At 60.0% G+C, this 230,686-nt stretch carries 185 protein-coding genes, 4 tRNA genes and 5 pseudogenes (2 of these 194 only partly in view); 96 read left to right on the forward strand and 98 right to left on the reverse strand.

The genetic code is table 11. From position 1 onward, the window contains the following. The 12 genes and pseudogenes from nuoE to ACOYXH_RS14745 form a co-directional block, all read left to right on the forward strand. A protein-coding gene (nuoE, locus tag ACOYXH_RS14690) for an NADH-quinone oxidoreductase subunit NuoE (RefSeq protein ID WP_007920186.1) crosses the window boundary here: on the forward strand, window positions 1-389 show its 3' portion. Its footprint begins 109 nt before the window's first position; only the last 389 of its 498 coding nucleotides appear in the window; its start codon lies off the left edge, out of view; its stop codon occupies window positions 387-389. Continuing rightward, a complete protein-coding gene (gene nuoF / locus ACOYXH_RS14695; RefSeq protein WP_007920184.1) occupies window positions 386-1,741 on the forward strand; it encodes an NADH-quinone oxidoreductase subunit NuoF in 1,356 nt (451 codons plus the stop codon). Before nuoE ends, nuoF begins: the two co-directional genes overlap by 4 nt. A 136-nt stretch (window positions 1,742-1,877) precedes the next feature. Then, window positions 1,878-4,592 (forward strand): NADH-quinone oxidoreductase subunit NuoG, encoded by a 2,715-nt coding sequence (nuoG, locus tag ACOYXH_RS14700; RefSeq protein ID WP_258708469.1) that lies wholly within the window; start codon window positions 1,878-1,880, stop codon window positions 4,590-4,592. After that, the gene (gene nuoH / locus ACOYXH_RS14705) at window positions 4,589-5,596 is read left to right on the forward strand and encodes an NADH-quinone oxidoreductase subunit NuoH (protein ID WP_007920179.1); all 1,008 of its coding nucleotides are present in this window, start codon (window positions 4,589-4,591) and stop codon (window positions 5,594-5,596) included. Before nuoG ends, nuoH begins: the two co-directional genes overlap by 4 nt. Before the next feature lie 11 nt (window positions 5,597-5,607). After that, window positions 5,608-6,156 carry an NADH-quinone oxidoreductase subunit NuoI gene (nuoI, locus tag ACOYXH_RS14710; RefSeq protein ID WP_007920177.1) on the forward strand — a complete coding sequence of 183 codons (549 nt, stop codon included), beginning with the start codon at window positions 5,608-5,610 and terminating at the stop codon, window positions 6,154-6,156. Window positions 6,157-6,165: 9 nt separating this feature from the next. Beyond that, window positions 6,166-6,666: an NADH-quinone oxidoreductase subunit J gene (nuoJ, locus tag ACOYXH_RS14715; protein ID WP_007920176.1), complete on the forward strand. Its 501-nt coding sequence runs from the start codon at window positions 6,166-6,168 to the stop codon at window positions 6,664-6,666. A 3-nt stretch (window positions 6,667-6,669) separates the two neighbouring features. After that, on the forward strand, window positions 6,670-6,978 hold the full coding sequence (gene nuoK, locus ACOYXH_RS14720) for an NADH-quinone oxidoreductase subunit NuoK (protein ID WP_003223790.1): 309 nt from the start codon (window positions 6,670-6,672) through the stop codon (window positions 6,976-6,978). After that, entirely contained in the window at window positions 6,975-8,828 is a 1,854-nt protein-coding gene (nuoL, locus tag ACOYXH_RS14725) for an NADH-quinone oxidoreductase subunit L (protein WP_460065116.1), read from the forward strand. Before nuoK ends, nuoL begins: the two co-directional genes overlap by 4 nt. A 39-nt stretch (window positions 8,829-8,867) precedes the next feature. Continuing rightward, window positions 8,868-10,400, forward strand: coding sequence for an NADH-quinone oxidoreductase subunit M (gene nuoM / locus ACOYXH_RS14730; RefSeq protein ID WP_016986254.1), 1,533 nt, complete (start codon window positions 8,868-8,870; stop codon window positions 10,398-10,400). Between the two features lie 7 nt (window positions 10,401-10,407). Continuing rightward, window positions 10,408-11,871: an NADH-quinone oxidoreductase subunit NuoN gene (gene nuoN, locus ACOYXH_RS14735; RefSeq protein ID WP_007920173.1), complete on the forward strand. Its 1,464-nt coding sequence runs from the start codon at window positions 10,408-10,410 to the stop codon at window positions 11,869-11,871. A gap of 620 nt (window positions 11,872-12,491) precedes the next feature. Beyond that, window positions 12,492-12,584, forward strand: a pseudogene (locus ACOYXH_RS14740) (transcriptional regulator); the annotation flags it as partial. Between the two features lie 575 nt (window positions 12,585-13,159). Further along, window positions 13,160-14,485: an OprD family porin gene (locus ACOYXH_RS14745; RefSeq protein ID WP_460409726.1), complete on the forward strand. Its 1,326-nt coding sequence runs from the start codon at window positions 13,160-13,162 to the stop codon at window positions 14,483-14,485. 557 nt (window positions 14,486-15,042) lie between these two features. On the opposite strand, the gene ACOYXH_RS14750 is transcribed toward ACOYXH_RS14745, so the two are convergent. From ACOYXH_RS14750 to ACOYXH_RS14775, 6 genes are all read right to left on the reverse strand, one after another. Next, window positions 15,043-15,423 carry a DUF6124 family protein gene (locus tag ACOYXH_RS14750; protein ID WP_460409727.1) on the reverse strand — a complete coding sequence of 127 codons (381 nt, stop codon included), beginning with the start codon at window positions 15,421-15,423 and terminating at the stop codon, window positions 15,043-15,045. A gap of 481 nt (window positions 15,424-15,904) precedes the next feature. Beyond that, a complete protein-coding gene (locus ACOYXH_RS14755; protein WP_095124491.1) occupies window positions 15,905-16,237 on the reverse strand; it encodes a DUF2790 domain-containing protein in 333 nt (110 codons plus the stop codon). A gap of 80 nt (window positions 16,238-16,317) precedes the next feature. Continuing rightward, on the reverse strand, window positions 16,318-16,521 hold the full coding sequence (locus tag ACOYXH_RS14760) for a co-regulatory protein PtrA N-terminal domain-containing protein (RefSeq protein WP_095124490.1): 204 nt from the start codon (window positions 16,519-16,521) through the stop codon (window positions 16,318-16,320). Window positions 16,522-16,744: 223 nt separating this feature from the next. After that, on the reverse strand, window positions 16,745-19,894 hold the full coding sequence (locus ACOYXH_RS14765) for a CusA/CzcA family heavy metal efflux RND transporter (protein ID WP_258708473.1): 3,150 nt from the start codon (window positions 19,892-19,894) through the stop codon (window positions 16,745-16,747). Window positions 19,895-19,908: 14 nt separating this feature from the next. After that, on the reverse strand, window positions 19,909-21,096 hold the full coding sequence (locus ACOYXH_RS14770; RefSeq protein WP_220556487.1) for an efflux RND transporter periplasmic adaptor subunit: 1,188 nt from the start codon (window positions 21,094-21,096) through the stop codon (window positions 19,909-19,911). Window positions 21,097-21,145: 49 nt separating this feature from the next. Beyond that, window positions 21,146-22,393: a TolC family protein gene (locus ACOYXH_RS14775; RefSeq protein ID WP_320413175.1), complete on the reverse strand. Its 1,248-nt coding sequence runs from the start codon at window positions 22,391-22,393 to the stop codon at window positions 21,146-21,148. A 411-nt stretch (window positions 22,394-22,804) separates the two neighbouring features. Here ACOYXH_RS14775 and ACOYXH_RS14780 point away from each other — a divergent pair, with 411 nt between their 5' ends. From ACOYXH_RS14780 to ACOYXH_RS14790, 3 genes are all read left to right on the forward strand, one after another. Then, window positions 22,805-23,479, forward strand: coding sequence for a heavy metal response regulator transcription factor (locus tag ACOYXH_RS14780; protein WP_320413176.1), 675 nt, complete (start codon window positions 22,805-22,807; stop codon window positions 23,477-23,479). Further along, entirely contained in the window at window positions 23,476-24,909 is a 1,434-nt protein-coding gene (locus tag ACOYXH_RS14785) for a heavy metal sensor histidine kinase (RefSeq protein WP_460409728.1), read from the forward strand. The genes ACOYXH_RS14780 and ACOYXH_RS14785 overlap by 4 nt, the downstream gene beginning before the upstream one ends. A gap of 269 nt (window positions 24,910-25,178) precedes the next feature. Then, window positions 25,179-25,424 (forward strand): hypothetical protein, encoded by a 246-nt coding sequence (locus ACOYXH_RS14790; RefSeq protein ID WP_258708477.1) that lies wholly within the window; start codon window positions 25,179-25,181, stop codon window positions 25,422-25,424. A gap of 171 nt (window positions 25,425-25,595) precedes the next feature. Here ACOYXH_RS14790 and ACOYXH_RS14795 read toward each other — a convergent pair whose 3' ends face one another. The 6 genes from ACOYXH_RS14795 to ACOYXH_RS14820 are packed head-to-tail and all read right to left on the reverse strand — an operon-like array spanning window position 25,596 to window position 31,551. Next, window positions 25,596-27,338 (reverse strand): ABC transporter substrate-binding protein, encoded by a 1,743-nt coding sequence (locus tag ACOYXH_RS14795; RefSeq protein WP_258708478.1) that lies wholly within the window; start codon window positions 27,336-27,338, stop codon window positions 25,596-25,598. A gap of 47 nt (window positions 27,339-27,385) precedes the next feature. Next, window positions 27,386-27,658 (reverse strand): DUF2160 domain-containing protein, encoded by a 273-nt coding sequence (locus tag ACOYXH_RS14800; RefSeq protein WP_007912485.1) that lies wholly within the window; start codon window positions 27,656-27,658, stop codon window positions 27,386-27,388. A 10-nt stretch (window positions 27,659-27,668) separates the two neighbouring features. After that, window positions 27,669-28,469: a carbohydrate ABC transporter permease gene (locus tag ACOYXH_RS14805; protein WP_003192012.1), complete on the reverse strand. Its 801-nt coding sequence runs from the start codon at window positions 28,467-28,469 to the stop codon at window positions 27,669-27,671. Between the two features lie 9 nt (window positions 28,470-28,478). Beyond that, a complete protein-coding gene (locus ACOYXH_RS14810; RefSeq protein WP_007912484.1) occupies window positions 28,479-29,345 on the reverse strand; it encodes a carbohydrate ABC transporter permease in 867 nt (288 codons plus the stop codon). After that, entirely contained in the window at window positions 29,342-30,457 is a 1,116-nt protein-coding gene (locus ACOYXH_RS14815) for an ABC transporter ATP-binding protein (RefSeq protein WP_460409729.1), read from the reverse strand. The genes ACOYXH_RS14810 and ACOYXH_RS14815 overlap by 4 nt, the downstream gene beginning before the upstream one ends. Continuing rightward, a complete protein-coding gene (locus ACOYXH_RS14820) occupies window positions 30,457-31,551 on the reverse strand; it encodes an ABC transporter ATP-binding protein (RefSeq protein ID WP_095048092.1) in 1,095 nt (364 codons plus the stop codon). Before ACOYXH_RS14820 ends, ACOYXH_RS14815 begins: the two co-directional genes overlap by 1 nt. A 380-nt stretch (window positions 31,552-31,931) precedes the next feature. On the opposite strand from ACOYXH_RS14820, the gene ACOYXH_RS14825 reads away from it, so the two are divergent. Then, window positions 31,932-33,785, forward strand: coding sequence for a sigma-54-dependent Fis family transcriptional regulator (locus tag ACOYXH_RS14825; RefSeq protein ID WP_095048093.1), 1,854 nt, complete (start codon window positions 31,932-31,934; stop codon window positions 33,783-33,785). A 191-nt stretch (window positions 33,786-33,976) separates the two neighbouring features. On the opposite strand, the gene ACOYXH_RS14830 is transcribed toward ACOYXH_RS14825, so the two are convergent. The 3 genes from ACOYXH_RS14830 to ACOYXH_RS14840 all read right to left on the reverse strand — a co-directional run bounded on the left by ACOYXH_RS14830 (window position 33,977) and on the right by ACOYXH_RS14840 (window position 38,647). Further along, window positions 33,977-35,194 (reverse strand): MFS transporter, encoded by a 1,218-nt coding sequence (locus ACOYXH_RS14830; RefSeq protein WP_220556491.1) that lies wholly within the window; start codon window positions 35,192-35,194, stop codon window positions 33,977-33,979. A 351-nt stretch (window positions 35,195-35,545) separates the two neighbouring features. Next, a complete protein-coding gene (gene cysS / locus ACOYXH_RS14835; RefSeq protein WP_016986558.1) occupies window positions 35,546-36,928 on the reverse strand; it encodes a cysteine--tRNA ligase in 1,383 nt (460 codons plus the stop codon). Between the two features lie 21 nt (window positions 36,929-36,949). Beyond that, a complete protein-coding gene (locus ACOYXH_RS14840; protein ID WP_320413179.1) occupies window positions 36,950-38,647 on the reverse strand; it encodes a glutamine--tRNA ligase/YqeY domain fusion protein in 1,698 nt (565 codons plus the stop codon). A 250-nt stretch (window positions 38,648-38,897) separates the two neighbouring features. On the opposite strand from ACOYXH_RS14840, the gene ACOYXH_RS14845 reads away from it, so the two are divergent. Both ACOYXH_RS14845 and lpxH read left to right on the forward strand, forming a co-directional pair. After that, window positions 38,898-39,404, forward strand: coding sequence for a peptidylprolyl isomerase (locus ACOYXH_RS14845; RefSeq protein ID WP_095050763.1), 507 nt, complete (start codon window positions 38,898-38,900; stop codon window positions 39,402-39,404). Then, window positions 39,401-40,147 (forward strand): UDP-2,3-diacylglucosamine diphosphatase, encoded by a 747-nt coding sequence (lpxH, locus tag ACOYXH_RS14850; protein ID WP_095050764.1) that lies wholly within the window; start codon window positions 39,401-39,403, stop codon window positions 40,145-40,147. Before ACOYXH_RS14845 ends, lpxH begins: the two co-directional genes overlap by 4 nt. Before the next feature lie 219 nt (window positions 40,148-40,366). Here the strand turns inward: lpxH and ACOYXH_RS14855 are convergent, their stop codons facing one another. The 5 genes from ACOYXH_RS14855 to ACOYXH_RS14875 form a co-directional block, all read right to left on the reverse strand. Beyond that, a complete protein-coding gene (locus ACOYXH_RS14855) occupies window positions 40,367-41,896 on the reverse strand; it encodes a DHA2 family efflux MFS transporter permease subunit (RefSeq protein ID WP_095050765.1) in 1,530 nt (509 codons plus the stop codon). 137 nt (window positions 41,897-42,033) lie between these two features. After that, on the reverse strand, window positions 42,034-43,236 hold the full coding sequence (locus tag ACOYXH_RS14860; RefSeq protein ID WP_008082123.1) for an HlyD family secretion protein: 1,203 nt from the start codon (window positions 43,234-43,236) through the stop codon (window positions 42,034-42,036). Window positions 43,237-43,251: 15 nt separating this feature from the next. After that, complete coding sequence (locus tag ACOYXH_RS14865; RefSeq protein ID WP_460409730.1) at window positions 43,252-44,721, reverse strand: efflux transporter outer membrane subunit; 1,470 nt, start codon at window positions 44,719-44,721, stop codon at window positions 43,252-43,254. After that, complete coding sequence (locus ACOYXH_RS14870) at window positions 44,711-45,193, reverse strand: MarR family winged helix-turn-helix transcriptional regulator (protein WP_077573642.1); 483 nt, start codon at window positions 45,191-45,193, stop codon at window positions 44,711-44,713. Before ACOYXH_RS14870 ends, ACOYXH_RS14865 begins: the two co-directional genes overlap by 11 nt. A 284-nt stretch (window positions 45,194-45,477) precedes the next feature. Then, window positions 45,478-46,797, reverse strand: coding sequence for a hypothetical protein (locus ACOYXH_RS14875; protein ID WP_320413183.1), 1,320 nt, complete (start codon window positions 46,795-46,797; stop codon window positions 45,478-45,480). Window positions 46,798-46,975: 178 nt separating this feature from the next. On the opposite strand from ACOYXH_RS14875, the gene ACOYXH_RS14880 reads away from it, so the two are divergent. From ACOYXH_RS14880 to ACOYXH_RS14915, 8 genes are all read left to right on the forward strand, one after another. Next, on the forward strand, window positions 46,976-47,980 hold the full coding sequence (locus ACOYXH_RS14880; protein ID WP_320413184.1) for a fimbrial protein: 1,005 nt from the start codon (window positions 46,976-46,978) through the stop codon (window positions 47,978-47,980). Window positions 47,981-48,074: 94 nt separating this feature from the next. Continuing rightward, a complete protein-coding gene (locus ACOYXH_RS14885) occupies window positions 48,075-50,876 on the forward strand; it encodes an ATP-binding protein (RefSeq protein ID WP_460409731.1) in 2,802 nt (933 codons plus the stop codon). Continuing rightward, window positions 50,863-52,050: a response regulator cyclic di-GMP phosphodiesterase PvrR gene (gene pvrR / locus ACOYXH_RS14890; RefSeq protein WP_460409732.1), complete on the forward strand. Its 1,188-nt coding sequence runs from the start codon at window positions 50,863-50,865 to the stop codon at window positions 52,048-52,050. Before ACOYXH_RS14885 ends, pvrR begins: the two co-directional genes overlap by 14 nt. Before the next feature lie 86 nt (window positions 52,051-52,136). Beyond that, the gene (locus tag ACOYXH_RS14895) at window positions 52,137-55,301 is read left to right on the forward strand and encodes a hybrid sensor histidine kinase/response regulator (RefSeq protein ID WP_460409733.1); all 3,165 of its coding nucleotides are present in this window, start codon (window positions 52,137-52,139) and stop codon (window positions 55,299-55,301) included. Window positions 55,302-55,323: 22 nt separating this feature from the next. Further along, complete coding sequence (locus ACOYXH_RS14900) at window positions 55,324-55,971, forward strand: response regulator (RefSeq protein ID WP_339539284.1); 648 nt, start codon at window positions 55,324-55,326, stop codon at window positions 55,969-55,971. A gap of 110 nt (window positions 55,972-56,081) precedes the next feature. Then, entirely contained in the window at window positions 56,082-56,675 is a 594-nt protein-coding gene (locus ACOYXH_RS14905) for a fimbrial protein (protein WP_460409734.1), read from the forward strand. A 72-nt stretch (window positions 56,676-56,747) separates the two neighbouring features. Then, window positions 56,748-57,497 (forward strand): fimbrial biogenesis chaperone, encoded by a 750-nt coding sequence (locus tag ACOYXH_RS14910; RefSeq protein WP_460409735.1) that lies wholly within the window; start codon window positions 56,748-56,750, stop codon window positions 57,495-57,497. 84 nt (window positions 57,498-57,581) lie between these two features. After that, window positions 57,582-60,074: a fimbria/pilus outer membrane usher protein gene (locus ACOYXH_RS14915; protein ID WP_460409736.1), complete on the forward strand. Its 2,493-nt coding sequence runs from the start codon at window positions 57,582-57,584 to the stop codon at window positions 60,072-60,074. Window positions 60,075-60,204: 130 nt separating this feature from the next. Here ACOYXH_RS14915 and ACOYXH_RS14920 read toward each other — a convergent pair whose 3' ends face one another. The 3 genes from ACOYXH_RS14920 to ACOYXH_RS14930 all read right to left on the reverse strand — a co-directional run bounded on the left by ACOYXH_RS14920 (window position 60,205) and on the right by ACOYXH_RS14930 (window position 66,320). Continuing rightward, the gene (locus tag ACOYXH_RS14920) at window positions 60,205-63,879 is read right to left on the reverse strand and encodes a translocation/assembly module TamB domain-containing protein (RefSeq protein WP_460409737.1); all 3,675 of its coding nucleotides are present in this window, start codon (window positions 63,877-63,879) and stop codon (window positions 60,205-60,207) included. Then, on the reverse strand, window positions 63,876-65,603 hold the full coding sequence (locus ACOYXH_RS14925; protein ID WP_220556502.1) for an autotransporter assembly complex protein TamA: 1,728 nt from the start codon (window positions 65,601-65,603) through the stop codon (window positions 63,876-63,878). The genes ACOYXH_RS14920 and ACOYXH_RS14925 overlap by 4 nt, the downstream gene beginning before the upstream one ends. 66 nt (window positions 65,604-65,669) lie before the next feature. Next, window positions 65,670-66,320, reverse strand: a complete 651-nt coding sequence (locus tag ACOYXH_RS14930; RefSeq protein WP_007912451.1) for a GNAT family N-acetyltransferase — start codon at window positions 66,318-66,320, stop codon at window positions 65,670-65,672. A gap of 321 nt (window positions 66,321-66,641) precedes the next feature. Between ACOYXH_RS14930 and xthA the strand changes: the two genes are divergently transcribed. After that, window positions 66,642-67,454: an exodeoxyribonuclease III gene (gene xthA / locus ACOYXH_RS14935; protein ID WP_460409738.1), complete on the forward strand. Its 813-nt coding sequence runs from the start codon at window positions 66,642-66,644 to the stop codon at window positions 67,452-67,454. Between the two features lie 167 nt (window positions 67,455-67,621). Beyond that, complete coding sequence (locus ACOYXH_RS14940) at window positions 67,622-68,956, forward strand: substrate-binding domain-containing protein (protein WP_460409739.1); 1,335 nt, start codon at window positions 67,622-67,624, stop codon at window positions 68,954-68,956. A 119-nt stretch (window positions 68,957-69,075) separates the two neighbouring features. Here the strand turns inward: ACOYXH_RS14940 and ACOYXH_RS14945 are convergent, their stop codons facing one another. Further along, window positions 69,076-70,305 (reverse strand): acyl-CoA dehydrogenase, encoded by a 1,230-nt coding sequence (locus ACOYXH_RS14945; RefSeq protein ID WP_095050781.1) that lies wholly within the window; start codon window positions 70,303-70,305, stop codon window positions 69,076-69,078. Between the two features lie 171 nt (window positions 70,306-70,476). Between ACOYXH_RS14945 and ACOYXH_RS14950 the strand changes: the two genes are divergently transcribed. The 3 genes from ACOYXH_RS14950 to ACOYXH_RS14960 all read left to right on the forward strand — a co-directional run bounded on the left by ACOYXH_RS14950 (window position 70,477) and on the right by ACOYXH_RS14960 (window position 73,052). Beyond that, entirely contained in the window at window positions 70,477-71,406 is a 930-nt protein-coding gene (locus ACOYXH_RS14950; RefSeq protein WP_016986544.1) for a LysR family transcriptional regulator, read from the forward strand. 196 nt (window positions 71,407-71,602) lie between these two features. Beyond that, entirely contained in the window at window positions 71,603-72,004 is a 402-nt protein-coding gene (locus tag ACOYXH_RS14955) for a MerR family transcriptional regulator (RefSeq protein WP_038362702.1), read from the forward strand. A gap of 148 nt (window positions 72,005-72,152) precedes the next feature. Next, entirely contained in the window at window positions 72,153-73,052 is a 900-nt protein-coding gene (locus tag ACOYXH_RS14960; RefSeq protein ID WP_095124471.1) for a hydroxymethylglutaryl-CoA lyase, read from the forward strand. Between the two features lie 665 nt (window positions 73,053-73,717). Here the strand turns inward: ACOYXH_RS14960 and ACOYXH_RS14965 are convergent. Next, complete coding sequence (locus tag ACOYXH_RS14965; RefSeq protein ID WP_460409740.1) at window positions 73,718-75,415, reverse strand: AMP-binding protein; 1,698 nt, start codon at window positions 75,413-75,415, stop codon at window positions 73,718-73,720. Between the two features lie 294 nt (window positions 75,416-75,709). Between ACOYXH_RS14965 and ACOYXH_RS14970 the strand changes: the two genes are divergently transcribed. From ACOYXH_RS14970 to ACOYXH_RS14985, 4 genes are all read left to right on the forward strand, one after another. Then, a complete protein-coding gene (locus ACOYXH_RS14970) occupies window positions 75,710-76,873 on the forward strand; it encodes an isovaleryl-CoA dehydrogenase (protein WP_449123064.1) in 1,164 nt (387 codons plus the stop codon). A gap of 11 nt (window positions 76,874-76,884) precedes the next feature. Beyond that, window positions 76,885-78,492, forward strand: a complete 1,608-nt coding sequence (locus ACOYXH_RS14975; RefSeq protein WP_460409741.1) for a carboxyl transferase domain-containing protein — start codon at window positions 76,885-76,887, stop codon at window positions 78,490-78,492. Window positions 78,493-78,609: 117 nt separating this feature from the next. Further along, window positions 78,610-79,425 carry a gamma-carboxygeranoyl-CoA hydratase gene (locus ACOYXH_RS14980; RefSeq protein ID WP_460409742.1) on the forward strand — a complete coding sequence of 272 codons (816 nt, stop codon included), beginning with the start codon at window positions 78,610-78,612 and terminating at the stop codon, window positions 79,423-79,425. Beyond that, window positions 79,425-81,374: an acetyl/propionyl/methylcrotonyl-CoA carboxylase subunit alpha gene (locus tag ACOYXH_RS14985; RefSeq protein WP_095050786.1), complete on the forward strand. Its 1,950-nt coding sequence runs from the start codon at window positions 79,425-79,427 to the stop codon at window positions 81,372-81,374. Before ACOYXH_RS14980 ends, ACOYXH_RS14985 begins: the two co-directional genes overlap by 1 nt. Before the next feature lie 40 nt (window positions 81,375-81,414). Here the strand turns inward: ACOYXH_RS14985 and ACOYXH_RS14990 are convergent, their stop codons facing one another. Further along, the gene (locus tag ACOYXH_RS14990; protein WP_095050787.1) at window positions 81,415-82,074 is read right to left on the reverse strand and encodes a LexA family protein; all 660 of its coding nucleotides are present in this window, start codon (window positions 82,072-82,074) and stop codon (window positions 81,415-81,417) included. Between the two features lie 130 nt (window positions 82,075-82,204). Here ACOYXH_RS14990 and ACOYXH_RS14995 point away from each other — a divergent pair, with 130 nt between their 5' ends. After that, on the forward strand, window positions 82,205-82,543 hold the full coding sequence (locus ACOYXH_RS14995; protein WP_093434137.1) for a DUF6124 family protein: 339 nt from the start codon (window positions 82,205-82,207) through the stop codon (window positions 82,541-82,543). Between the two features lie 219 nt (window positions 82,544-82,762). On the opposite strand, the gene ACOYXH_RS15000 is transcribed toward ACOYXH_RS14995, so the two are convergent. Then, window positions 82,763-82,927 carry a hypothetical protein gene (locus tag ACOYXH_RS15000; protein ID WP_156685516.1) on the reverse strand — a complete coding sequence of 55 codons (165 nt, stop codon included), beginning with the start codon at window positions 82,925-82,927 and terminating at the stop codon, window positions 82,763-82,765. 96 nt (window positions 82,928-83,023) lie between these two features. Between ACOYXH_RS15000 and ACOYXH_RS15005 the strand changes: the two genes are divergently transcribed. Next, on the forward strand, window positions 83,024-84,175 hold the full coding sequence (locus ACOYXH_RS15005; protein ID WP_095050788.1) for a M14 family metallopeptidase: 1,152 nt from the start codon (window positions 83,024-83,026) through the stop codon (window positions 84,173-84,175). A gap of 148 nt (window positions 84,176-84,323) precedes the next feature. Further along, entirely contained in the window at window positions 84,324-85,517 is a 1,194-nt protein-coding gene (locus ACOYXH_RS15010) for an MFS transporter (RefSeq protein ID WP_320413195.1), read from the forward strand. Here ACOYXH_RS15010 and ACOYXH_RS15015 read toward each other — a convergent pair. Together ACOYXH_RS15015 and ACOYXH_RS15020 are read right to left on the reverse strand one after the other, a co-directional pair. Further along, window positions 85,514-86,059: a cytochrome b gene (locus ACOYXH_RS15015; protein ID WP_093434126.1), complete on the reverse strand. Its 546-nt coding sequence runs from the start codon at window positions 86,057-86,059 to the stop codon at window positions 85,514-85,516. The two genes, ACOYXH_RS15010 and ACOYXH_RS15015, sit on opposite strands and share 4 nt — an antisense overlap. Then, window positions 86,056-87,162 carry a catalase family peroxidase gene (locus ACOYXH_RS15020; RefSeq protein ID WP_460409743.1) on the reverse strand — a complete coding sequence of 369 codons (1,107 nt, stop codon included), beginning with the start codon at window positions 87,160-87,162 and terminating at the stop codon, window positions 86,056-86,058. Before ACOYXH_RS15020 ends, ACOYXH_RS15015 begins: the two co-directional genes overlap by 4 nt. Window positions 87,163-87,319: 157 nt before the next feature. Between ACOYXH_RS15020 and ACOYXH_RS15025 the strand changes: the two genes are divergently transcribed. Further along, window positions 87,320-87,826 (forward strand): sigma-70 family RNA polymerase sigma factor, encoded by a 507-nt coding sequence (locus tag ACOYXH_RS15025; protein WP_007917263.1) that lies wholly within the window; start codon window positions 87,320-87,322, stop codon window positions 87,824-87,826. Continuing rightward, a complete protein-coding gene (locus tag ACOYXH_RS15030; protein WP_460409744.1) occupies window positions 87,823-88,578 on the forward strand; it encodes an anti-sigma factor family protein in 756 nt (251 codons plus the stop codon). Before ACOYXH_RS15025 ends, ACOYXH_RS15030 begins: the two co-directional genes overlap by 4 nt. 123 nt (window positions 88,579-88,701) lie before the next feature. Here ACOYXH_RS15030 and ACOYXH_RS15035 read toward each other — a convergent pair whose 3' ends face one another. From ACOYXH_RS15035 to ACOYXH_RS15065, 7 genes are all read right to left on the reverse strand, one after another. Continuing rightward, complete coding sequence (locus tag ACOYXH_RS15035) at window positions 88,702-89,673, reverse strand: Csu type fimbrial protein (RefSeq protein WP_095050792.1); 972 nt, start codon at window positions 89,671-89,673, stop codon at window positions 88,702-88,704. Then, window positions 89,670-92,027 (reverse strand): fimbria/pilus outer membrane usher protein, encoded by a 2,358-nt coding sequence (locus tag ACOYXH_RS15040; protein ID WP_095050793.1) that lies wholly within the window; start codon window positions 92,025-92,027, stop codon window positions 89,670-89,672. Before ACOYXH_RS15040 ends, ACOYXH_RS15035 begins: the two co-directional genes overlap by 4 nt. 80 nt (window positions 92,028-92,107) lie before the next feature. Continuing rightward, the gene (locus tag ACOYXH_RS15045; RefSeq protein WP_095124459.1) at window positions 92,108-92,896 is read right to left on the reverse strand and encodes a fimbrial biogenesis chaperone; all 789 of its coding nucleotides are present in this window, start codon (window positions 92,894-92,896) and stop codon (window positions 92,108-92,110) included. 33 nt (window positions 92,897-92,929) lie between these two features. Next, on the reverse strand, window positions 92,930-93,430 hold the full coding sequence (locus ACOYXH_RS15050; RefSeq protein ID WP_460409745.1) for a Csu type fimbrial protein: 501 nt from the start codon (window positions 93,428-93,430) through the stop codon (window positions 92,930-92,932). 4 nt (window positions 93,431-93,434) lie between these two features. Next, a complete protein-coding gene (locus ACOYXH_RS15055) occupies window positions 93,435-93,971 on the reverse strand; it encodes a Csu type fimbrial protein (protein ID WP_095124457.1) in 537 nt (178 codons plus the stop codon). A gap of 20 nt (window positions 93,972-93,991) precedes the next feature. Next, complete coding sequence (locus ACOYXH_RS15060) at window positions 93,992-94,525, reverse strand: Csu type fimbrial protein (protein WP_095050797.1); 534 nt, start codon at window positions 94,523-94,525, stop codon at window positions 93,992-93,994. 99 nt (window positions 94,526-94,624) lie between these two features. Then, the gene (locus ACOYXH_RS15065; protein ID WP_460410878.1) at window positions 94,625-95,128 is read right to left on the reverse strand and encodes a Csu type fimbrial protein; all 504 of its coding nucleotides are present in this window, start codon (window positions 95,126-95,128) and stop codon (window positions 94,625-94,627) included. Between the two features lie 305 nt (window positions 95,129-95,433). On the opposite strand from ACOYXH_RS15065, the gene zapE reads away from it, so the two are divergent. Further along, window positions 95,434-96,564 (forward strand): cell division protein ZapE, encoded by a 1,131-nt coding sequence (gene zapE / locus ACOYXH_RS15070; protein WP_460409746.1) that lies wholly within the window; start codon window positions 95,434-95,436, stop codon window positions 96,562-96,564. A 218-nt stretch (window positions 96,565-96,782) separates the two neighbouring features. Continuing rightward, complete coding sequence (locus tag ACOYXH_RS15075) at window positions 96,783-98,096, forward strand: leucine-rich repeat-containing protein kinase family protein (protein WP_460409747.1); 1,314 nt, start codon at window positions 96,783-96,785, stop codon at window positions 98,094-98,096. Window positions 98,097-98,208: 112 nt separating this feature from the next. Here ACOYXH_RS15075 and ACOYXH_RS15080 read toward each other — a convergent pair whose 3' ends face one another. Then, window positions 98,209-98,913: a YebC/PmpR family DNA-binding transcriptional regulator gene (locus ACOYXH_RS15080; protein ID WP_016983911.1), complete on the reverse strand. Its 705-nt coding sequence runs from the start codon at window positions 98,911-98,913 to the stop codon at window positions 98,209-98,211. Between the two features lie 221 nt (window positions 98,914-99,134). On the opposite strand from ACOYXH_RS15080, the gene ACOYXH_RS15085 reads away from it, so the two are divergent. Beyond that, on the forward strand, window positions 99,135-100,526 hold the full coding sequence (locus tag ACOYXH_RS15085; protein ID WP_095124455.1) for a type VI secretion system Vgr family protein: 1,392 nt from the start codon (window positions 99,135-99,137) through the stop codon (window positions 100,524-100,526). A 105-nt stretch (window positions 100,527-100,631) separates the two neighbouring features. Here the strand turns inward: ACOYXH_RS15085 and ACOYXH_RS15090 are convergent, their stop codons facing one another. Both ACOYXH_RS15090 and ACOYXH_RS15095 read right to left on the reverse strand, forming a co-directional pair. Further along, a complete protein-coding gene (locus ACOYXH_RS15090; protein ID WP_320413199.1) occupies window positions 100,632-102,023 on the reverse strand; it encodes an FAD-dependent oxidoreductase in 1,392 nt (463 codons plus the stop codon). Window positions 102,024-102,095: 72 nt separating this feature from the next. After that, entirely contained in the window at window positions 102,096-103,421 is a 1,326-nt protein-coding gene (locus ACOYXH_RS15095) for an MFS transporter (RefSeq protein WP_095050803.1), read from the reverse strand. A 281-nt stretch (window positions 103,422-103,702) separates the two neighbouring features. Here ACOYXH_RS15095 and ACOYXH_RS15100 point away from each other — a divergent pair, with 281 nt between their 5' ends. Beyond that, the gene (locus ACOYXH_RS15100) at window positions 103,703-104,581 is read left to right on the forward strand and encodes a LysR family transcriptional regulator (RefSeq protein ID WP_095050804.1); all 879 of its coding nucleotides are present in this window, start codon (window positions 103,703-103,705) and stop codon (window positions 104,579-104,581) included. A 107-nt stretch (window positions 104,582-104,688) separates the two neighbouring features. On the opposite strand, the gene ACOYXH_RS15105 is transcribed toward ACOYXH_RS15100, so the two are convergent. After that, on the reverse strand, window positions 104,689-105,555 hold the full coding sequence (locus tag ACOYXH_RS15105; RefSeq protein WP_095124454.1) for a LysR substrate-binding domain-containing protein: 867 nt from the start codon (window positions 105,553-105,555) through the stop codon (window positions 104,689-104,691). A 112-nt stretch (window positions 105,556-105,667) separates the two neighbouring features. On the opposite strand from ACOYXH_RS15105, the gene ACOYXH_RS15110 reads away from it, so the two are divergent. The 3 genes from ACOYXH_RS15110 to ACOYXH_RS15120 all read left to right on the forward strand — a co-directional run bounded on the left by ACOYXH_RS15110 (window position 105,668) and on the right by ACOYXH_RS15120 (window position 108,488). Next, window positions 105,668-106,777 (forward strand): 2-aminoethylphosphonate--pyruvate transaminase, encoded by a 1,110-nt coding sequence (locus ACOYXH_RS15110; RefSeq protein ID WP_095050806.1) that lies wholly within the window; start codon window positions 105,668-105,670, stop codon window positions 106,775-106,777. 145 nt (window positions 106,778-106,922) lie between these two features. Next, entirely contained in the window at window positions 106,923-107,750 is an 828-nt protein-coding gene (gene phnX / locus ACOYXH_RS15115) for a phosphonoacetaldehyde hydrolase (protein ID WP_095050807.1), read from the forward strand. Window positions 107,751-107,939: 189 nt separating this feature from the next. After that, a complete protein-coding gene (locus ACOYXH_RS15120) occupies window positions 107,940-108,488 on the forward strand; it encodes a cytochrome b (RefSeq protein ID WP_095050808.1) in 549 nt (182 codons plus the stop codon). A gap of 3 nt (window positions 108,489-108,491) precedes the next feature. On the opposite strand, the gene ACOYXH_RS15125 is transcribed toward ACOYXH_RS15120, so the two are convergent. Together ACOYXH_RS15125 and ACOYXH_RS15130 are read right to left on the reverse strand one after the other, a co-directional pair. Continuing rightward, the gene (locus ACOYXH_RS15125) at window positions 108,492-109,418 is read right to left on the reverse strand and encodes a 1-aminocyclopropane-1-carboxylate deaminase/D-cysteine desulfhydrase (protein ID WP_460065170.1); all 927 of its coding nucleotides are present in this window, start codon (window positions 109,416-109,418) and stop codon (window positions 108,492-108,494) included. A 200-nt stretch (window positions 109,419-109,618) separates the two neighbouring features. Further along, a complete protein-coding gene (locus ACOYXH_RS15130) occupies window positions 109,619-111,658 on the reverse strand; it encodes an NADPH-dependent 2,4-dienoyl-CoA reductase (RefSeq protein WP_093434064.1) in 2,040 nt (679 codons plus the stop codon). A gap of 208 nt (window positions 111,659-111,866) precedes the next feature. Here ACOYXH_RS15130 and ACOYXH_RS15135 point away from each other — a divergent pair, with 208 nt between their 5' ends. Both ACOYXH_RS15135 and ACOYXH_RS15140 read left to right on the forward strand, forming a co-directional pair. Beyond that, the gene (locus ACOYXH_RS15135) at window positions 111,867-112,997 is read left to right on the forward strand and encodes a carbon-nitrogen hydrolase family protein (RefSeq protein ID WP_095124452.1); all 1,131 of its coding nucleotides are present in this window, start codon (window positions 111,867-111,869) and stop codon (window positions 112,995-112,997) included. Between the two features lie 3 nt (window positions 112,998-113,000). Continuing rightward, the gene (locus tag ACOYXH_RS15140; protein ID WP_095050811.1) at window positions 113,001-114,041 is read left to right on the forward strand and encodes an AraC family transcriptional regulator; all 1,041 of its coding nucleotides are present in this window, start codon (window positions 113,001-113,003) and stop codon (window positions 114,039-114,041) included. A 402-nt stretch (window positions 114,042-114,443) separates the two neighbouring features. On the opposite strand, the pseudogene ACOYXH_RS15145 reads toward ACOYXH_RS15140, so the two are convergent. Further along, a pseudogene (locus ACOYXH_RS15145) lies at window positions 114,444-115,303 on the reverse strand (DUF2242 domain-containing protein). Window positions 115,304-115,395: 92 nt separating this feature from the next. Beyond that, window positions 115,396-116,295 (reverse strand): LysR family transcriptional regulator, encoded by a 900-nt coding sequence (locus ACOYXH_RS15150; protein WP_095050813.1) that lies wholly within the window; start codon window positions 116,293-116,295, stop codon window positions 115,396-115,398. 118 nt (window positions 116,296-116,413) lie between these two features. On the opposite strand from ACOYXH_RS15150, the gene ACOYXH_RS15155 reads away from it, so the two are divergent. Next, on the forward strand, window positions 116,414-117,619 hold the full coding sequence (locus ACOYXH_RS15155) for an MFS transporter (protein WP_460409748.1): 1,206 nt from the start codon (window positions 116,414-116,416) through the stop codon (window positions 117,617-117,619). A gap of 831 nt (window positions 117,620-118,450) precedes the next feature. Here ACOYXH_RS15155 and ACOYXH_RS15160 read toward each other — a convergent pair. From ACOYXH_RS15160 to ACOYXH_RS15205, 10 genes are all read right to left on the reverse strand, one after another. After that, window positions 118,451-120,322: a SurA N-terminal domain-containing protein gene (locus ACOYXH_RS15160; protein ID WP_095050815.1), complete on the reverse strand. Its 1,872-nt coding sequence runs from the start codon at window positions 120,320-120,322 to the stop codon at window positions 118,451-118,453. Window positions 120,323-120,550: 228 nt separating this feature from the next. Then, on the reverse strand, window positions 120,551-120,823 hold the full coding sequence (locus tag ACOYXH_RS15165) for an HU family DNA-binding protein (protein ID WP_003183171.1): 273 nt from the start codon (window positions 120,821-120,823) through the stop codon (window positions 120,551-120,553). A 148-nt stretch (window positions 120,824-120,971) separates the two neighbouring features. Then, the gene (gene lon, locus ACOYXH_RS15170) at window positions 120,972-123,368 is read right to left on the reverse strand and encodes an endopeptidase La (RefSeq protein WP_007917325.1); all 2,397 of its coding nucleotides are present in this window, start codon (window positions 123,366-123,368) and stop codon (window positions 120,972-120,974) included. A 163-nt stretch (window positions 123,369-123,531) separates the two neighbouring features. Beyond that, window positions 123,532-124,815 carry an ATP-dependent Clp protease ATP-binding subunit ClpX gene (gene clpX, locus ACOYXH_RS15175; protein WP_003223632.1) on the reverse strand — a complete coding sequence of 428 codons (1,284 nt, stop codon included), beginning with the start codon at window positions 124,813-124,815 and terminating at the stop codon, window positions 123,532-123,534. 112 nt (window positions 124,816-124,927) lie between these two features. After that, window positions 124,928-125,563: an ATP-dependent Clp endopeptidase proteolytic subunit ClpP gene (gene clpP / locus ACOYXH_RS15180; protein ID WP_007951559.1), complete on the reverse strand. Its 636-nt coding sequence runs from the start codon at window positions 125,561-125,563 to the stop codon at window positions 124,928-124,930. A gap of 93 nt (window positions 125,564-125,656) precedes the next feature. Further along, window positions 125,657-126,967 (reverse strand): trigger factor, encoded by a 1,311-nt coding sequence (tig, locus tag ACOYXH_RS15185; protein ID WP_095050817.1) that lies wholly within the window; start codon window positions 126,965-126,967, stop codon window positions 125,657-125,659. A 402-nt stretch (window positions 126,968-127,369) separates the two neighbouring features. Beyond that, window positions 127,370-127,445: transfer RNA gene (locus tag ACOYXH_RS15190), tRNA-His, on the reverse strand. Window positions 127,446-127,522: 77 nt separating this feature from the next. Continuing rightward, window positions 127,523-127,607: transfer RNA gene (locus ACOYXH_RS15195), tRNA-Leu, on the reverse strand. A 56-nt stretch (window positions 127,608-127,663) separates the two neighbouring features. Continuing rightward, window positions 127,664-127,739, reverse strand: a tRNA-His gene (locus ACOYXH_RS15200). Between the two features lie 32 nt (window positions 127,740-127,771). After that, a tRNA-Arg gene (locus tag ACOYXH_RS15205) sits at window positions 127,772-127,848 on the reverse strand. 275 nt (window positions 127,849-128,123) lie between these two features. Between ACOYXH_RS15205 and folD the strand changes: the two genes are divergently transcribed. After that, window positions 128,124-128,978: a bifunctional methylenetetrahydrofolate dehydrogenase/methenyltetrahydrofolate cyclohydrolase FolD gene (gene folD, locus ACOYXH_RS15210; protein ID WP_038362797.1), complete on the forward strand. Its 855-nt coding sequence runs from the start codon at window positions 128,124-128,126 to the stop codon at window positions 128,976-128,978. A 230-nt stretch (window positions 128,979-129,208) separates the two neighbouring features. After that, a complete protein-coding gene (pbpG, locus tag ACOYXH_RS15215; RefSeq protein ID WP_095050820.1) occupies window positions 129,209-130,147 on the forward strand; it encodes a D-alanyl-D-alanine endopeptidase in 939 nt (312 codons plus the stop codon). 54 nt (window positions 130,148-130,201) lie between these two features. Here the strand turns inward: pbpG and ACOYXH_RS15220 are convergent, their stop codons facing one another. The 3 genes from ACOYXH_RS15220 to ACOYXH_RS15230 all read right to left on the reverse strand — a co-directional run bounded on the left by ACOYXH_RS15220 (window position 130,202) and on the right by ACOYXH_RS15230 (window position 131,389). Continuing rightward, window positions 130,202-130,408 (reverse strand): hypothetical protein, encoded by a 207-nt coding sequence (locus tag ACOYXH_RS15220; protein WP_220556524.1) that lies wholly within the window; start codon window positions 130,406-130,408, stop codon window positions 130,202-130,204. Between the two features lie 12 nt (window positions 130,409-130,420). After that, window positions 130,421-130,627, reverse strand: a complete 207-nt coding sequence (locus ACOYXH_RS15225; RefSeq protein ID WP_095050822.1) for a DUF6021 family protein — start codon at window positions 130,625-130,627, stop codon at window positions 130,421-130,423. A gap of 90 nt (window positions 130,628-130,717) precedes the next feature. Next, entirely contained in the window at window positions 130,718-131,389 is a 672-nt protein-coding gene (locus tag ACOYXH_RS15230) for a peptidase C39 family protein (RefSeq protein ID WP_095050823.1), read from the reverse strand. Between the two features lie 234 nt (window positions 131,390-131,623). Between ACOYXH_RS15230 and ACOYXH_RS15235 the strand changes: the two genes are divergently transcribed. Further along, a complete protein-coding gene (locus ACOYXH_RS15235; protein WP_176471236.1) occupies window positions 131,624-131,794 on the forward strand; it encodes a hypothetical protein in 171 nt (56 codons plus the stop codon). 256 nt (window positions 131,795-132,050) lie between these two features. Here the strand turns inward: ACOYXH_RS15235 and ACOYXH_RS15240 are convergent, their stop codons facing one another. Together ACOYXH_RS15240 and ACOYXH_RS15245 are read right to left on the reverse strand one after the other, a co-directional pair. Next, window positions 132,051-132,800: a TerC family protein gene (locus ACOYXH_RS15240; protein ID WP_007917342.1), complete on the reverse strand. Its 750-nt coding sequence runs from the start codon at window positions 132,798-132,800 to the stop codon at window positions 132,051-132,053. 29 nt (window positions 132,801-132,829) lie between these two features. Continuing rightward, a complete protein-coding gene (locus ACOYXH_RS15245; protein ID WP_095050825.1) occupies window positions 132,830-133,072 on the reverse strand; it encodes a hypothetical protein in 243 nt (80 codons plus the stop codon). Window positions 133,073-133,205: 133 nt separating this feature from the next. On the opposite strand from ACOYXH_RS15245, the gene nhaR reads away from it, so the two are divergent. After that, entirely contained in the window at window positions 133,206-134,105 is a 900-nt protein-coding gene (gene nhaR, locus ACOYXH_RS15250) for a transcriptional activator NhaR (protein ID WP_095050826.1), read from the forward strand. Here the strand turns inward: nhaR and ACOYXH_RS15255 are convergent. Continuing rightward, entirely contained in the window at window positions 134,100-135,263 is a 1,164-nt protein-coding gene (locus ACOYXH_RS15255) for an MFS transporter (RefSeq protein WP_102901657.1), read from the reverse strand. The genes nhaR and ACOYXH_RS15255 overlap by 6 nt on opposite strands. Before the next feature lie 336 nt (window positions 135,264-135,599). Here ACOYXH_RS15255 and sstT point away from each other — a divergent pair, with 336 nt between their 5' ends. Next, a complete protein-coding gene (gene sstT, locus ACOYXH_RS15260; protein ID WP_095050828.1) occupies window positions 135,600-136,832 on the forward strand; it encodes a serine/threonine transporter SstT in 1,233 nt (410 codons plus the stop codon). Window positions 136,833-137,082: 250 nt separating this feature from the next. Here sstT and ACOYXH_RS15265 read toward each other — a convergent pair whose 3' ends face one another. Beyond that, entirely contained in the window at window positions 137,083-137,592 is a 510-nt protein-coding gene (locus tag ACOYXH_RS15265) for a DUF1993 domain-containing protein (RefSeq protein ID WP_460409749.1), read from the reverse strand. Window positions 137,593-137,717: 125 nt separating this feature from the next. Here ACOYXH_RS15265 and ACOYXH_RS15270 point away from each other — a divergent pair, with 125 nt between their 5' ends. Next, on the forward strand, window positions 137,718-138,365 hold the full coding sequence (locus tag ACOYXH_RS15270) for a YceH family protein (protein ID WP_460409750.1): 648 nt from the start codon (window positions 137,718-137,720) through the stop codon (window positions 138,363-138,365). A gap of 116 nt (window positions 138,366-138,481) precedes the next feature. Here ACOYXH_RS15270 and ACOYXH_RS15275 read toward each other — a convergent pair whose 3' ends face one another. Beyond that, window positions 138,482-139,000 carry a cupin domain-containing protein gene (locus tag ACOYXH_RS15275; RefSeq protein ID WP_460409751.1) on the reverse strand — a complete coding sequence of 173 codons (519 nt, stop codon included), beginning with the start codon at window positions 138,998-139,000 and terminating at the stop codon, window positions 138,482-138,484. Window positions 139,001-139,188: 188 nt separating this feature from the next. Then, window positions 139,189-140,007, reverse strand: a complete 819-nt coding sequence (locus ACOYXH_RS15280) for a shikimate 5-dehydrogenase (RefSeq protein WP_095050831.1) — start codon at window positions 140,005-140,007, stop codon at window positions 139,189-139,191. Between the two features lie 256 nt (window positions 140,008-140,263). Here ACOYXH_RS15280 and ACOYXH_RS15285 point away from each other — a divergent pair, with 256 nt between their 5' ends. From ACOYXH_RS15285 to ACOYXH_RS15295, 3 genes are all read left to right on the forward strand, one after another. Beyond that, the gene (locus ACOYXH_RS15285) at window positions 140,264-140,623 is read left to right on the forward strand and encodes a hypothetical protein (RefSeq protein ID WP_007917357.1); all 360 of its coding nucleotides are present in this window, start codon (window positions 140,264-140,266) and stop codon (window positions 140,621-140,623) included. A 230-nt stretch (window positions 140,624-140,853) separates the two neighbouring features. Continuing rightward, the gene (locus tag ACOYXH_RS15290; protein ID WP_016984641.1) at window positions 140,854-141,048 is read left to right on the forward strand and encodes a hypothetical protein; all 195 of its coding nucleotides are present in this window, start codon (window positions 140,854-140,856) and stop codon (window positions 141,046-141,048) included. A gap of 98 nt (window positions 141,049-141,146) precedes the next feature. Continuing rightward, a complete protein-coding gene (locus ACOYXH_RS15295) occupies window positions 141,147-141,329 on the forward strand; it encodes a hypothetical protein (RefSeq protein ID WP_095050832.1) in 183 nt (60 codons plus the stop codon). Here the strand turns inward: ACOYXH_RS15295 and ACOYXH_RS15300 are convergent. Beyond that, a complete protein-coding gene (locus ACOYXH_RS15300; protein WP_093434002.1) occupies window positions 141,326-142,387 on the reverse strand; it encodes an AI-2E family transporter in 1,062 nt (353 codons plus the stop codon). The two genes, ACOYXH_RS15295 and ACOYXH_RS15300, sit on opposite strands and share 4 nt — an antisense overlap. Before the next feature lie 225 nt (window positions 142,388-142,612). Between ACOYXH_RS15300 and trhP the strand changes: the two genes are divergently transcribed. Continuing rightward, entirely contained in the window at window positions 142,613-143,944 is a 1,332-nt protein-coding gene (gene trhP / locus ACOYXH_RS15305; protein WP_460409752.1) for a prephenate-dependent tRNA uridine(34) hydroxylase TrhP, read from the forward strand. 217 nt (window positions 143,945-144,161) lie between these two features. On the opposite strand, the gene ACOYXH_RS15310 is transcribed toward trhP, so the two are convergent. Both ACOYXH_RS15310 and ACOYXH_RS15315 read right to left on the reverse strand, forming a co-directional pair. Then, entirely contained in the window at window positions 144,162-144,395 is a 234-nt protein-coding gene (locus tag ACOYXH_RS15310) for a hypothetical protein (protein ID WP_095124442.1), read from the reverse strand. A gap of 92 nt (window positions 144,396-144,487) precedes the next feature. Then, the gene (locus ACOYXH_RS15315; RefSeq protein ID WP_460409753.1) at window positions 144,488-145,201 is read right to left on the reverse strand and encodes a FadR/GntR family transcriptional regulator; all 714 of its coding nucleotides are present in this window, start codon (window positions 145,199-145,201) and stop codon (window positions 144,488-144,490) included. Between the two features lie 345 nt (window positions 145,202-145,546). Here ACOYXH_RS15315 and ACOYXH_RS15320 point away from each other — a divergent pair, with 345 nt between their 5' ends. Further along, window positions 145,547-146,893: an MFS transporter gene (locus ACOYXH_RS15320; RefSeq protein WP_095050835.1), complete on the forward strand. Its 1,347-nt coding sequence runs from the start codon at window positions 145,547-145,549 to the stop codon at window positions 146,891-146,893. Between the two features lie 40 nt (window positions 146,894-146,933). Next, window positions 146,934-148,277, forward strand: a complete 1,344-nt coding sequence (gudD, locus tag ACOYXH_RS15325; protein ID WP_460409754.1) for a glucarate dehydratase — start codon at window positions 146,934-146,936, stop codon at window positions 148,275-148,277. Between the two features lie 189 nt (window positions 148,278-148,466). Here the strand turns inward: gudD and ACOYXH_RS15330 are convergent, their stop codons facing one another. Further along, window positions 148,467-149,339, reverse strand: a complete 873-nt coding sequence (locus ACOYXH_RS15330; RefSeq protein ID WP_460409755.1) for a LysR family transcriptional regulator — start codon at window positions 149,337-149,339, stop codon at window positions 148,467-148,469. Between the two features lie 160 nt (window positions 149,340-149,499). On the opposite strand from ACOYXH_RS15330, the gene ampC reads away from it, so the two are divergent. Then, the gene (gene ampC / locus ACOYXH_RS15335; protein ID WP_460409756.1) at window positions 149,500-150,666 is read left to right on the forward strand and encodes a class C beta-lactamase; all 1,167 of its coding nucleotides are present in this window, start codon (window positions 149,500-149,502) and stop codon (window positions 150,664-150,666) included. Window positions 150,667-150,813: 147 nt separating this feature from the next. Here the strand turns inward: ampC and ACOYXH_RS15340 are convergent, their stop codons facing one another. Next, entirely contained in the window at window positions 150,814-151,377 is a 564-nt protein-coding gene (locus ACOYXH_RS15340) for a DUF4174 domain-containing protein (protein ID WP_095050839.1), read from the reverse strand. Window positions 151,378-151,585: 208 nt separating this feature from the next. On the opposite strand from ACOYXH_RS15340, the gene ACOYXH_RS15345 reads away from it, so the two are divergent. Beyond that, window positions 151,586-152,050, forward strand: coding sequence for a GNAT family N-acetyltransferase (locus ACOYXH_RS15345; RefSeq protein ID WP_095050840.1), 465 nt, complete (start codon window positions 151,586-151,588; stop codon window positions 152,048-152,050). Window positions 152,051-152,161: 111 nt separating this feature from the next. On the opposite strand, the gene ACOYXH_RS15350 is transcribed toward ACOYXH_RS15345, so the two are convergent. From ACOYXH_RS15350 to ACOYXH_RS15360, 3 genes are all read right to left on the reverse strand, one after another. Then, window positions 152,162-152,947: a sulfite exporter TauE/SafE family protein gene (locus ACOYXH_RS15350; RefSeq protein WP_034154648.1), complete on the reverse strand. Its 786-nt coding sequence runs from the start codon at window positions 152,945-152,947 to the stop codon at window positions 152,162-152,164. 229 nt (window positions 152,948-153,176) lie between these two features. After that, window positions 153,177-154,391 carry an MFS transporter gene (locus tag ACOYXH_RS15355; protein WP_449123051.1) on the reverse strand — a complete coding sequence of 405 codons (1,215 nt, stop codon included), beginning with the start codon at window positions 154,389-154,391 and terminating at the stop codon, window positions 153,177-153,179. Between the two features lie 321 nt (window positions 154,392-154,712). Beyond that, window positions 154,713-155,462 (reverse strand): hypothetical protein, encoded by a 750-nt coding sequence (locus ACOYXH_RS15360; RefSeq protein ID WP_095051023.1) that lies wholly within the window; start codon window positions 155,460-155,462, stop codon window positions 154,713-154,715. 344 nt (window positions 155,463-155,806) lie between these two features. On the opposite strand from ACOYXH_RS15360, the gene ACOYXH_RS15365 reads away from it, so the two are divergent. From ACOYXH_RS15365 to ACOYXH_RS15375, 3 genes are all read left to right on the forward strand, one after another. Next, window positions 155,807-156,955, forward strand: a complete 1,149-nt coding sequence (locus tag ACOYXH_RS15365; protein WP_095051022.1) for an aldose epimerase family protein — start codon at window positions 155,807-155,809, stop codon at window positions 156,953-156,955. 184 nt (window positions 156,956-157,139) lie between these two features. Further along, a complete protein-coding gene (locus ACOYXH_RS15370) occupies window positions 157,140-157,961 on the forward strand; it encodes an aldo/keto reductase (protein ID WP_258708500.1) in 822 nt (273 codons plus the stop codon). A 25-nt stretch (window positions 157,962-157,986) separates the two neighbouring features. Then, window positions 157,987-158,457, forward strand: coding sequence for a DUF1810 domain-containing protein (locus tag ACOYXH_RS15375; protein ID WP_095124436.1), 471 nt, complete (start codon window positions 157,987-157,989; stop codon window positions 158,455-158,457). On the opposite strand, the gene ACOYXH_RS15380 is transcribed toward ACOYXH_RS15375, so the two are convergent. Continuing rightward, window positions 158,422-160,782: a DNA polymerase II gene (locus tag ACOYXH_RS15380; RefSeq protein WP_460409757.1), complete on the reverse strand. Its 2,361-nt coding sequence runs from the start codon at window positions 160,780-160,782 to the stop codon at window positions 158,422-158,424. The two genes, ACOYXH_RS15375 and ACOYXH_RS15380, sit on opposite strands and share 36 nt — an antisense overlap. A gap of 198 nt (window positions 160,783-160,980) precedes the next feature. Here ACOYXH_RS15380 and ACOYXH_RS15385 point away from each other — a divergent pair, with 198 nt between their 5' ends. Further along, window positions 160,981-161,421 (forward strand): CBS domain-containing protein, encoded by a 441-nt coding sequence (locus ACOYXH_RS15385; RefSeq protein ID WP_008084932.1) that lies wholly within the window; start codon window positions 160,981-160,983, stop codon window positions 161,419-161,421. 55 nt (window positions 161,422-161,476) lie between these two features. On the opposite strand, the gene ACOYXH_RS15390 is transcribed toward ACOYXH_RS15385, so the two are convergent. Then, the gene (locus tag ACOYXH_RS15390; protein WP_460409758.1) at window positions 161,477-162,100 is read right to left on the reverse strand and encodes a glutathione S-transferase N-terminal domain-containing protein; all 624 of its coding nucleotides are present in this window, start codon (window positions 162,098-162,100) and stop codon (window positions 161,477-161,479) included. A 1,112-nt stretch (window positions 162,101-163,212) separates the two neighbouring features. On the opposite strand from ACOYXH_RS15390, the gene ACOYXH_RS15395 reads away from it, so the two are divergent. From ACOYXH_RS15395 to ACOYXH_RS15450, 12 genes are all read left to right on the forward strand, one after another. Continuing rightward, window positions 163,213-164,037: an energy transducer TonB gene (locus tag ACOYXH_RS15395; RefSeq protein ID WP_460409759.1), complete on the forward strand. Its 825-nt coding sequence runs from the start codon at window positions 163,213-163,215 to the stop codon at window positions 164,035-164,037. 67 nt (window positions 164,038-164,104) lie between these two features. Then, on the forward strand, window positions 164,105-164,791 hold the full coding sequence (locus ACOYXH_RS15400; protein ID WP_371857721.1) for a MotA/TolQ/ExbB proton channel family protein: 687 nt from the start codon (window positions 164,105-164,107) through the stop codon (window positions 164,789-164,791). Next, complete coding sequence (locus ACOYXH_RS15405; protein WP_460409760.1) at window positions 164,791-165,192, forward strand: ExbD/TolR family protein; 402 nt, start codon at window positions 164,791-164,793, stop codon at window positions 165,190-165,192. Before ACOYXH_RS15400 ends, ACOYXH_RS15405 begins: the two co-directional genes overlap by 1 nt. Window positions 165,193-165,400: 208 nt before the next feature. Then, window positions 165,401-168,112, forward strand: a complete 2,712-nt coding sequence (locus ACOYXH_RS15410; RefSeq protein ID WP_176471234.1) for a TonB-dependent receptor — start codon at window positions 165,401-165,403, stop codon at window positions 168,110-168,112. 149 nt (window positions 168,113-168,261) lie between these two features. Further along, complete coding sequence (locus ACOYXH_RS15415; protein WP_095051015.1) at window positions 168,262-170,127, forward strand: extracellular solute-binding protein; 1,866 nt, start codon at window positions 168,262-168,264, stop codon at window positions 170,125-170,127. Between the two features lies 1 nt (window position 170,128). Next, window positions 170,129-171,193, forward strand: a complete 1,065-nt coding sequence (locus ACOYXH_RS15420; RefSeq protein ID WP_258708502.1) for a microcin C ABC transporter permease YejB — start codon at window positions 170,129-170,131, stop codon at window positions 171,191-171,193. Continuing rightward, window positions 171,193-172,215 carry an ABC transporter permease gene (locus ACOYXH_RS15425; RefSeq protein ID WP_220556535.1) on the forward strand — a complete coding sequence of 341 codons (1,023 nt, stop codon included), beginning with the start codon at window positions 171,193-171,195 and terminating at the stop codon, window positions 172,213-172,215. Before ACOYXH_RS15420 ends, ACOYXH_RS15425 begins: the two co-directional genes overlap by 1 nt. Window position 172,216: 1 nt before the next feature. Continuing rightward, window positions 172,217-173,902: an ABC transporter ATP-binding protein gene (locus ACOYXH_RS15430; RefSeq protein ID WP_460409761.1), complete on the forward strand. Its 1,686-nt coding sequence runs from the start codon at window positions 172,217-172,219 to the stop codon at window positions 173,900-173,902. 114 nt (window positions 173,903-174,016) lie between these two features. After that, entirely contained in the window at window positions 174,017-174,538 is a 522-nt protein-coding gene (locus tag ACOYXH_RS15435; protein WP_093433916.1) for a DUF3455 domain-containing protein, read from the forward strand. Window positions 174,539-174,701: 163 nt separating this feature from the next. Next, the gene (locus tag ACOYXH_RS15440; RefSeq protein ID WP_095124429.1) at window positions 174,702-175,235 is read left to right on the forward strand and encodes a sigma-70 family RNA polymerase sigma factor; all 534 of its coding nucleotides are present in this window, start codon (window positions 174,702-174,704) and stop codon (window positions 175,233-175,235) included. Beyond that, the gene (locus tag ACOYXH_RS15445; RefSeq protein WP_220556536.1) at window positions 175,232-175,924 is read left to right on the forward strand and encodes an anti-sigma factor; all 693 of its coding nucleotides are present in this window, start codon (window positions 175,232-175,234) and stop codon (window positions 175,922-175,924) included. Before ACOYXH_RS15440 ends, ACOYXH_RS15445 begins: the two co-directional genes overlap by 4 nt. A gap of 132 nt (window positions 175,925-176,056) precedes the next feature. Then, on the forward strand, window positions 176,057-176,497 hold the full coding sequence (locus ACOYXH_RS15450) for a phage infection protein (RefSeq protein WP_460409762.1): 441 nt from the start codon (window positions 176,057-176,059) through the stop codon (window positions 176,495-176,497). 70 nt (window positions 176,498-176,567) lie between these two features. On the opposite strand, the gene ACOYXH_RS15455 is transcribed toward ACOYXH_RS15450, so the two are convergent. Beyond that, window positions 176,568-177,659 carry a DUF1615 domain-containing protein gene (locus ACOYXH_RS15455; RefSeq protein WP_095051009.1) on the reverse strand — a complete coding sequence of 364 codons (1,092 nt, stop codon included), beginning with the start codon at window positions 177,657-177,659 and terminating at the stop codon, window positions 176,568-176,570. Window positions 177,660-177,946: 287 nt separating this feature from the next. Here ACOYXH_RS15455 and ACOYXH_RS15460 point away from each other — a divergent pair, with 287 nt between their 5' ends. Beyond that, entirely contained in the window at window positions 177,947-180,151 is a 2,205-nt protein-coding gene (locus tag ACOYXH_RS15460) for a TonB-dependent receptor (protein WP_460065218.1), read from the forward strand. Window positions 180,152-180,600: 449 nt separating this feature from the next. Next, complete coding sequence (locus ACOYXH_RS15465) at window positions 180,601-182,136, forward strand: FAD-dependent oxidoreductase (protein ID WP_460409763.1); 1,536 nt, start codon at window positions 180,601-180,603, stop codon at window positions 182,134-182,136. Between the two features lie 128 nt (window positions 182,137-182,264). On the opposite strand, the gene hemB is transcribed toward ACOYXH_RS15465, so the two are convergent. Together hemB and ACOYXH_RS15475 are read right to left on the reverse strand one after the other, a co-directional pair. Then, on the reverse strand, window positions 182,265-183,239 hold the full coding sequence (gene hemB / locus ACOYXH_RS15470; RefSeq protein WP_460409764.1) for a porphobilinogen synthase: 975 nt from the start codon (window positions 183,237-183,239) through the stop codon (window positions 182,265-182,267). Between the two features lie 255 nt (window positions 183,240-183,494). Further along, window positions 183,495-184,193 (reverse strand): glutathione binding-like protein, encoded by a 699-nt coding sequence (locus ACOYXH_RS15475; RefSeq protein ID WP_460409765.1) that lies wholly within the window; start codon window positions 184,191-184,193, stop codon window positions 183,495-183,497. A 343-nt stretch (window positions 184,194-184,536) separates the two neighbouring features. Here ACOYXH_RS15475 and ACOYXH_RS15480 point away from each other — a divergent pair, with 343 nt between their 5' ends. Then, window positions 184,537-185,211, forward strand: a complete 675-nt coding sequence (locus tag ACOYXH_RS15480) for a hypothetical protein (protein WP_007918234.1) — start codon at window positions 184,537-184,539, stop codon at window positions 185,209-185,211. Window positions 185,212-185,346: 135 nt separating this feature from the next. Here ACOYXH_RS15480 and mnmH read toward each other — a convergent pair whose 3' ends face one another. The 3 genes from mnmH to ACOYXH_RS15495 form a co-directional block, all read right to left on the reverse strand. Then, on the reverse strand, window positions 185,347-186,450 hold the full coding sequence (gene mnmH / locus ACOYXH_RS15485; RefSeq protein ID WP_220556540.1) for a tRNA 2-selenouridine(34) synthase MnmH: 1,104 nt from the start codon (window positions 186,448-186,450) through the stop codon (window positions 185,347-185,349). After that, window positions 186,450-187,484, reverse strand: a complete 1,035-nt coding sequence (gene selD, locus ACOYXH_RS15490) for a selenide, water dikinase SelD (protein WP_095124423.1) — start codon at window positions 187,482-187,484, stop codon at window positions 186,450-186,452. The genes mnmH and selD overlap by 1 nt, the downstream gene beginning before the upstream one ends. 239 nt (window positions 187,485-187,723) lie before the next feature. Next, entirely contained in the window at window positions 187,724-198,247 is a 10,524-nt protein-coding gene (locus ACOYXH_RS15495) for an autotransporter-associated beta strand repeat-containing protein (protein WP_460409766.1), read from the reverse strand. 512 nt (window positions 198,248-198,759) lie between these two features. Here ACOYXH_RS15495 and ACOYXH_RS15500 point away from each other — a divergent pair. Together ACOYXH_RS15500 and ACOYXH_RS15505 are read left to right on the forward strand one after the other, a co-directional pair. Then, on the forward strand, window positions 198,760-199,719 hold the full coding sequence (locus tag ACOYXH_RS15500) for a nucleoside-specific channel-forming protein Tsx (protein ID WP_460409767.1): 960 nt from the start codon (window positions 198,760-198,762) through the stop codon (window positions 199,717-199,719). Between the two features lie 15 nt (window positions 199,720-199,734). After that, entirely contained in the window at window positions 199,735-200,757 is a 1,023-nt protein-coding gene (locus ACOYXH_RS15505) for a purine-nucleoside phosphorylase (protein ID WP_460413249.1), read from the forward strand. Window positions 200,758-200,879: 122 nt separating this feature from the next. Here the strand turns inward: ACOYXH_RS15505 and ACOYXH_RS15510 are convergent, their stop codons facing one another. The 3 genes from ACOYXH_RS15510 to ACOYXH_RS15520 all read right to left on the reverse strand — a co-directional run bounded on the left by ACOYXH_RS15510 (window position 200,880) and on the right by ACOYXH_RS15520 (window position 203,048). After that, window positions 200,880-201,836, reverse strand: coding sequence for a quinone oxidoreductase family protein (locus ACOYXH_RS15510; protein ID WP_258708513.1), 957 nt, complete (start codon window positions 201,834-201,836; stop codon window positions 200,880-200,882). A 30-nt stretch (window positions 201,837-201,866) separates the two neighbouring features. Continuing rightward, window positions 201,867-202,040, reverse strand: a complete 174-nt coding sequence (locus ACOYXH_RS15515) for a DUF1427 family protein (protein ID WP_007969534.1) — start codon at window positions 202,038-202,040, stop codon at window positions 201,867-201,869. 234 nt (window positions 202,041-202,274) lie between these two features. Continuing rightward, entirely contained in the window at window positions 202,275-203,048 is a 774-nt protein-coding gene (locus ACOYXH_RS15520) for an AraC family transcriptional regulator (protein WP_095124418.1), read from the reverse strand. 136 nt (window positions 203,049-203,184) lie between these two features. Here ACOYXH_RS15520 and ACOYXH_RS15525 point away from each other — a divergent pair, with 136 nt between their 5' ends. Both ACOYXH_RS15525 and ACOYXH_RS15530 read left to right on the forward strand, forming a co-directional pair. Then, the gene (locus ACOYXH_RS15525; protein ID WP_093433873.1) at window positions 203,185-203,412 is read left to right on the forward strand and encodes a DUF6555 family protein; all 228 of its coding nucleotides are present in this window, start codon (window positions 203,185-203,187) and stop codon (window positions 203,410-203,412) included. 39 nt (window positions 203,413-203,451) lie between these two features. Then, a complete protein-coding gene (locus ACOYXH_RS15530; RefSeq protein WP_095050997.1) occupies window positions 203,452-203,724 on the forward strand; it encodes a hypothetical protein in 273 nt (90 codons plus the stop codon). A 25-nt stretch (window positions 203,725-203,749) separates the two neighbouring features. Here the strand turns inward: ACOYXH_RS15530 and ACOYXH_RS15535 are convergent, their stop codons facing one another. The 3 genes from ACOYXH_RS15535 to ACOYXH_RS15545 all read right to left on the reverse strand — a co-directional run bounded on the left by ACOYXH_RS15535 (window position 203,750) and on the right by ACOYXH_RS15545 (window position 206,238). Further along, window positions 203,750-203,914 carry a metallothionein gene (locus ACOYXH_RS15535; protein ID WP_077573617.1) on the reverse strand — a complete coding sequence of 55 codons (165 nt, stop codon included), beginning with the start codon at window positions 203,912-203,914 and terminating at the stop codon, window positions 203,750-203,752. 1,382 nt (window positions 203,915-205,296) lie between these two features. Then, entirely contained in the window at window positions 205,297-205,749 is a 453-nt protein-coding gene (locus ACOYXH_RS15540) for a DMT family transporter (protein ID WP_093433867.1), read from the reverse strand. A gap of 3 nt (window positions 205,750-205,752) precedes the next feature. After that, window positions 205,753-206,238, reverse strand: coding sequence for a DMT family transporter (locus ACOYXH_RS15545; protein WP_095051024.1), 486 nt, complete (start codon window positions 206,236-206,238; stop codon window positions 205,753-205,755). 113 nt (window positions 206,239-206,351) lie between these two features. Here ACOYXH_RS15545 and ACOYXH_RS15550 point away from each other — a divergent pair, with 113 nt between their 5' ends. After that, entirely contained in the window at window positions 206,352-207,287 is a 936-nt protein-coding gene (locus ACOYXH_RS15550) for a LysR family transcriptional regulator (protein ID WP_460409769.1), read from the forward strand. A 208-nt stretch (window positions 207,288-207,495) separates the two neighbouring features. Here the strand turns inward: ACOYXH_RS15550 and ACOYXH_RS15555 are convergent, their stop codons facing one another. From ACOYXH_RS15555 to ACOYXH_RS15565, 3 genes and pseudogenes are all read right to left on the reverse strand, one after another. Continuing rightward, window positions 207,496-208,317 carry a methyl-accepting chemotaxis protein gene (locus ACOYXH_RS15555; RefSeq protein ID WP_407082813.1) on the reverse strand — a complete coding sequence of 274 codons (822 nt, stop codon included), beginning with the start codon at window positions 208,315-208,317 and terminating at the stop codon, window positions 207,496-207,498. A gap of 84 nt (window positions 208,318-208,401) precedes the next feature. Then, window positions 208,402-209,178: pseudogene (locus ACOYXH_RS15560) on the reverse strand (cache domain-containing protein); the annotation flags it as partial. Between the two features lie 203 nt (window positions 209,179-209,381). Further along, window positions 209,382-210,698, reverse strand: coding sequence for a Na+/H+ antiporter family protein (locus ACOYXH_RS15565; protein ID WP_095050993.1), 1,317 nt, complete (start codon window positions 210,696-210,698; stop codon window positions 209,382-209,384). Between the two features lie 1,528 nt (window positions 210,699-212,226). On the opposite strand from ACOYXH_RS15565, the pseudogene ACOYXH_RS15570 reads away from it, so the two are divergent. Together ACOYXH_RS15570 and ACOYXH_RS15575 are read left to right on the forward strand one after the other, a co-directional pair. After that, window positions 212,227-212,373 (forward strand): annotated as a pseudogene (locus ACOYXH_RS15570) (HAMP domain-containing protein); the annotation flags it as partial. A gap of 102 nt (window positions 212,374-212,475) precedes the next feature. After that, on the forward strand, window positions 212,476-213,231 hold the full coding sequence (locus ACOYXH_RS15575) for a methyl-accepting chemotaxis protein (protein WP_371857720.1): 756 nt from the start codon (window positions 212,476-212,478) through the stop codon (window positions 213,229-213,231). 295 nt (window positions 213,232-213,526) lie between these two features. Here ACOYXH_RS15575 and ACOYXH_RS15580 read toward each other — a convergent pair whose 3' ends face one another. From ACOYXH_RS15580 to ACOYXH_RS15595, 4 genes are read right to left on the reverse strand one after another with little or no spacing between them, the layout of a single operon-like run. Then, a complete protein-coding gene (locus ACOYXH_RS15580; protein WP_220556547.1) occupies window positions 213,527-214,840 on the reverse strand; it encodes a sensor histidine kinase in 1,314 nt (437 codons plus the stop codon). Beyond that, window positions 214,837-215,505, reverse strand: coding sequence for a response regulator transcription factor (locus ACOYXH_RS15585; RefSeq protein WP_460409770.1), 669 nt, complete (start codon window positions 215,503-215,505; stop codon window positions 214,837-214,839). Before ACOYXH_RS15585 ends, ACOYXH_RS15580 begins: the two co-directional genes overlap by 4 nt. A 3-nt stretch (window positions 215,506-215,508) precedes the next feature. Then, entirely contained in the window at window positions 215,509-215,820 is a 312-nt protein-coding gene (locus ACOYXH_RS15590; RefSeq protein ID WP_095050577.1) for a PepSY domain-containing protein, read from the reverse strand. Continuing rightward, the gene (locus ACOYXH_RS15595) at window positions 215,820-216,128 is read right to left on the reverse strand and encodes a PepSY domain-containing protein (protein WP_095050576.1); all 309 of its coding nucleotides are present in this window, start codon (window positions 216,126-216,128) and stop codon (window positions 215,820-215,822) included. The genes ACOYXH_RS15590 and ACOYXH_RS15595 overlap by 1 nt, the downstream gene beginning before the upstream one ends. A 186-nt stretch (window positions 216,129-216,314) precedes the next feature. On the opposite strand from ACOYXH_RS15595, the gene ACOYXH_RS15600 reads away from it, so the two are divergent. From ACOYXH_RS15600 to codA, 5 genes and pseudogenes are all read left to right on the forward strand, one after another. Next, the gene (locus ACOYXH_RS15600; protein WP_460409771.1) at window positions 216,315-217,394 is read left to right on the forward strand and encodes a patatin-like phospholipase family protein; all 1,080 of its coding nucleotides are present in this window, start codon (window positions 216,315-216,317) and stop codon (window positions 217,392-217,394) included. A gap of 85 nt (window positions 217,395-217,479) precedes the next feature. Continuing rightward, window positions 217,480-217,836: a 6-carboxytetrahydropterin synthase QueD gene (gene queD, locus ACOYXH_RS15605; RefSeq protein WP_007915588.1), complete on the forward strand. Its 357-nt coding sequence runs from the start codon at window positions 217,480-217,482 to the stop codon at window positions 217,834-217,836. A gap of 199 nt (window positions 217,837-218,035) precedes the next feature. Further along, the gene (locus tag ACOYXH_RS15610; RefSeq protein WP_095050574.1) at window positions 218,036-218,848 is read left to right on the forward strand and encodes an alpha/beta fold hydrolase; all 813 of its coding nucleotides are present in this window, start codon (window positions 218,036-218,038) and stop codon (window positions 218,846-218,848) included. 298 nt (window positions 218,849-219,146) lie between these two features. After that, window positions 219,147-220,417: pseudogene (gene codB, locus ACOYXH_RS15615) on the forward strand (cytosine permease). A gap of 15 nt (window positions 220,418-220,432) precedes the next feature. Beyond that, the gene (gene codA, locus ACOYXH_RS15620) at window positions 220,433-221,680 is read left to right on the forward strand and encodes a cytosine deaminase (RefSeq protein WP_460409773.1); all 1,248 of its coding nucleotides are present in this window, start codon (window positions 220,433-220,435) and stop codon (window positions 221,678-221,680) included. Between the two features lie 264 nt (window positions 221,681-221,944). Here codA and ACOYXH_RS15625 read toward each other — a convergent pair whose 3' ends face one another. Then, the gene (locus ACOYXH_RS15625; RefSeq protein ID WP_460409774.1) at window positions 221,945-222,925 is read right to left on the reverse strand and encodes a diaminopimelate epimerase; all 981 of its coding nucleotides are present in this window, start codon (window positions 222,923-222,925) and stop codon (window positions 221,945-221,947) included. Between the two features lie 283 nt (window positions 222,926-223,208). Between ACOYXH_RS15625 and ACOYXH_RS15630 the strand changes: the two genes are divergently transcribed. Next, the gene (locus ACOYXH_RS15630; RefSeq protein ID WP_095050570.1) at window positions 223,209-224,360 is read left to right on the forward strand and encodes an MFS transporter; all 1,152 of its coding nucleotides are present in this window, start codon (window positions 223,209-223,211) and stop codon (window positions 224,358-224,360) included. A gap of 88 nt (window positions 224,361-224,448) precedes the next feature. On the opposite strand, the gene ACOYXH_RS15635 is transcribed toward ACOYXH_RS15630, so the two are convergent. The 5 genes from ACOYXH_RS15635 to ACOYXH_RS15655 all read right to left on the reverse strand — a co-directional run. Continuing rightward, a complete protein-coding gene (locus ACOYXH_RS15635) occupies window positions 224,449-226,875 on the reverse strand; it encodes a TonB-dependent siderophore receptor (RefSeq protein ID WP_320413225.1) in 2,427 nt (808 codons plus the stop codon). Between the two features lie 98 nt (window positions 226,876-226,973). Next, window positions 226,974-227,957 carry a FecR family protein gene (locus tag ACOYXH_RS15640; protein ID WP_460409775.1) on the reverse strand — a complete coding sequence of 328 codons (984 nt, stop codon included), beginning with the start codon at window positions 227,955-227,957 and terminating at the stop codon, window positions 226,974-226,976. Window positions 227,958-228,045: 88 nt separating this feature from the next. Further along, window positions 228,046-228,537 carry a sigma-70 family RNA polymerase sigma factor gene (locus ACOYXH_RS15645; protein WP_460409776.1) on the reverse strand — a complete coding sequence of 164 codons (492 nt, stop codon included), beginning with the start codon at window positions 228,535-228,537 and terminating at the stop codon, window positions 228,046-228,048. Window positions 228,538-228,641: 104 nt separating this feature from the next. After that, complete coding sequence (locus ACOYXH_RS15650) at window positions 228,642-229,019, reverse strand: cytochrome c (protein WP_095124407.1); 378 nt, start codon at window positions 229,017-229,019, stop codon at window positions 228,642-228,644. Between the two features lie 205 nt (window positions 229,020-229,224). Next, window positions 229,225-230,686 carry the 3' end of a hemagglutinin repeat-containing protein gene (locus ACOYXH_RS15655; RefSeq protein WP_460409777.1) on the reverse strand. 3,008 nt of this gene lie beyond the right edge of the window, so the window shows 1,462 of its 4,470 coding nt (coding positions 3,009-4,470); the start codon falls outside the window, past its right edge; the stop codon is at window positions 229,225-229,227.

Consider the following 230,686-nt stretch of genomic DNA (forward strand, 5'->3'; position numbering starts at 1 on the left):
AAGCCCTGAAGATCGTTCAGAAAGAACGCGGCTGGGTGCCGGATGGCGCCCTGTACGCGATCGGCGAGATCCTCGGCATCCCGGCCAGCGACGTTGAAGGTGTGGCGACGTTCTATAGCCAGATTTTCCGTCAGCCGGTTGGCCGTCACATCATTCGCGTCTGCGACAGCATGGTCTGCTACATCGGTGGCCACGAGTCGGTGGTCAGCGAAATCCAGAACAATCTGGGCATCGGTTTGGGTCAGACCACCACCGACGGTCGTTTCACCCTGCTGCCTGTCTGCTGCCTCGGCAACTGCGACAAGGCACCGGCGCTGATGATCGACGACGACACCTTTGGTGATGTGCAGCCTGCTGGCGTCGCCAAACTGCTCGAGGGCTACGTATGACCCTGACATCTTTCGGTCCTGCCAACCGCATTCAGCGTTCGGCTGAGACTCACCCGCTGACCTGGCGCCTGCGCGATGACGGCGAAGCCGTGTGGCTCGACGAATACCAGGCCAAGAACGGTTACGCCGCTGCGCGCAAAGCCTTCGCCGACATGGATCAGGACGCCATCGTCCAGACCGTGAAAGACGCCGGCCTCAAAGGTCGCGGCGGTGCAGGCTTCCCCACGGGCGTGAAGTGGGGCCTGATGCCCAAAGACGAATCCATCAACATCCGCTACCTGCTGTGCAACGCGGATGAAATGGAGCCGAACACCTGGAAAGACCGCATGCTGATGGAGCAACTGCCCCATCTGCTGATCGAAGGCATGCTGATCAGTGCTCGCGCGCTGAAAACCTACCGTGGCTACATCTTCCTGCGTGGCGAATACACCACCGCCGCCAAGCACCTCAACCGTGCCGTAGAAGAAGCCAAGGCAGCGGGCCTGCTGGGTAAAAACATTCTCGGCAGCGGTTTTGATTTCGAGCTGTTCGTCCACACCGGCGCCGGGCGTTACATCTGCGGTGAAGAAACCGCACTGATCAACTCCCTCGAAGGCCGCCGCGCCAACCCGCGCTCCAAGCCGCCCTTCCCTGCCGCCGTCGGCGTGTGGGGCAAGCCGACCTGCGTGAACAACGTGGAAACCCTGTGCAACGTGCCGGCGATCATTGCCGACGGCGTTGACTGGTACAAATCGTTGGCCCGAGAAGGTTCCGAAGACATGGGCACCAAGCTCATGGGCTTCTCCGGCAAAGTCAAAAACCCTGGCCTGTGGGAATTGCCATTCGGGGTCACCGGTCGCGAGTTGTTCGAAGACTACGCCGGCGGCATGCGCGACGGCTTCAAACTCAAGGCCTGGCAGCCAGGCGGAGCCGGTACCGGTTTCCTCCTGCCAGAACACCTCGACGCACAAATGTACGCCGGCGGCATCGCCAAAGTGGGCACCCGTATGGGTACCGGCCTGGCCATGGCGGTGGACGACAGCGTCAACATGGTCTCCTTGCTGCGCAACATGGAGCAGTTCTTCGCTCGCGAGTCGTGCGGTTTCTGCACCCCGTGCCGCGATGGTTTGCCATGGAGCGTCAAGCTCTTGATGGCCATCGAACAAGGCCGCGGTCAGCCAGGCGATATCGAGACCCTGCTGGGTCTGGTCAACTTCCTCGGCCCTGGCAAGACCTTCTGTGCTCACGCACCGGGTGCCGTGGAACCGTTGGGCAGTGCCATCAAATACTTCCGTCCAGAGTTCGAAGCCGGTATCGCGCCAGTCAGCGCCGCCGTCCCGCCTCTGGCAAGGCCGATCGTAATCGGCGCGTAAACGCTTAAAAAGGCGAAGGGTCCGTGCCCTTCGCCTTTCGTCCGATGACGCCTTTCGGGGCTGACTGGATTCGGACGGATAACAAGATTCCATTAGCCACGCCCGCTGACACCGGGCCAACGAAGACCTTTGAACCATGGCCACTATCCACGTAGACGGCAAAGCGCTCGAAGTCGACGGGGCAGACAACCTGTTACAGGCATGTCTGTCGCTGGGCCTCGACATCCCTTATTTCTGCTGGCACCCCGCGCTTGGTAGCGTCGGGGCCTGTCGCCAGTGCGCGGTCAAGCAGTACACCGACGAGAACGACACCCGTGGTCGCATCGTCATGTCCTGCATGACCCCGGCCACCGACAACACCTGGATCTCCATCGACGATGAAGAATCCAAGGCGTTCCGCGCCAGTGTTGTTGAATGGCTGATGACCAACCACCCGCACGACTGCCCTGTGTGCGAAGAAGGCGGTCACTGCCACCTGCAAGACATGACCGTGATGACCGGCCACAACGAGCGCCGTTATCGCTTCACCAAACGCACCCACCAGAACCAGCAACTGGGCCCGTTCATTTCCCACGAAATGAACCGCTGCATCGCCTGCTACCGTTGCGTGCGTTTCTACAAGGATTACGCTGGCGGCACCGACCTCGGTGTGTTCGGCGCCCACGACAACGTGTACTTCGGTCGCGTTGAAGACGGCACCCTCGAAAGCGAGTTCTCCGGCAACCTCACCGAGGTCTGCCCGACCGGTGTGTTCACCGACAAGACTCACTCCGAGCGCTACAACCGTAAATGGGACATGCAGTTCTCGCCGAGCATCTGCCATGGCTGCTCCAGCGGTTGCAACATTTCCCCGGGTGAGCGTTACGGCGAGCTGCGTCGCATCGAAAACCGTTTCAACGGTTCGGTGAACCAGTACTTCCTGTGCGATCGTGGCCGTTTCGGTTATGGCTACGTCAACCGCACCGACCGTCCACGTCAGCCGCTGCTGGCCGACGGCACCAAGCTTGGACTGGATGCTGCGCTGGACAAGGCTGCCGATCTGCTGCGCGGTCGCAACATCGTCGGTATCGGTTCGCCGCGTGCCAGCCTGGAAAGCAACTACGCGTTGCGCGAACTGGTCGGCGCCGAGCACTTCTACTCGGGTATCGAAGCCTCCGAGCTGGAACGCATCCGTCTGGTCCTGCAAGTGCTGAAAGACAGCCCGCTGCCAGTGCCGAACATGCGTGACATCGAAGATCACGATGCGATTTTCGTCCTCGGTGAAGACCTGACCCAGACCGCCGCCCGTATGGCGCTGTCGCTGCGTCAATCGGTCAAAGGCAAAGCTGAAGACATGGCCGAAGCCATGCGCGTTCAGCCTTGGCTCGACGCGGCGGTGAAGAACATCGGTCAGCACGCGCTGAACCCGCTGTTCATCGCCAGCCTGGCGGAAACCAAGCTCGACGACATCGCTGAAGAATGCGTACACGCCGCTCCAGACGATCTGGCGCGCATCGGTTTCGCCGTGGCTCACGCTCTGGACGCCAGCGCCCCTGCCGTTGAAGGTCTGGACGCTGAAGCACTGGAACTGGCCAAGCGCATCGCCGACGCCCTGCTCGCGGCAAAACGTCCGCTGATCATCGCTGGTACTTCGCTGGGCTCCAAAGCCTTGATCGAAGCCGCCGCCAACATCGCTAAGGCGCTGAAGCTGCGCGAGAAGAACGGTTCGATCAGCCTGATCGTGCCGGAAGCCAACAGCCTTGGTCTGGCCATGCTCGGTGGCGAATCGGTCGACGCGGCGCTGCAAGCCGTCATCGACGGTAAGGCTGACGCGATCGTTGTGCTGGAAAACGATCTGTACACCCGCACCGCCAAAGACAAAGTCGATGCCGCACTGAATGCTGCGCAAGTGGTGATCGTTGCTGACCATCAGAAGACGGCTACCAGCGACCGCGCGCACCTGGTTCTGCCAGCAGCAAGCTTCGCTGAAGGCGACGGTACTTTGGTCAGCCAGGAAGGTCGCGCCCAGCGCTTCTTCCAGGTTTTCGACCCGCAATACATGGACGCGAGCATCCTGGTTCACGAAGGCTGGCGCTGGCTGCACGCCCTGCGCGCGACCCTGTTGAACCAGCCGATCGACTGGACGCAACTCGACCACGTGACTGCTGCCGTTGCTTCGAGCACCGAGCAACTGGCGCGTATCGTCGACGCAGCACCGTCCGCCGCGTTCCGCATCAAGGGTCTGAAACTGGCGCGTGAGCCGCTGCGTTACTCCGGTCGCACCGCGATGCGCGCCGACATCAGCGTTCATGAACCGCGCACCCCGCAAGACAAAGACACCGCGTTTGCCTTCTCCATGGAAGGTTACTCGGGCTCTGCCGAACCGCGTCAGCAAGTGCCATTTGCATGGTCGCCGGGCTGGAACTCGCCACAAGCGTGGAACAAGTTCCAGGACGAAGTCGGTGGTCACATTCGCGCTGGCGACCCGGGCACCCGCCTGATCGAAAGCACCGGTGATTCGCTGAACTGGTTCGCTGCAGCGCCACGCGCGTTCAACCCGGCGCCGGGCACCTGGCAAGCCGTGCCGTTCTTCCACCTGTTCGGCAGCGAAGAAAACTCTTCGAAAGCCGCCCCGGTTCAAGAGCGCATTCCGGCTCCATACGTGGCTCTGGCCAAGTCGGAAGCGGATCGTCTGGGCGTCAACGACGGTGCCCTGCTGAGCCTGAACGTGGCCGGTCAGACCCTGCGTCTGCCGCTGCGCATCAATGAAGAACTGGGCGCCGGTCTGGTGGCATTGCCTGCGGGCATCGCCGGCATTCCACCGGCATTCGCCGGCGTATCCGTCGACGGTCTGCAGGAGGCAGCGCAATGACCTGGTTCACCCCTGAAGTGATCGATGTGATCCTCTCGGTCGTCAAAGCCATCGTGATTCTGCTGGCCGTTGTGGTTGCAGGCGCGTTGCTCAGCTTTGTCGAACGTCGCCTGCTGGGCTGGTGGCAGGACCGTTACGGTCCGAACCGTGTTGGCCCGTTCGGTATGTTCCAGATCGCCGCCGACATGCTGAAGATGTTCTTCAAGGAAGACTGGACCCCGCCGTTTGCCGACAAGGTGATCTTCACCCTGGCACCGGTGGTGGCCATGTCCGCCCTGCTGATCGCCTTTGCGATCATCCCGATCACCCCGACCTGGGGCGTCGCGGATCTGAACATCGGCCTGCTGTTCTTCTTCGCCATGGCCGGTCTGTCGGTCTACGCGGTGCTGTTCGCCGGCTGGTCGAGTAACAACAAGTTCGCCCTGCTCGGCAGCTTGCGTGCGTCGGCGCAGACCGTGTCCTACGAAGTGTTCATGGGCCTGGCCCTGATGGGCATCGTGGTGCAGGTCGGCTCGTTCAACATGCGCGACATCGTCGAGTACCAGGCGCAGAACCTGTGGTTCATCATTCCGCAGTTCTTCGGCTTCTGTACTTTCTTCATCGCTGGCGTCGCCGTGACTCACCGTCACCCGTTCGACCAGCCGGAAGCGGAACAGGAACTGGCCGACGGTTACCACATTGAATACGCCGGTATGAAATGGGGCATGTTCTTCGTCGGTGAATACATCGGCATCATCCTGATCTCGGCGCTGCTGGTCACCCTGTTCTTCGGTGGCTGGCACGGTCCGTTCGGCATCTTGCCGCAACTGGCCTTCGTCTGGTTCGCACTGAAGACCGCGTTCTTCATCATGCTGTTCATCCTGCTGCGCGCTTCCATTCCGCGTCCGCGTTATGACCAGGTGATGGATTTCAGCTGGAAATTCTGCCTGCCACTGACCCTGATCAATTTGCTGGTGACCGCTGCGGTCGTGTTGTGGAACACGCCTGCAGTCGCGGTTCAGTGAGGATTTGACCCATGTTCAAATATATTGGCGACATCGTTAAGGGTACTGGTACCCAGTTGCGCAGCCTGGTCATGGTCTTCGGCCATGGCTTCCGCAAGCGCGACACCCTGCAATACCCGGAAGAAGCGGTCTACCTGCCACCACGCTACCGTGGTCGCATCGTCCTGACCCGCGACCCCGATGGCGAAGAGCGTTGCGTTGCCTGCAACCTGTGCGCCGTGGCTTGCCCGGTGGGTTGCATCTCGCTGCAGAAAGCGGAAACCGAAGACGGTCGCTGGTACCCGGACTTCTTCCGTATCAACTTCTCGCGCTGCATTTTCTGCGGTCTCTGCGAGGAAGCCTGTCCGACCACCGCGATCCAACTGACTCCGGATTTCGAGATGGCCGAGTTCAAACGTCAGGACCTGGTGTACGAGAAAGAAGATCTGTTGATCTCCGGCCCCGGCAAAAACCCTGATTACAACTTCTATCGTGTTGCAGGTATGGCAATCGCTGGCAAGCCGAAAGGCTCCGCGCAGAACGAAGCCGAACCGATCAACGTGAAGAGCTTGCTGCCTTAAGGAAGAACGATGGAATTCGCTTTCTATTTCGCATCGGGTATCGCTGTTGTGTCCACGCTTCGCGTAGTCACCAACACCAACCCTGTGCACGCCCTGCTCTACCTGATCATCTCGTTGATCGCTGTGGCCATGACTTTCTTCGCACTCGGCGCGCCGTTCGCCGGCGTGCTGGAAGTGATCGCCTACGCCGGCGCCATCATGGTGCTGTTCGTGTTCGTGGTGATGATGCTGAACCTCGGCCCGGCCTCGGTTCAGCAAGAACGCGTCTGGCTCAAGCCCGGCATCTGGGCCGGTCCGGTGATTCTCGCCGCCTTGCTGCTGGCCGAACTGCTGTATGTGCTGTTCGCTCACCAGAGCGGCCAGGCCATCGGCCACACCACCGTAGACGCGAAAGCCGTGGGCATCAGCCTGTTCGGTCCGTACCTGCTGGTGGTCGAACTCGCCTCGATGCTGCTGCTTGCCGCAGCCGTCACGGCGTTCCATTTGGGCCGTAACGAGGCGAAGGAGTAAGACATGCCTGCTATCCCTCTCGAACATGGTTTAGCCGTCGCCGGCATCCTGTTCTGCCTTGGTCTGGTCGGCCTGATGGTCCGCCGCAACATTTTGTTCGTGTTGATGAGTCTGGAAGTGATGATGAACGCCTCTGCACTAGCGTTCATTGTTGCTGGCGCCCGTTGGGGCCAGCCGGATGGACAGATCATGTTCATCCTGGTGATCAGCCTTGCAGCCGCCGAGGCCAGTATTGGTCTGGCGATCCTGCTGCAACTGTATCGCCGCTTCCACACGCTCGATATCGACGCTGCCAGTGAGATGCGCGGATGAATCTTATCTTTCTGACTTTCGTATTCCCTCTGATCGGTTTCCTGCTGCTGTCGTTCTCCCGTGGACGCTGGTCGGAAAACCTCTCGGCACTGATCGGCGTGGGTTCCATTGGCTTGTCGGCGATCGTCGCCGCCTACGTCATCTGGCAATTCAACGTCGCACCTCCCGAAGGCGGTCACTACACCCTGGTGCTGTGGAAGTGGATGGCGGTCGAAGGCTTCAAGCCTGACTTCGCCCTCTACGTCGACGGCCTGTCGATCACCATGCTCGGCGTGGTGGTTGGCGTCGGTTTCCTGATCCACCTGTTCGCATCCTGGTACATGCGCGGCGAAGCGGGCTACTCGCGCTTCTTCTCGTACACCAACCTGTTTATCGCCAGCATGCTGTTCCTGGTACTCGGCGATAACCTGTTGTTCCTGTACTTCGGCTGGGAAGGCGTGGGCCTGTGCTCGTACCTGTTGATCGGTTTCTACTACAGCAACCGCAACAACGGTAACGCCGCACTCAAGGCCTTCATCGTGACCCGGATCGGCGACGTGTTCATGGCCATCGGCCTGTTCATCCTGTTCCAGCAAGTGGGCACGCTGAACATCCAGGAACTGCTGGTGCTGGCACCGCAGAAATTCCAGGTCGGTGACTTCTGGATCACCCTGGCGACCCTGATGCTGCTGGGTGGTGCTGTAGGTAAATCGGCACAACTGCCGCTGCAAACCTGGCTCGCGGACGCAATGGCCGGTCCTACTCCGGTTTCGGCACTGATCCACGCCGCGACCATGGTGACCGCCGGTGTCTACCTGATCGCCCGTACCCACGGTCTGTTTACCCTGGCGCCGGAAATCCTCCACCTGGTCGGCATCGTTGGTGGCGTGACCCTGGTTCTGGCCGGTTTCGCCGCACTGGTACAGACCGACATCAAACGTATCCTCGCCTACTCGACCATGAGCCAGATCGGCTACATGTTCCTGGCGCTGGGCGTTGGTGCATGGGATGGCGCGATTTTCCACCTGATGACCCACGCCTTCTTCAAGGCCCTGCTGTTCCTTGCTTCCGGTGCGGTGATCGTTGCCTGCCACCACGAGCAGAACATCTTCAAAATGGGCGGTCTGTGGAAGAAACTGCCACTGGCCTATGCCAGTTTCATCGTTGGTGGTGCCGCCCTGGCCGCTCTGCCACTGGTTACCGCAGGCTTCTACTCCAAGGACGAAATCCTTTGGGAAGCGTTCGCCAGCGGCAACCACGGTCTGCTTTACGCAGGTCTGGTCGGCGCGTTCATGACCTCGCTGTACACCTTCCGCCTGATCTTCATCACGTTCCACGGTGAAGCCAAGACCGAAGCCCACGCGGGTCACGGTATCGCTCACTGGCTGCCACTGTCGGTGCTGATCGTGCTGTCGACTTTCGTCGGCGCGATGATCGTGCCACCGCTGCACGGCGTGCTGCCAGAAAGCGTTGGCCATGCCGGTGGCGAAGCCAAGCACAGTCTGGAAATCGCTTCGGGCGCCATCGCCCTGGCCGGTATCCTGCTGGCAGCGCTGCTGTTCCTCGGCAAGCGTCGCTTCGTGACGGCAATTGCCAACAGCGGCATCGGCCGTTTCCTTTCGGCCTGGTGGTTCGCCGCCTGGGGCTTCGACTGGATCTACGACAAACTGTTCGTCAAGCCGTACCTTGCGATCAGCCACATCCTGCGCAAAGACCCGCTCGACCAGACCATCGGTCTGATCCCGCGTATGGCCAAGGGTGGTCACACTGCCCTGAGCCGCACCGAGACCGGTCAACTGCGTTGGTACGCTGCTTCGATGGCTGCTGGTGCCGTGCTGGTGATTGGCGCCATCGTGCTGGTAGCGGTCTGATATGAACCTTGCGAATTTGCGAAAGGAAACGAGCCCGTCATGATTCTGCCTTGGCTAATCCTGATCCCCTTCATCGGCGGCCTGCTGTGCTGGATGGGTGAGCGCTTCGGCGCTACCCTCCCGCGCTGGATTGCGCTGTTGACCATGACCCTGGAACTCGCCCTCGGCCTCTGGCTGTGGGCCCACGGTGACTATTCATTTGCACCGGCGCCTGGCGCCGATCCGACCTGGGCGCTTGAGTTCAAGCATGTCTGGATCCAGCGCTTCGGCATCAACGTGCACCTGGCCCTCGACGGCCTGTCGCTGTTGATGATCCTGCTGACCGGTCTGCTGGGTATCCTCTCGGTACTGTGCTCGTGGAAAGAGATTCAACGTCACGTTGGCTTCTTCCACCTGAACCTGATGTGGATCCTGGGCGGCGTTGTCGGCGTGTTCCTCGCCCTCGACCTGTTCATGTTCTTCTTCTTCTGGGAAATGATGCTGGTGCCGATGTACTTCCTCATCGCGCTCTGGGGTCACAGTTCTTCGGACGGCAAGAAAACCCGGATCTACGCAGCGACCAAGTTCTTCATCTTCACTCAGGCTTCCGGCCTGATCATGTTGGTGGCGATCCTCGGTCTGGTGCTGGTCAACTTCAACAACACCGGCGTGATTACTTTCAACTACGCCGACCTGTTGAAAACCAAGATGTCGATGACCACCGAGTACATCCTGATGCTCGGCTTCTTCATCGCCTTCGCGGTCAAGCTGCCCGTCGTACCGTTCCACTCGTGGTTGCCTGATGCCCACGCCCAGGCGCCGACTGCCGGTTCCGTCGACCTCGCCGGTATCTTGCTGAAAACCGCTGCTTACGGTCTGCTGCGTTTCGCCCTGCCGCTGTTCCCGAATGCTTCGGCCGAGTTTGCGCCGATTGCCATGACCCTCGGTCTGATCGGGATCTTCTACGGTGCGTTCCTCGCTTTCGCACAAACCGACATCAAGCGTCTGATCGCCTTCTCTTCCGTTTCCCACATGGGCTTCGTGTTGATCGGCATCTACTCCGGCAGCCAACTGGCCCTGCAAGGTGCAGTGATCCAGATGCTCGCGCACGGTGTGTCGGCGGCGGCACTGTTTATCCTCAGCGGTCAGTTGTACGAGCGTCTGCACACTCGTGACATGCGTGAGATGGGCGGTCTGTGGTCGCGTATCGCTTACCTGCCGGCGATCAGCCTGTTCTTCGCAGCCGCATCCCTGGGCTTGCCGGGTACCGGTAACTTTGTCGGTGAGTTCCTGATCCTGATCGGCTCCTTCGCAAGCTGGCCGTGGATCACTGCAATTGCCACCTCCGGTCTGGTGTTCGGTTCGGTCTACTCGCTGATCATGATCCACCGTGCCTACTTCGGTCCGTCCAAATCGGATTCGATCCTGCACGGTATGGACGCTCGCGAACTGATCATGGTGCTGGGCCTTGCGGTGCTGCTGGTTTACCTCGGCGTCTACCCGCAACCGTTCCTCGACACCTCTGCCGCCACGATGCATGGCGTGCAGCAGTGGCTCGGCACCGCCTTCACTCAACTCGCTTCGGCCCGGTAAGAGCGCTATGGAATTCACGATTCAACACTTTATTGCGCTTGCGCCACTGTTGATCACCAGCCTCACCATTATCGTGGTGATGCTGGCAATCGCTTGGCGCCGCAACCACTCGCAGACCTTCCTGATCTCGGTCGCCGGTCTGAACCTGGCCTTGCTGTCGATCCTGCCAGCCCTGAAAGTCGCGCCTCTGGCCGTGACTCCACTGCTGCAAATCGACACCTTCGCTTGCCTGTACATGGCGCTGATCCTGGTCGCCACCCTCGCCTGTGTGACCCTCGCCCACGCCTACTTGGGTGATGGCGGTTCGGGTTACCCGGGCAACCGTGAAGAACTGTACCTGCTGATCCTGATGGCCGCCGCCGGTGGTCTGGTTCTGGTCAGCGCGCAGCACCTGGCCGGTTTGTTCATCGGTCTGGAACTGCTCTCGGTGCCGGTTTACGGTCTGGTGGCTTATGCCTTCTTCAACAAGCGTTCGCTGGAAGCCGGCATCAAATACATGGTGCTGTCGGCCGCCGGTTCTGCATTCCTGTTGTTCGGTATGGCGCTGCTGTACGCAGACTCGGGTTCGCTGAGCTTCGTTGGCATCGGTCAGGCTCTGGCTGCGACTGGCCTGCCTAGCTCGCTGGCACAACTGGGCCTGGGCATGATGCTGATCGGTCTGGCGTTCAAGCTGTCGCTGGTACCGTTCCACCTGTGGACGCCGGACGTTTACGAAGGTGCTCCGGCACCGGTGGCTGCGTTCCTCGCGACTGCGTCGAAGGTTGCGGTGTTTGCGGTGATGGTGCGTCTGTTCCAGATCTCCCCTGCTGCCAGCAGCGGCGTCCTGAGCGACGTGCTGACCGTCATCGCGATCGCCTCGATCCTGTTCGGTAACCTGTTGGCCCTGACCCAGAGCAACCTCAAGCGTCTGCTCGGTTACTCGTCCATCGCGCACTTCGGCTACCTGCTGATCGCGCTGGTGGCTAGCAAGGGTCTGGCGGTGGAAGCCATCGGCGTGTACCTGGTGACTTATGTGATCACCAGCCTCGGCGCCTTCGGCGTGATCACCCTGATGTCCTCGCCGTACAACGGCCGTGACGCGGACGCCCTGTACGAATACCGCGGCCTGTTCTGGCGCCGTCCGTACCTGACCGCCGTGCTGACCGTGATGATGCTGTCACTGGCGGGTATCCCGCTGACCGCTGGCTTCATCGGCAAGTTCTACATCATCGCTACCGGTGTTGAATCGCACCAATGGTGGCTGGTCGGCTCCTTGGTACTGGGCAGCGCCATCGGCGTCTTCTACTACCTGCGCGTGATGGTCACCCTGTACCTGATCGAGCCAAACCTGCGTCGCCACGACGCCCAGCTGCACTGGGAACAGAAGGCAGGCGGCGTGATGCTGCTGGCCATCGCCCTGGTCGCGTTCTTCCTGGGTGTGTACCCGCAGCCATTGCTGACACTGGTTCAGCAGGCGGGTCTGGCGGGCTGATTGCTTGGCTGGCTAGAAACAAAAACGGCACCTTCGGGTGCCGTTTTTGTTTTTGTGGGATCTTTTACCAATGCTATGCCCTTCCTACTGAAATCCCCGAAATCTCGCGCCCTACTGTTGGGTTCCTCCTACAGCCAGAATTTGGCTTTTTGCTTATCTTGTTCGACGTAAAAGACATCGATCCAAATCGAGTCCGTCTTCAGGAACGAGAAAATAAAACTCCAGCGGAAATCAGAAATGAACAACACAAATGGCCAATCAAAACCTGAGGACGCGACCAGACCGACACCTCCCCATAAACCTTCTGTTCCGGTTGTACGTCGCGTCGTGAACGAGAAAGTCATTAACCGTAAAGAAATAGCGCTGGATCGCAAGTAACGTAGAAGCACAAAAGTCTACTAGCTACGCAAAACGGCACCTTCGAGTGCCAGTTTCGTTTTGTAGAGTTACCGTCAAAAGATCACAGCCTTTATGAGATGCCGAAGACTGAGGTCTTTTGATCTCAACGCCCTCCCCTTTTTAGGAATTTGCCTGCAAACCCCTGAGCAATGGCTGACATTCCGTAGAAGACATTTTTCGTTAAATTCGGGGATCACATATCAAGTGGAGATCCACGAACCATGAAGCGGGATATTTATTCAGAATTGATGAATGGCCTTGATGCGTTAGCCGAAGAACGCCAAGGCAAAATCACCTTGAAGAAGACCCGGGTAACACGGATCGGCGCCATGAAAGGCAAACTCATACTTCCCGCCGAAATTGATGCATCTGTATCACATGGCTTGCTGGATACCTTCGAAAGATAAAAGCCACATCCGCTCACATGTGATCTATCAGAATCATCCGGATTACTGTGGGAGCGAGCCTGCTCCGGGCGGCGTTCCGACGAAAGCGTCGGCACATCAACCCTCTTCAGAGCCTGGCACTCCGCTTTCGCGAGCAGGCTCACTCCTACAGATTGTGTGTCGTTCCCAACACTCAGGTACACCTCAGACCACTTGTGGGAGCGAGCCTGCTCGCGAAGGCGTAGACACTTTCAACATCTTGATTGGCTGACACTCCGCTTTCGTCGGAACGCCGCCCAGAGCAAGCTCGCTCCCACAGGTTTGTGTGGCGTTCACTCAATCCATATAACCACATGACGAAATTGTAATTCCCCCATCACCTCGACGTTATCCGCAGTTTGCAACGATGTCACCCGGCGACCATGCCGGCGGGCCCTGCCCCGCCGAACAATAAAACCCACGCCGAAGCACGTTCCCGTTCTGCCGAACCCAAGGAGTGTTTGATGGTTAACCCTACAAAAATATCGATGGCCGCTTTAGCGGCGGTGGTCGGCGCCGGGCCGTCCATGGTGTTTGCAGAAGACAAACCCGAAGGCTTTGTCGAAGGCAGCAGCCTTACGCTGCTCAACCGCAATTTCTACTTCAATCGTGATCATCGCAATGGTCAGTCCAGCCCCACCGGCAACGGTTATTCCGAGGCTTGGGCGCATGCCGTGATCAGCAAGTTCGAATCCGGTTTCACCCAAGGCACCGTCGGGGTCGGGGTTGATGCGTTTGCGATGATCGGACTGAAACTCGACACCGGTGACGGCCGTAATGGCGGGCGCAGTTCGTTTGATGTGTTGCCGGTCAACAGCGACGGCGAAGCGCGGGACGAATACACCAAGGTCGGCGGCGCCGCGAAAGTGCGGGCGTTCGATACGGTGATCAAGGTCGGTGATGTTTTCCCGGTCAACCCGGTGGTTGCGGCGGGTGACTCGCGCTTGTTGCCGGAAAGTTTTCGCGGGGTGACAGCGAGCAACACCAGCATTGAAGGTCTGTCGGTGCTGGGCGGTCGGTTGCACGCGATGAGCCAACCGGTGTCCAGCGACATGCGCGAGAACTTCGCGACCTTCTACGCAGGCCCGGTCAATTCGCCGTGGATCGCGTATGGCGGCGGTGATTATGTGCTGAACAAAAACCTCAGTTTCAGCCTCTATTCCAGCCGTCTCAAGGATGCGTGGAATCAGTACTACGCAGGCACCGCCTGGACCTATCCGCTGTCCGATGACCTTTCACTGTTCGGTGGCCTGAACTATTACAAGGCCGTCGACGAGGGCAAACAACTGCTCGGCGAGTTCGACAACAACATCTGGAGCGGCCGCGTTGGCGTCAAGCTTGGTGCCCACTCCGTCGCCCTCTCCCACCAGCGCAACAACGGCAATGACGACTTCGATTACCTGCGCCAGTCCGATTCGATCTTCCTCGACAACTCGATCCAGTACAGCGACTTCAACTCGCCGAAAGAGCGTTCGTGGATGGTGCGCTATGACCTCGACATGAGCACTTATGGCGTACCCGGTCTGTCGTTCATGACCCGTTACGCACGCGGCACCGACGCTGATTATTCCAACGCTAACGCCGTGTATATGCGCCGCGATGCCGAGGGCAATCCGCTGACCGATCAGAAACGTTGGGAGCGCGATATCGAAGTCAAATACGTGGTGCAAAGCGGTTCGATGAAAGACCTGTCACTGCGCTTGCGCCAAGCCACAACCCGCGCCACGGCGTTCGAGTCGGATCTGGATGAAGTGCGGGTGATTGTCGAGTATCCGCTGGCGATTCTTTGATTGCGCGGTTGATGCAAATTCACCTTTAGAAGCTCCTTGCTCCTTTGGTAAGAGGTGAATCTTTTGGCGTCCTTCGGGGCGCTTTTTTTTGCTTTGCGTTTTGCCGTGGTTATGTATTCCAGGTTCAGGCCCGGCCCTCACCCTCTCCCAGAGGTAGAGGGGACTGACCGAGTTGGCTGTTGAAGATACATCGACCTGAAAAACCGAGGCGTACTCTGGTTTTGAATGGCTTGAAGATCCGCTCCCTTTCACCCTGGAGGAGAGGGGACTGACCGAGTTGGTTGTCGAAGATACATCGACCTGAAAAACCGAGGCGTACTCTGGTTTTGAATGGCTTGAAAGCCTGCGCCCTTCCCCCTCGCCCCATGGGTGAGAGGGGACTGACCGAGCTGGTTGTTGAAGATACATCGACCTGAAAAACCGAGGCGTACTCTGGTTTTGAATGGCTTGAAGATCCGCTCCCTTCCCCCTCGCCCCCTCGGGGGAGAGGGCTGGGGTGAGGGGGCAGGATTTTGAGGTCAACGCAAAAACAACTGTTAAAAACTGGCCATTGATAACTACGCGTTTGGATCTACGTTATCCAGTGCCTTGTTCACCGCCAGTTCGCCAAGCATGACCACCTGCGCGATGCCGAGCAGGGTCTTGCGATGGGTGCCGCCCAGAAGCGCGACGAAGTCACCGAGCATCACCGTGGCCGAGACCAGGGATTCGCTGGCGTTGGCCAGTAATGATTCGGTGTCGGCTTTGGGATTGACCAGGAACATCTGGTTGGGGATGTACGGTGCGGACATGATGGCGGTCGACGGTTTGAGGTAGAAATCGAGGGCGCGGTCGGCGGCTTCGTGGAGTTTTCGGGTGTCGACGGAGGCGTAAGGCGATGTTGAGTTGGCGTCGGGGATGGCGTCTGTTTCGGGGGGATTCGGGGTTGGCTTTTTCATAATGTTTTACTCAGCTTGAAGGTGGAGCTGGCCCTTTCGGTTCCACGCGAAAGGGTGGCAGCTGTACGCAGGTTGGAACCCGGGCAACTGAGCAAACCCGACAGACTCGAAGTCTCCCGCGCACAGCCGCCATAACGGAGTGCACACATGAAAGTGCGCAAGCATACGTCATGAACAGTGCGTCTTGCTTCAGTTGATCCGCAGGGTTCCAATCCCGATCGCTGAATTGGCAGCGACCCACACAGGCTAGAGAGCTGACGTCCGACGGACAACCTGAAAACATTGTGGGAAGGTTCCGCACTTCTCACACAACACTTAAACATTACGAATTGAAATACGCAGCGTGGTATTGCAATTCGGCCCCTGTAGGAGCTGCCGAAGGCTGCGATCTTTTGATCTTGATCTTGATCTTGAAAATCAAAGTCAAAAGATCGCAGCCTTCGGCAGCTCCTACACGGGACCGCGTTTCGCCGTGAAGGATTCAGCTCCCGCCGTTTCGACACACGCCCATCACGTTGTACTTGATGGTATTGAGCAGACCTTTGGAGTCCTCGTAGGTCATCGCGGTGGGCACCACTTTGCACGCCGCCTGCGGCTTCACCACGCTCACCACTTTGACCACGTCCAGCTTCATTCCGTATTCGTAATCCTTCACCACCGGCGGCGCTTTGCCCTGGTTGGCGGCGTACTGTTCCATGGCTTTGCTGTTGGCGCTGAGCGCGCGTTCAAAGGTGCGGTCACCACCGCCTTCGGCCAGCACATTCGCAGACATCGCCATTACGCCGACGAACGCGATCCACTTGAGCATGTTCATATCCATTTCCTTCCCGTCCCGGCTTGAAAAAAAAGCCCGGCATCGATGCGCGATGAAGGGCTTGTTCAGGTGCTGCAGGCTTACAGGTCGCGGGTTTTGTCGTCTTTCTTGTCAGTGACGACAACCGGGTTGCCGGCGGCTTTTTCCTTGGCGACGAACCGTTCCATGGAGCGGTCGTTGCTGGTCATCATCCGCTCGAATGTGCGGTCGCCGCCGCCTTCTGCCAACGCTACGGAAGAGATCGCCAGAGCGGCTGCGAAGGCAGTGAGTTGGGTAAGTTTCATCGTTGATTCCTCGTTTAAGTAACTGACGGGATCAAGGTAACAATCCGAACCTATCGTGACGGTGGCGGGGAAATTACATATCCGTTATGTGCCCGGCACTCTCCTGAAGTCGAACACAAAACCTGTAGGAGTGAGCCTGCTCGCGATAGCGGTGGGTCAGTCAATGTAGATCTGACTGATAGACCGCTATCGCGAGCAGGCTCACTCCTACAGAGGGGATTACCTATTTAGTTGGAACGGCGTCCTCATCCCGGCGATGGGCAAGTTGGTATAGCGCCGGCAAGATCAGCAGCGTGAGGATCGTGGAAGACAGAATCCCGCCGATCACCACGGTCGCCAGCGGACGCTGCACCTCCGCGCCGGTGCCGGTCGCAAGCGCCATCGGGATGAAGCCCAGCGACGCCACCAGTGCTGTCATTAACACTGGCCGCAAACGAGTGAGAGCACCTTCGTGAATGGCGTCCGAAAGCGACCGCCCCTCCTCACGCAAATTACGAATAAACGCAATCATCACCAAGCCGTTCAACACCGCCACCCCGGACAACGCGATAAACCCGACCCCCGCCGAAATCGACAGCGGAATATCCCGCAACCACAACGCCATCACCCCGCCAGTCAGCGCAAACGGAATCCCGGTAAACACCAGCAAGCCATCCTTCAGGTTGTTGAACATCATGAACAACAACCCGAACACCAACAGCAACGCCACCGGCACCACAATCTGCAAGCGCTTGGCCGCCGATTGCAGTTGCTCGAACTGCCCGCCCCAACTGGTCCAGTAACCGGCAGGGACCTGCACGTCACGTTCGATCACTTCGCCGGCCTCGCTGACAAATGAGCCGATATCACGCCCGCGCACGTTGGCACTGACGATCACCAGTCGCTTGCCGTTCTCGCGGCTGACCTGATTCGGCCCGAGCACCAGGTCGAGGCTGGCGACGTCTTGCAGCGCGATGAAGCCGATCTGATTCGCAGCGCCACTCAGTGCCGGCACTGGGATCAGCAGTGCCGACAAGCCGTCGATGTCCTTGCGCATGGCATCGGACAGGCGCACGACCATATCGAAACGCCGATCACCCTCATACAACGTCCCGGCCTGACGCCCGCCGACCGCAACGGCAATGGTGTCCTGCACATCACCGACGTTGAGTCCGTAACGCGCGGCTTTATCGCGATCGATGTTGATGGTCAGCACCGGCAACCCGGTAGTCTGCTCGACCTTCACTTCGGATGCGCCGTTGACCTTCTGCATGGCAGCAGCGATTTTCGCAGCGGTGGCGTTGAGCACGTCCATGTCATCACCAAACACCTTGACCGCGACGTCGCTGCGCACGCCGGAGATCAGCTCGTTGAAACGCAACTGGATCGGCTGCGACAGTTCATAGTTGCTGCCCGGCAGCGTCGCGGCGGCGGCTTGCAGTTCGGCCATCAGGGTTTCGCGGGACTTGCCTGGGTCCGGCCACTGGTCCTTGGGTTTGAGCATCACGTAGCTGTCAGAGATGTTCGGCGGCATCGGATCCGAGGCGATTTCGGCCGTGCCTGTGCGGGCAAACACGCGCTCGACTTCCGGCACTTTCGCCAGAATCAACGTCTCCAGGCGCTGCTGCATATCCACCGATTGCGTCAGGCTAGTGCCCGGCACGCGCAGCGCTTGCAGGGCAAAATCCCCTTCGCTGAGGCTCGGCACAAACTCGCTGCCCATGCGACTGGTGAGCATACCGCTGAGCACAATCACACCCAACGCCGCGCCCACTGCGATTGCGCGATGGGACATGACCCAGGCCAGCGCCGGCGCATAAACGCGACGTGCGCCACGCATCACCGCGCCCTCTTCTTCCTTGACCTTGCCCGTGACGAACAGCGCAATCGCCGCCGGCACAAAGGTCACCGACAACAGCATCGCGCCAAGCAAAGCGATGACCACGGTAAACGCCATCGGGTGAAACATTTTCCCTTCGACACCACTCAACGCGAAGATCGGCAGGTACACCACCATGATGATCAACTGGCCGAAAATCAGCGGTCGCCGCGCCTCTTTCGCTGCGGCAAAGACTTCCTTGAAACGCTCGGCACGGGTCAGCAAACGTCCGTGATGCTGCTGCGCATGGGCCAGTCGACGCAGGGTGTTTTCAACGATCACCACCGCGCCGTCGACGATGATGCCGAAGTCCAGCGCGCCGAGGCTCATCAAGTTGGCACTGACCTTGTTGCTGAACATGCCAGTAAAGGTGAACAGCATCGACAGCGGAATCACCATCGCCGTAATCAGCGCCGCGCGGATGTTGCCGAGGAACAGAAACAGAATCGCGATCACCAGAATCGCGCCTTCGATGAGGTTCTTTTTCACCGTGGCGATGGCTTTATCGACCAGGTGCGTGCGGTCGTACACCGGCACGGCGATCACGCCTTGCGGCAAGGATTTGTTGATTTGTTCGAGTTTGCTGGCGACCGCTTGCGAGACTGTGCGGCTGTTCTCGCCGATCAACATGAACACCGTGCCGAGCACCACTTCAGCCCCGTTTTCCGTGGCCGCGCCGCTGCGCAGTTCGCGGCCGATTTCCACGCTGGCGACGTTCTTCACCCGGATCGGCGTGCCGTCAACGTTGGCCATGACAATATTGGCGATGTCCTCGGTGCTCGCCACTTGCCCAGGCGCGCGAATCAGCAATTGCTCGCCGCTGCGCTCGATGTAACCGGCGCCGACGTTGGCGTTGTTGCGCTCCAGCGCGGTGACCAGATCGGTGAGGGTCAGCTTGTACGCGGCCAGGCGTTTCGGGTCCGGAGCGATCTGATATTCCTTGGCGAAACCGCCGATGGTGTTGATCTCGGCCACGCCCGGCACGTTGCGCAATTGCGGCTTGATGATCCAGTCCTGAATCACCCGCAGGTCGGTCGGCGTGTAGGCTGTGCCGTCGTCCTTGAGTGCGCCCTCCTTGGCTTCCACTGTCCATAAAAAGATCTCGCCGAGGCCGGTGGAAATCGGCCCCATCACCGCTTCGGCGCCTTCGGGCAATTGCTCCTTGGCGATCTGCAGACGCTCGTTGACCAATTGCCGGGCGAAGAACAGGTCGGTGCCGTCCTTGAAGATCACCGTGACTTGCGACAGGCCCGAGCGCGACAGCGAACGGGTCTGTTCAAGTGCCGGCAAACCGGCCATCGCGGTTTCAATCGGAAAGGTGATGCGCTGCTCGGTTTCCAGCGGCGAGAACCCGGCGGCGCCGGTGTTGATTTGCACCTGGACGTTGGTGATGTCGGGCACGGCGTCGATCGGCAGTTTTTGATAACTGGCGATGCCGAGGCCGGCCATGAGCAGAACGGCGAGCAGCACGATGATGCGCTGCTCGATGGCAAACTGGATCAGGCGTTCGAACATGGGATTCTTCCGGATCAGTGGCTGTGCTCGGCTGAGGCTTTGCCCAGCTCCGACTTGAGGACGAAGCTGCCGGCGCTGGCGACTTGCGCGCCCGGTTCCAGCCCTTGTGTGATTTCCACATGGCCGGCGGCGCGGCTGCCCAGCTCAACCGCGCGCGCTTCGAAACCGTCGTCGGTACGCACGAACACCGTGGATTTGTCCTCGACGGTCTGGATCGCAGATTCCGGTACGGCGACTTTCGCTTCGCGACTGTCGGTCGCCACCAGCGCGGTGACGAACAGACCGGGGCGCCACGAGCCTTGTGGGTTTTCCAGGGTGACGCGGACGGTCGCGGTGCGGGTTTGTTCGCCGAGCAAGCTGCCGACGTAAGCCACGCTGCCGACCACTTCTGCGTTGAGTTCCGGGGCGCTGACGGTGACCGCTTTGCCTACTTGAACCTTGTTCAGATCCTTCGGTGACACGCCGAACGTCACCCACACTCGCGACAGATCCGAGAGGGTGAACGCCGCTGTACTTTCATCAACGACCTCGCCCGGCGTCAGGTGTTTCTCCACCACCACGCCGTCGAACGGTGCGCGCAATTCGTAGCGGTTGCCGCCAGTGGCGACCACGCTGCCGCTGAGCACGCTGATCTTTTGCCGCGCATTGCTCACGGCGATTTCGGCTTCTTGCAGTGCCTGGCGCGCCTGGAGGAAATCCTGCTCGGCGGAGATCTTGTCCTGCCAGAGCTTTTTCTCGCGCTCATAGGTGGTGCGCGCCAAGGCCAAACGACGTTGCGCGGCAGCTTGCTCACTGCGTTGATCAGATATCTGCTGACTGGCGATCACCGCCAGCAACTGACCCTTCTTCACCGTCTGCCCGAGGTTGACCGCCACCGTCTCGACCACGCCCGGAACGCGCGGTACAACGTGGGCGGTGCGGTCTTCGTCGAAGCGTACTTCGCCGGGGAACGGCAGGCCGCGGCTGATGTTTTGCGGTTTTGCCTCGGCCAGTTGAATGCCGGCAGCACTGATCTGCTCCGCACTCAATTCGATGTGTCCCTCTTCGGCATGGTCAGCCGCTGCACCCTCTTCGGCGTGATCGGCATGCTCAGAAGTCTCGTCGGCATGCGCGTCGATGCTTGCGTTACCTGACCACTGCGAGCCGATACCAATGCCCAGCGCCAACGTCGCCACCGCGACAATCATCAATTTTTTATCCATGGAAACTCCTCTGCGCCGAGCCATCGCGCAGTTGTCTGAAAGGTGAAATTCAACGGCTGACGCTGAGGTCGCCGAAGATCCGTTCGATGCGTACGCGGGCGTCGGTGGCTTCGCTGACAGCCTGGATGTACTGGCTACGAGCGCTGATCAATGTTCGTTGCGCATCGAGCACATCGAGGAAGCCGAACTTGCCCATTTCGAATCCGCGCGTGGCGCTGTCGACCGCACTTTGCGCGGCGGGCAGGATGGTCTGGTTGAACGCAGTGACTTCGCCGTTGGCGGTCTGCCATTGCTCAAGGCTGGTCTGGACTTCCGTGCGCAATCGCAGCTCGGTGGCGTTGCGCAGATCCCGCGCCTGATCGGTTCGGCGCGCGGCCGCGAGCACGTTGCCCTGATTGCGGTTGAACAGCGGAATCGGCATCGACAGCCCGACCACGTTGACCCGCTCGCGCTCGGTTTCGCTGTATTGGCTGCCGATGCTCACGGTGAGGTCGGGAATGCGCTGGGACTTTTCCAGGCCCAGCGATGCTTCGCGCTGATCGATCTGCAACTTGGCCAGACGCAGTTCGGCAGTCTCGTTCAGACGCTCGAGCAAGCGGGTCGGTGGGGGTACGGCAGCGAGGCTTTGCGTGGCTGCTTGTACATTTGTCGAGGTCGGCAACGGTGCGCCCATGACCTGCGCCAATTGTTGATAGGCGTTGGCCTGATCGCGTTCGGCGCGGCTCAGTTCCAGGCGTACTTCCGAGAGCTGCACCTGTGCTCGCGTGCCTTCGACAGGTGAGGATTTGCCGGCCTCGATTCGACCTTGTGCCACGCGCAAACCGTGCTCGGCCAGTTGCATGGATTGGCGGGACAACTGCAAGCGCTGTTGCGCGGTTTGGGCGCCGTTGAACGCCTGAATGACGTCGGCGCGCAAGGCATTGCGCTTGCGCTCCAGCTCGATGCCGGCGGCGTCCTGCGCGCGGCTGGCGACGTCAATGCGCGCGCCACGTTTGCCACCCAGTTCGATCGGCTGGCTGAGCATCACCGTGGTGGTGCGGGATTCGCGGCGGGTGTCCTCGGCCTCCCATGACAGTTCGGGGTTGGGGATCAGGCCAGCCTGTTTGCGGTCACCCTCGGCGATGCCGATTTCCCATTGGGCAGCGGCCAGATCCGGGTTGCCGGCGAATGCCGATTGCAGGGCTTGTTCGAGGGTCAGGGTCGAGGCACTGGCAAGGCTGGTGCTGGCCAACAACAGAATGCCGCTGGCTATTTTTTTCAGGCGTGATCGCGCCGTCAGTTCTGTTAAACCGGGCAATGGAAGACTTCCTTTAATCAAGAATCTTTGATGCCGCCACGGTAGGGTTTTGAACTTATCGACAAGGTGACTGGAACATTACAAATCCGTTATCCACGGTTGCAGGAAGTTGTTTTGCTCTAGCATGCGCAGTACGCAACGCAACTATGCAATACATGGAAACAAATACGCCGAAGTTATCCGCCCAACAGCACTTGCCTGAACGCAACACATAGCTATTTGCACCTCCCTGCTGCGACAGGCTGTCGCAGATGGCCGAATTAAAGAGGTCAAACGTTGACCCTGTAGCCACTACAGCGTTTACCGTGCACGTCACTCAGTTATTGACTCCACCCGGAAGTCCCTACAAAAACAATAACTTTCCCGGCCACCCTTAATTAAATATCCATTAAATAAAAGTGGTGATAGATCATGCGAATCCTTGTGATCGAGGACGAGCTTAAAGCTGCCGAATACTTGCATCAGGGTTTGACCGAAAGTGGTTATATCGTCGACCGCGCCGCCACTGGCGCCGACGGCCTGCATCTGGCGCAACAACAGGTTTATGACCTGATCATTCTCGACGTCAATCTGCCAGAACTCGACGGCTGGGGCGTGCTGGAGCAACTGCGCCGCACTCACTCCACGCGAGTGATGATGCTCACCGCGCGCGGGCGTCTGGCCGACAAGATTCGCGGGCTGGATCTGGGCGCCGACGATTATCTGGTCAAGCCGTTCGAATTCCCCGAGCTGCTGGCACGGGTGCGCACACTGATGCGCCGCAGCGAAAACATCCCGGTGCCGCAAGTGCTGAAAGTCGCCGATCTGGAACTCGACCCGGGCCGTCATCGCGCGTTTCGCGGCGAGCAGCGTATTGACCTGACCACCAAGGAATTCGCCCTGCTGCATCTGCTCATGCGCCAGTCCGGCGAAGTGCTGACCCGCACGCAAATCATCTCGCTGGTGTGGGACATGAATTTCGACTGCGACACCAACGTTGTCGAGGTGTCGATCCGGCGGTTGCGGGCGAAGATCGATGAGCCGTTCGACAGCAAATTGATTCACACCCTGCGCGGCGTCGGCTATGTGCTGGAGGCGCGCGAATGAAGCCCGCCAGCCTGTCGATGCGCCTGGGTTTGACGGTGAGTATTCTCGGTGCGCTGCTGGTGGTGTTTCTGGCGATCCTCGCTTATTTCGCCCTGACCCATGAACTGAATGCGCTTTCCAGAGACAGCCTTGAAAAGAAAATGCAACAGGTCGAACACAGCCTGTCGCTGTACGTCGACGCCAACGAAATCAGCGGTAAACCGCATATTTTGCTCGATCAGGTAATGGGCCACGACAACCTCACGCTGACCATTTACGACCGCCTCAATCAACGCTCGTCGCTGCTCAAATCCGGCTCTGGCCTGGCCGATCCACGGGTTGAATTGAAGGCAGTTCGCGCGACCACAGATCAGTTGGCCTACAGCGACAGCACCGACACTGACGGGAAGAAATTCCTCACCGCCTCCAAACTGATTCGCCTCAAGGACGGCAACAGCGTGCCAGTGCTGTTGTCGGTGGATAACGCCCACGATGAGGCGTTGCTCAGCGCCTACTTGCGCTCGACGCTGATTGCCTTGCCGCTGTTGCTGGTGTTCATCGGCCTCACGGCGTGGGGCGCGGTGCAACGCGGACTGGCGCCGATGCGCGAGTTTCGCAAAGTCGCGGCGATGGTCTCGACCCAGGATCTCGATCATCGGCTGTCGGTGGTGGACATGCCACAGGAGCTGAGCGAACTGGCGCACGGCATCAACTTCATGCTGCATCGGCTGGATGCCGGGGTGCAGCAGTTGTCGCAGTTTTCTGATGATCTGGCCCATGAGTTACGCACGCCGATCAATAACCTGATGGGCAAGGCGCAGGTGACCTTGTCCCGCGAGCGCTCGGTGGAGGAATACAAGGATGTGCTGGTGTCATGCACCGAAGAACTGGAACGTGTAGCGCGGATAGTGTCGGACATGTTGTTTCTGGCGCAGGTGAGTCATCCGTCGGCGCTGGCGCCGTTTGAATCGGTGGCGCTGGAGGTTGAAGTGACGAAAGTGGCGGAGATGTTTTCGTTGTCGGCGCAGGATAAGGGCATTCATTTGAACGTGGTCGGGAGCGCGACGGTGCTGGGTGATCGGCTGATGATTCAGCGGGCGATTTCCAATTTGTTGTCGAATGCTTTGCGGCACTGCCCCAACGGGAAAACCGTGACGTTGCTGATTGAGCAGAGTGCAGCGCAGGCGTCGCTGCTGGTCAGCAACCCCGGTGCCGGGATTGAGGCGCAACACCTGCCACATCTGTTCGACCGTTTCTACCGCGTCGACAGCAGCCGCTCGCGCTCGCAGGGCAGCACCGGGTTGGGCCTGGCGATCGTGCGCTCGATCATGAGCCTGCATCAGGGTGTGGCGGAAGTTAAAAGCTTGCCGGGGGCGTTGACCGTGTTCCGGCTTGGGTTTCCTGCGGTGACACCAATGGCCCCATCGCTTGCAAGCAAGCTCCCACAGTGATTTGGTTTTGTGGGCACCACTGAAACCTGTAGGCCTTCGCCTGCTCGCGATGGCGGTGGGTTCTTCAACATCTGCACTGCCTGATACTCAGCCTTCGCGAGCTTGCTCGCGAAAGCGTCGGATCAGGCGATATCCATGTTGAATGTCAGAATGGGAATCGGGAGTTTTGTACGATTTCTTACCGATACGCTCTCGTCTCCGCACAAACTCCGAAAGCTCCCGCCCTAACATCCGCTTCGTCCTACAGCCAGCCTTGAGTGAGTAGTTCTATGGTGAAGGTCTTTGCAGGTAGAAGAACGATGGGGGGCACTATGAGCAGAGACATGTTTTGTGAGTTAGTTGCAGGAATCGAGACTCTGGCAGTCCAAGGTCGGGCGCAGCGCCTTCTCGCTCACACAGGAAAAACCGGCACACCACGAATTGGCGCTATGAAAGGCAAGTTGGTGCTGCCTGAAGATTTCGATTCGCCATTGCCTGACGCCATGCTTGATACCTTTGAAGAAACTCAAGCATGAAGCTGACATTGACCGACGCCCTTTAGTAGCTGCTGCAGTGGGCAGAGCGTTTTTGAGTTTTGTGAACACCACTGCAATCTGTGGGATCGCTTGCCTGCTCGCGATTACGGTAGATCAGGCGCGAAAGAAAACGGCACCTTCCGGTGCCGTTCGCCTTTCACATTTCAGCTTTTACTTACGCGCATCCGCCCACGATTTCAGCAGTTCGTTGTAGCTCACGGTCTCGCCCTTCGGCTTCTCGTTAGCCAGTTTCGGTTTCGGTGCACCCGGTTGATCAAACCAGTACTGAGCATCCCGCTCCGGGTTCATTTTTGGTGCGCAAGTGGCTTGGGCCTTGGAGCGTTCGAGGCGCGTCATGATTGCGTCCTGATCCTTGGCCAAGCCATCCAGCGCCTGTTGTGGAGTTTTCTCGCCGCTCGCCGCTTCGGCGATGTGGCTCCACCACAGTTGCGCCAGACGCGGATAGTCCGGCACGTTGGTGCCGGTCGGGGTCCATTGCACGCGGGCCGGGCTGCGATAGAACTCGACCAGACCGCCAAGTTTCGGCGCCAGGTCAGTCATCGCTTGCGAGTTGATGTCCGACTCGCGAATCGGCGTCAAACCAACGATGGTTTTCTTTAGCGACACGGTTTTCGAGGTCACAAACTGCGCATACAGCCACGCCGCGAGCTTCTGTTTCTCAGGTGTGGACTTCATGAACGTCCACGAGCCCACGTCCTGATAACCAAGCTTCATGCCCTCTTCCCAATACGGCCCGCGTGGCGATGGCGCCATCCGCCATTTCGGCGTGCCGTCGGCGTTGACCACCGGCAGGCCCGGCTTGGTCATGTCGGCGGTGAACGCGGTGTACCAGAAGATTTGCTGCGCAATGTTGCCCTGCGACGGCACCGGACCGGATTCGGAGAAGGTCATGCCCGCCGCTTCCGGTGGCGCGTACTTCTTCAGCCAGTCGACATATTTGGTGGTGGCGAACACGGCGGCGGGACCGTTGGTGTCGCCGCCACGGGTCACGCTGGAGCCGACCGGGTGGCAGTCCTCGACGCGAATCCCCCACTCGTCCACCGGCAAACCGTTGGGCAAGCCTTTGTCGCCGCCACCGGCCATGGAGAACCAGGCATCGGTGAAACGCCAGCCCAGCGACGGGTCTTTCTTGCCGTAGTCCATGTGCCCGTAAACGCGTTTACCGTCGATCTCCTTGACGTCTTCGCTGAAGAATTTGGCGATGTCTTCATAAGCCGACCAGTTCACCGGCACGCCCAATTCGTAGCCGTACTTTTCCTTGAACTTGGCTTTCAGATCGGCGCGTTCGAACCAGTCGGCGCGGAACCAATAGAGGTTGGCGAATTGCTGGTCGGGAAGTTGATAGATCTTGCCGTCCGGCGCGGTGGTGAACGAGATGCCGATGAAGTCCTTGATGTCGAGGGTTGGCGAGGTGAAGTTCTTGCCTTCGTTGGCCATCAGGTCGGTGATCGATTCGGTCTTGCCGTAGCGAAAGTGCGTACCGATCAGGTCCGAGTCGTTGACCCAGCCGTCATAGATATTCTTGTCCGACTGCATCACCGTCTGCATTTTCTCGACCACGTCGCCTTCTTGCAGCAGGTCGTGGGTGAGCTTGATCCCGGTGATTTCGCTGAACGCCTTGGCCAGCACTTTCGACTCGTACTCGTGGGTGGTCAGGGTCTCGGAAACGACCTTGATGTCCATGCCGCGAAACGGCTCGGCCGCTTTGATGAACCACTTCAACTCTTCGAGTTGCTGCTCGGCCGTCAGGGTCGACGGTTTGAATTCACTGCCGATCCATTTTTTCGCCGCGTCTTCGTAGGCATCCGCCCACGCGGCGGCGCTCAAACCGCTGAGTGCCAGCATGGCTGCCAATGAAATGCTATGTCGCAGCTTATTGTTTTTGTCGAACATAGAGACCTCCTGTTTAAGTTGTGGAGCCGCGTTGCCGAACGACTCGACTAGCCCCAACGCATCACAGCCAACAGCCACACCAGGGACAACGCGGACGCCACCCAGATGCTCCAGTCGGTGGCGCCAATCACCAGCAAATGCAGGTAGGCGCTGCCGAGAAGACCGATAAACAAACGATCACCACGGGTGGTGGCAATCGGCAGAAAACCTCGCCGCAGGATGCTCGGCGAGCGCAATTCCCACGTCGTCATGCCGACCAGAATCAGGCCGATGACGATGAAGAATGCTGCGGTAGGCGTGGTCCAGCTCATCCATTCCATCATCAGCTCCTCAGACCCGACCGAGGGCAAAGCCCTTGGCCACGTGGTTGCGAACAAACCAGATCACCAGCATGCCCGGCAGGATGGTCAACACCCCCGCCGCTGCCAGCACGCCCCAGTCGATGCCCGAAGCGGACACCGTACGCGTCATCACCGCCGCAATCGGCTTGGCGTTTACCGAGGTCAACGTGCGCGCGAGCAGCAATTCGACCCAGGAAAACATGAAGCAGAAAAACGCCGTGACGCCAATGCCGGAACCGATCAGCGGGATGAAAATCTTTACGAAGAACTTGGGAAAACTGTAGCCGTCGATGTAGGCAGTTTCGTCGATTTCCTTGGGCACACCGGACATGAAGCCTTCGAGAATCCACACCGCCAATGGCACGTTAAACAGGCAGTGCGCCAAGGCCACGGCGATATGCGTGTCGAACAGGCCAATCGACGAATACAACTGGAAGAACGGCAGCAGAAACACCGCCGGCGGCGCCATGCGGTTGGTCAGCAGCCAGAAGAACAGGTGCTTGTCACCAAGAAAGCGATAACGCGAAAACGCATAGGCTGCCGGCAACGCCACACTCAGGGAAATCACCGTGTTCAAACTCACGTAATACAGCGAGTTCAGATAACCGGTGTACCAGCTCGGATCGGTAAAGATCACCTTGTAGTTCGCCAGCGTGAAGTCCTGTGGGAAAAGCGTAAGGCCGCCAAGGATTTCGGTGTTGCTCTTGAACGACATGTTCAGCAGCCAATAGATGGGCACCAGCAGGAACAGGATGTACACCAGCAACGGAATAAGCTTTCTTTTGCTCATGGCCGGGCCTCAGCGGTTGGCGTCGGAGTGCGTCATGGCGGTGTAGAACAGCCAGGACACCAACAGGATGATCAGGAAGTACACCAGCGAAAACGCCGCTGCCGGACCGAGGTCGAATTGCCCTACGGCCATCTGGGTCAGCGTCTGACTCAAGAAAGTCGTGGCGTTGCCCGGCCCGCCGCCGGTGAGCACGAACGGCTCGGTGTAAATCATGAAGCTGTCCATGAAGCGCAGCATCACCGCGATCAGCAGCACGCTCTTCAGCTTGGGCAACTGAATGTGCCTGAACACCGCCCAGGCCGAGGCGCGGTCGATCCGCGCGGCCTGGTAATACACGTCGGGAATCGCGCGCAAACCGGAGAAACACAGCAGCGCCACCAATGAAGTCCAGTGCCAGACGTCCATCACCAGCACCGTCACCCAGGCGTCCATGGTGTTTGCCGCGTAGTTGTAGCTGATGCCCATCGCGTTGAGGCTCGAACCCAGTAGACCGATGTCGGCACGGCCGAAAATCTGCCAGATGGTGCCGACCACGTTCCACGGGATCAGCAGCGGAATCGCCAGAATGATCAGCACCACCGACGACCAGCGGCCCTTGGTTGGCATCGTCAGCGCAACGGCAATACCCAGCGGAATTTCAATCAGCAACACGCACGCCGAATAGATGAACTGGCGCAGCAATGAGTCGTGCAAACGCGGATCGAGCAGCACTTGCTTGTACCAGTCGGCGCCGACGAAGTAGCGGCTGGACTGGTCGAAGATGTCCTGCACCGAATAGTTGACCACGGTCATCATCGGGATCACCGCACTGAACGCCACCAGCAGAAACACCGGCAACACCAGCCACCAGGCCTTGTTGTTCTGCACCTTGTTCATGGCTGCACCTCGTTTTCTTCAGGGGCTTCGAGCAGAAACTCATCGGCATAGACCATCAGCCACTGCGCCGGAAAACTGATGTACGCCGTACCCTGGGGCACCGGTTTGTCTTCGGCCAGACGCACTTTCAGCGGTGCACCGTCGAGGTCGAGGGTCATGATCTTGTAGGTGCCGAGGTCTTCGACGTGTACGACCTTTGCCTGCATCGCGTCATCAAACGGCTCGTCCCACACGTGAATAAACTCGGGGCGGATGCCGACCTTCAGATTTTTCCACTGGCCGTGTTCGATATGTCGCTGCATCGCGTCAGACAGCGGCAGATGCGTCGAGGCGAAACCGACGCCGCCGGGTTGTGGCTGCACGTCGATCAGGTTCATCCCGGGGCTGCCGATGAAATAACCGACAAAAGTATGGCTCGGCCGCTCAAACAGTTCCCGAGGCGTGCCGAACTGGACGATCTGGCCGCCGTACATCACCGCAATCTTATCGGCGAAGGTCGAGGCCTCCAGCTGATCGTGGGTGACGTAGACCATGGTGATGTTGAACTGCTCGTGGATCTGCTTGAGCTTGCGTCGCAATTTCCATTTCAGGTGCGGGTCGATCACCGTCAGCGGTTCGTCGAAGAGGATCGCCGAAACGTCGTCGCGGACCAGACCCCGGCCCATCGAGACTTTCTGTTTTTCGTCAGCGGTGAGGTTGCGCGCCTTCTTGCTCAGGAGGTTTTGCAGGTCGAGGACTTCGGCGATTTCCTGCACCTTGCTGTGCACTTTCGCCTCGGCCATGCCCTGATTGCGCAGGGGAAAAGCGAGGTTATCGAACACGGTCATGGTGTCGTAGACCACCGGGAACTGGAAAACCTGGGCGATGTTGCGCTTCTCCGGCGTCAGGTCGTTGACCGCTTTGCCGTCGAACAACACGTGGCCCTGCGAGGGGCTGAGCAGGCCGGAAATGATGTTGAGCAAGGTCGACTTGCCGCAACCCGACGGCCCGAGCAAGGCGTAGGCACCGCCCTGCTCCCAGACGTGATCCATCTCGCGGATCGCGTAATCCTCCGCGCCGCTGGGGGTTTTGCTGTAACTGTGGGCGAGGTGCTGCAAACGGATTTCGGCCATCAGGCAACCCTCGCGACACGCCGGCCCGGTGCTTGCACCAGCCGGCCCTGCGCATCGAAAACAAACAGTTTGTGGGTCGGGATGTAAATGCGGATCGGCGCATCGACGTCGTATTCGTGAACGCCGGGCAGGTGCAGCACCAGCAGGAAATGCTCGTTGCGCACGTGCAGGAAGGTTTCCGAACCGCTGATCTCGGCGACTTCGACGGTCACTGCCAATTCCAGATCGTCATCGTTGCTCGGCACCAGCGAGATATGGCTGGGGCGCACGCCAAAACGAAACTCGCCCTCACCCACCGGGCGTAGATCGACGTTCAACGGGAAGTGCACGAAATTGGCGAAACTGACTTCATTACCGGCAATACGCCCAGGCATCAGGTTGATCGGCGGCTCGGAGAACAACTCGGCGGCGAGCACGCTTTGTGGCTGGTGATACACCGAAGTCGACGGGCCGCTTTGAATCACCCGGCCCTCGTGAAGAATGGTCGTGGTGCCGCCGAGTGCCAGCGCTTCGTTGGGCTCGGTGGTGGCGTAGATCGCGATGGTGTGGCGCGCCTTGAACAGCTCGCGCATTTCCTGGCGCAGCTCTTCGCGCAGTTTGTAGTCGAGGTTGACCAGCGGCTCATCGAACAGGATCAGCTCGGCATCCTTGACCAGCGCGCGGGCCATAGCGGTGCGTTGCTGTTGACCGCCGGACAGCTCCAGCGGATAGCGCTGCAGAAACTTCTCGATGCGCAGCATCTTCGCGGTTTCCTGCACTTTGCTGTGGATGATCTCTTTCGACACACCGGCCTGACGCAGCGGCGAGGCGATGTTTTCGAACACGGTCATGGTCGGGTAGTTGATGAACTGCTGATAGACCATCGATACGTTGCGCAGACGCACCGGACGTTGGGTAACGTCGACGCCGTTCATCAGGATTCGGCCGCTGTCGGGTTTGTCCAGACCGGCCATTAAACGCATGAGGCTGGTTTTGCCGGACAGCGTGCGGCCGAGCAAAACGTTGAAAGAACCAGGTTCGAATTTCAGGCACGCATCGTCGATCCAGATCTGGCCCTCGACGGTACGGCTGACGTGCTCCAGGGTGAGTGACATGGCTCGGCCTTTTTATTATTGGAGTCAAGCGACCTGTGCACGGGAGCGAGTTTCGTGCCAGAAATGGCAAGTGATTGATTTGTCGCGAAAATCGTTGAAAGCGCGGAGAACAGGCGTTCATTGCTGAACACATTTGAACAGTTGAGCGATTGACAATGAACAATAGTGAACAACACTCTATGAACGCTTTTTGCCCGATCTCGTAAACACGGAAGATCCCTGTAGGAGTGAGCCTGCTCGCGATAGCGGTGTGTCAGTCAATGCAAATCCGTCTGATAGACCGCTATCGCGAGCAGGCTCACTCCTACAGGGATCTGTGCAGGTTTCGAAGATCGGATTCATAACAACAATAAAAATCGCTGCATCAGAGGCCCACTGCCATGGCCGCACCTGCCCCGCCGCTGTCCCACGACGCGATCGTCCAGACTTCCTGGCAACGTTGCCGCGCGTTCGGTCTCGACCACCAAAGCACGCCAGCCTTCGATCAACTGCCCGCCGCCGGCATCGCGCAGTTGCTCGACAGCCACCATTCACTGGTGCAGACCACGCACCAGGAAGTCCTGCCCTATTACGAAAACATCCTCAGCAATTCCAACTGCCTGATCATGCTTGCCGACAATCAGGGCCAGGTGCTGACCTCGTGGGGCACGCAACGCTTTATCGAGCCGAATCTGGCCCGGGGGTTTCAGGCTGGGGCGAGCTGGATGGAGCGCTGCAGCGGCACCAATGCGATCGGCACGGCGCTGGCGTGTGAACAAGCGGTGCACATCGAACACGATGAACACTTCCTGAAAGCCAACCGTTTCATGACCGGTTCCGCCGCGCCGATTTTTGACGCTGAGCGCAAGGTGATCGCGGTGCTCGATGTGTCCAGCGACAGCTACCTGCCGCCCTCGCACACTTTGGGCATGGTCAAGATGATGAGCCAGACAGTGGAGAACCGGCTGATCCTCAACCTGTTCCATGGCCAGCACTTTCAACTGACCTTCAACACCGGGTTGAACAACCTCGACAGTCAGTGGGCCGGGTTGTTGATCTTTGATGAGAGCGGTCAGGTGCTGTCGGCCAATCGCCGGGCGGACAATTTGCTCGGCGTGCGCTTGTCGCGGGTCAGCGTTGAAAGCCTGTTCAAGGTGTCACTGCTGGAGTTGATCAATCAGCCCGACGGGTTGCCGTTTGCCTTGCAGACGTCCGGGCGTAACCGTTTTCAATGTTTGTTGAAGCGACCGAAACAGGCGCCAATTCAGCCTCGGGTGTTTGCCGAACCGAAAAGCATTGAAGTGCCATTAAAACCACCCGCGGGCGCTATCAGCCTCAGCACCCTGCACTTCGGCGACAGTCGCGTGGAGAAAGCTGTGCGCCAGGCTGAGCGTTTGCTGGAGAAAGACATTCCGCTGCTGATCCATGGCGAAACCGGTGTCGGCAAAGAGGTCTTCGTCAAAGCTCTGCATCAGGCCAGCTCGCGCAGCAAACAGGCGTTTATCGCCGTCAACTGCGCGGCGATCCCCGCCGAACTGGTGGAATCCGAATTATTCGGTTACGAGAAAGGCGCGTTCACCGGCGCGAATCAGAAAGGCAGCATCGGACTGATTCGCAAGGCTGACAGAGGCACGTTATTCCTCGATGAAATCGGCGATATGCCGTTGCCGACGCAGGCACGGTTGTTGCGGGTGCTGCAGGAACGTTGCGTGCAACCGGTGGGCAGCAGCGAGTTGTTTGCGGTGGATTTGCGGATCATTTCGGCGACTAACCGCTCTTTGCGTGAACAAGTGCAGTTGGGGCGGTTTCGTGAGGATTTGTATTACCGCATTGGTGGATTGACGCTGGAGCTGCCGCCATTGCGAGAGCGCAGTGATAAAGAGGCGTTGTTTAAACGGTTGTGGGAACAGCATCGCGAGCCGACGCAGTGGGCGGGATTGAGTCAGGAGGTGCTGGAGTTGTTCAGCCGTCATCCGTGGCCGGGGAATTTACGTCAGGTCAGTAGCGTGATGCAGGTGGCGTTGGCGATGGCTGAGGAGCAGCCGGTGAGGCTGGAGCATTTGCCGGATGATTTTTTTGTTGATCTGGAGATGGAGCCGGTGGAGAGCGCGGCGCCGCTGGGGGTTGATTTGAATGATGTGGAAGCGTTGAACCGGGAGTTGAAAGCGGCCGGGGGGAATATTTCGCACCTGGCGCGACGGTTGGGGGTGAGTCGGAATACGCTTTACAAGCGGTTGCGGCAGATTGAAGGTTGAGTGAACCGCCCTTTCCCTCATCGGAACGCCGCCCGCCCATCCCTCTCCCGGAGGGAGAGGGAGCTGACCGAGGTGTATGGCGCCGGACATCGACCTGAAAGATCGTGGCGATTATGGATTCGGCGCAAATCGCTCAGGTCGGTGTATTTCCTGAACATCCCCCATTCAGTCCCCTCTCCTGGGGGAGAGGGCTAGGGTGAGGGCGAAAATTCCGGCTCAACATGCGCAACCGAAGCCGCCTCCAATGTGCGCAATCCCACCATCACAACAACCACCATCATGATCCCAGCGCCAATGGCCACGCCAAACCCCGCCCGCGCGCCCCACGCATCAATCACCAGCCCCGCCAGCATGCCGCCCAGCGCAACGCCAATGCTGATACCGGTGGTCATCCACGTCAGCCCTTCGGTGATCCGCGACGGCGGGATGATGATCGTCCCCAGCTTCATGACCACCACCATCGTCGGCGCAAACGAGATGCCGGCAATAAACAGCGTCGCTGAAAGGACATAAACGTCCGTGGCAAAAATGGGCAGCACGCCAGTGAACGCCGTGACCAATATCCCGATCAGGAACTGTTTTTCGATCGCCAGGGAAACCCTCATCGCGCCAAACGTCAGGCCCGCCACCAGTGAGCCGAACGCATAGGCCGCGAGGATGAAGGTCGCCGCCCCCGGCCAGCCTTGCGCATTGGCGAAGGCGACAACAGCGACATCGATTGCTCCGCCAATGACCCCCATCGCTAACAACGCGAGGACAATGGTGCGCACGCCGGGGATCAGCAAGGTTGAGCCGCTATGGCTGGCGTGACCGACGACAACCTTCGGCTCTGTCTGGCGTTGCAGCAGAAACGCCGTGACCCCGACGGCCAACAGCCCGACCGCAACCAGCGGCCCGGCTTCGGCGAAAAAGCTCACGCTCAGACCGATCGCCAGTGGCGGGCCGATGATGTAGGCGAGTTCGGTCAATACGGTGTCCAGCGAGAACGCCGTGTGCAACTGCGGCTTGCCCCGGAACAACTGCGACCATCGCGCGCGGATCATCGATGGCATGCTCGGCATCGTCCCCGCCAATGCTGCCAGAACAAACAGCAAGCCGGCAGGTGCGCGCCAATAAACAGCGATGATCAGGGCCAGCAACATGGCTATGCTGAACGCCGTGACGACAGGTAGCACGCGGCTCTGGCCATGCTGATCAACCAGTCTGGAGATGTGCGGGCCGAGCAACGCATTGGCCAGGGTGAACGTCCCGGCGACTGCGCCGGCCAGCCAGTACACCCCGGTTTGCTGCACCAGCATGGTGATGATGCCGATGCCGATCATTGCCTGCGGCAAGCGTGCAATGGAACTCGCGAGCACTAGCCCGGTGGCGCCGGGGGTGGTTAGCAGTTCGCGGTAGTGATTGGCCATGGTGTCTCCATTCGATATTCGTCGCCGCTCAGCATCCGGCTGAACGCGTTGCCGACATCAAGACCTACGCGAACGTCAAAAGCAACCCTCACCCAGGGGGAGAGGGAGCTGACCGAAGTGTCTGGCGTTGTGCATCGACCTGAAAAAAACAGTCGATTATGGATTCAAAGCAGCACGTTCAAGTCGGCGTATTTCCTAAACATCCCCCATTCGGTCCCCTCTCCCTCTGGGAGAGGGTTAGGGTGAGGGGCTTTTCTGGCGGCCAAACAAAAACCCGCACAAGGCGGGTTTTGTTGATCGTTCCCACGCTCCGCGTGGGAATGCAGCCTGGGACGCTCCGCGTCCCTGATCTCAGTCAGCCAGACGCCAGGTAGTCCCACCCTTGCCGTCTTCCAGCACAACACCCATCGCCGTCAGCTGATCACGAATCCGATCCGACTCAGCCCAATCCTTCCCGGCCCGCGCCGCCAGACGCGCCGCAATCAGTGCATCAACCTCTGCCGCATCGACACGCCCTTCAGCGCCCGCCTGCAGGAAGTCATCCGCCTCCAACTGCAACACACCCAACACGCTCGCCAGCTCTTTCAGACGCGCCGCCAGACCTGCCGCTGCATCAAGATCGCTCTCACGCAGACGGTTGATCTCACGCACCATCTCAAACAGCACGGCGCAGGCTTCCGGCGTGCCGAAGTCGTCGTTCATCACCGTGGTGAAACGCTCGACGAAGGCTTCGCCGCCCGCCGGCGCCACAGTCGGCAGGCCTTTCAACGCGTGGTAGAAACGCTCGAGGGCGCCTTTGGCGTCCTTGAGGTTGTCTTCCGAGTAGTTGATCGCGCTGCGGTAGTGGCTCGACACCAGCAGGTAACGCACGACTTCCGGGTGATACTTTTCCAGCACGTCGCGAATGGTGAAGAAGTTGTTCAAGGACTTGGACATCTTCTCGCCATTGATGCGGATCATGCCGCAATGCATCCACGCGTTGGCGTAGGTCTTGCCGGTGGCCGCTTCGCTCTGGGCGATTTCGTTTTCGTGGTGCGGGAACTCGAGGTCGCTGCCGCCGCCATGAATGTCGAACGTCTCGCCGAGGCAGCAGGTGGACATCACCGAGCACTCGATGTGCCAGCCCGGACGCCCGGCGCCCCACGGCGATTCCCAGCTTGGCTCGCCCGGCTTGGCGGCTTTCCACAGGACGAAGTCCAGCGGGTCCTGTTTCGACTCGTCGACTTCGATGCGCGCGCCGATGCGCAGGTCTTCGATTTTCTTGCGCGACAGCTTGCCGTAGCCCATGAACTTGGCGACGCGGTAGTACACGTCACCGTTGCCCGGGGCGTAGGCGTAACCCTTGTCGATCAAGGTCTGGATCATCGCGTGCATGCCCGGAATGTGATCCGTGGCGCGCGGTTCCATGTCCGGCTTCTTGATGTTCAGGCGCGCTTCGTCTTCGTGCATCGCCGCGATCATGCGCTCGGTCAACGCTTCGAACGATTCACCGTTCTCGTTGGCCCGGTTGATGATCTTGTCGTCGATGTCGGTGATGTTGCGCACGTAGGTCAGGTCGTAACCGCTGAACCGCAACCAGCGGGTCACCAGGTCGAATGCGACCATGCTGCGGCCGTGGCCAAGGTGGCAGTAGTCGTACACGGTCATCCCGCAGACGTACATGCGCACCTTGTTGCCATCCAGCGGCTTGAAAACTTCTTTGCTCTTGGTGAGCGTGTTGTAGATCGTTAGCACGTTATTTCCCTTGACGCTGAATCACTGGCCCCACGAATCACGCAGGGTCACGGTACGGTTGAATACCGGCTGACCTGGTTTCGAGTCCTTCATATCAGCAACGAAGTAGCCTTCGCGCTCGAACTGGAAACGGTCTTCCGGCTGTGCATTGCCAAGCGATGGCTCAGCACGACAACCGGTGAGTACCTGCAGCGAATCAGGGTTGATGTTGTCGAGGAAACTCGCGCTGTCTTCAGCCTTCTCAGGGTTGGCCGAACGGAACAGACGATCGTACAGACGCACTTCGCACTCGACGCTGGCCGCGGCCGGCACCCAGTGGATCACGCCTTTGACCTTGCGGCCTTCAGGGTTCTTGCCGAGGGTTTCCGGGTCGTACGAGCAACGCAGTTCGACGATGTTGCCATCGGCGTCCTTGATCGCTTCGTCGGCACGGATCACGTAGCTGCCGCGCAGACGCACTTCACCGGCCGGTTCCAGGCGCTTGTAGCCCTTCGGCGGCTCTTCCATGAAGTCGTCACGGTCGATGTAGATTTCCCGGGCGAATGGCAGCGCGCGTACGCCCATGTCTTCTTTCGGGTGGCGCGGTAGTTCGAGGTTCTCGACCTGGCCTTCCGGGTAATTGGTGATGACGACTTTCAGCGGACGCAGTACGCACATGGCGCGTGGCGCGGTCTGGTCGAGGTCGTCACGGATGCTGAATTCGAGCATGCCGAAGTCGACCACGCCGTCGGAACGGTTGGTGCCGATCATTTCGCAGAAGTTGCGGATCGATTTCGGCGTATAGCCACGGCGGCGGAAGCCCGACAGCGTGGACATGCGCGGATCGTCCCAGCCATTGACGTGCTTTTCATCGACCAGTTGCTTGAGCTTGCGCTTGCTGGTGATGGTGTAGTTGAGGTTCAGACGGCTGAACTCGTACTGACGCGGGTGCGCCGGCACTGGCAGTGCGTCGAGGAACCACTCGTACAGCGGACGATGGCTTTCGAATTCCAGGGTGCAGATCGAGTGGGTGATGCCTTCGATGGCGTCCGACTGACCGTGGGTGAAGTCGTAGTTCGGGTAGATGCACCACTTGTCACCGGTCTGGTGGTGATGCGCGTGACGGATGCGATACATGATCGGGTCGCGCAGGTTCATGTTCGGCGAGGCCATGTCGATTTTGGCACGCAGCACGCGGGCGCCGTCCGGGAACTCACCGGCACGCATACGCGCAAACCAGTCGAGGTTCTCTTCTACCGAACGGTCGCGGAACGGGCTGTTCTTGCCCGGCTCGGTCAGGCTGCCACGGTATTCCTTGGCCTGCTCAGGGGTCAGGTCGTCGACGTAAGCCTTGCCGGCCTTGATCAGCTCGACGGCCCAATCGTGCAACTGGTCAAAATACTGCGAGGCGTAGCGCACTTCACCGGACCACTCGAAGCCCAGCCATTTGACGTCGCTTTCGATCGCGTCGATGTATTCCTGGTCTTCCTTGGCCGGGTTGGTGTCGTCGAAACGCAGGTGCGTGACGCCGCCGAACTCCTGGGCCAGGCCGAAGTTCACGCAGATCGACTTGGCGTGGCCGATGTGCAGGTAGCCGTTGGGCTCCGGCGGGAAACGGGTGACGATCTGGGTGTGCTTGCCCGAGTCCAGGTCTGCCTGGATGATCGGCCGCAGGAAATTGACCGGCACGGCAGGGCCGGACTTGGCATTCGAGGTAGGGTCGACAGTGGGCTTGCTCATAGGATCCTTGACTTACATGTGCGCGGCCGCAGAGGGGGCCAGACAAAACAAAGCCGCTATCATAGCCGATGCTGTCAAGGGGCTGACAGAGCACGGCCTATAAAGGAGCGCATTTAATCGCAGGGATTTGGAAAAACAGCCTCGAAATTCGCGCCTGTCACGCTAAACTGCGCACCTTGGCCTACGGGCTGAACCGGTAACGGGCAGAAATGTCCCATTGCCCACGAATTCCTTATAAAGAGTAGCGATCATGACTCAAGTCAAACTGACCACCAACTTCGGCGACATCGTCATCGAACTGGACGCGGAAAAAGCGCCAATCACCGTTGCCAACTTTCTCGAATATGTTAAAGCCGGTCACTACGAGAACGTGGTTTTCCACCGTGTGATCAAGGGTTTCATGATCCAGGGCGGTGGTTTCCAGCCTGGCATGCAGGAAAAGAAAGACAAGCGTCCAAGCATCCAGAACGAAGCCGACAACGGCCTGAAGAACGAGAAGTACACCCTGGCCATGGCTCGCACCATGGACCCGCATTCGGCATCGGCGCAATTCTTCATCAACGCCACCAACAACAGTTTCCTCAACCACACCGCCAAAACCGCTCAGGGCTGGGGTTATGCAGTGTTCGGTAAAGTCGTTGCAGGCACTGACGTTGTCGACAAGATCGAAGGCGTGGCGACTACCTCCAAGGCCGGCCATCAGGACGTACCAGCAGACGACGTGATCATCGAGAAAGCCGAGATCATCGAAGCGTGATATTGCTGATTTCAGACTTGCATCTGGAAGAGGAGCGCCCGGACATTACCCGGGCGTTTCTGGATTTACTCGCCGGACGCGCCCGCTCGGCGAGTGCGCTGTACATCCTCGGCGACTTCTTCGAGGCGTGGATTGGCGACGACGCCATGACGCCCTTCCAGCGTTCCATCTGCCAGGCCCTGCGCGAACTGAGCGACAGCGGCACGGCAATTTTTCTGATGCACGGCAATCGCGACTTCATGCTCGGCAAGGCCTTCTGCAAGCAGGCCGGCTGTACGTTGTTGAAGGACCCGAGTGTCGTGCAGTTTTACGGCGAGCCGGTGCTGTTGATGCACGGCGATAGCCTCTGCACCCGCGACGTCGGCTACATGAAGCTGCGGCGTTATCTGCGTAATCCGATCACGCTGTTCATCCTGCGTAACCTGCCCTTGAGCAGCCGCCATAAACTGGCGCGCAAGCTGCGCAGTGAAAGCCGTGCACAGACGCGGATGAAGGCCAATGACATTGTCGATGTCACGCCTGAAGAGATTCCGCGGATCATGCAGGCGTTTGGCGTGAAAACCTTGATTCATGGCCACACCCACCGCCCGGCGATTCACAAGTTGCAGCTTGGTGAACAAGCGGCGAAGCGGATTGTGTTGGGGGATTGGGATCGTCAGGGGTGGGCGTTGCAGGTGGATGAAAGCGGTTACGCATTGGCGCCGTTCGACTTCGCCCCGCCGCTGGCTTTGCCGCACGGCTGAAGATCGCTACCCCCTCACCCCAGCCCTCTCCCCCAGGGGGCGAGGGGGAAAGGGAGCCGACCGAGTGCAGCTCAAAACCCGCGCTCGACTCCCGATCTCAAATCACGCTTTCCCCAAACCGGAGTTCAAATCGGTGACTCAGGTCGGCGTACCTCGAAAGCACACCACGGTCAGTCCCCTCTCCCCCCGGGAGAGGGTTAGGGTGAGGGGCTTTTGACCTTAGTGCCCTGAAGCCGCAGGCCCCGCCTTCGCAGCAAACGGCGGCTTCGCCAGCCACACAATCAGAATCAACCCCATAAACCCCCAGCCCAGCAGCGTGAAGTAATCCACGGTGGAGAGCATGTACGCCTGGCTCGTCAAAATCTGATCCATCTGCGCATAAGCCGACTGGCTCGCCCCGCCCAAATGATTCAAGGTCTCGCGAGTCGCCGGTTCGAAAGTGCTGATGCTCTCACTCATATACGCATGATGCTGATCCGCGCGGCGAATCCAGATCCACGTGGTCAGCGACGCCGCAAAGCTACCGCCCAACGTCCGCAGAAAAGTCGCAAGACCAGCACCATCGGCAATCTGGCTCGGCGGCAGGTCCGACATCAGAATGCTCAAGGTCGGCATAAAGAACAGCGCCACACCAATGCCCATGAACAACTGCACCAGCGCAATGTGCTGGAAATCCACTTCATTGGTAAATCCGGCGCGCATAAAGCAACTCAAGCCAATCGCCAGAAACGCCAGTCCGGCCAGCAAACGCAGGTCGAACTTGTTAGCGTACTTGCCGACAAATGGCGACAGCAGCACCGGCAGAATGCCGATCGGCGCTACGGCCAGACCGGCCCAGGTCGCGGTGTAGCCCATTTGTGTCTGCAACCACTGCGGCAGGATCAGGTTGATGCCGAAGAACCCGGCGTAACCGAGCACCAACACTAGCGTGCCGATGCGGAAGTTGCGGTAGGCGAACAGCCGCAGGTTGACCACCGGATGCTGGTCGGTCATTTCCCAGATAACGAACACCGCCAGCGCGATCACCGAAATCGCCGCGCCGATGATGATGAAGTTCGACTCGAACCAATCCAGGTCATTGCCCTTGTCGAGGATCACCTGCAACGCGCCAACACCAATGATCAGCGTGATCAGGCCGACGTAATCCATCGGCTGACGGCTGGTTTCCACCGGACGTTTGGCCAGTTGCGAGCGCACTACCATCACCGCAAAGATGCCGATCGGCACGTTGATGAAGAAGATCCACGGCCAGCTGTAACTGTCGGTAATCCAGCCACCGAGGATCGGCCCGGCAATTGGCGCAACCACCGTGACCATCGCCAGTAACGCCAGGGCCATGCCTCGCTTCGCGGGCGGATAGACCGCGATCAGCAGGGTTTGCGTCATCGGGTACAGCGGCCCGGCGACCAGACCTTGCAGCACGCGGAAGCCGATCAGTTCCGGCATCGATGTTGAGATACCGCAGAGAAACGAGGCCAGCACAAACAGAATGGTGGCCCAGAGAAACAGCTTCACCTCGCCGAAACGGCGGCTGAGCCAACCGGTCAGCGGCAGCGCAATCGCGTTGCTCACGGCGAACGAGGTGATCACCCAGGTGCCCTGCTCCGAACTCACCCCGAGGTTGCCGGATATCGTCGGCAGCGCCACGTTGGCGATGGTGGTGTCGAGCACTTGCATGAACGTCGCCAGCGACAGGCCGATGGTGCTGAGCAACAGGCTGGGCGGCGTGAAAGAGGCGTTATTGCTCATTGTGAATCCTATGAAACCTGATGGTCGCCGCAGCCCTGTAGGAGTGAGCCTGCTCGCGATAACGGTGTATCAGTCGAGGAATTGGGTCTGACACACCGCTATCGCGAGCAGGCTCACTCCTACAAAGTCAGTGCAGGTCAGCGTTGCGCGGTTTTGCTCACCGCGGCGCTGTTGTCGTGGATCAGTTGCGCAATCATCGCGTCGGCTTCGGCCAGCTGGCGATCGTAGACGTTGGTGCTGAACGAAGCCTTTTGTGGAGGCTGCTGTGCCAATACCGGGCCGCTCTGGTCGTGCAGGTTCACTTCAACATTGGTCGACAGGCCAACGCGCAGCGGATGCTTGGCCAGTTCTTCAGCGTTGATGTGAATCCGCACCGGCACACGCTGAACGATCTTGATCCAGTTACCGGTAGCGTTCTGCGCCGGCAGCAGAGCAAACGCGCTACCGGTACCGGCGCCAAGGCTGTCGACGGTGCCGCTGTATTTCACGTCGCTGCCGTAGATGTCGGATTCGATGTCGACCGGCTGGCCGATGCGCATGTCACGCAGTTGGGTTTCTTTGAAGTTGGCGTCAATCCACAGCTGATCCAGCGGAATCACCGCCATCAACGCCGTGCCCGGCTGCACGCGCTGGCCGAGTTGCACGGTGCGTTTGGCGACGTAACCGGTGACCGGCGCGATCAAAGTGCTACGAGCATTGGTCAGGTAGGCCTGACGCAGATCTGCAGCGGCCGACATCACGTCCGGATGCGACGACACCACGGTGTCATCGACCAGTGCGCTGGTGGTTTTCAGCTGCTGCTTGGCGTTGGCCAGGGCGTTCTGCGCCGAGGTCAGGTCGTCGCGAGCGTGGGACAGTTCTTCCTGGGAAATCGCCCCGCCCTGCGCTAGGTTTTTCCGGCGGTTGTAGTTGTCCTGCGCCTTCTGTACTTCGGCCTGTTGCGCATTGACCTGGGCTTTCATGCCGTCAACGTTGCTGTAAAGGCCGCGTACCTGACGCACGGTGCGCGCCAGTTTCGCCTGGGCGCTTTGCAGGCCGACTTCAGCGTCGTTCGGGTCGAAGTTGATCAGCACCTGACCTTCGTGAACCAGATCACCATCGTCAGCACCAATGCTGACCACGGTGCCGGTCACCAGGGGGGTGATTTCGACAACGTTGCCGTTGACGTAGGCGTCGTCAGTGCTTTCGTTAAAGCGCCCGATGAATTCGTGATACGCCCAGACGCCGGCGCAGGCGAGCGCGACGACAACGGCCAGCACCAGCAGCATCACTTTGCGTTTGCGCGGGTTACCGGTGTCCGGGGTGTTGCCTTGAGCTTGGGTGTTTTCGGCAGTGGCCATGACAAGTACCTTGAATTAGTTGTGCGGCGTGGCTGGGCTGGCGTTGGCTGCGGTCAGGGTGTCACCCTGGAAGCCGCCGCCCAGCGCTTGCATCAGTTGAATCGACAGGTCGATCTGCTCGGCATTGAGGTTGGCCAGTTGACGCTGGGCCTGCAGCAATTGCTGCTCAATGCTGAGCACGTCCAGGTAGTTGCCGATGCCGGAACCGTAACGCTGGACGACGGTGTTGTAAGAATCCTGAGCAATGTCGGTGGCGTGTTGCTGCGCACCGATCTGCCGGCCGATGTCACGCAACTGGTTGAGCGTGTCGCTGACATCGCCCAGTGCCTTCACCAGACTTTTGTTGTACTGCGCCACCGCTAGGTCGTAATCGGCGTCGCGCGCATCGAGGTTGGCACGCAGGCGTCCGCCGTCGAAGATCGGCACCGAAATGGTCGGGGCAATGTTGAAGAAGCGACTGGCCGAACCGAACATCGCATCACCCAACAAGGACTCGGCACCGGCCGAGGCCGACAGGTTCAAGTTGGGATAGAAGCGGGTTTTCGCCGAGTCGATATCCTTGCTCGCCGCTTCAACGTGCCAGCGCGCAGCGACCAGATCCGGGCGACGACCGAGCAGTTCCGCCGGCAGCACCGACGGCACGGCGACAGCGCTGGCTTGCAGGACTTTCGGTCGGGCAATTTCGTTGCCGCGATCCGGGCCTTTGCCGAGCAGTACGGCCAAGGCGATCTTGGCGCTGTTCAGGCGTTTTTCTGCGTCGATCAGGCTGGCTTCGGAACTGGCTTCCAGACTCTGGGTTTGCTGGAACTGGTACTGGCTGTCGATCCCGGAACTCAGGCGACGCTGGCTCAGGTCGAGCATCTGCTTGGTGCGTTTGAGGTCTTCGTTGGCCAGGTCATAAACGATGTGTGCCTGACCGAGATCGCTGTAAGCGCGAGCGACGTCGGCGGCGAGGGTCAGTTGTGCAGCCTGACGATCGACCTCAGCGGCGCGAGCCTGGCCCAGTGCGGCTTCCCACGCATCACGCTGGCCGCCCCAGAGGTCGAAGTTGTAATTGAAACCGGCGCTGACATTGCGCACTGTCGAATAAGCACCACCCTGCCCCAGCGGATCCTGATCGCGAGCCAGACGCGAACGGCTGATGCCGGCGCTGGCGTCGAGGGTCGGATAGCGTTCGGCATCGGCGGCATACGCGGCGGCGCTGGCCTGATGGGCGCGCGCTGCGGCGATTTGCATGTCCGGGCTGTCGTGCAGCGCTTCGCGGATCAGACCGTCGAGCTGCGGATCACCGAGGCTGGTCCACCAGTCGCTTTTCGGCCAGGCGGCCGGCGACAGGGTCACGCCGTTGAGAGACTGGCCGACTTTCAGATTTTTCGCATCGAGGCTCGCGCCTGAAGTGTCGAGGCCGCTGTAGTTGGCGCAACCGGCGAGAATCATCGCCGACAGCACCAGCGTCAGGCTGCTGCGCAAGGTTTTACCGCTCATTGTGTTCACCTAACCGCTGGATGGTGATCGGGTCACCGGCTGCCAGCAGGATTTTCTTGAGGATGTATTCCAGGGTCTTCAACTCGTCCGGAGTGACGGCGCCGGCCAGTTCATTCATCGCATCGGCGCCGATATGCGGCAGACGATCAGCCAGTTGCTGGCCTTGCTCGGTCAGCTTGAGTTGCACCTGACGGCGATCGCCTTCGCTGCGCTGGCGAGCCAGAAAGCCTTTCTGCTCCAGACGATCGAGCATGCGCGTCATCGAGCCGCTGTCGAGCGACAGGTGCCGGCATAGTTCGGCCGGGGTATCGACGCCGAACTGGGCCATGATGATCAACACCTTGAACTGCGCGGCGGTGATGCCGTGGGGTTCCATGTGGGTGTCGATGATCCGGTCCTTGAGCAGCGCCGCACGGCCCAGCAACAGGCCGAGATGGCAATGTTTGAATTCGTCCGGGGTGAAATGCTTCATTTGCTCACCTAATAACTGCCTAGGCAGTGAATGTATGTCGAGATGTTACTGCCTAGGCAGCGAATGTCAACGCAATAGTTAGGTTGCTTTGCAATTAGTTGACCAGTGGAGTTGGTTTTTTCGGCGCACAGGCGGACGCCATCGCTGGCAAGTCGAATCGTCGCACCGCAGCTCCCACAGGGTCCGTGTCGCACACGAAATTCATGCACGCCGCAGAAACCTGTGGGAGCTGCGGTGCGACGATTCGACTTGCCAGCGATGGGGGCAACTTGGTGTAACGTCGGTCAGGAATCGTCGGAAGGATGCACGGGTGGCGGCTGCACAGGATGCACCTCACGCCCCCGCAATGCAGTGGCCACATACCCAAAGGCCCGCTTGGTCACCGCATAAATGCTGTGCCAGCCCGGCGGTGCCGGCTCGATTGCAGCATGCAACGCTCGCGCATAATCGAGCACCAGTCCCGGCGTCCAGGCCATCACTTCGGCGCGCTTGCGCACTTGCGCGGCGACCCAGAACTCGGGGCTGAACATGATTCGAGCGAAGTCCAGCATGCTCGAATGGCCCCGGTTCATCGCCCCTTCCAAGGCCGCTTCGAGGCTATGGGCGACGGCGCTGGAACAGTTGCGACTGGTCAGGTTGTACGTGCTGTTCTGCCGATACTCCGTCCAGAACGCATGCAGGCGCCGGGCGTCGTAATGGGCAAAATTGACCTGCACCGAAGACGGACACCAGTCCGCCTCCTCGCCGGCATAATCCGGCAAAAACCTGCCGGCAACATCGTTGTTCGGCGTCGCCCGCAGCAAGCGCACGAAATCCCCCGCCGAACGATCGATGTCATCCTGCGGGTAATGGCTGATGTAAATGTCAGGGCCACATTCCAGTGCCGCATGGCCGGCGGAGATGACGCCGTTGATGTCGACTGCTGCGATGTAGCGGTTAAGCAGTCGATTGCGCACCAGGGTGTCGTCGACGGTGCCACTGGGGGTCCAGACGTGAATAACCATCGCGTCGCTGCTGGCCGGCGCACTCACTGCAGCAGGACTGGTCAGCGGCAACTGGTTTTTGAAGCGCACGGCTTGCCGCAACAAGGCGCAACCGGTGAGGAAAAGGCTCATGCCAATGCAAAACGGCACCGTGCCCTTATACAGCGTCGGATACGGCTCAAGGATAAACACGCCAAAGCCGATTTCGAACAACCCCGCCGCCAGCGACACTTGCCAACCGACAAAGCGCACCACCAGCGCCGCCGCCAGCCGAAAGCCACCATCAATGATGAAAGCCCCGCCAAACAGCACCGCCAGAATCAGCCCGGCAGCGTGTTGCCGGTCGACGATCAGCAGCCCCAGCAAGAGAAACGCCAGTCCGCGCGCTCTGCGCAGGGCCGCAGCGGTGCCGGCTTGCGGTGCCGGCACCAGCAGCAGAATCAGCGCTTCGAGCAACAACAGGTAGCCGAAAAGATGCAACGGGAAATACAGCACGCCGTCCAGCGCATCAATGAAGATGCCCACACCGGCCGCGCCCCAGACAATGCCCGTCAGCGCCAGCGCGGACCAGCGTTTGCGGACAAAGTCGTGACCGAGCAAGACCATACTCAAGCGGACCATATGACCTCTCTGGTGAACCGGGGGCCGCACAACCTGCACGGTTTTCAGGCTTCGGTGAGTCTAATACATCGCCGCGTTTGCGCAGGCGCGGGAGCGTGTTCTAAGAATCGCCTGATGTCCATCGGCAAACGGCGTGTTTAACGTACGCCGCTCTTTGGCCAATTACGTAAACCCCTTCATGAAGCGTTTCAAACTCCAGCGCCCGCTCCAGCTAACGAAATTGATTTACACGCTATGTCTGTCGTTACTTTTCGCGCCCGGCTACGCGGGCGCGGCTAATTGCTCGTTCTACCCGGGTCATCATCAAACAACTATCACTATGCAAGTACCCGCTACACTTTCGATTCCTCGTGATACACCTAACGGCACCGTAATATATGAAAGTCCTCCGCTCACAATGGGACCTACGCCCAGCTCGTATAAATGTACTAACGAGTTTTCATATGGTGTTCAGAACAACGTCGGTGTGTCTAAATCGGGTGACCTTGTTTACGCGATCGGAAACACCGGGCTCGCATGGCAGTGGTCCTTCAAAGACGATGTAACCATACCCATTTATCCGGGTATTCGCCGAGAGGCGGGCGGATTCGGATGGGACACCACAAGACACGTGCTACGACTATTCAAAATAGCGGATGTAATCGATGTACAGAGAATCCCGGCAGGAACACTGGGGACTTTCCATGCAGATGGTGTATCACCACTAGCAATGGCGACCAATGGCACAACGATTGTGCCTCAATCCTGTGAAACGCCTGACATCAAAGTAGACATGGGGTCGCATGACATGAGTAGCTTTGCCGAAAATGGCGCATATTCTGAGCCGGTCAAATTTGACATCAGCCTTAACAATTGTCCGCCAGGCATAAAAAAAGTAACTTATACACTCAAGCCTACCCCAACTTCTCCCTCGCAAAATTCCACGAGGGGTATCGTACAGCTGAGTGCAGATTCGACTGCTCAGGGTGTGGCTTTGCAAGTACTCAATAGCGATGGAAACCCCTTGGTTTTAAATCAAAGCTATGTATTCGCAGACTATCCCTCTGTGGGAGGCAACTTGAAGATCCCCCTGAGCGCTCGTTACTTTCGCGTCGCTGAAACAGGTGGCAATGGTGGGTTTGACAAGGGCATGCGCGCCGGAACAGCCAACGCAACGATTGCATTTGTCATGAGTTACCTTTGAATCCATTGATGCGTTGCTATAGCCAATTGTTTGCGCAGCTCTCTTTAAGAATCGTCTGATTTTCATCATGCCCGGCCGCTCCTACTGTGCCGGGATGAGATTGAAGAACTACCTCCATCAGATCAGCCCGCTCCTGTCCTCGCCCCATGCGGCGCGGCGTCTGCTGCGCATTTTTGCCTTGGTGCTGCTGGTGGGCATTCTCGGCGGCGTCTACAGCTTTCTGCTGTTTACCTTCAACAATGAGATTTCCCAACGGCGCAGCTACATGAGCAGCGCTATCGCCGAAGCGCATACGTTTTTCACCACCCGCGAAGCACTGCTGGAAAGCCTGAGCCTGTCGGCCACGCGCAAGGCCGAAATCAACGTTCCAGTGTCCGAAGAGGAAATCCGTCTGCTGCTGGGGCAAACGCCGGGCAAACAGTGGAGCATCTGGCTGACTCAGCGCATGCGCGATTACCTGAAAGCCAAGCAGCTCAATCTGCTGTATGTCAGCAATGGCGGTCATGTATTGCGGCTATACAACGCGACGCCGCTGGTCGTCGGTTTGCCACAGGCCACGCTGGATCAGTTGGAAGCGCTCAAGCTCACGGCGACATTGTCGGAACTGTGGCTGACCCATGCCGCCGACGGCCACTCGCAGCTATACATCTTCATTCGTCTAGACGCGCGCGACATCAACTCCGGCTGGCTCGGCCTGGAAATGGACGACCGCGAAGTCTCCAGCGCCCTGAGCGACCACAGTGCCGGCGAGTTCACCATGTTCAACTCACAAGGCAAACCGCTGTTCAGCAACAGCCACAAACCACCGCCCGAACAGCACCTGCCGTTGCTGCGACAACAGGATTTTTTCGGCTTCGTCGGCGATGGCTGGCTGCCCGAGCAATTGGTGCTGCGCAAGCAGCTGAAATCCTCGGACTGGCAGCTGACTTACTCCATCGACTTGCTGGCGGTACTGCGCGCCCTGTGGCCACAAATGCTCGGCGCGCTGCTGTTCTGCGTGTTGAGTATCAGCCTGGTGTGCCTGTTGGTCCGACGCTTGGAACATCGTTTCATCACCCCGGCGATCCAGCGCATTCAGGCGCTGGTGGAAAGCGAACTGTTCAGCCGCGACGTGATTCAGACCGCCCCCGTGGCGCTGTGCGTGTTGCGCCGCAGTGACGGCCAAGTGGTGCTGGATAACACCCTCGCCCGGCAATGGCTGGGCCAGTGCAGCGAGCAACTGGGCGCTGGCTGGATCCGTGATGCGTTCGACCAACACTCGCCGTGCCTGACCGATTACTTCGAGACTGCCGACGGTCGTCACCTGTACCTGAGCTGTGCGCCGACCCGCTACAAAGGTGAAGACGTCTTGCTCTGTGCGTTCAGTGACATCAGCGCTCGGCGACAGATCGAAGCAGCACTGGAACAGGCGCGCCAATCGGCCGATGCCGCCAACGAAGCCAAGACCTTGTTTCTGGCAACCATGAGCCACGAAATACGCACCCCGCTCTACGGTGTGCTGGGCACCCTGGAATTGCTCGCGCGCACGCAACTGGACACTCAGCAGAAAAGTTACCTGCGCGCGATCGAGGGATCATCGGCGACGTTGCTGCAGTTGATTTGCGACGTGCTCGATGTATCGAAGATCGAGGCCGGGCAACTGGCGCTGGAGCTGAGCGAGTTTTCCGTCCCGGAACTGGTGCACGAAGTGGTGCAAGGCTATGCCGCCGCCGCGCAAAGCAAAGGCCTGCAACTCTATGCCTGCCTCGATCCGCAACTGCCCGATTGCCTGCTGGGCGATGTCAGCCGCGTACGGCAGATCCTCAATAATCTGCTGAGCAACGCGGTCAAGTTCACCGATTCCGGGCGCGTGGTATTGCGGGTCAGACTGCTCGCGCGCGAAGGTGAACGCGTGTGCCTGCAATGGCAGGTTTCCGACACCGGAAAAGGCATTGCCCATGACGATCAGGCGTTCATTTTCGAACCGTTCTACCAGACCGCCGGCAACACCAATGTGGTTGCCGGCACCGGCCTCGGCCTGCCCATCTGCCTGCGGCTGACGCACTTGATGAATGGCACCCTGCGCATGGTCAGCGAACCTGGTCTGGGCAGCAGTTTTTCCCTGAGCGTGCCGCTGGAGCAACGCTGCGGCAACGCACCCTCTACTGCTTTGCCGCCCTTGGCCGCGGACCTCGTCTATGTCGTTTCGCCTGTGCGCGAGCTGGCCGACAGCATCAGTGGCTGGTTGCGTCGTTGGGGCGCCCGCGCGCATATCGGCGCACCGGACGACATCGAGCCTGATACAACGGCAGTGTTGCTGGAACTGTATCCCGCGGCCTTCGGACAGCGCCCGAACCTGACATGGCGTGGGCCGCGCGTACTGGCCAGCGGTGACGGCGCCCATGAGCCGCAGTTCAGCGGCGACGGCTGGCAGGTCAATCTGAATGATCTGCTGGCGATTCAACGGGCCGTGCGCCAGGCCCAGAGCGGCCAGATCGTTCACCGCCCGCAAGACAGTGAAACCCACGCGATGCGTCCGTTGCGCCTACACATTCTGGTGGCCGAAGACAACGTCATCAATCAGTTGATCCTGCGCGATCAGCTCGAAGAACTGGGCTGCACCGTAGCGCTGGCCAGCGATGGCGAAGAGGCCTTGGCGCTGTGGCCCGACGCTGCGTTCGACATCGTCCTGACTGACGTCAACATGCCCCGACTCAACGGCTACGAACTGGCCAAAGCCCTGCGGCGCCTCGGTTGCAGCATCCCGATCATCGGCGCGACCGCCAACGCCCTGCGCGGTGAGGACGCGCTGTGCCTGGCTGCGGGCATGAATCACTGCCTGGTCAAACCTTTTACGCTACGAGCCTTGTTCGCTGTCCTGGCTCCCTACGAACGAGTCGCCCATGAAGCCCTGTAGCATTCTGATTGTCGAAGACCACCCCTTCCAGCACCTGTATTTGCAGAACCTGTTCAGCGAGTTGGGCGACTTCGATCTGGCGTGCGCCAAGGACGGCGAAGAAGCATTGGACTGCCTGAAACAACGCGACTTCGATCTGGTGCTCACCGATCTGCTGATGCCGGGCATGGACGGCGTGCAATTCATTCAGGGCCTTGCCGCCCAACGCTCACGTCCGGCACTGGCGATCATGAGCGCCGCCTCACGACGGATGCTGATGGGCGCGAGCCTGGTGGCGAGCAACCTGCAAGTGAAAGTCATCGGGCTGATTTCGAAACCGGTGAATGCGGCCGCCCTGCGCTGCCTGATTGATCAATTGCAGGCGCTGCGCCAGAGCGTCCCGGCGGCGACCCATCCCGGCATCGATCGCCAGAGTATCTGCAATGCCCTCGACAACGGTGAACTGCAAGCCTGGTTTCAACCGAAGAAGGCCTTGAACAATGGCCGGATCGTCGCAGCCGAAGCACTGGTACGCTGGAATCACCTCGAACATGGCACGCTGCTGCCCGGAGTGTTTTTGCCGGCGTTGATTGCGTTCGGTCTCGAAGAGCCGTTGCTCTGGTGCGTGCTGAAACAAGCGATTGCCGCCCAAGCCATCTGGCGCGAACAGGGCTATGACATTCCGGTTTCGATCAACCTGCCGACGCACCTGCTCAACAGCCACGACCTGCCCGACCGCATCCTCGCTTTCGTGCTTGCCCATCAAGGCTTGCCCGCGCGGATCTGTTTCGAATTGATGGAGTGCTCGGTACCCGACGACATCAGCAATTTCTACGCCGGCGCGTGCCGCTTGCGGATCAAGGGTTTCGGTCTGTCGCAGGATGATTTCGGCAAGGGCTACAGCTCGTACATGAACCTGGTGTCGGCGCCGTTCACCGAACTGAAAATCGATCGCGCGCTAGTGCAAGGCTGCAACGCCAATGCCGAACTCGCGCAGGCGCTGACCAGCATTGTCAGCCTCGGTCGCCAATTGGGCCTGACGGTGGTGGCCGAAGGTGTAGAAACCGCACAAGAACTTGCTCTGTTGCGTAAAATCGACTGCACTCAGGTTCAGGGTTTCCTGATCTCCCACGCCGTTTCAGCCGATCAGTTCCAGCACTTGCTGACCCACGACGGGCCGGCGAACGCCTGGTGAGCGGCACGTGGCTATTGTTGAACGTCGCTCGCTACCGAGGTCACTGTGTCCCAAGGCTGCCCCATCACCGCTGGTCAGGCGCTGTAATGCCGCATACCAATGCATTTCTGGACAAACTGGCCAGCAGTTCGCTGCGTTTGAACAAAAGCCTGTTGTTACTCGGCGCACTGGTGTTGCTGTTGTTGGGCATCAGCTATCTGGGGGTGCAGCGCATGCTCGAAGAGCAGCGCGACACCCTGCAATTTCACTTCGCCCGATTGATGGAGAACATCCACGAGCAGGAAGTGTTTCTGCGCGATATCTCGCAAGCCAGTACCAAGGGTCGATATTTCCCTTTGGTGGTGTTGCCCACCTATTCGCAAAAGCTGCTGCCCGATGAAGGCCCGAATATCTATGAAGGTCGCGGCTTGCCGTTTTCACTGCCGTTCAGCGTAAAGATCGATCCGCAGAGAATCGCCGCCGACCAATACCCCAAGGTTTTCGCGCTGGGCAGTTATCTGGCCGCCTACTACAGCGCGTTCTGGGCGGCGTCGCACTATCAGTCGCCGCAAGTGATCCTGCTCAATGGCCCCGACAATTTCGACGTGGCCGTGCCCTCCGCCGGGCGCTTGCGCGGTGCCGGCCCGATGCAGATCGGCGCGTTTGCCCAAGTCATGAGCCAGGTGAACCAGCATGCACGCGAGCAGTCATCAGTCGCTGATCACCAAGTGCATTGGGTGCCCTACCCGTCCACTCAGGACAGCGAGGCAACACCGACGCTGCTGGCCTACGTCAGGATCAATCTGCTCCAGCCTATGCAGGCCATCGAGGGCGCCGATTCCTGGGTGGTGCTCGGCACGTTGCTGAAACTGTCCCAGATCAACAACATCGAGCGCTTGATGGAGTGGTCGATTTACGATGACTTCACCTTGATCACCCCGGCCGGCGTGGTCTTGACCGGCGCACAGAGATCCGACCAGGAACTGGATGAGGGGATAAATTTCGACCGTGACGGCCTGGTGTTCAAACTGAGCAGCCCCGGCGCACAGCACTGGACCGCGATCTACGTCATCAGCCTGCGCAGTTTTCTCAGCTATGCGCTGTGGCCATTGCTGTGCCTCGTGGCAGTGGTGCTGGCGTTGCTTGGTTGCGGTCGGGTCATCAATCGCTGGTACACCGCGCGCGTGATCATCCCCGCGCAAAGTGCGCACGCGAGCATCGCCGAAAGCGAGGCGTTCAGCCGTGCGGTGATCGACACCGCACCGACCGGCCTCTGTGTGATTCGCCGCAGCGATCACCACGTGCTCCTGGAAAACCAGCGCGCCCAGCAATGGCACGACAGCAGCCGTTTGATGAGCCTGCTCAAGTCACACAGCGAGTCCGGCCATGCCGATCTCGAGATCGACGGGCGTCATCTGCATCTGGCTTTCGTCTCGACGCGCTATCAAGGCCAGGATGCCTGGCTGTGTGCGTTGCATGACGTGACCCGGCATATCGAAGACGCTGCCGCCCTAGAAGAAGCCCGTCAGGCCGCCGACTCGGCCAACCAGGCCAAGAGCCGCTTCCTCGCGACCATGAGCCATGAAATTCGTACCCCGCTCTACGGCGTGCTGGGTACCCTCGAATTGCTCGGGCTGACTCCGCTCGCCCCGCGCCAGCAGGATTATCTGGACACCATCCAGCGTTCCTCCGCCAGCCTGTTCAAGCTGATCAGCGATGTGCTGGATGTGTCGAAGATCGAGGCCGGGCAAATGACCCTTGAGCTTGAGGACTTCTGCCCGCTGGAGCTGACTGAAGATGTCGTGCGTACTTACAGCGCCTTTGCCCGCGCCAAAGGCCTGCAACTGTATGCCTGCATCGATCCGGGCTTGCCGGATCAACTGCGCGGTGACCCGTTGCGCATCCGCCAGATCCTCAACAACCTGCTGAGCAACGCGATCAAGTTCACCGACAACGGTCGCGTGGTGCTGCGCGTGCGCGTGTTGCAAAACGCCGCTGACAGCGCCGAAGTGCAATGGCAGGTCAGCGACTCGGGGGTGGGGATTTCCCCAGCGCAGCAACAGCAATTGTTCGACCCGTTCTATCAGGTCAACGACGCCGACAGTCAGGCCGGCGCGGGTCTGGGCCTGGCCATTTGCAAATGGCTGTGCGAGTTGATGCACGGTCAGTTGAACGTGGTCAGCGAACCGGGGTTGGGCAGCAGCTTTACCCTGCAACTCGCGCTGGAGAACGTGCCGGGCGCATTGGCCGACTGCCCCGCGTTCGAGGCCGGAAGCCCCGCCGTTTATGTTCGTGCACCCGTTAACGAACTGGCGCTGCACCTCATCGCCTGGCTCAACCGTTTTGGTCTGGATTGCCGCTTGGTGACGACCGAGATGCCAACATCCTCGGCGCTGCTGGTGGACCTCACGCCTCTCGACAACGCTCCGCACTGGAGCGGGCCACGGATCGTCGCCATTGCGGGCGGCCCCAATCCGGCGCAGCCAAGCGGTGCAGACTGGGCGGTCGACGCCGGCGATGTGCGCGCAATTGCCTGGGCGATTTATCTGGCACAACACGGCGCCAATGCGCAGCGCCCGGCCTCGTCGCAGGCGAAGACCCGACCGTTGAATCTGCAAGTGCTGGTGGCCGAAGACAACGTGATCAACGCGGCAATCATCAAAGAGCAACTGGAAGCACTGGGCTGCGCGGTGGTCGTCGCCGCAAATGGCGAACAAGCCTTGGCGCAGTGGGCGCCCGGCCGCTTCGATCTGCTGCTGACTGACGTCAACATGCCGGTCATGAATGGTTACCGACTCGCCGAGGCTGTACGCCAGCAGGACTCGACGCTGCCGATCATCGGCGTCACCGCCAACGCCCTGCGCGAAGAAGGCGAACGCTGCGCCGCCGTCGGCATGAACGCATGGATGGTCAAGCCGCTGAACCTCGCTACCCTGCGCATGCAACTTGAGCAACATTGCAAAATCGCTGTGGCCCCCGTTATAGATGCTCCGCCGCCGCTATCGGCAAAAATGCGCGAGTTGTTTGTCACCACCCTGCGCCAGGATATTCAGACCACCCTGGCAGCACTGGATGCGGCCGACGCCAACAGCGTGGCGCAGCAACTGCACAGCATGGCGGGGGCGCTGGGGGCGGTGCAGATCAACGTCCTGGCCAGCGCGTTTGTCGAGCTGGAATGTCGCTTGACCGGCATGGCGGTGACGCCCGCTCTGGCCGTGGCGGTGCGACAAAATCTGACGCGGCTGCAAGATCTGCTCGACTCCCTCGAATAACTTCACTCTGGATAAATCACTCATGGAAACCTTCAACGTTGTCATTGCCGATGATCATCCCATCGTGCTGCTGGGGGTAAGGGAACTGGTCGAGCGTGACCAACGCTTTCGCGTGGTGGGCGAAGCCGTTGGCTCCGATGAGCTGATCAAGCTGCTGGAGACCAAGCCTGTAGATCTGTTGATCACCGACTTCAACATGCCTGCCGATTCGACCTACGGTGACGGCCTGAAACTGGTGGAGTACGTGACGCGGCACTTTCCCAAGGTTCGAGTGCTGGTACTCACCATGATTTCCAATCCGTTGATCCTGACGCGCCTGCAGGAACTGGGTGTATTGGCAGTCATTCAGAAAAACCAGCTGCACGACGAAATCGAGACCGCACTCAAAGCCATCGCCAAAGGCAACCCGGTGCGCTGGCAGGCACCCGCGCCGACATCCGTAGTGAACGACGGCGCCGATCTGGATGAACGCTTTTCCCGGCTGTCGGCCAAGGAACATGAAATCCTGCGTTTGTTCGTTCAGGGCCAAGGCGTCAACGACATTGCCCGTCACTTGAACAGAAGTGCTAAAACCATCAGCACGCAGAAAATCTCGGCGATGCGCAAACTTGAAGTCAGCAGCGATCAGGAATTATTGACTTACTGCATAGAACGCAACTTGTTCAGTTGATAAAACCGTACACTTTTCGGCAACTTCCGCACATCTAGGAATCGTCTGATGTTCCATCGGTAAAACGAGTTTTATTGTGTTGCTTTAACCCCACCAATGGAAAAAGCAACATGAAAAAGTTGTCCCGAACACTTCTCGCCCTTTCGATCTTCGCTGCGGCCGGCAATGTCCTGGCAGCCGACCCACCGGTTACACCAACCAAGGCGGGCAGCGGCACCATCAACTTCACCGGCACCATCAACAACGACGCCTGTTCGGTTGAAAGCGCCGGCAAGGACAAAACCATTTCGGTCGCCATGGGTGAAGTGTCGATCAAGGACATGGGCACCGCCACCGCACCTAAAGGCAACGGCACCTTGAGCGTCGAAAACTTCGACATGAAGATCAACTGCAACGCCGGCACCAAGGTTGCGATGCTCTTCGAACCGACCAAAGGCGCCGGTTCGGGCATCGAACCTGGCACTAAAGTGCTGCGACTGATCAGCGGCCTGGGGGCTGCAAAAGGCATCGGTATTGCCTTGCTCGACGCCAATGGCGCCGTGATCGACTTCAGCTCTCCAGCCACCGCGAAGATCGAAAACACGCTGCAGGACAGCAATACCACGCTGAAATTTTCGGCCGCCTATGTCACCACGGTTGACCCGAAACTGGCTGTTGCCGGTCGCGGCGATGCCACCCTGCCGTTCACCCTGCAATACGAATAACCCGCGCGAATGCTCGAGCCCGGTGCGGGGCCACGCGGCCCCGCGCTTTCAATCACTTGCGCGGTAACCATCATGTTTTATCGTCACTCATTGTCCTTTTGCGCAGGCCTGCTGGGCCTGTTCGTGGTCAATCAGGCCACGGCCGGCATTTCCTTGAGCAGCACCCGTCTGGTCTTCGACGGCCAGCACAAGGAAGCCGGCATCACCGTACGTAACAGCGGTGCAGATGTCCTGGTCCAGTCGTGGATCGACACCGACGCCAGCGAATCCGCGTCCGTGCCGTTTGCGGTTACGCCGCCGTTGGTGCGCGTCAGCGGCGACGAACAGCAAATACTGCGGGTCATCTACGAAGGCACCGGCATGCCGAGCGACCGCGAATCGGTGGTCTGGCTCAACGTGCAGGAAATCCCCCAGAACGCGAAGACCCAGAACACTTTGCAGCTCGCTGTGCGCCAGCGCATCAAGGTGTTCTTCCGCCCGGCCGGTCTGAAAAAAAACGCCTATCTGGCACCGGGTGAATTGACCTGGCGCTTGGCCGAGCGTGCCGGCAAAAGCGTGCTGGTGGTGAACAACCCCGGCCTGTATCACGTGTCGATTGCCGATATCACCTTGCAATCCGGCGCACTCAGCGAGCATCCGTTTGATTCGATGATGATCGCCCCCGGCGAACGCAAAGAATTCGCCCTCAAACAACTTTATTCAACTAATGCGGCAAATTTGTTGTTCAGCAGCATTAACGACTATGGAGCCCAAGATCCTTATACCGCGCAACTTTCCAACAGCGCCGACACCAGCGCCAGTCCAAAGAAAGAAACGCCATAACTCGCGAATCGCTCTGATCGCACACTTTCACTGTATTTCTCTTCGCTCCGTTAGTTCGTATCGGAGGTGATATAGGGTTCCTGCATGTTTTTACTCAAACGCGACGGTTTGACGTCGTTGTTGATCGCCTCGGCTATCAGCTCGGCGTGCCAGGCTGACGGCGAAGAACAGTTCAACACGTCGTTTCTGCAAGGTGCCGCGTCGACTGTCGATGTGCAATCGCTGCTCGCCAGCAACAGCGTACTGCCCGGCAACTACCGGGTTGACCTCTACAGCAACGACACGCTGGTCGGTCGTCGCGACATCGACTTCCGTCGCCACCCCGGCAACGGCAAGATCCAGGCCTGCCTGACCCTGGAAATGGTCCAGCAATTGGGCGTCGACATCGCCAAGTTGCATGCCAGCGGCAAACTCAACGCTGACGACCCGAACGCCTGCCTCGACCTGCCGGCATTGATCGAACATGCCAGCGTGCGTTACGACGTGCCGCGCCTGCGCCTGCTGGTCAGCGTGCCGCAAAGCGCCATGGAACGTGGCCGGCGTGGTTACGTTGACCCGGCCCTGTGGGACGAAGGTGTGCCTGCGGCGTTTATCAACTATCAACTGAGCAGCAACCGTAACAGCACGCAGACCGCCAACACGCTTTCCAATAACGTCGGCTTGCGCAACGGCATCAACCTGGGTGGCTGGCGCTTGCGCAACGAGTCCAACTTCAACAGCAGCACGGGCCAGCCGAGCACCTTCAAAAGCAACCGCAGCTATCTGCAACATGACCTGACCGCGTTGAAAGGCCAGTTCAGTGCCGGGGATATTTTCTCCGACGCCGACCTGTTTGACAGCGTGCGCTATCGCGGCTTGAAACTGGCCTCCGATGACGGCATGCGCGCCGACAGCGAGCGCGGCTATGCGCCGGTCATTCGCGGGATTGCCCAGTCCAGCGCCACGGTGGAAATTCGTCAGAACAACTACATCCTCTACACCACCAACGTGCCGCCGGGCCCCTTCGAGATCAGCGATATCTATCCCAGCGGTTCCAACGGCGATCTCGAAATCACGATTATCGAGGCCGACGGTCAGCGCCGGGTGACGGTGCAGGCGTTTTCCAGCCTGCCGATCATGGTGCGCCAGGGGCAGTTGAAGTACAGCGTCTCGGCCGGCCGCTACAACAGCAACAGCGATGATCTGCAATCGCCGCAGTTCGTCAGCAGCACACTGGCCTATGGCATCAGCAGCAACTTGTCCGGCATCGTCGGCGTACAGGCGACCGAGAATTTCCAGGCGTTGTCCGTGGGCGCCGGGCGCAATACGCCGATCGGCGCCGTGTCACTGGACGTGACCCATTCCGCCAGCCGCACCTTTGGCCAAGTGGTCAAAGGCAACAGTTTGCGCGCGCTGTACGCCAAGACATTTACCGGCACCGACACCAGCTTCACCCTCGCCGCCTATCGCTATTCGACCGAGGGCTATCGCACCCTCACCGACCACGTCGAGGAACTGAGCCACGAGGGCGAAAAACGCACGGGCAACTCGAAAACCCGTACCGACCTGACCATCAACCAGAGCCTGGGGACTAACCAGCAATATGGCAGCGTTTACCTCAACGCCAGTGACCAGCGTTATTGGGGGCGCGGCGGATCGCAAAGCCTGTCGGCGGGTTACAGCAACTATTGGGGCGATGTCAGCTACAACCTCGGCGCGACTTACACCAAGGACGTCGGCAACTATGGGCCGGCGAACAACGACACCCTGGTCAACCTGTCACTGTCTTTCCCGCTGGGTTCAAAACCGCGCGCGCCGAGGGCGTTCGTTTCCGCGAGCACGCAGAAAGCCACCGACAGCACCCAGGTCGGGATCAACGGTTACCTGACGGAAGACAGCGACACTTATTACTCGGTGCAAGGCGGCAACAGCAGCACCGGAGGCAGCAGCGGTTCAGCCAACCTGAGCACCCGCACCTCTGTGATGGACATCAGCGCCGGTTACAGCCAGGGCCGCGGCTACAACTCGCAGAATCTCAATCTGGCCGGCTCGATCGTCGGCCACGGCGGCGGGATCAACCTCGGGCAAACCGTGGGTGAGACGTTTGCGTTGGCGCAGGTCGAAGGCGTTTCCGGGGTGAAAATCGGCAGTTTCTCCGGAGCGAAAACCGGGCGTAACGGCTATGCCGTGGTGCCCAACGCGCAACCCTATCGGGTCAACTGGATCAACCTCGATACCCGCGATCTGGGCGGCGATATCGAGATCGACAATGCGACCCGGCAAGTGGTGCCGCGCCGCGGTGCGGTGGTGCTGGCGCGCTATGCGAGCAAGACCGGTCGCCGTGTGCAATTTGCCTTGTTCGATGCGCAGCACCAGCCGATTCCCTTCGGCGCGTCGCTTGAAGATGGCGCGGGTAAGCAACTGGCAATCTCCGACCCGAGCGGCAAGGCACTGGCGCTGGTCGCGGACGACGCCGGCACCCTGACCATCAATTGGCAAGGCCAGCGCTGCGAGGCGTCGTATGCACTGCCCGAGCGGGACAAGGCGTTGAACTACGAGCGGGCCTCCCTGGTGTGCCGCGCGCCAGTGGCTGACTGAGAAGACGCCATCGCTGGCAAGCCAGCTCCCACAAAGTCCTTGGCGCACACAACAATCATGTACGCCACAGAAGCTTGTGGGAGCTGGCTTGCCAGCGATTGAAGCGACTCGGTTCAGGAGAAAGCGCGATCTAGAAATCGCGCTTGTAGAAAATATCCAGCGAACTGGCCACGCCACTGGCCGCTTCGACGTAAACCTTCTTGCTCAGCTTGTAGCGCAGCGCGATGGTGCTGGCCGGTTCAAACACGCCAACGCCATAACGCAAACTGAGCTTCTCGGTAATATTGCCGCTGGCCACAACACTGGTGGCATCGCCGCTGCCTGCAGTGTCGAGCTGGAAATCCTGAATACCCAGATCCTTGGCCAGGCTGCTGGTGACCCCGGAGCTGCCCATCAAGCCCAGACCCAACGCCGCTTGCGCGAGCATGTTGTTGTCTTCGCCGTTGGTGCTCAGCGGACGACCCAAGACCAGATAGGACAACGCCTGCTCCTGGCTCATCGCCGGCTCGGAGAAGATCTGCGTGGTCGGCTGCTCGGCGCTGCCGCTCAGGCGAATACCGGCGATCACGTCGTCGGTCTGGCGAATCGCTTCGATGTCCAGATATGGCTGATCGAGGGGACCGGCGAACAACAGACGCGCACGGCGCACTTGCAGGCGCTGGCCGTAGGCACTGTAGCGGCCGTCGTTGAGCCACAGTTCACCGCGAGTATCCATGTTGTCGCCGATGTGCACATGACCTTGCACGTTGGCGGTAAGGCCGAAACCGGCGAAAGCCAGTTTGTCTTCGCCGACCACCACGTCGATGTCCATTTTCATCGCCATCGGTGGTTTGCCCTCTTCGGTCTGCGCGCCGACGATGATCGTGTCATCGGAGACTTTCACCGTTGATGGTGGCAATTCGCGCACGGTGATTTCGCCTTTGGGCACCTGCACTTTGCCAGCGATTTTCAGCTCGTCGCCGGCCATGGAAATCTTCAGGTCCGGCGCCACTTCGAGCTTGGCATAGGGCTCGACGGTGACCGGCAATTGCGTGCCCTTCAACGCCAGATCGACCACCAGCGCCTGCCCCCAGGCGACGTTGCCGTTGAGGCTGCCCTGCCCGTTCTTGCCGCTTTTCCAGCCGCCGTCGAGGCGTACCGATTCGCCGGCAATCAGCGCGGTGAGTTGCAGGTTCTGCAGTTCCATCGGCAACTCGGCGCCGGACACTTCACCGTCGCTGAGTTGCACGGTGCCGTTGACCAGCGGCGCGAGCAATCCACCGGAAATCGTGCCGCTGCCATTCAGGCGCCCGGTGAGTTTTTCAACCATCGGCACAAACGGCCGCGCCACCGACAAGTCCAGCCCGGAGAGACGGAACGAGCCGCTCAACGGTTTGTTTTTCGGCAGTGGATTGAGCTGCGCTTGCACCAGCAACTCGCCGAGTTTACCGCCGACGAAATTCAGCTCGGTGTCGACGCGTTTTGGCGTGAGTTTGCTAGTGAGTTTCAGGGTCTGGTACGGGAAGTCCAGCCATTGATCCTTTTCCTTCATGCGCAAGGTGCCGCCGCTGGCGTCAATGCTGACAACACCGTTCGGGCCGCTGGCTGGCAGATCCAATTGCAGATCGGCGTTGAGCTTACCCTTCCAGGCGAAATCTTTTGGCAGCCATTGCGCGAGGCTTTCGATCGGGAACTGCTTGAGGTGGTAGCGCAGTTTCGGCTCCGGCATCAGGCGCTGATCTTCACCGCACAGGCTGGCGTCGCCGGACATCCAGCAATGAGCGCCAAAGTTGATTTTGCCGTCTGCCAGACGTTCGAGCTTGGCCGGGCTTTGCAGTTTCCAGTCCTGGCCACCCGCCTGAATATCGCCACTGGCCAGACGACCACGCCAGTTGCCCTTGTCCAGATTGCCATCCAGACCGAGGGCTAGTTTCAGCTTCGGCCCGATCAGGTCGAGGTTGAGTTTCTGGTTCTTGATGTCGCCCTGAGCGCTGGCAGTCAGCGTGCCCAATGAAGTGTCACCGGCCTGAATGCCGGCACCTTTCAGATCGATCTTCGCCCGTTGCGCACTGTCGAGGGTGGCATCGAGGTTGAGGCTTTGCAGGCGATTGTCCTGGAACGCCAGTTGCGAACCTTGCAGGTCGAGTTTGCCCTGCGGTGCTTTCAACGTACCGGCCACATTGACCTGACCGTTGACCTGCCCGCGCAGTTGCGGCCAGAGCTGAGCCAGACGCGACAGCTTGATATCAATCTGCCCGGTGAGTTTCTGTTGCAGACTGCCCTTGCCGCTGATGCTGTTGTCGCCGAGACGGATTTGCAGGGCATTCAGATTCCACTGTTCGCCAGCGCCATCAGCCTTGGCCTGGAGGATCGCCGGTTGACCGCGCAATTTGCCTTTCAAGTCGAGGTCGGCGGTGAGGCTCAGGCGTTCGTTTTTCATTTCGCCTTGGCTTTTCAGCGGTCCAGCTAACGTGCCCGGCAATTCGGCGACCCAGTACGCCGGGTTGAGCGCCGACAGTTCCAGCGCGGTGTCCCAGGCGATACCGTCGGCGAACTGCACATTCACATGGCCTTCAGCCTTGCCCTGCCCGGCTTCCATTTTCAGTTGCGGCAAGGCGACCTGTTTCAGGCTGCCGCTGAACGGACTGCTCAGGGTAAACGCGCCGGCCGGACCATCCAGAGCGGCGGCGAAGTTGCCGAGGTATTGACCATCGGTGTAGGAGACTTCGCCCGTGAAGGTGCGCAAAGCGACCTCAGGTTCGTCGATTTCGTTGTAGAGCCGATGCCACGGAAAGTCCTGCCAGTTGATTTTGGCTTGGGCGCTGAGGCCTTTACTCCAGTCGACGCTGCCGGTGAGTTTCAGGCTTTGTTTATCGTTGGCCGTCAGGTCGAGGCCGGCGATCTGCGCGCCGCTGGCGTCGACTTTGCCTTTGAGCAGCAGCGCCACCGGGCCTTTGTCGGCGGGTAGCGTGGCGTTGCCGTTGAGCTGGTAGCCGTTTTTCAGGTCGCCTTCACCGGTCAACAGCAATTGATTGAGTTGCAAGGTGTCCGGCAGGTCGGCGCTCGGCTTGAACGCGTCGCTGGTGATGCGCACTTTGGCTGGCAGATTTTCCGCCAGCGGTTGCAACTCGCCGCTCAACTGGCCATCAAGGTAACCACGGCTGTCGGCGTGCAGATTGAGGGTTTTCAACAGGTCGCCGTCGATCTTCAACGCCAGCGTCCAAGGCCCCGTGCCCGGCGACGGCAATGTCAGGTCACCGGCGATGTTCAGCGGCCAGTTGCCGCTCGGTTCAAGTGTGCCGGACAGGTTGAGGCTGAGCTCGTCGCGCTGCAATTTCACGCTGTCGATCTGCATGCCCTGGGCGGTCCAGTGCGCCGCCAGTTGCAAACCCTTGAGCTGCTCGCTGCCGTTGAATAACAGGCTGCCAACCTGCACGTCGCCCAGTTCGATGGCCACCGGCAATTGCAGATCCGGCAGTTTGATCGGGCCGCTTTCGGTAGTTTCTTCGCTCGGTGGAAATTGCAGAATGAGCTGATCAGCCTTGAGCTGTTCGATGCACAGAGTCATGCGCGTCAGGCACAGCGGCGACCAGGCGAAGATTGCCTGGTTCAGTTCGACGCGACTGCTGTCCTGCTGCCACAACAGATGATCGGCGCTCCATTGCCCGCCAAGGCGCCCCTGGAAATTCTCGACGCTGAGCCCCGGCACAAGGCCCAGTACCCAACGGCTGCCAGCCGCCGTGCCGAGTACGGCGGGGACACTCAATACAATCAACAACACCAGCGCCAACAACGCCAGCGCCGTAATTTTCAAACCACGCTTCACAGCTCAGGCCCCATGGAAAAGTGCAGCCGGATGCCACCATCGTCGTCGAGTGCGTGGGCCAGGTCGAGGCGGATCGGCCCCACCGGCGAGACCCAGCGCACACCAATGCCGACCCCGGTCTTGAGGTTCGGCAGTTCGAGTTTGTTGAAGGAGTTGCCCTGGTCGACGAAGGTCGCCACGCGCCATTTTTCGGCGATCGAGTATTGATACTCGACGCTGCCAGCGACCATGTAACGGCCGCCGATTCGGTCGCCATCGGAGTTTTTCGGCGACAGACTCTGGTAATCGTAACCGCGCACGCTCTGATCGCCACCGGCAAAGAAGCGCAGCGACGGCGGCACCGAGTTGTAGCCGTTGGTGGCGCTACCGCCGACCTGCACGCGACCGAGCAAGCGATGTTTGTCGAACACCGTGGTCAGGCCTTTGACCAGCGCGGTGCCATACAGAAGGTTGTTGTCCGAGCCGAGGCCTTCCTTCGCCACTTTGCTTTCGAAGCTCAGGCGATAGCCGTTGTGCGGGTCGATGCGGTTGTCGCTTTTCAGATACGAGTAACTGATGCCGGGCATCAGCAAGGTGCTCAGGCCGGAGTCATCGCCGAGTTCATATTCTTCACGCTGCCATTTCAGCGAGATCACCCGCTGCCAGCCGCTCGGCAATTTGCTGTGCCATTCCGGGCCGAAGGTCAGCAGCTTGCTGAGCGTGTCGGAACCGTCGATGTCTTCGAACTGATAACCGCCGGCCCAACGCAGTTTGTCGGTCAGCGGCGGGTCAAGCGGGATGTCGTAGAACAGCCCGACGTTTTGCCGTGGCGCCGACAGCTCGGCTTCCCAGCCATAGCTGTCGCCTTGCGGGTTGACCCAATGGCGCGTCCAGTTGGCTTTGATGCGCGGGCCGACGTCGGTCGAATAACCGAGGCCCAGGCCCATGGTCCGTGGCTTGCGCGTGTCGAGTTTGACGTCGACCGGGATCACGTCATTTTTCGCGGTCGTCGGTGCGGCATCGACGCGCACGCCTTCGAAATAGCCGCTCGATTGCAGGTCGCGATTGAGTTCGGCGATCAGCTCGGAGTCGTACGGCTCACCCTCCTTGAACGGCACCATGCGTTGCAGCAGGTCTTCATCGAACGGCGTATCACCTTCGAATTTGACTTTGCCCAGCGCATAACGCGGGCCGCTGTCGTAGATCAGTTCGATGTCGGCCACCCCGGCGCGCGGGTCGACCATAAGTTTTTGACGGGTGAAATGGCCACTGAAAAAACCGAAGCGCGAGGCCTGATTCTGAATAAGTCTTTTGGCGTCTTCGTAACGGCCATGGTTGAGCACCGCACCGGACTTGAGCGCGTCGCTTTTCGGTACACGAAAAGATTTGAGGGAGGCAGCCGGGCCGTCGACACGAATGGTGACGTTGCGCAGGTGAATAGGCTCGCCGGGATCGATGTTCAACACCAGGCGCGGCTTGTCGCCGCCCTTGACGTCACTTTCAATCTGCGGCTGGTAGTAGCCCAACGCCTGAGCCGCTTTGCGCGCCTGCTCTTCGGCACCGCGACTGAAGCGCTGCAGGGCTTCTTCGTCACGATCGCCGAGGCTGCCGATATAGCCTTCTATATTGGCCTTGAGTTCATCGTTGGACGGTTTGATCCGCACATCCAATTCACTTTGCGCCAGCGCCGTGCAGCTGGTTAACAGCAGGAGCACGCCACTGGTAAATCTTCCTGGAAACTTCATAGGCGCGGATGCTATCACGGGCTTGGGAGCGTGATAGAACAGGAAATTTCCCAAGAAGTTCGATTGTCATGCTGTTGCAGTTTGTAACACCTGCGGATTGGCGTGGAAAAATACGTGTTCGCGCACCGGGCCGACGGCAACTTCGCCGATCTCTTCGTAACCCTGCCTTTTATAGAATTCCAGATATCGTGGGTTGCCAGTGTCGAGCACTACGCCTTGCGAGGTTTCGTCAACGGCGCACCAGTTGTGTACGGCGGTCAGCAATTGTTCGCCGAAGTGTTTGCCCTGGAACTGCGGGTGAATGCCCAACAAGGGAAGCATGTGCACGGAATCGCTGGGCACACACGCGGCGACGGCGTCGTGGTATTCCAGATAGCGTCGGGTGCAACGAAAACCGGTGCTGAGCACCATGCGCAGGCGCCACGCCCAACTCTCGGTGATGCCCAAACGCCGTTGCGGTGGCGCGATCAGGGCGATGCCGATCAGGCGGTCGTTGACCAACAGGCCGATGGCGGGCAGGTCCTGCAGAAAGTGTTGCTTGACCAGTTCACGCACCGTCGCCCGCACCCGTTGCTCGTAGCCGGGGCGCTCGGCTTCGAACAGGTAGCCGAAGGTCGGCTCGTGGCGATAGGCCTGATAGAGCAGCGAGCGGGCTTCGCGGGAATAACCGCGGTCGAGCATATGTATGTCGGCGATGGCGGTCTGGGTTTCAGGCATGACGGTGAATCTCCCCGGGGCGCGTGCAAATGGCGGCGCTCTTGTTGGTACGAACCTTTTACGGGTGGCGTGGTTCCCCACAGGTATAGACCAACTCGGGATCTTCATCGACCGGTGGGGCCTCATCGCTGGCAAGCCAGCTCCCACAGGTTTCTCTGGTGTACATGAATGTTATGAACGACGCCGACATTGTGGGAGCTGGCTTGCCAGCGATGGGGCCCTCCGGGACAACACATGTCCCACAGGCCAAAATGATTTCTCCCACACTGGCCCATCTCCCCCATGTCAGCTAGCATCGCCCTTTTGCCAGGACTGCCGACCATGAAGATCGTTTCCTTCAACATCAACGGACTGCGTGCCCGTCCGCATCAGCTGGCAGCGCTGATCGAAAAACACCAGCCGGACGTGATCGGCCTGCAGGAAACCAAGGTCCACGACGACCAGTTCCCGCTCGAAGAAGTCCGCGCCCTCGGCTACCACGTGTATTTCCACGGCCAGAAAGGCCATTACGGTGTGGCGATGCTCTCGCGCAAGGAGCCGATCGCCATCCACAAAGGTTTCGCCACCGACGAAGAAGACGCTCAGCGTCGCTTTATCTGGGGCACGTTCGCCGACGCCAATGGCGTACCGGTGACCATCATGAACGGCTATTTCCCTCAGGGTGAAAGCCGCAACCATCCGACCAAATTCCCCGCCAAGCAGCGTTTCTACAGCGATCTGCAAGCGCTGCTGGAAAGCCAGTTCCACAACGAGCAGCCGCTGGTGGTGATGGGCGATGTGAATATTTCCCCGGAAGACTGCGACATCGGCATCGGCCCGGACAACATGAAGCGCTGGCTGAAAACCGGCAAATGCAGCTTCCTGCCGGAAGAGCGCGAGTGGATGGCGCGCCTGAAAAATTGGGGTTTGACCGACAGCTATCGCCACTTGAACCCGGATGTGACCGACATGTTCAGTTGGTTCGACTACCGCAGCCGTGGATTTGAGGATGAGCCCAAACGTGGCCTGCGCATCGATGTGATTCTGGCATCCCATGGTTTGTTGCCGCGGGTGAAGGCAGCAGGTGTCGACTATGAATTGCGCGGGATGGAAAAACCGTCCGATCATGCGCCGATCTGGCTTGAACTCAGCTGATCTCAGCCAAGATCAAAAGATCGCAGCGGTGAATCAGACGACATAAATGTTGACCGGTACACCGCTATCGCGAGCAGGCTCACTCCTACATTGAATCGGTGTCATCTTTTGGTCATGCGCCTGACTTAATCTCCCCGGCAATCCCCTTGGCTTGATTCGGTGCCGGCATGACCCTGCGTGTTCTGTGCGTGTTTCTCTTGAGTGCGTGGCTGACGGTTTCTGCCGCCGCCCTGCCCCTTCCTGAAAACGGCCCCGCGCTGCGCATTCAAGGTTCCAACACCATCGGCGCCGAACTCGGCCCCGCACTCGTTGAGGGCCTGCTGCAAGAGCAAGGCCTGCTGAAAATCCACCGCGAAACCCCGGACACCGCCAACGAACTACGCATCGTCGGCCAGACCAGCGAAGGTAAACGCGTGGTCGTTGAAGTCGCCGCCCACGGTTCCAGCACCGGTTTCACCGCGTTGAAAAATGCCAGCGCCGACCTCGCCGCGTCTTCCCGCGAGATCAAGGACAGTGAGTTACAGACCCTGCAATCACTGGGCGACCTGAAAAGCCCCGCCGCTGAACAAGTCATCGCCATCGACGGCCTGGCGATCATCCTTCATCCCGACAATCCCCTCCAACAACTGGACACTGAGCAACTGGCGCGGATCTTCGCCGGCGATGTGAAAACCTGGGAAGACCTCGGCGGGCGTGGTGGTGCTATTCATTTATATGCGCGCGATGATCAGTCCGGCACTTACGACACGTTTAAGGAGTTGGTCCTGAGTCGTCGTGGGAAAAGTCTGAGCAACGCGGCGAAAAGGTTTGAGTCCAGCGAACAGTTGTCCGACGCGGTGAGTAGCGATCCGCAAGGCATCGGTTTCATCGGTTTGCCCTACGTGCGTCAGGCCAAAGCCGTGGCCATTGCTGATGGCGCATCGCAGTCGATGCTGCCGCTCAACAGCCTGATCGCTACCGAAGACTATCCACTGTCGCGGCGGTTGTTCTTCTATCTACCGCCCGAAAGCAACAATCCTTGGGCGAAAGCCTTGGTGACGTTTGCGCAGAGCCGTCAGGGCCAGGCGATTGTCGCGGCAAACGGTTTTATCAGCCAGACCGTGCACGCCATGAACGTCGCACCGAACGCGTTGATGCCCGAGGGTTATCAATCCCTCAGCCGTCACGCCCAGCGTCTGACGGTGAATTTCCGTTTTGAAGAAGGCAGCGCGAGTCTGGATAACAAGGCGCGGCAGGATCTGGCGCGGGTGATCGACTATATAAAGCGGCGTGACAAAACCGAACGCGCGGTGACCTTGGTCGGCTTTGGTGATGCCAAGGATGATCCGGCGCGGGCCGATTTGCTTTCGAAGCTACGGGCAATGGCGGTGCGGCGGGAATTGGTGAAGAACGGCGTGGTGTTGCGCGAGGTTCGCGGGTTTGGCGCGTTGATGCCGGTGGCGGCGAACAATGCGGATGAGGGAAGGATCAAGAATCGGCGGGTTGAGGTTTGGGTGTATTGATATCACCAGATCGTTCCCACGCTCCGCGTGGTAACGCCACCATGGACGCTCCGCGTCCACTGTGACGCAGAGCGTCACGGGATGCATTCCCACGCAGAGCGTGGGAATGATCAGGTGGATCAGCGTTCGCTACGCAACATTTCCTTCGGCACATACTTGCCGATCTCGAACTTGCCGATCGCCGCACGGTGCACTTCGTCCGGGCCGTCGGCCAGGCGCAGGGTGCGTTGCATGGCGTACATGTAGGCCAGCGGGAAATCGTTCGATACCCCGGCCCCACCATGCATCTGAATCGCTCGGTCGATCACCCGCAGTGCAACGTTCGGCGCAACGACTTTGATCTGCGCGATCTCGCTTTTCGCCACTTTGTTACCGACGGTGTCCATCATGTACGCCGCCTTCAGCGTCAGCAGACGTGCCATGTCGATTTCCATTCGCGAGTCGGCGATCTTGTCGACGTTACCGCCCAGACGCGCCAGCGGTTTGCCGAATGCAGTGCGGCTTACCGCACGTTTGCACATCAATTCCAGAGCCCGTTCAGCCATGCCGATCGAGCGCATGCAGTGGTGAATCCGGCCTGGGCCAAGGCGACCTTGCGCAATTTCAAAGCCGCGGCCTTCACCGAGCAAAACGTTTTCGAACGGCACACGCACGTTGTCGAACAGCACTTCGGCGTGGCCGTGCGGAGCGTCGTCGTAGCCAAACACCGGCAACGGACGGACGATTTTCACCCCGGGAGTGTCGACCGGTACAAGGATCATCGAGTGCTGGGCGTGGCGCGGCGCATCGGGATTGCTCAGGCCCATGAAGATCAGGATCTTGCAGCGCGGGTCGCAGGCGCCGGAGGTCCACCATTTTTTGCCGTTGATCACCCACTCGTCACCATCACGCACGGCGCGGGCAGCCATGTTGGTCGCGTCCGAAGAGGCAACGTCCGGTTCGGTCATGGCGAATGCCGAGCGGATTTCACCGCGCAACAGCGGTTCGAGCCAGCGCTGTTTCTGTTCTTCGTTGGCGTAGCGCACCAGCACTTCCATGTTGCCGGTGTCCGGTGCCGAGCAGTTGAACGGTTCCGGCCCGAGCAGCGAACGGCCCATGATTTCCGCCAATGGTGCGTATTCGAGGTTGGTCAGGCCGGCACCGAGTTCCGACTCAGGCAGAAACAAATTCCACAGACCCTCGGCCTTGGCCTTGGCTTTGAGCTCTTCCATGATCGCCGTCGGCTGCCAGCGATCGCCTTCGGCAACCTGGCGTTCGAACACCGCCTCGGCCGGGTAAACGTAAGTGTCCATGAACGCGGTCACGCGCTCACGCAGTTCTTGCACCTTGGGCGAATAAGCGAAATCCATGATCAATTACCTTCTTGGGCAGAGGTTGTTTAAGTCATGCAATCGATGCTAGAACAGCGCTGATAATTTACCTAGCCTATTCTCGGCGTGTATAAACATTCATCACCGATATATGATCGGCTGATTACCAGCCCCTAAATCACCGCCCTTAATAACAAGAGAAGCCGCGTTATGAATCTGAGTAAGGTCGACCTCAACCTTTTCATCGTCTTCGACGCGATCTATACCGAAGCCAACCTGACCCGCGCCGGGCAGATTGTCGGTATCACCCAGCCGGCGGTGTCCAACGCCTTGGCGCGGTTGCGCGAAACCTTCAACGATCCGCTGTTCGTGCGCACGGCTCAGGGCATGGTGCCGACGCCGATGGCGCAGAACATCATCGGCCCGGTGCGCAACGCTTTGTCGCTGCTGCGTGTGTCGGTTCAGGAAAGCCGCATTTTCAACCCGGCGCAGGCGGTCAAGACCTACCGCATCAGCATGACCGACCTCACCGAAGCGGTAATTCTGCCGCCGCTGTTCCAGCGCCTGCGCCGTCTGGCGCCGACCGTGATTATCGAAAGCTTTCTGTCCAAGCGCCGCGAGACCACCAAGGAACTGGCCGCCGGGCGTCTGGATTTCGCCGTGGATGCGCCGCTCAACACCGACCCGCAGGTGCGCCACGTCAAGCTGATGGAAGACCGCTACGTGTGTGCGATGCGCAAGGGGCATCCGATGGCAGGCAAGGAAAAGCTCTCGCTGGATGATTACCTGTCGCTGACCCATATCCATATTTCCAGCCGTCGCAGTGGTCTGGGTTATGTCGATCTGGCGCTGGGCAAAATGGGCATTCAGCGCAAAATTGCCCTGCGCTCGCAGCACTATCTGATGGCGTCGCAAGTGATGCAGCAGACCGACATGGTCATGACGGTGCCGGAGCGCTTTGCCCGTCGGCATGAGCTGCAGGCGTTTAATCTGCCGGTGAATGATGTGCCGCCAGTGGAGACGCATCTGTATTGGCATGAAAGCACTGACCAGGATCCGGCGAATCGCTGGATGCGCGAGCAGATGATCGAGTTGTGCCAGCAGGTGACGGCGCAGGAGAAGAAGCTGGATAAGGTGTAGGGCTTCTTACCGCGGCGCTGCCATCGCGAGCAGGCTCACTCCTACAGTTGACCGTGTTTCATCTGAAGAAATGCAACCAATTGTAGGAGTGAGCCTGCTCGCGATGAGGCCAGCATGAACACCACAGATCATCCTTCTTGACGTAAACGTCAACCTGCCATTAGCTTAGCGCCAAGACCTTTTTTCGAGCGCTTCCATGAGCAGCCAGACTTACAGCATCTCCGACCTCGCCCGCGAGCTGGACATCACCACCCGGGCGATCCGCTTTTACGAAGAGCAAGGCCTGCTCAGCCCTGAGCGCCGTGGCCAGGAACGTATCTATTCGCCACGCGACAAGGTCAGCCTGAAGCTGATCCTGCGCGGCAAGCGCATCGGTTTCTCGCTGGCCGAATGCCGTGAACTGATAGAGCTTTACGACCCTTCCAGCGGTAACACCAAACAACTCAACAGCATGCTGGCGAAAATCAGCGAGCGCCGGGAACAATTGGAGCAGCAGTTGCTCGACATTGAGCAGATGAAGCTGGAGCTCGATACCGCCGAAGAGCGCTGCGTGCAGGCACTGGAGCAGACGCTGAAGAGCCAGCAGGCCATTCAGTAACAACCCCATTCCCTGTGGGAGCGAGCCTGCTCGCGAATGCAATTTGTCATTCGACATCTATGGTGATTGACCCGGCGCATTCGCGAGCAGGCTCGCTCCCACAGGGGGATATCCGCAGACTTCAGATAACTACAACAGGTCAACCGTCATGTCCCTCCCCTCCCAAGTACGCCTGATCGAAGTCGGCCCCCGCGATGGCCTACAGAATGAAGCCCAACCGATCAGCGTGGCCGACAAGGTGCAACTGGTCGATGCACTCAGCGCTGCCGGCCTTGGCTATATAGAAGTCGGAAGTTTCGTTTCACCGAAATGGGTCCCGCAGATGGCGGGTTCGGCCGAAGTGTTTGCACAGATCCAGCGCAAGCCGGGCGTGACCTACGGCGCACTGGCGCCGAACCTGCGTGGCTTCGAAGATGCCATCGCCGCAGGGGTCAAGGAAGTCGCCGTGTTCGCGGCCGCGTCTGAGGCGTTCTCGCAGCGCAACATCAACTGCTCGATCAGCGAAAGCCTGGCGCGCTTCGCACCGATCATGGAAGCGGCGCAACAGCACGGCGTTACCGTGCGCGGTTACGTGTCCTGCGTGCTCGGTTGCCCGTACGAAGGCACGGTCGCGCCGGAACAAGTGGCGATGGTCGCGCGCGAGTTGTATGCGATGGGCTGCTACGAGGTTTCGCTGGGCGACACTATTGGCACCGGCACCGCTGGCGCGACTCGCCGCTTGTTCGAAGTGGTGTCGGCGCAGGTTCCGCGCGACAAGCTCGCCGGGCACTTCCATGACACCTATGGTCAGGCCATGGCCAATATCTACGCCAGCCTGCTCGAGGGCATCTCGGTGTTCGACAGCTCTATCGCGGGCCTCGGCGGCTGCCCGTACGCCAAAGGCGCGAGCGGTAACGTTGCTACCGAAGACGTGGTGTACCTGCTCAACGGCTTGGGTATCGAGACCGGTATCGACCTGGACGCCTTGATTGCTGCGGGTCAGCAGATCAGCGCGGTGCTCGGCCGCCCGAGCGGTTCGCGCGTGGCCAAGGCTCGTAGCGCGCAGTGAGGGGGGAAGGTGTTACCGCTGTGTCCGGAATGTGGGTTCAAGCGAGTAACACGGAAACAAATTGTCTGGTTTCGTCGGAGTGAAAAATCTCTGAAATTTTCAAACTATTGATTTATAAGGATTTTTAAAAGTTGGCACGGCTTCTGCTATCTCTATGGCATAACAAGAATAAAAAGCAGCAAACCAATAAAAATAAGACGTACCGACTCTGACATAACAAAAACAACACGGCAGAGACGCAGCTAACAGATTTTTTTGGAGAAGGTGTGCTTTTCAGGGTGCTCTCAGGAGTGACCCGCAACCGGGCAGAGAACAATAAAACTACCTTCAGGTAGCTCCCGAATCGGTTGGATCGCTTAGCGAGAAAGTAGATCAGCGCTCAAAAAAATACGTTTGCTCTTGACCCCGGATGGGGGTCGCCAAAAACAGCGGTAAAGGGCCACGGTTGCCAAAAACAACAACAGACCGACCCTCAATAATAAAAAAGAGCACGCGACGACAAAATTAAAGGGGAGCTTCGGCTCCCCTTTGTGCTTTCTATAATTCCTCAATCCCCCCAAATCCCTGTGGGAGCTGGCTTGCCAGCGATGGCGTCAGGTCAGCCAGCATCAATATTGAATGATCCACCGCAATCGCTGGCAAGCCAGCTCCCACAGGAGTGGTGGTTAACGCTCGATTGTTTTCAGTTCTTCGATACTGATCTCACGCATCCTGAATTTCTGGATCTTGCCCGTCACCGTCATCGGAAACTCTTCAACGAACTTGAAATGCCGTGGCGTCTTGAAATGCGCGATACGCTCCTTGCACCAGGTTTGCAGCTCCAGCTCCGAGGCGCTGTGGCCGGGGTGGAATTTGATCCAGGCAACAATCTCCTCACCGTAACGCGAGCACGGAATGCCGATCACCTGCACATCCGCCACGGCCGGATGGGTGAAGAAAAACTCCTCAAGCTCACGCGGGTAAATATTCTCGCCGCCACGAATGATCATGTCCTTGTTGCGCCCGGCAATGTTGACGTAGCCCTCCTCGTTCATGCTCGCCAGGTCGCCGGTGTGCATCCAGCCCGCGTCATCGATGGCTTCGGCGGTGGCTTGCGGATTGTTCCAGTAACCGAGCATCACACTGTAACCACGGGTGCACAGTTCGCCGATGGTGCCGCGCGTCACGAGGTTGCCGGCTTCGTCGATGATCTTGCTCTCCAGCTGTGGCTGGGTGCGGCCGACGGTGGTCACGCGCAATTCCAGCTCATCGGTCGGGCCGGTTTGCAGCGACACCGGGCTGGTTTCGGTCATGCCGTAAGCGATCTGCACTTCGCTCATGTGCATCTCGCTGATCACCCGACGCATCACTTCGATCGGGCACGTCGCGCCCGCCATGATTCCGGTGCGCAGGCTCGACAGATCGAATTCGCCGCGTTGCGGCTGGTCGAGCATGGCGATGAACATGGTCGGTACGCCATAAAGGCCGGTGGCTTTTTCTTCGGCGACGGTTTGCAGGGTCAGCAACGGATCGAACGCGTCGTTGGGGTAAATCATCGTGCTGCCGTGGGTGATGCAGCCGAGGTTGCCCATGACCATGCCGAAGCAGTGGTAGAGCGGCACCGGGATCACCAGACGATCGCGCGGGGTCAAGCCGATGCTTTCACCGACCATGTAGCCGTTATTGAGGATGTTGTAGTGGCTGAGGGTTGCGCCTTTGGGGAAACCGGTAGTGCCGGAGGTGTACTGGATGTTCACCGGTTGATCAAAGTGCAGGCTGTCGCTGCGTTCGCGCAGTTGATCGGGAGAGATGCTGGTGGCCAGATCGGCCAGTTGCGACCACGGCAGAAAACCTGACGGTGGTTGCGCGTCAAGGCTGATTACCCCACGCAGTGCGGGGAGGCGTTCGCTGCGCCATTGGCCGATGGGTTGCTCGGCCAGTTCCGGCACCAACCCTTGCAACATGGCGTGGTAGTTGGAGGACTTGAACGCCCCGGCGCAGACCAGCCATTGGCAGCCGGATTGCTTGAGCACGTATTCGAGTTCGGAGCTGCGATAGGCCGGGTTGATGTTGACCAGGATCACGCCGATTTTTGCCGTAGCAACTTGGGTGACGCACCACTGCGCGCAGTTCGGCGCCCAGATACCGAGGCGATCGCCGGCCTGCAAACCCAGGGCGAGCAGCGCTCTGGCGTGCAGGTCCACCGCATCGGCCAGTTGTCGCCAGGAGTAACGCAGCTGCTGATGGCGCACGACGAGCGCTTCGCCGTCAGGGTATTGCGCGGCGGTGTGATCGAACTTCTGCCCGATGGTCATCGCCAGCAAGGCTTTGTCCTGAGATCCACGGGTATAGCTGCGCTGCGGGTTTGCACTGGGTTGATCCATGACGACCCCTATTGTCTTTATTTATGGGTTGCCGACGGTCACTTGTAGGAGTGAGCCTGCTCGCGATCTCGATCCAACTGTCAACATTTACGTCGACTGACACGACGCCATCGCGAGCAGGCTCACTCCTACAAAAACCAATCAGCTTTCAATCTTGAACTGCCCTTACTCTCGCTCAAGTTGACGTTAACGTAAAGGGTGATTGACAGCCATCCATCGCAGGCTTACGTTAACGTAAAGGTGAGAGCTGAGTGACCGCCCTCCCCACCCTACAAAAAAGCCAAAAGGTGACCCATGAGCTATCCATCCCTGAACTTCGCCCTCGGTGAAACCATCGACATGTTGCGCGATCAGGTTCAGTCCTTTGTCGCCAAGGAGATCGCTCCGCGCGCCGCGCAGATCGACAGCGACAACCTGTTCCCCGCCGACATGTGGCGCAAATTCGGTGACATGGGCCTGCTCGGCATCACCGTGCCGGAAGAGTACGGCGGCGCGGGTCTGGGTTACCTGGCGCATGTGGTGGCGATGGAAGAAATCAGCCGTGGTTCGGCCTCTGTAGCGCTGTCCTACGGTGCGCACTCCAACCTTTGCGTCAACCAGATCAACCGCAACGGCAACCACGAACAAAAAAACCAATACCTGCCGAAGCTGATCAGCGGCGAGCACGTTGGCGCACTGGCGATGAGCGAACCGAATGCCGGTTCCGACGTGGTCTCGATGAAACTGCGCGCCGACAAACGCGGTGACCGCTTCGTCCTCAACGGCAGCAAAACCTGGATCACCAACGGCCCTGACGCCAACACCTACGTGATCTACGCCAAGACCGATCTGGAAAAAGGCCCACACGGCATCACCGCGTTCATCGTCGAACGCGACTGGAAAGGCTTCAGCCGCAGCAATAAATTCGACAAGCTCGGCATGCGCGGCTCCAACACCTGCGAGCTGTTTTTCGATGACGTCGAAGTGCCGGAAGAAAACATCCTCGGCGTGCTCAACGGCGGCGTCAAAGTGTTGATGAGCGGCCTCGATTACGAACGCGTCGTGCTCTCCGGCGGCCCGACCGGGATCATGCAGTCGTGCATGGATCTGATCGTTCCATACATCCACGACCGCAAACAGTTCGGCCAGAGCATCGGCGAGTTCCAGCTGATCCAGGGCAAAGTGGCCGACATGTACACCCAGCTCAACGCCAGTCGCGCCTACCTCTACGCCGTGGCCCAGGCCTGCGAGCGCGGCGAAACCACCCGCAAGGATGCCGCCGGGGTGATCCTCTACACCGCCGAGCGCGCCACGCAAATGGCCCTCGACGCGATCCAGATTCTCGGCGGTAACGGTTACATCAACGAATTCCCGGCGGGCCGCTTGCTGCGTGACGCCAAGCTGTACGAAATCGGCGCCGGCACCAGTGAGATCCGTCGCATGCTGATCGGCCGCGAACTGTTCAACGAAACCCGCTAACGGAGCTGACCATGGCTACCCTGCACACTCAGCTCAACCCCCGCTCGCCGGAGTTCGCCGCCAACAGCGCGGCGATGCTCAAACAGGTCGACGCCCTGCACACCCTGCTCGCCCAAGTGGCGCAGGGCGGCGGCGCGAAAGCCCAGGAACGCCACACCTCACGCGGCAAACTGTTGCCTCGTGAACGCATCAACCGCTTGCTTGATCCGGGTTCGCCATTTCTGGAGATCAGCCAACTGGCCGCCCACGCTGTGTATGGCGAAGACGTGCCGGCCGCTGGTGTGATTGCCGGGATCGGCCGGGTTGAAGGCGTCGAATGCATGATCGTCGCCAACGATGCGACGGTGAAGGGCGGTTCGTACTACCCGCTGACCGTGAAAAAACATCTACGCGCACAAACCATCGCGCAACAGAATCGTCTGCCGTGTATCTATCTGGTCGATTCGGGCGGCGCCAATCTGCCGCGTCAGGACGAAGTGTTTCCGGATCGTGAGCACTTCGGGCGGATCTTCTTCAACCAGGCCAACATGAGCGCGATGGGCATTCCGCAGATCGCCGTGGTCATGGGCTCGTGCACTGCCGGCGGCGCCTATGTGCCGGCGATGGCGGACGAAGCGATCATGGTGCGCAATCAGGCAACGATTTTCCTCGCCGGCCCGCCACTGGTGAAAGCCGCGACCGGCGAAGTGGTCAGCGCCGAAGAGTTGGGCGGTGCCGATGTGCACTGCAAGATTTCCGGGGTCGCCGACCATTACGCCGAGAGCGACGAACACGCCCTCGCCCTCGCCCGCCGCAGCGTTGCCAACCTTAACTGGCGCAAACTCGGTGACGTGCAGCAACGCGCGCCGATTGCGCCGCTGTACGCCAGCAATGAGTTGTACGGCGTGGTCTCGGCTGACGCCAAGCAGCCGTTCGACGTGCGCGAAGTGATTGCGCGACTGGTCGACGGTTCGGTGTTCGATGAATTCAAGGCTTTGTTCGGCACCACGCTGGTGTGTGGCTTTGCGCATCTGCACGGCTACCCGATCGCGATTCTGGCGAACAACGGCATCCTTTTCGCCGAGGCCGCGCAGAAAGGCGCGCACTTCATCGAACTGGCCTGCCAACGCGGCATTCCGCTGCTGTTTTTGCAGAACATCACCGGTTTCATGGTCGGTCAGAAATACGAGGCCGGCGGCATCGCCAAACATGGCGCGAAACTGGTAACGGCCGTGGCTTGCGCGAAAGTGCCGAAATTCACCGTGATCATCGGCGGCAGCTTCGGCGCCGGTAACTACGGCATGTGCGGGCGCGCTTACGATCCGCGCTTCCTGTGGATGTGGCCGAACGCGCGGATCGGCGTGATGGGCGCCGAGCAGGCGGCGGGCGTGTTGGTGCAGGTCAAGCGTGAACAGGCTGAACGCAGTGGCCAGGCCTTCAGTGCCGAGCAGGAAGCCGAGATCAAGCAACCGATCCTCGACCAGTATGAAGAGCAGGGTCACCCCTACTATTCCAGCGCACGGCTGTGGGACGACGGCGTCATCGACCCGGCGCAGACCCGCGATGTGCTGGCCCTGGCCTTGTCCGCGTCGCTGAACGCGCCTATCGAACCGAGCCGCTTCGGCGTGTTCCGGATGTGATTTTTTGTGGGAGCGAGCCTGCTCGCGAATACGGTTTGTCAGGTAGCGGAAATGTCGACTGATACAACGCGTTCGCGAGCAAGCTCGCTCCCACAGGAACCGTGGAGACGGATGAATATGAGTGACTTCAACACCCTCGAACTGCACAGCGACCCACGTGGCTTCGCGACGCTGTGGCTCAATCGCGCGGAAAAGAACAACGCCTTCAACGCCGAGATGATCCGCGAGCTGATCCTCGCGCTGGACAAAGTCGCCAGCGACGCCAGCCTGCGTTTCCTGCTGGTGCGTGGACGTGGCAAGCACTTCAGTGCCGGCGCTGATCTGGCGTGGATGCAGCAATCGGCCGAGCTCGATTACCACACCAATCTCGACGACGCTCGCGAATTGGCGGAGCTGATGTACAACCTCGCCAAGCTGAAGATCCCCACAGTGGCCGTGGTGCAAGGCGCGGCGTTCGGTGGCGCGCTGGGGCTGATCAGTTGCTGTGACATGGCGATTGGCGCCGATGACGCGCAGTTCTGCCTGTCGGAAGTGCGCATCGGTCTGGCGCCGGCGGTGATCAGTCCGTTCGTGGTGCAGGCCATCGGCGAACGCGTTGCGCGTCGATATGCCCTGACCGCCGAGCGTTTCGGCGGACAACGTGCACGGGAAATCGGTTTGTTGTCCGAGAGCTATCCTGCTGCCGAACTTGATCAGCAAGTCGAACAGTGGATCAACAATTTACTGCTCAACAGCCCCGCCGCCATGCGCGCCAGCAAGGATCTGTTGCGTGAAGTCGGTAACGGCGCGCTGACCCCGGCGCTGCGCCGCTACACCGAAAATGCCATCGCCCGTATCCGCGTCAGCCCTGAAGGTCAGGAAGGCTTGCGCGCCTTTCTGCAAAAACGTCCGCCGAGCTGGCAAGCCGCAACCACCACCAAGGAGCCGCGTTGATGAGCGTACCTGTTCTCACCACCCTGCTGGTGGCCAACCGTGGCGAAATCGCCTGCCGCGTGATGCGCACTGCCAAAGCCTTGGGCCTGACCACGGTTGCCGTGCACAGCGCCACCGACCGTGAGGCGAGGCACAGCCGGGAAGCGGATATTCGCGTGGACCTGGGCGGCAGCAAAGCCGCCGACAGTTATCTGCAGATCGACAAGCTGATCGCAGCGGCCAAGGCCAGTGGCGCGCAGGCGATTCATCCGGGTTACGGGTTTCTCTCGGAAAACGCCGGGTTCGCTCGTGCCATCGAAGCGGCCGGACTGATTTTCCTCGGCCCGCCCGCCTCGGCCATCGATGCCATGGGCAGCAAATCCGCCGCCAAAGCACTGATGGAAACCGCCGGTGTGCCACTGGTGCCGGGTTATCACGGCGAAGCGCAGGATCTCGACACCTTCCGCGATGCCTGCGAACGCATCGGTTATCCAGTGCTGCTCAAAGCCACGGCCGGCGGTGGTGGCAAAGGCATGAAAGTGGTCGAGGACGTCAGCCAGTTGGCCGAAGCCCTCGCCTCGGCTCAGCGTGAAGCGCAGTCGTCGTTCGGCGATTCGCGCATGCTGGTGGAGAAATACCTGCTCAAGCCACGTCACGTGGAAATCCAGGTGTTCGCCGATCAGCATGGCAACTGCCTGTACCTCAATGAACGGGATTGCTCGATTCAACGGCGCCATCAGAAAGTCGTCGAAGAAGCGCCGGCACCCGGTCTGTCCACGCAACTGCGGCGGGCGATGGGTGAAGCAGCGGTGCGTTCGGCACAGGCGATCGGTTACGTCGGCGCCGGTACGGTGGAGTTCCTGCTGGATGCGCGCGGTGAATTCTTCTTTATGGAGATGAACACGCGGTTGCAGGTCGAGCACCCGGTGACGGAAGCGATTACCGGTCTTGATCTGGTCGCCTGGCAAATCCGCGTTGCCCGTGGTGAAGCACTGCCGATCACTCAGGAACAAGTGCCGTTGAACGGCCATGCGATTGAAGTTCGCTTGTACGCCGAGGATCCTGCAAATGACTTCCTGCCGGCGACCGGACGTCTGGCGTTGTATCGCGAATCGGCCGAAGGGCCAGGGCGCCGGGTGGATAGCGGGGTTGAAGAAGGCGATGAAATTTCGCCGTTCTACGACCCGATGCTCGGCAAGCTGATTGCCTGGGGCGAGGATCGCGAACAGGCTCGGTTGCGCTTGTTGAGCATGCTCGACGAGTTTGCGATTGGCGGTTTGAAAACCAACATCAACTTCTTGCGGCGGATCATTGCGCACCCGGCGTTCGCGGCGGCGGAACTGGATACCGGGTTTATTCCGCGTTACCAGGAGCAATTGCTGCCTGCACCGGGCACGCTGAGCGATGCGTTCTGGGCGGCGGCGGCTCAAGCGGTGGCGCAGAGCCTGCCACAACTCGCACGCCAGGATGACCCTGCTTCGCCTTGGTCACTCAATAGCGGTTTGCGTGCGGGGCTGCCGCCGGAAATCACCCTGCATTTGAGTTGCGAGGGGCAGGATCGCGCCTTGACGCTGAATGCTGCCGACCACGCCAGACTGTCCGGCGAAGCACTTATCGTCGAGCACGAGGGCGTTCGTCGTACGTTGCGTGCGATTCGCCAGGACGATGCGTTGTACCTGCAATGGGAAGGCGAGTTGCGCCGTATCGAGACGTACGATCCGATCAGCGCCGTCGAAGCCCGCCACAGCCATCAGGGCGGCCTGACCGCGCCGATGAACGGCAGCATTGTCCGTGTGCTGGTCGAGGCCGGGCAATCGGTTGAGGCCGGTGCGCAACTGGTGGTGCTGGAAGCGATGAAGATGGAACACAGCATCCGTGCGCCGCATGCCGGGGTGATCAAAGCGCTGTATTGCCAGGAAGGTGAAATGGTTGGCGAAGGCAGCGCTTTGGTTGAGCTGGAAGAAGTATGAACGGGAGGATCGATCCTACGCCTGGCGAGGATCGATCTGACTAGTAACGCGCCGTTGCCTGCACCACAACACCGATGATTCGACACTCATCGGTCAGCAGGGCTTTCGGCCACGTCGGATTGAGCGGCACCAGGTAACGCTGGCCGCCCTCTTCGTCGAGTTTGCGAAAAATCGCCTCCGTACTGTCGGGCCACTGGGCGATCACCAGTTTACCGGGCAGCGCTTCGGCGGCCGGGTCGACCAGAATCAGCATGCCTTCGGCAATGCTCTGGCCACTCGGTGCGGTCATTGAATCTCCCGTCACCGTCAACCAGAACGCCGGGCCGCGCGCGTGGTAATCCGTCAGCTCGAAGCGCTGTTTGCCGGACGCCTTGCCGTAGGACGCCGGATCGCTTTCACGCACTTCGCACGTCGTCTGCCAATCGCTGACCGGGTAACGGAAGTACGGGTTGTACTTCTGCGCCAGCGGCATCTCGTCTTCGGACGTGGGTTGCGGTTCACGGATCACCAGCACCACTTCGAGGAAATCCATGCCCAGCGCTTGCAGCACCCGGTTCATTTCAGTGATACCGGGTTCGCGACGCTTGTTCAGCCAATGGCCGATCCCGCCCTGGGACATGCCGACGCGCTCTCCGAGCTCTGTTTGAGTGATTTTGAGTTCACTCATCTTGGCCTTGACCAACTCAATCCATTTATCCATGTGCAGCACCTTACGTGGACGCCTTCGGCCAGCAAAACACATATTGTAGTATTTAAATTCTCGTCACAACTACACAGAGTACTATTCTGAAGGCACGGATTTTCAATCGACCAAGGAGTGCCCCCTCATCATGAATATCAGCAGCAAAGACTTGCCCGATCTGCAAATGGACACCACCTTCACCTCGCCCCAAGGCAATGCGGCGGCGCAACGAGCGCTGGACTATTACTTGAAACCAGCTGTGTCAGAACCTGAGGTCGACGAGCGTTTTTTCGATGTCAGGCGCCATCTCAGTGGCGAGGAAGCCCTGGTGCATGCCTCGGACCTGTTGCGCTGCGCGGCAGCCACGGCGTTCAAGGCAGCCGAAAACCTGCAAGGCGCGAGTCGCGATCTGGCATTTTCAGTGGTGCATATGGTGGATATGGCGCGGGCGATGGTCGACCATTCACTCGATGGCGATGAAGCCTGAGAAACGGAAGTGCAGGCGGACGGGAAAGAATTTTCCAATCGCGCAGGTAAAAACATTTGACTTGCAAATGATAATGATTATTATTGCAAGCAGCTGGTCGCGAGATCAGTCGATGGACCAGAGACCTTAGGTCGGTCTTCTGGACTATCTCCTCATCAGGCTAATCACGGTTTTTGACCCGGCTTTTTGCCGGGTCTTTTTTTTGCCCGTTTTTCAGGCTTATGGCTTCAGGCTAATGAAGTCTTTAGGTGCTGCAAATTCGATGGCGCGGATAATATCAAAAGAATATTGGTTGGCAAGCGAAGCCCGGCCACATTGGGGCAAACTAATGCCAATTAGCACTTGAGAATCAATCGCACAGTCTCTAAGCTGCTTGCGCGTCATGGAGGACGCCCCCCGCCACACACCGCAATTCCCCTCGGTTTCAGCCCTGCCTGCGTGTACAGTAACGGCCATAAAAATCATATTCAGGAATCGATTATGACCGTGGCCAAATCTTCGTTCGACATCAGTGCCAACTTCGACAGCGGCAACATCCAAGTCATCGACATCAGCAATCCGCTCAATCCGGTTCTGGCCATTCGTCCGGATACTCGCAGCGCGCATTTCCAGTGGTTTCACTTCAAGGCCAGCGGCCTGCATGTCGGCCAGGAACACTGGTTCCGCCTGAACAACGCCAGCCAATCCACGTACAGCAAGGGCTGGCCCGGTTATCAAGCCGTAGCGTCCTACGATCACGTCAACTGGTTCCGCGTGCCGACTATTTACGAGGGCGACTGCCTGCGCTTTTGCCTCGAGGCCACGCAGACCCACGCTTGGTTCGCCTACTTCGAACCCTATAGCCGTGGCCGTCACGACTGGCTGATCGAGCAGGCGCTGAGCAAGGCCGGCACCGAATTACTGGCGACCGGTAAAAGTGTCGAAGGTCGCGACATTCAATTGCTGCGCAAAGGCACTGGCGCCGAAGGCCAGCGCAAAATCTGGATCATCGCTCAGCAACATCCCGGCGAGCACATGGCCGAATGGTTCATGGAAGGCGTGATCGAGCGCCTGGAAAGGCACGATGATCCGGTGCTGAACAAGCTGCTCGCCAGTGCCGATCTGTACCTGGTACCGAACATGAATCCGGACGGCGCGTTCCATGGCCATCTGCGCACCAACGCCATGGGCCAGGATTTGAACCGGGCCTGGCAGAACGCCAGCCAGGAGATCAGTCCCGAGGTGCTCTTCGTCCAGCAGCAAATGGAAAAGTACGGCGTCGATCTGTTCCTGGACGCCCATGGCGATGAAACCATTCCTCACGTATTCACCGCCGGCTGCGAAGGCAATCCGGGCTACACGCCGCGTATCGAGAAGCTCGAAGAGCATTTCCGCAATCACCTGAAACACACCACCAAAGATTTCCAGACCAAGTACGGCTACACCCGCGACGAACCGGGTCAGGCCAACATGACCCTGGCGTGCAACAGCGTCGGCCAGAAATACGACTGCCTGTCGCTGACGCTGGAAATGCCGTTCAAGGATCACGACGACCATCCCGACAAGGTCACCGGCTGGTCGGGTAAACGCTCCAAACAGTTGGGTAAAGACGTGCTGACGACCATCGCTGACATGGTTGATACCTTGCGCTGATCCCCTCCTCCGTTCTGTAAAAGATCGCAGCTTGTCTGCGATCTTTTGCTTTCCGCCATTCACCATCTCGCGCAAACAGGTTGCAAAATAAAACCCGAATCAATACCGTACTAAAGGTTTTATTTTGAAACCTAAAAGGATGCGGGAAATGAGACCTCTCAAGAGCAGTGCCGTTTTGCTTTTCTCCGTGGCCTGCGGTCTGGCCGTGGGCAATGTGTATTACGCCCAGCCATTGCTGGACGCGATGGCCGAGGCGTTTGCGATGTCGCCGGCAACCATCGGCATCGTCATCACCCTGACGCAAATCGGCTACGGCATCGGACTGGTGCTATTAGTCCCTCTCGGTGATCTGCTCAATCGGCGCCGATTGATCGTTACTCAAACCCTGCTGTCGGCAGCGGCGCTGTTGATGATCGCGCTGGCGCCCGACAGTACGTGGCTGCTGCTTGGCATGACCTTGACAGGGCTGCTCGCGGTAGTGACGCAGGTCTTGGTAGCTTATGCCGCGACGCTGGCAATCCCGGCACAACGCGGGCGCGTGGTCGGGGTGGTCACCAGCGGCATCGTCGTCGGCATCTTGCTGGCACGCACGGTTGCCGGCGGTATGGCCGATTTGGCTGGGTGGCGAGCGATTTACTTGCTGTCAGCCGGGCTGACACTGTTGATGGCGTTGCTGCTGTTGCGTGTTCTGCCGAAGGATGAGGTCTCGCAACCGACTACGACTTACGCCGCCCTGATCGCCTCAGTATTCAGCCTGTTCAAAGAAGAACCGGTACTGCGCCAACGCGCGATCCTCGCATTGCTGACTTTCGCCAGTGCGATGGTGCTGTGGACGCCGATGGTGCTGCCACTAGCCGCGCCGCCACTGTCCCTGTCGCACAGTGAAATCGGGCTGTTCGGACTCGCCGGTGCTGCGGGTGCACTGGCAGCCGCACGGGCCGGGCATCTGGCTGATCGCGGACTCGGACAATGGGTCAGCGGTCTTTCGCTGTTGCTGATGCTCGCCTCATGGTTGCCGATCGCCCTGACTCAATCCTCGCTGTGGGCATTGCTGCTCGGCGTAATCACCCTGGACTTGGGTCTGCAAGCCGTGCACGTCACCAGCCAGAGCATGATCTACAGCGTGCGCCCCGAAGCGCAAAGCCGTCTCACTGCCGGTTACATGCTGTTCTACTCGATCGGCAGCGCGCTCGGTTCCATCGGCTCGACCGCGATGTACGCGTGGGCCGGCTGGATCGGCGTGTGCCTGCTCGGCGCCGGCATCAACGCCGTGGCGCTGGCGTACTGGTGGCTGACCCTGAAACGTGGCGCATCGCTACGATGCGCCACACAAACGGGTTAGCTGCGATCGCGACCACGCAACATGCTGTCGAGCACCTCGTCGCGGCGGACCCAGCCATGAAACAGCGCCGCCGCCAGGTGCAGCAGCACCGTCAGGAACAGCAGATAGGCCAGATACCCGTGAGCCTTGCGCAGAAACGCGAACAACTGCGCGTCGGCCGGAACGATCGCTGGCAACTGCAACGTTGTGCTGAGCATCACAGGTTCACCAGAAGCGCTGATCATCGCCCAACCGAGCAACGGCAACACCAGCATCAACGCGTAAAGCAGCAGATGGGACGCCTTGGCCGCCAGTACTTGCCAGCCCGGCAGATCGGCGGGCAACGGTGGCTGGCGCGTGGTGAGCCGTACCAGCAAACGCACGATCACCAGCGCCAGAATCGCAATGCCCAACGGTTTGTGCAGATGGATCAGCCATTCATGCCGCTCGGACACCGAGGTGACCATGCCGGCGCCGATAAACAGCATGGCGATGATCATCAGCGCCATCAGCCAGTGCAGCAGCCGCGCCAACAGGGCGAAATGCGTCGGTTGAGTGCTCATGGACGAGCCTCCTGTTTGGCGGCGGGCAACTGACTGACTTCGCTGGTGCGACGCAAGTAGGAATTGGCGTAACCGGCGGAACGGGCGGCGAGCAACGGGTCGTCGGAACCTTGAATCCCGGCCGGCAGCACCAGCGGGTCATAGTTGATGTCCCGGCATTCGCCGCTCAATTGCGGCTGGGTCTTTTCCAGCACCAGTGTGCCCGCGTTCAATACTTTGCGCCCGGCCGGCCAAGTCTTGCTGGCGTCGTTCACCGGATCCTCGGGATTGGCCAGAGTGATATTCAACTGAAAACGCAGCGGTGCAGACGACAACCGTTGCACCAGATCTTTCTCGAGAAAATCGCCGCCCTCAGGCGCACTGGCGCCCGCAGCATCGCGCGCCAACGGTGTCATGCTCCAGCGCACGGCCTGTTTTTTACCGCTGGCGTCGACCAGATAAAACGCGTTGACGCTGTTATAGGTTTCGGTGGCATAACTGGCCGACGGTTTGGCCGTCTTCACCCAGGTCAAAAACGGCACGGTTTCCGGGTGCGAGGCGAAGAACGCCGGGACCTTCGCCGGATCAGGTTTACCGGTGGCCGGATCTGGCGATTGCGCCTGTTGCAATTGATAAAACGCCTCAGGCGTACCGACCGGGAACACCGGCATGCTGTTCATCCCGGTGCGCCACTGCTGCCCGTTAGCCTGGGTGAACCGCAACGCCAGACTGCGAATCGGCACGCTGCTGTCCGGTGCATAGGGATTGCCCGCCGGCAGCGCAAAACGCCCGACCACTGGAGTCTGCGGCTCGTTGAACACCTGCGCGGTGGAGAATACCCGTGCCTCACCACTGCTTTCGAAATGCCCGATCACGCACACGCCTTTGGCGTGATTACGACGAAACCCAGGATGCACGCCATTGTTCTTCTCCAGCACATCGACCAGCGCCTTTGGCGTCAGGCGTTGTGGGTCGAAGTTACCGTGAACGTAGGCAAACGCCCCGGCCACCGCGGCGACTACCACGGCAATGCCGCCCAGACGCAATATCAGGCTCGCGGCACTCAGTGGCGGGCGCAGCGGTCCGCCGGGCGGTGAGGCATTGGGTGAGGTGCGATCAACCATGAAGGACTCCAGGGCCAATGGCCACAAGTAGGAAGAATCAGCAAGACGCGCCTCGTCCGGGTTTATTCCACACAACGGTATTTATTTTTCCGAACGTGGAATAACCTCCAACGGCGGGCGTCTCCCTAGTCCACAGCGTAGTGACTAGCAGAATTTCATGAGCGAATTCGACGAACAGTTGAGAGAAATCATTCCCAGATTGCGCCGCTTTGCCGTGTCGTTGACGCGCAACAGCAGTAGTGCTGACGATCTGGTGCAGGCCTGTCTGGAGCGTGCCCTGTCGAGTTGGGGCGACAAACGCGCCGACGGCGACTTGCGTGCCTGGCTGTTCGCGATCCTCTATCGGCAGTTTCTCGACGCCCACCGGCGCTCCCGGCGTTATGCGCGAATGCTCGAATTCTTCACCGGTCGCGACGATGCCGAACCGTCGGTGGAGCGTACCGTCATTGCTCAGTCGACCCTGCAAGCCTTCGACCGACTGCCCAGCGAACAGCGCGCGCTGTTGCTCATGGTTTCAGTGGAAGGCCTTTCCTATAAAGAGGTCGCCGAGATTCTCGGCGCCCCGATCGGCACCGTGATGTCGCGCCTGTCCCGCGCCCGCCAGGCCCTGCGCCAACTCAGCGACGGCGAAATCAGCAGCCCTTCTTTGCGGATACTCAAATGATCAGCCTGCCTCCCAACGAGCGTGACCTGCACGCCTATGTCGACCACCAGCTCAGCGACGCCGACCGGCGTGTGCTGGAAACCTGGCTGGCCAGTCACCCGGACGAAGCGGCGCAGGTTCGCGCCTGGCAACAGGATGCCCAGCAACTACGCGCGGCACTCAGCGGCGCGTTGCAGCAACCGGCCAACCCGGCGCTTGACCCGGCGATGATTCGCCAGCACCGTCAGCGCCAGTCGCGTCGTCATCTGGCCAGTGCTGCGGTGTTGCTGATCGCGGTCAGCCTCGGCGGATTCAGTGGCTGGCAGGCGCGGGAAATGACGCTCGTGCGCCCGGCCATGTTGCCGATGACCGACGCCTTGCAGGCCTATCGCTTGATTGCCCAGCAAGGCATGTTGCCCGCCGATTACCAGGTCGAGAGTGCCGACGACATGCAGCGCTGGCTCGACCGCTATTTCACCCGGGCCAGTCGCTTGCCCGACCTGAAGGCGGCCGGGTTTGAACCGGTCAGCGGACGCTTGCTCAGCACTGATGAAGGTCCGGCGGCGATGGTGGTGTATGAGGATGGCAGCGGCCACAAAGTGAGTTTCTACGTGCGCCCGCCGGGGCCGAAGAACACCTTTTTGCCCCGTGGCAGCCGCAGTGATGGCGACTTGCAGGCCGAGTACTGGTCGGGCGGCGGGTACAACTACGCGATGGTCAGCCCGGTCGATACACCGGCGGCGCAACAGCTCAAGCAATCACTGCAATTCTGAAAACAACGCTGTTCTATGTAGGAGCTGCGGCACGCTGCGATCTTTTGACCTTGTTCTTAAGGGCAAGATCAAAAGATCGCAGCCTCGTTTCACTCGACAGCTCCTACAAAGGATCGTGTCAGCTCAGAAACCTACGTCCAAAACCACGTTGTCCAGATAAGTACCCGCAGGCGGCGTGGTCTGGTCGGTGTAGATCTTCGCGTTGTAGTTGAAGATCTGGCTGCCCGTGCCCAAGCCGTTACCCGGATTGACCTCGGCATCGGTACTCGCCCGCCGCGCCGCGCCGACGCTGCCCCAGCGCGTGGTGCCGGCACTTTTGAAAATGTCGTAGGCCAGATAATTGCTCCCGGAAATCATCCGTCGCCGGCCGCCGACACTCACCGCGTTCTGCCCGTCGCTCAGCCCCACGGTATAGGCACTGCCCTTGGTGCAGGCCAGATTGATGGTTTGCCCGGTCACCGGGGTGAACGCGCTGATCACCGGAGCGCTGCCGAACGCAATGTTCGGCGCAGTAATCGTGCAGTCGTTGGACACCGTCATATTCACCGTCAACGAGGTCGTGCCACTGGCGATGTCGCGCCCAAGACAGATAGAACCAATACCAATCCCCGAGCAGTAATTCCAGTTCCAGAAAATACTCAGGGTCTCGGTGTACACCCCGGCGGCGACGTTGCTGCCAATGGTTGTGCCGAGATACAGCGGCACGGTTTTCGGCGTTGTACCGTTGAGCAGGCCCAAGGCATCGATGATGCCGTTGCGCGCAAAGTCGTAGGCCGTGCCACGAGTCAGCGGGTAGCTGGTGCTGTTGTTGGCGTAGACCGTGTAGTTGATGACATCGCCGGTCGGCCCGACCAGACCACTTTGAGTCGAAGAAACGGTGCCCCAGAAGTGGTCGTTGCTGGTCAGCAGGGACAGCAGCGAACCGGTACAGCTCAAACCTGCATTCAGTGTTGAACTGGGTTGTGAAGTGGTGCGCACGGCGATCGAACTGAGCGTACCGAACGCTGCCGGCGTGGTGCTGACCACCGAGCACGCGGCCTGCGCCGCGCCCGGCAGCATCAGCGCCAGCAACAAAAGCAAGCGTGCGTAGATCATTGGCACACCAACGGGCCAATCAGCGGCACCTGGTCCTGATTCATATCGACGCTGAACTGCGCCTGACAGGTCTTGCCGTCGGCCAGCGTGACCTGCAGCGAGTTCTGCGCCTGCAGGTTTTCCAGATAGACCAGCCCGTCCCAACCGACCACCGTCCGTGTGCCGCTCTGCTCATGCAACACACCCGCGCCCAGCGGCAGTTCGCGCTGTTGCGCGTCGACCAGCACGATGCTCGCGGCAATCACTCGGGCCAGCGGAAACTCCAGCAGATAACCGCTGCCGCGCCTTACAGCGATGCGTTGTTCGACATTGGGACTGCGCACATTGGCCGGCAGATTCAGTGGGTCGATTTCGTACTTGCCCCGGTAATAGGCGCTGCTCCACGGCACCAGCAGATGACCGTTCTTGTCGGTCTGACCAACCTGCTGGTTTTCGTAGCGCACCGGAATGTCGGCGAAACCATCGGTGCTGACCACTACAAACGCGTCGTCGATGCGGTTGGCGGCGAACACCTGACGGTCCATCCACACCAACGAACCACTGGCATCGGCCCAACGGGTTTCAGCCTCGGAAGTGCCGTAGACACCAGCCTGCAACTGCACCGATTGCAGCCGCCAGGTGACGTCGGCCTGGCGATAATCGGCGCCATCACCCTTGGCGTAGCCGAGGTTGAAACCCACGCCGCCCTCAGTCGGCACCGCACGACTGTAGTTGACCCGTTGCTGGCTCTGCCCGGTTTTACTGCGATCGCTGCTGATCGCCAGGCTGCCACGCAGATCGAACGGAATCACCAGTTGCGCCTGCACTGCCCAGTTGCTGTCACCGATTTCGCGGTTGGCCGACAGGTAAAAACTGCTGTTGCGCCACAGCGGTTTGCTCCAGCTGAGGTTGAGCAGCCGCGTGCGCGAGTCGTCCGCCGCGCGCACATCGAAATAACCGGCGCCGAGGCTGCCCCAACGCTCAAGGTTAAGGCTTAAGGTCGCCTGTTCGCTGCGTCGACTCAGGCTGATGTAGGAGCTGTCGACCACGGTCAGGTCGGCATATTGATCGTGACGTTGCAGGCGCTGGTAGGAAAAGCTGAAGCGCTGATTGCTGTACTGGTAGCCCAGGCTCAATTGCTGACCGCCCTCGCCGTCGAAGCGGCTTTGACTCAGGGCACTATTGAGTACACCGAAATTACCCAGCCGCAGGTTGCCGCCGAGGCCGCCCAGTGTCAGCGAATCGGCCGCTTCGGCATGGCTTTCCAGGGTAAAACTGTCGCTGACGCCGTAACGCAGGCTGCCGGAGGTGACACCCGAGCCGTAACTGAAGTCCTTCAAGCCGTAGTCGCGGCGCAACGTACCGGCCGCCACGGAAAAATCGCTTAAGCCTTTTTGCAACAACGTGCTGGTGACATAGAACGGCACCGTGGTCGACACCTGCCGACCCAGTGCATCGGTGGTCACCACCACCGCTTCGCCAGCGCCGTTGATGAATGGAATATTGGTCAGCGTATAAGGCCCAGGTTGCAAATCTGCGCTGCTCGACTTGTAGCCATTGATGAACAGGTCCACCGAGGACGGCACTGCTGCTTCACCGGCAAATTGCGGCAACGGATAAGTCACCAGATCCGGGCGTACGGCAAAGTCCCGCGAGAACTGCACGCCGCCCAGACGCACCGAACTGCTCCACGGCAACGCACCGCTAATCACGTCACCGGCCTCGTAGGTGAGCATTCGCTCGTCATCGGAGTAACGCCACGTGGTGTCGTAACGCAGGTAACCGTTGTCCAGCGTGTTAAGCGAGTCACCAGACAACGTACGCCGGTATTGCCCGGTGTTGGACAGCGTGCCCCAGCTGTCGAACAGCCGCACTTCGTTCCACGCCGCCAGGTAAGTGCCGGCATCGTCGGTGTCGTTGAGGTACAGATCGTAGTTGAACAGTGCGCCGAAACTGCTCAGCGCCGGGGTGCGCGGGTAAGCCTGGCGATTGCCGATGAACTGTTCCGGCAACCAGTCCGGCGGCACGTCCAGCAGCAGGCGCTGACCGACACTGTCGTAATCGCTGTGCAGCCCCGCCAGGCTGTCGAGATCGACCTCGGCGCCAAGGCTGTCGGGCAGTTTCATGCCGGTCTCACGCAACGCCTTCACTGGCACGAACAGGCGCCCGTCGCGCTGCTGCACCGCCACCACGCGACCGGTATTCATCTGGTTGACCACCAGTTCCAGAAACAACTGTGCATCACTCACGGCCTCCATGCCGCTCGGTGGCGGCGGCAGATCGCCGGCCCCGGATGGTTGAACAAACATCAGGCAACACGCGCCAGTGATGAGCCACAACGGACGCTGAATACGACGAACCCGTCCTGGGCTCATACCCGTTTTACGTCCGTCAATGGACTGAATCCTCCCTGATACCGCTTTAGCCGACGTCAGATAACTGCGCTACGACTCACTCACTTGGCAGGTGTAATGCTCTGCACCTGCGGCGCGCCGTTCACCCGCACCTGCAACGCCGAATCACCGGCCAACGGCCCCGGTGCCGGCCACCGCATTACCGCCCCCGGCAGCACGTACCCCAGCAGCCCTTCGGCAAGCGGTCTGCTCTGCCCCGCCTGTTTGATTGCCACGTCAGTCAGTCGCGCATGCACCGCGCCCTGATTACGCACTTCCACATAGGGCCGGCCGTCCACGGCCACCGTGCGCCAGCTCAATTGCGGCAGGCCGACACCCTTGGGATCACGCGCGCGGCTGCTGTCTTCCTTGCTCCACAGCCCGGCGCCATAGGCAAACAGCGGCACCGAATAACGCATCTGGAAGCGGATCGCTGCGGCGGTTTTGCCTCCGTCAGCGGTCGCGGGTTGTGCGGAAGGAATTTCGTCAATGATGATCCGATAGGCCAGTTCCTGCCCCGGTGGCACTTCCTTGGTTCGGGTCAGACGCACCAATTGTTTCTGTCCCGGCTCGATTTTCGCCACCGGCGGGCTGCCGATCACGTCGCGCTGGTTCTGGTATTGCTCGGCGAAACCACTCTGGCTCCAGCCAAACACGCGGATCTGCAGATTGGCGGTTTCACTGCCGCGATTCTCCAGCCACAGCGCACTGGCCTGCTGATCAGCCTCCAGCACCGGATCGATCGGCCAGATCAGCACCGAACTCGCCGCGTGTGCCTGACTTGCCCCAAGCATGACCAGCGTCCACATCGCACAGCGCACGAACGAATGCCGTGACGTAACTGACCCCATAAACCTGCTCCTTGTCGGCCATTCAACTTCGCCTTACCACGACAGTTGCACCTGCAACACGTCGCTGTACGTCCCCCCAGGCTGATTGCCCGGCAATTGCACCTGACCGTAAATCGGCAGGCTGATGTTGTTCGCATCGCTGTAGGCCACCGCCACACTCTGGCCGATGCCCAGGCTCTGGCTGTATGCCGCATCGCTAAACAGCGCATACGCCACCCGCGCACTGCCGCTGTTGCCCTGCATGTGCCGGCCGCTGTTGTTGTACTGGCCGCCATCAACGCTCATGTTCAGCGTCACGCCCGGCGTGCATTGCAATTGCACCCCACCCGTCAGCGCGACCTGCACGGTGCCGGTGGCCAGTGCCGAACGCGAACCGAAATTCAGCCCGCCATAGTTCGACACCCCGCCCACCACCAGACACCCGGCAGTGACCGTGGCACTGACCTGAAAGCTTTGGCTCGTTGCTGCGGTCAGCGGCAGCGGCGCACTGCCTGCGCAGAGCAGGAGCAGCGCGGCACAGCCATGGCGGCGCATGGCATCAGAACGTCAGTTCTACGGCGACAGTGTCGGTGTACGTCCCCGCCGGCAAACCGGCCTTGCCGACCGCCTGACCGTAGATGTTCACTGTCTGCGCGACACCAGTACTGGCCGCGAGGTTGATCGTCCCGTCAATCGCCAGCAGTTGCGAGTGCCCGGCATCGGTGTACAAGTCGTACGGCACATAATTGGCAACGCCGTCATACAGCGCCCGTGTGCCGCCCGGTGACATGCCGTCATGGGAACCGGCGCGCACCTTGACCGTCGGCGTGGTGCCGCTGGAGCAGAGAATCGACAACGCCCCGCCGCCCCCGCCCAACACCTGCCCGGTGGCGGTAGTGAACAGGCTGTTGGCAGTGCCGAAGTTCAACGCACCGAAGTTCAGCCCGGTGGAACCGCCAGCGCCGTTGACCTGACAGCTGCTAATCAGAATCAGGCTGGAGGTGATCTGGCCAGTGACCGTGGTGGCGGCGTTGGCACCGGAAGCCAGCGCCAGGCCAAGCAACGACAAACCTATCCTTGATGCAAACATACGCATGGTGTCCGTCCTCTACGGGGTTACCAGTCGAGCGTCACCGTCAGGGTGTCGGTATAGACTCCTGCCGGTACCGCACGGGTATTCGCCACCACCGAGCCAAATACCGGAATGGGTATCTGCGCACCGCTGGTGACAGCGAAATTGTGTTGCTGGCCGATGCTGTAACTCCGGGCACCGGAGGGATCGACAAACAGCTGATAAGGAAGAGTCTGGCGGCCGTTGCTCAGGCGCCGGGTATTGCCGTCACCGTGGGTGCCGCCGTCGATGGTGACGGTGAAACCAGTGACCGAGGGATTGCAGGCGACGTTGAGTTTGCCGCTGCTGTCGCCGTCCAGACTGGCCTTGATCGGTGCATTCCAGGTGGGCCCCTGAAGGCCGAAGTCGAGGGTGCCGAGGGCGCTGAGCGGACTGTCGGGTGTGCTGGTATTGGTGACTTCGCAGCCGGCAATCAGGATCAGCCGCGCATTGATCTGCCCGCTGACCGCCGCTTGCGCCTCGTCTGCGAGCAATGCCAGCGTACCTGCTGCCACCACCATCCAGTGTTTGCCTGTCATTGCGCCCGTCCCTGCTCCTTTACGCTGACTCGATCACCGCGCTCATCATCGAACGCCTTCCTTGCGCACCCACGTCCAGCGGCTGCCTTGAAACCACGCTCACCAGGTGACCGTCACCTTGACCAAATCCGAATAACGGCTGACCTGCGGCACTTCAGCCAGGCGCTCGATCCGCGCGTACAGTGGCAACTCCACCGTGCCGCTGTCCGGCACCCGCCCACTGACCGGAACATCCACCACCAGCGGCACCCGGCGCGCCGCGTCCTGATACAAGCGGTACGGAATCGGTTTGCTGCCGACCGAACCGGTCATGTAACGGACTTCGCCGACACCGCCATGCAAACCGCCGTCGACGCGCATCTGGTACGGCGTGTCCGGATTACACTCCAGCCGTGGCAGGCGTTGATTGGTCAGCGCCGCTGCCAAAGGCCCGGCCGGGTCATCGAGGCGCGCGGTGCTGCCGAAATCAAGCACACCCAATTGCTCGATGCCAGCCTGCCGCTGCTGGCCGATCAACTGGCAGCCGCGTTGCACATCGACGCGCACTTCGACCTGAAGATCCGCCGAATAGGCAGGCGCAGTGAGCACACCCAACAGCCCCATGACCCCATATACATTCACTGCGCCATTCCTTGTCAGTGATCGCTTGCGACGTCGTTTCTGTGATTGAGGTTAGCAACGGTCGACGATTCCGCCAGTCGATTGGATCCATGGATCGGCCGGGATATGTTTCGAAAGATTGGCAACGGGGCGAGCCATGTCGCTAAAAATTGCTGTACGTGCCGCACAAATTTGTTCAATAACCGCCCATTGTCGACACGTCGCGGTGGCTGGTCATCTCGGCGTCTGGTTACACTACATCGCCGCGCTCCCGGGAGCCGGTTTTGACGAATACGGAGACGCCGACAGTGCCTGCCCACCCGCCGAAACGATCGCGACTGATCCAGCGCTGGCCGGCGTTGCACCGCTGGTTCGGCAAGGGTTTGCCGGCCGGCGCCGGGCATGACGCCAGTGCCCAGTCGATCCGCGATTACTTCCGACACAAGGCCAGCGGTCAGGGCTACACCCTCAGCCACAGCCAGCAGCGCGTCATCGAGTGCATGGCGCAGCAGGCCAGTCTGCTGTTGGCCGCCAGTGGCCGAACCGCGCCAAGCCTGTATCTGTTCGGCGCCGTCGGGCGTGGCAAGAGCTGGCTGCTCGACGGCTTCTTTCAGGCGCTGCCGATCACCCAGAAACGACGCCTGCATTTCCATCAGTTTTTCGCGCAATTGCATCAGGGCATGTTCAGCCATCGCCTGCAGGACGATGCCCTCGAAGTGACTCTCGACGAACTGCTGCAAGATTGTCGGGTGCTGTGTTTCGACGAGTTTCATGTGCATGACATCGGCGATGCCATGCTTATCACCCGGCTGTTCAAGGCGTTGTTCAAACGACGGATTCTGCTGCTGGTGACCTCCAACTATGCGCCTGAAGGTTTGCTGCCCAATCCGCTTTATCACGCCCGCTTCAAACCGGTGATCGAACTGATCAATACGCACATGCAGGTGATGGAAGTCGGCGGCCCGCACGATTACCGCAGCCAGACGCGTCACTCTGCACACCAGATATTCACCCAGGGACATTACGTGTGGCCGGCCACGCCAGCACAACGCACGGCCCTGGATCTGCCCCCTGCAGAGGCACCGGCCGTTGCGCTAACGGTCGGCACCCGGCAGTTTCAGGCGCGGTTTTTTGAGAAGCGGCGGATCGGTTTTACCTTCAACGATCTGTGCGAGCAGCCAACGGCGGTGATGGATTACCTGGAACTGTGTCGCCGTTTCGACCGCTGGATCATCGATGATCTGCCGGAACTGGCGGAGTGCTCGATCGCCGCGCAACAACGCTTCATCAACCTGATCGACGTGCTGTACGACCAGGACAAGCACCTGACGCTACTCGGTCGTTTGCCCTTGTGCGCTAGCCTGGATGGCAATGCCATTGACCTGGCGCGCACGCGCAGTCGGTTGGGGCAGTTGCAGGAAGTGCACGGGACGATCTGAGCACGCCACTCCCCTGTGGGAGCGAGCCTGCTCGCGAAAGCGCCCTATCAGTCAAAACATCAGCTTCTGACACTCCGCCTTCGCGAGCAGGCTCGCTCCCACCAAGGGCATCTGAAGTTTCGCCACCTAGCCAATTTCAAATCAGGGTATTGCCGTTATCATGTCGGCCATTCCCGGCGCCCCAGCGGCGCGCCCCTGATCAATAGCGAACACCAAACATGCACACCCTTGCTCAATTGCGCGCCGGCGAGTTGTCGGGCATCACTCGACTGGATCTGTCTTGTGGCCTGACCGAATTCCCGCGCGAGATTTTCGATCTGGCCGACACCCTGGAAATCCTCAACCTCAGCGGCAACCAATTGAGCAGCCTGCCGGACGACTTGCATCGCCTGACTCGCCTGCGCGTGTTGTTCTGCTCCGATAACACCTTCACCGAACTGCCCGCCTGCCTCGGCCAGTGCGCGGCCCTGACGATGGTCGGCTTCAGGGCCAATCGCATCGTCAACGTTCCCGGTGCCGCCCTGCCGCCTCAGCTGCGCTGGCTGATCCTGACCGACAACTGCATCGAAAGCCTGCCGAGCGAACTTGGCGAGCGCCCTGCCCTGCAAAAACTCATGCTCTCGGGCAACCGTCTGCAAACGCTGCCCCCCTCGCTGAGCAACTGCCATCGACTGGAGTTGCTGCGCGTCTCCGCCAACCGCCTGACCGAGCTGCCGCAGTGGCTGCTCGCGCTGCCGAGTCTGACCTGGCTGGCTTATGCCGGTAACCCGCTGGAAACCGAGGCCGACGCCGCCGCACTCGAGGCAACGCCGCAAATCCCTTGGTCGGCGCTGCGTCTGGAACAACGGCTGGGTGAAGGCGCCTCGGGGGTGATTTCCCGGGCGAACTGGCAACGCGCCGATGGCGCAGTGACGCCGGTCGCGGTGAAACTGTACAAAGGTGAAATGACCAGCGACGGTTCGCCACTGCACGAAATGAATGCCTGCATCACTGCTGGCCTGCATCCCAATCTGATCCGCGTCGAGGGACGCATCAGTGGCCATCCCGACGGCCAGCAAGGATTGGTGATGCAATTGATCGATCCGTCTTTCCGCAACCTCGCTGATCTGCCGAGCCTGGCGTCCTGCTCGCGAGATGTTTATGCCGACGACTGTCGGTTCAGTGCCGAGGTTGCGCTGAACATTGCCAAAGGCATCGCTTCGGCAGCCGAACACTTGCACCGGCAAGGCATCACCCACGGCGATCTGTACGGGCACAACATTCTGTTGAACGAGCGCGGCGATTGCCTGCTCGGGGATTTTGGCGGGGCGTCGTTCCATGCTATTGCCGATACGGCGGAAACGCGCGCGTTGCAACGCATCGAAGTGCGTGCGTTCGGGGTTTTGCTGGGGGAATTGCTGGCGCGCATCGACTCGGGGTTGAGTGATGAGCAGCGTGCGGTGCTTGAAGAGCTGGAGCGGCGTTGCTGTCAGGCGGATGTGCTGGCGCGGCCGGGGTTCGGAGAGGTCATGAAGCAACTTGAAGGTCTGTGACCGCTGCGCGGTCAATCGCTAGCAGGCTAGCTCCCACACTGGATCTGTGGCGTTCACAAATCCCCTGTGGGAGCTAGCCTGCTAGCGATGAGGCCATCACCGGAGAAACAGATCAGCCCGCCAGGCCAACAAACATGTCCTGCACGTCATCATGGTTGTCGAGGCCTTCGAGGAACGCTTCAACTTCAGCCATCTGCTCGTCACTCAAGCCGCTGACCGGGTTCTTCGGCTGGTAGCCGAGCTTGGCCGACAGCACGGTGAAACCCTGCTCTGGCAACGCTTTCTGCACCGAATCCAGGTCGGTAGGGTCGGTCAGGAACAGCGTTGCGCCGTCTTCGCCCGGCTCGAAATCCTGAGCACCGGCTTCGATCGCGGCCATTTCCGGATCGGCGTCCGGGGTGTCCGGCGAGGCTTCGATCATGCCGACGTGGTTGAAGTCCCAGGCCACGGAGCCGGAAGCCCCCAGTTGGCCTTTACGGAACGCCACGCGGATTTCGGCGACGGTACGGTTGATGTTGTCGGTCACGCACTCGACGATCAGCGGCACCTGGTGCGGGGCGAACCCTTCGTAGGTCACACGATGGTATTGCACGGTTTCACCGAGCAGACCGGCGCCTTTCTTGATCGCGCGATCGAGGGTTTCTTTTGGCATCGAGGCTTTCTTGGCCTGTTCGACCACCAGACGCAGGTGTGCGTTGGTGGCGGTATCGGCACCGTTGCGGGCAGCGATGGTGATTTCCTTCACCAGTTTGCCGAAGATCTTGCCCTTGGCGTTGGATGCCGCTTCTTTGTGTTTAACCTTCCACTGTGCGCCCATTACTCACTCTCTTGATCTGTGGCGCCGAGACATCTATTGGCCGACGCGTGGCGCCAAGTTTATACGGCCTAAAGTCGGCAATCGACCAAAAAAACGCAATGTGGAATCGACATCTTCACTAGAGCTTGTAGGGGAATTCTGAAAAACGCCTTTGACATGACCATTCAACGCTGCGGTTTCGTACCCTCTCAGGCCCGTATTGCCTGACAGAGCCCGTTCGAATGCTCAATGACAAGGAAAGTCCTTTTACCCTGACCCTGAACGACAGCGGTCTGTGCCTGCCAGTGGTGCGCTTTCACGGCGAGGAAGCGCTCAACCAGCCCTACCGTTTCGATATCGAACTGATCGGTTTGGCCCCCGCCGTGGCGCCGGGCACATTCCTGCACCAACGGGCCTTTCTGCGTCTGGACGACCATCATGGAATCCACGGCGTGATCGACAGTGCCAGTTGCGAACATCGCGGTACGCACCGGATCGGCTATCGCGTGACGGTCGTGCCGCGCTTGCACAGGCTGGCTCAGCCGAGCAAACGGCGAGTGTTCGTGCAACAGAGTGTGCCGCAGATTCTCCAGCAGTTGCTCACGGAAAACGCCCTGCCCGCCGACGGCTACCGGATTGAAATGACTGTCGGCCGCTACCCGATCCGGCCTTTTTGCATCCAGTACGAAGAAAGCGATCTGGCGCTGCTGCACAGGCTTTGCGAGGAGGAAGGCATTCACTACCACTTCGAACACCGGATGGACGGACACGTTGTCGTGTTTGCCGATGACAGCCTCAGTCTGCCGCAAAAGCCGGTACTGGTTCCGTTCAAGGCCTGTGAGCAAACGCCTTCACCCTGCATCGCTTCGCTGTACCAGCATCATCACGCCGCGCCCGTCGCCACGCTGCATGCCGTGCGTAACCGAGGGCAGCGGGCGATCAGCGACGAGGCCGCCAACCACATCACGGCAAATCCCTTGCCGCAGGCATCTTCCCTCGAACAACGACACCACGAACAACGCAGCCGTCGACATCTGGAACGGCAACGCTGCCAGCATCGCACGATCAATGGCCGCAGCGACCGGATCGGCTTGCTCAGTGGACAACTGCTGCAAGTGTCGGCGCATCCGATCAGCCACTTCAACGAACAATGGCGGCTCACCTCGATACGTCATCACGGGCAACATCCGTCGATTCTTGACCCGACCCCACCCCTGCACCGCTACGAAAACGATTTTACCGCCCAGCCCTGGTCAAGCGATTTTCGCCCGGCGCTCAACCAACCGCGTCCAGGCATTGCCGGTTATCACCTGGCGCTGGTGCTGGGACCTGCCGGGCAACCGGCGCAGCTCGATGAACAGGGTCGGGTCGCCGTCAGGCTGTGGCCCTCGGAACATCTGCAAACCCTTGATGACGAGGCGATCTGGCTGCCCATCGCCATGACTCGCGCCAATGGCCGAGTGGCACGGGAGGAACTGCCCTGCGCCGGCAGCGAAGTGTGGGTGAGTTTCCTTGACAGCGACCCCGACCGGCCGATTCTGTGTCTGGGCAACTCACGCAAGCCCACACCTCGCGAACCACCCGCACGTGACAGCCTATTACTCGACTGGCTACTCGACAGCGGCGCACGCTGATCCCTTTGTAAGAGTTGCCGCAGGCTGCGATCTTTTGATTTTGATCTTAAAAACAAGATCGAAAGATCGCAGCCTGCGGCAGCTCCTACATCAACACGCCGTGCTTCAGGCTTTGTCAGCCTTGCCCGCCGCCGCAGCGAATTTCGCCAGGCGCACATCCAGATGCCGAGGACGCCGCCCGTGATCCTCGGCGCGTTCCTTGCGGCGGATGGCGTTGCGCACCATCAACGAACCGAGGTAGCGGATTGGCTCCGGCGGGAAATAACCCAGCGGCCCGTTGACCAGCGGCGAACGGGTCCACGGGTTGTCCAGGCCCTGCACCAACGAAGCAAGAATCTGCCCGCCCATGTGGCACGGGCCGACGCCGCTGCCGGAATAGCCGAAGCCGTAAAACACATTGCCGGCGCTGCTCATCTGGCCGAAGAACGGCAAACCGGTGACCGAGCGATCCGACGGGCCGTTCCAGGTGGCATCGACTTTGACATCGGCAAACGCCGGGAAGAAGTCGGCGAGGCTATTTTTCAGCAGGCCGGCATAAGGCGATGGCTGATCGAAGACCGGCAGCATTCGTCCGCCAAACGCGAAGGTGTTACCGCCCTTGCCGAGCATGATTCGGCCGTCCGGGGTGTTGTGGTAGTAGTGCACGAAAATCCGCGAATCGAGCACAGTGACCCCGCTGGTCAGGCCGATCTGCTGTAACAGATCCGGGCGCGGCTCGGTGATCAGCATGTCGCTGGAAACAATCGCCACGCTGCGTTCGAACTGTGGAAAGGCACGGGCCATCCACGCATTCATCGCCAGCACTACGCGATCGGCAACAATACTGCCGTTCGGTGTTTGCAGGCGTGCCGGGCGCCCTTCTTCCAGCCCGGTCATCGCCGTGTTTTCGTGAATTTTCACACCCAACTGCAACGCCACGCGACGCAAGCCACGCACCAGTTTGCCCGGTTGCACACTGGCCGCCGCCGGCGAGAACCAGCCTTCCAGATGCTTGCTCGAACCGGCCATGCGCTGCACATCGGCCAGCGGACGCTGGGTGAACGAGTTGATACCGTTGCGCTCGAGTGCGGCAATCACCGCATCGGTCGAGCCGACTTGCGCACGGTTGGTTGCGGTGTACAGCGTGCCGTCGAGCCGATAATCGGCATCGACGCCGTACTGCTCACAGAACTCGCCAATCGCGTGGATACTGCGCTCCGATTCCTTGACCAGGCGCACCGCTTCCTCGACGCCAAACAAGCGTTCAAGGGTGAAATACTTCGCCGACCACGACAGTGCACACCCGCCATTGCGCCCACTGGCACCGGCGCCGCAGATGTCCGCTTCGATCAGCAAGACATCGAGTTCGGGGTTTTGTTGCTTGAGCATGATCGCCGTCCACAACCCGGTATACCCGCCGCCGACGATGCACACATCGGCGCGGACTTCGCCTTGCAACGGCGGGCAGGTTTGCGAGGTGTCGGCCTGCAAGGCCTGCTCCAGCCAAAACGGTCTCATGGGGTTTCTCCAAGTCAGATGGCCACGACCCAGCCTGCCGCGAGCGTCGCAGCAGGCCACGAGGCAAGGGTTTCAGGAACGCAGGGGTTTGATCGTCAGCGGGCAATTGGGGATAGAGGCGCGCGGTTCCATCACGCCAACCGGGCGGCTGTTCCAGTGCGGAATCAGCACCAGCGCCGAGAACAGCGCGCAACCGGCGAAGACGATAAACACCGTCACCGAGTCGAAGTAACCCGGCAGCAAACCGCCGAGCACCGCGCCAACCGAGCCGCAGCCGTTGACGAAACCGGCCGCCGTGGCGCCGGCCTTGGCTTTGCCGAAGTCGATCGCGGCGGCACCGCTGATCATCGAGTCCGGCCCATACAAAGTCAGGCCCATGACGAACAGCAGCGCGACCACCAGCAACACACTGCCGGTATGCAACGCGGCCATAAACAGCGCCAGCGTCACGGTCAACGCCAACAGGCTCAACACGCAGGCCGGCATCCGACGGGCGCCGAAGAGTTTGTCCGAAGCCAGACCGATGAGGATCGGCCCGAGCAACCCGGCCAGTTCGAATGAGGTGGGAATGATCGCCGCGCCGACCTTGCCGACACTGGGCATCTGTTCAAAGACAATCACCGGGCCCCACAACAGAATCGCGTAACGCGCCGGTTTCAACATGAAATACGCCAGGCCCAATACCAGCACCGTGCGGTTACGCAGGATTTCCTTCAGGGGCTCCCAGACGCTGAGTTTGCTGTTGGCTTCGGTTTCTTCCGCCGTCAGTTCAGGCTCCGGCTCGACCGCCGGCAAGCCGACATCTTCCGGCTTGTTACGCTGGAAGATAAAGAACAACACCGCCACGACGGCAACCACCACCGCACTGGAAATGAACGCCGCGTGCCAGGTGCCCATCAACGTATACGCCCACCAGCCGGCGAACGGCGACGCTACCAGACCACCAAACGCGTAGCAGGAACTCCATAACCCGAGCACTCGCCCGCGTTGTTGGGAAGGGAAAAAACTGCCGAGGTTTTTGCACAGCCCCGACCATCCAGTGGACTGCGCCAACCCCTGTATCAACATGCAGGTGGCGAAGATCGGCAACGTCGCGTAACTGCCCATCACCAGCGCCGCTGCGGCGGAAATCAGCAAGCCGCCGAGCACCACGACCCGTGGGCCAAAGCGGTCAGCGAGCATGCCCCAAGTGAACTGGCCGAGGGCATAAGCCGCCAGATAAATCGCATCGAGGTTGGCCATGGCCATCTTGTCGAGCATGAAGGTAGGGTCTTCGGCGATGCCCAGTTTGGCCACCGAAAACGCTTTGCGGGTGAAATAGAAAGCGGCGTACGCAAGCCAGGTAATCGCGAAAATCTGCACGCGCCAACGCGCAATGGTGCCGATGTGCTTGTTCATGGTGGTTCTGACCTCAGGGTGTGAGTGTGCCGGCAGAATCGTTAAGAAAAACGCCTGTGTTTTTATTGTTGAGCACTGCGATATCACCCCGTCCCTGTGGCGATATCGGTCAGATGAGTCCTGTTGTTGCACGCACAGGCTCATGGCTACCGTGCGGCCCGAGCGGGCAGTCAGCGATGGCGTGAGCCGATCAAAGCAATTACTGTTTAATAAATAAAATCGATTTATCGTATTTCACACATAAGCTCAGCTTGTTACTGACTAAGCGATCAGGTGACTTCATGTCGGTGTCCCACGCCCAACTCAAAGCCTTCCACGCCGTGGCCGTGCATGGAAGCTTCACCAAAGCCGCCGAGCGCCTTTTTCTCACGCAACCGGCGATATCCGACCAAGTGCGCAAACTCGAAGAGCGTTTCGGCGTTTTGCTGTTTCACCGCAATAAACGTTCCGTACGCCTGACTGACTTGGGCGAACGCTTGCTGGCGATCACCCAGCGCCTGTTTGTGATTGAAGCCGAAGCACAGGAACTGTTGCAGGAATCCCAGGCCTTGCAGACCGGCAGCCTGATTCTGGCAGTGGATGCGCCGGTCCACGTGCTGCCGCAGATCGCGCGCTTCTGTGAGCGCTATCCGGGAATCAGCGTGAAGATCGAGACCGGCAACACCGATGAATCGTTATTTCGCCTGTTCAACTATCAGGCCGATCTGGCGTTGCTTGGCCGCGATGTCAGTGATGAACGCTTGCTGTGTGTGCCGCTGCGCAATGATCCGATGGTCGCGTTCGTGTCGCGCCATCATCCGTGGGCCGAGCGTGAATCGATCTGCCTGGCAGACCTGGATGACACGCCGCTGGTGTTGCGTGAACACGGTTCGGTAACGCGGCAGACGCTGGAAGAGGAAATGGCCCGGGCCGGATTTCGCATTCGTCCGGCGATTCAGGTCGAGGGCCGGGAAGCGGCGCGTGAGGCGGTGGTGGTCGGGATTGGCGTTGGCGTGGTGTCGGCCGCGGAGTTTGGTGCGGACTCGCGGGTGTGTGCGTTGCCGATTGTCGACTGCACCCGACGGTTGACGGAGACGCTGGTGTGTTTGCGCGAGCAAAGCAATCGACGGGTGGTGGCGACCTTCCTCGATATGGTCCGCGACAGCCTCCCCGGTTCCTGATCGTTCCCACGCTCTGCGTGGAAACGCCTCAACGGACGCTCCGCGTTCGGCTTTGGATGGGACGCAGAGCGTCCCAGGCTGCATTCCCACGCAGAGCGTGGGAACGATCACGGGGCGGTTGGCGCCAGGCCAAAGAACGCCTGAATCAAGCGCAACTCCCGTCGCCGCTCCATGCAGCCGATCATGTGCCGATTGACCAGCCCTGCCCCGACAATCGGAATCGCCACCACCCTTGGGTCATGACTGACCTCCACCGAGGACACCACGCCAACGCCCAACTCGGCCGCCACCGCTTCGGTCACCGCCTCACGGCTGTCCAGTTCCAGCAACACGCGAGGATGGATCGACGCCTGCGCACAGGCCTCATCAAATGTACGCCGGGTGATCGAACTCGGTTCGCGCAGCACCATGATCACCTGATCCAGATCCTTGAGTTTCACTTCCCCGGCGCGCATCGCCCACGGGTGCCCTGCCGGCACCAACGCGCAAATCCGTGATTCGCTCAATGCCTGCAGGTGCAGGCCTTTGCGCGGCTCCACTTCGGTCAACACCGCCACATCGGCGTGTTCCGACAACAATGCAGCGAGGGTTTCCTGGGCATTGCCCAAGCGCAGGTTCACCGTAATTCCCGGGTACCGCGCGCGCAGGCTCGCCAACATTGGCATGACCATATGCGGCCCGTCCGCCGCCACTTCCAGTCGCCCGGTGAGTAATTGCCGGTTGGCCTCGAGCATCGTCTGCGCCTCTTCCGCCAGGCCGAACATCGCGCGGGTGATCGCCGCGAGTTTGGTGCCCTCCTCGGTCAGTTCCACCCGTCGCGCGGTGCGCCGCAACAGGGTGATCTGGTAGTGCTCTTCCAGCGCCTTGATGTGCCCGGTAACCGCCGGCTGACTGATGAACAAGCGCGCGGCGGCACGGGTGAAGCTGCCTTCACGGGCCACGGCGTCGAAGGCGCGGAGCTGGAACAGGTTCATGGATAACTCTCACTGATGGCTGGCATAACAACAAACAATTTGATTGATGCAACGGCGAATTGCAACGTATGCCCCGTAGCTTCATCCCACAGCGCTATCCGAGGACACACGAATGAGTATTGCCGAACCCATCCTGCTCACTCCCGGCCCGTTGACCACTTCGGCCCGCACCCGCCAGGCGATGATGGTCGACTGGGGGTCATGGGATGACCGATTCAATCAACTGACTGCCAGCCTTTGCGAACAACTGCTGGCGATCCTCAACGGCGCCGCCACTCACCACTGCGTACCCTTACAGGGCAGCGGCACCTTCGCTGTTGAAGCGGCAATCGGCACATTGGTGCCGCGTGACGGCAAAGTCCTGGTGCTGATCAACGGCGCCTACGGCAAGCGTCTGGCGAAGATTTGCGAAGTGCTCGGCCGCTCGTTCAGCACCTTCGAAACCGCTGAAGATGAACCGACCACCGCCGCCGACGTCGACCGCTTGCTGCGCGCCGACAGCAATATTACCCACGTCGCCCTGATCCACTGCGAAACCAGCACCGGGATTCTCAATCCGCTGCCGGAGATTGCCCAGGTCGTTGAGCAACACGGCAAACGCCTGATCATCGACGCCATGAGTTCCTTTGGCGCTCTGCCGGTGGACGCGCAGAAAGTGCCGTTCGACGCGCTGATCGCCGCTTCCGGCAAATGCCTGGAAGGCGTGCCGGGGATGGGTTTTGTCTTCGCTCGCAAAGAGTCTTTGGCCGCAGCCGCTGGCAATTCGCACTCGCTGGCGATGGACCTGTACGACCAGCACGCTTACATGATGAAAACCGGTCAATGGCGCTTCACCCCGCCGACCCACGTGGTCGCGGCGCTGCATGAAGCGCTGCTGCAATACAACGAAGAAGGTGGCCTGCCGGCACGCCATGCGCGTTATGCCGCCAACTGCCAGGCGCTGATGGACGAGATGGGCAAACTCGGTTTGCGCAGCTTCCTGCCGGCGGCAATTCAGGCGCCGATCATTGCTACGTTCCATGCGCCGCAAGATCCGCGCTACCAGTTCAAGGATTTCTACGAACGCGTGAAGGCCAAGGGTTACATCCTTTATCCGGGCAAATTGACTCAGGTCGAGACCTTCCGCGTCGGCTGCATCGGTCACGTCAGTCCGGGCGAAATGCGCCAGGCCGTTGCAGCGATCGGCGAAGTGCTGCGCGAGATGGAAGTGTTAGAAATCTAACCCACACCAAAAATCCCCCTGTAGGAGTGAGCCTGCTCGCGATGAGGCCGTGCCAGTCGACGAAGATGTTGAATGATCAACCGCTATCGCGAGCAGGCTCACTCCTACATTTGAATTGCATTGCCAACTCAGGAATTTGATCAACATGAACTACGTCAACCCAAACAAGCTGCAAGCCGCGATCCTCGACTGGGCCGGCACCGTGGTCGATTTCGGCTCGTTCGCGCCGACGCAGATCTTCGTCGAAGCCTTCGCCGAGTTCGACGTGCAGGTCTCCATCGAAGAAGCGCGTGGCCCGATGGGCATGGGCAAGTGGGACCACATCCGCACCCTCTGCGATCAGCCGCAAGTGGCCGAGCGTTATCGCAAGGCGTTCGGCCGCACGCCGACCGACGATGACGTCACCGCCATCTACAACCGCTTCATGCCGCTGCAGATCGAGAAGATCGCCGAACACTCGGCGCTGATTCCCGGCGCACTGGAAACCATCGCCAATCTGCGTCAGCAAGGCATCAAGATCGGCTCCTGTTCCGGCTACCCGAAGCAGGTGATGGACAAGGTCGTCGAGCTGGCCGCCACCAACGGCTACGTCGCCGACCACGTGGTTGCCACCGACGAAGTGCCAAATGGCCGTCCGTGGCCGGCTCAGGCGCTGGCCAACGTGATCGCGCTGGGCATCGACGATGTCGCAGCGTGCGTGAAGATCGACGACACCGTGCCGGGCATTCTCGAAGGCCGCCGCGCCGGAATGTGGACCGTGGCGCTGATCTGCTCAGGCAACGCGTTGGGTCTGGACTACGAAGGGTTCCGTGCCTTGGGCAGCGATGAACTGGCCAGCGAGCGCAAACGCATTCACGCGCTGTTCGAAGGCTCGCGCCCGCATTACATGATCGACACCATTACCGATTTGCCGGAAGTCATCGCCGACATCAACAAGCGTCTGGCCAACGGTGAAATGCCGCAATCGAGCTGATCCCTGCCGCTTGCTGCAAAGAAAAACGCCAGTGTCTGCACGACGCTGGCGTTTTTTATTGGCAAGCCCTGACTCAGAGCATTGAAAGTCCGATCAGCCTCAGGCAAATCCGCCAAAGCGGATTACAGTTAAAGCATGCCGTCGGCCAAGAACGGCAGGTTTGAACCCTGATCTGTGAGGAAACACCGTATGCCGTGGACAAGTTCCGAATCCCGCTACAGCACCGTCTCGGTCCTGTTGCACTGGCTGATGCTGGTCCTGTTGGTGCTGGTGTACGCCAGCATGGAGTTGCGCGGTCTGTTTCCCAAAGGCAGTGGCGGGCGCACGCTGATCCGCGAAGTGCATTACATGCTCGGCCTGACCGTGTTTGTGCTGGTGTGGTTTCGCCTGCTCGCGCGCAGCATTGGTCCGGCGCCAAAAATCTTCCCCGCCTCACCGCAATGGCAAACCGTGCTGGCGCGGCTGATGCACTGGGCGTTGTACCTGTTCATGATCAGCATGCCGATCCTGGGCTGGCTGATCACCAGCGCCGAAGGACATCAGGTGATGTTCTATGGTTTTGACCTGCCGCTGTTGGTCGCGGAAAATAAAGATTTCGCCAAGCAGGTTGAGGGCTGGCATGTGCTGATTGCCACGATCGGCTACTGGTTGATCGGCCTGCATGCACTGGCGGGGATTTATCACCACTATGTGGTGGGCGATAACACGCTGCTGCGGATGATGCCCAAGCGCGGCTGAATATCAGCGGCTGGCGCTAAACCCACGCCGGCCCTGCAAGCCTCCGGTGTGGATGAAGATCAGCCGCGTGCCGGGCGCGAACCTGCCTGCCTCGACCTGTTGCTTGAGTGCCAGCAACGCCTTGCCGGTGTACAACGGCTCCAGTGGGACGCCGCTGGCCTGCTCGGTCTGGTCAATGAACGCGAGCAGCAGCGGATCAACCTTGGCAAAACCGCCACGGCTGGCATCGATCAACTCATAGTCGGCAGTGGCCAGTCTAGCTGACCGCATAATCGACTCGACATGCGGCGCCACGCCGTGATCCTCAGGGACTGCCAACGCGCCATAGACTCGGTGCGCACCCGCCTCGGCGAGGATCAGTCCGGCGAGTGTCGTCCCGGTGCCGCAGGCCAGCCACCAACCGTGATAGTCGCTCCAGCCCAGCGTAGGCAATTGCGCTTGCGCCTGTTCCTTGATGGCTGCACAACCGAGCGCCCCTGCAAGTCCACCTCCACCCTCGGGAACCGCTTGCAGATTGGGGTATTGCTCGTGCCAGGGTTGCCAGAATCCCGGCTCGTTGCGCGCGCGATAACCGTCATAACCCAACCAATGCAATTGCATGCCGCACGCCTGCAGATCCAGCACCGTGGGAGTTTCCTGCGCATGCCCGCGCAACAGCCCCACGGTTTTGAACCCGAGCCGTTGCCCCGCCGCTGCCAACGCGTGCAGATGATTGGAATGCGCACCACCGAGACTGATGATGCCCTCGGCACCCATACGGTCGGCGGCTTTGAGGTGTTCGACGAGTTTGAACCATTTGTTGCCGCTGATCAGCGGGTCGATCTGGTCGAGGCGCAGGATGGCCATTTCAATGCCGGCGGTTGCGAGCCAGTCGAGGTGAAGGTGTTCGAGAGGGGCTTGGGGTAGCCAATCGGTGGGAGGCAAAAGCATGGGCGACGATTCGATCTGGACAGAGCCAGCATTCTAGTCGCTCACAAGCCGCCATCGCGAGCAGGCTCACTGTATGTGTAAATGACACAAAACCTGTGGGAGCGAGCCTGCTCGCGAAGGCGTCGTATCAATCGACATTTGCATCGGTTGACACACCGTTTTCGCGAGCAGGCTCGCTCCCACAGGTTCAGCGGTGGAGCTTAAAGTTCAGCAGCGAGGCGCGAGCCTTGGTTGATCGCGCGTTTGGCATCCAGCTCAGCCGCGACATCCGCACCGCCGATCAGGTGCACATTCTGCCCCGCTTCAACCAGACCGTCGTGCAGTTCACGCAGCGGATCCTGCCCCGCGCAAATCACGATGTTGTCCACCGCCAGCACTTGCGGCTCGCCGGTTTCACCGATGCGGATATGCAGGCCTTGGTCATCGATGCTCAGGTATTCAACGCTGTTGAGCATTTGCACCTGCTTGTTCTTCAGACCGGTACGGTGAATCCAGCCAGTGGTTTTACCCAGACCATCACCGACCTTGGTTTTCTTGCGCTGCAACAGAAACACTTCGCGGGCCGGCGCGTGCGGTGCGGCTTTGATCCCGGCCACACCCCCACGGGCCTCCAGTTGCGTATCGATGCCCCACTCTTTCCAGAACGCGGCGCGATCCTGGCTGGTGGCCACGCCTTGGTGAACGAGGAATTCCGAGACGTCGAAACCGATACCACCGGCGCCAATCACCGCTACGCGTTTACCGACCGGCTTGCGCTCAAGGATCACGTCCAGGTAGCTCAGCACCTTGGCATTCTCGACACCCGGAATTGCCGGCACGCGCGGTGCAATGCCAGTGGCGAGGATGATCTCGTCGTAACCGCCTTCCACCAGTTTCGCGACATCGACGCGGGTGTTCAGGCACACCTCGACATTCGTGGTCTGCAACTTGCGTTTGAAGTAGCGCAGGGTTTCGAAGAATTCTTCCTTGCCCGGCACGCGTTTGGCGATGTTGAACTGACCGCCGATTTCGCTGGCCGAATCGAACAACGTCACCTGATGGCCACGCTCAGCCGCCACGGTCGCGGCGGACAAACCGGCAGGGCCGGCGCCAACCACAGCAATTTTCTTGATCTGCTGCACCGGCAGATAATTGAGTTCGGTTTCGTGGCAGGCACGCGGGTTGACCAGGCAACTGGTCAGCTTGCCGCCGAAGGTGTGATCGAGGCACGCCTGATTGCAACCGATGCAGGTGTTGATTTCGTCAGCGCGGCCTTCAGCGGCCTTGTTGACGAAGTCCGGATCGGCGAGGAACGGCCGCGCCATCGAGACCATATCGGCATCGCCTTCAGCCAGAATCTGCTCGGCGATTTCCGGGGTGTTGATGCGGTTGGTGGTGATCAGCGGAATCTTCACCGAACCGCGCAGCTTGGCCGTGACCTTGCTGAATGCCGCACGCGGCACTTTGGTGGCGATGGTCGGGATCCGCGCTTCGTGCCAGCCGATGCCGGTGTTGATGATGGTTGCGCCGGCCTGCTCGATGGCTTTGGCCAGGGTGACGATCTCGTCCCAGGTGCTGCCGCCCTCGACCAGGTCGAGCATCGACAGACGAAAAATGATGATGAAGTTCGGGCCGACCGCTTCACGCACGCGACGAACGATTTCCACCGGCAGGCGCATACGGTTTTCGTAGCTGCCGCCCCAGCGGTCGGTGCGGTGGTTGGTGTGCGCGGCGAGGAACTGGTTAATGAAATAACCTTCCGAGCCCATGATCTCGACGCCGTCGTATTCGGCGGTCTGCGCCAATACCGAACAGGTGACGAAATCGCTGATCTGCTTCTCGATGCCTTCCTCGTCCAGCTCTTTGGGCTTGAACGGGTTGATTGGTGCCTGAATCGCGCTCGGCGCGACTTGTTTCGGGCTGTAGGCATAACGCCCGGCGTGGAGGATCTGCATGCAGATCTTGCCGCCCGCGTCGTGCACCGCGCGGGTGACGATGCGGTGCTTGAGCGCTTCTTCCTCGGTGGTCAGCTTGGCCGCCCCGGAGTACACGCCGCCCTCGTCGTTCGGGCCGATACCGCCAGTGACCATCAGGCCAACGCCGCCACGGGCACGTTCGGCGAAGTACGCCGCCATGCGCTCGAAACCGCCCGGTTTTTCTTCCAAACCGGTGTGCATCGAACCCATCAAGGTGCGGTTGCGCAGCGTGGTGAATCCCAGGTCCAGCGGGGCCAACAGGTGCGGGTAATGAGCGGCGGTCATCGGTAACTCCACAACGAGCGATCACGGAAAAGTTGCGGGCGCTCTGCGGCTCCCGTCAGTCATGTTCGACAGACTAAGAGGCGCATCGCTGTCACTCAATGACCGTAACTGACAACTTATTGATCCAAATGCGCAGCACCCCTTGGCAATCAGGTCCATGGGCCCTACCCTAGTCGCCATACCCTGTACCCGGTAGCTGTTGGTTTTCATGCGCAAACTTTTGTACCTGTTCTTCTCCATGGCCCTCGTCGCCGCCCTGACCACCTACGCCATGTGGGCGGCGGACCGGCCGGCGGGCCATTACCTGTCGGACTTACGCATTAAAGTGGCGGTCGATCAGGGCATCCCCGCCGATCGTGGCAATCTGCTGGGCATCCAGCCCGAGCTGTTTCCCACCGATTATCAAAACCCCGAGCGCTTGCACCGCAAACTCGCAGCCTATCTGCAGCAAGCCCAGGATCAAGGCCTGCTGAACGACAAAACCGTCGTGGTGTTGCCGGAGAACGTCGGCACCTGGCTGCTGCTCAGCGGCGAGAAAGACGAGCTGTATCAGGCCCCGACCCTCGCCGAGGCGATGAACTGGCTGGCGGCGAGCAATCCCTTGCTGTTCGCCCGCGCCTGGCTCAGCGCCAACGGCAGCGACCGCCTCAACGACGCGTACCTGCGGATGAAAGCCAAGGCGATGGCCAAGGATTACCAGGCGCTGTTCGGTGGTCTGGCCAAAGAATTTCACGTGACCCTGGTGGCCGGCTCGATCGTATTACCGGAACCCAGCGTTCGCGATGGCCAGCTCAAACCCGGTAGCGGTGCCCTGTTCAACAGCAGCGTGGTGTTCGGCCGCGATGGCGTGCCGCTGGGCCAGCCGCAACGGCAGATGCACCCGGTATTCGATCAGCGCGAAGTGCTCGAAAGCGCAGACAAACACGCGCTCAACGTGGTCGACACCCCGGCCGGACGCCTTGGCGTATTGATTGGCAGCGACAGTTGGTACCCCGACAATTACCGCAAACTCGACGAGCAAAACGCACAATTGATCGCGGTACCGGCGCAGGTATTCGGTCAAGGTGCGTGGAATCAGCCATGGCGCGGTTACAAAGGTTCAAGCACACCGGGGTCGGTCAGCCTCAAACCCGGTGAAGTCACCGAAGGACAAGCCTGGCATCGGCTGACACTGACCGCGCAACCACCGAGCAGTCGAGCGATTGCCGGCATCAGTGTGTTCCTGCGCGGGCAGTTCTGGGACAAGGCCAGTGCCGGTCAGAGTTTCCTCAGCAGCAACGGTCAGCAGTTCGCCGATGGCGATGCCCGTGGCGCGCGTTTGTTGAACATCTGGTTGTAAGCCATGAAGCCCCTGCCGATGCGCCTCGGGGACCTGTCGGTGGGCTTCGTTCACAGCCTCGCCGACGCCGTGCGCAGTCATGGGGCGGATCCGCAGCCGTTGCTGGAGCAATATGGTCTGGACGCCGCGCGACTGGCCGAGGCCGGGGCGCGTTTGTCGATTCCGCGCTATATGCGCCTGGGCCACGCGGCGATTCAGTTGACCGGTGACCCGGCGCTGGGCTTGCGCATGGGTCAGCTCAGTCGCCTGAGCCAGGCCGGACTGGCCGGCGTTACCGCCGCACAAGCGCCGACCGTGCGAGAAGCCGCGCGCTGTCTGATCCGTTTCGAGGCGTTGTACGGTTCCAACTATCGCGGTCAGTCCAGTTTCCACGAAGATGCCCATGGCGCGTGGCTGCGTTTCTATTCGATCAGCCCGTACAACGCCTATAACCGTTTTGTCGTGGACTCGATCATTGCCGGATGGCTGCATCAGCTCTCCAGTGTCAGCCGCGAACCGCTGCGCGCCGAACGCATTGAAATCGAATTCGATGAGCCGGATTACCGCGAGGCGTACGACTTGCTGGGGGATTGCCCGATCCAGTTCGGTGCCGAGGGCAATCAACTGCGCCTGAGCCTGAACAGCCTCGCACAGCGCAATCCCGAGCATTGCCCGAGTACCTGGCGGCATCTGCTGCAATTGTGTGAACGTGAGCTGGAGCAATTGACTCGCACCCGCAGCCTGCGCGAACGCATCACTCAACTGTTGGGGCCGTTGCTCAATGGTGGCCGGGAACCCGACCTGGAAGAAGTGGCGGCACGCCTGAAGCTGCCGACCTGGACGTTGCGGCGCAAACTGGCCGAGGAAGGCACGCAGTTTCGCGCAATCCTCAATGACACTCGCCGGGACCTGGCGATGACTTACATCCGCGATACCGAACTGGCATTCGGTGAAATCGCCTACCTGCTGGGTTTTGCTTCAGCCGAGGCGTTCCAGCGCGCCTTCAAACGCTGGAGCAGTCAGACGCCCGGCGAATTCCGCCGCAGTCACCGCAAGACGGCATAAACGCAGCTGCAAGCTGCAAGTTAAAGCTCGGTGGCGTCTTCGGCTGGCTCGGGTGGGTCCAGTTCAAAGGCCTGGTATTCGAGCAGCTCTTCTTGATATTCATCCATCGTGTAATCCCCTGCTGCTCTCTTGAATGGGCCTGAGCAAATGCCCAGTGCCTCGAGCTTAACGTGCTCGTATGAAGGAAAAGTGAAACCCGGCCTTCATGAATAAAACGTAGCAGGTGGTCAGGAATTTATCGCAGGATTTTTGTCAGGGGAATGTAACTAGATTTTAAGTGCACCAAAAACCACTGTGGGAGCGAGCCTGCTCGCGAAGGCCTCGGCCCCTTCAGCACATAGGTGACTGAAGGTCCGTCTTCGCGAGCAGGCTCGCTCCCACAGGGTGTGCGGTGAGGTTGGATTATTGGCCGGACGCAGGCATCGCCGGAATCGGCTCGGATGGCGGCGGGATATCCGGGTTGGCCGGTGGCGTGATGGTTTCGGTCGCCGGTGCCGGTTCTGCACTCGGCGCCGGAGTGATCGGCGCGGCCTCTGCCGGTGGCGCAACCGGTTCAGACGTCACGGGTGCGGTCTCGGCAGGTGCGGGAGCGGGCTCCGCTGCAGGCGCAGGGGTTGCGGCGGGCGCAGGCGTTGGAGTCGGCACTGGCGTTGGCGCCAGCGCTGCCGGAGCAGCCTTCGCCTCAGGTACACCCAGGTCAGCCTTCGGCTTCTCTTCAATGTGCGCAGCTTTCTTTGCTTCCGCCGGCAGGAACAATTCCACCAACGTAAAGAATCGCTCGTAAAACTTCTGCGACGTCACCGTCTCGCTGGCGACTTTGACCATCGAATCGTCGGACGAGCCGATCGGCATCGACACCGGCCCAACACCCCCACGCCGAGGCTGGCCGAGTTGTTGGTCTTCTTCAGCGCGTAGCGATCCTGCAGGGCGTTGGCGAACATCGTCGCATGGTGCCCGGCACTGCCGTCATCGGCGCAGACCACGTTGAAGCTGATCTCCATGTGGGTGTCGCCGGTTTGCTGGAAGCTCTTGTGGCCACTGACCAGTTTCGGGTCACTGCTGGTGATGATGTAGCCCTGGCTGAGCAATGCACGGCGCGCCGCTTCGCAGCTGACCGCGTCGGTCACCGGGTAATTGCGCGAAAACGTACCGGAGTCATCGAAGTTCTCATGCTCATACATCGGCTTGTCTTTCGAACAGCCGGCAACAGCGGTCAACAACAGCGCCAACCCGACAACACGCATGGGAGTGGAAATCAACATTGAACATCCTGAGAGAAAACAGTCCGGGGCGTATTGTGCAACAGATCACGCCCCGGCGGCGCATGGATTAGTGTCTTAAAGCAGTTACAACTCTATCGACCTTCAGTTGCGGGAAAAAGTCGCAATGCCAGATGATCGATGAACACGCGCAACTTTGCCGTGGCGTGGCGACTGGATGGCCATAGGACCCAGAACTGTCCGGTGTGTTCCAGATGCGTATCAAGCACGCGACGCAAACGGCCTTGAGCCTCGGCCTCCCGGGTCATGAAATCCGGCAGACAGGCAATGCCCATGCCGGCCAGCGCCGCGTGGCTCACCGCCTCAATCGACGTGCTGACCAACCGTGTCGGCAACGTCGCCTCTGCGGCGCCTTCCACGCGGATCAGCGGCCAGGTTTCCAGTTTGCCAGTGGCATGAAACGTATGCCGAAGGCACGCGTGAGCCGCTAGATCGCCGGGCTTTTGCGGCTCCCCGCGCTGCTCCAGATACGCCGGACTGGCCACTAGCACCATATGAAACTCGCCCAACGCTCGCGCCATCAGTCGGGAGTCTCGTGGTTTGCCGGTGCGGATCACCGCGTCGAAGCCTTCTTCAACCACATCGACCATGCGATCAGTCAAGTCCAGATCCAGTTCAATCTGCGGGTACAACGCCATGAACTCGTTCATCACCGGCATCACTAGGCCATGCACCTGCGGCAGGCTGATGCGTAACTTGCCGTGGGGTTTGGCAGCGGCGTCACACAACTCAAACTCCGCCGCCTCGACTTCCGCGAGAATCTTGCGACACCGCTCAAGAAACAGCGCACCTTCACTGGTCAGCGTGACGCTGCGGGTGGTGCGTTGAAACAGCCGCACACCCAGTCGCGCTTCCAGTCGCGCAATACTTTTGCCCACCGCCGACGATGACACCCCTTGCAGCCGACCAGCTTCGGTAAAACTGCGGGTCTCGGCGACCTGAACAAACACCGAAATACCGCCCAGGCTATCCATACCAATCTCCCATTGCTGACATCCGTGTCCGATATGTTCGGAACCTTAACCCGTTTTTCGCCGATGTGCAGCGCCCTACCCTGTGCTCCTCGTCAACTCTGCACATGGATGCCGGCTCATGAACGACACACAACTCGATTGCCCCACACTTGAACGCCCCGTCGACCGCCGCGAGCGACTCCCCCTCGGCGCGCTACTGGCACTGGCCACCGCCGGATTCATCACGGTCATGACTGAAGCCATGCCTGCCGGCCTGTTGCCGCAGATGAGCAGCAGCCTGAACGTTTCCCAGGCGCTGATCGGCCAATTGGTCACGCTCTACGCGATCGGTTCGATACTCGCTGCAATTCCCCTGACGATCGCCACCCGCGGCTGGCGCCGCAGACCACTTTTGCTGTCCGCTATCGGCGGCTTTGCCATCGCCAACAGCATCACCGCCCTGTCGGAGTGGTACTGGCTGACCCTGATCGCACGCTTTATCGCCGGGGTATTTGCCGGTTTGCTTTGGGCACTGCTGGCGGGATACGCGAGCCGCATGGTCGCCCCACACCTGCAAGGTCGCGCCATTACCGTGGCCATGCTCGGCGCGCCGCTTGCGCTGTCGCTGGGAATACCCGCAGGCACCCTGCTCGGCACCCTGGTCGGCTGGCGTCTGAGCTTCGCCATCATGACCGCGCTGACCGTTGTGCTGGTGATCTGGGTACGCTGGCAAGTACCGGATTTCGCCGGCGAACGCGTGGGAAACCGCCTGCCACTGCGTCAGGTATTGACCTTGCCTGGCGTGCGATCCGTGTTATTGGTCACCCTCACCTACGTCGTCGCGCACAACTTGTTGTACACCTACATCGCGCCGTTCCTGCAACCGTCCGGGCTGGACGCCAATGTCGACCGCGTGCTGCTGGCATTCGGCCTCGCTTCAGTGTTGAGCTTATGGATCGTCGGCAGCCTGATTGACCGCTGGCTGCGCGAACTGGTGTTGATCAGTGCCGGGTTTTTCATGCTGTCCGCGATAGCACTGGGCCTGTGGCGCGACTCGCCCAACGTCATTTACATAGCCACCGCCATCTGGGGACTGGCGTTTGGCGCCATGCCATCGCTGCTGCAAACCGCCTCGGCGAAAACGGCGAAAGAGGCTGCCGATACGGCGCAATCGATGCTGGTTACCCTGTGGAATGTCGGGATAGCTGGAGGGGGCTTGGTGGGTGGTTTGTTGCTGGGAAACCCCGGGGTGGGGGTATTCCCGTGGATTGTTGCTGGATTGTTGGTGTTGACTTTGTATGTGGCGGTCAAAGCTCGGGATCATGGTTTTCCAAGAGCCGGATGAGATCGGATGCCCGGCTGAATTAGCTCCGGTCTGCGGGAAATGGGTCGATTGGCAGGTCGCCTTCGCGAGCAGGCTCGCTCCTACAATTGGAATGAGTACATCCGCAAAAAACAGGTCGGCTGTCAGGCCGCCTTCGCGAGCAGGCTCGCTCCTACAATTGGAATGAGTACATCCGCAAAAAACAGGTCGGCTGTCAGGCCACCTTCGCGAGCAGGCTCGCTCCTACAATTGGAATGAGTACATCCGCAAAAAACAGGTCGGCTGTCAGGCCGCCTTCGCGAGCAGGCTCGCTCCTACAATTGGAATGAGTACATCCGCAAAAAACAGGTCGGCTGTCAGGCCGCCTTCGCGAGCAGGCTCGCACACAGAAGAGCAACAGCAGAACGCATGCGGCTTTTGCTCCTCACCACTCACAGGATGAGCGTTAGCTCGGCTGCAGCTTTTGATCCTGATCTGAAGGCCCGTCGGCAGGCTGAGTGGAGGGCTTGATCCGGGCGTGGGAGCGCAGCGACCGTTTGGCGAAGCCAAACACAGCGGGAGTAGGTGCAGCGAAGCAAACCGGAGACGCTGCGCCCGGATCAATCCCGCAGCGAAGGAACCCCGAGCTTTAGCGAGTGGGCCGAACGTCAGGGCAAAGACCTTTGGTTCCTTTGGGGCGTTTGCCAAAGGGACTCGCTGTAAGAGCGAAACCGCCAACGGCAGCACCCGCAGCAACGGATATTCACCCAAAACCCCAAGAACATGGCCGGCCCAAAGGCCGCCACTACCCAAAGCCCAAAAAAAAACCCCGACCTATTCAGGCCGGGGCTCTCATCACATCTCAGTCAACCATCAAAACCGCTTGATGTCAGCCTGAGCTTCCAACTGCTTGCGATAAGCAGCAAAGTCCTGCTGCCCCTCACGCGAAGCAAGGAAACGACGGTACTGAACCTTCTCTTCATCCGTCGGCGCAGCCGCTTCGTTAACACCATTCAGACGCACGATCATCAGACTGCCATCCGGCAACGTCACGCTGGTGAACGTCGGCTTGTCCTTCGCAGCCGGCTTCGGCATACGGAACAACGCTTGCAGCACCGCCGGATCAACACCTTCCTGACCACGGGTGGCCGCTTCAGTGGCTTTCCAGTTCTGACCATCAACCGCCTTGTCCAACGGCGCCTTGCCATCGCGCAGATCCGCGATCAGCTTCTCGGCCTTGGTCTTGGCAGCCGCGCTGGCGTGCTCTTTGGTCAACTGGGTGCGGATCGCCGCACTCACGTTTTCCAGCGGCAGTTGCGCAGGCTTGAGGTGTTCCTTGGAACGCAGCACGATCACGGTTTCCGGATCCAGCTCGATAGCGGTGCTATTGGCACCTTCGTCGATCACTTCGGTGCTGAACGCAGCAGTAACCACGGCGCGGTTCGCCGCAACACCTTCGCCACCTTCACGGCCGAATGGCTTGGAGGTGTGCACGGTCAGCTTCAGATCTGCCGCTGGCTGAGCCAAGTCAGACGCTTCGAATGCGGAGTCTTCCAGTTGCTTGGTCGCCTCGACAAAACGCTGCTCGACCTGAGCGGCTTTCAGCTCGCGGGTGAGCTTGTCTTTCAGGCTGGCCAGGGTCGGCACTTCAGGCGCTTCCACACCCAACAGCTTGATCAAGTGATAACCGAAGTCGGTACGAATCGGCTCGGACACCTGGTCTTTCGACAAGGAGTACAAGGCTTTTTCGAACGCCGGATCGTAAACGCCAGGGCCTGCATAACCGAGGTCGCCGCCATTGTTGGCCGAACCCGGATCCTGCGAGAACTCTTTGGCCAGCGCTTCAAACTTCTCGCCCTTGGCCAGACGCGCCTGGACGTCTTCGATCTTCGCTTTGGCCTGAGCCTCGGTGGTCTTGTCGTTCACTTCGATCAGAATGTGCGCGGCACGACGCTGTTCCGACAGGTTGGCGATCTCTTTCTGATACGCCGCCTGCAGGTCTTCGTCCTTGACCGCAACCTGATCGAAGAACGAAGACTTCTTCAGTTCTACGTAATCGATGATCACTTGATCCGGAGTCATGAACTCCTTGGCGTGCTCGTCGTAGTAAGCCTTGACCTCGTCGTCGGTCAGTTTGACCGCCGCCGGGTCAGCCTTGACGTTCAGGGTCGCGAAATCGCGGGTCTGTTTTTCCAGACGGGCGAATGCCAGCACTTCGGCGTCAGTGACGAAACCACTGCCCGCCACACCGGCGCGCAGTTGGCCGATCAGCATTTCCTGAGCCAGCATCTGGCGGAATTGCATACGGCTGTAACCCAGTTGACGGATCACCTGGTCGAAACGCTCGGAGCTGAACTTGCCGTCCACCTGGAATTCAGGTGTCTGCAGGATCACTTGGTCCAGTGCGCCTTCGGAGAAAGCGAATTTCGCTTGCTCTGCACCTTGCAGCAGCAGCTTGCGATCGATCAGACCCTTGAGGGCCGATTCGCGCAGCATTTTTTCGTCGAGCAAGGAAGCATCGAAGTCCTTGCCCAGCTGTTGCATCAGCTGACGGCGTTGCATATCAACGGCCTGGCTCAGCTCGTTCTGGCTGATTTCATCACCGTTGACCTTGGCCGCCTCATTCTTGTGAGTCGTGGCCTGGAAAATGGCGTCGAAACCGGTCAGAGCCATCAGTGCAACGATGACCCCGATAATGGTCTTGGCAATCCAGCCTTGTGAATTGTCCCTGATATTCTGCAGCATGCGTCCCCCAGAAACGGTTGAACTTCAAAATTAGGCAACCGTGGAGCGTGGGTAGAATCCGGATAGAAGAAAGGCGCATCCGAGGATGCGCCTTCTCGTAACTGGCGGAGCGGACAGGGCTCGAACCCTCGATCCCGGCGTTACAGACAACTGTTTCAGCTACCTGTTCTACCGCTCCGCTGCCAAGTCAGGCATGACCCCGACCCGGATGGGTAAAAACCTGAAAACTTAGTTAACAGCTTCTTTCAGTGCTTTACCGGCTTTGAAACCTGGCTTCTTGGCAGCCGGGATTTCCAGAGTCTTGCCGGTTTGAGGGTTACGACCGGTACGAGCCGGACGGTCCGTCACGGAGAAAGTACCGAAACCAACCAGAACAACGGAGTCGCCAGCCTTCAGAGCGCCAGTGACGGATTCGATTACAGCGTCCAGCGCACGGCCAGCAGCAGCTTTCGGGATATCAGCGGATGCAGCGATAGCATCAATCAGTTCCGACTTGTTCACTCTAAGTCCCCTTATATCTATTTTGAGATGATTCTAAGTTTTTTGGTGAAAGCAAAAACGAGTGCTGAATGGCCTACAGACACTTAAGAGCCGCTTTATAACAAGGGCTCTAAAAAACTGTCAAGGAAGCCCCCCAGGCAAAAGCGTATTAATGCGTGCTAATTCTTTCCTTAGAGTCAGACTCACGTTTTTCGTCCTTGGCAACTATCTCGGGAGCCACATCCGGCAAGGGCTCCGGCGCGTATTGCAGCGCAATTTGCAGGACCTCGTCAATCCATTTAACCGGTTTAATCTGCAGATCCTGCTTGATATTGTCAGGAATCTCCTTCAGATCACGTACGTTCTCTTCTGGAATAATCACGATCTTGATTCCGCCGCGGTGAGCCGCCAGCAGTTTTTCCTTCAGACCGCCAATCGCCAGCACTTGACCACGCAGCGTGATTTCACCGGTCATGGCGACATCGGCGCGCACCGGAATGCCGGTCAATGCCGACACCAGCGCCGTACACATGCCTACACCGGCGCTAGGACCGTCTTTCGGCGTCGCCCCTTCCGGCATGTGGATGTGCGTGTCGCGCTTCTCGTGGAAGTCCAGAGGAATGCCCAGGCTCTTGGCCCGGCTACGCACTACAGTGAGCGCGGCAGTGATCGATTCGACCATCACATCGCCCAGCGAACCGGTTTTGATCAACTGACCCTTACCCGGCACAACCGCGGCTTCGATGGTCAGCAATTCACCGCCAACCTGAGTCCAGGCAAGGCCGGTGACCTGACCGATCTGATCCTGTTGCTCGGCCAGACCGTAGCGGAATTTGCGTACACCCAGGAAGTGTTCCAGCAAGTCAGCTGTCACTTTCACCGAGAAGCGTTTTTCCAGCGCGTGCTCTTTAACGGCCTTGCGGCAGACCTTGGCGATCTGACGTTCGAGGCCACGCACACCGGCTTCACGGGTGTAGTAACGGATGATGTCGCGGATCGCTTCAGCGTCGAATTCCAGCTCGCCCTTTTTCAGACCGTTAGCGGCGATCTGCTTTGGCGAGAGGTATTTGACGGCGATGTTGATCTTTTCGTCTTCGGTGTAGCCCGGCAGACGGATCACTTCCATCCGGTCGAGCAGCGCCGGCGGGATGTTCATCGAGTTCGAGGTGCACAGGAACATCACATCCGAGAGGTCGTAATCGACTTCCAGATAATGGTCGTTGAAGTTGTGGTTCTGCTCCGGATCGAGCACTTCCAGCAACGCCGACGCCGGGTCGCCACGCATGTCGCTGCCCATTTTGTCGATTTCATCGAGCAAGAACAGCGGGTTGCGCACACCCACTTTTGTCATCTTTTGAATCAATCTTCCTGGCATCGAACCGATGTAAGTCCGACGGTGACCACGGATTTCCGCTTCATCACGCACGCCACCGAGGGCCATGCGCACGAATTTGCGGTTGGTGGCATGGGCAATCGACTCCGCCAGCGAGGTTTTACCCACGCCCGGAGGACCGACCAGGCACAACACCGGGCCACGGATTTTCTTCACGCGCTTTTGCACGGCGAGGTATTCAAGGATACGTTCCTTGACCTCTTCGAGGCCGTAGTGATCGGCATCGAGAATGTCTTCTGCGCGCGCCAGGTCCAGGCGTACCTTGCTCTGCGCCTTCCACGGCACTTGCACCAGCCAGTCGATGTACGAGCGCACCACGGTGGCCTCAGCGGACATCGGCGACATTTGCTTGAGCTTGTTGAGCTCGGCAGTGGCTTTGGCCAACGCGTCTTTCGGCAGACCGGCAGCGTCGATACGCTTCTTGAGGTCTTCGATTTCGTTGTGGCCTTCGTCGCTGTCGCCGAGCTCTTTCTGAATGGCCTTCATCTGCTCATTCAGGTAGTACTCGCGCTGACTGCGCTCCATTTGCTTTTTGACGCGGCCACGAATGCGTTTTTCGACTTGCAGCAGATCGATCTCGGCATCCAGCAACGCCAGAACGTGCTCGACCCGGGCCGACAAATCGATGATTTCGAGGATTTCCTGCTTCTGCTCGATTTTCAGCGCCATGTGCGCCGCCATGGTGTCGACCAGGCGACCCGGCTCATCGATGCTGTTGAGCGACGACAGGACTTCAGCCGGGACCTTCTTGCCCAACTGTACATATTGTTCGAACTGCGACAGCAGTGTGCGCACGAACACTTCGGATTCGCGCTCGGCAGCGTCGACTTCTTCGATCAGCGAGACTTCGGCACGGCAATGGCCGTCGACTTCGCTGAAGCGTTCGACGGTGCCACGCTGCTCACCCTCGACCAGAACCTTGACGGTGCCGTCAGGCAGCTTGAGAAGCTGTAGAACAGTGGCGATGGTACCTACGCGATAGAGAGCGTCTTCACCGGGATCGTCGTCAGCCGGGTTTCTCTGGGCCAGCAGCAGGATCTGCTTGTCGCCCGTCATCGCGGCCTCGAGGGCTTCGATGGATTTCTCGCGCCCCACGAACAGCGGGATAACCATGTGCGGATAAACCACGACATCACGCAATGGCAGGAGAGGCAATTCGATGGTTGTCTTCATGATTTCGCCTCTACGGCGGCCATATGGCCGTAATCAGATGGAATTGAGCTTGAAACCAAGATGGGGGCTGCCTTGAAAAAAAACAAGCACAAAGCGGATGTAAAAAATGACATAAAAAAAAAGAGGCCCGAAGGCCCCTTCTTTATTCCAGCAGACTGGACGCTTAAGCGTCCGGCGCTGCCTTGGCCGTCGGCTCACTGTTTTCGTAGATATACAGTGGCTTGGACTTGCCTTCGATCACGCTTTCATCGATCACGACTTTGCTCACCTCGGACTGCGAGGGGATTTCATACATCGTGTCGAGCAATACACCTTCGAGAATCGAGCGCAGACCACGAGCACCGGTTTTACGTTCCAGGGCACGCTTGGCGACCGATTTCAGTGCGTCGGTCCGGAATTCCAGATCCACGCCTTCCATCTCGAACAGCTTGGCATACTGTTTGGTCAGAGCATTTTTCGGCTCGGTGAGGATCTGCATCAGCGCAGCCTCATCCAGCTCGTCCAGCGTCGCGAGGACCGGCAGACGACCGACGAATTCCGGGATCAGACCGAACTTGACCAGATCGTCAGGCTCGACTTCACGCAGGGATTCACCGACTTTCTTGCCTTCTTCCTTGCTGCGTACTTCTGCGTTGAAGCCGATGCCGCCCTTGGTGGAACGGTTTTGAATAACCTTCTCCAGACCAGAGAACGCACCACCGCAGATGAACAGGATGTTACGGGTGTCGACCTGCAGGAATTCCTGCTGCGGGTGCTTGCGACCACCTTGCGGCGGTACGGAAGCAACCGTGCCTTCGATCAACTTCAGCAAGGCCTGTTGCACGCCTTCACCGGAAACGTCCCGGGTGATCGACGGGTTGTCGGACTTGCGGGAAATCTTGTCGATTTCGTCGATGTAGACAATACCCATCTGGGCTTTCTCTACGTCGTAATCGCACTTCTGCAGCAGCTTCTGAATGATGTTCTCGACATCTTCACCCACGTAACCCGCCTCGGTGAGGGTGGTTGCGTCGGCAATGGTGAACGGAACGTTCAGCAAGCGGGCCAGTGTTTCGGCCAGCAGGGTTTTACCGGAGCCTGTCGGGCCGATCAGCAGGATGTTGCTCTTGCCGAGTTCGACGTCGTCAGCTTTCTTGTCACGCTGGTTCAGGCGCTTGTAGTGGTTGTACACCGCTACGGCCAAAACCTTTTTCGCACGCTCCTGACCAATGACGTACTGATCAAGGATGCCGCTGATTTCTTTAGGCGAAGGCAATTTATGCGCGCTGCTCTCGGCCTGGGCTTCCTGCACCTCCTCGCGGATGATGTCATTGCACAGGTCGACGCACTCGTCGCAGATAAAGACCGAGGGGCCGGCAATCAATTTGCGCACTTCATGCTGGCTTTTGCCACAGAAGGAGCAATAGAGCAGCTTGCCGTTGTCCTCGCCGTTGCGGGTGTCAGTCATTCGTTCGATCCAAATCCGATAGGCTTGCAACACAAGATGAAGGCTATTGCGGGCTTTTTCAAGCCCGCCGCTGATCAGACAAGCCGACCAAGCCTATTTTGAGCTGCTTATTTTAAGCTGGGCGCTGGTTGATCACTTCGTCGATCAGGCCATATTCCTTCGCAGCTTCTGCACTCATGAAGTTGTCGCGATTGGTATCGCGCTCGATTTCTTCCAGAGTACGCCCGCTGTGTTTGGCCATCAGCGTGTTCAGACGCTCGCGAATGAAGAGGATTTCCTTGGCGTGGATTTCGATGTCCGACGCCTGGCCCTGGAAACCGCCCAGTGGCTGGTGAATCATCACGCGCGAGTTCGGCAGGCAGAAACGCTTGCCCGGGGCACCTGCGGTCAGCAGGAATGCGCCCATGCTGCAGGCCTGGCCGATGCAGGTGGTCGACACGTTCGGTTTGATGAACTGCATGGTGTCGTAGATCGACATGCCTGCAGTCACCGAACCGCCCGGGGAGTTGATGTAGAGATGGATGTCCTTGTCCGGGTTTTCCGCTTCAAGGAACAGCAGTTGCGCACAGATCAGGTTGGCCATGTAGTCCTCTACCGGACCAACCAGAAAGATCACTCGCTCCTTGAGCAGGCGCGAATAGATGTCATAGGCGCGTTCGCCACGAGCAGATTGCTCGACAACCATCGGGACCAGGCCGCCGGCGGCCTGGATATCAGAGTTCTGCTGAATATAAGAATTACGGAACATGCTCTGCAGTCGCTCCCAAATAGTTATGTCTTGAATACGCATAAGCCAGCTCGAGAGCTGGCTTATGGTGTGTACTTCTTAACGCGGAATCAATCAGTCGGCTTTTGGAGCTTCTACCGGCTTGACTGCTTCTTCGTAAGAGACCGCTTTGTCGGTCACACTAGCTTTCTGCAGAACAGTATCCACAACTTGCTCTTCCAGCACAACCGAACGCACTTCGTTCAGCTGCTGCTCGTTTTTGTAGTACCACGACACAACCTGCTCAGGCTCCTGGTAAGCGGAAGCCATTTCCTGAATCATTTCGCGAACGCGAGCTTCGTCAGGCTTCAGGTCGAATTGCTTGACCACTTCAGCAACGATCAGACCCAGCACGACGCGGCGCTTGGCTTGCTCTTCGAACAGCTCGGCCGGCAGTTGATCAGGCTTGATGTTGCCACCGAACTGCTGAACAGCCTGCACACGCAGACGGTCAACTTCGTTGGACAGCAGCGCCTTAGGCACTTCGATCGGGTTGGTGGCCAGCAGACCGTCCATTACCTGATTCTTGACCTTGGATTTGATCGCCTGACGCAGTTCACGCTCCATGTTCTTGCGAACCTCGGTGCGGAAACCGTCGATGCCGCTTTCCTTGATGCCGAATTGAGCGAAGAACTCTTCGTTCAGCTCTGGCAGCTTAGGCTCGGAAACAGTGTTGACAGTAACGGTGAACTCGGCGGTTTTGCCAGCCAGGTCCAGGTTCTGATAGTCCTCTGGGAAGGTCAGATTCAGAACGCGCTCTTCGCCAGCTTTAGCGCCAACCAGACCTTCTTCGAAGCCCGGGATCATGCGGCCGGAACCCAGCACCAGCTGAGTGCCTTTGGCGGAACCGCCAGCAAACACTTCGCCGTCAACCTTGCCAACGAAATCGATGTTCAGCTGGTCTTCGTTCTGGGCAGCGCGATCGGCCACTTCAAAACGGGTGTTCTGCTTGCGCAGGATGTCGAGCATCTTGTCCAGGTCAGCGTCAGCTACGTCAGCGCTCAGGCGCTCAACGGTGATGCCGTCGAAACCGGCAACGGTGAACTCAGGGAACACTTCGAATACAGCAACGTATTCCAGGTCTTTGCCCGCTTCGAGCGACTTAGGCTCGATCGATGGCGAACCTGCCGGGTTCAGCTTCTGCTCAACCACAGCTTCGTAGAAGGAGGACTGGATCACGTCGCCTACGGCTTCCTGACGAGCATCAGCACCGAAACGGCGCTTGATTTCGCTCATTGGCACTTTGCCTGGACGGAAGCCAGCAATCTTGGCCTTTTGGGCAGTCTGCTGCAGACGCTTGTTGACCTGGCTCTCAATGCGCTCAGCCGGCACGGTGACGCTCATGCGGCGCTCAAGAGCAGTAGTATTTTCAACAGAAACTTGCATGGATATTCCTCGTTGCACAGACGTTAGCCGGCCGTTTCCGACCCCAGAATCAAGGGCATGCATTCTAGTGGGTCAAACTCAAGAAGTCACCCTACTGAAAACGGGTAAAAAAACAGCAGGCAATTTATAGGGATCGATGCACGGATGCAGCGCGTCCCACAGGCGAATACAACCAATCACGCCAGGGCTCTGCGCCAACCGCTTCTATATATAGAAGAGGCTGCCAATCAGTCCCTGACGGCCGAACCTGCAAGCAAGTCCGGCGAGCAGCACAGCATCATCGAGCAACATAAATACGACGAAGCGCCCTGCCCCTGCGCCCCGAAACCGGCAATCGCCGCTTTTCAGAACCGCTAAAACAAAAAAGGCGCCAGACTGTTAAATCTGGCGCCTTTCGAAATATGGGGTGGACGATGGGGATCGAACCCACGACAACGGGAGTCACAATCCCGTGCTCTACCAACTGAGCTACGCCCACCATATTGCGTAACAAAAAAGCCAAACAACTTCTTTGTTGAAACCTCACCAGCCCGAAGACATGAATGAAGCTTTAATTGGTGCGGATGAAGAGACTCGAACTCTTACGCCTCGCGGCGCTGGAACCTAAATCCAGTGTGTCTACCAATTCCACCACATCCGCGATGAAGCTTTTAAAGCAAAGGCGCCAGACTGTTACATCTGGCGCCTTTCGAAATATGGGGTGGACGATGGGGATCGAACCCACGACAACGGGAGTCACAATCCCGTGCTCTACCAACTGAGCTACGCCCACCATATCGCGTTACTTGTGCCAAAGCTGCCTAATGGCGCACCCGGCAGGACTCGAACCTGCGACCATCCGCTTAGAAGGCGGATGCTCTATCCAGCTGAGCTACGGGCGCCTTATTAATCTGTACTCTTAAAGGACTACAAACTAAGTGCTTTCCAGTGTTGCAGAACCTTGATTCCGCTTCACCTTCTTAACCAGTGCTAGGCTGTGCCCGACAAGTGCGACGAATAGTATAGAGCGCTCCGAAGGTCGTCAAATCCTTTTTGAAAAAAATTCATTTAATTAAAGGAGTTAGAGGAATTTGCTGACCAAGCGCCTTTGCCCTCACCGCTCGACATGCGAGAATGCGTTCTCATTTTTTCCCCTCTCGATGGTTAATCACGCGCAATGACTGCACAACTAATCGACGGCAAATCGATCGCCGCCAGCCTGCGCCAGCAGATCGCCCAACGAGTTGCCGAGCGTCGCCAGCAAGGCCTGCGCACTCCCGGCCTCGCGGTGATCCTGGTCGGCAGCGATCCTGCCTCTCAGGTTTATGTCTCGCACAAGCGTAAAGACTGTGAAGAGGTTGGCTTCCTCTCTCAAGCCTACGACCTGCCCTCCGACACCACGCAAGACGCGCTGACCGATCTGATCGATCGCCTCAACGACGACCCTGCAATCGACGGCATCCTGCTTCAGCTGCCGCTGCCCGAGCACCTGGATGCCTCCAAATTGCTGGAGCGCATTCGCCCGGACAAAGACGTCGACGGCTTCCATCCTTATAACGTCGGCCGCCTGGCCCAGCGCATTCCGCTGCTGCGTCCCTGCACACCTAAAGGCATCATGACGCTGCTGGAAAGCACTGGCGCTGACCTTTATGGCATGGACGCAGTGGTCGTCGGCGCCTCCAACATCGTCGGTCGCCCGATGGCAATGGAGTTGTTGTTGGCCGGCTGCACCGTGACCGTGACTCACCGTTTCACCAAGGATCTGGCCGGCCACGTTGGTCGTGCCGATCTGGTGGTGGTGGCCGCCGGCAAGCCGGGCCTGGTCAAAGGCGAATGGATCAAGGAAGGCGCGATCGTGATCGACGTCGGCATCAACCGTCAGGACGACGGCAAACTGGTCGGCGACGTCGTCTACGAAACCGCCCTGCCCCGCGCTGGCTGGATCACTCCAGTGCCGGGTGGCGTAGGCCCGATGACCCGTGCCTGCCTGCTGGAAAACACGCTCTACGCGGCAGAAACCCTGCACGCCTGAGTGGTACTTTCAGCACTAAGAAAAACCCGCCTCGTGCGGGTTTTTTCATGCCTGAGAAAAAACTGTAACCGTTCGCCGGAAACCCCTCTTTTTACAGGCCTTTTCACGAGTTTTTCAGGTCATTCAAACAACCATCGACAGATCTTCAGCCATACTCCTAGAATGCGACGCTTTGAAGAAATAACCCGTTACAAACTAACGGAATATCCAACCTTTATGAGTTCGCCCGCGTGAAAATTCGTCTTTCGATTCTGAGCCTGTTTTTTGCTTTTACAGGCACATTCATCACGCCAACGATCAACGCTGCGGAAACCACCGCTGCCCCACGTGACGCTTCGAGCCTGAAGATCGCCTCCGGCAGCGCACTGCTCATGGATATGCAGACCAACAAAGTCATCTACTCCAGCAACCCTGACGTGATCGTGCCGATCGCTTCTGTCAGCAAGCTCATGACTGGATTGGTAGTGGTTGAAGCCCGGCAGAACATGGACGAATGGATCAATGTCGATATCAGCAACACACCGGAAATGAGGGGTGTGTTCTCTCGAGTCAAACTCAAGAGTGAGCTGCCGCGTCGCGAGATGCTGCTGATCGCCTTGATGTCTTCGGAGAACCGCGCGGCCGCCAGCCTCGCTCACCACTATCCGGGAGGTTACGCGGCCTTTATCGCGGCCATGAACGCGAAAGCCAAGGCACTGGGCATGACCAGTACGCACTTTGTCGAACCGACAGGCCTGTCGGAGCGTAACGTTTCCACCGCCCGCGACCTGAGCAAGCTGCTGGTGGCCGCGCACAAGTACCCGCTCCTCAGCGAACTCACCACCACCAAGGAAAAGACCGTGTCTTTCCGCAAACCCAACTACACCCTGGGTTTCCGCAATACCGACCACCTGGTGAATAAGGCCGACTGGGACATCAAGATCACCAAAACCGGTTTCACCAATCCTGCCGGTCACTGCCTGGTGCTGGTGACGAAGATGGGTAACCGTCCGGTCGCGCTGGTCATTCTCGACGCCTTCGGCAAATACACCCACTTCGCCGATGCCAGCCGTATTCGCAGTTGGGTGGAAACCGGTAAGAGCGCCAACGTTCCTGCGGTGGCGCAACAATACAAGGCCGAGAAAAACCTTAAGTCACGCCAGAGCGGTGTGGTTGAAGCGTCCAAGTAACCCGAGCGCGCAAGAAAAAGCCCCGAATCCTCGGGGCTTTTTTTCGCCTGCATTTCAGTCATTGGGCAGCGGCATCTTGTCGTCATCAGGAATGCCATCGCCTGCACTTGGATCCCGCGAATGTTCCGGCTTCATGACATTAGGTCGGGCCATCGGATCGCGCAGCGGGCTGTCCGGATCCAGCACCGGATCAATCTCCGGCTCCGGCGTCGTGGGCACGCTGTCCGGTTTTTGGTCATCGAAGCTTGAGTCAGTACTCATACGCACCTCTCATCAAGGTTTCAGATTGGCTAACGGGTCATAAGGTTTGGCCGGTGTCTTGTGGTCTTCACCGGGTTTCACGTCTTTCGGCGCCTTGGCCGGGCCAACCGGATCGACTTGCGGATCGTCGACGTCCGGCGAGTCCGGGTCGAAACCCAGATCATGACCCGACGAGTGCTCGGTCGAATGCGGCCCTTTCGGGGATGGGGAATCTGCCATGTTCGCCTCCTGATTCACCCGCAGAAAACGGGTTCTATTCTTAGGAGGCTTGCCGGGCGCAGTCGTGCCCGGCAAATGACGAACGGGAACTCAGTGGGCTGCCAGCGCCTTGCGCGCCTGCGCCGCTTCGTTTTCCTGACCGGCCTGGGCCAGTTCATCGGCTGCTTTGAGCCAGCGCTGACGGTCAACGGCTGCCGGGATCTGCGACGGTTTCTGGATCAGCACGGCCCAGCCACCGGATTTTTCCAGTGCCGACTCAAAGGAGCTGAAACTCATCAGTTCGCGACGGTTCATGCCGGCACGCAGCAAGACCTTCTGTTTGTTGCGGTCGTAACCGGACAGGATTGCGTAACGCGGCTCGGCCCAGAATGCTGCCCCCTCGCTGAAGCGCACCATCACCGGATAGCCTGCCGCCACTTGGGTCAACAGTGCGGGCAGGTTGCTGTCCAGCGGGTAAACCACCATGCCGTACTCGCGGGCGAGGTTTTGCAGGTTCCGTTGCAATTTGTCTTCGGCACCCGGCAAGTGCAGAGGTTTCTCGAGCAACCCCGGAGTGATCACGATGCCCTGCTGCGACAACAGGCTGGCCAACACTTGCGGGCCGCTCTGATTGGCTTCGCCGCGATAGAACGTGCCACTGAGTTCGACCCGCTCCGGCAGACGCTTGACCTCAGGCGCCACAGTACCTGCACATCCGGCCAACACGGCCGCACAACCCGCCACCACTAGCGCCGCACGAATTCGAGAAAATACCTGCACCATCATCACTCTCTGTTCAGACGCCGGTCATCGTGTTCCGGCAACGCCTGCGATCATAGGGCCGCGCCCGGCTGCGGTATAGCCTTAAGCGGCAGACCCATCGATTGCATAGAGCAAACTGATTGGTCGCAATCGACCTTTGGTCAATAGTCTGAAACACCCCATTGTCTAGACTGTCACTGAAACAGAGCGAATTGAAAAAGTGTGGGCCCGATGCAGGGCGAAGAGGAGGCACTGATGAGCCTGACCATGACCATCGTAATGTTGATTGCCGGCTGGCTGGCCGTGGCCGCTGCCATGTTGTGGGGGGTGCTGCGGGTTTCGCGGCGCCATCATCACCATCCGGTTCAGCCTGCTGCGGTTGAGAAAGCCGAGAAGCACCGAGTGCGTCACGCGGCCGCACATTGAAATTGAACAGCAAAGGCAAAAGCCCCTCACCCTAGCCCTCTCCCCGAGGGAGAGGGGACTGATCGAGTTGTTTTCTCGAGTTACACCGACCTGAAATATCGAGCCGAACTAAAGACTAAAACACTCCACAAATCGGCTCCCTCTCCCTCGGGAGAGGGCTGGGGTGAGGGGCTGGCTCTATTCCACACTGAAAATCTCGAATCGAAAAAAAGCCGCCTGACCTCAAAGAGTTCAGGCGGCTTTTCACTTTCAGCGGTTACGCCTGCTCAGCCAGCTTCTTCTGCCTAGCCCTGCGCGACATCATGTTCAGCACTTCAATCGCTGCCGAGAACGCCATCGCTGCATACACGTAACCTTTCGGTACGTGGGCGCCGAAGCCTTCGGCGATCAGCGTCATGCCGATCATGATCAGGAAGCCCAGAGCCAGCATCACCACCGTCGGGTTGTCGTTGATGAACTTGGCTAGCGGTTCAGCAGCAAACAGCATCACCAGCACCGACACCACCACCGCGATGATCATGATCGGCAAGTGTTCGGTCATACCGACCGCAGTAATGATGCTGTCGATCGAGAACACCATGTCGAGCATCAGGATCTGGCCGATAGCCGCGGCAAAACCCAAAGTGACTGTCGAGGTCGCCGACTTCGGATCTTCCGGCGCCGGGTCCATGCTGTGATGGATCTCGGTCGTAGCCTTCCAGACCAGGAACAGACCACCGGCAATCAGGATCATGTCCTTCCAGGAGAAGGCCTGGCCCAGGATCTCGATCACAGGTGCGGTCAACTGCACGATGAAGGCGATGGTGCTCAACAGTGCCAGACGCAGGATCAACGCCATGCCGATACCGATACGGCGTGCTTTCTGCTGGTACTGCTTGGGCAATTTGTTGGTCAGGATCGAGATAAAGATCAGGTTATCGATGCCGAGCACGATTTCCATCACCACCAATGTGGCCAAAGCAACCCAAGCGGTGGGGCTGGCGGCGAGCTGTAACAGATATTCCATGGGTCAGTCCTGACTCTGTGTAAGACGAATTAGATGGTCTTGGAGGAAGATTCGGAGTTTTCCGCGTCTTTTTCCGGTGTTTCTTTTTTCTCGATCAACCCGCCGGTGGCATCACTGAGTGCCTGCTCAGCGGCTTTATGGGTGTCGTCAATCGCTTGCTTGGCGCTTTCGGCCGCTTTGCCCATCAGTTGCTGGGCGCTTTTCTCGGCCTGATCGCAACCGGCCATAAGCAGTAAAGACGTAAACATCAATGCTGGGATTGTGTATTTCATAAGGTTTCCTTCGAATGAACAGACAGGCTCACAGACCGGCCGTCGATGGGTGGGCATTCTAGGGAGACAAACACTTCAGGAAAATTCGTATTTTTAGCGGCTATACTTCGGTTTTCACGAAGTGATGACACTCATGCTCAACTACCGCCAACTGCATTACTTCTGGGTTGTGGCCAAGACCGGCAGCATCGTGCGCGCCTGCGAGCAACTGAACCTGACGCCACAGACCATCAGCGGGCAGATATCACTGCTCGAACAGACGTATGGCATCGAGTTATTCAGACGCGTCGGCCGGCAACTCGAATTGACCGAAGCCGGGCGACAAGCCCTGCCCTACGCCGAGCAGATGTTCCAGCTCGGCGGCGAGCTGGAGTTGATGCTGCGTGCCCAGCCCAACGAGCAGCAGATCCTATTCCGCGTCGGCGTGGCTGACGTGGTGCCTAAATCAATTGTCTATCGCCTGATCGCGCCAACCATGGAGCTGAACGAGCCTCTGCGCATTACCTGTCGCGAAGACAAACTCGAACGTTTGCTCGCCGATCTGGCGATCCAGCGCCTGGATCTGGTGATCTCCGACAGCCCGATGCCCTCGCACCTCGACATCAAGGGCTACAGCCAGAAGCTCGGTGAGTGCGGAATCAGTTTCTTCGCCACCCCGGAACTGGCAGCCAGATACGGTCAGGATTTCCCGCGCAGCCTGCACGGTGCGCCTCTGTTGATTCCCGGACCGGAAACCGTGGTGCGCAGCCGCTTGCAGCGCTGGTTTGCCGAGCAGCAGATCCAGCCGCAAATCGTCGGCGAGTTTGATGACAGTGCGTTGATGCAGGCGTTCGGCCAATCCGGCAGCGGGATTTTTATCGGTCCAAGCGTGATTGCCGATGAAGTGAAGCGCCAGTGCGGCGTCGAGCTGATTGGCCAGACCGACGCAGTGACCGAGTCGTTCTATGCCATCTCGGTAGAGCGCAAGGTCAAGCACCCCGGCATCGTTGCGATTACCGAAGGTGCCCGACGCGAGCTGTTTACTGCGTTATGAAGCCTCGGCGCACATTTCGCGCGGCTTGAGCGTCATCAGCACCATGGCGAGGAACACCGACAGCAAAATGAACCCGGCGGCGGCAAACCCGAGGAAGCCCAGACCCGCGCTGTCGATCACCCGGCCACCGACGATGGCGCCCAGGCCGATCCCCAGATTGGCCCCGGCGATATTCAACGAGGCAGCAAAAGCTGGCGCTTCCGGCGCGGCTTTCATCAGGCGCACATGGCTGACCAGGAACAACGCAGCCTGAGTCACGCCCCAGATCCCCATCGCCACCGCCAGCCCCAGCGGCGAATGAATGTTCGGTACCAGCGAGACCATGCCGGCAATCATGAACGCACAGAACAACACCGACGCCCCCAGCGGATGGCGATCCACCGCACGACCGCCCAGGGAGTTGCCGATCAGCCCGACTGCACCGAAAGCCATCAGGCACCAACCGACCACGGTGCCGTTGAACCCGGCGAGGCGCTCAAGAATGTCGGCCAGATACGTGTAAGCGGTAAACATGCCGCTGAACACCAGGATCGACAGCACGATGTGGCCGATCATCAACGGGCTGCGCAGAATCTTGAACTGCGAGCGGAAGCTGACCTGATGTTGGTGCAGGCTGGTTTTCGGCAGATAAACAAACAGCAACAAGGCTTTGGCAAAAGCGATCACCGCCAGAATGCCAAAGGCACTGCGCCAGCCGAACGCATCGGAAATCAACGTGCCAACCGGGATGCCGAACACCGTGGCGCAGACAATGCCGAAACCGATCTTGGCGATCGCGCGACCGGCGAAATCCGGGCCGACGATGTCCACTGCGGTCTCACTGGCCAAGGCCCAGAACACCGGCAGACCGAGCGCCGGGATCAACCGGGCAATCGCCATCACCCAGATGTTCGGCGCCAGCGCCGCCACGGTATTGGCCAGGCCAAACATGATCAAGATGCTGATAAACAGCTTGCGCCGCTCGAAACGGGCGAAATACGCGGTCAGGAAAGGCCCGAACATCGCCACGGTAAAAGCGAATAAAGTCACCAGCAACCCGGCCTGCGGGATGGTGACTTCGAGGTCTCGGGCAATCGCCGGCAACAGGCCGACGATGACGAATTCCGTGGTCAGCACCGTGAACCCGGCGGCAGACAACAGAAGAATGGGCAACAGCATGCGCAACTCCAGCAAAACGACGACACCAGCGTTGACCCGAAGGCCCGCTGGCGAAATTTGAAAATAAGGATGTGCAATCTTAACAGAGTGTGTCCGGGCTGACTTGCACAAACCTGCCGACTTTGTTGCCTGATCCGGTGGCAGATCGTCACATGCCTGAAGGATAAGGCCTACGCTGTGATAAAGTCCGCGCCCTGAAAAACGTACAACCTGCTCAACGACCGGTTTATTGGCGTTGATGTCGCGTCAACACTTTCGGTTCGTGGCGGTGGTCTGCCCCTGTTTTGCCATCGCTTTACGCAACCTTGCACCCTATAAAAAATCAGAGATGCCGCTATGACCGCTTCATCCCCTTCTCTACTGCAACGCCTCAAGAACCTCAGCCTGGTCACGCAGATCCTCATCGGCCTGATCGCCGGTATTGCCCTGGCGCTGTTTGCCCCGGAAGCGGCGAAAGGCACGGCGTTCATCGGCAAAGTGTTTGTTTCAGCGTTGAAAGCCGTCGCACCGATTCTGGTGTTCGTGCTGGTGATGGCCTCGATTGCCAACCACAAGCACGGCCAGGAAACCCATATCCGCCCGATCCTGTTCCTCTATTTGCTGGGCACTTTTGCGGCGGCGGTCGTGGCCGTGGTTGCGAGCATGGCGTTCCCATCGCACCTTGTGCTGTCGACCGACAACGTTTCGGTGACGGCGCCGGGCGGTATCGGCGAAGTGCTGCAAAGCCTGTTGTTGAGCGTGGTCGATAATCCGGTCAGCGCACTGATGAACGCCAACTTCATTGGCATCCTGGCGTGGGCGATCGGCATGGGCATCGCGATTCGTCATGCCGGCGACACCACCCGTGAAGTGCTGGGTGATCTGTCCAATGGCGTGACGGTGATCGTGCGCGTGGTGATTCGCTTCGCACCGCTGGGCATTTTCGGTCTGGTGGCATCGACACTGGCCACCTCCGGTTTCGGTGCGCTGATCGGTTACGCGCACCTGCTGGCCGTGCTGCTCGGCTGCATGCTGTTCGTGGCACTGGTGATGAACCCGCTGATCGTGTTCTGGAAACTGCGTCGCAACCCGTATCCGCTGACTCTCAAATGCCTGCGTGAAAGTGGCATCACCGCATTCTTCACCCGCAGCTCGGCGGCAAACATTCCGGTCAATCTGGAATTGAGCAAGCGTCTGGGTCTGCATGAAGACACCTATTCGGTGTCGATCCCGCTGGGCGCGACCATCAACATGGCCGGTGCGGCGATCACCATCACCGTGCTGACCCTGGCGGCCGTGCATACGCTGGGTATTGCCGTGGATATTCCTACGGCGATTCTGCTCAGCGTTGTCGCCGCCATTTGCGCCTGTGGCGCTTCGGGCGTGGCGGGTGGTTCGTTGCTGTTGATTCCGCTGGCGTGCAGCCTGTTCGGTATTCCAAGCGAAATCGCCATGCAAGTGGTGGCAGTCGGTTTCATAATCGGTGTGCTGCAGGATTCGGCAGAGACGGCGCTGAACTCGTCGACTGATGTGCTGTTTACCGCTGCGGCGTGCCTGGGTGAGGAAGCAAAAGCCCAACGTACGGCGTAACAGACGCTGTAATGAAAAGCCCGCCATGGTGTGAACCTGGCGGGCTTTTTTGTGGCTGAGATCTTTTCCCCCTCACCCCAGCCCTCTCCCCCAAGGGGGCGAGGGGGAAAGGGGGCAGACCGAGTGCTGCTCAAACCTGAGTTCGACTCGATAGATCAGGTCGGCGTATCTAGAACAAACAACTCGGTCAGTCCCCTCTCCCTCTGGGAGAGGGCTAGGCGGGCGGCGTTCCGATGAGGGCTTTGACGTTTTAGAACGCGCCCACGTAATCACGCTTGCCCACTTCAACCCCGTTATGACGCAGCAGCGCATAGGTGGTAGTGACGTGGAAGAAGAACTGCGGCAGACCGTAAGTCAGCAGGTAAGCCTGACCACTGAAGCGCTTCTCTTTCGGCGTACCCGGACGAGTAACGATTTCGATGCCTTCCTTGCCATCGATCTGCTCTGGCTTGATCTCGCCAATGTAGGCCAGCACCTTGGCAATCAGGGCTTGCAGCTCGGCGAAGGTGGTTTCGGTATCGTCGTACTTAGGAACTTCGACTTCAGCCAGACGCGAGGAAACACCTTTGGCGAAGTCCACGGCGATCTGCACCTGGCGGGTCAGCGGGAACATGTCCGGGTACAGACGGGCCTGCAGGAAAGCGTTCGGATCGATGTTTTTCTCGGTGGCGTGGGCTTCAGCCTTTTTCAGGACATCGCTCAGGGCGTTGAGCATTTGTTGAAAAACCGGGACGGATGCGGCGTACAGGGAAATGGTCATGGCAGTCTCGTGTGGTGGCTGGGTGGAACAAGGAGGCGATTATAGCCATGCTTGATGACCACACGGCTTGCCTTTTGTTTGGCAAGGATTAGGCTAGGCGCCTTCGACTGCAGAGGGAACGCGCGATGACCACAGAGACAGAATCCAGCTTCGACGAACCACGGCTCAACGCAACGGAAATCCGTATTCTCGGCTCGCTGATCGAGAAACAGGCAACCAGCCCGGAAACCTATCCGTTGACTCTCAATGCGCTGGTGTTGGCCTGCAATCAGAAAACCAGCCGCGAACCGGTGATGAACCTGAGCCAGGGTCAGGTCGGCCAGAGTTTGCGGGCGCTGGAAGGTCGCGGTTTCGCCAGGCTGGTGATGGGCAGTCGCGCCGACCGCTGGGAGCACAAGGTCGACAAGGCGCTGGAACTGGTGCCAGCGCAGGTGATTCTTAGCGGACTGATGTTTCTGCGCGGCCCGCAAACCGTCAATGAACTGCTGACCCGCAGCGGGCGCATGCATGATTTCGAAGACGCAGAACAGGTTGTGCATCAGCTTGAGCGATTGATTGCGCGGGGGCTGGCGGTGTTGATTCCGCGTCAGGCCGGGCAGCGCGAAGACCGTTATACCCATGCGTTGGGTGATCCGGCGGATAGCGAGGCAATTATGGCAGCGCGGCAGAATCCATCGGATCGCGGTGCAAGCAGTGGCGTTTCGGTTGAGCGTATCGAAGAGCTAGAAGCGCGAATCGCTGCGCTGGAAGAACGCCTGGCCCGCCTCGAATAATCACACAAAACCAATGTAGGAGTGAGCCTGCTCGCGATAGCGGTGTGTCAGTCACATCATTTTTGGATGACACACCGCTATCGCGAGCAGGCTCACTCCTACAAGGGATCTGCGTGTTATTCACCATCCCAGTAATCCACGCCATCCGCCTGCCGTGCCACTGCGACAAAGCCTGAGGCATTGCCCTCAGCATCGACCTTGAAGTTATCCATCACCACGTACTTGTTCGAATCCGGGTATTCGCAAATATCGGGCTGCTGCTGGGTGCTCACCGCCAGATAGCGCAATTCGCCCGAGCTGGTATTGATGATCTGATGCGCCTTTTCCGGCCCACCCGGCGGGCAAGCGATCACGTCGCCTTCGCGGATCGGGAAACGCTCGGCGCCCAGACGCACCTCGCCCTCCCCGGTCACCACGTAAAACATCTCTTCGTTGACCCGATGGCTGTGAAACGGGCTGCCGCGCATGCCCGGTGGCAAGGCATACAGGCGATAACCGAGTTTCTGCGAACCCAGTTGCTGGCCAATCCGCGCCATGCGCTGTTGATAGCGCCCGGCGGTTTCGCCTTCCGGGGCCAGGGCTTCGGGCAGGGGTTCGAGTTCGACCTGATGCAGGTTGAGGATGGGCGGATGCATGGGAGCCTCGGTCACGGTTTTTATTGGGAGCAAGTCTGTGCTTGCTGGGGAGGCAGTATAGGCAATGTTCAGATCTGAATCCGTAGTGAGGCCATCGCGAGCAGGCTCACTCCTACAGGGTGAACGCTTTCCAACTGTAGGAGCGAGCCTGCTCGCGAAGAGGCCCGCCCTGCCACCACAACACTCAATCAGCTCCGGGCAAACGCAACCGCCGCCGCAAACTGCTCTTCAGTCGGGCGCACGCCGGTGTACAGGACAAACTGCTCCAGCGCCTGAATCGCAATTACCTCAAGCCCGGTAATGACCTTTTTACCCTCGGCCCGGCCGCGCACGATCAGCGGCGTCTCCGACGGAATCGCGACCACATCAAATACCGTCTCAGCCGCAGCAATAACTTGAGGCTCAAACGCCAACTGCCCCGCTTCCGGTCCGCCATCCATGCCCACCGGGGTCACATTGATCAGCATTTGCGGCCGCTCCTCCCCCAGGTCCGCCTGCCAGCGATAACTCAGCGAATCCGCCAACGCACGCCCTGCCCGCTCATTGCGCGCAACGATCAAACCGTTTTTATAACCACCGTCACGCAGGGCGCTGGCCACCGCCTTGGCCATGCCGCCGCTGCCGCGCAGGGCGAAGGTCGATGCCTTGGGCACCGCGTGGGTTTCCAGTAACTGCGCCACAGCGATGTAATCAGTGTTGAAAGCCTTGAGATGGCCGTGGGTGTTGACGATGGTATTGATCGACTGGATCGCCGCTGCCGATGCATCCAGTTCATCGACCAGCGCAATGCACGCTTCCTTGAACGGCATCGACACGCCGCAACCACGGATGCCCAACGCGCGAATACCGCCCACCGCGCCGGTCAGGTCCTGGCTGCTGAAAGCCTTGTAATAGAAGTTCAGGCCCAACTGCTCATACAAATGGTTATGAAAACGCAGACCGAAGTTACCCGGGCGCCCCGACAGGGACATGCACAATTGGGTGTCTTTGTTCGGGTTCATCTGCATGAAACTTCTCCTTCAAACGCACTTTCGGATAAACGGGATTAGCCAGCCCATCGGCTTCTGAATGATCATAGAGGCCTGTATTAAACGTGTTCCGGGACCATCAAGCGTCACGGTAAAGAAGCCGGTACAGACCTTACACAAAATTTACCCAGCGGCTGTGCTGATTTTCAGAATTTCGCTGTCTTAGAAGTATCCCCGCGACAACTGTGGGCCTGGTGCAGGCCCTGCCGCCGGGTCGAAGAACCGAGGATTTATCATGATTCGTAAACTCCCCATTCTGGCCTTGTTGATTGGCGCACTTGCTGTCACAGGTCAGGCAGAAGCCGGTGGTGGCCACGGCTGGCAAGGCCCTGCGGTGTTTGGCGCGATCGTCGGCTCGGCCATCATCGGCTCGGCGCTGATCAACCAGGATCGGCCGGTATATGTGCAGCAACAGCCAGTTTATGTGCAGCCGCAACCGGTCTACGTGCAGCAGCCGCCACCACCGGTCTACTACCAGCCAGCACCGGTGTATGTGCAGCAGCCGGTGTACATTCAACAGGCCCCCGTCTATTACGGCCCGCCTCGCGGTTATTACGGTCGGCCACATGGCTACTATGGCGGTCCACGCTGGTAACCAAAAAACAAAGCCCTGCTTTTACAGCGGGGCTTTTTTATGACCGTTGGTCGGCCAGCGTCTGAAAAAATCTCGCCAAGGTCGCTGTGAGGACAGTTTCACCGGCTAAAGTCGGCATGATTGTTTGACCGTTGTGTACTTTTCCATAAAACGGTCACTTATTTGTCATGACGGAACCGCAATCTGAATCCGTCCGTAAACAACAGGTTGATAACAACAAGGACGACTGTATGCCAACACAAAACCCGCACCGCATCGTCGGCCTGTGCACCTCCAGCAAGGTGTACAGCGCGCTGACCGAGCTCAAGCACCTGGAAGGCCATCGTTGCGCCAAGTTCCTTTCGCTGCTGGCGGAAAACCTCGTGCACAAAGGTTTGCTCAACGAGCGCGAAGTCATGCACATGCTTGATCAAGTGGTCGACTGAAGCCTCAACGGCATCAATGACCACTATCGAAAGCGTTGATTGTCCGTAGAACCGGCGAATCTCTAAGGTAGCTCCATTGATAGATGGAGGTACTCGTCATGGCTCAGGTTCAAATCATGTCCGTTATCGGCAGCGCCGTCCCCGCTTCGCTCAGGGCCACGGGCCTGCTCGCCTGCTGGTATCTGATGCGTGACGGCGAAGCGATCAGCGGCCCGCTGACTTCCTTGCCTGCTGCGCAGGCACTGTCGCAGAAGATCGTCAGCGCGCCGTTTCACGCTTAAGGCAGTTGCACTTTGGGCTTGGTCTCGGCGAACAGCGCCCAGCTCGACATGAACAATGCCGCGATCAGCGGCCCGATCACAAAGCCGTTGAGACCGAAGACTGCCAGGCCGCCAAGGGTCGAGATCAGAATCATGTAGTCGGGCATTTTGGTGTCCTTGCCCACCAGAATCGGCCGCAGCACGTTGTCCACCAAACCGATCACGAAGACCCCGAACAAGCCCAACACCACGCCCTGCCAGATCATCCCGCTGAGCAGGAAATACACCGCCACCGGCGCCCAGACAATCCCCGCGCCGACCGCTGGCAGCAACGACAAAAACCCCATCAACACTGCCCACAGCAGCGCGCTGGGGATGTCGAGAAACCAGAAAATCGCCCCGCCCAATGCGCCCTGCGTCACCGCGACCACCAGATTGCCCTTCACCGTCGCGCGTACCACGCGGTTGAATTTCAACTGCAAGCGCCGCTTGTGGCCTTCCTCCAGTGGCACGGCGGTGCGCACCTTGCGCGCCAGCTCGGCGCCGTCACGCAGAAAGAAAAACAGCAGATACAGCATGATGAAAAAACTCACCACGAACTCGAACGTACCCTGGCCAAAACTGAACGCCTGACTGGCCAGCACCTGGCTGCCCTGCATCGCCGATTTGACGATTTTCTCGCGCAGGCCATTGAGCTCGCCCATGCCGAAACGGTCGAGCAAATGCTGAAAGTATGGCGGCAGGCTGTGCTTGAATTGCGCCAGATACGCAGCGATGTCCAGTTCGCCGCTTTCGATGTTCTTGTAGACCGCCGCGCCTTCCTGCACCAGCAGCACACTGAGGATGATCACCGGCAGAATCGCGATCACCAGGCAGACCGACAAAGTACACAGGGACGTCAGGTTGCGCTGCCAGCCGAATTTCGCCTGCAGCCGGCGTTGCATCGGCGCAAACACAATGCCGAGAATCACCGCCCAGAACACCGCGCCGTAGAACGGCAAGAGGATCCAGATAAACGCCACCGTGACCAGCAACAGCAGCACGGTGAGGGATTTGAATTGAAGGCTTTTTTCGTTCATGTCCGATCCATGTCAGTCAGGCGTCATGCACGCCCCGATGCTTAGTCAACCGCGGCCTGCACGAGTGCCATCTTTATTCATGGAGCATAGTTGCGGATCAGCGTTAGCCGCTTATCGAGCTCGTTCACCCACAACAAAACGCGCTCAGTGCAAAGCGTAGATCCAGATCAATAAGCCGCGCCCGAATCCGCCTTACCCTGCCGCGCTTTTGCGACCGACACCGCCATGATCCCTACCCTCGCCGCCCCCGAACTGCTCGCCCCCGCTGGCACCCTGAAAAACATGCGTTACGCCTTCGCTTACGGCGCCGATGCGGTCTACGCCGGCCAGCCGCGTTACAGTCTGCGGGTGCGCAACAACGAGTTCGATCACGCCAATCTGGCGCTGGGGATTCGTGAAGCGCAGGCGCAAGGCAAACGCTTTTACGTGGTGGTCAACATCGCCCCGCACAACGCCAAGTTGAAGACCTTCCTCAAGGATCTGGCACCGGTCATCGACATGGCCCCCGACGCACTGATCATGTCCGACCCGGGATTGATCATGCTCGTGCGACGACATTTCCCGCAGATGCCGATTCACCTGTCGGTGCAGGCCAATACGGTGAACTGGGCGAGCGTCGAGTTCTGGCAGCAGATGGGTTTGAGCCGGATCATCCTGTCGCGAGAATTGTTGCTGGAGGAAATCGGCGAAATCCGTGAGCAGGTGCCGGGCATGGAACTGGAAGTGTTCGTCCACGGCGCGCTGTGCATGGCCTATTCCGGGCGCTGTCTGTTGTCGGGTTACATGAATAAGCGCGATGCCAATCAGGGCACCTGCACCAATGCTTGCCGCTGGAAATACTCAGCGCAAGAGGCCACCGAAAACCAGCTCGGCGAGATCGTCCAGACCTTCCAGCCAGAGCCAACGCTGGGGCTGGGCACGCCCACCGATCAGGTGTTCCTGCTGCAGGAAGCCAATCGCCCCGATGAATTGATGCCAGCGTTCGAGGACGAACACGGCACCTACATCATGAACGCCAAGGACCTGCGCGCGGTGCAGCACGTCGAACGCTTGACGCGCATGGGCGTGCATTCCCTGAAAATCGAAGGCCGGACCAAATCGCACTTCTATTGCGCGCGCACCACCCAGGTGTATCGCCGCGCGATTGATGATGCGGTGGCCGGGCGTGAATTTGATCGCAGCCTGATGACGGATCTGGAATCACTCGCACAGCGTGGCTACACCGAAGGATTTCTGCGTCGGCATGTGCATGACGAGTACCAGAATTATCAGCACGGCAGTTCGGTGTCGGAGCGTCAGCAGTTCGTTGGCGAGTTGACCGGCGAGCGGCGTGGGCGGTTGGCAGAGGTCAAGGTGAAGAACCGCTTTGGCTTGGGTGATCATCTGGAGTTGATGACGCCGAAGGGCAATTTCCATTTTGATCTGCATGAGTTGCAGAACGCTAAAGAAGAAGCGATCGAGGTGGCACCGGGGGATGGGCATACGGTTTATGTGCCGATTCCGGATGCGGTGGATTTGCGGTTTGGGTTGTTGATGCGGGATCTGCGTGATGCCTGAGAAGGCCCTCACCCTAGCCCTCTCCCAGAGGGAGAGGGGACCGATTGGGGGATATTGGAGAAGTTCACCGACCTGAAATTACGTCGGTGAATCCATAACCGACACTTAATCAAGAACATTGGACTTGGCCGAATCCATAATCGACTCGATCGTTCAGCTTGGCTGAATCCATAATCGCTCGCGATGAGGCCAGCAAACTCAACATAAAAACCAAGTCTCAGCGCCGATCATCCGACAACGGCGTCGGCTCATCCGCCGGCGGCACCCCCTCATCGTCCGCTCCCGGATCTTTCCAATCATCCGGCCGGTCGGCGTCACTCAATGGATCGCGCCCCGGGGGCATTCCCATCGGTGAGTCGTGATCAGCCAGTGTCGGTTCATCGGTACCGGGCAGCGGCCGGGTCGAATCGGTGGGCAGCACGCCACCCTGAAACAGCAAATCGTTAGCCATGACGCACCTCACTCAGGAGGTCCGGAATATCCGGGCCGTTCAACTTGGAATCAGCCCTTTGCACGGCGTGCTATCGAACAGACCAACGGCCATCAACCCCGCGCGGAAAACCGGTCGCGGCTGTTGGTCAGATGCAGCCACATGGCCGCGCGCGCGGCGTCCGCATCCCGACGCTTGATCGCATTCAGAATCGCCTCGTGCTCCAGATGAGCCAGTTGCCCAAGTTTGCTCAGATCCGCCGCACCGCGCTCGGCGGCGTTGAGCCGGTGACGCGGAATCATCGCGCTGCCCAGGTGCTGCATGATCTCGCTGAAGCAAACATTGCCGGTGGCCTCGGCAATCAGCAGATGAAAGCGCCGATCCGCTTCGACGCAACTGTCGTTGTTGTCCAGCAGACGCTGATAGTCATCCAGCGCCTGGCGCATCTGCAGCACTTGCGCCTCCGTGCGCCGCTGCGCCGCCAGCGCCGCCGCTTGGGTTTCCAGGCCCAGACGCAGTTCGAGAATGCTGCGCACACCGAGCGCCGTGTCGACATTGAGGCGTAAGCCCTGCTCCGCAACACGCTCGATGACAAAGGTGCCGATGCCGTGGCGCGTCTCCACCAGCCCGGAGGCCTGCAACTTGGAAATCGCCTCGCGCACCACCGTGCGGCTGACACCGTGTTCCTGAACGATGGAATTCTCTGACGGCAGCTTGTCGCCGGGCGACAGTTGGCCGAGCAGGATGCTTTGCGTGAGCTTCTCCACCAGGTCATGGGCGAGGTTGTGCGCACGTTTACGGGCGGGAGCGTCGAGGTCTTCTTGCATGATCGGTTCCGGTGATCGGGGCTTGTGGATCGTAGCATCCTGCGGGGATGACGAAATTGAGTCTAGCGGCTCAACTTGTATGACAACACTCAAATAAACGGAAATACCTTCAAACACTCCTGACAAACAGAACCGTGTCTCCCTGGGGGTGACGCGATGTTCTACGCTTTAAAAAACCCAGTAAACATTGATCATTAACGCAAAAAAGCATAAAAAACCGGCATCCCAGAGAAAAATAATCGGCCAACCCTACTTGTAGGACAAAATTTCTCGGTTGTATGATGTCTAGCAACAACGCAGCACCTGCCCTACCCCGCATAAAAATAATCAGTGGGAGAAAACCAAGTGAAAACCTCCGTCTCCGGGATGAACGAGGGCGTCGATTCGACACTCGCGTCCGCCATCTCGAAAGTGAAACGCCACGTCCTGCCGCTTTTCGTGATCATGTTCATCGTCAATTACATTGACCGGGTGAACATCGGTTTCGTCCGCACTCACATGGAACATGACCTCGGTATTGGTGCCGCCGCTTATGGCTTCGGCGCCGGTCTGTTCTTCATCGGTTACGCGCTGTTCGAAGTCCCCTCCAACATGCTGCTGCAGAAAGTCGGCGCACGCATCTGGCTGACCCGCATCATGTTCACTTGGGGTCTGGTCGCCGCCGGTATGGCGTTCATCCAGAACGAAACCCACTTCTATGTACTGCGCTTTTTGCTCGGCGTGGCCGAGGCAGGGTTCTTTCCCGGGGTGATCTACTACTTCACCCGCTGGCTGCCCGGCGCCGAACGCGGCAAGGCGATTGCGATCTTCCTCAGCGGCTCCGCCGTGGCCTCGTTGATCTCCGGCCCGTTGTCCGGTCTGCTCCTGCAAATCAACGGGCTGGGCATGCACGGCTGGCAATGGATGTACTTCATTGAAGGGATGTTCTCGGTGGGACTATGCGTGTTCGTCTGGTTCTGGCTCGACGCCAAACCCCACGACGCGAAATGGCTGACCCGCGCCGAACAGGATGCATTGGTCAACGCCATCGATGCTGAACAGAAGGCCCGCGAAACCGCGACGCCAATCCGGCCATCGATGGGCAAGCTGCTCAAGGACCGCCAGATCATTCTGTTCTGCCTGATCTACTTCTTCATTCAACTGACGATCTACGCGGCAACCTTCTGGCTGCCAAGCATCATCAAGAAAATGGGCGAGATGAGCGACTTCCAGGTCGGCCTGTTCAACTCGATTCCGTGGTTGCTGTCGATCATCGGCATGTACGCTTTCGCCTCGTTCTCGGCCAAGTGGAAACACCAACAGGCGTGGGTCGCCACCGCCCTGTTGATCGCCGCTGCGGGGATGTTCATGTCCACCACCGGCGGGCCAATCTTCGCTTTCGTCGCGATCTGTTTTGCCGCGCTGGGTTTCAAATCCGCTTCGTCGCTGTTCTGGCCGATTCCGCAGGCGTATCTGGATGCACGCATCGCGGCGGCGGTGATCGCGTTGATCAACTCGGTCGGCAACCTCGGCGGCTTCGTCGCGCCGACCACTTTCGGCCTGCTCGAAGAACACACCGGCTCGATTCAGGGCGGCCTCTATGGCCTGGCCGCGACCTCGATCATTGCCGCGATCATCGTCTTCTTCGCGCGCACCACGCCGAAACCTGCGGCTGACATTGCCGTCGCCGATGCCGTGCCAAAGCACGCCTGACGTCCATTTTTAAAGATTGCAAATAAGAAGGATAAAAACCATGACCGCACACGACACCGCCAAAGCCCCGATCATCACCGACATGCAAGTCATCCCGGTGGCCGGCCACGACGGCATGCTGCTCAATCTGAGCGGCGCTCACGGGCCGTTTTTCACCCGCAATATCGTCATCCTCAAGGACAACGCCGGCCACACCGGCGTCGGAGAAGTGCCCGGCGGCGAGCGTATTCGCCAGACCCTGGAAGACGCGCGCAGCCTGGTGGTCGGCAGCCCGATCGGCACGTATCAGAAGATCCTCAATGAAGTGCGCCAGACCTTCGCCGACCGCGATGCTGGCGGTCGTGGTCTGCAGACTTTTGACCTGCGCATCACCATCCACGCAGTGACGGGCCTCGAAGCCGCGCTGCTCGATCTGCTCGGTCAGCATCTCGATGTACCGGTGGCGGCGCTGCTCGGCGAAGGTCAGCAACGTGATGAAGTGAAGATGCTCGGTTATCTGTTTTACGTTGGCGATCAGCGCGAAACCGACCTCGCCTATCGCAGCGAACCGGACGCCGACAATGACTGGTTCCGCGTGCGTCACGAGAAGGCCATGAGCGCCGAAGCCGTGGTGCGCCTAGCCGAAGCTGCCCACGCGAAGTACGGTTTCAAGGACTTCAAGCTCAAGGGCGGCGTGCTCAGTGGCGATGCGGAAATTGAAGCGGTGACGGCGCTGGCCGAACGTTTTCCTGATGCGCGGATTACCCTCGATCCGAACGGCGCTTGGTCACTGAAAGAAGCCATTCGCTTGTGCCGCGATCAGCATCAGGTGCTCGCCTATGCCGAAGACCCGTGCGGTGCGGAAAACGGTTATTCCGGTCGAGAGGTTATGGCCGAGTTTCGTCGTGCCACGGGGCTGAAAACCGCCACTAACATGATCGCCACTGACTGGCGTGAAATGGGTCATGCGATCCAGTTGCAGTCGGTAGACATTCCGCTGGCTGACCCGCATTTCTGGACGATGCAAGGTTCGGTGCGCGTGGCGCAAATGTGCCATGAATGGGGGCTGACCTGGGGCTCGCACTCCAACAACCACTTCGACATCTCGCTGGCGATGTTCACCCATGTCGCCGCTGCGGCGCCGGGCGAGATCACCGCGATCGACACCCACTGGATCTGGCAGGACGGCCAGCGGTTGACCAAGGCGCCGCTGCAAATCGTCGATGGTCTGGTGCAGGTGCCGAAAAAACCGGGGCTGGGAGTCGAGCTGGACATGGACCAGGTGGCCAAGGCCCACGAACTGTATAAAGGCATGGGCCTCGGCGCGCGGGATGACAGCGTGGCGATGCAGTTTTTGATTCCGGGCTGGAAGTTCGATAACAAGCGGCCGTGTCTAGTGCGCTGATCATCAACCCAAACCGATATCCCCACAGGCTCACTTCTACTGGGAATAGGGGTTGAATCCGAGTAGCTGGTTCAACAAATGAACCTGTGGGAGCTGGCTTGCCAGCGATAGCGGTGGGTCAGCCAACATCGATGTTGGCCGTGCCGGCCCTATCGCTGGCAAGCCAGCTCCCACAGGGGATGATGTGAGTCATGTAGAGATTTGCAGAAGCCAGGTTTTGAACGCTGTCATGGCCGCCGTTTCAGGCCGCGACTGCAACCGCGTCAACCAGTAACTCCCCGTCGTAATCTCAATCGCAAACGGCTGACAAATCGCCTCCGCCGCCAGTTGCCGGGCGAACATCATTGGTGGCGCCAACGCCACACCACTGCCCTGCAACGCAGCCTCCATCATCGCCAGCGACGAGTCGAACACGATGCTTTGCGGCGGCGCAGCCTGGGTCGCCAACCCGGCCGCCTGAAACCACTCCGGCCATTCATCGGTGCGATAGGAGCGCAGCAGCGTCTGTTGCAGCAAATCCCCCGGCGATTGCAATTGCCGGGCGATCTCCGGCACGCACAACACCGACAGCGGCGCCTCGAGCAAACGCGTCGCCTCAATGCCATGCCACGCCCCGGCACCGAAGCGAATGGCGTAATCCAAACCCTCAGCGGCGACATCCACGCGATTGTTGTTGGTCGACAGCCGCAAATCTATGAGCGGATGTTTCGCCCGGAAGTCCGCCAGCCTCGGCAATAGCCACCCTACGGCGAACGTACCCACCGCGCCAACGGTCAACATTTCGCGATACTGTCCGCCAGCGAGGCGTTCCAGAATCTGCGCGATGTGATCGAACGAGGTGCTCAGCACCGGCAGCAAGGTTTCACCCTCACTGGTCAGCATCAGCCCACGGGGCAGGCGTTTGAACAGGGTGACGTTGAGTTGCGCCTCAAGGCTTTTCACCTGATGGCTGACCGCCGCTTGGGTGACGCACAGCTCCACGGCCGCGCGAGTGAAACTCAAATGACGCGCGGACGCTTCAAAGGCACGCAGTGCGTTGAGCGGCAATTGCGGTCGAATCATGCCCAGTCCCAAATTTTTCTAATGGCTCGTGCGAGTTTTCGTCGTTTGTAGATTAGGGTCGCGCTGAATAAATTGGCGGCGCTGATCAGTCGCCAAACACAGAAATCGCCCGCAGTGTAGCGGGATAACGCTAGCAACACTCATGGAGAGTGGTTCATTCATGTCATCCATTCAATCGAGCAAAGTCATTTCCTGCGCCGCTTTCGGTCTGCTCTTCGGCACCAGTGCCTGCTTCGCCGCCGTGCCCGACGATGCGCAACTGTCAGCGCTGGTCAACGCAGCGGTGACGCCGGTGATGCAGCAACAGAACGTTCCCGGCCTCACCGTAGCGCTGACCATCAACGGCAAGGCGCATTACTTTAACTACGGCGTCGCCAGCAAAGACACCGGACAAAAAGTCAGCGAAAACACCTTGTTCGAAATCGGCTCGGTGAGCAAAACCTTCACCGCCACCCTCGCCGGTTACGCCCTGGCGACCGGTAAACTCGACCTGTCGACCAAGGCCAGCCAGCTCTGGCCTGATCTGAAAGGCAGCACCTTCGACAACATCAGCGTGCTGCAACTGGGCACCTACAGCGCCGGCGGCTTGCCACTGCAATTTCCGGACAACGCGGATTCGTCCGACAAGATGCTCGGCTATTTCCAGCAGTGGAAACCGGTGTATCCGGCAGGCAGCCATCGCCAATACTCCAACCCGAGTCTGGGCCTGTTCGGTTATCTGGCCGCAAAAAGCCTCGGCCAGCCGTTTGATCAGGCGATGACGCAAACCTTGCTGCCGAAACTCGGTTTGCAGCACACCTACCTCAGCGTGCCTGCCGCGCAAATGAGCCTTTATGCGCAGGGTTATGACAAGAACGACAAACCGGTGCGCGTCACACCCGGTGCGCTGGACTCGCAGGCCTACGGCGTGAAAACCAGTGCCGTGGACATGCTGCGTTACGTTCAGGCCAACCTGAAACCTGAAACGCTGGAAGCCTCCCTGCAAAAAACCATCGCCAACACCCACACCGGTTACTACACGGTCGGCGATATGACTCAGGGTTTGGGTTGGGAAATGTACCGCTACCCGATCAGCCTTGATCGCTTGCTGGCGGGCAACTCGACGGAAATGGCCATGCAGCCGCACAAGGTGCAGTGGCTGAATCCGCCGCAACCGCAACCGGAAGATGTGTTGATAAACAAGACCGGCTCGACGGGTGGCTTCGGGACTTACGTGGCGTTTGTGCCGAGCAAGGATATTGGCATTGTGATCATGGCGAACAAGAACTTCCCGATTCCTGAGCGGGTGAAAATCGCCCATACAATTCTTAGCGCTGTTGCTGACTGAAAATCAAAAGATCGCAGCCTGCGGCAGCTCCTACATCGACCGAGTGAAAAACCCGATCCTGTAGGAGCTGCAGCAGGCTGCGATCTTTTCGCGGACAAAAAATGGGCGACCTGCTGAGGTCGCCCTTTTTTTAATCAGGCCATGCCATCAATCATCCGGCATTTCCGGCGGCTTAGACGGTTTTGCAGGCTTGGTCGGCTTTGCGCCTTTCGTACCTTTGGCCGGTTCAGGCTCGGCAGCAACTGGCGCCTGAGCCGCAGCGGCCGCTTCCTTCTCAGCCATTGGCATGGCATCAATGGTGTCAAAGATCTTCTTCAAATCCACCGACTTCGATTCGTCCCCGGAGCTTTCCAGTTTCTTCTCGCCATCCTTGCCCACCAAAATCACTTTGGGCAACGCGCCGGCGCCAAGTTTCAATGCGCGGATCAGCGCCATGGTGTCTTGCTGGCCCATGTCCTTGCCGTCGAGCTGGCCGGACATGTTGAGGATGGTGTAGACCTTGATGTTGCGGTCGGCTACGCCTTTTTTGTTCGCGGGGTCTTCCAGCGACTTTTTCAGGCTTACCCACACGGGGTCGACCGTGCTTTGTGCGATCACGATCAGCGGTCGGGCGCGGCCCATGTCCCCGGCGATGGGCGAATCGTTGTCAGCGGCGAACAAGGGGCCGGCAATCGCCAGCAAGAGTGTCAGGGTCAATGACCTGATGAGCATGCGCATCTCCTTTTGATATCCACGCTCTAATGATTGCGCATCGTGGCGATTGTTCCGGGACAACCCGGCAAATATCTTCCGCCTAGTCAGAAGCTTAGGACAGGCGCGACATTGCGCAACATATCCGAGGTGATCGCAACGCGGATTTGATTACCTTTTATGACCGCATTAGGGTGGTAGTTCTGCCCATGAAATGGAGTTCACCCGCATGCACATCGATTACCTGTGCGATCACCCCGAATTGATCGAAGAACTGGCCACGCTCAACTTCAAGGAGTGGGGCGAGTTTCGCCCCGGGCAAACCGTCGAACACCGCATCGAACACATGCGCGAATCCTGCGGCAAAGGCGCAGTGCCCAGCGTGGTGGTGGCGCTTGAAGGTTCACGTTTGCTGGGCGGCGCGCTGCTGATCGAAAGCGATCTGAAGCTGCGCCCGAACCTGACGCCATGGCTGGCGGGGGTTTATGTGAAGGCTGAGGAGCGCGGTCGCGGGATTGCTTCGCAACTGGTCGATCGAGTGGTTGCAGAAGCGGCGGCGCTAGGCGTGCCCGAGTTGTATCTGTACACCGACACGTCGCAGTCGCTGTATGCGCGACTGGGTTGGGAAGTGGTTGAAGAGCTGGTCTACGACGATTTGCCGGTGACGGTGATGAAATACGCCACCCGCCAGTAAGAACACCCGTAGGAGCTGCCGAAGGCTGCGATCTTTTGATCTTTAAAAACAACATCAAGAGATCGCAGCCTGCGGCAGCTCCTACATGAGACCGTATTTGGCGGGGCCAGATCAGAACGCCAGTTTGTAGCCGATCAGCACCAGCATCGTCGCCAGGCACGGGCGCAGCACTTCATCGGAGATGCGTCCGGTCAGGTGGCTGCCGAGCCAGATGCCTGGCAGAGAACCCACCAGCAAAAAGCCCAGCACGCCCCAATCCATGTTGCCCATGCTCGCGTGGCCGAGGCCTGCAACCAGGGTCAGCGGCACGGCGTGGGCGATTTCTGTGCCGACCAGACGGCGGGTCGGCAGCAGAGGATAGAGGATGAACAGCGCGACAGTGCCGAGGGCGCCGGCACCGATCGAGGTCAGGGCGACCATGGTGCCGAGGATCAGACCGGTGATCACAGTCATCACGTTCAGGCGCGAACCGCTCGGGTTGTAGTTGCCGCCGGCGCGTTTGTGGGCGAAGTCGAGCAAGCGTTTCTTGAAGAAGATCGCCAGCGCCGTGGCGAACAGGACGAAGCCCAATGCCTGTTTGATGATGGCGTTCATCGCGTCCGGCGCGGTGTGCAGGGTGCTGAGGAACCACAAGGTCATAGCCACCGCCGGCACGCTGCCGAGGGTCAGCCAACCGGTGATGGCCCAGTCGATGTTCTTGTTTTTGCGATGGACGAGTACGCCACTGGATTTGGTAATGGCGGCGTACAGCAGGTCAGTGCCCACCGCCGTTGCCGGGTTGATGCCGAACCACAGCAGGATCGGCGTCATCAACGAACCACCGCCGACACCGGTCATGCCGACAATAAAACCCACCACCAGCCCGGCAATCACCAGGCCGAAATTTGCCAATTCCATTAAACCGTCCAGAAAAACGACAGGAAAAATCTGGCCCGCAGCATAGCGATTTTTCTTATAACCACATATATCGATGCGGTCTATCGTTATGCCATATCGACCTCACCATCGCTTTACTGTAGGAGTGAGCCTGCTCGCGATAGCGGTGTTTCAGTCACTGAGTTCGTCACTGATAGACCGCTATCGCGAGCAGGCTCACTCCTACAGGGGATTTTTGGTGAGCCTTAGATCAGTGCACCCTTCGGCCAGGTTTGAAGCTGTGGTTTTTGTTGGCCCACACCGTGGCCAGCGCAATCAGCGACAGAATCAGCAACGCCCACGGAAACGACATTGCCCCCGCCCGATCCAGCAACAACCCGCCAAACAAGCCGCCGCCGGCAATCGCTACGTTCCAGGACGTGGTGAGCATGGCTTGCACCACATCGACATGTTCACCGGCCGAGTCCGCCGCCGAGGTCAGCAGCAACGTGGCCGAGCCACCAAACGACAGGCCCCACACTGCCATGCAGGCATACATGATCAGCGGTGACGGCGCTGCCACTGCCAACACCAGCGCGGTCAACGCAAACACCGCAAGGCTGATCAACGTCAGCCAGCGCAACCAGCGATCCACCAGCATGCCGATGATCCAGATCCCCACCAGCGAACACAGGCCAAATACCAGCAGCACCAAATCGACCCGATCGGCGAGCCCGGCCTGCATCAGAAACGGTGCAATGTAGGTGTAGAGAATGTTGTGCCCGAGCATCCACGTCAGCACCACAAACAACACGGGCCGCACGCCCGGCAGGCGCATCGATTCGAGCAGCGGCAGACGCTCGTCACTGGCCTGCCCCGGACGATCCGGCACGGCGATCACGATCCACGCGGCCAGCACCAGAGCCAGCGCCGACATGATCCCGAACGACGCACGCCAGCCGATCAGATTGCCCAGCCACGTCCCCGCCGGCGTGCCCAGTGACAGCGCCACCGGGGTGCCAAGCATGGCAATCGCCAGTGCTCGACCCTGTTGATGCACCGGCACAATGCCGCGCGCATACCCGGCCATGATCCCCCACGACAACCCCGCCGCCATCCCGGCGAGAAAGCGCGAGGCGAGGGTCAAACCGTAATGGCTGGAGAACGTGGTGACGGTGTTGAACAACAGAAACCCGCCGACCGTCATCAATAACACCCGCCGTCGCGGCCAGCCGCGTGTGGCGACGGTCAGCGGAATCGCCGCGACAATCGAACCCAGTGCATACAGCGTCACCAGTTGCCCGGCGAGTACTTCACTGACGTTGAGCCCGGCACCGATTTGCGGCAGCAGCCCGGCGGGCAGGGTCTCGGTGAGAATGGCGATGAACCCGGTCATGGCGAACGCCAGCAACGCGGCATAGGGTAGTTTGTCCGCACGGGCGGTGCGGTCGACGCGGCTGAAATCGGCGCTTGCAGGGTCGGTCATGACGGGAGCGGCTCCATTTTGATCAATAGCGGCGTCGGATTGTATACAAAAAATAGGCGCACCATTTGATCAATGTGGGAGCGAGCCTGCTCGCGAATGAGGTGGACCAGTCAACTCTTCAGCGCCTGAAGGAACGCTTTCGCGAGCAGGCTCGCTCCCACATTGGATCTCTGCCCACCACAAAAACTTGTGGGAGCTGGCTTGCCAGCGATGAGGCCAGGCCAGGCCAGGCAACATAGTTTTGCCTGACCCACCGCCATCGCTGGCAAGCCAGCTCCCACAGGTTTTGTGCTGCATTGATGATCACCGCCCCAACCGAACTCACTGCACCGGCAAGAAATTCAGGAACAACAAACTCTGCGCGTAGTTAAGGCCGATCCGCCGATAACGCTCATCAAGCATCTGCGTGATCAGGTCCAGCCGCGCGACGATTTTGCCGAACTCGGTGGCGAAGCTCAGGTTGCTGCCCTCCTCCGAGATCTCATTGGAAAACAGCAGCGGCTGCCCTTCCTTGTTCTGCCGCTGGGACAAGATCCACGTGGCTTTTTCGATATTGCGTGCAGCGTTGTGAACGAACGTCGGGTTGATCGCATCGGTCATGTAGAACTCAGTGCGATTGCCATGGGCGGTGACCAGCATGCTGCCGATGGCATAGATGAACGCGCCGACACGGTCGCCGAGAAACTCCGGACTCATCGCATAGCTGAGCGCCGCCAAATCTTTTCGACCGCCAAGCACCGGCAACGGCTGTTGCTGCTCCACGGCCATCCGCACCTGCTTCACAGCGGCATGGATGTTGAGAAACCCTGACTTGCGCAGCTCGTCCGGGTTGCGCAGGTACAGCTTGGCTTGCAAGCGATAGAGGCTGCTGAGGTTGTCGCGCATCGCCAACGTGGCCATGCGGTCGACGCTGGTCTGCAGGAACTCCTGCGGCTTCCCTTCACGCATCTGATTGAAGAAACCATTGCCGTCCTGGTGACTGCAACCGCTGAACAGCAGCGACGACAAACAGGCCAGCAACAGGCACGGGCGGCGGAAAAAAGCGGCGATCAGGGCAAAAGCTCTCGGCATGAAATCTCGAACAGGCACATTCCTGTGCGGCGGGAGTCACCGCATCCTGGCCATGGATAGAGCCGCCGATTGCGAAAAAGTGCAGTGGTGCGCACGACCAGCCGACCTTCGGCAATGTCTGCCCAACCAATTAGTCTGTCTTTATTGTTGAAATAAACGATCAATCAACTATAAATCTTCACTGCACACACAAATAGCATGACTAGTTATCCTGTAGGAGCTGCCGAAGGCTGCGATCTTTTGACGTTGGGGTTTAGAAGCAAGATCAAAAGATCGCAGCCTTCGGCAGCTCCTACACGGCATCGGCGCCATTTTGAAAACAACAACAAAAAGGAAGGTCAACCATGCTTCAATCCCGTCACCTGCTCTCCGGCCTCGGACTGTCCCTGATGATCGCCACCCTTTCCGCCAACGCGGCCGGCCTCAGCGCCGAACACAAAGCTTTCGGCAAAACCAATGACGGCACGCCCGTCGAGCAATACATCCTGCGCAACAGCCACGGCATGCAAGCCACCGTCATCACCTACGGCGCGACCCTGCAATCGCTGAAAGTCGCCGACAAGCACGGCAAGTTCGACGACGTCGTGCTCGGCTTCGATGATGTCCAGGGTTACCAGAAAGGCACCGCCTACTTCGGCGCAACCATCGGCCGCTTCGGCAATCGCCTCGCCGAAGGTGCCTTCGAACTCGACGGCAAGCGCTATCAAGTGCCGCAGAACGATAAGACCAACGCGCTGCACGGCGGCCCGCAGGGCTTCGACAAGAAAGTCTGGAAAGCCCAGGAAACCAAGGACAAGGATTCGGTCGGCGTGACCCTGACCTATCTGTCGGCGGACGGCGAAATGGGTTTCCCCGGCAACCTCACCACCGAGGTGACCTATCGCCTCACCGACAACAACGAGCTGCGCATCGACTACAAGGCCAGCACCGACAAACCGACCGTGCTCAACCTGACCAACCACAGCTATTTCAACCTCGCCGGCGCTGGCAATGGCGACATTCTCAAACAGGTCGCCACCCTGCACGCCAGCCATTACACCCCGGTCACCGCCAAACTGATCCCGACCGGCGAACTGGCCCCCGTGGCGGGCACGCCGATGGACTTCAGCAAACCGACGGAGATCGGCACGCACATCAAGGCTGATCATCCGCAGCTAAAATTCGCTGAGCCGAAACAGGGTGGGTTTGATTTCAACTGGGCGCTGGATACCAAGGGCGATATCGGCAAAGTTGCTACTGAGGTGAGTGACCCGCAGTCCGGTCGTGTGCTGCAGTTGTTCACCACGGAGCCGGGTGTGCAGTTCTATACCAGCAACTTCCTCGACGGCACCGTCAAGGGCAAGGGTGGCAAGGTCTATCCGCACTGGGGCGCGTTTACCCTGGAGACTCAGCACTATCCGGATTCACCGAATCAACCGGACTTCCCGAGTACTCGGCTTGATCCGGGGCAGGCTTACAGCCACAGCGTGGTGTTGAAGTTCTCCGCAAAATAACTCGCCCCGCCGTACCTGATCGTTCCCACGCGCAGCAAAGGAATGCCTCAAGGGACGCTCCGCGTTCCAGCTCGCGAAGGGACGCGGAGCGTCCCGGGCTGCATTCCCACGCAGAGCGTGGGAACGATCTGGTCTATCCTGCTGCCCACTAAAAGGTATCGACACATTCAGCAAGGAGGTTTGCATGCGTACCCTCGAACTGGCCGGCGTCCAGGTTCCAATCATTGGCCAAGGCACCTGGCGCATGGGTGAAGACCGCTCGGCGCACAAGCGTGAAGTGGCGGCGCTGCGCACGGGGATCGAGCTGGGCATGACCCTGATCGACACGGCGGAAATGTACGCCGAGGGCGGCGCCGAAAGCGTGGTTGGCGAAGCCATTGCCGGTCTGCGCGATCAGGTGTTTCTGGTGAGCAAGGTCTACCCGCACAACGCCAGCCGCAAAGGCATCCCGCAGGCCTGCGAGCGCAGTCTGCGGCGGCTCGACACCGATTACATCGACCTCTATCTGTTGCATTGGCGCGGCCAGTATCCGCTGGAAGAAACCGTCGAAGCCTTTGAACGCCTGTGCGAGGACGGCAAGATCGGCCGTTGGGGCGTGTCGAATTTCGATGTCGACGATCTCGAAGAACTCTCCAGTTCGGTCTGCGCGACCAATCAGGTGCTCTACAACCTCGAAGAGCGCGGTATCGAATTCGATCTGCTGCCGTGGTGCCAACACCAGCGCATGCCGCTGATGGCTTACTGCCCGATTGGCCAAGGCGGCGCGATGCTGGCTGAACCGCTGCTGAATGAGATTGCCGCTCGTCATGGCGTAACCCCCGCACAGGTTTCGCTGGCGTGGATTCTGCGTCAGGATGGTGTGATTGCGATTCCCAAGGCTGTGCGACCGGAACACGTGCAATTCAATGCACAAGCCGCGCAACTGCAACTGGAGGCCGGGGATCTGGCGGCGCTGGACCAGGTTTTTAAAGCGCCACAACGCAAGCAGCGGCTGGCCATGGTCTGAGCCGCCGACTGGCGAGGGCTTCGCGATGAGAAGCACAGATCAGTACGACCCGTTCAACCTGCAACGTTTTGTCCAGGCCCAGGACCCGGTGTTCGAGCGCGTGCAACGCGAACTTGATGATGGCCGCAAGCGCAGCCACTGGATGTGGTTTGTCTTTCCGCAGTTCGCCGGCCTGGGCGGCAGTGAAATGTCCCGGCGCTTCGCCATCGGTTCAGCCGAAGAAGCCCGGGCCTATCTGGCCCACGAGCTGCTCGGCGCGCGCCTGCGTACCTGCACGCAGTTAGTGCTGAAGGTGAAACAGCGCTCGATCGCGGAGATTTTCGGCCATCCCGATGACCTGAAGTTTCATTCCTCGATGACCCTGTTCGCCCAGTTTGCCGCTGAAGACAGCGTGTTCACTCAAGCGCTGGAGCGCTATTTTCACGGCATTCTCGATGAATGGACGCTGCAATTGCTCGACTCAAAACAGGCCCAGTTGCCCCCCGATCAGGGTTGAGAAATCGTCGTCGACAAACGGCAGAATCGCATCCGCCACCGGTTGCAGTTGCCGTGTGATGTAGTGATCGTAGTCGATGGCGGCGCGGCGCACTTCCAAAGGCTCCGGGCCGGCCAGGGTGATGACGTAGCTGATCCAGCCGCCGTTCTGGTATTGCCGTGGGCGCCCGTGCTGGGCGTTGTAGTCGTCGGCCAGCCGCGCCGCACGCACATGCGGCGGTACGTTGCGTTCGTAATCGTCGAGGGTGCGGCGCAGGCGTTTGCGGTACACCAGCCGATCATCGAATTCGCCGGCAAGGGTTTTGCGCACGTAGTCGCGCACGTAATCCTGATAGGGCTTGCGCTGGAAAATCCGCTCGTAGAGTTCCTGCTGAAATTGCCGGGCCAGCAGCGACCAATCGGTGCGCACGGTTTCCAGACCTTTGTAGACCATTTCATCGCTGCCGTCGGCGCGGGTGACGAGGCCGGCGTAGCGTTTCTTGCTGCCCTCCTCGGCACCGCGAATGGTCGGCATCAGGAAGCGTTTGTAGTGAATTTCGAATTGCAGTTCGAGGGCGCTTTCCAGTCCGTACTCCTCCCGCACATGTTCGCGCCACCAATCGTTGACGTGCTTGACCAGTGCATGACCGATGTTCGCCGCCTCTTCCTGCCCGTGCGGACGACGCAGCCAGATGAAAGTTGAGTCAGTGTCGCCGTAAATCACCGCGTGGCCCTGCTCTTCAATCAACTTGCGCGTGCGCAGCATGATCTCGTGACCACGCAAGGTGATCGATGAAGCCAGCCGCGTATCGAAGAAGCGACAACCGCTGGAGCCGAGCACGCCGTAGAAGGCGTTCATGATGATTTTCAGCGCTTGCGACAACGGTGCGTTGTGCTCACGCTTGGCGGTCTCACGCCCCTCGGCGACACGTGAGACGATCGCTGGCAGGCAATGGCGAGTACGCGAGAAACGCGCGCCACGGAAACCCGGCACGGAATCGGCGTCATCCGGGTGTTGCAGGCCTTCGATCAGGCCCACCGGGTCGATCAGAAAGGTGCGTATGATCGACGGATACAGGCTCTTGTAATCGAGCACCAGCACCGATTCATACAGGCCCGGTTGTGAGTCCATGACGAAGCCGCCGGGGCTGGCCTGCGGGGGATTGGTGCCGAGGTTCGGCGCGACAAACCCCTGACGATGCATCAACGGCATGTACAGATGCGTGAACGCCGCCACCGAGCCGCCGCTGCGATCGGCCGGCAGCCCGGTGACGCTGGCGCGTTCGAGCAAAAAGGTCAGCAATTCAGTCTTGGCGAAGATCCGCGTGACCAGTTCGCAGTCCTTGAGGTTGTACTTGGCCAGCGCCGGTTTGTCCTCGGCGAACATGCGGTTGATTTCGTCCATGCGCTGGTACGGGTTGTCGATGGACTTGCCTTCGCCGAGCAGGGTCTGCGCGACGTTTTCCAGACTGAACGACGGGAAGCTCCAGGTCGCTGAACGCAGCGACTCGATGCCATCGATGATCAGCCGCCCCGCCGCCGAGGCGAAGTAGTGATTACGGCTGCCATGTTCGCGCCATTGCATCTCTTCGCCGCCACGGCCGATCTTCAGCGGCACGCCGAGGCGCCGTGCGTGTTCGTGGAGGATGCGCAAATCGAACTGCACAACGTTCCAGCCAATGATCGCGTCAGGATCGTGGCGGGCGAACCAGTCGTTGAGCTTCTTCAGAATGATGGTGCGCGAGTCGCAGTATTCGAGGTCGAAATCGACGATGCTGTCGTCGCCATTCGGCGCGCCAAGCATGTACACCTGACGCTCGCCACAGCCTTCGAGCGCGATGGAGTACAGCTCGCCGGTTTCTGTAGTCTCGATGTCCAGCGAGACCAGGCGCAGCTTCGGTCGGTAATCGGGGTCAGGTTTGAGCTGGGCGTTGAGCAACACGCCGTCGGCATCGGGCGTGCCGCTGAACTGCACCGGCGCAGTGATGAAGCGCTCCATCAGGTAGCGTTCCGGCGGGCGTACATCGGCTTCGTAGACGTCGACCCCATTGCGGTTGAGCGCAGTTTCCAGGCGCATCAATTGGCCGTGTTGCTGGCAATACAGACCGAGCACCGGGCGATGCTCGAAATCCTGCAGGGCCAGCAGGCGCAGTTCGACATTCTTCTCGCCATGCAGCAGGCGTTCGGCCGCTTCGCGCTGCTCAGCGGGGATAAACGCCACCGACGGCTGATGCGGCAAACGCACACGACGGGGCCCGGCGTCAGTCGCCAGCCAGAACTCGACTTCGGTGCCGGCCGGGGTATCGCGCCAATGCCGGGTCAGGACGAAGCCCTGCGGTAAATCCACCACTGCAACCTCAGGAATTGAATCAGAGGGGCATTCTACGCGGCATTGCGTGGGATGACCCTGGCGATAAATCGGCGTCAACCACGGAAAAAACCGGCGAATGACGTTTTTTGCGTGTTATCTGCCGCTTTGCCACCTTGCCCTGCGCGCTTGCGTCTACGATGCTTGGAGAACAACGACAACACCTGAGTAACCACCATGAAGACCGTCGCCCAACTGCTCAAGCTCAAAGATCAGAAAAATCAGGAAGTGCACCAGATCAAGCCTGATCACATGGTGCTCGAAGCGCTGATGAAGATGGCCGAGAAAAACGTCGGCGCCTTGCTGGTGGTCGAAGACGATAAGGTGGTCGGCATCATCAGTGAACGCGATTACGCACGCAAACTGGTGCTGCATGGCCGCTCATCCGTGGGCACGCCGGTGCGCGACATCATGGTGGCGAACGTGATCACCGTCGACACCCACCAAACTGTCGACACCTGCCTGGGCATCATGTCGGACAAACGCCTGCGGCACTTGCCAGTGGTGGAGAACGGCAAGTTGATCGGCTTGCTGTCGATCGGTGACCTGGTCAAGGAAGCGATTGCCGAACAGGCAGAGCTGATCAAGCAACTGGAGCAGTACATCCGCGGGGAATAATCCCCGTCCTCCTCATGATCGTTCCCACGCTCCGCGTGGGAACGATCATCGTCGGTCAGGACGGCCAATGCCGGGCGAAGACCGGTGCCAGCACCGGATGCCGGTCAATCCGCTGCAGCCACGCATAAAACCCCGGTCGCGTCTGGCGCAAATGCTCGCGACTGCCCGCCCAGCGTGTCACCACCGCCGCCAGCACATCTAACGCCCCCGGCGCTTCGTCATCCAGATACAACTCGGCAGAAAACTGGTCGGCAAATACCTCCCAACTCCAGTGCAAACGCTCGCGCGCGCCGGCCACCAGATTCTGCCGCGAGGCTTCGTCGGGCATCAGCAGCCAGCGCTCCGGATAATCGATGACGCCGATCGCCGCGTAGCAGTTGCTGACGATGTAGACCAGACCGCGAATCGCCTGATCACGATCCTCTGCTTTGGCAGGCAGCAAAGCGGACTTGGGAAACGTCAGCCCCAAGTGAATCAGGATCGCCGCGCTCTCGGTGATGGCGCCGCCATCGGGCAGTTGCAAGGTCGGTATCTGCTTGAGCGGATTGAGCTGCGCCAACGCCTCGGCAGCTTCGGTGCTGGCTTCGATATCAATGAAACGGTAAGCGATCTGGCACAGCTCCAGCGCCGCTTCGATGGCGGCGGCGCCTGAGTTTCTGTGCCCGTAGAGCTGGTACATATCCAATCCCCCCGAAAAGACCATTGCCACAGGGTAGATGGCTGTAGCGTGGATGTAGAAAAAATCTGCCTGTGTATCGGTTTTGGCACGGTTTTCCCATGCACTCGCGACTTGCGAATTCAAACCTCGCAAAACAGCGCTTGCGGTGCCCATCCCGCACCAAGAGCAATCATCGAACGTTATCCGCGTTCTTGTACGGTGCGATACCGAACCAAAAGTTCGCGTATCCGAGCTGGCAACAGGAGTTCACCGCGTGAATCTTCAAACGCTCTGCCGCATCACAGCCTCTTTGCATTTATCCGTTCGCCGCCGAGTTCATCCGAACAGTCCCGGCTGCCTTCACACTTACTTTATTACCTGACACTTCGACAGCGCACTGCGTTCGGCAATGAGTTATTGGCCGACGGCAGCGTGCTATTTATTTTTTAAATAAGACTCGGACATTTACTACGCAAACGCAGTGCGCATTGAACGATAGCAGGATTGTCGAACAATAACTTTCAACGCTATTGCAAGTGCACCAAAACTGCTCCACGGGTTTGAACTATTCAATACTTCAAACAGTGATTTCATTTAACCAACAACAAGGAACATGCCCCGTGAGCCGCTAAAACATTGACCCGCACCAATTCGGTCCGCCGCGCACCAGCAAGTGCCCTGGCCGCAAGCCAGGCCGCCGCTCTATCCCGCCGATCAGCGTGATATGGCGCACAGCCTGACTCGCCTGTGAAAAAGCTCCCTCGACCGGAGTAACGGCAATCTGCGCGCCATGGAAAAACCCCGACAAGGGTAAAACTTATATAAATGCGACATGGGTAACACTCATGAAATACGCACTCTACATTTCAGCAATATGTGGCACAGCGGTTGCTATGTGTAACAAGCATGAGACACCGACCGTTGTCTTACGTAATAGAAGAACAACCAGGGAATGGCTAATGAACACTCGAAGTCGATGACGCCAAGCCAGTAAGTTTGCACAAGCCTTGTTAACCGGATAGTTCAACTATCGGCTTCTGCTCACCTTGAAGAAAGTTGCACCCACCCACTCGAACATCTCCTGGATGTTCGGACGGCACCTTATTGCCCTTCATCAACCCGAGGGAGCTTTAATGAACGATGCGGTAAAGCACAGAACCCTGCCGGGGTCGTTGCGGGAAGCGCCAATTCCGCCGCCTCCGGGCAAACCGGCGTTTAAAGCCAACACGTCGCAACCCGGCGGTCTGAATAAACAGCAGATGGTGTTGCTGGTCGCTGTGTCGGCACTGATACATGGCGGCGCCTGGTGGTTTCTCCAGCAATCCAAAACAGAGCCATTGCCAACGCCACCGCAGATTCCGGAAATGACCGTCGAGCTGACCAGCCCGACGCCACCGGCACCGCCCACACCGGAACCGCCACCACCGCCGCCTCCGCCACCGCCGCCGGAACCGGAACAACCGGTGGAAGACGAGGATGCGGTCAAACCACCGCCGAAACCGGTGGAGAAACCCAAGCCGATCGAAAAACCGAAACCGGTCGAGAAGCCGAAACCGGTGAAAAAGGTCGAGCCACCGAAAGCGCCACCGGCGCCGGCACAACCGGCGGCTCCTGCTGCCTCGGCCACCCCGAGCGCACCACCGGCCCCTGCCGCTGCGCCGGGTCCGGTCAAGGAATCAGCAGCGATCTCCGGCCTCGCCAGCCTCGGCAACCCGCCGCCGGAATACCCGTCGCTGGCCCTGCGGCGCAACTGGGAAGGCAGCGTAGTCCTGCGCATTCAGGTGCTGGCCAATGGTCGTGCAGGCTCGGTGACGGTGACCAAATCCAGCGGCAAACCGCAACTGGATGACGCTGCTGTTGCCGCCGTGAAGAACTGGAAATTCATCCCGGCCAAACGCGGTGACACGCCGATCGACGGCTTCGCCACCCAGACCATCGATTTCAAATTGCCGCAATAACCGAACGCTCAATCAACGCACAACCGAATAACGCAAGCGAGGTGTCACCATGAACGATTTGTCTTCGATGATTGTCCCCGGCGTGCTCTGGGGTCTGGTGCTGTTTTCCGTGGTCAGCTGGGCGATCCTGCTGGTCAAGTCGGCGCAGTACCTGCGGCAGAAAGCGCAGAACAAACAATTCAGCAAAGCCTTCTGGGGCGCGCCGGATCTGCTCACCGCCGCCGAACACGCCAGCCAGTATCCGGGCGCGCTGGCGCGTATCGCCAGCAGCGGTTTCGAAGCGCTGCTGGTGGAAGATTCGCCGCGTACCACCCAGCAATTGGCGCACACCATCAACCGTTCGGATCGCCTGGAACGCAACCTGCGCCAGCAGATCCAGAAGGAACGTCGCTCCCTGGAAAACGGTCAGGCGATCCTCGCCAGTATTGGCAGCACCGCGCCGTTCATTGGTTTGTTCGGCACCGTGTGGGGAATCATGGAAGCGCTGAAAAGCATCGGCGAAACCGGCTCGGCCAGCCTTGAAGCAGTGGCTGGGCCGATCGGTCACGCGCTGATCGCCACCGGCGTGGGTATCGCCGTCGCGGTGCCGGCGGTGCTGATTTACAACTTCTTCCTGCGCCGCTTGAAACTCGCTTCGGCAGACATGGATGACTTCGCCCACGACTTTGACGCCCTCGCCTCGCGCAGTGCGTTTTCCATCAGCCGTCAGGCCATCGCCAGCAAAACCACGGCCGCCGTGCGGGAGGCCAGCTGATGTCGTTCTCCACTCAAGACAGCGATGAAGTGCTCAGCGAAATGAACGTCACGCCACTGGTCGACGTGATGCTCGTGTTGCTGGTGGTGTTCATCGTCACCGCGCCGCTGATGACCAACGCGATCAAAGTGAATCTGCCGAAAACCGACGCCGTCGCCCCCGCCGAAAAGAAAGACCCGGTGGTGGTCAGCGTCGATCAGGACGGCAATTTCTATCTGGCCAAGACCGAGCTGGCCCCGGAATCACTGGAAGCCAGCCTCAAAGAGGTCAAGGCCAAGGACAGCGAAGTGCGCGTGCAGTTGCAGGCCGACTCCGCCGTCAATTACGGCCAGGTGGCCAAGGCCATGGCGTCTATCGAACGCTCGGGCATTACCAAAATATCGGTGATGACCACCCACTGAGTGCGGTGCCGGCCGCGTACTGAAAACACGCGTCCGGCACCGCTGACCGAATCCCGTCGTAAACGGCCGACCGAAAAAACGCCACGCGTCTTCGGAGGGGATCGGCTTGCTTGAAGAAAGTGGTTTTCCGCACGCGGTATCACCGATAGCGGAGCAATGAGGGGCTCACAAGGCCAATTCGATAACGTCTAAAAAGTCGGAAATAACCATGCTGATGAACACTCCACGCTTCACGCTCAAACCATTGGTGGCAACGATTTCTCGCCACCGTTTTGTTCCGTTGTATCTGGTGGCCATGGGGATGGGCGCCGGGACTGTGCAGGCGGCCGAGGACGACAACGCTAACGTCCCGGCAGCTGCGGCGGTGGTTGCGCCGACCACGCAACTGCAACGGGTGGAAGTGACCGGTTCGGCGATTCGCCGGGTCGATGCGGAAACGGCGGTGCCGATCACCATTCTCAAGGCCGATGAGCTGCGCAAACAGGGCGTGACCACCACCGCCGAACTGGTGCAGCGCATCACCGGCAGCCAGTCGATCAACAACAGCGCCGGCTCCGTGGGCGCAGCCACTGGCGGCGCCTCATTCGCCGACATGCGCGGCATCGGCGCAAACAAGACGCTGGTGCTGCTCAACGGTCGACGCCTGGCCAACAACGCCTTGTCGGGGACCAACTCGGCCGGCGGCGCGGTGGATCTGAACATGATCCCGTTTGCCGCCATCGAACGTGTGGAAGTGCTGCGCGACGGCGCCTCGGCCCTGTACGGCACCGACGCCATCGGCGGCGTGATCAACTTCATCACCAAGAAATCCCTGACCGACGGCCAATTGACCCTCGGCGGCGAAACCCCGACCCACAGCGGCGGCGGTGCAACCAAAGACATGAGCGCCAGTTGGGGCTACGGCGATCTGGAAGAAGACCGTTTCAACGTCCTCGGCGTGTTCAACTACAACAAGCAGCAGAACCTCGACGCCAACGACCGCTCCTTCGCCACCGACTACGCCCCCGGTCGCGGCCTCGATCAGACCTCCGGCACCGCGTTCCCCGGCAACTACAGTCAGAATGGCAACGCCACCAACCCGTTGGCCAACAGCAATTGCAACGGCCCCAACCTGATCGCCCGCGACGGTTTGTGCCGCTTCAGCACCCGCGAATACATCGACCTGGTGCCGCAAACCGAGAAGACCTCGTTCTTCGGCAAAACCACTGGCAAGCTCGGCGACGATCACAACGTCAATCTCGAATACTTCTGGTCGCGCAACAACAACGCCACGGCGATCGGCCCTGCGCCGTTGACCGGTCTGAGCCTCGATTCCTCGTCGCCCTACTATCCCGGCAACGGCATCACCCCGGCGCCAACCGATTTCGCCCTCGACCCGACCCAACCGGTGGACGTCAACTGGCGTGAAACCGCTGCCGGCCCGCGTGAATCGAAAGACCAGAACACCAGCCAGCGCTTCCTGCTCAGTTTCGATGGTCTGGTCGCCGGCTGGGATTACAACGTCGGCGCCTCGTACAACCAGAACAAAATCGTCTCCAGCGTCACCAATGGCTTTGTCAGCGACCAGGCGATGATCAATGGTCTGGCCAGTGGTTTGCTCAACCCGTTCGGCCCGCAGTCCGCCGCCGGTCAGCAGTACATCGACAACGCGGCCTACCACGGTGCCTACTCCACTGCTGTGGGCCGTGTAGCCGGTTTCGATGGTCGTATCAGTCGTGAAATCGGCGACTGGTTCGGCGCCGGTCCGTCCGGTCTGGCCCTGGGTGGCGAGTACCGCAAAGAGAAATTCCATCAGGATTTCGAGTCGTTCGCCGGCGACATCCAGAGCCTCGGCATCGACCCGGCCGGCAGCGTCGAAGGCGACCGCAGCGTGAAAGCCGCCTACGCGGAAATCAACGTGCCGGTGCTCGACAGCCTCGAACTGTCCGCCGCCGTGCGTCACGACAAATACAGCGACTTCGGCAGCACCACCAACCCGAAATATTCGTTCCGTTATCAACCGTTGAAAGAGCTGGTGGTACGTGGCGCCTACAGCGAAGGCTTCCGTGCGCCGTCGCTGTATGAGTTGTATTCGCCGCGCAGCATCACCTTCACCCAGGGCTACTACAACGACCCGGTGCTGTGTACCGGCGGCGTAGTGCAACCAGGCGGCAACGGCGGCCGCGATTGCGGTCAGCAGTTCCTCAACCAGATCGGCGGCAACGAAGACCTGGCCCCGGAAAAGGCGCGTAACGTGACCCTCGGCTTCGTCTATCAGCCGATCAACAACCTCTCGGTAGGTCTGGATTTCTGGTGGATCCACATCTCCAACCAGATCCAGCCGTTCCCGGAATCCACCGTGTTTGATCAGGCCGGCTCTTACCCGGATCGCTTCGTGCGCAACGCCGATGGCACGCTCAACTACATCGTCACCGGCAACGCCAACCTCGGCATCGTCGAAACCAACGGTGTCGATGTGTCGCTGGACTATCGCTTCCCGAACACGCCGTACGGTCAGTTCGGTCTGGGGCTGCAAGGCACTTATGTTGACGAGTACGACTTCCAGAGCACCATCAAAGGCCCGTTTACCGACAAGGTCGGCGACTTTCAGGGTGACGGCGTGATCGCACGCTGGAAGCACAACCTCACCGGCAGCTGGACCTTCGGCGCGGCGCGGGCAGCACTGACCAACCGTTTCACCACGGGTTACAACGACTACGACCGCGACACCCACGCGCGCGTGGCGTCGTATTCGGTCTGGGATCTGTCGGCCGGTTACACCTTCAACAAGGTGCTGGATGTCGATGCCGGGATGAAGAATGTGTTCGACCGCAACCCGCCGTTTTCCAACCAGGCCTACAACTTCCAGAGCGGCTATGACCCGCGCTACACCGACCCGCTGGGCCGTACTTTGTTTGCGCGCATGACTTACCACTTCTAAAGAACGAGCACCATAAAACCCTGTGGGAGCTGGCTTGCCAGCGATGGCGTTGTATCAGTCGACATTTACTTCACTGACATACCGCTATCGCTGGCAAGCCAGCTCCCACATGGGGGCCGGGTTTCTTCAGGGATTTTCAGGGTGACTTCATGAGTTTTTTGCGCAACATGGCTGGCCTGCTTTTGGGCAGTGCGCTGTTATGCACCGGCACTTCGGCGCTGGCCGGCGGCAGTTATGCGCTGACGGTGTACGGCGAAGCGCCGAAGTATCCGGCGAACTTCGAGCATTTCGATTTCGTCGATCCCAAGGCGCCCAAGGGCGGTTCACTCAGCCGTGCGTCGATGGAGATCGGCCAATACAACTACATCAGCCCGTATGCCGATCAGGGCATTTCCGTGGTGCAGGTCAACGACTGGGTGTATTCGCCATTGGCGTTCCGCTCGCTGGACGAGCCGTACACCGTTTATGCACTGGTCGCGCAGCAGATCGAGCGCGACCCCGATGGACTCTGGGTGCGCTTCACCCTCAATCCACAAGCACGTTTCGCCGACGGCACGCCGATCACCGCTGAAGACGTGCGCTACACCTTCAACCTGTTGATGACCAAGGGCAGCCTGAGTTATCGCCAGCAATACGCCGATGTGCAGGACGTGCTGATCGAAGGCCCACGACAGGTGCGCTTCACCTTCAAGAACAACCTCAACCGCACCCTCGCACTGGATCTGGCGACGATGCGCGTGGTCCCCGAACACTGGTGGAAAACCCGCGACTTCGCCAATGGCGGCGGTTTCGAGCCACCGCTGGGCAGCGGCCCGTACCGGGTGAGCAAGGTCGACGCCGGGCGCAGTATCAGTTTCGAACGTGATCCGGACTGGTGGGGCAAGGACTTGCCGGTCAGTCGCGGCATGTACAACTTCGACACGCTCACGGTGAATTTCTACGGTGACACCGACGTCGCCCGGCAACTGCTGCAGGCCGGCGCGTTCGACTACAACCGCGAGTTCTCCTCGTCCGGTTATGTGGTCGGCTATGACAGCCCGGCATTGCGCGACGGTCGTTTGCAACAGTCGATCCTCGCCCCGGACAAACCCACCGCCGCTCAGGGCTTCGTGTTCAACCTGCAGAACCCGTTCTTCAAGGATCGCCGCGTGCGTCAGGCGATCAGCCTGCTGTGGGATTTCGAGTGGACCAACAAACAGATGATGCGCGGCTTCTACGTGCGCCAGAACAGCTTCTGGCCAAAAAGCGAAATGGCCGCCACCGCCCTGCCCGACGCCGAAGAATTGAAGATCCTCGAACCGCTGCGTGGGCAGATTCCCGACGAGGTTTTCACCACGGTGTACCAGGCACCGAAAACCGATGGCAGTGGCTACATCCGCGACAAACAACTGCAAGCGCTGAAGCTGCTCGCCGAGGCCGGCTGGACGCCGCAACACAATCGTCTGGTCAACGCTGCGGGTGAGCCGCTGGAGTTCACTTTCCTCGACGGTCAGGGCGGCTTCGATCGCATGTTGCTGCCGTTCAAACGCACCCTCGCGCAGATCGGCATTACGCTCAATCTGCGCCGGATCGATTCGGCGCAATACATCAACCGCCTCAACGCCCGCGACTACGACATGATCGTCGTCGCTTTCCCGCGCAGCGGCGATCCGATCGTCTCTCCCGGCCGCGAGTTGTACAGCCTGTACGCCTCGCAAAGCGCCACGCAAGTCGGCAGTTCGAACTCGATGGTGCTGGCCAATCCGGCGGTCGATCAACTGATTGACGGACTGGTCCAGGCCAACAGCCGCGAAGCCATGGTGCATTACGCCCGCGCCCTCGATCGGGTGCTGCAATGGGGTTACTACATGATTCCCAACTACTACTCCAAAGGCACACCGACGGTGTATCAAAACCGCTTCGGCATGCCACCCGTGCAACCGGCGTATGACGAAGGCCTCAACACCTGGTGGGAGGTAGCGGCCAAGGCGCTGACCACCCAGCAGATGCACTCTCAACTCGCGGGGGGCCAGTGACATGCTGCGTTATCTGAGCCGACGATTGCTGCTGATCATCCCGACGCTGCTGTGCATTCTGGTGGTGAATTTTCTGATTGTGCAGGCCGCGCCAGGTGGGCCGGTGGAGCAAGCCATCGCCCGCTTGCAAGGCTTCGGCGGGCACAGCGTGGGCGGTGGTGGCGAGGTTACTGCGGTTGGCGGCGCGGGCCGCAGCAGCCGTGGCCTCGATCCGGCGTTGATCGAGGAGATCAAACACCATTACGGCTTCGACAAGCCGATGCACGAACGCCTGTGGTTGATGCTGAAAAACTACGCGCAGCTGGATCTGGGTAGCAGTTTTTTTCGCGGCGCCAAGGTTACTGATCTGATCGTGCAGAAGTTGCCGGTGTCGCTGTCGCTGGGTCTATGGGCGACGTTGATCACTTACCTGATTTCCATTCCGCTGGGCATTCGCAAAGCGATCAAGAACGGCAGCGCGTTTGATGTCTGGAGCAGCACGGCGATCATCATCGGCTATGCGATGCCGGCGTTCCTGTTCGCGATTCTGTTGATCGTGGTGTTTGCCGGTGGCAGCTACGTCAACTGGTTTCCGGTGCAGGGGCTGGTCTCGGATAACTTCGACAGCCTCAGCACGATGGGCAAGGTCGGCGACTACCTCTGGCACCTGGTGTTGCCGGTGACGGCGCTGGTGATTGGCGGCTTCGCCACGTTGACGATCCTGACAAAGAACAGCTTCCTCAACGAAATCAGCCGCCAGTACGTGATCACCGCGCGGGCCAAGGGTCTGACTGAGCGTCGCGTGCTCTATGGCCACGTGTTTCGCAATGCGATGTTGTTGGTGGTGGCCGGAGTGCCGTCAGCACTGATCGAGGTGTTTTTCGCCGGCTCCCTGCTGATCGAAACCATCTTCAACCTCGACGGCCTCGGGCGCATGAGTTACGAAGCGGCGGTGTCGCGGGATTACCCAGTGGTGTTCGGTGCGTTGTTCCTGTTCACCCTGTTCGGCCTGTTGATCAAGCTGATCGGCGACCTTTGCTACACCCTGCTCGACCCGCGCATCGACTTCTCGGCGAGGACTGCCTGATGTTCACTCTCTCCCCTCTTGGTCAGCGTCGCGTGGCTCAGTTTAAGGCCAACCGCCGTGGACGCTGGTCGCTGTGGCTGTTTATCGGTTTGTGCCTGATTTGTCTGGGCGGTGAGTTGATCGCCAACGACAAGCCGTTGGTGATCCGTTATCACGACGCTTTTTACTTCCCGATCCTCAGCGATTACTTGGAAACCGATTTCGGCGGCGAGCTGCCGTTTCAGCCGGATTACGCCAGCAGCTACGTGCACAAACTGATCGAGGATCAGGGCGGCTGGATGCTGTTTCCGCCGATCCCGTTCAGTTACGACACGGTCAATTACGACCTTGCGGAGCCGGCACCGAGCCCACCGTCCTCAAGCAATTGGCTGGGCACTGACGATCAGGCCCGCGACGTGTTGGCGCGGGTGATTTTCGGCACGCGGATTTCGATTCTGTTTGCACTGATTCTCACCGGCATCAGTGCGTTGATCGGCATCGTTGCCGGGGCGTTGCAGGGTTATTACGGTGGCTGGGTCGACTTGCTCGGGCAACGGGTGCTGGAGATCTGGTCGGGGTTGCCGGTGCTGTACCTGCTGATCATTTTGTCCGGCTTCGTCTCGCCGAGTTTCTGGTGGTTGCTGGGGATCATGGCGCTGTTTTCCTGGCTGGCACTGGTCGACGTGGTGCGCGCCGAGTTTCTGCGTGGACGCAATCTGGAATACGTCAAAGCCGCGCGAGCGCTGGGCCTGACCGACAACGAGCTGATGTGCCGGCACATCCTGCCCAACGCGATGACCTCCACCCTCACCTACCTGCCGTTCATTCTCACCGGCGCCATCGCCACCCTGACTGCGCTGGATTTTCTCGGCTTCGGCATGCCGGCCGGCACCGCGTCGCTGGGCGAATTGATCGGACAGGCCAAGCGCAATCTGCAAGCGCCATGGCTGGGGCTAACGGCGTTTTTTGCTTTGGCGCTGATTTTGTCGTTGTTGGTTTTCATCGGTGAGGCTTGCCGTGATGCATTTGATCCCCGGAGCTGACATGAACGACAACCTGATTGAAATTCGCGATCTGCGCGTCGCATTCGCCGGACAAGAAGTGGTGCACGGTTTGAACCTGGATATCCCCCGCGGCGAGTGCCTGGCACTGGTCGGAGAGTCCGGCTCAGGCAAGTCGGTGACCGCGCATTCGATCCTGCGTTTGTTGCCGGGCAAGAACGTCAGCAGCAGCGGCGCGATCCGCTACAACGGCGTGGACTTATTGCACGCCAGCGAGCAGCAGATGCGCGGCCTGCGCGGCAACCGCATTGCGATGATTTTCCAGGAGCCGATGACCTCGCTGAACCCGCTGCACACGGTGGAAAAGCAAATCAGCGAAGTACTGGAGATTCACAAAGGCCTCAAGGGCCGCGCTGCCCGTGAACGGACGTTGGAGCTGTTGGAACTGGTCGGCATTCGCCAGCCGTTGCAGCGCTTGAAAGCCTATCCGCATCAACTTTCCGGTGGTCAACGGCAACGGGTGATGATTGCGATGGCGCTGGCGAATGAGCCGGAATTGTTGATCGCTGACGAGCCGACCACGGCGCTCGACGTCACGGTGCAGCAGAAGATTCTTGAGTTGTTGATCGAGTTGCAGCAACGCCTCGGCATGTCGCTGTTGCTGATCAGTCACGACCTCAATCTGGTACGGCGCATCGCGCAACGGGTATGCGTGATGCGCCATGGTGAAATCGTCGAGCAGGCGGATTGCGAGGCGCTGTTTCGCGCGCCGCAGCATCCTTACAGTCGGTTGTTGATCGAGGCCGAACCGAGCGGTGCGCCGGTGCCCAGTGAGTACGACCACAACCTGCTCGAAGTCGATGATTTGAAGGTGTGGTTTCCATTGCCCAAGGCGTTGTTCAGTCGCCAGCAGGATTACATCAAAGCCGTGGACGGCGTGAGTTTCACCCTGCAACGCGGCAAGACTTTGGGGATTGTCGGTGAGTCGGGTTCGGGTAAATCGACGCTGGGTCAGGCGATCCTGCGGTTGGTCGAGTCCGAGGGCAATATCCGTTTTGGTAACAAGCAACTGAGCTTGCTCAATCAACGTTTGATGCGGCCGTTGCGGCGGCAGATTCAAGTGGTGTTCCAGGACCCGTTCGGCAGCCTCAGCCCACGGATGTCAGTGCAGCAGATTATTGCCGAAGGCTTGCTGACTCACGGTATCGGCACTGAGGCTGAGCGGGAAGCGGCGGTGATCCGGGTGCTGGAGGAAGTCGGCCTCGATCCGCAGAGCCGCCATCGTTATCCCCACGAGTTTTCCGGTGGCCAGCGCCAGCGCATCTCCATCGCCCGCGCACTGGTGCTGGAGCCGGCGCTTATTCTGCTCGATGAGCCGACCTCGGCGCTGGATCGCACGGTGCAGAAACAGGTGGTGGAGTTGTTGCGGCAATTGCAGATCAGGCATGGGCTGACCTATTTGTTCATCAGCCATGATCTGGCGGTGGTACATGCGCTGGCGCATGACTTGATGGTGATCAAGGATGGCAAGGTGGTTGAGCAGGGTTCTTCACGCGAGATTTTCGCCGCACCCAAACACCCTTATACCCAGGAACTCCTGAAAGCCTCCGGCCTCAAGCCCGACACAAAACCCTGTGGGAGCTGGCTTGCCAGCGATGGCGCCGGGTCAGTCGACATCCCCTTCGCTGACCCACCGCTATCGCTGGCAAGCCAGCTCCCACAGGTATAGCGGTGATCCAAAAAATATTTTTCAGGCACTGCATCCAAACGCCTCCGTCACGGGTAGTCCCTGTAACAGCCCTCTTCGGCTGTCAGCGGTCTACCCTTTTCGGAGATAACACTGATGAACATCACCCAGCTGATTGGCCTCACCGGTTTGCTCGCCCTGTCCTCGACAACCTTCGCCCAAAGCAGTTACCCCGACGCGATCAAAGTGCCGGACGGCCACAAGATTGCGATGGAAACCACCGGCGTCGGCGAGATCACCTACGAGTGCCGCGACAAGCCCAACGCGGCCGGGCAGACCGAGTGGACGTTTGTCGGTCCGAAAGCGGTGCTCAATGATCGCAGCGGCAAGCAGGTCGGCACCTACTTCGGCCCGCCAGCGACCTGGCAGGCCAAGGACGGTTCGAAAGTCACCGGCACGCAACTGGCCGTGGCGCCGTCGACTCCGGGCAACCTGCCCTATCAACTGGTCAAGGCCAACCCCGCCGAGGGTAAAGGCGCGATGAGCGGCGTGAGTTACATCCAGCGTGTCGCGCTCAAGGGCGGCGTGGCACCGGGCAGTGAATGCACGACGGCGAACAAGGGCAAGCAGGAAGTGGTGAAGTACCAGGCTGATTACATTTTCTGGGCGGCGAACTGATCCCCGGAACACCACAAATCCCCTGTAGGAGTGAGCCTGCTCGCGATAGCGGTGTATCAGTGAAGAATATGCTGCTGATACACCGCTATCGCGAGCAGGCTCACTCCTACAAGGGGAATTATGTGTTCTGGATGTTTACGGAATGTGAGCTAGATTGCACGACATGCCTTTAGCCGAATCCGTTTTCGATTACGAAGCCCATCTCGCTGCCTGTGCCCGTGGCGAGCGTGCGGCCCTGCGCGATTTGTATGTGCAGGAAGGCCCGCGTCTGCTCGGCGTGGCCAAGCGCCTGGTGCGCGATACGGCGCTGGCGGAGGACATTGTTCATGAGGCCTTCATCAAGATCTGGAACGGCGCGGCGGGGTTTGACCCGGCGCGCGGTTCGGCGCGTGGCTGGATGTTCAGCGTGACCCGGCATCTGGCGCTGAATCTGCTGCGTGATCACGGCCGGGAAACGCCGTTCAGCGAGGCCCACGAAACCGCTGCGGACGATGCCAGCTTCGACGCCCACGCGCATTCGGCGCGCATCTACCATTGCCTTGAACAGCTGGAGCCACAACGGCGCAGTTGCGTCCTGCATGCTTACGTCGACGGCTACAGCCACGCGCAAATTGCCGCGCGCCTCGACACGCCGCTGGGCACCGTCAAAGCGTGGATCAAGCGCAGCCTCAATGCCTTGCGGGAGTGCATGGGATGACCAGCGAATCAGCGCAAGAACGGGATGAACTGGCCGGCGAATATGTGCTCGGCACGCTATCGTTCGAACAGCGCAGCGAGGTGCAACGGCGTTTGCCGAATGATCCGCAATTGCGCGCAGCGGTAGACGCCTGGGAGCGGCGTCTGCTGGAGTTGACGGATCTCGCGGAGCCGCAGCAACCCTCGGCGCAGTTGTGGCAACGCATCGAGCGCAGTATCGGGCGACTGGCGCGGCAAGCACCTTCAACTTCATGGTGGAACCTGCTGCCGCTCTGGCGTGGGTTGAGCGCAGCCGGTTTGGCCGCGACGTTGATTCTGGGTTCTATCCTGCTGACCCAGACCACGCCGAAACCCAGCTATCTGGTGGTGCTGGTTGCGCCGCAGGACAAAGCCCCGGGCTGGGTGATTCAGGCGAGCAATTCGCATGAAATTCAACTGATCCCGCTCGGCGTGGTTGAGGTACCAGCCGACAAGGCTCTGGAATTCTGGACCAAGGCTGACGGCTGGCAGGGGCCGGTTTCGCTGGGGCTGGTCAAACCCGGGCAGGCCTTGTCGGTGCCGCTGGACAAGTTACCGCCGCTGCAACCCAATCAGCTATTCGAGCTGACACTTGAGGGCGCCAATGGCTCGCCGATCGGCAAACCGACCGGGCCGATTCAGGCGATCGGGCGTGCGGTGAAGGTGCTGTGAGGCTCTGATCTGCGGGTTCCGGCAACCATCATCGGCATCGATGTTCACCATCACGGCAATGAAGTTCTCATAAAAAATCCCGGGCGTAACATCTGCTCCATACCAACCAACAACACCCCGGAGCACACCATCATGAAACGCCAAACTCTTCTCGGCATCGCTTTCTCGGTCTTCGCTATCAACGCTTTCGCCGCTACCCCGGCCCACACCATGATCGCCGAAGGCGGCTCGGACAAACTGATCGAAAGCCGTGTGGCTGAAGGTGGTTCGGATCGTCTGATCGAACGTCGCGTTGCTGAAGGTGGCGCTGATCGTCTGCTGGAACGTCGCGTCGCTGAAGGTGGTTCGGATCGTCTGATCGAACGTCGCGTCGCCGAAGGTGGTTCGGATCGTCTGATCGAACGTCGCGTCGCTGAAGGTGGTTCGGATCGTCTGATCGAACGTCGCGTTGCTGAAGGTGGCGCTGATCGTCTGCTGGAACGTCGCGTTGCCGAAGGTGGTTCGGATCGTCTGATCGAACGTCGCGTTGCCGAAGGTGGCTCGGATCGTCTGATCCAACGTCGCGTTGCCTGATGATTGGCTGTAAGCGCAACAACCCAGAGAAACCCGGCTCCCTTGGCCGGGTTTTTTATGTCTGCCTGATTTATCCGGCCTTGGCCATGCAGCGCTTGTAGCGCTCGTCCACGCGCTTGGCGAACCACGCTGTGGTGAGTTTGCGGGTGATCTTCGGGCTCTGCAGCACGATCCCCGGCAACACCGCGCGCGGCAGCTTTTTCCCCTCCGCTTGCTCCGCCAGTTCGAACACTCGCTGATAGAGCTTGGTCTCTTCGAATTCCAGGGTTTTGCCCTCCTCCAATTGGTCGCGAATCGTCGGGTTGCGCATGCCCAGCGACTTGCCGAGGGTGCGCACCGCCAGTTCCGTGCCGCCGGGCATGATCGAGTCGTAGCGGATCAGGTCGCCATCGAGCGCCAGCGGGATGCCCGAAGCGCGGCTCACCGCATTCTGAAACGCGGCATTGCGACTGGCGTACCAACCGGCGTTGAAATCGGCAAACCGATACAGCGGCTCGCGATAACTCACCGGATAACCGAGCAAATGTGCGATGCCGAAATACATGCCACCACGGCGGCTGAACACTTCACGGCGGATCGTGCCGTCAACCGGATACGGATAATCCTTGGCGTGCTGTTCGGCAAATTCGATGCTGACCTGCATCGGCCCGCCCGTGTGCACCGGGTTAAAACCGCCGAACAGCGTACGGCCCATCGGCACCCGGCCGATGAAGTCGTCGAAAATACCACTGAGTTCTTTCTCACTGCGCGCCGTATTCAAGCGTTCGCTGTAGGTCCTGCCGTTGGTTGAGCGCACTTGCAGCGCGCCGCTGACCAACAAGCTGGGGATGTGCACTTTGGCGGCGCGACGGTCGATTTCGTCGCGAGCGATTTTGCCCAGGCCTGGCACCGTGGGGTCGGCCTGGAAGGTCGATTCCTGCTCGGCCACGGCCAGCACCGAGCAAAGATTTTGCGTGGTCGGGCTGATGTTCTGCGCGGCAAACGCGGCGTAGATATCGGTGGCCCAGCCTTGGCGATCGGCAGTCTTGGCCGGCATCAGCCGCACGATCTCGGCCTTCACTTCAGCAGGCGCACGGGGCACCGGCTCGGTACTGCGTTGCCCCGCGCAACCGGCGAGCACCAGCAGTACGGCGAGCGTGATCGGTAATTGAAAGTTGTGCATGAAGCTTTATCCAGTCCGTTAAGCCCAAACCACCATACACAATCCGTGTAGGAGCTGCCGCAGGCTGCGATCTTTTGATTTTAAAAAACAAGATCAAAAGATCGTCCGATCGCGGCCCGAGCCTGCGGCAGCTCCTACAGGTGATGTGTGTTTTGAGAGGGTGATGACAAACTGATTGCAAAACGTTACTGAGAAAACCTATCATTTGCGCCTGGAGTCGCATTTGCGCAAGGAGTTCCCGCGCCGCCCTTATTTTTCTCACCGGCCGTGCGCCTCCAGGTCCCTACATGCCCGTTCCAGCTCGACTCGCCGTCCCGTTTCGCCCGACGCTTCTCGCCCTGCTGTGTTCCCTGACCATCACCGCCCAAGCCGCAGAAGGCGATACCAAAGCGCTGGTGCTGGACGACGTCAACGTCAACGCCCAAGCCCCGACGCCGAACGCCCTGCCCCCGGTTTACGCGGGTGGTCAGGTCGCCCGTGGTGGTCAACTCGGCGTGCTCGGCAATCAGGACATGATGGACGCGCCGTTCAGCGCCGCGTCCTACACCGAACAATTGATTCAGGATCAGCAGGCCGAAGACGTCGCCGACGTGCTGCTCAACGATTCCTCGGTACGTCAGGCGTCCGGTTACGGCAACCAGGCGCAAGTCTTCATGATCCGTGGCCTGCCGCTGAACGGTGACGACATCTCCTATAACGGCCTGTACGGCGTGCTGCCACGGCAGATCATTTCCACCGATGCCCTGGAGCGTGTGGAAGTTTTCAAAGGCCCGAACGCCTTTATCAACGGCGTGACCCCGACCGGCTCCGGCATCGGCGGCGGCGTCAACTTGCAACCGAAGCGCGCCGGCGATGTGCCGCTGCGTCGTTACACCACCGACATCAACAGCGAAGGCCGTATCGGTCATCACTTCGACATCGGCCAGCGTTTCGGTGAAGACAACCGCTTCGGCGCCCGGATCAACCTGTCCCAGCGCGAAGGCGACACCGGTATCGACCACGAGAACCAGCGCTCGAAACTGTTTGCCATCGGCCTCGATTATCGCGGCGACGCCCTGCGCCTCTCCGGCGACTTTGCCTACCAGAAAGAACGCGTCAACGGTGGTCGTAATTCGGTCAACCTCGGCACTGCCACGCACATTCCAGACGCGCCCTCGGCCGACACCAACTACGCGCCGAAGTGGGGCTACACCGACATCGAAGACACCTTCGGCATGCTTCGCGCCGAGTACGACCTGAACGACAACTGGACCGCCTACGCGGCCGGCGGCGCCAAGCACACCCGCGAAGTCGGGCGCTACAACTCGACCACGCTGGTCGGTAACAACGGCGCGTCGTTCACCACCGGCTCGTTCATTCCGCACGACGAAGACAACACCAGCGTGATGGCCGGCCTCAACGGTAAATTCAACACCGGGTCGGTCAGCCACAAGCTCAACTTCGGCCTGACCGGCATCTGGGCCGAGCAGCGCAGCGCCTATGATTTTGACCTGACCCAATACGCCAACAACATCTACCACCCGGTGCAAACGCCGTCGCCGGTGGGCAACTTTGCCGGCGGCGACTTGAATGATCCCGGCATCGTCGGCAAGACCTTCAACCGCAGCATCGCACTCTCTGACACCCTCGGTTTCTTCGATGATCGCCTGCTGGTCACCGCCGGCCTGCGTCGCCAGCAACTGGTGGTGCAAGGCTACAACTACGCCAGTTGGGGCAGCGGCGGTCGCAAGTCGAGCTACGACGAATCGATCACCACACCCGTCTACGGCGTGGTGTTCAAGCCGTGGGACCATGTGTCGTTCTACGCCAACCACATCGAAGGTCTGGCCCAGGGCCCGACTTCGCCGACCAGTTCCGGTGGTTTCCGTGTCACCAACGGCAACGAAGTCTATGCGCCGAAACGCTCCAAGCAGACCGAAGTCGGGGTGAAAGTCGACATGGGCACTTACGGCGCCAGCCTCGGTGTTTATCGCATCGAGCAGCCGAGCGATGGTTACTGCGAAATCGACAGTGCGACTACCTGCACCTACGTGCGTGAAGGCGAGCAGATCAACAAAGGCGTGGAAATGAACGTGTTCGGCGAACCGATCAATGGTCTGCGCCTGATCAGCGGTCTGACCCTGATGGACACCGAACTGAAGAACACCCTCAATGGCGCCAACGACGGCAACCGTGCGATCGGTGTGCCGACCTTCCAGTTCAACGCTGGTGCGGATTGGGACGTGCCGGGTCTGCAAGGCGTGGCGCTGAATGCGCGGATGCTGCGTACCGGCGGTCAATACGCTGACGCGGCGAACAACCTCAGCCTGCCGACCTGGAACCGCTTCGATGCGGGGGCGCGTTATGCGTTCAAGGTGTCGGAGAAGGACGTGACCGTGCGTCTGGGCGTGGAAAATCTGGCGAACAAGAAGTATTGGGAATCGGCTCAGGGGGGGTATCTGACTCAGGGTGAGCCGCGGGTGGCGAAGTTGTCCGGGACTATTGATTTCTAAGGCTGAAAAGCCCCTCATCGGAACGCCGCCCGCCTAACCCTCTCCCAGAGGGAGAGGGGACTGACCGTGGTGTTCTTGCAAGTTACACCGACCTGAAATATCGAGTCGAACTCAAGTCTTAAAAAACACACAAATCGGCTCCCTTTCCCCCTCGCCTTTCAAAGGAGAGGGGACTGATGTGGTGTTCTTTCGAGTTACGTCGACGTGTGCCATCGAGTCGAACTCAGGTTTTGAAAAGCATACAAATCGGCTCCCTTTCCCCCTCGCCCCCCTGGGGGAGAGGGCTGGGGTGAGGGGGTAAATTTCACTACCGCCAATACCTTCCCGCCGAACACCCAAAAAAGGCCCCACAGCCTCACCGCTGCGGGGCCGTCTTCCGTCTGGCCGATCAACTGGCCAGCCTCTCCTTCTGATCCATACTTGCTGCACAGCAAACGGAGGACAGGCCCATGAACCGCAGCGACGTTCTGATCATCGGCGCCGGCCCCACCGGGCTGGTGCTGGCCCTGTGGCTGAGCAAACTGGGCGTGCGCGTGCGGATCATCGACAAGGCCTCCGCGCCCGGTACCACGTCGCGAGCGCTGGCGGTGCAGGCGCGCACCCTCGAGTTGTACCGGCAACTGGACCTCGCCGACACCGTGGTGCGCAACGGCCATCGGGTGGCGGCGGCGAATTTCTGGGTCAACGGTAAACCGGTCGCGCAGTTGCCACTGAACCGCATCGGCGAAGGCCTGACACCCTACGCATTCGTCGAAATCTTCCCGCAGGATCAACACGAACGGCTGCTGATCGAGCGTCTTGAAGACTATGGGGTCACGGTCGAACGCGATACCACCCTGGAAAGCTTCGAGGAAACCGGCGACGGCCTCACCGCGCACTTGCGCCTGTCCGATGGCGAGCAGGAAATCTGCCAGGCCTGTTATCTGGCGGGATGTGATGGCGCCCGCTCAGTGGTGCGCAAAACCCTCGACACCGGTTTTCCCGGCGGCACCTATCAGCAGATTTTCTACGTCGCCGACGTCAAGGCCAGCGGCCCGGCTATGAACGGCGAGTTGCACCTGGATCTGGATGAGGCGGACTTCCTCGCCGTGTTTCCCCTGGCCGGCGAAGGCCGTGCCCGTCTGATCGGCACGGTGCGTGATGAGCGCGCGGATCGCGCCGAAAGCCTGGAATTCTCCGACGTCAGCAGCCGTGCCATCGAACATCTGAAAGTGCATATCGAAGACGTGCACTGGTTCTCGACCTACCGCGTGCATCACCGCGTGGCCGAGCATTTTCGCAGCGGTCGTGCGTTTCTGCTCGGCGATGCCGCGCATGTGCACAGCCCGGCGGGCGGTCAGGGCATGAACACCGGCATTGGCGACGCGATCAATCTGGCGTGGAAACTCGCCGCTGTGCTCAGCGGTGGCGCCGAACCAAGCCTGCTCGACAGCTACGAAACCGAACGCATTGCCTTCGCCCGCCGACTGGTGTCGACCACCGACAAAGTCTTCAGTTTTGTCACTGCCGAAGGACGCATGGCCGATCTGCTACGCATGCGTGTGGCACCGTTTCTGATCCCGAAAATGGCCTCGTTCGAGGCCAGTCGCGAGTTCCTTTTTCGCACCGTGTCACAAGTCACCCTCAACTATCGCGGCATGCCGCTGAGCCAGGGCGCGGCCGGCCATGTGCACGGTGGTGACCGCTTGCCGTGGGCGCATGATGGTGAGGGGGATAATTACGAACCGCTGAGACAGCCGTGCTGGCAGGTGCATGTGTACGGCGACACCAGCGACGAAATGATTGCCTGGTGCCACGAACACCATGTGCCGCTGCATGTGTTCGACTGGCGCCCGGCGTTTGAAACGGCAGGATTGGGGCGTAACGGCTTTTATTTGTTGCGCCCGGATACCTATGTGGCGATTGCCGAGAACAGCGCGGATCCGAAGGTGATTGAACGCTACTTCCGCGATCACGGCATCCGCCCGTTCTTTGCCTGCCTCTGACCCAAGGAAACCACAAGAACCTGTGGGAGCTGGCTTGCCAGCGATAGCGGTGGATCAGTCAAGATTGATTTTGACTGTGCTGACGCTATCGCTGGCAAGCCAGCTCCCACAGGGTTGTGCGTTGGTCTTTAGATCCCGGCCAATGCCAGATCCATCGCAAAGTAAGTAAAGATCAAATCAGCACCCGCACGCTTGATCGCGCCCAGACTCTCTCGCACCACGCGATCCTCATCAATTGCCCCGGCCTGCGCGCCGAACTTGATCATCGCGTACTCGCCACTGACCTGATACGCCGCCAGCGGCAGGTTCGAGGCTTCACGAATGTCGCGGATGATGTCGAGGTAAGCGCCGGCCGGTTTGACCATCAGCGCATCGGCGCCTTCCTGCTCGTCGAGCAGCGATTCGCGCAGGGCTTCGCGGCGGTTCATCGGGTTCATCTGATAGCTTTTGCGGTCGCCTTTCAGCGCACTGCCACCGGCCTCGCGGAACGGGCCGTAGAGTGCCGAGGCGAACTTGGTCGAGTAAGCCATGATCGGAATATGGGTGAAACCGGCGGCATCCAGCGCCTGACGAATCGCCCGCACTTGTCCATCCATCGCTGCTGACGGCGCGATCACGTCGGCACCAGCGCGGGCCGCCGCCACAGCTTGTTTGCCGAGGTTGATCAGGGTCTGGTCGTTGTCGACTTCATGGTTGTGCATCACGCCGCAGTGGCCGTGATCGGTGTATTCGCAGAAGCAGGTGTCGGACATCACGATCATCTCCGGCACAGCGTCCTTGGCGATGCGCGACATGCGCGAGACCAGACCATTCTCGCGCCAGGTATCGCTGCCGTTGCTGTCCAGATGATGCGACACGCCGAAGGTCATCACCGACTTGACGCCAGCACGGGCATAACGCTCGATTTCGCTGGCCAGTTTGCGCTCGGGAATGCGCATCACCCCGGGCATGCTCTTGATCGGCACGAAGTCATCGATTTCTTCCTCGACGAAAATCGGCAGGACCAGATCGTTCAGGCTGAATTCGGTTTCCTGGAACAGGCTGCGCAGGCTCGCATTGCGGCGCAGACGGCGGGGACGTGCTTCGGGGAACTGACTGGACATGGGGGCCTTTCCTGAAAACGGCAGATGAGACGAAAGTCGTAGGGGGCGAAGCTTATGCCTTGCGGGGCGCGCGGTACAAACCTGGATCAATCAAGAGTGCATTACCGGGCGGGTAACAATCTTTCAGAACACTGTAAATCCCTGTGGGAGCTGGCTTGCCAGCGATGGCGGTGGTTCAGTCAACATAGATGTCGACTGTACCGGCGTCATCGCTGGCAAGCCAGCTCCCACAAGGTTATGTGTATAGCCCGAAAATCATGAGGGGATGGTCAGGCCGCGAATGACCGCTGGGCGGGCGAGGAATCGCTCCAGTACGCGGGTGACATTCGGGAAGTTGCTGATGCCGACCATATCACCGGCCTCATAAAACCCAATCAGGTTACGCACCCACGGAAACGTGGCGATATCGGCAATGGTGTAACGCTCGCCCATGATCCAGTCACGACCCTCGAGCCGGCCGTCGAGCACCTTGAGCAGACGCTTGCTTTCATCGACGTAACGATCACGCGGGCGCTTGTCCTCGTAATCCTTGCCAGCGAATTTGTTGAAGAAACCGAGCTGGCCGAACATTGGACCGATGCCGCCCATCTGGAACATCAGCCACTGGATGGTTTCGTAGCGCTGCGCACCTTCCTGCGCGAGCAACTGGCCGCTTTTGTCGGCCAGATAAATCAGGATCGCACCGGATTCGAACAGCGCCAGTGGCTGATCTTCGGGGCCATGCGGATCCAGGATCGCCGGGATCTTGTTGTTCGGGTTCAGCGAAAGGAACTCGGCAGACAATTGATCATTGCTGTCGAAAGCGACCTTGTGCGGTTCGTACGGCAGGCCGATCTCTTCGAGCATGATCGAGACTTTGACACCATTGGGCGTCGGCAAGGAATAGAGCTGAATCCAGTCAGGGTACTGCGCCGGCCATTTCTGGGTGATCGGGAACGCGGACAGATCGGTCATGGGAAGCATCCAGTCACAAATTAAAGCCTGATCATAATGTAGGCGCTGCGCAGGCAGCGATCTTTTGATCTTGAGCCTTTGCAGCCTGCAAAAAGATCACAGCCTGCGCCAGCGCCTACATGAACCCGTAACATCCTGTCGCTAACCTGCCACCAGGCCGCTGAACGTAGCCGTTAGAGTGCTGCGCACTCGGACGATCGAACCAATCGGCCCTCAGGGGACTCTGAGCTATGCCTTTGTTGCAGAGGAAGCCGTTCACGACAGGGAAAACACCCGGTGCTGGGAGCCCGCGGTGTAAAGGTTTGTCAGCCTTAACCGAATTTGTTGAAGAACCTTTTATTTCATGACGATCCTTATGCGATTCGCCAAACGTTTCAAACACCGCGCATATGTGGCCCTGCCTTCCCTGCTGGCCGTCAGTGCGCTGTTCCTGTCGCTGGAGTCCAGCGAAAGCCGCGCGCAACCGGTGGACGGTACCCAGACGCTGGTGTTCCTGCGCCATGCGGAGAAACCCGAAGGTGGCCTCGGCCAGCTCAACTGTCAGGGCCTGAACCGCGCCATCGACCTGTCGACGCTGCTGCCGGAGAAATTCGGCAAGGCCGATTACGTGTTTGCCGCCAACCCGACGCGCAATGTCGAGGAAGGTGAGCTGGATAATTCCTACAGCTACATTCGCCCGCTGATGACCATCAGCCCCGCCGCGATCAAGCTCGGCCTGCCGGTGAACATCGAGTTCTCGGCCAACGACACCAGCGATCTGGCCCGCGAACTGCTGGAAGACAAGTATCACAACTCGACGATCTACACCGCCTGGTCCCACGGCTATCTGCCAGAGCTGATCAACAAGGTGGCGGGCAAAGCGGTCGGCGAGAAGCAGAACATCACCGAGGACTGGGCGGGCAACGATTTTGACTCGCTGTATGTACTGACCCTGACCTGGCACAACGGCAAGGCCAGTCTGCAGAGCCACAGCTACAAGCAGGGGCTGGATCATGGCAAGGAAACCTGCCCGACCTGAGTCATCTTCTGTCTGAACCGGCCCCATCGCTGGCAAGCCAGCTCCCACAGGGTTCTAGGGTGTACACAAAATCCATGTACATCCGCAATAACTGTGGGAGCTGGCTTGCCAGCGATGAGGCCAGCAAAAGCACTATCAATCCTTCTGATTCACCCGCTCACGCAGATACTCAAGCACCGCCCCACGCTCCCCGGCAAACTCGATCCGCCCGCCCTTCTTCTCGCGCTGAAACACATACATCGGGTCGTAATACTCACGCAGCAACCCTTCGATCCAGCCGCGATGCAAGTCCACCGCCCCACTCCGCCCCTGCTCGATCAACGCCTCTTCCATCAACAACAGCATTCGCCGATGACGCTCGCCGCCGAGGCGTTTTTGCACATTGTTGAGGCTTTCCAGCAAGCGTTCAGAAAACAACGTGAAGCCCTCTTCACCGTGCACAGCCGTAAATTCCGCAGACAGATCCACCACGTAATCACGCAGAATCCGCTCCACGCGATCGTCAAAACTGTCTTCCAGCCAGACCATCGGGTACTGCTGCATGCCCTGATACAGCGGCAGCGGCAAGGCGCAACTGCCGACCACCCGGCTCTCGTCCTCCAGCACGAACTGCGCAAACCCCGCGTCGCGTTTCTTGAGAATGTCGATGGCCAGGCGGTTTTCAAAATCGATGTTCGACGGCTGTCCGGTGGCGCGTTTGCCGAAGCTTGAGCCACGATGATTGGCGTGCCCTTCCAGGTCCAGGCCATTGCGCAACTGCACCAGCACTTCGGTCTTGCCAGTGCCGGTCATGCCGCCGAGCAGGACGAAATCACATTGCGCGATGGCCTGTTCAAGGGTGTCGATGAGGAAGTTGCGCATCGCTTTGTAACCACCGCCGATGCGCGGATAGTCGATGCCGGCCTCGTCACGCAGCCATTGCTGAGTGATCTGCGAGCGCAGGCCGCCACGAAAACAATACAGATAACCGTCAGGATGGGCGCGGGCAAAATCGGCCCAGGCCTGGATGCGCTCGGCTTTCACCGCGCCCGACACCAGTTGATGACCCAATTCGATGGCGGCCTGCTGGCCGTGTTGCTTGTAGCAGGTGCCGATCTTCTGCCGTTCAACGTCGTTCATCAGCGGCAGATTGATCACGCCGGGGAACGCGCCCTTGTGAAATTCGACCGGTGCGCGGGCGTCCATCAACGGCCGGTCGTTGAGAAAAATGTCTCGGTAGTCAGTGCAGTCGCGGAGCATCAAATCACCTCGACTGCGTTCGTCTGTCGCTCAACCAGTTCGCCGATTGGCGCAAGGTTCAGACCCAGTTCGGCGGCAACAGCGAGGAATTCTTCATTGCCTTGCGGCGTCACCGCGATCAGCAGACCGCCACTGGTTTGCGGGTCGCAGAGCACGCGTTTGTGCAGTTCCTGCACGCGGCCCACCTTACTCGCATAGCTGTCGAAGTTGCGCAGCGTACCGCCGGGGACACAACCTTGATCGAGGTAATACTCGACGCTGTCCAGACGCGGCACACGGTCATAGGCGATGCGCGCGGTGAGCTGGCTGCCATCGGCCATTTCCACCAGATGCCCGAGCAGGCCGAAACCGGTAACGTCGGTCATCGCTGTAACGCCGGCGAGTTTGCCGAAGCGACTGCCGGGTTTGTTCAGAGTGCACATCCAGTCGCGGGCCACGCCGACGTCGGCCGGGCGCAACTTGCCCTTCTTCTCGGCGGTGGTGAGGATGCCGATGCCTAGCGGTTTGGTCAGGTACAACAGGCAACCGGCGGTAGCGGTGTCGTTGCGCTTCATGTGGCGCTTCTCGACCAGACCGGTGACGGCGAGGCCGAAGATCGGCTCTGGCGCATCGATCGAATGCCCGCCTGCCAGTGGAATGCCCGCCGCGTCGCACACGGCACGGCCGCCGCGAATCACTTCACGCGCCACTTCCGGCGCCAGCACATTGACCGGCCAGCCGAGAATCGCGATGGCCATCAGCGGATCACCGCCCATCGCGTAGATGTCGCTGATCGCATTGGTCGCGGCGATGCGGCCGAAGTCGAACGGGTCATCGACGATCGGCATGAAAAAGTCGGTGGTCGAGACCACACCGCGCTCGGCATCGATCTCGTAGACCGCCGCGTCATCGCGCGAGGCGTTGCCGACCCACAGTTTCGGATCAAGGTTCTGCGCACCGCTGCCGGCCAGAATCACTTCCAGCACCTGCGGGGAAATCTTGCAGCCGCAACCGGCGCCGTGGCTGTATTGGGTCAGACGAATCGGCTCGCTCATGGGGGAGTCTCAGGCTGTTGATGGGGCCGATTCTAGCAGAGCACGCCGGGTCTATCCGATCGTCGATCGTTCCCACGCTCCGCGTGGGAATGCAGCCCGGGACGCTCCGCGTCCCTTCACGGAGCCGGAACGCGGAGCGTCCCTAGAGGCGTTACCACGCAGAGCGTGGGAACGATCATCTGGCGACAAGGCAAAAAAAAACCGCCCTTACGGGCGGCTAAAAGTGCTTCGCCCCTAAATCAGAAGCCCAGGCTGAAGCTGATGGTCATCGCATGGTCGTTGCTGTCGTTCGACAGTTGACCCGAGTAGCCGACGCCGAGTTTGCCGGTCGGGCTGATCTGGAAGTCGACCCCCGCTTCAACAATCGCGCTGTCCTTGGCGATCGGCACGCCCTGGGTGCTGAACGAGGCGCCGCCGTCGATGAAGGTCAGATCAGCGTCAGGCTTGGTGTCACCAAAGGCATGGCGCCAGCCGAGCGCCGCGCGCGGGGTGAATTGCCCGCCGTTGGCCAGGGTGATGACTTTGCCGGCGCGTACACCGAGGGTCGAGAAGGTGATGTCTTGATCGGCATCGGCTTCCAAGCGTCCTACTCCGCCTTTTTCCTTGGCTTTGTCGGTGTCGTAGTTGACGTAGGCCAGACCGGCGAACGGCTCGAGGGCAATGCCGCCCGCGTCGATGGCGTAACCGACTTCACCGAACACCTGGGCGCTGCGCGCGTCGTAGTTGGCTTTCAGACGGTCGTTGTAGCTGCCGACGCTGACGTTGCGTTTGGTTTCGATGTCGTGCCAGCTGTACGCGGCGCCGAGGCGCACTGCGAGTGCATCGAACTGCGAATTGAGGTACGCCGCCAGATGGTAGCTTTCAACGGTGGCATCCGAGCGACGATCATGCGCATCGAGATCGCTGCGGGTGTAACCGGCGGCCATGCCCACGCGCCACTGGTCATCGAGTTGCTTGTCGGTGCCGAGCATGAAGCCGCTGAGGTTACGGTCGAGTTTCGCCGCGTTGCTGTCGCCATCCGACTCACCCCACGCACCAAGAGCCCGCGCCCAGCCAACCATTTCGCCGTGGCAACCGTTGCTACTCAATTGGTTGTCACTTGGCGCCAGAGCACGACGTGGATCATCCGCCGCGCTGCATGACGGTTGGCGCATGCGATCGTTGACTGCGTCACGCACATAACGCGAATCCTCAAGGATGGCACTGGCGGTGCTGGCGTGGATCTCACCGGACAGACTGTCGAAGGCATTGCGCGCACCGGCAACACTGAGGTTGACGATCTCGTTCTGCAACGCCGCACCGGCCGGGCCGTTGTTCGACAACGCGGTGGCGGTGCGGAACTGGTTACCAGTGGCGGCGACATCGGCGAACGAATTGCCATTGCGGCTGACCATCAGGTTCACCGCGTTGGCGTCATACACCAGTGCTGTGTTGAGGAACGCGTATTGCGGCAGGTCCGCAGCGCTGAAGGTGCCATTCACGCCACCGCCCGCCGTGATCAGCGAATACGTGGTGTTGCCGGTGAACGGTGCCAGCGAATTCACTTGCAAAGCGCCGCCCAAGGTTGCGGTGCCACCGACGGCCAGCGGTGTCGCGGTTGGCGAACTGACGGTCAGCGCCAGCACCCCGTCGCTCGCATTGGTCAGGTTACCGGCCACGCTCAGCGTTCCTGCTTCGGAGCCCGAGGCGACAACGCCATGGTTGACCACCGAGCCGACGCTGCCATTACCGCTCAGGCCGGCTCCGTTAGCCACGGTGACTTGCCCACCCAACGAAGCGCGCGCCGCAAGGCTGCCCACTTGCAGCACACCTTGATCGACCGCGACCGTGCCGCTGAACGGATTATCACCGGTCAACAGCAAGGTGCCGGTGCCGCGTTTGAGCATCGCGCCAAGTCCACGCAGCGATCCATTGAACTGACCATTGAAGTTCTGCAAGAAGAGCAGCGATGCGTTGTTGAGGATATTGCCCTGCAGACTCGTGGTGTTACCGACCAGCGTACCGCCGCTGACCGTGGTGCCACCGCTGTAGGTGTTGGCGCCGCTCAATACCAGCGTGCCGGAATCGAGTTTTTCGATGCCGCCCGTGCCCACCAGCGGCGCGGAGATTTCTGCGCTCCCTCCGGCATTGACCCGCACCGGTGCGAGGCTGCCGTCCGTGCCGTTGACCGGGGTCAGCGTACCGCCAGCCCCTGGAACCAGGCTGTAGCCGCCGGAGAGGAATTGCAGGCCGGTGAAGTTCTGATTGCCCTGCACCGTAACCGTACCTGCCTGACCGCCGAACACCGCGAACTGACCATTTGAAGCCAGCGCCTGAGTACCACTCGGATCGGTCCAGTTGGTGTCCGGCCCCCACACACCGCTGCCGCCACCGATGCTGCCGTCCGGATTGGTGGTGCCACCGTTCCAGAACTGCACCTCACCCGGGGTGCCTTGCACCAGCAGGTTGATCTGATTGGCGATGGCGGTTTGCAGGGTCAGGTTGGCCGCCGACACCGGCAGGCTACCGTAGACCAGACCGTTGTCGATCAGGCTGCCACCATAGCTGAACAGTTGATAAACCCCAGTGCCGAAACCGCCGGCGTTGCTGATGTTCAACGTACCGTCGAGGGTCAGGTTGCCGGCGACATTGACCACCGTGGTCGAACTGGCCGCCGAGCCGAGGCTGAAGTCCAGATTGGTCCCCGACGACAGTGCCAGCGAACCGACTGACAATGGCGTTGCCGTACCGCCACCCAGCAGCGTCGCGCCGCTGGCCAGTTGCACGGCACCCCCAAACTGGCCACCGCCGCCGATGCCCGCACCGCTGGCAACGTCGACATTGGCGCTGTTGAGCACGCCGTTGACGATCAGGTTGCCAGCCTGCACCGACGTGTTGCCAGTGAAGGTGTTGTTGCCAGTCAGCAGCAACTCTCCAGCCCCGGTTTTGTTCAGCGTGCCGGCACCGGTGAGGTTACCGGTGTAGCTGCCGTCGGCGTTTTGCTCGAAGGTCAGCGTTGCGTTGTTGACGATCGCACCTTGCAGGCTGCTGGTGTCACCGCGCGTCGTGCCGCCGTTCAGTGTGGTGCCGCCGCTGTAGGTGTTGGCGCCACTGAGGACGAGATCGCCGCTACCGTTTTTCAGCAGACTGCCGGTGCCGGTCACCGCACCGATCAATGTGGTGTTCTGATTACCGGCCAGGGTCAGTTGAGCGCCAAGGTTGATGGCATTGGCCAGTTGCAGCGCTGAAGTGCTATCGAGGGTGCCATTGCCGATCACATTGAGCGCACCGCTGCTGATCGCACTGTTGTTGCCAAGAACCAGCGTGCCGCCGGCGAGTTGAGTGCCGCCACTGAAAGTGTTGCTGCCGTTGAGGGTCAGGCTCGAGGCGCCGGCCTTGATCAGGCTGCCGCTGCCGCTGACCACGCCGTCGAGGGTCAAGGCGTTGGAGCCGGCAACGGTCAAACCACCATTGACGACCACGTCGTTGCCCAGACTGACGGCCGCGTTGCTGTCCAGCGCCGTGCCGTCAGCAGCGGTCAACACACCAGTGCCGAGCGCCGCGTTGTTGCCAACCACGATTTTGCCGCCGTTCAGCGCCGTGCCGCCGGTGTAGCCGTTGGCCGCGTTGAGCACCAGCGTACCGCTGTCGTATTTGCCCAGCGTGCCGCTGCCGTTGAGCGCGACACCGATGGTTGCCGTGGCGTTCGGGTCAACCCGCACCGTGGCATTGCCCAGTGAACCGTTGACCAGATTCAGCGAGCCCGCCGTGCCATTCACCAAGCTGTAGCCATCGGTGACGAACTGCAGGCCGGTAATGGTTTGCGCGCCGTTGACGGTCACCGTGCCGGCCGCACCCTGGAACACCGCGAAGCTGTTGGTCCAGGCCTGGTTGGTAGTGCCGTTGACGTCGGTCCAGTTGGTGGTGCCGGTGCCCCAGGTGCCGCTGCCGCCTTCGACCGAACCGTTGGCCACCAGTTGATTGCCGTCCCAGAACTGCACGGTGACGCCCGGTGCGGTGACCAGCAGGTTGATCTGATTGGCCAGCGCGGTTTGCAGTTGCAGATCGCCCGGGCTGACGCTACCCGGCAACGTGCCGAAGAGCATGCCGTTGTCGGTCAGGCCGCCGGTGTAGTCGATCAGGCGATACACACCGCTGCCGAAACCGCCGATGTCGCTGACATTGAGGGTGCCGTCGAGGGTCAGGTTGCCGCCAACGCTGACCAGCGCATTGCCGCCACCGGACACCGGTGTGCCAAGTCCGACGTCGAAGTTTGAGTTGCCGTTGAACACCAGCGAACTCACGTTCAGCGTACTGCCGGTGACGCCCGCCAGATGACCGCCATCGGCCACCGTCACGGCACCGGTCAAGGTGCCGCTGCCGCCGAGGGTGCCACCGTTGTTGACCAACACGTTGCCGCTGGCCAGCGAGCCGTTGACCTGCAAGGTGCCGGCGTTGACGCTGGTGTCGCCGGTCAGATCGCTGATGCCGCTGAGTGTCAAGGTGCCGCTGCCGAGTTTGCTCAGGCTGCCGTCACCGCTGAGGATGCCGGCGAAAGTGCTGCTGACGTTGTTGCCGCCAAGGCTCAACGTATTGCCCGTACCGATCAGCGCAGTGCCGCTGCCGGTTAGGCTGGCGAGGCTGCCCGAAGCACCGAGATTCAGCGCCGCGCCACCCGCGAGATTGACCGTAGCGTTGTTGCCCAGCGCTGCGCCACTCAGTGTGGTCAGGCTGCCGGACGCCACATCGAACGTGCCGCTGAAGGTGTTGTTGCCACTCAGCGTGACGTCGGCCAGACCGTTTTTGCTCAACGTGCCGGCGCCGGCAATCACACCGCCAAGGGTCAGGTTGTTGTTGCCGGCCAGGGCCAGATTCGCGTTGACGTTGAGGTTGTTGGCCAGCACCAGCGGCGCGGAGTTATCGAGGGTGGAAGCGCCGGCCACGGTCAGCGCGCCACTGCCCAGCGACGCGCCTGTACCAAGGGTCAGCGTGCCGGCATTCAGCGTGGTACCGCCGGTGAAGGTGTTGATGCCGTTGAGGGTCAGGTTCGACGCGCCGTCCTTGATCAAGCCACCCGCGCCGCTGACCACACCCGCGAGGGTCAGATTGTTGCTGCCGGTGTTGCTCAGATTGGCATTGAGCACAACGTTGTTGCCCAGGCTCAGCGCGCTGTTGCTGTCCAGCGCCGAGGCGCCCGCCACGGTCAGGTTGCCCAGGCCCAGTGCCGAGTTGCTGCCGGCGGTCAGGGTGCCGGCGTTCAGGGTGGTGCCGCCGAGGAAGTTGTTGTTGCCGCTGAGGGTCAGGTTGGCCGCGCCGTTTTTGCTCAGGCTGCCGGCGCCGTTGACCGTACCGGCCAAGGTCAGATCCGCCGTGCCGCCGATGCCGAGATTGCCGGCCAGGTTGACCGCGTTGTTTACCGAAACCGCCGTGCTGGCATCCAGCGTCGTACCGCCCGCCGCGTTCAACGTGCCGGAGCCGAGCGCTGAGTTCGACGCCAGAATCAGTCCGCCGGCATTCAGCGCCACCGGGCCGAGGAAAGCGTTATTGCCGCCGAGGGTCAGATTGGCCGTGCCGGTTTTGATCAAGCCACCGGTGCCGCCAATCACGCCGTTGAGGGTCAACGCATTGCTGCCGACCACGGTGAGGTTACCGTTGAGCGTCGCCGCGTTGGCCAGTGTCACCGCCGCGTTGCTGTCCAATTGCGTACCGGCATTCGCCGTCAGCGTGCCGGTGCCGAGCGCGGTGTTGCTGCCGACGATGATCTTGCCGCCGTCCAGTTGCGTGCCGCCGGTATAAGTGTTGGCACCACCGAGCACCAAGGTGCCTGCATCGAGTTTATTGAGGATGCCGCTGCCATCGATATTGGCATTGATGGTCGCCGTCACGCCCGGATCGACGCGCAACGAAGTGGTGCCGCCGGTGCCGTTGACCGCCGTGAGTTGCCCCGCCGCACCGTTAACCACGTTGTAGCCATCGGTGAGGAATTGCATGCCGGTGAACGCTTGCGTGCCGTTCACCGTCACAGTGCCGGCGCTGCCCTGGAACACCGCGAAGTCGCCGGCCCACGGCTGGTTGACCAGACCGTTGGCATCGGTCCAGTTGGTGCCGACCGCATTCCACGTGCCACTGCCGCCATCGACCACACCGTTGGCAATGGTCTGACTGCCGTCCCAGTAACGGATGTTGCTGTTCGGCGCCGAGACTTGAATGTTGATCTGATTGGCCACGCCGGTTTGCACCAGCAGATCGCCGAGGCCGTAGCCGACCGGCACGCTGGCCACGTCCAGACCGAGGTTGGTCAGGCTGCCGGTGTAGTTGAACAAGCGATACACACCGACGCCGAAGCCGCCGGCATCGGTGACATTGAGATTGCCGTCGAGGGTAAGGTTGCCACCGACATTCATCAGCGATGAGGTCGACGGTGTGCCCAGTGCCACATCAACGTTGCTGCCGGCGCCGAGAGTCAGAGCACTCGCCGACAAGGTGTTGCCCGACGACAACGCGAGATGCCCACCGTTGTTGATGTTGACCGCGCCGAGCGCAGAGCCGGTACCGGTCAGGGTGCCGCCGGTATTGACGTTGAGTTGAGCACTGCCCAGCGAGCCGCTGAGATCAACGGTGCCGCCATTGATCGCGGTGTTGCCGGTGATGCCGTTGATCCCGGTGAGGTTCAGCGTGCCAGTGCCGACTTTGACCAAGCCGCCGCTGCCGCTGAGATCACCGTCGAACGTACTGGTGACGTTGCCGCCGCCGACGGTCAGGGTGTTGCTGCCGGTCAGTTGCACACTGCCGCTGCCGGTCAGTGCGCCGAGGCTGGCGTCACTGCCCAGATTCAACCCGGCGCCGGCGCTGATGTTGACGCCGGAGGAGTTACCCAACGCGTTGGTATTGAGCGTGGTGACGCTGCCCGAGACGATATTCAGCGCGCCGGTGAAGGTGTTGTTGCCGGCCAGAGTCAGGTCAGACAAACCATTTTTGGTCAGGCTGCCGGCGCCGTCGATGATGCCGTTCAAGCTCAAATCGTTATTGCCGGCCACGGTCAGCCCAGCGTTCAAAGTAACCGCGTTACCAATGCCAAACGAAGCGCTGTTATCCAGCGTTGCCGCGCCACCGACGATTAATGCGCCGCTGCCCAGACCGTTGGCATTGCCCAGGGTCAGCGTACCGGCATTGAGCGTGGTGCCGCCGCTGAACGTGTTATTGCCATTGAGGGTCAGGTTGGCCGCGCCGTCCTTGATCAACTGGCCGGTGCCGCTGGTCACGCCGCCGAGGGTCAGGTTCTGCGTACCGCCCACGGTCAGCGCCGCATTCAGCGCGACCGCGTTGTTGAGGCTGACCAGCGGCGAGTTGCTGTCCAGCGTCGCGGCGCCCGCGACGGTCAGCGCACCGGAACCCAGTGCCGAGCTGTTGCCGACGGTCAAGGTGCCGGCGTTCAGCGTGGTGCCGCCGGCGTAGTTGTTGGCGGCGTTGAGAATCAGATTGGCCGCGCCGTCTTTCACCAGACTGCCAACGCCGCTGACCAGACCGGTCAGGGTCATATTCGCCGTGCCGCCGATGTTCAAGGCACCAGCGAGTGCCACGGCATTGTTCAGGCTGACGGCCGTGTTGGCGTCCAGCGTGGTGTTGGCCGCCGCGTTCAACGTACCGGAACCCAGCGCGGTGTTGCTGCCGACGGTCAGTTTGCCGGTGTTCAACGCGGTGTTGCCAAAATAAGTGTTGGCGCCGTTGAGGGTCAGGTCGGCAGCGCCGTTCTTGGTCAGTCCTCCGATACCGGCGACCACGCCGCCGAGGGTCAGCGCATTGGAGCCACCCAGGGTCAGAGTGCCGGCGAGGTTGACGTTGTTGGCCAGGGTCGCGGCGGTGCTGGCATCCAGCGAGGTGCCGTTTGAGGCGTTCAGTGTGCCGGTCCCGAGGGCGGTGCTGGAACCGACAATCAGTGAACCGGCATTCAGCGCCGTGGTGCCGGTGTAAGTGTTGATGCCGTTGAGGGTCAGGCTGGATGCGCCGGTCTTGATCAAACCATTGCCGCCACTGATCACCCCGCCGAGGGTCAGCGCGTTGGCGCCGCCGGCGGTGAGGTTGGCGTTGAGAATCACGTTGTTGTTCAGGGTCACGGCCGAACTGCTGTTGAGCGTGCCCGCACCTTCCACCGACAAGGCGCCGGTGCCCAGTGCGGCGCCGTTACCGACCGTCAGGCTGCCGGCATTCAGCGTGGTGCCGCCGCTGTAGGTGTTGACGCCGCTGAGCGTGAGATTGGCCGCGCCGTTTTTCACCAGTTGGCTGGCGCCGCTGATCTCCCCGCCGAGGGTCAGCGCGTTGCTGCCGCCAATGCCCAGGCTGTTGTTGAGAATGACCGCGTTGTTGAGTGTCACAGCGGAATTGCTGTCAAGGGTGGCCACGCCGCCGACGGTGATGTTGCCGCTGCCGAGCGCCGCGTTGGCGCCCGCGGTGATCGTGCCCGCGTTCAACGCGACCGCCCCGAGGAAGGTGTTGGCGCCATTGAGAATCAGGTTGGCCGCGCCGTTTTTGGTCAGCCCGCCGCTGCCGCTGACGATGCCGCCGAGGGTCAGGTTGGCGCTGCCGCCGACGTTCAGGTTGCCGCCGAGCGAAACGGCGTTAGTCAACGCAACGGCGGTGCTGGCGTCCAGCGTGGTACCGGCTGCCGTGGTCAAAGCCCCGGTGCCCAGCGCGGTGTTGGAGCCGACAATCAGCGTGCCGGCGTTGAGCGCGGTGCCGCCGGAGAACGTGTTGTTGCCGCTGAGGCTCAGGTTGGCGGTGCCGTTCTTGATCAGGTTACCCGCACCGCTGACGACGCCACTCAGGCCCAATGCCTGCGTGCCGCCAAGGGTCAGCGCCCCGGTCACTGCGACGGCGTTGGCCAACGTCACCGCCGCCGTCGCATCCAGCGTGGTCCCGGCGGCGGTATTCAGTGCGCCCGTGCCCAGCGCGGTGTTGCTGCCCACCAACAGGCTACCGGCATTGAGCAGCGTGTTGCCGCTGTTGCTGTTGTTGCCGGTCAACGTCAGGCTGGCACTGCCGGATTTGGTGATGCCGCCGGTGCCGGACAATACGCCGCCAAGGGTCAGGGCATTGCTGCCGAGCACGTTGAGCGCACCGGTCATGCCGATGTTATTGGCCAGCGTAACGTTGGTGGTGCTGTCCAGACTGGTGCCGGCGGCAGTGTTCAGCGCACCGCTGCCCAGCGAGTTGTTGTTGGTCACCAGCAGGCTGCCGGCGCTGAGGGTGGTGGTACCGGTGAACCCGGTGTTGACGCCGCTGACAGTCAGGCTGCCGCTGCCGGTTTTGGTCAAGCCGCTGCTGCCGCTGATCAAGCCGCTGAGGGTCAGCGCGCCGGTGCCGCCAGCCGTCAAGGTGCCGCCGAGGCTGATGGCGTTGGCCAGGCTGATGGTGCCCGGTGCGCTCAGCGTTGTCGCGCCGGTCACATTGAGCGTGCCAGTGCTGAACGCCTGATTGTTGCCCACCTGCACCGTGCCGCCGTTGAGCGTGGTGTTGCCCAGATAGGTGTTGGCGGCGCTGAGATTAAGCTGGCCGGTACCGGCCTTGGTGAAACCGCCGCTGCCGGAAATCACCCCACTCAGGGTGGTCGCGTTGCTGCCTTGTAGCGTGACGCCGGCGGCGCCGAGGGAGATCAGATTGCTGATGTTCAACCCGGCGTTGCTGGCCTGCAGAACCCCGCCGTTGGAGGTGAGCACACCGCTGCCGAAGGTGGCGTTGTTGTTGAAGTTCGCGATACCGCCGTTGAGCGTGGTCGCGCCACTGACCAATGGCCCCTGCAAGGTCCAGGTACCGCTGTTGAGGGTCAGGTTGTTGAAGTTGATGTAGGTGGCGCTCGATGCCGTTCCAGTCCCGGTGATACCGCCGCCGACGCCAGCCGGGTTTTGCAGGATCAGGCTGTTGGTGCCGCCCGCACCGCCATCCACCGTACCGGTCGGGGCGAAGGTCAGGTTGATGCCGATCAAACCGCCGAGGCCGACGCTGATCTGTACACCGTCACCGACGTTGACGCTGGAGCCGGTCACCGCAGTGAAGGTGTTGGTGCTCGCCGCGCCCATCGACACACCGCCGGTAATCGCACCGGCGTTGGTGAAGGTATTGCCCGCCGCCGACGTTTCGAACGCGATCCGGCCGTTGATCACACCGGTGCTGCTGTTGGTCATGTTGACCTGCGAACCGCCGTAGACGCCGACCACCGGGGTGTCGGCGAGGGTGATGCCGCCGACCGACAAACCGGTCGACGTGATGGTGCCGTTGTTGGTGATGCTAGTGGTGCCGGCAGCGGCGTTGTTCACCGCAATCCCGAGGCCGTCGATGCTGGTCAGGTTGAGCCCGAGCAACATGCCCGTGCCGCGAATGATCCCGCTGGCATTGTTGAGCACACTGACCGTACTGGTCGCACCGGTGCCAATGAATGCGCCGCCACTCAACACCGAGACCAGGCCCAGTAGCGCCGGGTCGAGGGTGCCGGAGTTGTTCAGGGAGATGTTTACCCCGGTCAGGTCCATCACATGGCCGCCGAGGGTCGCGTTCATCTGCGCGCCGCTGTTGACGTTGACCGTCAAACCGCTGGTGGCACTGGAGAAGTTGTTGAGGAACAGCGGCAGACTCGGCACGCCGGTGCAGGTCACAGTGGAACCTGCCGTGGAACACGTGGCCAGCGCAGGTGCGCTGACGCCGCCGAACAGCAGCCCGGCGACGCTCAAGTGCACAGCAAGGGAAAGAGGGGAAAAACGCGAAACGAGGGCGACACCAAACCTTGCTTCCACGGGCTACTCCTTGTCGTGGCCAATTTCTTCCTTGAGGGCGCGCAGAACCGTGCTTATTCCACACGCGAATCAAGACTGCGACGGTCATCACAAAACCGCGTTATTGGGGACAACGCTAGTAGACGCCCGGCAATGGGGCACGGATTAAATGGTGTTAATACTTTAATACTAGAGGGGTCTGGAATCAGCGTTTCAGCCCGTATCCATGGGCCTTCAGCCTGTCGCAGAACCTGTAGGAGTGAGCCTGCTCGCGATGGCGGTGTGTCAGTCAGCCCACGTTTTATTGATAAACCGCTATCGCGAGCAGGCTCACTCCTACAGGGGTTTTGCGGTGAGCAGGCATACCTGATCAGTCCGTCAGTTAAATTTGCGAATTCATCGATATTTCAGAGCATTGAGAAAACTGGTACGCCTTGTGCAAACGTTTGCGTAACGTCAATACCAACGTTTTCGTAACAAAACCGTACAAGCCCACGGAACACGGGCCTCGATCCGCAAAAAAAGGACTTTGAATGCCCATCGCATGCCCTTTTCGCGCACCGTTTGCGCGCACGCTCGCTGTTTCCCTGCTACTGACCGGCGTTACCGGACTTCTCAGCCACAGCGTTCTGGCGCAACCGGCGCCAGCCGAAGAATCCGCCCAGGGCGAAGCCCTCAGCCCGGAAGCCAGCCCGCCGAAACAAGGCGCGTACCTGTCGGACTGGTACAACCAGGACCTGATGCTGATCGGCAGCAAAGACATCAGCTTCGGCCCGCAACCGGCCGACGATATCTATCTGGAATACGAGTACTTCGGCCGCAAAGGCCCGTTCGAGTTGTACGGCTACATCGACATCCCGAAGATCTTCAATATCGGCAACAGCCACGACAAAGGCGTGTGGGATCACGGCTCGCCGGTGTTCATGGAGCACGAACCACGCATTTCCATCGACTACCTCGCCGGCCGCAGCCTGGCCATCGGCCCGTTCAAGGAATGGTATGTGGCGTTCGACTGGATCTATGACCACGGCAGCCGCAAAGAGAACCGCGCCAACACCCTCTACAGCGGTTTCGGCACCGACATCGACACCCATTCGCGGGTCAATCTGTCGGCCAACCTCTACGGTCGCTATCAGTGGGAAAACTACGGCGCGAGCAACGAATATTCCTGGGACGGCTACCGCGCACAGCTCAAGTACATCGTGCCGATCGATAAATTCAGCAACGGCGCCTCATTGACCTACATCGGCTTCACCAACTTCGATTTCGGCTCGGACATCCACAAGGACAACCCGGCGCGCACCGCCAATGCGACGGTGGCGACCAACGTCCTGCTCTACTCGTTCACGCACTTGCGCTTCACCCTGGTCGGCCGTTATTTCCACAACGGCGGCAACTGGGAAGACGGTAGCGAGCTGAATTTTGGCGACGGTAATTTCCGCGCGCGTTCCAACGGCTGGGGTTACTACGCCGGCGTCGGTTATCAGTTCTGAATCAAGGAGTTTTCCATGCAAGCAATGATGCGTTTGACCCTGGCCGGTGCGGCCGTGCTCTCCTCCACCGCGTGGGCCGCCGAAGCACCGATGCAACCGAAAGTCGTGCTGATCACCATGTTCGCCCCCGAGGCGCAGCATTGGATCGATCGCCTGGAACTGAAGCAGGAAATCCGCGTGCCGGGCCTGTCCGCCGAGTACCCGAGCATCCGCTGCAACACCCAGCAGGTGTGCCTGCTGACAACCGGCATGGGCCAGACCAACGCCGCCGCCTCGACATTGGCGTTGGCGCTGTCGCCGAAATTCGACCTGCGCAAAAGTTACTTCCTGATCGCCGGTATCGCCGGCATCAGCCCGAAACACGGGACTATCGGCACCGCCGCGTGGGCGCATTATCTGGTGGAGTTCGGCACGCAATGGGAGATCGATTCGCGCGATGCGCCGTCGAGTTGGCCGACCGGTTACCTGGGCATCAACACCAAAGGCCCGAACGAAAAACCACCGTTGGACTACAAGACCGAAGTCTTTGAACTCAACCCGAAACTGCAGGCCAAGGCGTTCGCCCTGAGCCACAAGGTTGAGCTGAGCGAAAGCAAGGAATCCGCCGCGTGGCGCCTGAAATACCCGTCGGCCCCGGCCAATCAACCACCGGTGGTGACCCGTTGCGACACACTGGCCGGCAACACCTGGTTCTCCGGCACGCGCCTGAGCGAACGGGCCGAGGTCTGGACCAAGTTGTTGACCGATAACAAGGGCGAATACTGCACGACGCAGCAGGAAGACAACTCCACCTATGAAGCCTTGCTGCGTGCCAGTCGCGAAGGTCTGGTCGACGTGCAACGTCTGGCCGTGGTGCGTGCCGGCTCCGACTTTGACCGTCCTGAGCCGGGCGGCAGTGAAGTGGATAACCTGCTCAAATACGCCGATCAGGGCGGCTTCGTGCCGGCGCTGGAAAACCTCTATCGCGCGGGGAATCCGCTGGTGCAGGACATACTGAAAAACTGGTCGGCGTGGGAAAACGGCGTCCCGCAATCCTGAGCCCGACACCGATCTACTGTAGGAGTGAGCCTGCTCGCGATCGCGGTGTGTCAGTTGATACATGGGTGACTGATACACCGCAATCGCGAGCAGGCTCACTCCTACAGGGGTTTTGCGGTGTATCAGGGAATTAGGATGACCTTGTCACCGCTGCCCTGATTCACATCGGCGTAGCGCGCCAGGCCTTCGGCCAACGGCGCCTCGACCAACCCTTGCGGCAACGGCAACAACCCTTCATCAAAGAACCGCCCGAACTGCTCGAGCATCGCCGCACACGCTTCAACGCCATACAACAACGAATTGATTCCGACCACCGAACCGCCCTTGCGATACAGCGCCAGTGCCGGCAGTTGCACATGCCCATCCACCGGCGCGGCGATGATCGCGATCCGTCCGAAAGTTGCCAACGCTGCCACCGACGCCGGCAGCCAGAAACCGGTGGTGTCGAAGATCACATCGGCGCCGCCGCGATACACCGCATTGACTTGCGCACCGAGGTCTTCGGGTTTATCCAGCTGAATCGTCTGATAACCCTGCGCCTGCAACTCCGCCACCTGCTCCGGGCGCCGCGCCGCCGCGAGCAACTGCGCGCCGCGCACTTTCGCCAGCGCCAAAGCAGCGGTGGCCACCGCCCCGCCGCCGATCACCAGTAAACGCGTTTCGGCCGTTACCAGACTGCGTTCCAAAGCATCCCACGCCGTCGTGTACGGCACGCCGAGGCTGGCGGCTTGGGTGAAACTCAGATGCGAAGGTTTGTGCGCCACACCATTGGCCGGCAGTTTGACGAACTGCGCATGGGAGCCGTCGGCAAAAAAGCCCAGCTCACGACCAGTGCCCCAGACTTCCTGACCGATCAAGGCCTGCGGGCCTTCGACAACGACACCGGCAAAATCCCGACCGGGAATCCGTGGCAGCGTGGTGTAGGGGAAACGACCCAGGACGTTTTTCACATCGCTGGGATTCAGCCCGGCAGCCTTGATCTGCACCAGCACTTCGTCAGCGCCGGGTACCGGGGTCGGCACCTCGACGTAACGCAGGGCAGACAGATCGCCGGTTTTATCGAATTGCAGTGCTTTCATGGGGACATCCACCGAAGGAAAAGAGGGATTTCAGGACAGCCAGCCCGCGACCAGTTGCCGGCCCATCGGCCACAACTGCTCACCGGCCAACATGCCGAGTAAACCGACCAGCGCGATAGCCGGTGGCGCCGGAGAACGGAAATCCAGCGCGCCGTACAACAGACCGACGCCCAGACCGATGGCTAGCGAAATCAGGTAATTCATGGGGAGGAACTCCGCCCGTGGAAAGGAATGGGCAAAGTTTAGGGAGTCGGCGAGGTTGGCATCGGCCAAGGACTTCTGAATTTCGGACAAACCAACCACAGTCACCACAAAACCCTGTGGGAGCTGGCTTGCCAGCGATGAGGCCTGTACATCCGATCCTCATCGGCTGACACACCGCTATCGCTGGCAAGCCAGCTCCCACAAGGTTCTGTGTAGGTTCAGGATATAGCGTCGTTACAGAGTGAATTGCGAAGGGGCGACGCCCAGTTCGCGACGAAACATGTCGCTGAAGCTACTGGGTGAATAGCCGAGCTCCCGGGCAATCACACTCACCGCCACGCCCTGAATCAGTTCCGCCACCGCCGTCGCCAGTTGCACCTGCCGCCGCCACTCGGCGAAGCCCATGCCGAGGCTGTCCTTGAACAACCGCGCCAGCGTGCGCACGCTGGCCCCGGCATTTGCCGCGTGCTGCTCGAACGGAATCTCCAGCGACGGCGCTGCCATTACCGCTTGGCACAGGTTCATCAAACGCCGATCGGAATCATCCGGCATCGGGATCTTCAACTGTGAACGCCTGGCGCGTTTCAGTTCCAGCAAGGCCAGCCCGACCAACGCCTCGTAGTAGGCCGGTTCACCGCTGTCGCCCTGCTCCACCAGCCCGACAATCAACTCGCGCAACAAACCACCGACCTCGATCACCTGCACCGTCGTGTCCAGCGTCGCCGCCAGCGCCGGACGCAGGTAGATATTGCGCATCTGCAAATCCGACACCACCCGAATCCCGTGCGGCACCCCCGGCGGCAACCACACCGCGCGCTGCGGCGGCACCACCAGCGCTTCGTGCGGGGTCTCGACCCACATCACCCCGCTCATCGCATACAGCAACTGACCCCAGACATGCTCATGCGGCTCGATAAACAAGCCGCGCGGATACGTGCGTGCGAGCGGTTGCACGGGCACATCGGTATCGCTGAGATCGGGCGGTGCGGCAAGGGCCATGGCGAGCATTCATTGGGGTTGGCGGGGAAACCATGGTACCCAGTGCGCCACGGCGTCGCCAACGATAGAGACCGTCGGACAATCCGAATGAATTTTCCCGGTGCGCCGCGATCCCTCTAATACTACAGGGAGGAATACGGGCTTTATGAACAACGCAAAACTCTATGTCATCGAATACACCCTCCACGGCACGCCCAAGTCCTTCATTATCCGCTCGGACAAGATGGACAATGTCGAGGCGTGGCACTGGGCGAGCTGCGACGCCGGCGTCGGTCGCATCCCGCGCTTTGGCCGTGAGAAGGTGCAGAAGACCAGCAAGCCGATGGCAGAAAAATTCGGCGTGGAAAACGTCGTGTGGCGACCGACCAGCTAAGCTCAGCCTGGTGATCGGCATCATTCGGGGGAATGCACCATGACCAACATCAACAGCCCGGCACATCTGGACTATGGCCTTGATACGTTGTTCGGGCGTATAACCAAAAGCGTGGACTGCCGCGTTGGGCTGGAGGCGGTCGTAGATGATCCGTTTCGCTTCGCGTTGCGAGTTCCGGCACCGCTGCCGGAAGACCTTGATCAAGCGAAAACCGTCGTGGTCAGGGTTGAGGGGCGAAGGCTGCAGGGCACGGTGCGGCATACCGAACGGATGGACGATGAAAGTCTGAAACTGGAAGTGGAGCCTGATTAGGCTCCACTTTTTTATGCGTCGTTCGTCATCCGTGGGCGCATTTACAGCCCTTGGTTGAACACTCTTCGCCACTCTTGTGGTGGTGAGCGCAGGCTTCACAGCAATAGTGTTTGCCGTGGACGGCGTAGGCATGATCGCCTTCCTTGATCGTGCATTTGCAGTTGGGGCAGTCGCATTTTCTATCGGGCATGGGACAGACTCCTTGGGTGGGGGTTGTCTGGGGCTTGAAGGGCAAGCCCTAACACCCAGTGTAGGAGCTGCGGCAGGCTGCGATCTTTTGATTTTGTTTGGGATTGGGATTGGGATTGGGGGCATATCCGTTGCTGCGGGTGTTGCCGCTGGCGGTTTCGCTCTTACAGCGACTCACTTTTCCAGACGCCGAAAAGTAAGCAAAAGGCTTTGCCCCTGGCGTACGGCACTTCGCTGAGGCTCAGTGTTCCCTCGCTACGGTGTCCATCCGGGGGCATCGCCTACGGTTTGCTTCGCTGCACCTCCTTTCGATGTGTGCGGCTTCGCCGCACGGCGCTGCGCGCCTACCCCCGGATGAACACCTCCGCTCGGCCTGCCGATGGGGCAAAAGATCAAAAGCCGAAACAAGATCAAAAGCTAGATCAAGAGCCCCTCACCCTAGCCCTCTCCCAGAGGGAGAGGGGACTGATTGAGGTGTTTGGGAGAGCTACGCCGACGTGCGATACCCCGCTGAACTCAGGCTCTGAAAAGCAAACAAATCGGCCCATCACCCTCAAAGAAAAAGAGGGACTAACTGAGGTATTTGAGAGAGCTACGCCGACTTGCGATACCGCGTTGAACTCAGATTCTGAAAGGCTCACAAATCAGCCCCCTATCCCTGAAGGAGAGAGGACTGATCGAGATGATTGAGCGAGCTACGCCGACTTGCGATACCGCGTTGAACTCAGATTTTGAAAAGCCCACAAATCGGCTCCCTCTCCCTGAAGGAGAGAGGACTGATCGAGATGATTGAGCGAGCTACGCCGACTTGCGATACCGCGTTGAACTCAGATTTTGAAAAGCCCACAAATCGGCTCCCTCTCCCTGAAGGAGAGAGGACTGATCGAGATGATTGAGCGAGCTACGCCGACTTGCGATACCGCGTTGAACTCAGATTTTGAAAGGCCCACAAATCGGCTCCCTCTCCCTCGGGAGAGGGCTGGGGTGAGGGGTGAGGGGTGAGGGGTGAATCCAACACCAATCCAAAGCCGAACACGCTGTTGCTCCTCACCACTCAACAGGATGAGCGTTAGCTGGGCTGCAGCTTTTGATCTGTAAAGCGACGTCGGAAGGCTGAGTGGAGGGATTGATCCGGGCGTGGGAGCGCAGCGACCGTTTGGCGCAGCCAAACACAGCGGGAGTAGGTGCAGCGAAGCAAACCGGAGACGCTGCGCCCGGATCGATCCCGCAGCGAAGGAACCCAAGCCCCAGCGAGCGGGCCGCACGTAGGAGCAAGCGTTTTTTTGCTTACTTTTTTTAGGCGTTTGTAAAAAAAGTGAGTCGCCGTAAGGGCGAAACCCTAAGCAGCCGTTACCGCAGCAACGGATATGTACCCAACCCAGGTCACCCAGCCTGACGCGAACTCCGATACATAAACACCAAAGCCAACCCCAAACACCCCATCGCCAAAATCCGACTGGAAGAAAGCTCAATCGCCGGATTCCCCAGCCAGCCAAAATTATCAATCAACATCCCCATGCCCAACTGCCCGACAATCACAGCCACCGTCGCCACAGCCGTCCCCACCACCGGCACCGCCCCGACCATCACCATCATGTAGACCACACCAAACAGCGCCCCGGTCAACTGCCACTTCGGCACATCCAAAAGACTCACCGCATGCGCCGGCTCAAAAAACAAAATCAACAACCCGGTCGACACCGCACCCACAACGAACGTCAGCAAACTACTGCGCAACACCCCGACGCTCTCACCCAAACGCCCATTGATCGCCGCCTGCACACTCAACACCGCACCGGCCAACACCACCACCGCCAACAAAATAACCAGACTCATCACTCACCCCCGCGCAATCAAAACAAGTGCCGCCACAATCAACCCCAACGCCAGCCAGCGCTCAGCATTGACCTTCTTGCGCGTCGCGCCGAACCAGCCGAAATGGTCGATCAACACACTCTTGCCGACCTGCCCGGACAGAATCGCGATCATGGTCATGGCGATACCGATATGCGGCGTGGCCAACGTCAGCACCACCACATACATCGGCCCCAGAAAACCACCAATCAACTGCCAACGCGGCAGATCCGTTAGTGCCGGGCCTTTTTGCGGACCGGCGAACAACAGCAGTAAAAACAGAATCGCCGAGCCGACACCAAAGATGCTCAAGGTCGCCCACAGATGCCCGACCTGCACGCCCAAAGGACCGAGCAACCCCGCCTCCACCGACAAGCCCATGCCCGCGAGAATCACCAGCGGCAGCAGCAACAAGCGCAACCCTGATTTCGTCGCCGGTGCGCTGACGCTCACCTCATCCAACGTCTGCATAAACAACATTCCACTCAAGTAAACGATGGCGCGGATTATCGGCTGGCGAAGCTGTGCGATAAATGGGAGCATCCGGACAACACTTTTGCGTAACTCGCATAGCAGGACAAATGATGCACGGGCTAAACGAACTCGGATTCAAAGCGCTAAGGCTGTTTGTGGCGGTGCTCGATCACGGCAGCTTTTCCGAAGTCGCCCGTCGGGAAGGCGTGGCACCCTCCTCGATCTCCCGGCAGATCCAGTTGATGGAGCAGGCGCTCAATCAGCAATTGCTCTATCGCCACACCCGAGCGGTGACGCCAACCGAAGCCGGGCGCATGCTCGGTCACCATGCGCGGCTGGTGCTGGTGCAACTGGAGGAAGCCGAACAGGCGCTGCAGGAACAGCAAAGCGAACCCACCGGCCTGGTGCGCATCAACGCCCCGGTAGTATTCGGTCAGCGGCATCTGACGCCGTGGCTGGGGAAGTTGTGCGCGCGATATCCGAAGCTGCAACTGGATATCCAGCAGACCGACCATTACGTCGACCCGTTGCAGGAAGGCGCTGACCTGCTGTTTCGCATCGGCCCGCTGCACGACTCAAGCATGCAGGCACGGATTCTCGCGCCGCATCGCTTTCAGGTCGCGGCCAGCCCGGCGTATCTCAAGCGCCACGGCACGCCGCAGAAACCTGAAGATCTGGCGCAACACCATTGCCTCGCCTACAAAGGCGCGGCCGGCCAGCAGCGCTGGTTTTTCCGCCGCGATGGCGAAGACTGGACGCCGTACTCGGTGAAAGGCCCGATCACCGGCAACCACGCCGACACCCTCACCCAAGCCGCCGAACAAGGCCTGGGGCTGGTGATGTTTCCGTCATGGCTGATTGGCGAAGCAGTGCGCGACGGCACGCTGGTGCCGGTGCTGGGGGAGTATCAGGTGTCGAACAGCCTTGAGCCGCAGCAGATGGCGGTGTTGTGGCCGGGGAGCCGCAGGTTGTCGGTGAAGGTGCGGACGGTGATTGATTTCTTTGTCGAATGTTTTGGTGAAGTGCCCTATTGGGATCGACCTTGAGTCTTTGAAGATCAAAAGCCCCTCACCCTAGCCCTCTCCCGGAGGGAGAGGGGACTGACCGAGGTGTCTCGCGTCATCCATCGACCGGAAAGATTCAGTCGATTATGGATTCAGTAAAGCTGTTTCAGGTCGGCGTAGTTCCATAGCATCCCCCAATCAGTCCCCTCTCCCTCCGGGAGAGGGTTAGGGTGAGGGGCTTTTCAGGCTGTCAGATCCGGAACTGCCCGACCAGTTTGCCCAGGCGCTGCCCCAGCTCCGCCAAACTACGCGAAGTCTGCGCACCCAACTGCGTCTCATCGGCCACGCTGTCCACCGCCACCGCAATCTGATGCACGCTGCGGTTGATCTCCTCCGCCACCGCCGTCTGCTCTTCCGCCGCACTGGCAATCTGCGCGTTCATCGAGTTGATCGTCGCAATCAACGATGCCATCGCGTCGAGCGAAGCACCGGCCTGATTGGCCTGCTGTGAGGTGCCGTCACCCGCCTCACTGGAACGACGCATGGCTTCAACCGCTTGCTGCGTACCCGCCTGCAAACGATCGATCATCCCCTGAATTTCCTGCGTGCTGATCTGCGTGCGACTGGCCAATGCCCGCACCTCATCCGCCACCACGGCAAAACCACGCCCGGCCTCACCGGCCCGCGCCGCTTCAATCGCGGCGTTGAGCGCCAGCAGGTTGGTCTGCTCGGCGATCGAACGAATCACCCCGAGCACGCCGACAATCGACGTCACGTCTTGCTGCAGGCTGTCGAGCGACACGCCGCTGCTGCGGATGTCATCGACCAGCGCATGGATCTGCTTGATGCTGCCAGCCACCACGCGTTTGGCGCTCTGGCCTTCTTCGTCGGTCTGCTGAGCGGCGACGGCGGCGTTCTGTGCGCTTTTGGCCACTTCCTGCGCGGCGGCAGACATCTCGTTGATCGCCGTGGCAACCTGATCGGTCTCGTGGCGCTGACGCTCCATCGCCTGATCCGAGCGCTGTGCCTGATCCGACACCTGCGTCACCAGACCGGTCAGCTGCGTGGTCATCTCGGTGATCTGCCGCACCAGACCATGAATCTTGTCGACGAAACGGTTGAACGAGCCCGCCAGTTCGCCAAGTTCATCCTGGCTGGTGATGTTCAAGCGACGCGTAAGGTCGCCCTCACCCGCTGCAATGTCGTCGAGGTTGGCTTTCATCAGGGTCAACGGACGCAAAATGGTATTGGCCAGCAGCATCCCTGCCGCCGCGATCACCAACAGCACCACCACCGCGACGCCGACGATGCTCAGCACCACGCCTTGCATACGTTCCTGCACCTGCGCTTCGACCAGTGCCACTTGCGCTTCGATGCCGTCGAGGTTGACCGACGTACCGACGGCCATGTCCCACTTCGCCAGGTATTCGGTGTAACCGAGCTTTGGCACCAGCACGTTGGCGTTGCCCGGCAGTGGCGAGCTGTATTGCAGATAGTGGGTGCCGTCCTTCGCTACTTTCACCAACCCGAGATTGACGTAAACGCCATTCGGGTCGCGGTTGTCCTTGAAGCTTTTGCCCACGCCTTCGGGGTCGTTGGCTTTGAACAGGCGCACGGTCTCGGAGTCGTAGCCGAAGAAGTAGCCGTCCTTGCCGTAGCGAATGCCCGAGAGCAGTTTGATCGCCTGCGCCCGCGCCTCAACGTCACCCGGCGCGGCCGCGTCGTACAGCGGTTTGATCGTGGTCATGGCCACGGCGACGTAGCTTTGCAGAGTGGCTTTGGCATCGCCGAGCAGGCGCTCGCGGGTCTGTTCGACCTCTTTGTGCGCCTGTTCCTGGAGGATGAACAGCGTGGTCAGGCTGATGACCAGGGCAAAGAGCAACACCGGGAGAACGGCGAGGGAGAGGACTTTAGCCTTGAGGCTCAGGCGCATTGTGGGGGCTCACTCTTTTGGTTTTATTGGCGTGGTTAAAGGCTTTAACGGCACGCGCAAGCAAAAGTTGAGCTTCGGTATGAGGATCGTTCCCACGCTCTGCGTGGGAATGCAGCCCCGGACGCTCCGCGTCCAACAACGTGACGCAGAGCGTCACAAGAGGCATTCCCACGCAGAGCGTGGGAACGATCACCGGAGAGGGTTCAGAGGACCATCGCGGCCACCCAGCCGAACGCCAGCAACGGCAGGTTGTAGTGCAGGAACGTTGGCACGACGGTGTCCCAGATGTGGTGATGCTGGCCGTCGATGTTCAGGCCGGAGGTCGGGCCGAGGGTCGAATCCGACGCTGGCGAACCGGCGTCGCCCAAAGCACCGGCGGTGCCGACGATGCAGACAATGGCGATCGGGCTGAAGCCCAGTTGCACGCACAGCGGTACGAAAATCGCCGCCAGAATCGGCACTGTGGAAAACGACGAACCGATGCCCATGGTCACCAGCAACCCGACCAGCAGCATCAATAGTGCACCGATGCCCTTGCTGTGATTGATCCACGATGCCGAGGATTCAACCAGCGTCTGCACTTCGCCAGTGGCCTTCATCACCTCGGCAAACCCGGAGGCGGCGATCATGATGAAGCCGATCATCGCCATCATCTTCATGCCCTCGGTGAAGAGGTCATCGGTCTCGCGCCATTTCACAATGCCCGACACCGAGAAGATCAGGAAACCGACCAGCGCCCCGATAATCATCGAGTCCAGCAGCAGTTGCACGATGAACGCAGCAGCAATCGCCACACCGGCAATCATCAGGCTCAGCGGGTTGTACTGCACCGCCACTTGCTCGACCTGCTCGATCTTCGCCAGGTCGTATACGCGCCGCTTGCGATAGGTGATGAACGCCATCGCCAGGCCGAAGACCATGCCCAGCGCCGGAATGCCCATGGCGTGGGTGACATTGATACCGCTGATGTCGACACCGCTACGGGCAACGTTGGCCAGCAGGATTTCATTGAGGAAGATGTTGCCGAAGCCCACTGGCAGGAACATGTACGGCGTGATCAAACCGAATGTCATGACACAGGCGATCAAGCGGCGGTCGAGTTGCAGCTTGGTCAGCACATAGAGCAGCGGCGGCACCAAGAGCGGAATGAACGCAATGTGGATCGGCAGAATGTTCTGCGAGGCAATCGCCACTACCCACAACAGGCCAATCAGCAGCCATTTGACGCTGCCACCGCCGGTCGAGTGCTGGCGATCGACCATTGCCAGCGCCTTATCGGCCAGCGCATGAGCCAGGCCGGACTTGGCAATCGCCACGGCGAAAGCGCCGAGCAAGGCGTAGGACAACGCCACGGTCGCGCCGCCGCCCAGGCCGCTGTTGAACGCCTTGAGCGTGGCGTCGATGCCCAGACCACCGGTCAGGCCGCCGACCAGCGCGCCGACGATCAAGGCGATCACTACGTGCACGCGGGACAGGCTGAGGATCAGCATGATGCCGACTGCCGCTATGACTGCGTTCATTTCACTTCCTCGAAAAACACTGCGATGGAAAACACATCGCCAGACAGGATGAGTCCGCCAACGGAATACCGGCGGATTTGCAAAGAGGGTCTTATTAGAAGGGCGCGCACTGTGCCGCAGCGAACTTCCCTTGTCAAAGCCAACACCGCCTCCAGTGATCGTTCCCATGCTCTGCGTGGGAACGCCTCACTGGACGCTCTGCGTCCGCTTTGGGACGCGGCGCGTCCCGGGCTGCATTCCTTTGCTGCGCGTGGGAACGATCAAGAACAGGGTTTCCAGCCTCCGCATGCGGCAATTGGTCATATTGTGTTTCAAGGATAAAGAAAGCCGAAACGCGGCCGTTACAGTGCAAAGTCTCAGATATTTATCGAATAAGGACGTCTCCATGTCGCTCAGACAACTTTCCATCCAATGGAAAATCACCCTGCTCGCCGGCCTGTGCCTGGCCGGTATCGTGACTCTGTTGGTCGGTCTTTCGCTGTATCGCATGGAGCACAGTTCTGAACTGGTGAAAGCTTCGAGCATGGAAATGCTCACCGAGTCGGCGCAAGCGCGCATCGAATCGCAAGGGGAAGTGCAGGCGGCCGGCATTCGCCAGCAGTTCATGGACGCCTATCAATACGGCCACGGTTTCTCGCGCCAGGTTTTGTTCCTGCGCGAACAGGCCGAGAAGCGTTTCCTCGATGCCTTCGACCTGCGTGAAGACATGACCCGTCAGGTCAAATCCGCGCTGCAAGCCAACCCGGACCTGCTCGGCCTGTCGCTGGTATTCGAAGCCAACGCGCTGGACGGCAAGGACGAACTGTTTGCCGGTCAGGCTGAACTCGGCAGCAACGACAAGGGCCGTTTCGCCCTGTACTGGTCGCAACCGACCCCGGGCAAAGTCACCTCGATGGCCCTGCCGGAAAGCGACATGGCCGACACCAGCACCGGCCCCAGCGGTCAAGCGGCCAACGCCTGGTTCACCTGCCCGCGCGCCACACTCAAGCCGTGTGTAATTGAACCGTACTTCTACGTGATCGACGGGCAAAACGTGCTGATGACCAGCATCGTCTTCCCGCTGATGGTCAACGGCAAAGTCATCGCCTCGCTGTCGGTCGACATTAACCTCAACAGCCTGCAAGCGATCAGTCAGGCCGCGAGCAAAAAGCTCTATGACGGCCAGACCGCCGTGAGCATTATCAGCCCCGCCGGCCTCCTCGCCGGTTACAGCCGGGATGCCGGCAAACTCAGCCAGCGTCTGGATGCCGTCGACAAGATCAGCGGCGCCGAACTGCTGAGCAAACTGGCTTCCAGCACCAGCGTCAGCAGCCTGCACAGCAACGGCCAGTTGAAAGTGCTGTCGCCGTTCCAGCCGATTCCCGGCGGCCCTTCGTGGGGCGTGCTGCTGGATGTACCGGAAAAAGTTCTGGTCAGCCGCGCCGAAGCGCTCAAGCAACAGCTGGACGCGAGCAATAATTCCGGCACGTTGATCGAACTGAGCCTCGGCGTGCTGGCCGCGTTGGTCGGCCTGCTGCTGGTGTGGCTGATGGCGCGCAGCGTGACCAAGCCGATCCTCGGCGTGGCGCACATGCTGGAAGACATCGCCAGCGGCGAAGGCGATCTGACCCGCCGTCTGGCCTACGACAAAAAGGACGAACTCGGACAACTGGCCGGTTGGTTCAACAAGTTCCTCGACAAGTTGCAGCCGATCATTGCCGAGGTGAAACGCTCGGTGCAGGACGCGCGCAACACCGCCGACCAGTCCTCGGCCATCGCCACTCAGACTAGTGCTGGCATGGAACAGCAATACCGTCAGGTCGATCAGGTCGCCACCGCGTCCCACGAGATGAGCGCCACTGCACAAGACGTCGCCCGTAGCGCGGCACAAGCTGCCGAGGCGGCCAAGGATGCTGATCGCGCTACCCGTCAGGGCCTGACCGTGATCGATCGCACCACGGCGAGCATCGACACCCTCGCTGCCGACATGAGTGCGGCGATGGTGCAAGTCGAAGGGCTGGCGGCCAATAGCGAGAAGATCGGCGCGGTGCTGGAAACCATTCGCGCCATCGCCGAGCAGACCAACCTGCTCGCGCTCAACGCCGCGATCGAAGCGGCGCGTGCTGGTGAAGCCGGACGTGGTTTTGCCGTGGTCGCCGATGAAGTCCGCAACCTCGCCCGCCGCACGCAAGAGTCGGTGGAAGAAACCCGTCAGGTGATCGAGCAACTGCAAACCGGCACGCAGGATGTAGTCGGTTCGATGGGCAACAGCCACCGTCAGGCTCAGGGCAGTGTCGAACAAGTCGGCCAGGCGGTGACTGCGCTGCGTCAGATCGGCGATGCGGTGACGGTGATCAGCGACATGAACCTGCAGATCGCCAGCGCCGCTGAAGAGCAAAGTGCGGTGGCGGAAGAGATCAATAACAACGTGGCGACGATCCGCGATGTGACAGAGTCGTTGTCCGGGCAGGCGAATGAGTCGGCGCGGGTGAGCCAGTCGCTCAATAGCCTGGCGAATCAGCAGCAGAGTTTGATGGATCAGTTTCGCGTTTGATTCGCAGGTTGTGGGGTGTCAGTGGGATTCCCCCCTCACCCCAGCCCTCTCCCCCCAAGGGGGGCGAGGGGGAAAGGGAGCCGATCTTCATGTCATTCAAAACCTGAGTTCGACCCGATATCTCCGGTCCCGGGAAGGCTTTCAAAACCTGAGTTCGACCCGATATCTCCGGTCCCGGGAAGGCTTTCGGAACCTGAGTTCGGCTCGGTATCTCACGTCGGTGTACCTCGAACAAACACCTCGGTCAGTCCCCTCTCCCTCTGGGAGAGGGTTAGGGTGAGGGGCTTTTAGAGGCTCACCGCCGAGGCAACTCGATCACCACTTTCAACCCGCCCCACTCACTCTCGCCCAACACCAGCAACCCGCCCCACGTATCGACGATGTCGCGCACAATCCCCAGCCCCAACCCATGCCCGTGGGTCTGCTCATCCAGCCGCGTACCGCGACTGAATACCTGAGCGCGCTGTTCCTCGGGAATCCCCGGGCCGTCATCTTCCACGCTCAGGGCGAATCCATCCGTACGTTCAATCACACTCAGACGCACCTCGGCGTCCGCCCACTTGCAGGCGTTATCCAGAAGATTCCCCAACAGTTCGAGCAAATCCTCGCGATCCCACGGCAGTTGCAACCCCGCTGGCGCGACATAACTCAGCGCCAAATGCTCGCCATGAATCATATTCAACGTCGCCAACAACCCCGGCAGCTCCGCATCGCAATCAAACAGCGCCCCCGGCAGTGCATCACCGGACAGCCGCGCACGGTTCAACTCGCGATTGAGCCGTTGCTGCACCTGCTCCAGCTGTTCCTTGAGCACCTTGCGCAACTCGGGATGCGCATCGAGTTTTTCACTGGCGGCCAGGCTCAACAACACCGCCAAAGGCGTTTTCAATGCATGCCCGAGATTGCCCAAGGCATTGCGTGAACGCTTGAGGCTGTCTTCAGTGTGCGCGAGCAAATGGTTGATCTGCGCCACCAGCGGTTCCAGTTCCACCGGCACCTGATCATCGAGTTGCGAACGCTGGCCCTGCTGCAATTGCGCGATCTGCTCACGAGCCCTTTCCAGCGGTTTCAGCGCGCGGCGCACGGTCAATCGCTGCAAGAACAGAATCAGTAACAATGCCGCCAGACCGAGGCCGAGGCCGATCTGGCGCATGCGCTGAAAGCTCTCGCGCACGGGGGTGTAATCCTGCGCGACGCTGATCGAAATCGATTGGCCCAGGCGCCGATAATCTGAGCGCAGCACCAGCAACTGCTGACCGTCCGGCCCCAGTTGCAGATTGCTGTGCAACCCGGGATGGTCGAGCAGCGGCAGGTCCTGATCCCACAACGAGCGTGAACGCCAGTGGCTGTCGGCAAAATCGATACGGAAGTAGTGCCCGGAAAACGGCCGCTGGTAGGCCGGGGACAGATGTCTTTCATCCAGTTGCAGCCCTTGTGGGCCACGGACCAGCGCCACCAATAGGCTCTCGCTGTCGTTGCGCAGGCCGGCTTCGAGGTAGCGCTGCAAACCCACTTCGAACAACCACAGACTGGTTTGCGCCACCACCACACCGACGACCACCATCACGCTGATCAAACCCAGGCTCAAGCGGCGCTGGATCGACCTCACGAAGCCTGCCCGCCGAACAGGTAACCCTGGCCGCGACGGGTTTCTATCACGCTTTTGCCGAGCTTGCGCCGCAGGTGATTGACGTGCACTTCGAGGACGTTGGAATCGCGCTCGGTTTCACCGTCGTAGAGGTGTTCGGCGAGATGGCTTTTGGAGAGAATCTGCTCCGGGTGCAGCATGAAATAACGCAGCAGACGGAACTCGGCGGCAGTCAGTTGAATAACGGCGCCGTCGCGCACCACGCATTGCCGACCCTCGTCCAGATGCAGACCGGCCGCCTGCAATGTCGGCTGATTGGCCTGGCCTTTGGAGCGGCGCAGCAGCGATTGAATGCGCAACTGCAGCTCTTCGGGGTGGAACGGTTTGGTCAGGTAATCATCGGCGCCGGCCTTCAGACCTTCGATGCGCTCGGCCCAGGAATCACGCGCGGTGAGAATCAATACCGGAATCGCCAGACCGCCGGCGCGCCACTGCGCCAACACCTCAAGCCCCGGCACACCCGGCAGGCCGAGGTCGAGAATGATCAGGTCATAGGGCTCGCTACTGCCCTGATACAACGCATCACGACCGTCCGCCAGCCAATCGACCGCGTAACCTTGTCGTTGCAGGCTGGCGAGCAATTCGTCGGCCAGCGGTACGTGGTCTTCCACCAAAAGCAAACGCATCGATCAATCTTCCTTGTCTTTCACAAGTTCGCCGGTATCGGCCTTCAAGTGCAGCTCACGGGCGACACCTTCGACGGTCAGCAACTCGACTTCATAAATATAGACGTCGTGTTTTTCTTCCAGCTCGACTTCCAGCAGTTTTGCGCCGGGATAGCGATCCAGCGCCTGCTGCAGCACTTGCTCCAGCGGCAGGATCACGCCCTTCTCACGCAGACTCAGGGCTTCGTCCTGATCGAGGTCACGCGCCATCGCGGCCGAGCAGAAAATCACCAGCGCCAATGCCGTACGGCTGGTGGCGCGAACATTAACCTTCATTACTTATCCTGATGATCCTTGAGAACCTGCCCAGTCACCGCGTCTAATTCCAGATCCCAATCGACGCCCTGCGGATCGCGCATTTCGATCTGGTAGCTGTACTTGCCGTACTCTTCTTCCAGCTCGGTTTCAGTGATCGTCGAACCCGGGTGTTTGGCCAACGCGGTGGCGTTGAGCTTCTCGAAGGAGACGATAGTACCAGCGTCGCGCAGACGCAGGGCTTCGTCAGGGCCGAGATCGCGGGCATGGGCAAGGCTGGCAGTGAAACCGATAATCGAGGCAATGGACAGGGCAGTCAGGGTTTTCATGGTGTCTCCATATTTTTATGTGTTGCATACGGTGGGCACCTTAGCGGGATGAACTTAACTGAAACTGAATTGCCATCATTGCTCCCGCTCAATACATATCCCCGCGTAGGAGCTGCCGAAGGCTGCTCCTACAGGATTTTGTAACATGTGCTTATAATTGTTCGCTTGCTAACGATCGAGACCGGTATGACCGCCATCCACATCAAATTCCCCGCCCTCACCCTCAAAGCCGGCCCACGCGCCATGGCGCGCATTCGTGCCCAAGGCTTGAATGCCGCCGACGTCGGCACCCTGCCCGGCGCTGCCGGTGGGCCGAAGGCGTTGGGGATTCAGGGGCTGGATCTGGCGCTGTTCGGTGAATGGCTGCCCAGCGCGCCGCGCGAGCGTTCGCTGATCGGCGCCTCGGTCGGTTCCTGGCGCTTCGCCAGTGCCTGCCTGCCGGACGCCGCCGAAGGCCTCCGGCGTCTCGGCCATCTGTACGCCGAGCAGAACTTCAACAAAGGCGTGACCATGGCCGAGATCAGTCAGAGCTCGCAGCGCATGCTCCATGACCTGCTCGACGGCCGCGACGCGAGCATCCTCGACAACGCGCATTACCGCCTGAACATCATGGTGGTGAAAAGTCAGGGGCGCCTGGCTGATGACCATCGCGGTCGCCTGGGTCTGGCGCTGGGTTCGGTGATCGCCGACAACTTGCGCGGCCGCGCGCGCCTGTCGCGACACTTCGAACGCTTGATCATCCACGACCCACGCCTGGCCCCGCCGGTGAATGCGCTGAACGACTTCCCGTCGCGCTTCGTCGCCCTGAATGCCAGCAACCTGCGTCAGGCCTTGCTCGCCTCGGGTTCGATCCCGATGGTCATGGAAGGTGTACGGGATTTGCCGGGCGCCGGTGCTGGCACTTTCCGCGATGGTGGTCTGCTCGATTATCACCTCGACCTGCCCTACAGCGGTGACGGCATCGTGCTCTATCCGCACTTCACCGACCGGGTCATTCCGGGCTGGTTCGACAAGACCCTGCCGTGGCGCAAGGGCTCGGTGGAGCGCTTGCAGGACGTGCTGCTGCTCGCGCCGTCGAAGGAATATCTGGCGCGCCTGCCCTACGGCAAATTGCCTGACCGCAACGACTTCAAGCGCTTTATGGGCGATGCAGCGAGCCGGCAGAAATACTGGCACGCAGCGATGGACGAGAGCCGCCGCTTGGGCGATGAATTTCTTGAACTGACTGCCAATGGTCGCCTCGCCGAGCGCTTGCTGACCCTTTAGTCAGCACGGTCAAACACAAGCTGATAAACTCGCCGCCTGCCCGAATCGCTGCGGCGAACGCCATCTGAACAGAGCCGAAAATACTGTGGAAATCTTCAAGGAATTTACTTTCGAATCCGCCCACCGCCTGCCGCACGTCCCGGACGGCCACAAGTGCGGGCGTCTGCACGGTCACTCGTTCAAAGTGGCGCTTCACCTCAGCGGCGACCTCGATCCGCACACCGGCTGGATCCGCGACTTCTCTGAAATCAAGGCGATCTTCAAGCCGCTGTACGAGCGTCTCGATCACAACTACCTGAACGACATTCCCGGTCTGGAAAACCCGACCAGCGAAGTACTGGCCAAATTCATCTGGAATGAAATGAAGCCGTTGCTGCCGGAACTGAGCGCGATCCGTATTCACGAGACCTGCACCAGCGGTTGCATCTATCGCGGTGAGTAACTTCTGAAACCCAGATACTCCTGTGGGAGCGAGCCTGCTTGCGAAAGCGGTGTGTCAGCCGACATTGATATCGACTGACACACCGCTTTCGCGAGCAGCTCGCTCCCACAAGGAAACAGTGATTTGCCAGAGAACAGCCTTCACGGCTGTTTTTTTACGCCTATGCTTTTTGGCTCCCACCCGCCAAGAGGACAGGCCCATGACAGACTGGCTGCTGGATCAGGTCTTTGACTTCAACGGCCGACAGGTCCGCTATGCCGTGCGCGGCGATGGCCCGCCGCTGGTGTTCGTGCATGGCACGCCGTTTTCGTCATACGTGTGGCATCGGATCGCACCGCACTTTTTCGCCACGCATCGGGTGCATTACTTCGATCTGCTGGGCTACGGGCGCTCCGAGCAACCGGACGCCGATGTCTCCCTCGGTGTGCAAAATCACCTGCTGACGCAACTGCTCGATCACTGGAATCTGCAACGCCCTGACGTCGTCGCCCACGACTTCGGCGGCGCCACCGTGCTGCGCGCACATCTGCTCAACGGCAGGGATTACCGCAGCCTGACCCTGATTGATCCGGTCGCGCTGACACCATGGGGTTCGCCATTCGTGCAGCATGTGCGTCAGCATGAAGCGGCGTTTAGTGGCATCCCCGACTACATTCAGCGCGCCATCGTGCCGACCTATATTCGCGGGGCGATTCACCGGGATATCCCCGACGACGAACTCGCACCCTATGTGCAGCCGTGGCTTGGCGATCCGGGGCAAGCGGCGTTCTATCGGCAGATTGCGCAGATGGATGAGCGCTATACCCGAGAAGCAGAAAGCCTGTATCCAACGATCCGCTGCCCGGTACAGATTCTCTGGGGCGAGCAGGATCAGTGGATTCCCATCGAGCGTGGCCGCGCGTTACATCAAATGATCCCGGGGTCACGATTCCACCCGATTGCCAACGCCGGACACCTCGTCCAGGAAGACGCCCCCGAAGCCATCGTCGCCGCCCTGCTGCGCTTCCTCTGACCTTGATCGTTCCCACGCTCTGCGTGGGAATGCCTCAACGGACGCTCCGCGTTCGGCTTTGAAGTGGGGCGCGGAGCGTCCCGGGCAGCATTCCCACGCAGAGCTTGGGAACGATCAAAAACAAGATCAAAAGATCGCAGCCTTCGGCAGCTCCTACATTGGGGCTCCGGTGTATTCAGGTGCACTGTTTTCGCGCTTGCCGACGCGACTCGTCTATACATAACCCGCGCCATCCGGCATTTGGCACGACCACTGCAACCCTCCCCCGCGTCTCCTCCACTCCAGCAAGGACCGCCCCATGACGCAGAACGATCCCGGCAACGATTACCCCCTCAGCGAAGTCCCCATGCATGCACGCAAAGGCCTGGCCTCGACGGCGATGGTGCTGCTCGGTTTCACATTTTTCACCGCGACCATGTTTGCCGGCGGTAAGCTCGGCGTGGCGTTCAGTTTCGCCGAGATGATGGCGGTGATCGTCGTCGGCAATTTGTTACTCGGTTTGTATGCGGCGGGCCTGGGTTACATCGCCTTCAAAAGCGGCCTCAACTCAGTGCTGATGGGGCGCTTCTGCTTCGGCGAAGTCGGCAGCAAGCTCAGCGACCTGATCCTCGGTTTCACTCAGATCGGCTGGTACGCCTGGGGCACGGCGACCGCTGCAGTGGTGCTCGGTAAATATTTCGATCTCGACGAAGGCACGGTGCTCGGCTTGATGGTGCTGTTCGGTCTGCTGTTCTGCGCCACCGCCTACGTCGGTTATCGCGGACTGGAGATTCTGTCGTACATCGCGGTGCCAGCGATGATGTTGCTGCTGATGCTGTCGATGTGGGTGGCGACGGTGAAAGTCGGCGGCTTCGAAGGCTTGCTCAGCGTGGTACCGAGCGGTTCGTTGGACTGGTCGACCGCGATCACCCTGGTGTTCGGCACCTTCGTCAGTGGCGCGACGCAAGCGACCAACTGGACACGTTTCTCGCGTTCGGCGCGGGTGGCGGTGCTGGCCAGCCTGATCGGTTTTTTCATCGGCAATGGCCTGATGGTGTTGATCGGCGCGTACGGCGCCATCGTCTATCAACAACCGGACGTGGTGGAAGTGCTGCTGTTGCAAGGTTTCGCCATGGCCGCGATGGCCATGCTGTTGCTGAACATCTGGAGCACTCAGGACAACACCATCTACAACTTCGCCGTCGCTGGTTGCAACCTGCTGCGCACCGGCCGACGCAAAACCGTGACCCTCGCCGGCGCAGTGATCGGCACCCTGCTCGCCTTGCTCGGTATGTACGACATGCTGGTGCCGTACCTGATTCTGCTCGGCACGGTGATTCCGCCGATCGGCGGAGTGATCATGGCGGACTTTTTCTACCGCTGGCGCGGGCACTATCCGCGTCTGGCCGACGCACGGTTGCCGGCGTTCAACTGGCCGGGCTCGGGGCCTATGCGGTCGGCACCGTCGCCGCGTTCAGCTCGCCGTGGGTCGCGCCGCTGGTAGGGATCGCTGCTGCCGCGCTAACGTATGTCATCGTTACCGGCGTGCTCGGCGCTCGCAGCGCGACCGCGCCACTACAAGACCTATAAAAAAGGATTCGCCTGATGCACATCATCAACGCCCGTTTGCGCAACCAGGAAGGTTTGCACGAATTGCACCTTGAAGACGGTCTGATCCGCAGCATCGCCCGCCAGACCGAGGCACCGACCCTCGGCCCGGATGACCTCGACGCCGGCGGCAATCTGGTGGTGCCGCCCTTTGTCGAACCGCACATTCACCTCGACGCCACCCTCACCGCCGGCGAGCCGCGCTGGAACATGAGCGGCACGCTGTTCGAAGGCATCGAATGCTGGGGCGAGCGCAAGGTCACCATCACCGAAGAAGACACCAAGACCCGCGCGAAAAAAACCATTCAAACGCTGGCCGCCCACGGCATCCAGCACGTGCGCACCCACGTCGATGTCACCGACCCGCAACTCACCGCACTTAAAGCCATGCTCGAAGTGCGCGAGGAAAGTCGCCACCTCATCGACCTGCAAATCGTCGCGTTCCCACAGGAAGGCATCGAGTCGTTCCGCAATGGCCGCGAGCTGATGGAAGAGTCGATTCGCATGGGCGCTGATGTGGTCGGCGGGATTCCGCATTTCGAATACACCCGCGATCAGGGCGTGAGTTCGGTGAAGTTCCTGATGGACCTGGCCGAGCGCACCGGTTGCCTGGTCGACGTGCATTGCGACGAGACCGACGACCCGCATTCGCGCTTCCTCGAAGTGCTCGCCGAAGAAGCGCGCAGCCGCGACATGGGCGCGCTGGTCACCGCTAGCCACACCACGGCGATGGGTTCCTACGACAACGCCTACTGCGCCAAACTGTTCCGTTTACTCGGCCACTCCGGGATCAGTTTTGTCTCCTGCCCGACCGAGAGCATTCACCTGCAAGGGCGCTTCGACAACTTTCCCAAACGCCGTGGCGTGACCCGCGTGAATGAGCTGCTCGAAGCCGGCATGAACGTGTGTTTCGGTCAGGATTCCATCGTCGACCCGTGGTATCCGCTGGGCAACGGCAACATTCTGCGAGTGCTTGAGGCGGGGCTGCATATTTGCCACATGCTCGGTTACCGCAACCTGCAAAGTGCGCTGGATCTGGTCACCGACAACAGTGCCAAAGCGATGCACCTGGGTGAGCGTTACGGCCTGGAACAGGGGCGTCCGGCGAATCTGCTGATTCTGTCGGCGGACAGCGATTACGAGGTAATTCGTAGTCAGGGGCTGCCGTTGTATTCGATTCGTGGCGGCAAGGTGTTGATGAAGCGGCAGATGCCGGTGGTGGAATTCAGTACCGCGCTGAGCTGAGACTTGTGTTGAGGCCGATGGCCCCATCGCTGGCAAGCCAGACTCCCACAGGGTTTGATGCTGAACACAAAACTGAGTACAGCCACTATCCACTGTAGGAGTGAGCCTGCTCGCGATAGCGGTGTATCAGGCGATATTATGTTGAATGTATTTCCGCTATCGCGAGCAGGCTCACTCCTACAGGGTTATGTGTTTGAACATACTATTTGTGTTCACCACAAAACCCTGTGGGAGTCTGGCTTGCCAGCGATGGCGGTTTTGAATTCAGCCCATCAGCCGCGCCGTACCAAACAATCTGACCCGCACTAATTCTCCGTCCGCCTCTTCCAGCAAAATCGGCGCCGTGCCACCGGGCATGACCACTTGCACTTCTCCCGCCGCGACCCAACCCACTCGCCACGCCGCGCAAGCCACCGCACTGGCGCTGGTCCCGGATGAAGCCGTCGGCCCTTCGCCACGCTCGAACACCCGGGCGAGGATTCGCTGCGGCGACTCCAGCACCGCCCATTGCAGATTGACGCCCGCCGGGCACGGATCACCGCCACCGGTGGGCATGGCGTAGGCGATTGCAGTCAACCCTTCGCTCAGGGGGGATTCACGCATCGGCTCGTTGCTCGGCAACGCCGCTTCGTCGGCGAGCAGGGTTACGCAATGCGGGTTGCCGATGCGCACGAACTGGCTGTGCGCCCACTCGCAATCAAGTTGTGCCAAGGGCGCGACGTGGCTCACGTCCCGACCGTTGAACTGAAGGCTCTCAACCACCTGCGCGCCCACGGCATCCGGCCCGAATCGCGGTTGGCCGAGATCAAGCCAGAAACCTTCAACGCCTTCGACTTCGGCCGGTTTCACCGAGGTCTCCACGGCGTCACCCTTGTCGTGATGCACGCGCACCAACGCACCCTCCTCCGGCATCAAGCCTTGCTCGGTCAGCGCTTGAGAGAAAATCGTCAGGCCGTTGCCACTGCGCTCGGCGAGGGTGCCGTCGGTGTTGACGATCAGCACGTCGAATGGCGGCGACGTCTGGAACGGTCCGATCAGCAGGCCGTCGCTGCGGTGGGATTTGCTGTTTGCCGGGCGCTGGCCTTCGGGCCAGTCACAGCAGAGTTTGATTGCTGCTTCGCTCCAGGACTGACGCGACGAGGCGCATTCGGTGGCGCCGGATGGCAAATCGATGCCCGCCTCGCGTAATTTGGTGGGCGAGATCACGCCATAGATATTGCCGCGTGCATCGTAGAATTGCGTCATCAGTGTTTGCCCCTGTCGCCGAAGAAGGCCACTGTAAAACGCAATCCCTTGTGGGAGCGAGCCTGCTCGCGAATGCAGTGTGTCAGTCGATATATTTTTCAGCTGACACTGCGCCTTCGCGAGCAGGCTCGCTCCCACAGGGGGATGTGCATGACCGCTTATTGGTGAGTCTCTGTTCCCACAGGGTAGGATGTTGTCTGTACTTCCCCGAATGGCCGGCGATCGAACCTCGTCGCTGAATCACTGTCCTTCGGGGACGCGAAGTTTTTTGCCAAGGATCGATATGACCAGCCTCAACCCCCAAGACACTTTCGTCCCCGGACGCCTGCAACAGATGTCCACGCGCATCGCCTTTTTCATCGCCGGACTCGGCATCGCCGCGTGGGCGCCGCTGGTGCCGTATGCCAAGGCGCGGGCCGGACTGGATGAAGGCACGCTGGGGTTATTGCTGTTGTGCCTGGGGGTCGGTTCGATTCTGGCGATGCCGCTAGCGGGGATTCTGGCCACACGGTTTGGCTGTCGGCGCGTCGCTACCGGCGGCACCTTGTTGATCTGCGCGGCGCTGCCGTTGCTGGCTACGGTGTCGTCGATACCGGCGTTGATCGCCACGCTGTTCATGTTCGGCGCCGGCCTCGGCACGGTGGATTCGACGGTAAACCTGCAAGCGGTGATCGTCGAGCGCGCCAGCGGCAAGAACATGATGTCGGGTTTCCACGGCTTGTTCAGTCTCGGCGGGATTGTCGGCGCGGCGGGTGTCAGTGCCTTGCTCGGCCTGGGTTTGACGCCACTGGCCGCCATGCTGGTGGTGGTTGTCATGCTGATCGCGGCATTGTTCAAATGCGTGCCGCACATGCTGCCCTACGGCAGTGAAAGCTCCGGACCGGCATTCGCCATCCCTCACGGCATCGTGCTGTTTATCGGCGGGATGTGCTTCATCGTGTTCCTGACTGAAGGCGCGGCGCTGGACTGGAGTGCGGTGTTTCTGGCGCAGGAACGCGGGATCGACACGGCGTACGCAGGGCTGGGTTATGCGGCGTTTGCATTGACCATGACCGCCGGACGTTTGCTGGGTGACCGGATTGTGCGGATGGTCGGTGCAACACGGATCATTTTGTTTGGTGGTCTGTTGGCAGCGGCCGGCCTGTTTCTGGCGACATTCGCGCCAAGCTGGGAAGCGGCGCTGGTCGGTTACGCGTTGGTCGGCGCTGGTTGCTCGAACATCGTGCCAGTGCTGTACACGGCAGTGGGCAAGCAAACGGTGATGCCGGAGAGCATCGCGGTGCCGGCCATTACCACGCTGGGTTATGCAGGGATTCTGGCCGGGCCGGCGGTGATCGGTTTTGTAGCGCATGCCAGCAGTTTGAGTTTTGCCTTTGGCTTGATGGCGGTGCTGTTGGTGGCAGTGGCCATCGGCGGCAAAGTCCTGAAAGTCTGAAGCAAAAGATCGCAGCCTGCGGCAGCTCCTACAGGAACGCATTCCAATGTAGGAGCTGCCGCAGGCTGCGATCTTTTGATCTTATGCTTTAGAAGCCGACACTGGCCTGCACAAAGAACGTGCGCGGCGCGCCGACATACATCCCCGAGTTGTTGTCGCTGGAGCGAGTGAAGTACTGCTTGTCGAAGATGTTCTTCACCCCGGCGCCCAGTTTCAAATTCGACACCTGCGGCCCGAAGTCATAACCCCCACGCACGTTCCAGGTCACGTAACCCGGGATGTCGCCATATTGCCCATCTGCCGTGCCATCGGTGATGTAGTTGCCGTTGAAACTGCCGTCGGCATTCACACCGGTACCCGGCGAGCGCTGTTTCGACTGAGCGAAACCGTCGATGTTGTAGGTCCAGCGGTTGATGTCGTAACGCAACCCGACGGTCGCCACCTGCCGCGAATAGAACGGCAGATCACGGCCCTTGAAGCCCGGAATCTCACCTTCGTAGGTCGCACGGGTGTAGGTGAAACCAGCGTTGGCGGTCAAACCGTCTAGACGTGGATCGAGCGCCGCCATGTCGTAATGCACCGACGCTTCAAGGCCCTGGTGCTTGGTCGCGCCGAGATTCGTCCAGCCGACATCGTTGCTGATGTATTGCAGCTCGTCATCGAAGTCGATGTAGAACAGCGTCACTTCCCCGCCCCACACATCGTCGTTGTAGCGCGTGCCGATTTCGTAGGTCTTGGCCTTTTCCGGCTCCAGACCGTTGGCGGTCTGATCCCCCGAACCACCCTGGCCGAGCTGGAAATACTGCAAGCTGCCGAACGAAGTTTCGTAGTTGGCGAACAGTTTCCAGGCGTCCGACAGGTGATACATCACGCTCAGCGCCGGCAACGGTTCGTTGCTCTCGATGCTGCGGTTTTTCGCCTGCACCGGTTTACCGGCCGTGTCGAGCACGGCGCGGTCATGCCAGTCGGTGCTGATGTGTTCGAAGCGAATGCCGGGAGTGATAGTCCAGTTGCCGACGTCGATCTTGTTGTCGAGGTAGACCGAGTTGGCCTCGGTGCCACCCGTGCGGTCCTGGAACACATGGCCGTCGGAGGTCGGCGTGAGCACCGGCTGGTTGTTGACCAGCGCCACGCGGCTCGACGATTCGTGCATCGCCTCTTTCAGGTAGCGATAACCGACACTGACTTCCTGAGTGGTCGGGCCGACATCGAATACCCGCGAGACTCGTGGCTCGATGCCGAGGGTGTAGTAGGAACGCGGGTAGGAGCTGAGGGTTTTCTGGTCGCGGGCGGCAATGGTGCTGCCACGGAAACTGTCGGTGTAATAGGTGAGAATTTCTGCTTGGGTGCGCTCGTCGATCTGACGGATCCACTTGAACGACACGTCTTTGCGCCGACCGGTGAATTGGTCGTAGTCACGCACCGAGTCGTACGGTTTGGCGTCGTACTGCTTCTGCGTCAGACCGCCGGGCATGTCGGCCGTGGCGTCGTAGTAGTGGAAGTTGAGGCTGAAATCGTCCTGATCGGTCGGCGCCCAGTGCGTCTTGAGCAACACGTCGTCGATGTCGTTGCCGTTGTTGCGCTCGCGGTAACCGTTACCGTTGACGCCGGAATACAGCAACGCCACGCCCATGCCATTGTCGGCGGTGCCGCCGAGGAACGCGGTGTCGATGTGTTTCCAGCCACCGTACTGGGTGGTTTCCAGGGTGGTGCCGATTTCACCGGTGGCTTTTTCCGGGATCGCCCGGGTGACGAAGTTGATCACGCCGCCGACGTTTTGCGGCCCATAACGCACCGAACCGGCGCCGCGTACCACGTCGATGCTGTCAAGATTGCCCGAGGAAATCGGCGCCATAGACAGTTGCGGCTGGCCGTATGGGGCAAACGCCGCCGGCACGCCATCGATCAGCACGGTGGAGCGCGGCGACAGACGCGAAGTCAGACCGCGCACGCCGACATTGAGGGAAATGTCACTGCCGCCGGTGCCGTTGGAGTCCTGCACCTGCACGCCCGGCACACGCTTGAGCACGTCACTGACGTTCATTGCGCCCTGTTCAACCATCGCTTCGCGGCGGATCACCGTGCGCGCGCCGGGGTGGTTCTGCACCACGGCGGCGTTGGCATCGCCTAGCCAGTCACCGACCACTTTGATGTCGGTCACGCCCAGTTCCAACGGGCCGTTGCTGGCGGTGGAGGTTGCGGCAGGCGACAGCGTCACCGAACCTTCGTTGATCTGATAATCCAGACCACTGCCCTGCAGCAATTGGCGCAGCGCCTGCTCCGGGGAGATATCACCATCGACCGCCGGGGCCTGTTTGCCGGCGACCAGATCCGGGCTGAAAAACACCTGCAGCGATGTCTGCTGGCCCAGTTCGCTCAGGGCCTGGCCCAGTGGCTGCGCACGGATATGAATGGCTTCACCGGCGAACGCCAGCGGCATGCCAGCGTTGACCGCCAGCGCAAGAGCCAGCGGCAGCCAAGGGGATTTTTTGTTGTTGGCAGGGGTGTTCTTCACGTCGTACGTAGTCCTGTGAATCGCAAGAGTGTGCGGCTGTTAATGCAAACCAGTTGCAGTTGTACAGGAAGACGCTGAACTCGAAAAAAACCTGAATTTTATTTTGAGATTATTTCCTGACTGCCATCGGCAAGGGTGCGAACGGCCACCGGCAGGATGCTCGGCAAGGCTTTGAGCAAGGCATCGGTGTTGTCGGATTTGAACACGCTGGTCAGACGCAGACTGGCCACTGCCGGGTTGGTCACGGTCAACGGCTTCTCACGATAGCGCGACACTTCGGCCGCGACTTCGCTGAGGCTGGCGTTGTTGAACACCAGTTTGCCGCTGCGCCATGCCGTCAGTTCTGCTGGATTGACCGAGTAGGCGGCGGCGACTTTACCGTGTGCATCGACAGAGGTGCCGAGGCCGGCGGTCAGGTTGATGAATTGATTGTCCGGCGCATCACGCCCCTGCACTTTCACTGTGCCCTGCTCAACCGCCACGCGGGTTTGCGTGACGTCGCGGCGCACATCGAAACGCGTGCCAGTGACCGTAACCTTGCCGCTGCCGGCCTCGACCACGAACGGTCGCGAGGTGTCGTGAGCGACGCTGAACATCGCCTCACCTTCACTTAACTCGATCAGCCGCCGATCCTGTTCAAAGCGCACCTGCAAGCGGCTGCGGCTGTTCAAATCGATCACCGAACCGTCCGGCAGTGCCACATGTTTGCGCTCGCCCAACGCCGTGGCGAACTCGGCGCTGTAGCCGCCCGGATGATTCAAGCCACTGAACAAGCCCAGCCCGAGCGCCACCGCCAGCACACTCGCAGCCACGGCATAACGCAACAACGGACGGCGTTGGCGACGGTTCGGCGGGGTTTCAGCGAGGGCTTTGAGGCGTGGCGCCGGGAGCAGATCGGCCGCCGACCACAAGCCCTGCAGCAACTGAAATTCGTCACGGTGCTGCGGATGTTCATTCAGCCAGGCGTCAAAGCGCTGCTGCTCGTCGGCACTGACGGCCGGCTCCTGCAAACGCACAAACCAGCGAGCCGCGTCATCGCGCACCGTTGTTTGCCCGCACGCGCAATCACGCGTCTCCATCATGGAATGTCCTGTTGGGCTGGGAATATAAAGACACACAGCCCCCTGTAGGAGCTGCCGAAGGCTGCGATCTTTTTGCCATGATGCACATTCACGATTGCAAACCGTCCAGTCGATCACGCAGATGGCGCAGGGTGCGGATCATATACTTTTCCACCATGTTCTTGGACAGCCCCAGGCGTTCGGCGATTTCCGCCTGAGTCAGGCCTTCGATCTTCTGCCAGACGAAAATTTTGCGGCAGTTGATCGGCAATTCAGCGAGCGCCCGTTCGATGGAATCGGCCAACTGAATCGCATGCATGTAATGCTCAGGGTCGCCGATTGACGACTCACTGTGATCGATGTCCTGCGACTCCATAGCGCCGCGCCGATCCTCACGCCGATAACCGTCGACCGCGATATTGCGCGCGGTCTGGTGCAAATACGCCCGTGGCTGCTGCACCGCTGCCGAATCGGACTCAAGCACCCGCACAAAGGTGTCGTGCGCCAGATCCTCGGCCTGCGCGCGATTGCGCAGGCGACGAGTCCAGGTGCCGATCAACTCTTCGTAGTGCTCGAAAAAGCCGGGTCTGCGGGGACGCATGGGGGTTTTGGCGGCGTGCTGAGGAAAGGGGCATGAATAGTAATGCTTCCTATTAAGGCGAAGCAATGGATTCCTCGACCGACCGTCCGGGTCACCTGTGCAGCTCAGCGTTTTATCGAAATCACCCCACTCATGTACTCATGCAGATCGCGCAGATCCTTAACGCTCCAGGCATGCGGCGGTATCTTTACGCCGTTCTCCTGCAACGTTTTCGGTATCAGGTTGCCGTTCGGGCGAAGGATGATCGACGACACAATCACGCCCGGGTATTCATTCAGGCGTTTTTTGAACGCGGAGGTTGTCAGGTCAGGTGTGGGCGGATTGCTTTTGTGCGCCAGCGGCCCGGTGCCCTTTATATCGGCGCCGTGGCACACAGCGCAGCGCTGCGAATAGAGATTTTTGCCATTGCTGTTATCCGCGAAGGACACGGATGTTTGAGTGATCAGCAAAGTCCCGAGTAAAACGGCGGATGCTATTTTCATTGTTTGCCTCCATGGCATTTAAGAGGCGCAAGATAGTCGAGTTTTAACGCCCGGCGCAAAACCAAAGTGGGAGCGAGTCTGCTCGCGAAGGCGGTACATAAGTCACTCATTGCATTGACTGGATGGACGCTTTCGCGAGCAGGCTCGCTCCCACAGGGTTTGGTGGTGGATGCGGGTTCAAGTGCATCCATCACTGGCCAGTGAGTCAGCCTTTTTCGTCGATCCCGGCTTGCAGGGTCTGGGTGTCCAGATGCCCGCTAAGGGTAACCGGGCCGACTTTCAGGTTGCCGTTTTCCAGGGAAACCTTCGGTGCGTTTTCCTCGGCTTTATGTGGCAGATCAAGGCCCGCTTTCACGCCGTAGTCACGGTTACTCAGATCCGTGCTGCTGACCTTCGAACCACCCAGATCGACCTTCCCTTGCGTCGCCGAAATCTGCGCGCCGGTCAGTTGCGTGGCGCCACCGACCGCGAGACTCACGCTTTGGTTGGCACTGATCCCGGAGGCCTGCGCCACGCCGTCCTTATGCGCATACTCGCCCTGCGCTTTCAATGTCGGCTTGTAATCGGTGCCGGCAAGTTTCTCCTTGTCGCTCGGCGGGTTTTTCTTCGCGGTCAGGCCCAGATCGACATCGACCTTGGCGTGGTTGCTCGAGTCTTGACGGCTCTCGACGGTCAAATCACCCGCGACCTTGCCGCTGACAGTTTTCGCGTCGATCCGCGCACCCGCCAGCTGTGCATCAGCGGCGCTGTTCAACACCACGCTGTCAGCCTTGATCTGGCTGTTCTGCTGGGTGCTGCCTTGCAAGTAATCCACACCGACTTTCGCCCCAGCATTGAAACCGTGATCGCTGCTGGCCTTCTCATCTGCGGCGGTCGGGGTTTTGCTGCTCAGGTTGCCGCCGGCGTTGAGCGCGACATTCCAGTTATTGCGGTGGTCGGTGGACTGCGCCGATTCCTGCACATAGCCGCCCTTCTGCGCGTCGATGCTGACGGTCGGTGCGCTGACTTGCGTGCCTTGCAGGTGAATCGAATCACCGCTCAAGACGATGCCGTTCTGGCTGTTGAGTTGGCCACCGGTGAGGGTCTGCGACTGCTCGTGGACCCGACCGATATTGAAATTGCCGCTCAGATTGCCGCCCTGATCACGACTCTTCTCGCTGCTGGTTTTGCTGCCGCCGCCCTTCAAACCACCGCCGAGATTACTGCCGCTGGCGGTGTGGGTGTCGGTGGCTGCTTGCAGATCAAGTTTGCCGTCGGCGTGCAGATCGATGGCGCCAGCGCTGTCGATTTTCGTGCCTTGCTGCAGCTGATTGCCGCCGCTGCTCAACTGCACCGGACCGTTGCCGCTGATGCTCGCAACGTGAGCCTGGGTATCAGTGCTTTGCTTGCCGGTGTGATCGAGCTGGAAACCGGCGCCGAGATCGACGTTGGTGCCATCGGTCTCCGGCAAAGTGCCGACCGTCAGCGAGCCAGTGCCGCGCAAGCTGCTGTCATTGTTGCTCTGGCGGTCGTTGGCCTGATTCAGCGCCAGATCACCGCCGGTGTTGATGCTCACACCGCCCTGCCCGCCATTGAAACGGCTGCCTTCGAACTGCGCATCGCCGCCGACCTTGATGTTCACACCCTGGCTGCCGGCGTAACCGCCAACCACCGCGCTGGAGTTGTCC

Source organism: Pseudomonas sp. Mb7, from assembly GCF_054790525.1.

Bases quoted from the DNA above. Each gene is read 5' to 3' on its own strand.
- ACOYXH_RS14795 (WP_258708478.1), bottom strand. From the start codon at position 27,338: ATGTTCGACAAAAACAATAAGCTGCGACATAGCATTTCATTGGCAGCC.
- ACOYXH_RS14860 (WP_008082123.1), bottom strand. From the start codon at position 43,236: ATGGCCACTGCCGAAAACACCCAAGCTCAAGGCAACACCCCGGACACC.
- ACOYXH_RS14905 (WP_460409734.1), top strand. From the start codon at position 56,082: ATGAAAAAGTTGTCCCGAACACTTCTCGCCCTTTCGATCTTCGCTGCG.
- ACOYXH_RS15135 (WP_095124452.1), top strand. From the start codon at position 111,867: ATGCGCAAACTTTTGTACCTGTTCTTCTCCATGGCCCTCGTCGCCGCC.
- ACOYXH_RS14790 (WP_258708477.1), top strand. From the start codon at position 25,179: ATGGTGAAGGTCTTTGCAGGTAGAAGAACGATGGGGGGCACTATGAGC.
- ACOYXH_RS15610 (WP_095050574.1), top strand. From the start codon at position 218,036: ATGACAGACTGGCTGCTGGATCAGGTCTTTGACTTCAACGGCCGACAG.
- ACOYXH_RS15545 (WP_095051024.1), bottom strand. From the start codon at position 206,238: ATGCAGACGTTGGATGAGGTGAGCGTCAGCGCACCGGCGACGAAATCA.
- ACOYXH_RS15040 (WP_095050793.1), bottom strand. From the start codon at position 92,027: ATGAGCCCAGGACGGGTTCGTCGTATTCAGCGTCCGTTGTGGCTCATC.
- ACOYXH_RS15410 (WP_176471234.1), top strand. From the start codon at position 165,401: ATGCTGATGAACACTCCACGCTTCACGCTCAAACCATTGGTGGCAACG.
- ACOYXH_RS14815 (WP_460409729.1), bottom strand. From the start codon at position 30,457: ATGGCCGAAATCCGTTTGCAGCACCTCGCCCACAGTTACAGCAAAACC.
- ampC (WP_460409756.1), top strand. From the start codon at position 149,500: ATGTCATCCATTCAATCGAGCAAAGTCATTTCCTGCGCCGCTTTCGGT.
- ACOYXH_RS15420 (WP_258708502.1), top strand. From the start codon at position 170,129: ATGCTGCGTTATCTGAGCCGACGATTGCTGCTGATCATCCCGACGCTG.
- ACOYXH_RS15045 (WP_095124459.1), bottom strand. From the start codon at position 92,896: ATGGGGTCAGTTACGTCACGGCATTCGTTCGTGCGCTGTGCGATGTGG.
- ACOYXH_RS15280 (WP_095050831.1), bottom strand. From the start codon at position 140,007: ATGCAGATGAACCCGAACAAAGACACCCAATTGTGCATGTCCCTGTCG.
- gudD (WP_460409754.1), top strand. From the start codon at position 146,934: ATGACCGCACACGACACCGCCAAAGCCCCGATCATCACCGACATGCAA.
- ACOYXH_RS14770 (WP_220556487.1), bottom strand. From the start codon at position 21,096: ATGGATAAAAAATTGATGATTGTCGCGGTGGCGACGTTGGCGCTGGGC.
- ACOYXH_RS15445 (WP_220556536.1), top strand. From the start codon at position 175,232: ATGACCAGCGAATCAGCGCAAGAACGGGATGAACTGGCCGGCGAATAT.
- ACOYXH_RS15455 (WP_095051009.1), bottom strand. From the start codon at position 177,659: ATGCACAACTTTCAATTACCGATCACGCTCGCCGTACTGCTGGTGCTC.
- ACOYXH_RS15525 (WP_093433873.1), top strand. From the start codon at position 203,185: ATGAACAACGCAAAACTCTATGTCATCGAATACACCCTCCACGGCACG.
- phnX (WP_095050807.1), top strand. From the start codon at position 106,923: ATGAACTACGTCAACCCAAACAAGCTGCAAGCCGCGATCCTCGACTGG.
- clpX (WP_003223632.1), bottom strand. From the start codon at position 124,815: ATGACTGACACCCGCAACGGCGAGGACAACGGCAAGCTGCTCTATTGC.
- ACOYXH_RS15520 (WP_095124418.1), bottom strand. From the start codon at position 203,048: ATGCTCGCCATGGCCCTTGCCGCACCGCCCGATCTCAGCGATACCGAT.
- ACOYXH_RS15010 (WP_320413195.1), top strand. From the start codon at position 84,324: ATGAGACCTCTCAAGAGCAGTGCCGTTTTGCTTTTCTCCGTGGCCTGC.
- selD (WP_095124423.1), bottom strand. From the start codon at position 187,484: ATGAGCGAGCCGATTCGTCTGACCCAATACAGCCACGGCGCCGGTTGC.
- ACOYXH_RS15555 (WP_407082813.1), bottom strand. From the start codon at position 208,317: ATGACCACGCAGCTGACCGGTCTGGTGACGCAGGTGTCGGATCAGGCA.
- ACOYXH_RS14995 (WP_093434137.1), top strand. From the start codon at position 82,205: ATGAATATCAGCAGCAAAGACTTGCCCGATCTGCAAATGGACACCACC.
- ACOYXH_RS15535 (WP_077573617.1), bottom strand. From the start codon at position 203,914: ATGCCCGATAGAAAATGCGACTGCCCCAACTGCAAATGCACGATCAAG.
- ACOYXH_RS15035 (WP_095050792.1), bottom strand. From the start codon at position 89,673: ATGATCTACGCACGCTTGCTTTTGTTGCTGGCGCTGATGCTGCCGGGC.
- ACOYXH_RS14950 (WP_016986544.1), top strand. From the start codon at position 70,477: ATGAATCTGAGTAAGGTCGACCTCAACCTTTTCATCGTCTTCGACGCG.
- ACOYXH_RS15365 (WP_095051022.1), top strand. From the start codon at position 155,807: ATGCTTCAATCCCGTCACCTGCTCTCCGGCCTCGGACTGTCCCTGATG.
- ACOYXH_RS15645 (WP_460409776.1), bottom strand. From the start codon at position 228,537: ATGCGTCCCCGCAGACCCGGCTTTTTCGAGCACTACGAAGAGTTGATC.
- ACOYXH_RS14945 (WP_095050781.1), bottom strand. From the start codon at position 70,305: ATGGATTTCGCTTATTCGCCCAAGGTGCAAGAACTGCGTGAGCGCGTG.
- ACOYXH_RS15245 (WP_095050825.1), bottom strand. From the start codon at position 133,072: ATGAAATACACAATCCCAGCATTGATGTTTACGTCTTTACTGCTTATG.
- nuoG (WP_258708469.1), top strand. From the start codon at position 1,878: ATGGCCACTATCCACGTAGACGGCAAAGCGCTCGAAGTCGACGGGGCA.
- ACOYXH_RS15105 (WP_095124454.1), bottom strand. From the start codon at position 105,555: ATGAACCTGTTCCAGCTCCGCGCCTTCGACGCCGTGGCCCGTGAAGGC.
- ACOYXH_RS15130 (WP_093434064.1), bottom strand. From the start codon at position 111,658: ATGACCGCCGCTCATTACCCGCACCTGTTGGCCCCGCTGGACCTGGGA.
- ACOYXH_RS15510 (WP_258708513.1), bottom strand. From the start codon at position 201,836: ATGAAAGCACTGCAATTCGATAAAACCGGCGATCTGTCTGCCCTGCGT.
- ACOYXH_RS15460 (WP_460065218.1), top strand. From the start codon at position 177,947: ATGCCCGTTCCAGCTCGACTCGCCGTCCCGTTTCGCCCGACGCTTCTC.
- ACOYXH_RS15125 (WP_460065170.1), bottom strand. From the start codon at position 109,418: ATGCTTTTGCCTCCCACCGATTGGCTACCCCAAGCCCCTCTCGAACAC.
- ACOYXH_RS14870 (WP_077573642.1), bottom strand. From the start codon at position 45,193: ATGAAGCATTTCACCCCGGACGAATTCAAACATTGCCATCTCGGCCTG.
- ACOYXH_RS15095 (WP_095050803.1), bottom strand. From the start codon at position 103,421: ATGAACAAGCACATCGGCACCATTGCGCGTTGGCGCGTGCAGATTTTC.
- ACOYXH_RS15565 (WP_095050993.1), bottom strand. From the start codon at position 210,698: ATGAACGCAGTCATAGCGGCAGTCGGCATCATGCTGATCCTCAGCCTG.
- nuoN (WP_007920173.1), top strand. From the start codon at position 10,408: ATGGAATTCACGATTCAACACTTTATTGCGCTTGCGCCACTGTTGATC.
- ACOYXH_RS15000 (WP_156685516.1), bottom strand. From the start codon at position 82,927: ATGACGCGCAAGCAGCTTAGAGACTGTGCGATTGATTCTCAAGTGCTA.
- ACOYXH_RS14880 (WP_320413184.1), top strand. From the start codon at position 46,976: ATGAAGCGTTTCAAACTCCAGCGCCCGCTCCAGCTAACGAAATTGATT.
- ACOYXH_RS15500 (WP_460409767.1), top strand. From the start codon at position 198,760: ATGCCCATCGCATGCCCTTTTCGCGCACCGTTTGCGCGCACGCTCGCT.
- nuoH (WP_007920179.1), top strand. From the start codon at position 4,589: ATGACCTGGTTCACCCCTGAAGTGATCGATGTGATCCTCTCGGTCGTC.
- nuoF (WP_007920184.1), top strand. From the start codon at position 386: ATGACCCTGACATCTTTCGGTCCTGCCAACCGCATTCAGCGTTCGGCT.
- xthA (WP_460409738.1), top strand. From the start codon at position 66,642: ATGAAGATCGTTTCCTTCAACATCAACGGACTGCGTGCCCGTCCGCAT.
- ACOYXH_RS15290 (WP_016984641.1), top strand. From the start codon at position 140,854: ATGCCAACACAAAACCCGCACCGCATCGTCGGCCTGTGCACCTCCAGC.
- ACOYXH_RS14760 (WP_095124490.1), bottom strand. From the start codon at position 16,521: ATGAAACTTACCCAACTCACTGCCTTCGCAGCCGCTCTGGCGATCTCT.
- ACOYXH_RS14865 (WP_460409730.1), bottom strand. From the start codon at position 44,721: ATGAGCGGTAAAACCTTGCGCAGCAGCCTGACGCTGGTGCTGTCGGCG.
- ACOYXH_RS14785 (WP_460409728.1), top strand. From the start codon at position 23,476: ATGAAGCCCGCCAGCCTGTCGATGCGCCTGGGTTTGACGGTGAGTATT.
- nuoJ (WP_007920176.1), top strand. From the start codon at position 6,166: ATGGAATTCGCTTTCTATTTCGCATCGGGTATCGCTGTTGTGTCCACG.
- ACOYXH_RS15265 (WP_460409749.1), bottom strand. From the start codon at position 137,592: ATGACCATTTCCCTGTACGCCGCATCCGTCCCGGTTTTTCAACAAATG.
- ACOYXH_RS15140 (WP_095050811.1), top strand. From the start codon at position 113,001: ATGAAGCCCCTGCCGATGCGCCTCGGGGACCTGTCGGTGGGCTTCGTT.
- ACOYXH_RS15340 (WP_095050839.1), bottom strand. From the start codon at position 151,377: ATGCTCATCAGGTCATTGACCCTGACACTCTTGCTGGCGATTGCCGGC.
- ACOYXH_RS15235 (WP_176471236.1), top strand. From the start codon at position 131,624: ATGAGCCTGACCATGACCATCGTAATGTTGATTGCCGGCTGGCTGGCC.
- ACOYXH_RS14940 (WP_460409739.1), top strand. From the start codon at position 67,622: ATGACCCTGCGTGTTCTGTGCGTGTTTCTCTTGAGTGCGTGGCTGACG.
- nuoL (WP_460065116.1), top strand. From the start codon at position 6,975: ATGAATCTTATCTTTCTGACTTTCGTATTCCCTCTGATCGGTTTCCTG.
- ACOYXH_RS14855 (WP_095050765.1), bottom strand. From the start codon at position 41,896: ATGAGCAATAACGCCTCTTTCACGCCGCCCAGCCTGTTGCTCAGCACC.
- ACOYXH_RS15600 (WP_460409771.1), top strand. From the start codon at position 216,315: ATGACCGCCATCCACATCAAATTCCCCGCCCTCACCCTCAAAGCCGGC.
- ACOYXH_RS15330 (WP_460409755.1), bottom strand. From the start codon at position 149,339: ATGATTCGACCGCAATTGCCGCTCAACGCACTGCGTGCCTTTGAAGCG.
- ACOYXH_RS14930 (WP_007912451.1), bottom strand. From the start codon at position 66,320: ATGCCTGAAACCCAGACCGCCATCGCCGACATACATATGCTCGACCGC.
- ACOYXH_RS14965 (WP_460409740.1), bottom strand. From the start codon at position 75,415: ATGGATCAACCCAGTGCAAACCCGCAGCGCAGCTATACCCGTGGATCT.
- ACOYXH_RS14885 (WP_460409731.1), top strand. From the start codon at position 48,075: ATGAGATTGAAGAACTACCTCCATCAGATCAGCCCGCTCCTGTCCTCG.
- hemB (WP_460409764.1), bottom strand. From the start codon at position 183,239: ATGTCCAGTCAGTTCCCCGAAGCACGTCCCCGCCGTCTGCGCCGCAAT.
- ACOYXH_RS14840 (WP_320413179.1), bottom strand. From the start codon at position 38,647: ATGAGCAAGCCCACTGTCGACCCTACCTCGAATGCCAAGTCCGGCCCT.
- pvrR (WP_460409732.1), top strand. From the start codon at position 50,863: ATGAAGCCCTGTAGCATTCTGATTGTCGAAGACCACCCCTTCCAGCAC.
- folD (WP_038362797.1), top strand. From the start codon at position 128,124: ATGACTGCACAACTAATCGACGGCAAATCGATCGCCGCCAGCCTGCGC.
- ACOYXH_RS15060 (WP_095050797.1), bottom strand. From the start codon at position 94,525: ATGACAGGCAAACACTGGATGGTGGTGGCAGCAGGTACGCTGGCATTG.
- ACOYXH_RS15090 (WP_320413199.1), bottom strand. From the start codon at position 102,023: ATGAGACCGTTTTGGCTGGAGCAGGCCTTGCAGGCCGACACCTCGCAA.
- ACOYXH_RS15360 (WP_095051023.1), bottom strand. From the start codon at position 155,462: ATGCCGAGAGCTTTTGCCCTGATCGCCGCTTTTTTCCGCCGCCCGTGC.
- ACOYXH_RS15390 (WP_460409758.1), bottom strand. From the start codon at position 162,100: ATGTACCAGCTCTACGGGCACAGAAACTCAGGCGCCGCCGCCATCGAA.
- ACOYXH_RS14975 (WP_460409741.1), top strand. From the start codon at position 76,885: ATGGCTACCCTGCACACTCAGCTCAACCCCCGCTCGCCGGAGTTCGCC.
- ACOYXH_RS15585 (WP_460409770.1), bottom strand. From the start codon at position 215,505: ATGCGTTTGCTTTTGGTGGAAGACCACGTACCGCTGGCCGACGAATTG.
- ACOYXH_RS15595 (WP_095050576.1), bottom strand. From the start codon at position 216,128: ATGAAAACCCTGACTGCCCTGTCCATTGCCTCGATTATCGGTTTCACT.
- ACOYXH_RS15630 (WP_095050570.1), top strand. From the start codon at position 223,209: ATGACCAGCCTCAACCCCCAAGACACTTTCGTCCCCGGACGCCTGCAA.
- ACOYXH_RS14845 (WP_095050763.1), top strand. From the start codon at position 38,898: ATGACTCAAGTCAAACTGACCACCAACTTCGGCGACATCGTCATCGAA.
- ACOYXH_RS15350 (WP_034154648.1), bottom strand. From the start codon at position 152,947: ATGGAATTGGCAAATTTCGGCCTGGTGATTGCCGGGCTGGTGGTGGGT.
- ACOYXH_RS15515 (WP_007969534.1), bottom strand. From the start codon at position 202,040: ATGAATTACCTGATTTCGCTAGCCATCGGTCTGGGCGTCGGTCTGTTG.
- ACOYXH_RS14800 (WP_007912485.1), bottom strand. From the start codon at position 27,658: ATGGAATGGATGAGCTGGACCACGCCTACCGCAGCATTCTTCATCGTC.
- ACOYXH_RS15230 (WP_095050823.1), bottom strand. From the start codon at position 131,389: ATGGTGCAGGTATTTTCTCGAATTCGTGCGGCGCTAGTGGTGGCGGGT.
- ACOYXH_RS15540 (WP_093433867.1), bottom strand. From the start codon at position 205,749: ATGAGTCTGGTTATTTTGTTGGCGGTGGTGGTGTTGGCCGGTGCGGTG.
- ACOYXH_RS15310 (WP_095124442.1), bottom strand. From the start codon at position 144,395: ATGGCTAACGATTTGCTGTTTCAGGGTGGCGTGCTGCCCACCGATTCG.
- clpP (WP_007951559.1), bottom strand. From the start codon at position 125,563: ATGTTCCGTAATTCTTATATTCAGCAGAACTCTGATATCCAGGCCGCC.
- ACOYXH_RS15375 (WP_095124436.1), top strand. From the start codon at position 157,987: ATGAGAAGCACAGATCAGTACGACCCGTTCAACCTGCAACGTTTTGTC.
- ACOYXH_RS15530 (WP_095050997.1), top strand. From the start codon at position 203,452: ATGACCAACATCAACAGCCCGGCACATCTGGACTATGGCCTTGATACG.
- ACOYXH_RS15300 (WP_093434002.1), bottom strand. From the start codon at position 142,387: ATGAACGAAAAAAGCCTTCAATTCAAATCCCTCACCGTGCTGCTGTTG.
- ACOYXH_RS15020 (WP_460409743.1), bottom strand. From the start codon at position 87,162: ATGGTTGATCGCACCTCACCCAATGCCTCACCGCCCGGCGGACCGCTG.
- ACOYXH_RS15625 (WP_460409774.1), bottom strand. From the start codon at position 222,925: ATGACGCAATTCTACGATGCACGCGGCAATATCTATGGCGTGATCTCG.
- ACOYXH_RS15225 (WP_095050822.1), bottom strand. From the start codon at position 130,627: ATGGCAGATTCCCCATCCCCGAAAGGGCCGCATTCGACCGAGCACTCG.
- ACOYXH_RS14780 (WP_320413176.1), top strand. From the start codon at position 22,805: ATGCGAATCCTTGTGATCGAGGACGAGCTTAAAGCTGCCGAATACTTG.
- ACOYXH_RS14990 (WP_095050787.1), bottom strand. From the start codon at position 82,074: ATGGATAAATGGATTGAGTTGGTCAAGGCCAAGATGAGTGAACTCAAA.
- ACOYXH_RS14830 (WP_220556491.1), bottom strand. From the start codon at position 35,194: ATGGCCAATCACTACCGCGAACTGCTAACCACCCCCGGCGCCACCGGG.
- codA (WP_460409773.1), top strand. From the start codon at position 220,433: ATGCACATCATCAACGCCCGTTTGCGCAACCAGGAAGGTTTGCACGAA.
- nhaR (WP_095050826.1), top strand. From the start codon at position 133,206: ATGCTCAACTACCGCCAACTGCATTACTTCTGGGTTGTGGCCAAGACC.
- lon (WP_007917325.1), bottom strand. From the start codon at position 123,368: ATGAAGACAACCATCGAATTGCCTCTCCTGCCATTGCGTGATGTCGTG.
- mnmH (WP_220556540.1), bottom strand. From the start codon at position 186,450: ATGCTCCGCGACTGCACTGACTACCGAGACATTTTTCTCAACGACCGG.
- ACOYXH_RS15005 (WP_095050788.1), top strand. From the start codon at position 83,024: ATGACCGTGGCCAAATCTTCGTTCGACATCAGTGCCAACTTCGACAGC.
- ACOYXH_RS15425 (WP_220556535.1), top strand. From the start codon at position 171,193: ATGTTCACTCTCTCCCCTCTTGGTCAGCGTCGCGTGGCTCAGTTTAAG.
- ACOYXH_RS14825 (WP_095048093.1), top strand. From the start codon at position 31,932: ATGGCCGCACCTGCCCCGCCGCTGTCCCACGACGCGATCGTCCAGACT.
- ACOYXH_RS15480 (WP_007918234.1), top strand. From the start codon at position 184,537: ATGACGATCCTTATGCGATTCGCCAAACGTTTCAAACACCGCGCATAT.
- ACOYXH_RS14900 (WP_339539284.1), top strand. From the start codon at position 55,324: ATGGAAACCTTCAACGTTGTCATTGCCGATGATCATCCCATCGTGCTG.
- ACOYXH_RS15155 (WP_460409748.1), top strand. From the start codon at position 116,414: ATGAACGACACACAACTCGATTGCCCCACACTTGAACGCCCCGTCGAC.
- ACOYXH_RS15640 (WP_460409775.1), bottom strand. From the start codon at position 227,957: ATGATGGAGACGCGTGATTGCGCGTGCGGGCAAACAACGGTGCGCGAT.
- ACOYXH_RS15270 (WP_460409750.1), top strand. From the start codon at position 137,718: ATGACCACAGAGACAGAATCCAGCTTCGACGAACCACGGCTCAACGCA.
- ACOYXH_RS15220 (WP_220556524.1), bottom strand. From the start codon at position 130,408: ATGAGTACTGACTCAAGCTTCGATGACCAAAAACCGGACAGCGTGCCC.
- ACOYXH_RS15055 (WP_095124457.1), bottom strand. From the start codon at position 93,971: ATGCGTATGTTTGCATCAAGGATAGGTTTGTCGTTGCTTGGCCTGGCG.
- ACOYXH_RS14985 (WP_095050786.1), top strand. From the start codon at position 79,425: ATGAGCGTACCTGTTCTCACCACCCTGCTGGTGGCCAACCGTGGCGAA.
- ACOYXH_RS15120 (WP_095050808.1), top strand. From the start codon at position 107,940: ATGCCGTGGACAAGTTCCGAATCCCGCTACAGCACCGTCTCGGTCCTG.
- ACOYXH_RS15065 (WP_460410878.1), bottom strand. From the start codon at position 95,128: ATGGGGCTGTTGGGTGTGCTCACTGCGCCTGCCTATTCGGCGGATCTT.
- ACOYXH_RS14960 (WP_095124471.1), top strand. From the start codon at position 72,153: ATGTCCCTCCCCTCCCAAGTACGCCTGATCGAAGTCGGCCCCCGCGAT.
- trhP (WP_460409752.1), top strand. From the start codon at position 142,613: ATGATCCCTACCCTCGCCGCCCCCGAACTGCTCGCCCCCGCTGGCACC.
- ACOYXH_RS15385 (WP_008084932.1), top strand. From the start codon at position 160,981: ATGAAGACCGTCGCCCAACTGCTCAAGCTCAAAGATCAGAAAAATCAG.
- ACOYXH_RS15465 (WP_460409763.1), top strand. From the start codon at position 180,601: ATGAACCGCAGCGACGTTCTGATCATCGGCGCCGGCCCCACCGGGCTG.
- ACOYXH_RS14910 (WP_460409735.1), top strand. From the start codon at position 56,748: ATGTTTTATCGTCACTCATTGTCCTTTTGCGCAGGCCTGCTGGGCCTG.
- ACOYXH_RS15025 (WP_007917263.1), top strand. From the start codon at position 87,320: ATGAGCGAATTCGACGAACAGTTGAGAGAAATCATTCCCAGATTGCGC.
- sstT (WP_095050828.1), top strand. From the start codon at position 135,600: ATGACCGCTTCATCCCCTTCTCTACTGCAACGCCTCAAGAACCTCAGC.
- ACOYXH_RS15575 (WP_371857720.1), top strand. From the start codon at position 212,476: ATGGAACAGCAATACCGTCAGGTCGATCAGGTCGCCACCGCGTCCCAC.
- ACOYXH_RS14765 (WP_258708473.1), bottom strand. From the start codon at position 19,894: ATGTTCGAACGCCTGATCCAGTTTGCCATCGAGCAGCGCATCATCGTG.
- ACOYXH_RS14970 (WP_449123064.1), top strand. From the start codon at position 75,710: ATGAGCTATCCATCCCTGAACTTCGCCCTCGGTGAAACCATCGACATG.
- ACOYXH_RS15430 (WP_460409761.1), top strand. From the start codon at position 172,217: ATGAACGACAACCTGATTGAAATTCGCGATCTGCGCGTCGCATTCGCC.
- ACOYXH_RS15240 (WP_007917342.1), bottom strand. From the start codon at position 132,800: ATGGAATATCTGTTACAGCTCGCCGCCAGCCCCACCGCTTGGGTTGCT.
- nuoI (WP_007920177.1), top strand. From the start codon at position 5,608: ATGTTCAAATATATTGGCGACATCGTTAAGGGTACTGGTACCCAGTTG.
- ACOYXH_RS15400 (WP_371857721.1), top strand. From the start codon at position 164,105: ATGATTGTCCCCGGCGTGCTCTGGGGTCTGGTGCTGTTTTCCGTGGTC.
- ACOYXH_RS15315 (WP_460409753.1), bottom strand. From the start codon at position 145,201: ATGCAAGAAGACCTCGACGCTCCCGCCCGTAAACGTGCGCACAACCTC.
- ACOYXH_RS15395 (WP_460409759.1), top strand. From the start codon at position 163,213: ATGAACGATGCGGTAAAGCACAGAACCCTGCCGGGGTCGTTGCGGGAA.
- ACOYXH_RS15015 (WP_093434126.1), bottom strand. From the start codon at position 86,059: ATGAGCACTCAACCGACGCATTTCGCCCTGTTGGCGCGGCTGCTGCAC.
- nuoM (WP_016986254.1), top strand. From the start codon at position 8,868: ATGATTCTGCCTTGGCTAATCCTGATCCCCTTCATCGGCGGCCTGCTG.
- ACOYXH_RS14810 (WP_007912484.1), bottom strand. From the start codon at position 29,345: ATGAACAAGGTGCAGAACAACAAGGCCTGGTGGCTGGTGTTGCCGGTG.
- ACOYXH_RS14925 (WP_220556502.1), bottom strand. From the start codon at position 65,603: ATGAAGTTTCCAGGAAGATTTACCAGTGGCGTGCTCCTGCTGTTAACC.
- ACOYXH_RS15435 (WP_093433916.1), top strand. From the start codon at position 174,017: ATGAACATCACCCAGCTGATTGGCCTCACCGGTTTGCTCGCCCTGTCC.
- ACOYXH_RS15590 (WP_095050577.1), bottom strand. From the start codon at position 215,820: ATGAAGGTTAATGTTCGCGCCACCAGCCGTACGGCATTGGCGCTGGTG.
- ACOYXH_RS15110 (WP_095050806.1), top strand. From the start codon at position 105,668: ATGAGTATTGCCGAACCCATCCTGCTCACTCCCGGCCCGTTGACCACT.
- ACOYXH_RS14980 (WP_460409742.1), top strand. From the start codon at position 78,610: ATGAGTGACTTCAACACCCTCGAACTGCACAGCGACCCACGTGGCTTC.
- ACOYXH_RS15275 (WP_460409751.1), bottom strand. From the start codon at position 139,000: ATGCATCCGCCCATCCTCAACCTGCATCAGGTCGAACTCGAACCCCTG.
- ACOYXH_RS15440 (WP_095124429.1), top strand. From the start codon at position 174,702: ATGCCTTTAGCCGAATCCGTTTTCGATTACGAAGCCCATCTCGCTGCC.
- ACOYXH_RS14895 (WP_460409733.1), top strand. From the start codon at position 52,137: ATGCCGCATACCAATGCATTTCTGGACAAACTGGCCAGCAGTTCGCTG.
- ACOYXH_RS15475 (WP_460409765.1), bottom strand. From the start codon at position 184,193: ATGACCGATCTGTCCGCGTTCCCGATCACCCAGAAATGGCCGGCGCAG.
- ACOYXH_RS15345 (WP_095050840.1), top strand. From the start codon at position 151,586: ATGCACATCGATTACCTGTGCGATCACCCCGAATTGATCGAAGAACTG.
- ACOYXH_RS15285 (WP_007917357.1), top strand. From the start codon at position 140,264: ATGATTCGTAAACTCCCCATTCTGGCCTTGTTGATTGGCGCACTTGCT.
- ACOYXH_RS14805 (WP_003192012.1), bottom strand. From the start codon at position 28,469: ATGAGCAAAAGAAAGCTTATTCCGTTGCTGGTGTACATCCTGTTCCTG.
- ACOYXH_RS14745 (WP_460409726.1), top strand. From the start codon at position 13,160: ATGGTTAACCCTACAAAAATATCGATGGCCGCTTTAGCGGCGGTGGTC.
- nuoK (WP_003223790.1), top strand. From the start codon at position 6,670: ATGCCTGCTATCCCTCTCGAACATGGTTTAGCCGTCGCCGGCATCCTG.
- ACOYXH_RS15450 (WP_460409762.1), top strand. From the start codon at position 176,057: ATGAAACGCCAAACTCTTCTCGGCATCGCTTTCTCGGTCTTCGCTATC.
- ACOYXH_RS15160 (WP_095050815.1), bottom strand. From the start codon at position 120,322: ATGCTGCAGAATATCAGGGACAATTCACAAGGCTGGATTGCCAAGACC.
- ACOYXH_RS14820 (WP_095048092.1), bottom strand. From the start codon at position 31,551: ATGTCACTCACCCTGGAGCACGTCAGCCGTACCGTCGAGGGCCAGATC.
- ACOYXH_RS15150 (WP_095050813.1), bottom strand. From the start codon at position 116,295: ATGGATAGCCTGGGCGGTATTTCGGTGTTTGTTCAGGTCGCCGAGACC.
- ACOYXH_RS14875 (WP_320413183.1), bottom strand. From the start codon at position 46,797: ATGGTCCGCTTGAGTATGGTCTTGCTCGGTCACGACTTTGTCCGCAAA.
- ACOYXH_RS15295 (WP_095050832.1), top strand. From the start codon at position 141,147: ATGGCTCAGGTTCAAATCATGTCCGTTATCGGCAGCGCCGTCCCCGCT.
- ACOYXH_RS15100 (WP_095050804.1), top strand. From the start codon at position 103,703: ATGTCGGTGTCCCACGCCCAACTCAAAGCCTTCCACGCCGTGGCCGTG.
- tig (WP_095050817.1), bottom strand. From the start codon at position 126,967: ATGCAAGTTTCTGTTGAAAATACTACTGCTCTTGAGCGCCGCATGAGC.
- ACOYXH_RS14915 (WP_460409736.1), top strand. From the start codon at position 57,582: ATGTTTTTACTCAAACGCGACGGTTTGACGTCGTTGTTGATCGCCTCG.
- ACOYXH_RS14750 (WP_460409727.1), bottom strand. From the start codon at position 15,423: ATGAAAAAGCCAACCCCGAATCCCCCCGAAACAGACGCCATCCCCGAC.
- ACOYXH_RS15505 (WP_460413249.1), top strand. From the start codon at position 199,735: ATGCAAGCAATGATGCGTTTGACCCTGGCCGGTGCGGCCGTGCTCTCC.
- ACOYXH_RS15075 (WP_460409747.1), top strand. From the start codon at position 96,783: ATGCACACCCTTGCTCAATTGCGCGCCGGCGAGTTGTCGGGCATCACT.
- ACOYXH_RS14755 (WP_095124491.1), bottom strand. From the start codon at position 16,237: ATGAACATGCTCAAGTGGATCGCGTTCGTCGGCGTAATGGCGATGTCT.
- ACOYXH_RS15255 (WP_102901657.1), bottom strand. From the start codon at position 135,263: ATGCTGTTGCCCATTCTTCTGTTGTCTGCCGCCGGGTTCACGGTGCTG.
- ACOYXH_RS15030 (WP_460409744.1), top strand. From the start codon at position 87,823: ATGATCAGCCTGCCTCCCAACGAGCGTGACCTGCACGCCTATGTCGAC.
- ACOYXH_RS15085 (WP_095124455.1), top strand. From the start codon at position 99,135: ATGCTCAATGACAAGGAAAGTCCTTTTACCCTGACCCTGAACGACAGC.
- ACOYXH_RS15550 (WP_460409769.1), top strand. From the start codon at position 206,352: ATGCACGGGCTAAACGAACTCGGATTCAAAGCGCTAAGGCTGTTTGTG.
- ACOYXH_RS15415 (WP_095051015.1), top strand. From the start codon at position 168,262: ATGAGTTTTTTGCGCAACATGGCTGGCCTGCTTTTGGGCAGTGCGCTG.
- ACOYXH_RS15080 (WP_016983911.1), bottom strand. From the start codon at position 98,913: ATGGGCGCACAGTGGAAGGTTAAACACAAAGAAGCGGCATCCAACGCC.
- ACOYXH_RS15355 (WP_449123051.1), bottom strand. From the start codon at position 154,391: ATGACCGACCCTGCAAGCGCCGATTTCAGCCGCGTCGACCGCACCGCC.
- ACOYXH_RS15650 (WP_095124407.1), bottom strand. From the start codon at position 229,019: ATGAAAATAGCATCCGCCGTTTTACTCGGGACTTTGCTGATCACTCAA.
- ACOYXH_RS14955 (WP_038362702.1), top strand. From the start codon at position 71,603: ATGAGCAGCCAGACTTACAGCATCTCCGACCTCGCCCGCGAGCTGGAC.
- ACOYXH_RS15050 (WP_460409745.1), bottom strand. From the start codon at position 93,430: ATGCGCCGCCATGGCTGTGCCGCGCTGCTCCTGCTCTGCGCAGGCAGT.
- ACOYXH_RS15370 (WP_258708500.1), top strand. From the start codon at position 157,140: ATGCGTACCCTCGAACTGGCCGGCGTCCAGGTTCCAATCATTGGCCAA.
- ACOYXH_RS15405 (WP_460409760.1), top strand. From the start codon at position 164,791: ATGTCGTTCTCCACTCAAGACAGCGATGAAGTGCTCAGCGAAATGAAC.